A 221,366-nucleotide genomic window follows, 5' to 3' on the forward strand; every position below is an offset into this window, starting at 1 on the left:
AAACGCGGTCAAGAAGGCGGTGGTCGGCGTCGGCCACGCGCAGAAGCAGCAGATCCTGCACATGGTGAAGCTCCAGCTTCCGGGGGCCGAGATCGCGGGCCCCGACGCGGCGGATGCGCTGGCCATCGCGATCTGCCATTCGCTGCACCTCGGCAGCGCGGCGAACCGGGCGAAGGTGAAGGTGCGGGCGTGATCGGCAAAATCTCCGGACGGGTGGATTACCGCGGCGAGGATCACGTCCTCGTCGACGTGAGGGGCGTGGGCTACCTCGTCTATTGCTCGGACCGGGTGCTCGCCGCGCTGCCCGGCCCGGGCGAGGCGGTGGCGCTCTACACCGACCTTCTGGTGCGCGAGGACATCCTCCAGCTCTTCGGCTTCCCGACGCTGGTCGAGAAGGAATGGCACCGCCTTCTCATGTCGGTCCAGGGCGTCGGCGCCAAGGCCTCCCTCGCCATCCTCGGCGCCCTCGGGCCGGAGGGCGTCAGCCGGGCGATCGCGCTCGGCGACTGGAACGCGGTGAAGGCCGCCAGGGGCATCGGCCCCAAGACCGCGCAGCGGGTGGTGAACGAGCTGAAGGACAAGGCGCCCACCGTCATGGCGATGGCCGGCCGCGCCCCCGCCGCCTCCGACCCCGACGCGGTGCTCGAGGACCTCCCCGCCACCGCCCCCCGGCCGACCCCCGCCGCGCCGCCCCCCTCCCGCGGCGCCGCGCAGGCCGAGGCCTTGTCGGCCCTCACCAACCTCGGCTATGCCCCGGGCGAAGCCGCGGGCGCGGTGGCCGAGGCGGCGGGCGCCGACGCGCAGGCCGAAACGCCCGCCCTGATCCGCGCCGCCCTGCGGCTGCTCGCGCCGAAGGGCTGACCCGATGCACGCCACTCCCATCTTCATCTTTTCGGAAATACTCCGGGGGAGTCGCGGCTTTGCCGCGGCGGGGGCAGCGCCCCCTGACAACGGGATCCGCCCATGAGCTCCGATCCCACCCTCCGCCCCGACCGCCTGCCCGAGGACGAGGCCGCCGACACCCGCGCGCTGCGGCCGCAGCAGCTCGGCGATTTCATCGGCCAGGCCGAGGCGCGGGCGAACCTGCGCATCTTCCTCGAGGCCGCGCGGCGGCGGGGCGAGGCGATGGACCACACGCTCTTCCACGGCCCGCCGGGGCTGGGCAAGACCACGCTGGCGCAGATCATGGCGCGCGAGCTCGGGGTGAACTTCCGGATGACCTCCGGGCCGGTGCTGGCCAAGGCGGGCGACCTCGCCGCGATCCTGACCAATCTCGAGGCGCGCGACGTCCTCTTCATCGACGAGATCCACCGTCTGAACCCGGTGGTGGAGGAGGTCCTCTATCCCGCGCTCGAGGATTTCGAGCTCGACCTCGTGATCGGAGAGGGCCCGGCCGCCCGCACCGTGCGGATCGAGCTGCAGCCCTTCACGCTGGTCGGCGCCACGACGCGGCTCGGCCTTCTGACCACGCCGCTCCGCGACCGCTTCGGCATCCCCGTCCGGCTGCAGTTCTACACCGTGGACGAGCTGCACGACATCGTCACCCGCAACGCCCGCCTGATGGGCGCCCCGGCGGAGCCCGACGGCGCGCTCGAGATCGCGCGTCGCGCGCGGGGCACGCCACGGATCGCCGGCCGGCTGCTGCGCCGGGTCGCGGATTTCGCCATGGTCGAGGGGGACGGACGGATCACCCGGGAGCTCGCCGACGGCGCGCTGACGCGGCTCGGGGTCGATCACCTCGGGCTCGATGCGGGCGACCGGCGGTATCTCAAGATGATCGGCGAGGAATACGGCGGCGGCCCCGTCGGGATCGAGACGCTCTCGGCCGCGCTGTCGGAAAGCCGCGACGGGCTCGAGGACGTGATCGAGCCCTACCTGCTGCAACAGGCGCTGATCCAGCGCACGCCGCGAGGCCGGATGCTGGCGCAGAAGGGCTGGCGCCACCTCGGGCTGACGCCGCCGCGCAGCCAGACGGACCTGTTCGAATAAGGGGAAATGCCATGAATCCGGAGGATGTCGAGGCCTGTTTCACCACGCCCCGGGGCTACCGCTTCGCCCGCTGGGCCCGGCCGGTCGTGCCGGTGGTCTTCGGGGTCGAGGGGCCGAGCCTCGACGTGCTCAAGCAGGCGATCGAGGCGACGGTCTTCGCGGCCGGTCACCGCATGGCCGAGACCGACCCCGAGCTCGGCGCGAACCTGATGATCTTCTTCCTGCGCGACTGGCAGGAGCTCGCCGCGCTCGACAACCTCGGGCAGATGATCCCCGATCTCGATCGTCTCCTGCCGCGGCTCGAGGCGGAGCGGGCCCTGCAATACCGCGCCTTCCGGTTCGAGGCCTCGGGGGCGATCCAGGCCTCCTTCGTCTTCCTTCGCATGGCCGGCGCGCTGGCCGCGCAGCCGGCGGCCGAGCTGGGGCTCGAACAGGCCGTGAAGTCGATGCTCCTCTGGGGGCCGGGCGCCTTCGCCGACCGCTCGCCGCTGGCCCGCGCCGAGGGCGGGGAGGCGGTGCTGAGGGCCGATGTCGCGGCGCTGCTCAGGGCGGCCTACGACCCGGTCATGCCCGAGGCGGCGGAGGATCCGAGCCACGCCCTGCGGCTGGCGGCGCGGATGCGGTGACCCGCGCGCCCGTGGCGGCCCCCGGGGCTATGCCCGTCGCCATCGGTGCCCGGACCGATGGCGCACCACTGTCGAGCCCCGGGATATTTCCGGCAAGAGGAAGCAGGCGGGTTGAGCCTTCGCGACTTCGGTGCTCTTGTGCGGCCGGAAGAAGGGGAAGGCCGATGGTCCACAGGTTCGAGCTGCGCGTCTATTACGAGGACACCGACCTTGCCGGGATCGTCTATTACGCCAATTACCTGAAGTTCATCGAGCGGGCGCGGAGCGAATGGGTCCGCGGCCTCGGCATCGACCAGGTGCGGATGAAGGCCGAGGGCCTCGTCTTCGCGGTCCGCCGGGTGGAGGCGGATTACCTGAGCCCGGCGCGCTTCGACGACGTGCTCGAGGTCGAGACCGCGCCCGAGGCCGTGACCGCCGCCCGGATCGTGCTGAGCCAGGTGGTGAAGCGCGCCGGCGAGGTGCTCTTCGAGGCGCGGGTGACGCTGGTGGCGCTGTCCGACACCGGGCATCCGGTGCGGCTTCCGGCGAACATCCGCCGTCTCAGCCACTGAAACATCGCGTGATGCGCCCTCGCGGCAATGTGTTGGCGTTTCACCTTGCTTTGCGGTATTTTGCTGCGCAATCAGGCCCGGATAAAGCCGCCAAGGCGGGCCGACGCAGTAACGAGCAGGCATAATGGAAACAGAGACTCTCGCCCTCGCGCAGGAGATGGACTTCTCCATGTGGGCGCTTTTCGCCCGCGCCACCTTCACCGTGAAGCTGGTGATGATCATGCTGATCATCGCGAGCTTCTGGTCGTGGTCGATCATCATCCAGAAATTCATCGCCTACCGGGCCGCCCGCCGCGAGGCGCGCCATTTCGACCGGGAATTCTGGTCGGGGGAGCCGCTCGACGAGCTCTACGAACAGATCGGGCCCGATCCGCGCGGCCGCTCCCAGCGGATCTTCGCCTCCGGGATGACGGAATGGCGGCGCTCGCACCGCGATGACGGCAACCTGATCGCCGGCGCGCAGGCGCGGATCGACCGCTCGATGGACGTGGCGATCGCGAAGGAGGCCGAGAACCTCCAGGCTGGCCTTCCGGTGCTGGCGACGGTCGGCTCGACCGCGCCCTTCGTGGGGCTCTTCGGCACGGTCTGGGGCATCATGCACGCCTTCATCGGCATTGCCGAGCAGCAGAACACCAACCTCGCCGTCGTGGCGCCGGGGATCGCCGAGGCGCTGCTGGCCACCGGGCTCGGGCTGCTCGCGGCCATCCCGGCGGTGATCTTCTACAACAAGCTCTCGACCGACGCGGACCGCATCGTGGGCAATTACGAAGCCTTCGCCGACGAGTTCTCGACCATCCTCAGCCGCCAGCTGGACGCGGCCTGACATGGGGGCAGGGGTCGTACAGAAGGGCGGCGGGGGCGGACACCGCCGCGGGCGCCGCCACGGCGGACGCGCCCGTCCGATGGCCGAGATCAACGTGACGCCCTTCGTGGACGTCATGCTCGTGCTGCTCATCATCTTCATGGTCGCCGCGCCTCTGATGGTCGTGGGCGTTCCGGTCAAGCTGCCCAAGACGGCGGCCACCTCGCTGCCCTCCGAGCAGGAGGAGCCGCTGACGGTCACGCTGACCGAGGATGGGCGGATCATGCTGCAGACGACCGAGGTCGTCGGCGACGAGCTGATCGGCAAGCTCCGCGCCATCGCGGCGGAGCGCAGCTCGGACCGGATTTTCCTGCGGGCCGACGGGGCGGTGCCCTACGCGCAGGTGGCGGTGGTGATGGGGGCGCTCAACCGGGGCGGCTTCAGCAACATCGGTCTGGTGACCGACAACGGCGGTCCGGCGATGGACGGCACCGACACCGCCCCGGCGGGGAACTGAGGCGCGCATCTTGCACGCGGGACATGTCATATCCGGGTCCGGCCATGCGCTGCTGATCGGCTGGCTGCTGTTCGGCTCGTTCTCGATTCCGCCCGAGCCGGCGGTCGAGGTGACCAACGTCGCGCTCGTCTCGAACGAGGAATACGCCGCGATGCTCGCCGCGCAGGAGCCGCCGGGCGCCGCCACGGAGGTCGAGGCGCCCGAAGCGCCCGAGGCCGACCAGGCCGGCACCCCCGAGGTCAGCGACATGCAGGACGCCCAGCCGGAACAGGCCGAGCCGGAGGTCACCGAGACCACCGAGCAGGACGCCGCGCCCGAGGCGCCGGTGGCGGTGCCCGAGCCGCAGGAGGTGACCGACACCGCGCCCGAGATCGCGCCGCCCTCCGAGGATATCGCGGCCCTGCCGCCGGAGCCCCGGCCCGAGCCCGACGCCGCGCCGCAGGACGTGCCGCGCGTTGCGCCGCAGCCCGTGGCCCGGCCCGAGCCCGACGTGAAGGTGGACGAGCAGGTCCAGCAGCCCGCGGAGCAATCCGAGGACGCCGAGGTCGAGCAGGAAGAGCAGGAAGCCACCGCGCCCGAGGAGGCGACGACCGAGATCGTCACCGAGGCGGAGGAGGAGAAATCCCTCGCGCCCTCGGTCTCGAAGCGGCCGCAGGCGCGCCCGGAGGTCCGGCAGGCGGCGGTCGAGCCGGAGCCCGAGCCCGAACCGGAGCCGAAGCCTGAACCCGAGGCCCAGCCGGACCCGAAACCCGAGGCGCCGAAGCAGGACGAACCCGACGCGGTCGCCGCGGCGCTCGAGAAGGCGCTCGGGGGTGGCGAGAGCGAGAGCGAGACCCCCGCGCCCTCCGGCCCGCCGCTGACCTCGGGCGAGAAGGACGCGCTGCGCGTCGCCGTTTCAAGCTGCTGGAACACCGGTTCCCTTTCCTCGGACGCGCTTCGCGTTACCGTGGTGGTATCGGTGTCGATGCAGGAGGACGGCCGGCCCAATGGCAATTCCATCCGGATGGTCTCGTCCTCGGGCGGCAGCGACGCCGCCGCGCGGCAGGCCTTCGAGGCCGCGCGCCGGGCGATCATCCGCTGCGGCGCCAGCGGCTACGACCTGCCACGGGAGAAATACGGCCAGTGGCGTGACATCGAAATGACATTCAACCCGGAGAACATGCGGATCAAATGAGACACGTGACACAGCTTGCCACGGCCGCGCTGACCGCGCTGGCCATGCTTCTTCCGCTCGGCGCCACGGCGCAGGACGGTCCGCTCCGCATCGAGATCACCGAGGGCGTCATCGAACCCCTGCCGGTCGCGGTGCCGAACTTCGTGCCCGAGACGCCGGCGGCGACCGAGATGGCCTCCCAGATCGCCCGCGTGGTGACCGAGGATCTCGTCGGCACCGGGCTCTTCCGCGAAGTCCCCGCGAGCGCCTACATCTCTCCGGTGACGAGCTTCTCGGCGCCGGTGCAATATGCCGACTGGAAGGCGATCAACGCGCAGGCGCTGGTCACCGGGGCGGTCTCGAAGGACGCGAACGGCCGGATCAACGTGAAGTTCCGCCTCTACGACGTCTTCGCCGGGCAGGAGATGGGCGACGGGCTCCAGTTCTCGGGCACCGAGGCCGGCTGGCGGCGCATGGCGCACAAGGTGGCCGACGCGGTCTATTCCCGGATCACCGGCGAGGGCGGCTATTTCGACAGCCGCGTGGTCTACGTGGCCGAGACCGGGCCGAAGGACGACCGCCGCAAGCGGCTCGCCATCATGGATTACGACGGGGCGAACACCCAGTACCTGACCGACAGCGCCTCGATCGTGCTGGCGCCGCGCTTCTCGCCCACGGGCGACCGGGTGCTCTACACCAGCTACGAGACCGGCAGCCCGCGGATCTTCGTGCTCGACGTGGCCAGCGTGGGCCGGCGCGAGCTGCCGACCGCGGGGGGCAACATGGCCTTCTCGCCGCGGTTCGGGCCGAACGGGCAGCAGGTGGTCTATTCGATGGAGCAGGGCGGCAACACCGACCTCTACTCGATGGACGTGAACTCGGGCCAGTCCACGCGGCTGACGCAGGCGCCTTCGATCGAGACCGCGCCCAGCTTCTCGCCCGACGGGTCCCAGATCGTGTTCGAGAGCGACCGCTCGGGCTCTCCGCAGCTCTACATCATGCCCGCCAGCGGCGGCGAGGCGCGGCGGATCTCGTTCGGGCAGGGCCGGTACGGCACGCCCGTCTGGTCGCCGCGCGGCGACCTGATCGCCTTCACCAAGCAGAACAAGGGCCGGTTCCACATCGGCGTGATGCGCACCGACGGGTCCGAGGAACGCCTGCTGACGGCGAGCTTCCTCGACGAGGGCCCGACCTGGAGCCCGAACGGCCGGGTGATCATGTTCACCCGCGAGACGCAGGGCGCGCAGGGTCAGTCCTCGCTCTATTCGGTGGACATCTCGGGGCGGAACCTGAAGCCGGTGCGCACCGACGGAGGGGCGTCCGACCCGGCGTGGTCGCCGCTTCAGCGATAAGCAAATTCCCCTGCATTCCTTTGGCGTAAGCCATGTGCTAGCATACCCTCAACGAACGAGAACGAGGCACGAGACAATGAGCATTCTTCCCCGCGCGGCCCTTCTGATCGCAGCCCTGGCCCTTTCGGCCTGCTCCACCAACGACCGTTTCAAGAACGGGTCCGGGACCGGGGCGGGCGCAGGCGCCGGCGCGGGTGCCGGCGCGGTGGTGCCGGGCAGCGCGAACGATCCCCGCTCCCCCGCCTACTTCCAGCAGAGCGTGGGCGACCGGGTGCTGTTCCTGGTCGACCAGTCGTCGCTGACCGACGAGGGGCGCCGCACGCTGGACGGCCAGGCCCAGTGGCTGATGACCAACACCGATTACATGGCCACGATCGAAGGCCATGCGGACGAACAGGGCACCCGGGAATACAACCTCGCCCTGGGCGCACGCCGCGCCAACACGGTGCGCGAATATCTCGTGTCCAAGGGCATCTCCTCGGCCCGGCTGAAGACGATCAGCTACGGCAAGGAGCGTCCGATCGAGATCTGCTCCGAGGAAGCCTGCTACGCCAAGAACCGCCGCGCCGTGACGGTGATCGCCGCCGGCGGCCTGACAAGCTGACCCCGGTCCGGAGGGAAAGGTCCCGATGCGCCCGATTGTCCTGATCCTGAGCCTCGCCATGGCCCTCGCCTTCACCGGCGGGGCCCGCGCGCAGTCCAACGACGAGACCCTCGCCGATATCCGGCAGGAGCTGTCGATCCTCTATGTCGAGATCCAGAAGCTCAAGCGCGAGCTGTCGACGACCGGCAATGCCGGCGCGCTCGAGGCCGGCGGCTCGGCGCTGCAGCGGCTCGACGCGATCGAGGCCGAGGTGCAGCGCCTGACCTCGAAATCCGAGGAGATGGAATACCGCATCGACCAGGTGGTCCGGGACGGGACGAACCGGATCGGCGACCTCGAATTCCGCCTCGTGGAGCTCGAGGGCGGCGACGTGTCGAAACTGGGCGAGACCTCCACCCTCGGGGGGGGCGAGATGCCCCAGACCCCCGTGGCCGCCCCGCCGTCCGAGCCGACCGAGGAGGCCCCGGCGACAGAGCTCGCGATCAGCGAGGAAGCCGATTTCAAACGCGCCGAAGAGGCGTTGTCCGCCGGCAATTACGCAGATGCGTCCGAGCAATACACCCAGTTCCTGCAAAGCTATCCGGGCTCTCCGCTCGAGATCCGGGCCCAGCTTGGCCGGGGCAAGGCGCTCGAGAAGATGGGCGAGACGAGCCAGGCCGCCCGCGCCTTCCTGAACGCCTTCTCGGCCGCGCCGGACGGGCCGGAAGCGCCCGAGGCACTCTATAACCTCGGCCGTATGCTCGGGGCGCTGAACCAGCAGCAGGAGGCCTGCGTGACGCTGTCCGAGGTGCCCGTGCGGTTCCCCGGGTCCCCCTTCGTGGCCCAGGCGCAAAGCGAGATGCAGTCCCGGAACTGCCAGTGAAGCATGACGACCTCACCGGGGCCGAACGGCTCTTGCGCGAGGTCGTCGGCGGTCACTTCCTTCCCACCCCGCCCGACAGGATCGGCGTCGCCGTCTCGGGCGGGAGCGATTCCACAGCGCTCCTGACCCTGTTGTCCGATTTCGTCGCCGAGACGGGCGGACCCTCCCTCCATGTGGTCACGGTCGATCACGGGCTGCGGCCCGAGGCCGCCGGAGAGGCGCGTGCCGTCGCCGCGCTGGCGGCGGAGCTCGGGCATGGCCACGACACCCTGCGCTGGACCGGCTGGGACGGAGAGGGCAACCTCCAGGACGCCGCCCGCCGCGCCCGGTATGCGCTGATCGCCGAGTGGGCCCGGGCCGAGGGGATCGGCGCCGTCGCGCTTGGCCATACCGCCGACGATCAGGCCGAGACGGTGCTGATGCGGCTGGCGCGCGCGGCGGGGGCCGACGGGCTCTCGGGCATGCGGGCCCGGCGGTATCACCACGGCGTCCTCTTCGTGCGGCCGATGCTCACGCTCAGGCGCGGCGACCTGCGCGCCCTTCTGAGGTGCAAGGGCCGCACCTGGATCGACGACCCCAGCAACGAGGACGAGAGCTTCGACCGGGTGCGGATGCGCCGCGCGATGGACCTCCTGGCGCCGCTCGGGCTGACGGTGCCGGCACTTGCCTCGGTCGCGGCGAATTCCGCGGCGATCCGCGACACGCTCGACTGGTACGCCTTCACCGAGGCGCGCGCCTGCGTCCGGATCGAGGGCGGCGACGTCGTCATCCCGCTGCGCGACCTGCGGCGGCTCAGGCCCGAGATCCTCCGCCGCGTGCTGATCGCCGCGCTGCACTGGCTGACCGGCACCGAATACCCGCCCCGCCGCCGCGCCATGGCGCTGCTGGCCGAGGCGGTGCGGCACGGCACGGACATGACGCTGCACGGCTGTCACGCAAAGGTGTCCCGCGGTGAACTGCGCCTCATGCGCGAGGCGCGCGCCGTCGCGGCGGTGATCGCCGCCCCGGGAAGGCCATGGGACGGACGCTGGCGGCTGACCCCGCCCGAAGGCACCGACGCGCCGGAAGGCGCCGAGATTCGCGCCCTCGGCGCGGCGGGCCTTGCCGAATGCCCGCTCTGGCGCGACACTGGGATCCCCCGGCTGTCGCTGCTCGCCTCCCCGGCCGTGTGGCAGGGCGACCTGCTGGTCGCCGCGCCCGCCGCGGGCCGTCCGGAGGGCTGGACGGCAGAGCTGATCCGCGACGAAGAGGCCTTCTTCGGGTTCTTCCTGTCGCATTGAACCCGGGCCGGTGAAACTTATTTAATGTTCACCGCCCCTGTGCTACGGCGCAGGCTGACCGAATGTGAGGAGAAGCTCCCTTGGGCACCGCAAGAAACATCGCCTTCTGGGTTGTGCTGCTGCTGCTGATCGTCGCGCTGTTCAATCTGTTCAGCGGCACCGGCAACACGCTGCAGAGCCGAGAGGTCCCCTATTCCCAGTTCATGCAGTCGGTCGAGGACGGAAACGTCTCGTCGGTGACCGTCGACGGGGAACAGGTGCGCTTCCGCGGCAATGACGGCAACGACTACGTCACCATCAAGCCGGAAGACGCGGAACTGACCAACAAGCTCATCGAAGAGGGCATCCCGGTCAGCGCCAAGAGCCAGGAGGAATCGGGCTTCCAGGCCTTCCTCGTGTCGCTGCTGCCGATCCTGCTGCTGATCGGCGTGTGGATCTATTTCATGAACCGCATGCAGGGCGGCGGGAAGGGCGGGGCCATGGGCTTCGGCAAGTCCCGCGCCAAGCTGCTGACCGAAAAGCACGGCCGGGTGACCTTCGACGACGTCGCGGGCATCGACGAGGCCAAGGAAGAGCTGGAAGAGATCGTCGAATTCCTGCGCAACCCGCAGAAATTCTCGCGCCTCGGCGGCAAGATCCCCAAGGGCGCGCTGCTCGTTGGCCCTCCGGGCACCGGTAAGACGCTGCTGGCCCGCGCGATTGCCGGCGAGGCGGGCGTGCCGTTCTTCACCATCTCGGGCTCCGACTTCGTCGAGATGTTCGTCGGTGTCGGCGCCTCCCGCGTCCGCGACATGTTCGAGCAGGCCAAGAAGAACGCGCCCTGCATCGTCTTCATCGACGAGATCGACGCCGTCGGCCGCCACCGTGGCGCAGGCTACGGCGGGGGCAACGACGAACGCGAACAGACGCTCAACCAGCTGCTGGTCGAGATGGACGGCTTCGAATCGAACGAGGGTGTCATCATCCTCGCCGCGACCAACCGTCGCGACGTGCTCGACCCCGCGCTGCTGCGTCCCGGCCGTTTCGACCGCCAGGTCACCGTGCCGAACCCCGACATCAAGGGCCGCGAGAAGATCCTCTCGGTCCACGCGCGGAAGACCCCGCTGGGCCCCGATGTCGATCTGCGCATCATCGCCCGCGGCACGCCCGGCTTCTCGGGTGCGGACCTTGCCAACCTCGTGAACGAGGCGGCGCTCATGGCCGCCCGTGTCGGCCGGCGTTTCGTGACGATGGTCGATTTCGAGAACGCCAAGGACAAGGTGATGATGGGGGCCGAGCGCCGCTCGATGGTGCTGACGCCCGACCAGAAGGAGAAGACCGCCTATCACGAGGCCGGACACGCCGTCGTCGGGCTCGAACTGCCGAAATGCGACCCGGTCTACAAGGCGACGATCATCCCCCGTGGCGGTGCGCTCGGGATGGTGGTTTCGCTGCCCGAGATCGACCGCCTGAACTGGCACAAGTCGGAATGCGAGCAGAAGCTCGCCATGACGATGGCCGGCAAGGCCGCCGAGATCCTGAAATACGGTGAAGGCGACGTCTCGAACGGGCCGGCGGGCGACATCCAGCAGGCGTCGGCGCTGGCGCGCGCCATGGTGCTTCGCTGGGGCATGTCCGACAAGGTCGGCAACGTGGACTACGAACAGGCCCACGAAGGCTACATGGGCAACGGCGCGGGCGGCTTCTCGGTCTCGGCCCACACCAAGGAGATGATCGAGGAAGAGGTGAAGCGGATGATCGACGAGGCCTACCAATGGGCCTTCCGCATCCTCACCGAGAAGAAGGAGGCGTGGGAGCGTCTCGCGGAGGGTCTGCTCGAATACGAGACGCTGACCGGCGAAGAGATCAAGCGCGTCATCAAGGGCGAGCCGCCGCACTCGAATGACGACGAGGAGGACAAGTCCGACACCGGATCCGCCCCCTCGGTCACGGCGATCCCCAAGACCAAGCCGCGTCCGAAATCGGACGGCGGGCTGGAGCCCGAACCGACGGCCTGACGCCAGCCGTTATTCCATGGCAGAAGGGCCGGACGAACGTCCGGCCCTTCGCATATCCGGATGGACATTTTCCACCACCTTTGAGACCTCTGGCAGGTGGACAGATGGAGAGGCACGCATCGTGACATCGACGGACTGGGACCCCGATCACTACGGACGTTTCGGCGACGTGCGCCTGCGGCCCGCGCTGGACCTGCTGGCCCGGATCGGCGGCCTGCCCGAGGGCGACGTGGTCGACCTCGGCTGCGGCTCGGGCTCGGTCGGCGCGGCGCTGGCGCGGCGCTTCCCGGACCGGCGGCGGATCGGCGTGGACAGCTCCCGCGCCATGCTCGCCAAGGCCGAGGCGACCGGCGCCTATGACGTCGTGGTCGAGGCCGACATCGCGACGTGGGAGCCCGAGCGCCCGGTCGCGCTGCTCTATTCCAACGCGGCGCTGCAATGGCTGGGCGGGCACGAGAGCCTGATGCCCGCGCTGGCACGGCGGCTTGCGCCCGGCGGTATCCTCGCCGTGCAGATGCCCCGCCAGAACCGCGCGCCCTCGCACCGGATCTGGAACGACCTTGTCCAGGACCACTTCCCCGGCCGCGCCGCGCAGGTGGCCCGCCCCGAGACCGTCGATCCCATCGAGTATCACCGGATCCTCGCCCCGCTCGGCCGGCTCGACCTGTGGGAGACGGAGTATTTCCAGATCCTGCCGGCCGCCGAGACCGGCCACCCGGTGCGCCATTTCACCTCGTCCACCTTCGCGCGCCCGATCCTCGACCGGCTGGACGAGGGCGAGCGCGTGATGATCGAGAAGCTCTACGACGAGGCGATGACCGCGGCCTATCCGCCCGCGGCGGACGGGACGGTGCTGTTCCCGTTCCGGCGGATGTTCTTCACGCTGGACATCGGCTGAGCCCTGCGCTCGACTGCGGCGCAACCGACAGGAGGGCGATGATGGCCGCACTGAAGAAGACCCGTTACGAGGCCGAGATCACCTGGCTCGGCATCGTCGGCGACCGCGAGGCGGCGCTTGCCTCGGATGCGGCCGAGGCGCTGGAGCTGAGCTTCGCCGGCCCAAAGGGCGAGGACCACGGCGGCGAGACGCGGCCCTCCTGCTCGCGGGTGCTGGGGCTCTATCCGCGCAACACGCCGATCCGCAACACGCGGCAGCTGGCGGTGGTGTCCGAGGAGGAGCTTCAGGCCATTGCGGAGGAGATGGGGCTCGACGCGCTTGATCCCGCCTGGCTGGGCTCGACGATCGTTCTGAGGGGGCTGCCGGATTTCAGCCACGTTCCCCCGGGCGCGCGGCTTCAGGGGCCGGATGGCTGCACCATCACGGTGGACATGAACAACCGCCCCTGCAACCTGCCCGCCCGCGTGATCGAGGATCAGCGTCCGGGGTTCGGCAAGGCGTTCAAGCGCGCGGCCGAGGGGCGGCGCGGGGTGACGGCCTGGGTCGAGAGGGAAGGGCGGCTGCGGGTCGGGGAGAGGCTGAAGCTCTTCATCCCCGACCAGCGGCCGTGGTCGGAACTCGAGGCCGCGCGGGCGGCCTCCTGATCCGGATCAGGCGAGCACGGCGGCGAACAGCAGCAGGCTCGTGAAGAAGGATGCGTGGATGGTGATTGCGGCAGCTTTCATCGTCTAACTCCTTGGTGTCCCCGGCATATGGGATTGCCGGAACAACATCGGGAACGGCCATTCGGTTCCGTCAGACTGCCTTTCGGGCACGCGGCGCCGGTTTCCGAAGGGAAACCCTTTCTGCCGATATCGAGGTCGGATAGGTCGGAATTGCCGCGCTTTCCGTCGCGTCGCGCGGCTATCTGGAACCAAGGAAGCGACGCAGCCAGGGGGGCGCAAGCCATGACCGTCAAATCCGATATCGAGATCGCCCGCGCGGCGCAGAAGCTGCCGATCCAGGAGATCGGGGCGCGGCTTGGAATCGGTGCGGCGGACCTCGTGCCCTACGGTCACGACAAGGCCAAGGTCGGGCAGCATTTCATCGACGGCGTGCAGGACCGCCCGGACGGAAAGCTGATCCTCGTCACCGCGATCAACCCCACCCCCGCGGGCGAGGGCAAGACCACGACGACCGTGGGTCTGGGCGACGGGCTGAACCGGATCGGCCGGAAGGCGGCGATCTGCATCCGCGAGGCGAGCCTCGGGCCCTGCTTCGGGATGAAGGGCGGCGCGGCCGGGGGCGGCCATGCGCAGGTGGTGCCGATGGAGGACATGAACCTCCACTTCACCGGCGATTTCCACGCGATCACGAGCGCGCACAACCTGCTCGCGGCGATGATCGACAACCACATCTACTGGGGCAACGCGCTCGAGATCGACGCCCGCCGCGTGGTCTGGCGCCGGGTGATGGACATGAACGACCGGGCGCTCCGGGACGTGGTCAGCTCGCTCGGCGGGGTGGCGAACGGGTTTCCGCGGCAGACGGGCTTCGACATCACGGTGGCCTCCGAGGTGATGGCGATCCTCTGTCTCGCCACCTCGCTGTCGGATCTGCAGAACCGTCTGGGCCGGATCATCGTGGCCTACCGGCGCGACAGGACGCCCGTCTATGCCAGCGACCTCAAGGCGGACGGGGCGATGACGGTGCTCCTGAAGGACGCGATGCAGCCGAACCTCGTCCAGACGCTCGAGAACAACCCGGCCTTCGTGCACGGCGGGCCCTTCGCCAATATCGCACATGGCTGCAATTCGGTGATCGCCACGACGACGGCGCTGAAATGCGCGGATTACGTGGTGACCGAGGCCGGGTTCGGCGCCGACCTCGGGGCCGAGAAGTTCATGAACATCAAGTGCCGCAAGGCGGGGCTGGCGCCCGATTGCGTGGTGCTGGTGGCGACCGTCCGGGCGATGAAGATGAACGGCGGCGTGGCCAAGGGCGACCTTGCCGCCGAGGATGTGGAGGCGGTGCGCCGCGGCTGCCCCAACCTCGGGCGCCACATCGCCAACGTGAAGCAGTTCGGCGTGCCCGTCGTGGTGGCGGTGAACCACTTCACCGGCGACACCGAAGCCGAGATCGCGGCGGTGCAGGACTACGTGGCCGAACAGGGCTCCGAGGCGATCCTCTGCAGGCACTGGGCCGAAGGTTCGGCCGGGATCGAGGACCTCGCCCGTCGCGTGGCCGAGATCGCTGATGCGGGCCAGTCGCAGTTCGCCCCGCTCTATCCCGACGACATGCCGCTCTTCGAGAAGATCGAGCGCATCGCGAAGCGCATCTACCGCGCCGACCAGGTGATCGCCGACCAGAAGATCCGCAGCCAGCTGCACGAATGGGAAGAGGCGGGCTATGGCCGGCTGCCGATCTGCATGGCGAAGACGCAGTATTCCTTCTCGACCGATCCGACCCTGCGCGGTGCGCCGACGGGCCATGACGTGCCGATCCGCGAGGTGCGGCTCTCGGCGGGGGCGGGCTTCGTGGTGGTGATCTGCGGTGAGATCATGACCATGCCGGGCCTGCCCCGTGTTCCGTCGGCCGAGGCGATCATGCTAAACGACGCCGGACAGATCGAGGGGCTGTTCTGAGATGACGCGCAAGGCCCCGCGGGACGTCGAGACCATGGCAGAGCTGCGCGCGCAGATCGACGCGATCGACCGCGCGCTGCTGGCCCTGCTGGCAGAACGCCAGGGCCATGTCGACCGCGCGGCCGAGCTGAAGCGGGCCGAGGGGATCAGCGCGGCGGCCCCGGGACGGGTGGCCGAGGTGCTGGCGCGGGTCCGTGAGAGGGCCGCGGCGGCAGGGATGGACGCGGACATCGCCCAGGCGATGTGGCGCGTGATGATCGAGGGCTTCATCGCCCGCGAGGAACGAGTTTTGGGCAAGGACGGGACGGACGCATGAGCGCGACGATACTGAACGGCAAGGCATTTGCAGGACGGCTGCAGGAACGGGTGGCGGAGCATGTCGCCGGGCTGAAGACGCAGGGCGTGGTCCCTGGCCTCGCGGTGGTGCTCGTGGGCGAGGACCCGGCGAGCGAGATCTACGTCCGCAACAAGGGCATCGCGACGAAGGCGGCGGGGATGAACTCCTACGAGCACAAGATGCCCGCCGAAACCTCGGAGGCCGATCTGCTGGCCAAGGTCGAAGAGCTGAACGCGGATCCGGCGGTGCACGGCATCCTGGTGCAGCTGCCTTTGCCGAAGCACATCGACGACACCAAGGTCATCAACGCGATCCGGCCCGAGAAGGACGTGGACGGGTTCCATATCCTCAACGTCGGGCGGCTGGCGACGGGGCAGGCGGCGATGGTCTCCTGCACGCCGCTCGGATGCCTGCTGCTGCTGCGGGATCACCTCGGGTCGCTCTCTGGTCTGGAAGCGGTGGTGATCGGGCGGTCGAACATCGTCGGCAAGCCGATGGCGCAGCTTCTGCTGGGCGAAAGCTGCACGGTGACGATCGCGCATTCCCGGACGAAGGACCTGGCCGGGGTGGTGCGCCGGGCGGACATCGTGGTGGCCGCCGTGGGGCGCCCCGAGATGGTGCCGGGCGACTGGATCAAGCCGGGGGCGACGGTGATCGACGTGGGCATCAACCGTATCCCCGCGCCCGAGAAGGGCGAGGGCAAGACCCGGATCGTCGGCGACGTGGCCTTCGATTCGGCGTCGCAGGTGGCCGGCGCGATCACCCCGGTTCCGGGCGGGGTCGGGCCGCTGACCATCGCCTGCCTGCTGGCCAATACCGTGACGGCGGCCTGCCGGGCGCATGGCCTGCCGGAGCCCGAGGGCCTTTCCGTCTGAGGCGCGTGGCTAGAGCGGCACCGGCATCATGGTGCCCTGCAGAAGGGCCACGGTCTTCGCCCTGTCGCCGGTCATCGCCACGACCTCGGCGGTGACAACCGAAAGCGACCGGCCCGCGCGGATCAGGTGGCCGGTCGCGACCAGCTCGTCGCCCATGGCCGGGGCGAGCAGGTTGATCTTGATCTCGACGGTGACGACCTCGTGCCCCGCGGGCGCGCGGGTGAGGGCCGCGTAGCCCGCCGCCGTGTCGCCGATGGTGAAGGACAGGCCCGCGTGGCCGAAGCCCTGCTGCTGGCGGCTGCCGGGCAGGATCGGGGCCCGGATCTCGACCCGGCCCTCCGCAACCTCGGTCAGGCGGGCGCCGAGCGTGGCCAGCATGGGCGAGGCGTCGAAGCTGGTGCGGATGCGGGTGAAGAGGGGGTCGGTCATCCGGCGATCTTACGGGGTGCGGGGCGCGCGGCAAGGGGATGTGTGCCCCGCCGTCCCGTCGCTGACGCGCAGGGCGGTGATGGCGGAGGGGCGTGCAGGAGGCGCAGCCTGCGGGGGGGGGCGCGCCGGCGCGGCGTCGTCCCGGGCGCCGAGCGCCTCCGAGGGGCACGCCAGGCTTGAGCCCGGCCCACGGGCGCCGGCGGGCGCTGCAAGGACCGGAGAGGCCACGCTACCGCGGCATGGGGATCGCGCGCGGGATCGGGCCGGTGAGGATCGCCAGCGCGCCCGGCTCCATCAGGCTGCAGAGCGCCGGGTCGCGGGAGCGGAGCCCGCCCGTGTAGGCGCCGTAGGCCGGCAGGATCAGGCGCGTCGCGTCCAGCAGGAAGCAGGGCCGCGTGATGCTGCGCCCCCGGGCCGAGAGGCTGGCCTTCGGATGGTAATGGCCCGAGACCTCGCCCGACGCGCCCTCCGCCGCGATGTGGCGGAAGGTCAAGGGGCCCAGCGTCAGCTCGGCCCGGTGTTCGCCGCCGAGCGCCAGCGGCCCCGGGTCGTGGTTGCCCTCGACCCAGATCCAGCGCCGGCCGGCCTGCAGCCGCGTGATCCAGAGCACCTCTTCCTCGGACAGCGACATCGCGGCGGCGGGATCGTCGAAACTGTCCCCGAGGCAGAGCACCTGCGCCGCGCCCGTCGCCTCGATATCCGCCTCGAGCCGCGACAGCGTCTCGCGCGTCTCGTAGGGCGGCAGCTGGAGGCCGGAGCGCCGGGCGATCCGCTCGGACTTGCCGAGGTGCAGGTCCGAGACCACGAGCAGGCCGGCCTCGGGCCAGTGGAGCGCGCCGGACCCGAGCGCCTGCAGCCGGGCGCCCGCGAAGGTGAAGGAATGGGTGTTCATGCTTCGTTCAATGCCGCGCCGGGCGCCCGGTGGCAAGGGGGCGCCGCCCCGCGCGTGGCGTCACTTCTTGCCGACGTTCTCCGCGAAGGCCTGATCGAACTGCGCCGTCTTCGCCGCATCCGCCTCGGTCTGGTGGGCGTCGCGCCAGGCGTCGTAGGGCATGCCGTAGAACGCCTCGCGCCCCTCGTCCTTGGTCATCTCGATGCCGCGCGCGTTGGCGGCCTCCTGATACCAGCGCGACAGGCAGTTGCGGCAGAAGCCGGCCAGGTTCATCAGGTCGATGTTCTGCACGTCCGGGCGCTTTTCCATGAGATGCGCGCGCAGGGTGCGGAAGGCGGCGGCTTCAAGCTCGATCCGGGTCTGGTCGTCGATCTGGGGCATGGCGGGTCTCCTCGGGATACCTCCGCAATCTAGGCGTTGCGGCGGCAGGACGAAAGGGGCGGGCGGCGACACATCCCTGATCCTTGCCGCAGCGGGATTGCCGGGCGGACCGGCCCGGTCCCAGATCGGCGCAGACGCCCGAGGAGCCCGCAGATGACCGACCTCTCCACCCCCGCGCCCGTCACGCCCTACGCGGGCCTTGCCTACACGCCGCGCCGGTTCCGTTTCGACCCTGCGGCGGAGGACCGGATGATGCGGGTCTGCGGGTCTGACGCGGCGCTGTTCGGCGGCATGGTCGATCCCGCCGCCTTCATCCCGCACGCGATCCGCGAAAGCGCGCTGAACGGGGTGCGCGAGAACGGCGGGGTCAACATGCTGCAGGTGGTGCGGATGGAGAGCCCGCTGGCGCTGGACGAGGAGATCACGGTCTCGGGCGGCATCACCTCGGTCACCGAGGCCCCGCGCGGCATGATCACCACGGCCGAGACCTTCTACCACGGCGCGGACGGGCGGCTCGGGATGGCGCTGCGCAGGGTCGCGCTGAAGACCGACCCCGCGCGCGCCGCCGACCCGGCCCTGCGCGGCGCGGGAGCGCGTCCGGCGCCGCTGATCGACGATCCGGAGGCGCTGGACCCTCTGGGCGCGGTGGCGCTGACCCCGGAGGACGTGAAGACCTATTCGGCCGGCACCGCCAACCTGTTGCATGTCGATCCGGAGGCGGCCGCCCGTGCGGGCTACCGCGCGCCCATCGTCGGCGGATCACAGGGCGTGCGCTACATGACCGCCGCCCTCTGGCGGGAAGGGGCGCCCGGGCGGGTCGAGCTCGACATCCGGTTCCGGCGCCCGATCTTCTGGGATGACGCGTTCGAGGTCCGGGCGGAGGGCGAAAAGGGCGCCCGGAGCGCCCTTTGCCTGTCACGCGGACCGAAGGTCCTGATGGAGATGCGCGTGCGCCGTCAGGAGGCGAGCTGAGTCAACGCCGCACGCATCAGGCCCGCGGTCTCGTTCAGACGCTCCGACATCCGGGCCGTCGGCCCCTCGACCGACAGGACGAGCATGTCGCCGGCCGCCTGGTGACGCACCTGCTGCGCCACCGAGGCCGTGCCCGGCCCGATCCCCGGCCCGGTGAACCGGCCCTGGCGCCGGCCCTCGGCCAGCCGCGCGGCATAGTCGGAAGGGTCGATCGCGGTGGTGTTGCGCGGCCGCTCGGCGTTGATCCGGCCGATCAGGCGCTTCAGCTCCTTCTCGTCCGACATCGCCAGCAGCGCCATGCCCGGCGCCGAGCGCGAGACGCAATGCTGTTCGCCCGGCATCGGCACCGCGGGGTTCCGGCCGCCGTCGGCGACATAGATGACCTGCACGCTCAGCTCGTTCCGGCGGGCCAGCAGCACCGTCTCTCCCACGACGTTCGCCAGCGATTCGGCAAGGCTCACCAGCGTGCCGCGGCGGATCAGCGAGGGATCCACCCAGGAGCCCAGCAGGCCCGTGCGGCGGGTCAGGCGGTAGGCGCGGGTCTCGCGGTCGTGCTGGAGGTAGCCCATGGCCACCATCGACCGCAGCAGCGCCGAGGTGCTGGAAGCGGGATAGTTCAGGGCCGCGGCCACTTCCGAGCCGCTGACGTCGCGGCGGACATGGTCGATGAATTCGAGGATCTGGATGGTCCGGGCCGCGGATTTGACCACGGAGTCAGGAATCTCTGTTCTGTAGGACGGTGGCTCTACGGGTGTGCCACCGGCGCCGGGGTGTGCGCTGGTATAGGTCACGATGCTCCTCCTTCATCGCTGGGACTGCGCGTGTCGCTCCCGGGCGTCCGCGCCTCGATTTGCGGAATTCGATACCGCATGTAGGAATTAAGAACCTCGCTTACCGGTGAGTCAAGTTTCTATTTGCCGCCCGGCAAGTAAGTGCCGTATCCCCATCTGTTGCCGGCGAGGTTGGGTTTGACCTTCGGGCAGGCGCGGATAACCTTCGCCGCGGACACCCGGCGGAGACGAGGACACACCCATGACGACAGCGACACGGAAAGGCCGGATCGAGGATCGGCGACTGATCACCGGGCAGGGCCGCTATGCCGACGACATGGCCGAGCCGGGCGCGCTGGTGGCGGTGTTCCTGCGTGCGACCCTGGCCTCCGCGCGGCTCATCTCGCTCGACACCTCGGCCGCGAAGGAGATGCCGGGCGTCGCCGCGGTCCTCACCGCCGCCGAGCTCGAGGCCGACGGAATCGGCCCGGTGCAGGCGCCGATCAAGCTCAAGGGCCCGGACGGCACCGACTGGAGCGCGACGCCCCGCCATCTGCTGGTCACCGACCGTGTGCGCCATATCGGTGAACCGCTCGCCATGGTGATCGCCGGGACCCGGGCCCAGGCGATGGACGCCGCCGAGGCGATCGAGGCCGAGCTCGAGGAGCTGGGCGCCGTGACCAGCGTCGACGAGGCCAGCGACGAGGGCGCGCCGCTGGTGCATGACGACCGGCCGGGCAACCTCGGCGCGGAATGGGAACGCGGCGACTGGGCCGCTGTCCGCGCCGCATTGGAGGCCGCGCCGCACCGGGTGCACGCCTCGGTCCCCGTGACCCGCGTCACCGCCGTCGCGATGGAGCCGCGCACCGCGCTGGCGCGCCCCGAGGGCGAGCGCCTCGCGCTCTACGCAAGCCACCAGAACCCGGTCGCCATGCGCGCGGCGCTCGCCCATTTCCTGACGATGGAGCCCGAGTCCGTGCGCTGCGTCGCGGGCGATGTCGGCGGCGCCTTCGGCATGAAATCGGGACCGCTCCGCGAGGAGATGCTGGTCTTCTGGGCCGCCCGCCGCCTCGGCCAGGCTGTCCGCTGGCGCGCCGACCGGGGCGAGGATTTCCTCTCCGACGAGGCCGGCCGAGGGATGGAGATCGAGGTCGAGCTGGGGCTCGACACCGATGGCACGATCCTCGCCCAGGGCGTCACGATGAAGCTGAACATCGGGGCCTATGCCACCGGACGCTCGCTCTCGCCGATCATCAATTTCGGCGGCGTTGCGGGGGTCTACCGCACGCCGCTCATCGCCGGCCGGGTCGAGGCCTGGCTGACGCATCTCGTGCCGGTCGCCGCCTATCGCGGCGCGGGCCGGCCCGAGGCGACCTATGCGATCGAGATGGCGCTCGACCAGGCCGCGCGCGAGATCGGCATGGACCGCGTCGAGCTGCGCCGGAAGAACCTGATCCCCGCGGCGGCGATGCCGTGGAAATCGCCCTTCATGTTCGACTACGATTCGGGCGATTTCGCGCAGGTGCTCGACACCGGCCTCGCGCGCGCCGATCACGCGGGCTACGCCGCGCGCAAGGCCGCCTCCGAGGCGCGGGGCCGGATCCGCGGCTTCGGGCTCGCGCTCTGCATCGAGACGGCGGGCGGGCTCTGGGGCCAGCCCGGGCGCGACTTCGCCGATGTCTCGATCAATGCGGACGGCACGGTGACCCTGGGCGGCGGCGGCTTCTCGGCCGGGCAGGGGCTGGAGACGCTGCTCTCCGATCTCGCGGCCGAGGGGCTCGAGCTGCCGGTGGACCGCGTCAGCTATCACCAGGGCGACACCGCGCGGATGGAACGCGGCGGCGGCATGGGCGGCTCGGGCGCGACGATCAAGGTCGGCTCGGCGGTGCGCGACGCGGTGGCCAAGGTGCTGGCGCAGGCGAAGGAGCTGGCCTCCGACCGGCTCGAGGCGGACGCGGCTGACATCGAATACGCGGCGGGCCGGTTCCGCGTGGCGGGCACCGACGTGGAGGTCGAGCTGACCGAGATCGCCCGCACCGCCGCCGAGCGCGGCACGCCGCTGCTCGGACGCGGCGAGTTCCACACCGACGGCCCCACCTTCCCGAACGGCTGCCACGTCTGCGAGGTCGAGATCGACCCCGAGACCGGCCATGTGAAGATCGACCGCTACACCGGGGTCGAGGATATCGGCCGGGTGATGCAGCCCCAGATGGCCGAGGGCCAGGTCCAGGGCGGGGTGGCCCAGGCCCTGGGCCAGATCTTCCTCGAAGAGATGCGCTACACCCCCCGCGACGGCCAGCTCCTCACCGGGAGCTTCATGGACTACGCCATGCCGCGCGCGGCCGACCTGCCGTGGCTGATGACGGATTTCGCCAACGTGCCGACCGAAAAGAACCCGCTCGGCGTGAAGGGCGTGGGCGAGGCCGGATCCGTCGGCGGGCTGGCCGCGGGCATGTCGGCCGTGCTCGACGCGCTGGCGCAGGCCGGGGTCGAGACGTTCGACATGCCCGCGACGCCGGGCCGGGTCTGGGAAGCGCTGCAGGCGGCGCAGGGCTGACGGAGAGGGGGACGGGGGGCCAGCCCCCCGTCGGCCTGCGGCCGACTCCCCCCGGGATATTTCCGGCAAGAGGAAGCAGGCGACCGGTCCTGTCTTCCTCTTGCCGGAAATATCCCCGCCGGAGGCAGACGCGATTTGGCCGCGCCAAATCGCAAGATATCGCGTGCGGCCCGTTTGCGGGCCGCTCCGCTGGAACGGGGCCGGGTCAGCGGAGGATCGCCATGAACTTCGGCCAGGCGCCGGGATCCTGCACGGTCTTGTCGCGGCAGAACGGGTTGCAGAAGCCGAAGACACGGCCCTGCATCTCCATGAAATCCGTCACCGGCTTGCCGGAATAGGGGCAGGCGTCGTTTTCGGAGGGACCCGTCTCCACCGCCCGGGCGGGGATCGGTGCGGGGCCGGGCCAGTCTCCGCGCGGCAGGTCGAGGCGGTAGGGCTCGGGCGCGTAGGAGACGGTGAGCCCCATGGCCCGCCAGCGGCGGAAGGCCGGATCCGACAGAGCCCGCGCGACATACTCCTGCGCGACGCTGCCGACCGGCAGGCCGTAGCCCGCGATCCGCGCCGCGACCGGGGCGTAGAAGACATCCGCCAGCGAGTATGCCCCGAAGAGCCAGTCGCCGCCGTGGCGCTCCAGCGCGAGGGTCCAGAGCGTCTCGATCCGGGCGAGGTCGGCCTTCACGTCCGCGGAGGGCTCGAAGCCCTCGTAGCGGCCGAAGAGCTGCATCGGGCAATCGCCGCGCAGGGCGCCGAAGCCCGCATGCATCTCGGCCGCGATCCAGCGCGCCAGCGCCCGCGCCTCGGGCACCTCGGGCCAGAGCCCCGCTTCCGGATGGCGCTCCGCGAGCGTCTCGGCCATCGCCATCGTGTCGCCCACCACGATCCCGTCGGGCGTGCGCATCACGGGCACCAGCCGCGCGGGGGCGAGCGGCGCGAGGTCCTCGGCCAGGCGGCCGCTGTAGAGCCCCGTGAGGTGAACCCGGTGCGTCAGGCCGAACTTCTCGAACATCAGCCAGCCGCGGAGCGACCAGCTCGAGAAGGTCCGGTCGCCGATGTAGAGGTCATAGGTCATCGCGTCGTCTCCGCTGTCTCGGCGCAGATTACGCGTCGGCGCGGCGTCGGGCGAAACGAATAATGCTGCCGGAGCCCATCACGGCAGGTGATTGATCCGGCCCAGCGTCCAGCCCGTGCCGTCCCAGCTGAGCTCGGTCACCGAGAGGTTGTCGATCTTCTGCCCGATCACTTCCCGCGCGGGCTGGCCGGTGGCGACCGCGACCTGCGCCAGGATCACGCCGATATGCGCCACCGCCACGATGTCCCGCCCCGGATGCGCCCGCATCAGGCGCGCGACCGCGGCCGAGGTGCGTGCGGTCAGCTCCGTCCAGCTTTCGCCGGCCGGCGGGCGGGTCTCCCCGGGGTCGGTCCAGAAGGCGCGGGAGAGCTCCGGGTGGGTCTCGGTGATCTCGGCCGAGGTCTTCAGCTCCCAGTCGCCGAAGGACATCTCGCGCAGGTCGCGGTCGTGCGGCAGGCGCTGCCTGTCCCCGCAGATCGCATCGGCGGTGGCGACCGAACGGACGAGGTCCGACGAGATCACCAGCGCCCCGGCCGGAAGATGCGCCGAGAGCCGGGCCACCTGCGCCGTGTCGCCGAGGTCGGCGGGCAGATCGGACCAGCCGACCATGCCCCTGGCATGGGTCGGGCCGTGTCGCACCCAGTGAAACCGCATCAGATCTCTCCCTTCAGCACGTTCGGCAGCCCGGCGACCACGTGAACCACCCGGTCCGCCTGCGCCGCGAGGCGGATGTTGAGCCGGCCCTGCGCGTCGCGGAAGCGCCGGGCCAGCGCGTTGTCGGGCACGATGCCCTGCCCGACCTCGTTGCTGACCACGGTGACCTGCGCCGGGCTGGCCGCGAGCGCCGCGAGGAAGCCGTCGACGGCCGGCTCGGTCTCCATCTCGTTCAGCATCAGGTTGCTGAGCCACATGGTCGCGCAATCGACGAGCACTGCCCGATCCGCAGGCAGTCCGCGAAGCGCGGCGGCCGGATCGAGCGGGGTTTCGACGGTTTCCCACCCGGCCCCGCGACCTTTTCGGTGGGCCGCGATCTTGGTGCTCATCTCGTCGTCGAGCGCCTGCGCCGTCGCCACGTAAATCATTGGCAGGCCGAGGGTTTTCACGTGCCCTTCAGCCCAGGCAGACTTGCCAGAAGCTGCGCCGCCCAGCACCAAAGTCAAGGATCCATTCATTTTTCTTTTACCCAGACGTGAACCCAATCGGGATCTCAAACGTATAGACCTTGTAAGAAAGTCATAGCGAGGCGCAAGCAATGCGCCGTTCATACCTCAAGGCACCGGAGCTGCGAGGCGGACAACGACCGGGGAGGCCTCATGCCGCTGGATCGAACCATTGAATCCTCACTGTCGCGCAAGGCGATGAAGGCGGAACTTCTGGACGCCGAGACCGAGCTGACGCTCGCCTTCGCCTGGCGGGATCAACGGGACGAGGCCGCGCTGCATCGCCTGGTCACAGCCTACATGCGGCTGGCGATCTCGATGGCCTCGAAATACCGGCGCTACGGCGCCTCGATGAACGACCTGATCCAGGAAGCGGGGCTGGGCCTGATGAAGGCTGCCGACAAGTTCGACCCGGATCGGGGGGTCCGCTTCTCGACCTACGCGGTGTGGTGGATCAAGGCCTCGATCCAGGATTACGTCATGCGGAACTGGTCGATGGTCCGGACCGGCTCCACCTCTTCCCAGAAATCGCTGTTCTTCAACATGCGCCGGGTGCAGGCGCGGCTCGAGCGCGAGGCGATCTCGCGCGGGGAGGCGCTGGACGGGCACCAGCTGCGCCAGATGATCGCGACCGAGGTCGGCGTGCCCCTGCGCGACGTCGAGATGATGGAAGGCCGGCTTTCGGGCACCGATTTCTCGCTCAACGCGACGCAATCGGTCGACGAGGAAGGCCGCGAATGGATCGAGGCGCTGGAGGACGACAGCGCCCAGGCCGAGGAGCTGGTCGGCGAGGATCACGACCGCCGCGCCCTGCGCGAATGGCTGGTCGAGGCGATGGCCGGGCTCAACGATCGCGAGCGCCTGATCGTGCGGGAGCGCAAGCTGCGCGACGATCCGCGGACGCTCGAGTCGCTCGGCCAGCAGCTGGGGCTTTCCAAGGAACGGGTGCGCCAGCTCGAGGCGGCGGCGTTCAAGAAGATGCGCCGGCGGCTCGAGGCCACGGGCGGCGAGGCCGAGGCGCTGTTGCACTGACCCCCCTGCGCTTGCTCCCGGCCCCGCGCTTGCTCCCGGAAGGTGGCTCGCCTAGTGTCCCCGCTTGAAAGAGCGGGGATTTCTCTATGCTGGCGAACAAGCGGATCTTGCTGATCATCGGCGGCGGCATCGCCGCCTACAAGACCCCCGACCTGATCCGGCGCCTGCGGGAACGCGGCGCCCGGGTAACCCCGGTGCTGACCCGCGCGGGCTCGGAATTCGTGACGCCCCTGACCGTGGCCGCGGTGGCGGGAGAGCGGGTGCATGACCAGCTTTTCGACCTGACGACGGAAGCCGAGATGGGGCATATCCAGCTCTCCCGCTCGGCCGACCTGATCGTGGTGGCCCCGGCGACGGCGGACCTGATGTCGAAGATGGCGGGGGGCGCGGCGGACGACCTGGCCTCCACGCTGCTCCTGGCGACCGACACGCCGGTGCTCCTGGCCCCCGCGATGAACGTCCGGATGTGGGACCACCCTGCCACGCAGCGCAACCTTGCGACGCTGAAGGCGGACGGGATCCTCTTCACCGGGCCGAACGAGGGCGACATGGCCTGCGGCGAATACGGGCCGGGGCGCATGTCGGAACCGCTCGAGATCGTCGCGGCGGCGGAGCGGTTCTTCGCGGAGGGTCCGCTGAGCGGCAAGCGCGTGGTGGTGACCTCCGGCCCGACCCATGAGCCGATCGACCCGGTGCGCTACATCGCCAACCGCTCCTCCGGCGCGCAGGGGACCGCGATCGCGCGGGCGCTCGCCGCTCTCGGGGCCGAGGTCGTCTTCGTTACCGGCCCCGCGAGCGTGCCGCCGCCCGAGGGTGTGCAGGTGGTGAAGGTCGAGACCGCGCGCGAGATGAAGGAGGCGGTCGAGGCCGCACTGCCCGCGGATGCGGCGATCTTCGCGGCGGCGGTGGCGGACTGGCGCGTGCGCTCGGCTTCCGGCTCGAAGATCAAGAAGGTGAAGGGCACCCTGCCCACGCTCGAATTCGACGAGAACCCGGACATCCTGGCCACGGTCAGCCAGATGGAGACCGGGCGCCCGGCGCTTGTCGTGGGCTTTGCCGCCGAAACGGACGACGTGGTGGCCCATGCGACGGCCAAGCGCGCGCGGAAGGGCTGCGACTGGATCCTCGCCAACGACGTGCGCCCCGAGACGGGGATCATGGGCGGGGCCGAGAATGCCGTGGTGCTGATCTCGGAACAGGGGGCCGAGGACTGGCCCCGGATGGGCAAGGAGGCCGTCGCCGAGAAGCTGGCGGCGCGCGTTGCCGAGGCGCTCCGGCAGGGACGATGAGACGTGAACAAGGTGAAGGGGCGGGCGTGGTCGAGATTGCCATTCTGAGGCTCGAAGGGCACGACGACAGGATCGCGCTGCCGTTTCATGCGACGGCCGGCGCGGCGGGTGCCGACATCCGCGCGAATTTCCCTGACGGCGCGCGCGAGGGCCTCGTGCTGGAACCGGGCGCGCGGGCGCTGGTGCCGACCGGGCTGGCGATGGCCATTCCCGACGGATTCGAGGTGCAGGTCCGGCCCCGCTCCGGCCTGGCGCTGAAACACGGGATCACGCTGGTGAACACGCCCGGCACCATCGACAGCGATTACCGCGGCCCCATCGGCATCCTGCTCGTGAACCTCGGGGCCGAGCCGTTCCGCGTGACCCATGGCGAGCGGATCGCGCAGCTGGTCGTGGCGCCGGTGACGAAGGGCAGCTACGTGCTGGCCGAGACACTGGACGAGACGGTGCGCGGCCACGGCGGCTTCGGCTCCACCGGGCGCGGCTGATGCTGACGGTCCTCTTCCTCGCGGCGGTCTTCTGGTTCGGCGGCGCGTGGCTCGGTGTGGCGCGCGGACCGCGGTATGCGGTGCTCGCGGTGCTCTTCGGCTTCGCGGTGCTGGCGCAGGTGGTCCTGCCGGACGGCCATGCGATCCGCCAGATGACCGGCGGCACGCTGGCCCGCTGGCTGATGTTCTTCGGCTTCGTTGCCATCGTGCTGCTCTACCGGGCCGGCCTCGGGAAGCTCCGCCGCCGGGCGCAGGGAGGGGGGGCGGCAGAGGATCCCGGCACCGCGCCGCGGGCGGGCGGGTTCCGTGACGTGGAGCTTGAGCGCTACGCCCGCCACATCGTGCTGCGCGAACTCGGCGGGCCCGGACAGAAGCGGCTCAGGGACGCGCGGGTGCTGGTGATCGGGGCCGGCGGCCTCGGCTCCCCGGCGCTGCTCTACCTCGGCGCCGCCGGGGTGGGCACGGTCGGGGTGATCGACGATGACGTGGTCGAGAACACCAACCTGCAGCGGCAGGTGATCCACATGGACGCGGCGCTCGGCCGGCCCAAGGTCTTCTCGGCCGAGGCGACGGTGAAGGCCCAGAACCCGCATGTCACCGTGAAGCCCTACAACCGGCGTCTGACCGAGGACATCGCCGCCGGGCTCTTCGCGGAATACGACGTCATCCTCGACGGCACGGACGATTTCGCGACCCGCTACCTTGCGAACCGGGTGGCGGTCGCGCAGGGCAAGCCGCTGGTCTCGGGCGCGCTGTCGCAATGGGAGGGGCAGGTGAGCGTCTTCGACCCGGCCCGCGGCGCGCCCTGCTACCAGTGCATCTTCCCCGAGGCGCCCGCGCCGGGGCTGGCCCCGACCTGCGCCGAGGCGGGGGTGCTGGGGCCGCTGCCGGGGGTCGTGGGCGCGATGATGGCGGTGGAGGCGGTGAAGGTCATCACCGGCGCCGGTGCGCCGCTCAGGGGCGAGATGCTGATCTATGATGCGCTCTGGGGCGAGACACGCAAAATTGCACTGAAGCGGCGGGCGGATTGCCCCGTCTGCGGGGTGGCGCAGGCCGAGGCGCGGCCCTAGTCTCCGGGTCCAAAGGAGACATTCCATGACCAATCCCCTGCTGGACGACTGGACGGGCCCGCACGGCCTCGCCCCCTTCGACGCGATCTCGGACGAGGATTTCGCGCCCGCCCTCGAAACCGCGCTGACCCTGCACAAGGCCGAGGTGGCGGCGATCGCCGCGAACCCCGACGCGCCCACCTTCGAGAACACCGTCGAGGCGCTGGAAACCTCGGGCAAGGCGCTCGACAAGGTGGTCTCGGCCTTCTTCGCGGTGGCGGGCGCCGACAGCACCCCGCGGCGGGAGGAACTTCAGCGTGAGTTCTCGCCCAAGCTCGCGGCGCATGCGGCCGAGATCTCGTCCAACGTGGATCTCTTCGCGCGGATCTCGGAGCTCTGGAACCGCCGCGAGGATCTCGAGCTGAACGCCGATCAGGATCGCCTGCTCTATCTCTCGCACCGGGGGTTCGTGCGGTCCGGCGCGGCGCTCGTCGGCGAACAGGCCGAGCGGATGAAGGAGATCAAGGGCCGCCTTGCCACGCTCGGCACGGCCTTCACGCAGAACCTGCTGGCCGACGAACGCGCGTGGTTCATGGAGCTGAGCGAGGCCGACCTCGAAGGGCTGCCGGGCTTCGTCGTGGACGCCGCCCGCGCGGCGGGCGAGGAGAAGGGCGTGGACGGCCCGGCGGTGACCCTGTCGCGGTCGCTGATCACGCCGTTCCTGCAGTTCTCGCCGCGTCGCGACCTGCGCGAGAAGGCCTTTGCCGCATGGGCCGCGCGGGGCGCCAACGGCGGGAAGACCGACAACCGCGACATCGCGCGCGAGATCCTAGAGTTGCGGCAGGAGCGGGCCCAGCTGCTGGGCTACGGGAATTTCGCCGAATACAAGCTCGAGACCGAGATGGCGGGATCGCCGGAGCGGGTGCGCGAGCTGCTGATGGCGGTCTGGGAGCCGGCGAAGGCGCAGGCGCTCAAGGACCAGGCCCTGCTCGAGGAGATGATGCACGAGGACGGCGTGAACGGCGATCTCGAGGCCTGGGACTGGCGCTATTACGCGGAGAAGCGGCGCAAGGCCGAGCATGACCTCGACGAGGCGGCGCTGAAGCCCTACCTCCAGCTCGACCGGATGATCGAGGCCGCGTTCGACTGCGCGAACCGGCTGTTCGGGCTGGAGTTCACGCCGCTGGACGTGCCCCTCTACCACCCGGACTGCCGGGCCTGGGAGGTCTCCCGCCGGGGCGAGGTCATCGCGGTCTTCATCGGCGATTACTTCGCGCGCGGCTCGAAGCGGTCGGGCGCCTGGTGCTCGGCCATGCGGCAGCAGGCGAAACTGCCCGAGACGCAGATCCCCATCGTCTTCAACGTCTGCAACTTCGCGAAACCGCCCAAGGGCCAGCCCGCTCTGCTGTCCTACGACGACGCGCGGACGCTGTTCCACGAGTTCGGCCATGCGCTGCACCAGATGCTCTCGGACGTGACCTATGAACGCGTCTCGGGCACCTCGGTGGCGCGGGACTTCGTGGAACTTCCGAGCCAGCTCTACGAGCACTGGCTGGAGGTGCCGGAGGTGCTTCAGAAATACGCGACCCACGTGGAAACCGGCGAGCCGATGCCGCAGGCGATGCTGGAGAAGGTGCTTGAGGCCGCGAATTTCGACCAGGGCTTCCAGACGGTGGAATACGTGGCCTCGGCGCTGGTGGACCTCGAGTTCCACGACGGCGCGCCGCCCGCGGATCCGATGGCGAAGCAGCGCGAGGTGCTTGAGACGCTCGGGATGCCGAAGGCCATCATCATGCGCCACGCGACGCCGCATTTCGCCCATGTCTTCAGCGGGGACGGCTATTCCTCGGGGTATTACAGCTACATGTGGTCCGAGGTGATGGACGCCGACGCCTTCGAGGCCTTCGAGGAAGCCGGCAGCGCCTTTGATCCGGAGGTCGCGGCGCGGCTCGAGGAATTCATCCTCTCGAAGGGCGGGTCCGAGGAAGCCGACGTGCTCTACGAGAAGTTCCGCGGCCGGCTGCCGGGGGTGGAGGCGCTGCTGAAGGGGCGCGGGCTCGACAAGGTGGCCTGAGGGGACGGGGCGCGCGGGCGCCCTCCCCGCCGCCTGCGGTCAGTGGTGCGCGGCGGGGTCCGCCCCCGCGCGTCCCTGCACCCGGGCGATCGCGCGGATCTCCATCAGCCCGCCCGGCACCAGAAGCTCGGCCACGCCTATGGCGGTCCATGCCGGGTAGGGCGGCCTGATGTAGCGGTCCTTGGACCGGGTGAAGGCCGCCATGTGGGTGGCCATGTCCACGTGGTAGGTGGTGATCTCGACAAGGTCGGCGAGCGTCGCGCCCGCGTGGTGGAGGATGGCGCTCAGCGCCTCGAAGGCGGTGTCGAACTGCGCCTCCGGATCGCGCACGGCCTGAAGGGCGATGGTTTCGTAGGTCGCGGCAGAGGCCTCCGCCCCGGCCAGGGCGCCGGAGGGCAGTTCCCCGTCCGGGCTGGTGCCGATGATGCCGGAGACGAAGACATGGCCGTTCGAGATCACGGCCGGCGCGAAGTGCCAATTGTCGTAGGTGGCCTGCAGTGCGGGCGGGATGATGCGGACGGGGTCAGTCACGGGCCGGGCCTCCGGGTCGGGGATGTTTCGGCCCTCACCCTAGGGGATGCGGCGGCGCGGGCAATATCGGTGGGGGTGGGGCGTGCTCTGCACGCCCCTTCCGTTCAGGACAGCAGGCGCCTTGCAATCACCTGCGCCTGGATCTCCGCCGCACCTTCAAAGATGTTGAGGATCCGCGCGTCGCAGAGGATCCGGCTGATCGCGTATTCCAGCGCGAAGCCGTTGCCGCCGTGGATCTGCAGCGCGTTGTCGGCCGCCGCCCAGGCCACCCGGGCGCCCAGCAGTTTCGCCATCCCGGCCTCGAGGTCGCAGCGGCGGTCGTGGTCCTTCTCGTAGGCCGCGAAATAGGTGAGCTGGCGCGCCACCATGATCTCGACCGCCATCATCGCAAGCTTGCCCGACACCCGCGGGAAGTTCACGATCGCCTGCCCGAAGGCCTTCCGGTCGAGCGCGTATTGCATGCCGGTGTCGAGCGCCGCCTGCGCGACCCCGATGGCGCGGGCCGCGGTCTGGATCCGGGCGCTTTCGAAGGTCTGCATGAGCTGGCGGAAGCCCTGGCCCTCGACGCCGCCCAGAAGGTTCTCGCCCTTCACGTGGAAATTGTCGAAGCCGAGCTCGTATTCCTTCATGCCGCGGTAGCCCAGCACCTCGATCTCGCCGCCGGTCATGCCTTCGGAGGGGAAGGGATCGGCGTCGGTGCCCGGCGTCTTTTCGGCCAGGAACATCGACAGGCCGGTGTGATCGGTCGTCTCGGGATTGGTCCGGGCCAGCACGGTCATCACGTGGGTCCGCGCGGCATGGGTGATCCAGGTCTTGTTGCCGGTGATCCGGTAATCCCCGTCCTCGCCCTTGACCGCGCGGGTGCGCAGCGCCGCGAGGTCGGAGCCGGTGTTGGGTTCGGTGAAGACGGCCGTGGGCAGGATCTCTCCGCTCGCGATCTTGGGCAGCCAGTGCGATTTCTGCTCGTCCGTGCCGCCGCAGAGGATCAGCTCGGCCGCGATCTCGGACCGGGTGGCCAGGGAGCCGACACCGATGTAGCCGCGCGACAGCTCTTCGGAGACCACGACCATCGACGCTTTCGACAGCCCGAACCCGCCGAGGTTCTCGGGGATCGTCAGGCCGAAGACGCCCATCTCGGACAGGTCCTCGATGACCTCCATCGGGATCAGCTCGTCCTTCAGGTGCCATTCGTGGGCGCGGGGTTCGACCTTGTCGACCGCGTAGCGGCGGAACTGGTCGCGGATCATCTCGAGCTCTTCGTCGAGACCCGAGGCGCCGAACATCGTCGCGCCCTGCTGTTCGACCATCAGCTCGGCCAGGCGCGCGCGCGCGGCCTGCGTGTTGGCCTTCCGGATCAGCGTCGTCACGGCATCGGAGGCAAGCGGCTCCGCATCGGCGGGCGCGAGGCCGAGGTCGGGCAGGCGGACGATCTCGTTCTGGGACATCTGGATGCCGCCGGCGATCTGGGCGAGGTATTCGCCGAAGGCGATCTGGTGCAGCAGCTGCTCGAGCTCGCCGAACCGGCCCTCGCCGGACATACGCTCGGCCCATTTCTGCATCTGGCGCAGGGATTCGACGTAGGTGGCCAGCCAGGCCAGCCCGTGGGTGGCGGCCTGGTTCGCCTCGACCGCCTTGGCCGAGACCCGGGTGCCGTCGCCGAGCGTCTCCTTCTGGAGCGCGATGGCGCGCTCGAGGATCGCCTCGGCCGGGCTCAGCGCGGCCGCGGTGAGTGCCAGAAGATCGGGGAGGAGGACCTCTCCCGCGCCCGTCAGATCCTGTCCGTCATGCGCCATTGAATCACACCTTTCTCTGTTCGCCCCCGGATAGCCATTTCGCAGGTGCAGCGCAACAAAAAGACCCTGCCGCAGGGTGTCGCATGCCAGATATTGCGCAGCGATTTTTGCTGTGGCGGAGGCGGGGCGCTTTGGCTAGAGCCGATGCCATGGACACGATCACCAGCCTCATGTCGCCGGAGGTGTTTCTCCTCTGCCTCGCCGTCGCCGCCTTCGCGGGCGTCATCAAGGGGATGGTCGGTTTCGCCATGCCGATGATCCTCGTCTCGGGCCTGGGCTCCATCGTCGGGCCCGAACTGGCGCTGGCCGGGCTGATCCTGCCAACGGTGATGACCAACGGATGGCAGGCGCTCCGGCAGGGGCCGGCGGCCGCCTGGGAGAGCGTGAAGCGCTTCCGGGTGTTCCTGCTGATCGGCTTCGTCATGCTGATGACCTCGGCCCAGCTGGTGCGGGTGATGCCGGAAGAGCTGATGCTGCTGCTGATCGGCGTGCCGATCACGATCTTCGCGCTGACCCAGTTGATGGGCAAGGCGCTGGTGCTGCCCTCGGCCTCGCTGAAGGTCGAGGCGGGGATCGGCGCCTTCGCCGGGTTCGTCGGCGGGTTTTCCGGGGTCTGGGGGCCGCCGACGGTGGCCTATCTGACCGCGCTCAACACGCCCAAGGCCGAACAGATGCGGGTTCAGGGCGTGATCTATGGCCTCGGCGCGGTGGCGCTGGTTGCGGCGCATGTCGCCTCGGGGGTCTTCAACCGCGAGACGGCGCAATTCTCGGCCGCGCTGCTGATCCCGGCCGGGATCGGGATGTTCATCGGGCTGAAGGTGCAGGATCGGGTGGATCAGGCGACCTTCCGCAAGGCGACGCTGGCGGTCCTGTTCATCGCCGGGCTCAACCTGGTGCGGCGCGCGGTGATGTAGCCAGATCGGATCCCGGTCGCAAGAAAACCGGGCGGCAGGGCCGCCCGGTCTCAGGTCTCAAGTCTCGGGACGCGAGTCGCGCTTATTTCACGCGGAGCTCACGGTCCATCGCCACTTCTTCCGAAGAGTCGTAACGGAAGTCGCTCGCGGCTTCGATTTCCTCTTCGGTGAGGTTCTGCAGCTGCAGTTTCTCTTCGTCGAGGTTCATCGCGATCCGATCGAAGGGAACGGCGACGGCGTTCTGACCGAGCCCGAGGAAGCCACCTTCCTCGATCACCAGCAGGAGCTGGCCGTCACGTTCGATCAGCGCTTCCGGCTCGCCGAGGTCTTCACCATCGGCACCGATGACTTCCATGTCGAGCAGGTCACCGACGAGGATCATCTGACCCTCGGTTTCCGGCATCTGCTGCTCGCCTTCGGCCTGCGCCTGCTGCTGCTCGGCATCGCCACCGGCCTGCGCCTGCTGGTTCTGGCGTGCTTCGCGCTCTTCCGCGGTCTCGAAGGTCACGGTCGCTTCGCCGATCTGGGCGATCTCGACGGTGGGCTCCTGCGTGAAGCTGACCGAGACGTTCGGCTCGCTGCCACGGAACTCGACCTGCGGCTCTGCCGATGCGATCGACACCCGCGGTTCGCCTTCCGGCTCCACGAACTCGATCTGCGGTTCGTTCGAGGCCACGTCGACATCGCCGCCGCGGTTCATCTCGTCCTGGTCGCCGGCTTCCATGTCCTCGGCCATCTGCGGCTCACCCGGCTGCGCCTCTTCGCCTTCGCTGGTCACGCCGAGATCGACCCGAAGCTCGGGGTCCGCCTGGCGTACGGTGACGCGGGGCTCGCCCTGCGTGACCTCGATCTGCGGGTTGGCGCTGGCGACCTCGACCATCGGCTCGTCGGTCTGCACGAAGATGCGCGGTGCCGGCACTTCGACCCGGACGACGATCTCGGGGATCTGGACGTCCACGGTGGGCTGCGGCTGTTCGACCTGGATGCGGGCAGCCTGTTCCTGGACCGACACCTCGGGCTGCGCCTTGCGGACCGTCACCTGCGGTGCGTCGACTTGCACGTCGACTTCCGGCTCGGGCACCATGACGGCGGCCTGGCCTTCGATCGTCGCCTGTTCCTCGAGCTCGACGCGTTCGGTCACTTCGTCGGAGGTCTCGGTCTGGGCCGTGTCGCGGTCCTCCACCTGGTCCGCCGAGGCGAGCGTCTCTTCGGCCTGCATGCAGGCGTCCGGATCGTCGTTGTTGAGCGCCTCGAGGATCATCTCGCTGTGATCGTCGGGCACGGAGTTGTTGCGATCACGAATTTCCTGGGCGAGCGACTGGCAGGCCTCGTTCAGGTTCGGGATCACGTTGCGGTCCAGGTTGATGTTGGTGGCTGCGGATGCGCCACCGGCCACGGCGAGGCTCATCGCGGTGCCGAGAAGAATGGTGCTGCGCTTGCTGTTCATGGAGAAATCCCCTTGTTGGTTGCGGGGACTCAAGGGGTTCCCCTCCCGTGATGTTCCCGGGAGGTTTTCACGATTAACTTATGACAAGATAGGGTTGACGCCGGCGGTACACGCCCCATTTGCGCGGGGGCCGGGGCGTCAGCTCAGCAGGTCGGGGCCGTCGCACATCTTCTTCGATATCGGCGACATCTCCTTGGGAACGACCGTGAAATCCTGCCGCAGTACGATCTCTCCGTCGATCTCGACCGCCATGCTCCAGGTGCCCGGCTGAACCTCGTAGGGATCGTCGAAATCGAACTGGGTCATGCTGGTGGCGCTGCCGTCCAGCGTGATCGCGTAGCTTTCGCGTGCGATCGGGGGGCTGCCGAAGGGCGGATGGGTGATGATCACCCGGCCCATGCGGAGGCCTTCGTCCCCGGCGAGGCGGAAGCGCATCCCGAAGCCGAGCCCCAGTTCGCCCGGCACGACATCGGTGCGGAAGTCGACCGGCGGGTCGCCGTCGATGAGGTCGATGAAGCCGCGCTCGGTGTCGGGCGCCTCGACCTGGCCTGAGGGTTCGTCGGGGCAGAAGATACCGAATTCCAGCAGTTCGACCCGGGGCGAAACGAAATTGCCGGTCTGCCCGAGGGCAGGACCGGCAATCAAGAGAGCGATGATCGCGAGCGGGCGCATCACCCGATGGCGGCCGCTTTCACGTCGTCGTCGATATAGGGCACGTATTGCTCGAAGTTGTTCGCGAACATGGCGACCAGCTTCTGTGCCTGCGCGTCGTAGGCCGCCGGGTCGTCCCAGGTGCGGCGCGGATCCAGCAGGACCTCGGCGACGCCCGGCACGGCGACGGGCACGTCGAAACCGAAGTTCGGGTCCTTGCGGAACTCGACCTCGTTCAGCGAGCCGTCGAGCGCCGCGGTCAGCAGCGCGCGGGTGGCCTTGATCGGCATCCGGGAGCCGGTGCCGTAGGCGCCGCCGGTCCAGCCGGTGTTCACCAGCCAGCAGGTGGCGCCGTGCTTGGCGATCTTGGCGCGCAGCAGGTTGCCGTAGACCTCGGGGCGCATCGGCATGAAGGGGGCGCCGAAGCAGGTCGAGAAGGTGGGCTCGGGCTCGGTCACGCCGCGCTCGGTCCCGGCGACCTTCGAGGTGAAGCCCGACAGGAAGTGGTACATCGCCTGCGCAGGCGTCAGCCGGGCGATCGGGGGCAGGACCCCGAAGGCGTCGCAGGTCAGCATGATGACGTTCTTCGGATGCCCGCCGAGCGCGGTTTCCGAGGCGTTCGAGATGTAGTCGAGCGGATAGGCCGCCCGCATGTTGGCGGTGAGCGAGTCGTCGTCGAAATCGAGCTCGAAGGTCTCGGGATCGAAGACCATGTTCTCGATCACGGTGCCGAACTTCTCGGTGGTCGCGTAGATCTCGGGCTCGGCCTCGGCGCTCAGGTTGATCGTCTTGGCGTAGCAGCCGCCCTCGAAGTTGAAGGTGCCGCGGTCGGACCAGCCGTGCTCGTCGTCACCGATGAGCGTGCGGTTCGGATCGGCCGAGAGGGTCGTCTTGCCGGTGCCCGACAGGCCGAAGAAGACGGCGGTGTCGACCGGGTTGCCCTGCGCGTGGTTGGCCGAGCAGTGCATCGGCATGATGCCCTTCTCGGGCAGCAGGTAGTTCAGCAGGGTGAAGACCGACTTCTTGTTCTCGCCCGCGTATTCCGTGCCGCCGATCAGGATCAGCTTCTTGTCGAAGTTGAGCGCGATGACGGTGTCGGTGCGGCAGTCGTGCTTCGCGGGGTCGGCCTTGAAGCTCGGGCAGTTGATGATGGTGAAATCCGCCTCGTAGCCTTCGAGCTCGGCCAGTTCGGGCCGGCGCAGCAGGTGGCGGATGAACAGGTTGTGCCAGGCCAGTTCCGACACGACGCGGACGTTGATCGCATGCGCCGGGTCGGCACCGCCGATCAGGTCCTGCACGTAGTATTTCTTGCCCTTCATGTGGGCGACCATGTCGGCGTAGAGGGCATCGAAGCCCTCGGGCGACATCTCGGCGTTGTTCTCCCACCAGATCTTGTCGGCGACGGCGGGCGTCTTGACCACGTGCTTGTCCTTGGGGGACCGGCCCGTGTACTTGCCGGTGGTCACCAGCAGCGCACCGCCCTTGCCCAGGGTGCCCTCACCGTTGCCGAGGGCGGCTTCGACCAGCGCAGGCTCCCTGAGGTTGTAATAGACATCTCCGAGCCCGTCGATCCCCTGGTCCTCGAGGCGGAATTTCGGGTTCACCCGTCCAAATGCCATATTGCAATGCTCCTCTGGCCGCGTCGCTGCGGCAGTCTTCGTGACGTGCCGGAAGGCAGTGCTATGTCTGTGCATGCAGCCCCGACAGGGCGGCTCTTAACACGAGGTCAGCGGGATGGAACAGGACGCTTTGGCGCAGTTAGCGCAACCACGTCGGGTTTATCGCAAACACCCGCCGAGCGGGGTCGATCGTGCTGCAGTGCGGCGTGGAAATTAAGGCCGTCCTAAGACATTTTCGCCACATTTCCGGCGACTTCCATTTGGCGATTCGCGTTTGGGGATTGATCGGGCGATCTAAATATGCGGATAGTCTGGAGAAAATCCAAAAAAACATAAAAAACCTGAGCAGAACGAAGGACAACGGACATGTCGAAGATCGCCCTTGTGGACGATGACAGGAACATCCTGACATCGGTCGCGATGACGCTCGAGGCCGAAGGCTTCGACGTCGAGACCTACAATGACGGGCAGGCCGCACTGGACGCCTTCAACAAGAAGCTGCCCGACATGGCCGTCCTTGACATAAAGATGCCACGAATGGACGGGATGGACCTGCTGCAGCGGCTCCGTCAGAAGACCTCGATGCCGGTTATCTTCCTGACCTCCAAGGATGACGAGATCGACGAGGTTCTGGGTCTGCGCATGGGGGCGGACGACTACGTCAAGAAACCCTTCAGCCAGCGGCTGCTGGTCGAACGGATCCGCGCGCTTCTGCGCCGGCAGGATGCGGTCGCCGGCGAGATCGTGGGCGACACGGAAGAGACCAAGGTGATGGAACGCGGCGAGCTGCGGATGGACCCGCTGCGCCATTCGGTGGCGTGGAAGGGGCAGGATGTCTCGCTCACGGTGACCGAGTTCCTGCTGCTCCAGGCCCTCGCGCAGCGTCCCGGCTTCGTGAAGAGCCGCGACCAGCTGATGGACGTGGCCTATGACGATCAGGTCTACGTGGACGACCGCACCATCGACAGCCACATCAAGCGCCTGCGCAAGAAGATGCGCACGGTCGATCCGGATTTCTCCGCGATTGAGACGCTTTACGGCATCGGCTACAGATACAACGAAGAGTAAATGGCTCTCGTCGAAGGGATCAGCTTGCGCGACACGGCGCCTGACAAGAGCGGCGACGTCGTTCTTGGCGACGACTTCGTCGCGCCGAACTCCGTCGTCGACGAGGAACTCCGCGAACATCGTGAGCGGCGCGGCTTCTTCTCACTCAAGCGCTCGCCGCTCACCCGCAAGATCATCGTCTTCAACCTGATCGCGCTGAACGTCCTCGTGGCGGGCATTCTCTATCTCAACGCCTCCCGCGACAGCCTCGCCCTGCAGCGCGGCAACGCGCTGGCGAACGAGGTCGAGCTGGTCGCCGATGTCTTCGAGGTCAGCGTCGCGGCGACCTCCGGGGTCGAGGCGGGCGCGCTCGCCGACGTGGCGCAGACCCTCGCCGGGCTGGACCTGCGCGACGGGGTGGAGCTGTACGTCTTCGACACCGGCGGCGCGATGGTGGGCAAGGCGACCGGCTCCGGCTTCGAGGGTGCGCAGGGCGTCCCGGCGGCCGATGACCGGCGCACGATCCTGACCGACCTGCTGACCTCCGTCTGGGACGGGGCGACGGCCGTCTTCTCGTCCGGCCGGCGCGAGGTCACGCCGGCGCCGCTCGCCGATCAGGTCCGGGACATGGTCGCGCAGAACCCCGACCGTCCGAGCGAGGTGAAGATGGGCCGCGCCGAGGATGGCGCCTTCTTCGCCGTGACCGCGCCGATCCTGCGCGACGGCACGCCGATCGGCACCGTGGCCCTCGTGTCGGGCGCGGGCGAGATCGACGCCATGGTCCGCAGCGAGCGGGAGCGCGTGCTGCAGATGTTCGTGATCGCCACGCTGGTGTCGATCGGGCTGAGCCTCGTGCTCGCCTCGACCATCGCCAACCCGCTGGCCGACCTGGCCGCCGCCGCCGAGGTGGGGCGCGACCGGGACCACAAGCGGATGTCGCCCTCGCGCGTGCGGATCCCCGACCTCACCGCGCGGCCCGACGAGATCGGGCGGCTCTCCGGCGCGCTGCGCGGCATGGTCTCGGCGCTTTACGACCGGATCGACGCGAACGAACAATTCGCCGCGGACGTGGCGCACGAGATCAAGAACCCGCTGGCCTCGCTCCGCTCGGCCGTCGGGTCCCTGCGGATGGTGAAGAAGGAAGAGCACCGGGCGAAGCTCCTCGACGTGATCGAACACGACGTGCGGCGGCTCGACCGGCTGGTCTCGGACATCTCCAACGCCTCGCGGCTCGACAGCGAGCTGGTGAAGGAGGAAGAAGAGGAATTCGACCTGCTCGTCATGCTGGGCAACCTGAACGAATACCTCGGCCAGCAGGCGGGCGAGAAGGGCATCGACTTCATCTCGGACCTGCCGAAGAACCAGATCATCATGCGCGGGCTCGAGGCGCGGCTGGCGCAGGTCTTCGTCAACCTCATCACCAACGCGATCTCGTTCTGCGAAGAGGGCGACGCGATCCGCGTCTGGGCCCGGCGCCGCGAGAACCGCGTGCTGATCGTCGTGGAGGACACCGGACCGGGCATCCCCGACCAGGCGCTGACCAAGGTGTTCAAGCGCTTCTACTCGCACCGGCCCGACACCGATTTCGGCAACAACTCGGGCCTGGGCCTCGCGATCTCGAAGCAGATCGTCGAAGCCCATGGCGGCGTGATCTGGGCCGAGAACATCCGTCCGACCGACGCCGACATCACCTCGGACCCGCTGGGCGCGCGGTTCGTCGTCGGCCTCCCGGTCTGAGCCTTGCCCGCCGCCGCGGAGGGCGACGGGCCTGACCCCATCTCCGAGGGCGGAGCGGCGACCATCCATGCCTCGGCCGTGGCGCTCGACGGGAGCGGCCTTCTGATCCTCGGCGCGGCGGGCAGCGGCAAGTCGGCGCTGGCGCTTGAGCTGATGGCCCGGGGCGCCCGGCTCGTGTCCGACGACCAGGTTGCGCTCTCGGTCGAGGGGGGGCGGCTGATCGCACGCGCGCCCGCCGCGATCCGCGGCCGGATCGAGGCGCGCTTCGTCGGCATCCTGAACGCGGAAACGATCCCCGGGGCAGAGGTCGCGCTGGCCGTCGATCTTGACCGCGCGGAAACGGACCGTCTCCCGCCGCGGCGCAGCAAGAAACTGCTGGGCGTTACCTTCCCGTTACTTCACAATGCCGCCATCCCGTCTTTCCCCGCGGCGATTCTTCAGTATCTCAAGGCCGGTCGAAGCGACTGAGTCACCGAGACCAAGCCAACCCGCGGCGCGCGCCGCTCCCTCGCGGCACGGCCGCAGCACGCCCCCGCGGCCATGCCGCAGCAAGCAGATGCCTGATACGCCAGAGCTCGCCATCATCCCCCGCCTCGTCCTCGTCACCGGCCCGTCCGGCGCCGGCCGCTCGACCGCGATCCGGGTGCTGGAGGACCTCGGCTACGAGGCGATCGACAACATGCCGATCAGCCTGCTGCCGCGGCTCATCGACGGCGGACAGCCGGGGCGGCCGCTCGCGCTCGGGATCGACGTGCGCAACCGCGACTTTTCGACCGGCGCGCTGATCGAGACGATCGACGGATTCGGGGCCGGCCGCGAGGACAGGATCGAGGTGCTCTACCTCGACTGCCGCCCCGACGTTCTGGTGCGGCGCTATTCCGAGACGCGCCGCCGCCATCCGCTCGCGCCCGCCGAAAGCCCCGAGGTGGGCGTCGAGCGCGAGATCGACCTGCTCATCCCGATCCGGGCGCGGGCAGACTTCCTGATCGACACCTCCGACCTGAGCCCCCACGACCTGCGCGCCGAGATGGAACGCTGGTTCACCGTGACCCGGGGGCAGTCCATGGCGGTGTCGGTGCATTCGTTTTCCTACAAGCGCGGGGCGCCCCGGGGGCTGGACATGATGTTCGACACCCGGTTTCTGCAAAATCCCTACTGGCAGAAAACCCTGCGCGACCTGGACGGGACCGGGACCGCGGTCCAGGAGTATGTTGCGGGCGATCCGCGCTTCCCGGCCTTCTTCGACAAGGTGGTCGATCTGTGCGACATGCTCCTTCCGGCCTACGTGGCCGAGGGCAAGGCGCACCTCGCCATCGGGTTCGGGTGTACCGGCGGGCAACACCGTTCGGTCACCCTTGCGGAGCGGCTGGCGAAGTCCCTTGCGCAGCGTGGCTGGCAGGTGTCAATTAGGCACCGGGAGCTCGAGCGACGCCAGGCGGCAGCCCATGTCTGACCAGTTCCCGGGAAGAGAGGTTATCCGGTCTTGATCGGTATCGTGATCGTCGCTCATGGAGGGCTCGCCCGGGAATATCAGGCGGCGATGGAACATGTCGTGGGCACCCAGAACGGGGTCCGCGCGATCTCCATCGAAGCCAACCACGACAGGGCGGGCAAGCAGCGCGAGATCTGCGCCGCGGCCGACAGCGTGGACAGCGGGGACGGGGTCGTGCTCGTCACGGACATGTTCGGGGGCTCGCCCTCGAACCTGAGCCTGATGGCCTGCCAGCCCGAAAACCGCCGGATCCTCTACGGCGCCAACCTGCCCGCGCTGATCAAGCTGGCGAAATCGCGCCACATGGCCTTGCCGGATGCGGTCCGGGCTGCGACCGAGGCGGGACGGAAATACATCGACAGCCAGAACGTCGGCCGGGTCGACTGAACGACGAAGCAGAGGTTCCATGAGCAACAAGATCATCCGCAAGCTCGAGATCGTGAACGAGAAGGGGCTTCACGCCCGCGCCTCGGCGAAGCTTGTGGAGGTCGTCGAGGGATTTGACGCCCGTGCGGAAGTATCCTGCGACGGGCAATCCGCGCCGGGGGACAGCATCATGGGGCTTTTGATGTTGGCAGCCTCCCGGGGAACAACTATTGAGGTCGAAACCTCCGGCCCGGACGCCGAAGCGCTTGCCGATGCACTCGAGGCACTCGTCGCGGACCGGTTCGGGGAAGAGATGTAGCCCTGCGGGGCAGTGGGTGGCGTTTGGTGGACGGGGCGCAAAATCCGGGGATGCGCGCGGCGGGTGCCGAGACCGGCCCGCCCGTCCGCTATGACCGCCGCAGCCTGACCTATTCGACCAGTTTCGAGAATCCGTGGAAGCGGAATGTCATCCGCACCATGGAATGGATGACCGGCAAGCTGGCCATCCTGCGCATGATACGTGAGTTCGAGCGGCGCGGCCCGCCGGAGGATTCGACCTTCTGGGCGGCCTGTCTCGACGTGATGCGGATCGACGTGACGACCCCCGAGGCGCAGCTGCGCAACATCCCCGCGACCGGGCCGGTGGTGGTGGTCGCGAACCACCCGCACGGCATGGTCGACGGCATGGTGCTGGGCCACGTGATCGCGCGGGTGCGCGACGATTACCGCATCCTGACGCGCAACCTGCTGACCGGCATCGACGAGGTCGCCTCGCGTTTCCTGATCCCGGTGCCCTTTCCGCATGATCCCGAGGCGCAGCGCAAGTCGGTCGCGATGCGGGCGACGGCGATGGATCACCTGAAGGCGGGCGGGCTGGTCACGCTGTTCCCCTCGGGCGTCGTCGCCGCCTCGCAGACGGTCTTCGGACCGGCGGTCGAGGCCGAATGGAACGTCTTCACCGCCCAGCTGATCCGCCGGAGCGGCGCGACGGTGGTGCCGGTCTACTTCCCGGGCGCCAATTCACGCTGGTATCAGGCGGCCAACCGCGTCTCGGCCACGCTCCGGCAGGGTCTGCTGCTGCACGAGATCGTGCATTCTTCCGGCAAGCCGCAGGCGCCGGTGATCGGGGCGCCCATCGGTCCGGACGACATGGCGCGGCTCAAGGATGATCCGCGCGGCTTCATGGAATGGCTCAGGGCGCACACGCTGGCGCTTGGCGCTCAGCAGGGCGCGGCGAAGACCGCGACCCAGTAGGGCCGCCCGTCGGCGACCGCAAAGGCTGCGCCGGAATGGGTCGCATCCGGATTCAGGATGTTCTCGCGATGCGCTCGGCTCCGCAGCCATGCGGCGACGGTCTCGGTCACGTCTTCCTGCCCGAAGGCGATGTTCTCGGCCGCCATGCACCACGCGTAGCCCGCGGCCCGCATCCGCTCGCCCGAGGTCCGGCCATCGCGGGAGCGGTGGTCGAGGTAGCCGTGCCGCGCCATGTCCTGCGCGTGGTAGCCGGCCGCGTTGTCGAGCGCGGTGTCGCGGGCCAGTGGCGGCAATCCGTGCCCGGCGCGGGCGGCGTTGATCGCCTGCACCAGCGTCGGGATGATCCGCGCCACGGCGTCCGGCGCGACGGTGAGCTGCTGGGCCGGGGCAGCGGTGGCCATCAGCAGGGCGAGGGCGAGAGCGAGCCTCATGTCATCAATCTCCTTGCCAGCCGGCGCTGATCCTCGAGGACGCGCGGCAGGTCGATGGTCGTCACATGGAAATCCCGCACCACCTGTCGTCCCTCGACGAAGAGGTGGCGCACCTGCGTCGGCCCCGCGAGCAGGAGCGCGGCCGGGTCCCAGCTGCCGGCGCTTTCCACGCCGCTGACGTCCCAGATCGCGATGTCCGCCCGCTTGCCCGGGGCCAGGCGGCCTGTATCGGGCCGGCCCAGCACATCCGCGCCGCCGCGGGTCGCGATCTCGAGCGCCTCGCGCGCGGACATGGCGTCGGCGCCGCGCGCGACGCGCTGGAGGAGCATCGCCTGCCGTGCCTCGGCCACGAGGTTGCCGCTGTCGTTGGAGGCCGAGCCGTCAACCCCGAGCGCCACCTTCACCCCCGCGTCCCGCATCGCACGCACCGGCGCGATGCCCGAGCCGAGGCGGCAGTTCGAGCAGGGGCAATGGGCGATGCCGGTGCGCGAGCGCGCGAAGAGGTCGATCTCGGCCCCGTCGAGCTTCACGCAATGGGCGTGCCAGACGTCCTGCCCGGTCCAGCCGAGGTCTTCCGCGTACTGGCCGGGACGGCAGCCGAACCTGGCCTGCGAATAGGCGATGTCCTCGTCGTTCTCGGCCAGGTGCGTGTGCAGCATCACGCCCTTGTCGCGGGCCAGCAAGGCCGCCTCGCGCATCAGGTCGCGCGACACCGAGAAGGGCGAGCAGGGGGCGATGCCGACGCGGACCATCGCGCCTTCGGAGGCGTCGTGATGGGCGTCGATCACCCGGACGCAATCCTCGAGGATCGCCGCCTCGGCCTCGACCAGCACGTCGGGGGGCAGGCCGCCGTCGCTTTCGCCGATGCTCATCGCGCCGCGGGTCGGGTGGAAGCGCAGGCCGATCTCGCGCGCCGCGTCGATCGTGTCGTCGAGCCGGGCGCCGTTCGGATAGAGATAGAGATGGTCGCTGCTCATCGTGCAGCCCGAGAGCGCCAGTTCGGCGAGCCCGGTCAGGGCCGACACGCGCATCTCCTCGGGGCCGAAGCGCGCCCAGATCGGATAGAGCGTCCTGAGCCAGCCGAAGAGCAGCGCGTCCTGACCGCCCGGCACCGCACGGGTCAACGTCTGGTAGAGGTGGTGATGCGTGTTCACGAGCCCGGGCGTCACGACGCAGCCACGGGCATCCACGGTCTCTCCGGTCGTCGTCAGGCCTTCGCCGATCTCCGCGATCACGCCGTCGCGGATCAGGATGTCGGCGCGGGACAGCTCCTGTCGGGCGTCGTCCATCGTCAGGATGGTGCCCGCGCGGCGGATCAGCGTCTCGGCCATCGGTCAGCCCGCCGCGAAGGGCGCGACGATCTCCAGCGCGGCGCGGTGGATCTCGGGGTTGGCGGCGGCGATCGCGCGGCCGCCCATGTGGGTCTTTCCGCCCTGCCAGTCGGTGACGATGCCGCCTGCGGCCTCGATCACCGCGATCGGCGCCTGGATGTCGTAGGCGTGCAGGCCCGCTTCGATCACCAGGTCGATCTGACCGGCGGCGAGCAGAGCGTAGGCGTAGCAATCCATCCCGTAGCGCACCAGCCGGACGCGGTCGGCCACGGCGCGGAAGCCGTCGCGGTCCTGCGGCGTGCCGACTTCGGGGAAGGTGGTGAAGAGGATCGCCTCGTCCAGCGTCGCGGTGCGCCGGGTGGCAAGGCGCCGCGCGCCGAGCGGCCCGGTCCATTGCGCCGCTCCGAAGCCGCCCCAGAAGCGTTCGCCGGTATAGGGCTGGTCGATCATGCCGAAGCTGGGGCCCTCGGGTCCGCCCACGGCGATCAGCACGCCCCAGGTCGGGGTGCCGGACATGAAGCCGCGGGTGCCGTCGATCGGGTCGAGCACCCAGGTCAGGCCGCTGGTGCCTTCGGAATGGCCGAATTCCTCGCCGAGGATGCCGTCGTCAGGCCGCCGTTCGGCCAGGATCACGCGCATCGCCTCTTCGGCGGCGCGGTCCGCGACGGTGACGGGGTCGAAATGGTCCGCGGCCTTGTTGTCGGCCGCAAGTCCGCCCTCCGCCCGAAAATGGGGGAGGATGGCCCGCCGCGCGGCATCCGCCATCGCGTGGGCCGTCTCTGTGATGTGTGCCGCCTCGCTCATGTGCCTGCCCGCCTGTGCCCGCGCCGTGTGATCCGACGGCTAACGCAGGCGGGCTGCGTGCTCAAGCGACGTCGGACAGGACCCGCGCCAGTTCGAAGAGCCGGCGGCGCTGGTTCTCGGGAATCGCGTAGTACGAACGAATGAGGTCCAGCGCTTCCTTGTCGCCCATCAGGTCTGCGGGGATATCGTTTGTCGATTCCTTTCCCGCCGACTCGGAGTCGAGGCCTTCGAAGAAGAAGCTCACCGCGACGTCCAGCGCGTCCGCAATGTCCCACAGCCGAGAGGCGCTGACGCGGTTCGCGCCAGTCTCGTACTTCTGGATTTGCTGGAACTTGATCCCGACGCGTTCCGCCAGCTGCTGCTGGGTCATGCCGACAAGCCACCTACGGTGGCGAATTCTCTTGCCGACATGCACGTCTACTGGGTGGGTCATTAGCGCGGCTCCCTCAGATTTCAGTCATTCACACCCGCACTGGCGCCGGTCATCGGGCCAGTCGGTTGAGTTACCTATTGTTTCCTTGCGCCACGCATCCCAATAGCGCCAAAAAAGAATACCAGTATTTGCAAACCGATCAAGGAAGATGCGGTTTACGTTTGGTAACTGTTCCTTACGTCAACGTCATTTCACGTCAATTCCTTACGCTGCGTAAACCTGACGCGGCCCGCGCGCGCCCGGGGGCGTCCGCGCGCACCGGCCGGCGGTTTGACAGCCGGGGCCCTGTCGCCCTAACTCGCGCACAGGTCGATGCGGAGGAGGTGCAGATGCGCGCGTACAGGGTGGTTGAAGCGGGGCAGGGGGCCTCACTCGTGGAGGTTGATAAGCCCTTGCCGCAAAAGGGGTGTACGGTGGTGCGCGTGCACGCCTGCGGGTTGAATTTCGCGGACCTTCTGATGACCGAGGGAAAGTACCAGGAAACCCCCGAGCCGCCCTTCACCTTGGGCATGGAAGTGGCGGGCGACGTGGTGGCCGAGGATCCCTCGGGCGATGGTCCGAAAGCGGGCACGCGGGTCGCCGTCTTCGGCGGAAATGGTGGCCTATCCGACTACGGATTGTTTCCAACCGAACGACTCGTGACGCTGCCCGACTCGGTCGGATATGCCGAGGCGGCGGCGGTGCCGGTCGCCTATGGCACCAGTCACGTGGCGCTGGAGCACAAGGCGCGGCTGCAACCGGGCGAGACATTGCTGGTGCTGGGCGCCGCCGGGGGCGTCGGGCTGACGGCGGTCGAGATCGGCAAGCTCATGGGGGCGCGGGTCATCGCCTGCGCCCGCGGTGCCGAGAAGCTCGACGTCGCCCGGGCGGCAGGCGCCGACCACCTGATCGACGCGAAGTCCAAGGACATCCGCGAGGCCGTGCGTGCGCTCGGCGGGGCCGACGTGGTCTACGATCCCGTGGGCGGCGAACAGTTCGAGGCCGCCTTCCGCGCGACCCGGCCCGAGGGGCGCATCCTGGTGATCGGCTTCGCCAGCGGCAAGGTGCCCGAGGTGAAGCCGAACCACATGCTGGTGAAGAACATCGACCTGCTCGGCTTCTACTGGGGCGGCTACATGAAGTTCCGCCCCGCCGTGGTGACCGACAGCCTCGCGCAGATCTTCCGCTGGCTGGAGGAGGGCCGCATCCGGCCGCACATCAGCCACCGCCTGCCGCTCGACCGCGCGGGCGAAGGGCTCGAGCTTCTCCGGCAGAGGAAGTCCACCGGCAAGGTGATCATCGAGCCCTGAGCGCGCTCAGGCGCGCTTCTTGATCTCGTGCAGGGGGCGGACATGGGTGTCCGTCCCGGTGAAACCGGAGCAGAGCATGTCCGCAAGCCGCGAGGCGACGTCGTTCTCTCCGCGCGGTTTGCGGTAGAGGCAGATCTTCTGGGTGCCGAGCGCCGGCAGGTCGCCGCCATGCTCCACCCGCACCAGCATCGGCGGCTCGGTGCCTTCCAGCATCGCGCCGATGGCGAGGTCCGCGCTGATCGTCGCCTCGACGGTGCGGTCCGAGGCGGTCTCGACCGCGTTCTCCCAGTCTATGCCGGCGCTCTCCATCGCCCGGATGGCCGAGCCGCGGAAGATGCAGGTCCGGGCCGAGGCATAGCGGATCGGGCGCTGCCGCCACGCGCTGCCGCCCGGCGCGCCGATCCAGCAGAGCGGGCGTTCGTCCAGCACCTCGGCATTCGGATCGGGCGCGGATTCGGTCGTCATGATCACGTCGATCTCGCCCTTCGCGAAGGCGGGCTTCAGCATCGAGGTATAGGCCGAGATGAGCTGCACCTTCATCCGCGGAAACTCCGCGTTGAACCGCTGCAGCACCCGGGGCAGCACCGGGTAGACGATGTCATGGGGCACGCCCAGCACCACCTCGCCCTCGAAGGTGGGGCAGGTGAGGCGCGTCATCGCCTCGTCGTTCAGCTCCACGATGCGCCGGGCGTAACCGAGCAGCTGCTCGCCCGACGCCGTGAGCTCGATCCGCCGGTTGGACCGGTCGAAGAGCGACACGCCCAGCGTCTCCTCGAGCCGCTTGAGCTGCATCGAGACGGCAGATTGCGTGAAGTTCAGCATACCGGCAGCGCGCGTGACACCGCCATGCTCGGTCACCGCCACGAAGGAGCGGAGCGCGGTCATGTCGAGGTTTCTCATATCATCACCATCCTTGATGAAGATGTCCAAAAGTATTCATTTTCAACATTGATCACAGCGCGCCATATACATCAACAGAAATCATTGAAGCACCATTTGACATCAAGTTCAGGAAAGGATGAAGGCCATGGCTTCGATCACCTCCCGCCGCCCCGCCTATGTTCCCGGTGGCCGCCCCTCCTCGCTCATCGGCCGGGCGTTCGCCTACTTCGGCCTCTGCGCCAGCCGCCAGTCCCTCTCCCGGCTGGACGACGCGATGCTGAAGGATATCGGCGTCACCCGTGAGCAGGCGCTGAAGGAATCCAGACGCTGGGACGTGCCGCAGAACTGGCGTCGCTGACCGGGATCCCGACATGCTGACAGGAAAGTGATGGCCGCGTCCCGCCGGGGCGCGGTTTCGCTTTTGAATATCTTGAAATTGCTGGCACCATTCCCGATATTCGACAGGAACCCTGGTGAGGGGCAATTGCTAACTTTCGGAGGAATGGATGGCTGAACCGAGAACGATCCGACAGACCACAGGCGTGCGTGGTGCCGCGGTCGTCGACGAGGGCCTGCGCGCCCACATGAACAAGGTCTACGGGACGATGTCCGTCGGCATGCTGCTGACGTTCCTCGTCGCATGGGCTGTCGGCACCAGCCCCGACCTCCTCGCGGTCTTCCGCGATCCCCAGACGCTTCAGCCGAATATCCTCGGCTGGATTGTCATGTTCGCTCCGCTGATCATGGTCTTCGCCTTCGGCGCGGCGATCAACCGCCTGTCCGCCGCCGGCGCGCAGCTGTTCTTCTACGCCTTCGCGGCGGTGATGGGCCTGTCGCTGTCGTGGATCTTCGTGGCCTTCACCGGCATGTCGATCGCACAGGTGTTCCTGGTGACCTCGATCGCCTTCGCGGGCCTGTCGCTCTGGGGCTACACCACGAAGAAGGACATCTCGGGCTGGGGCGCGTTCCTGATCATGGGTGTCATCGGCATTCTGGTCGCCTCGATCGTCAACATCTTCCTCGGCTCGCCCGCGCTCTACTTCGCGATCTCGATCCTGGGTGTGCTGATCTTCGCCGGCCTGACCGCCTACGACACGCAGAACATCAAGAACACCTACCTGCAACACGCGCATTCCGGTGACAGCGAGTGGCTGGGCAAGGCCGCCATCATGGGCGCGCTGAGCCTCTACCTCGACTTCATCAACATGTTCATGTTCCTGCTGTCGATCTTCGGCAACCGCGAGTAACGAACGGCGCGCCGCTCCCCGCGGCGCCTCCGGTCGAACACGAAGCCCCCGGCATCGCCCGGGGGCTTTTTCGTTGCCGCGCATCGAACCATCGCGGCGAGCCACCCGGCGCCCCGGCCGCCCCCGAGGTCACTTGCCGCGCGATTTCAACAAGTTGGCACCGCCCGGTCACAGCTTCGGAAGCAACGCAATTTCGCCTTGTAACCCGCAGCTTCGCACGGCTATACCCGTCGGCGGAGACGTGGCCGAGTGGTCGAAGGCACACCCCTGCTAAGGGTGCATACCGGAAACGGTATCGAGGGTTCGAATCCCTTCGTCTCCGCCACTACCCTCCTTCTTCCGAGAAACGATCTCCCGCCACGGGCCCTCCGCTTCCGCGCCGGGGCCCGTCCGCGTGCTGCGTTGTCCGCGCGGCACCACGTTGACATCCGCTCTGAAACGCGATTATTTTACGTTCTGAAATAAATGCGATGCGACCCGGGAGGAGGGTCGCAGGGAGGCGCAATCTTGTATCTCGGGTTGGACGTGGGGACCTCGGGCCTTCGGGCGCTGCTGGTCGATGATGCGGGCACCGTGGTCGGCGCCGCGGAGGCGGGCTATCCGGTCGCGCATCCCGCGCCGGGCTGGAGCGAGCAGGACCCGGCGGACTGGGTCTCGGCCTGCGAGAGGGCGGTCGCCGCGCTGCGCGAGACCCATCCGGCGGAGTTCTCGGCGCTGAAGGGCATCGGGCTGAGCGGGCAGATGCACGGGGCGACCCTGCTCGACGCCTCCGGCGCGGTGCTCAGGCCCTGCATCCTCTGGAACGACACGCGCTCGCATGTCGAGGCGCGGGCGCTCGACGCGGCCCCCGGGGTGCGCGACCTGTCGGGCAATATCGTCTTCCCGGGCTTCACCGCCCCCAAGCTCGCATGGGTCGCGAAGCACGAGCCTGAGGTCTTCGCGGCAGTCGCGAAGGTCCTGCTGCCCAAGGATTACCTGCGCTACTGGCTGACCGGCGAACATATCGGCGACATGTCGGACAGCGCCGGGACCTCGTGGCTCGACACCGGGGCGCGGGACTGGTCGGACGCGCTGCTCTCTGCGGGTGGCATGCGGCGGGACCAGATGCCCGCGCTGGTCGAGGGCTCGGCGCCGGGCGGGACGCTCCGGACCGAGCTTCTCAAGGCCTGGGGGCTGCCCGGGCCGGTGACCGTGGCGGGCGGCGGCGGCGACAATGCCGCGGCGGCCTGCGGCGCCGGCTGCTTCCGGGACGGGCAGGGCTTCGTGTCGCTCGGCACCTCGGGCGTGCTTTTGGCGGCCAAGGACAGCTATGCGCCCGATCCGGCCTCGGCCGTGCACACCTTCTGCCACGCGGTGCCGGGCACCTGGTACCAGATGGGCGTGATCCTGGCCGCGACCGACTGCCTGAACTGGCTGTCGCGCACTCTGGGACAGGAGCCCGCCCGGCTGGCCGAGCATGTGCCCGACCGCATCGCGGGGCCGTCACACATCCTGTTCCTGCCCTATCTCTCGGGCGAACGGACGCCGCACAACGACAGCGCGATCCGCGCGACCTTCGCCAATGTCGACATCGGCGACGGCCCGGAGCAGCTGACGCAGGCGGTGATGGAGGGCGTCTCCTTCGCGCTCCGCGACTGCCACGAGGCGCTGAAGGGCACCGGCACGCAACTGACGCGCCTCCTGGCGGTCGGCGGCGGCACCCGGTCCCGCGGCTGGGTCGAGACGCTGGCGACCGTGCTGGGCGTGCCGCTCGACCTGCCGGCGAAGGGCGAATTCGGCGCGGCGCTCGGCGCTGCCCGGCTTGCCATCGCGGCGGTCACCGGCGGGCCGCTCGACGTGATCATGGCGCCGCCCGAAATATCCGAAACCATCGAGCCGCGCGCGGATCTCACCGCAGCCTATGACGAGGCCCATGCGAAGTACCGCGCGCTCTATCCCCAGATGAAGGCAATCCTGACATGAGCACCGGCTTCTTCCGCGACATCACCGAGATCCCCTTCGAGGGGCCCGACAGCGCCAACCCGCTGGCCTTCCGCCACTACGACCCGGACGAGGTCGTGATGGGCAAGGCGATGAAGGACCACCTGCGCTTCGCCGTGGCCTATTGGCACAGCTTCTGCTGGCCCGGGCTCGACCCGTTCGGCGGGCAGACCTTCGAGCGGCCGTGGTTCGGCGACGACATGGCGAGCGCCAAGGCCAAGGCGGACGTGGCCTTCGAGATGTTCCAGCTTCTGAAGGCGCCCTATTACTGCTTCCACGACGCCGACGTGCGGCCGGAAGGCGCGGATTTCGCCGAGAACACCCGCAACCTGCAGGAGATCGTCGAGGTCTTCGCGCGGAAGCAGGAAGAGACCGGCATGAAGCTCCTCTGGGGCACCGCGAACCTTTTCGGCCATGCGCGCTACATGGCGGGCGCGGCAACCAACCCGGACCCGGAGGTCTTTGCCTTCGGTGCCGCGACCATCAAGACCTGCATGGACGCGACCCACGAACTGGGTGGCGAGAACTACGTCCTCTGGGGCGGCCGCGAAGGCTATGAGACGCTCTTGAACACCGACCTCGCGCGGGAGGACCAGCAGCTTGGCCGGATGCTGAACCTCGTCGTGGAATACAAGCACAAGATCGGCTTCAAGGGCACGATCCTCGTGGAGCCGAAGCCGCAGGAGCCGACCAAGCACCAGTACGATTACGACGTCGCGACGGTCTACGGCTTCCTCAAGCGGCATGGCCTCGAGAACGAGGTGAAGATGAACATCGAGCAGGGCCACGCGATCCTCGCCGGCCACAGCTTCGAACACGAGATCGCGCTGGCCGGCGCGCTCGGCATCTTCGGCTCGATCGACATGAACCGGAACGACTACCAGTCCGGCTGGGACACCGACCAGTTCCCGAACAACGTGCCCGAGGTGGCGCTGGCCTATTACCACATCCTGAAGAACGGCGGCTTCACCACCGGCGGCACCAACTTCGACGCCAAGCTCCGGCGCCAGTCGCTCGACGCGGAGGACCTGCTGATGGCCCATGTCGGCGGCATGGACATCTGCGCGCGCGGCCTGAAGGCGGCGGCCCGGATGCTTGAGGAAGGCAGCCTCGCCGGGTTCGTCGAGGATCGCTACAAGGGCTGGGACGCGCCCGAGGCACAGGCGATGCTGAAGGGCGAGGTCTCGCTCGACGACATCGCGGCGCGGGTCGAGGCACAGGGGATCAATCCGAAGCCCCGCTCGGGCCGGCAGGAATACCTCGAGAACCTCGTGAACCGCTTCGTCTGAGGCGCAGGGCCCGGGCGTCGCTCCGGGCCTGCCGCTCGCGGTCCGGGGGTGGTCGTCAGGGGAGGGACGCCATGAGATGGACTTTGCTCTTTCTGCTGGGGGCCGGGGCGGCTGCGGCCGGTGACCTCGGACCCCGGCCCGTCTTCCCCGAGGTGGGCATGGCCGAGGTCGAACTCGGCCGGCTCCTGTTTTACGACCCGGTGATCTCGGGCAACCGCAACATCTCCTGCGGGACCTGCCATCATCCGACGCTCGGAACCTCCGACGGGATGTCGCTTTCCGTCGGCGAGGGCGGTGTGGGGCTCGGGCCGGACCGGGTGCTCGACCCCCGCGATCTGCCGGAGGAGCGCCTGCCGCGCAATGCGCCGGGCCTCTGGAACCTCGGGGCGACGGAATTCACCGTGATGTTCCACGACGGCCGGCTGGAAGAGGCGGCGGATCAGCCTGACGGGATCCGGACGCCGCTCGGCGCCGACATGATCCGCGGCTTCGATACGGTCCTTTCGGCCCAGGCGATGTTCCCGGTCCTCTCGGGCGACGAGATGGCCGGGCATTATTCCGAAAACGACGTCTCCCAATCCGTGCGGCTGTCGAACCTCACCGGAGACACCGGCGCCTGGGTGCGGATCGCCGACCGGGTGGCGGAGATCCCCGAATACCGCGAGATGTTCGACGCGGTGCTGGGCGCGGGCGCGCCGATCCGCTTCACCGACATCGCCAACGTGATCGCGGATTTCATCACCTTCGAATGGCGCGCGGACGAGAGCCCGTTCGACACCGCGATGGCCGGCGGGCCGCCGCTGTCCGAGGGCGCCGAACGGGGCCGTATGCTCTTTTACGGAGAGGCCGGATGCTCGGCCTGCCATGCGGGATGGTTCCAGACCGACCACGGTTTCCACGCCATCGCGATGCCGCAGCTCGGTCCCGGAAAGGCCGCCCGGTTCGAGGCGCATTCCCGAGACGAGGGCCGCATCCGGGTCACCGGCGACCCGGCGGATGCCTACCGCTTCCGCACCCCGTCGCTTCGGAACGTGACACTGACGGCGCCGTATGGTCACGACGGCGCCTACGCGACGCTGGAGGGGGTGGTGCGTCATCACCTCGACCCGGTGGCCTCCCTGCGCGCCTATGACCGGAGCCAGGTCGTGCTGCACGAGCTGCCCGGAGCGGAGGACTGGACGATCATGGACGCGCCCGACGAGGTCGCGCGCATTGCGGACGCCAATGAACTGGAGCCGCTGGCGCTGAGCGACGGTCAGGTGGACGACATCCTCGCGTTCCTCGCGGCGCTGACGGATCGGGAGGCCGCGGAGGGAAGGCTCGGCGTGCCGGATACGGTGCCGAGCGGGTTGCCGGTCGACCGCTGAGACCTCGGTGGCCGGGCGCGCGGCGCGTGGCATGGACGCGGCAGAGATGCGGTCGGGGGCACCCGGCGGCCGCCGCGCTGGCCGCACCTACGGAAACGTCACGCGCTTGTCGGTCGCAACCTCCCGCCACGCGCCCGGCGCCTGTCCGGGCCAGATGACGCGGACGCGCGCGGTCTCTGCATCCCCCAGCCCGAAGTGCAGCGGTCCGGCGCTGCCGCCGGCGTGTCCGCCGCCCACGGTGACCTCCTGCACGTGGCGCCGTCCGCCCGCCTCGACCTCGACGAAGGCGCCGATGCCCCGGGAGTTGGCGGCGGGGCCGCGCAGCTCGACCGCCAGCCAGTGGCCTGTCGTCCCTGCGTTCTGGTAAAGCTCCATCTCCGCCCGTCGGTTGACCACGGCAAGATCAAGGAACCCGTCCCCGTCCAGATCCGCCAGCACCGCGCCGCGCGCGCGCTCGAGCGTCGCGATCCCGGCCGCGTCGGCGGCCTCCGAAAACCGCCCGTCCGCACCCTGCAGCAGCAGGTTGTTCGGGTCGAGCATCGCCGCGTCGGGCATCTGCTCCACGTTGCCCTTGGCGACGAAGATGTCGTCGCGCCCGTCGTTGTTCACGTCTCCGAAGGCCGCGTGCCAGCCCGTCGACGGCCGCCCGTCCCCGCCTGTGAAGGGCCGGTGCGCGGTGGTCCCGAAGTCGTAGGAGGCGTCGCGATAGGCGGGGCCGCCATCCTCGGGGTCGAACATCTGGAATTTCTGATCGCCCATCGAGGTCAGGTAGACATCCGCGTAGCCGTCCCCGTTGATGTCGCGCGAGGCGATGCCCATCCCCCAGAGGTGGTAGCTCCGCCAACCATCCGCCTTCGTATAGAGCCGCGGGACGGCCTCCATCGCCCAGAGCTGCTCCTCGCCGCCGCGGACGTAGTAGTGTCGGTCGTTGGACAGCCGCAGGTCCGCCCGTCCGGTGCGGTGCCAGTCGGTGAAGAGGGCGGAGAGGGCGCAGAAGCCGGGGCTCAGGCGCTGCGGGGGCGGGTAGCGGCCCCCGTCGGGGCGATAGAGCAGCGTGTCGTCGCAGGCTTCGAAGGGACCATCCGGGTCCGTCCGGTCGACATAGGTTCCGAAGGCGAGCGTCGGCAGGGTCTGGCCGCTCTCCCACGTCGCGGAGAAGGCGGTGGTCCAGTGGTCGCCGCTTTCGAACCCGAGCCCCTCGAACGGAACGAAACCGCAATCGCCGGTGCCGCGCATCAGCCTGTCCGGTCCGGCACGCAGGATGGCGAGGTCGATCAGCCCGTCGCCGTCGATGTCGAGAGGGTAGGCGCCGGTGACGCCGGTCAGAGCGAGCGCGTCGGGCGTGTCCTCGGCATACGCAAGCGTACCGTCCCGCGTGACGTTCCGCATCAGCGCGGCCGGCTCCGTGCCGCCTGCGGCGTAGAGCTCCGGACGTCCATCGCCGTTGCAGTCGAAGCTCGCGAGCCCGCCGCCGACGAAATGTTCCCATCCGCCGGCGTAGACATGCGGCGGTATCGGCCGCGGCTCGAACACGGGCACGACCGGCTCCGCCGCCACCGAACCGGCCGCCAGCGTGGCCAGGACAAGCGAGGCCCTAACCCGCATTGGCGGCCAGTTCCCTGACGGTCAGGTTCGACACCTCCTCGATTGCGTAGGCCGTCGCACCCTTGGCCCACATCAGGTCGCCCCAGCCGTGCACCTTGACCTCGGGGATCGGGGCGTCGACCTGCACGATCCAGCGCTTCATCTGGTCGATCACCTTGTCGGAGTAGAGGAAGTCGTAGTTCAACTGCGCGCCCGAAAGGATGATGAGCGACGGATCGAAGATGTTGACCACATTCGCCAGTCCCATGGCGAACATCCGGCCCGCACGGTCGAGTATGGAGCCTGCGATCTCCTCTCCCGCGCCGGCGGCCGCGAAGAGGCTGTCGATGTCCTTGTGGTCCGTTTCGCTGTTCAGGTTGGCTTCGCGCAGAAGGGCGTAATCGCCGACATAGGCCTCCAGGCACCCGCGCTGGCCGCATTGGCAGAGCGCGCCCTCGAGCTGGACCTTGGTGTGGCCGAACTCCGCCCCGCAGCCGCGGACGCCGCGATAGATCCGGCCGTCGAGGACGATTCCCATGCCGACGCCGTGCTCGACGGTGATGACGATGAAATTGTCGACGTTGCGGCCCTCGCCGAAGATGTGTTCGGCCTTGGCGACGAGGTTCGCGTCGTTGTCGAGAAAGACGGGGCAATGTACCCGCGCCTCGAGCATCCGGCCCAGATCGACATTGCGTTCCCTGAGCGAGGAGGACCAGTAGACGAAATTGCGCCGCGCATCGACGAGCCCGGCGATGCCGATCCCGATGCCGGAGAGGTCACCGAGGGCCAGCCCGCCCGCGGCACAGGCCTCGTCCAGGCTGCGCAGGATCTCGTCGCAGAGCTTCGCCGGGGTCATCCGGTTCTCGGCCAGCCGCATCTCGCGCGCGGTAATCTCGGTGCCTTCGAAATCCGTGATGACGACCGAAGCCGCATGGTGAGAGACCTTGACCCCCGCCACCAGATGCGCCCCGCCGCGTATCTTGAGCGCCACCCTCGGACGCCCACGCTTTGCGTCCTGAAGGGGCGGGTCGGCGCATTCCTCGATCAGCCCGGCGGCGATCAGTTCCGAGGTGATGGCGGTGACGGTCGCGGGGCTTGCCCCGGCGGCCTTGGCGATGTCGATCCGCGCGATCCGGCCGGCGGCGCGGATCGTTTCGAGCACCTGCCTCCGGCCCCCCTCCCGCTGGTCTGCGGAACTGGACACCCTGCGCGATTTCGCCAAGACTCGTCCTCCCTTCGCCCCCGTATCCGGTCCGGTGGAGCCGGGCCGGGCGCGTCCTCGCGTCACAATACGCGATTTAATTTGAAACTCAAAAAAAATCTTGTTAGAGAAAGGGTGACCGGGGCCGGGAGGAAACACGCGCCCTGAATCCAAGGGAGGAGTGTCATGAAAATTCTAGGTGGAATCTCTGTCATTGCCGCCATGGCCATCACGGCGGGCGCGGCGCTGGCACAGGACCTGACCGTCGGCGTGAGCTGGTCGAACTTCCAGGAAGAGCGCTGGAAGACGGACGAGGCCGCCATCAAGAGCGCCCTGGACGCAGGCGGCGCGGCCTATGTCTCGGCCGATGCGCAATCGTCCTCGGCCAAGCAGCTGTCGGACATCGAGAGCCTGATCGCCCAGGGCGTCGACGCGCTGATCATCCTCGCGCAGGACGCGCAGGCGATCGGCCCGGCCGTGCAGGCCGCCGCCGACGAGGGCATCCCGGTCGTCGCCTATGACCGCCTGATCGAGGACGAGCGCGCCTTCTACCTCACCTTCGACAACGTCGAGGTCGGCCGGATGCAGGCCCGCGCCGTGCTTGAGGCTGCGCCCGAGGGCAATTACGTGATGATCAAGGGCTCGCCGACCGATCCGAACGCGGACTTCCTGCGCGGTGGCCAGCAGGAGGTCCTGCAGGAGGCGATCGACAGCGGCAAGATCACCATCGTGGGCGAGGCCTACACCGACGGCTGGCTGCCTGCCAACGCGCAACGGAACATGGAGCAGATCCTGACCGCGGAGGACAACCAGGTCGACGCGGTCGTCGCCTCGAACGACGGCACCGCCGGCGGCGCCGTGGCGGCGCTGACCGCGCAGGGCATGGACGGGATCCCGGTCTCGGGCCAGGACGGCGACCACGCCGCGCTGAACCGGGTGGCCAAGGGCACGCAGACGGTTTCGGTCTGGAAGGACGCGCGGGACCTCGGCAAGGCCGCGGGCGAGATCGCCGTCGAGCTGGCCGGCGGGACCGAGATGTCGGCCATCGAGGGCGCGCAGGAATGGACCTCTCCGGGTGGCACCACGATGTGGTCGAAGTTCCTCGAGCCGGTGCCCGTGACCAAGGACAACCTCGCCATCGTCGTCGACGCCGGCTGGATCTCGAAAGAGGATCTCTGCCAGGGCGTCACCGACGGCCCGGCCCCCTGCAACTGAGCGTATTTTGAAATTCCGGTGTCCCCTGCTAGACTGGGGGCACCGGACGAGCAAAGACCCGCTGAACCTGGAGTTCGGACATGACCGAAACCGCGTCTCAGCCGATCCCCGAACAGCCGAAGCGTAACCTGTTCCAGCAGCTCGAGCTGGACATGCGGCTGTTGGGCATGATCGGCGCCTTCGCCATCCTCTGCATCGGCTTCAACATCGTCACCGATGGCCGATTCCTGACTTCGCGCAACATCTTCAACCTGACGATCCAGACCGTGTCGGTCGCGATCATGGCGACGGGGATGGTCTTCGTGATCGTCACGCGGCACATCGACCTGAGCGTCGGCGCGCTGCTCGCGACCTGTTCGGCGGTGATGGCGATGACCCAGACCGAGATCCTGCCGAACATGCTGGGGCTGGGGCTGAACCACCCGGCGACCTGGGCGATCACCCTCGTCGTGGGGCTCGCGACCGGCACGCTGATCGGCGCCTTCCAGGGCTGGATGGTGGGCTATCTGACGATCCCCGCCTTCATCGTGACGCTCGGCGGCTTCCTCGTCTGGCGGAACGTGGCGTGGTATCTGACCAGCGGCCAGACGATCGGCCCGCTCGACAGCACCTTCATGATGTTCGGTGGCACCAACGGCACGCTCGGCACCTTCTGGAGCTGGGTCTTCGGCATCGTCGCCGCGGTGCTCGGCGTGATGGCGCTGCTCTCGGCGCGCCGGTCGAAGGTGCAGCACGGCTTCCCGGTGAAACCGGCCTGGGCCGAGGCGGTGATGGCGGTGCTGATCTGCGTCGCGATCCTGGGCTTCATCGCGGTGCTGAACGCCTACGAGATTCCCTCCCGCCGCCTCGAGCGCATGTTCGAGCTGCGCGGCGAGACGATGCCCGAGGGTTACACTTCGGGCTACGGGCTGCCGATCTCGGTCCTGATCCTGATCGCGGTCGCGGTGGTCATGACGATCATCGCCCGCCGCACCCGGCTGGGGCGCTACATCTTCGCCACCGGCGGCAATCCGGACGCCGCCGAATTGTCGGGCATCAACACCCGCTGGCTGACCGTGAAGGTCTTCGCGATCATGGGCTTCCTCTGCGCCCTCTCGGCGGTCGTCGCCTCGGCCCGGCTGGCGAACCATTCGAACGACATCGGCACGCTGGACGAGTTGCGGGTCATCGCGGCGGCGGTCATCGGGGGTACCGCGCTTTCGGGCGGGTTCGGGACGATCTACGGGGCGATCCTCGGCGCGCTCATCATGCAGTCGCTGCAATCGGGGATGGCGATGGTGGGCGTCGATGCGCCGCTGCAGAACATCGTCGTGGGCTCGGTGCTCGTGCTCGCGGTCTGGATCGACATCGTCTACCGCAAACGGCTGGGAGCGAAGTGATGAAGAGCGCGAAGGAACTGCGCGCCGAGGGCGCGACCCCGCTGGTCGAGATGAAGGACATCTCCATCGCCTTCGGCGGCGTGAAGGCGGTCGACCACGTCTCGGTCGATCTCTACCCCGGCGAGGTCGTGGGCCTGCTGGGCCACAACGGCGCCGGGAAATCGACGCTGATCAAGGTGCTCTCGGGCGCCTACAAGATGGACAGCGGCGAGATCCGGGTGGACGGCGAAAAGGTCGAGATCACCAGCCCCCGCGACGCGCGCGCGCTGAACATCGAGACGATCTACCAGACGCTCGCGCTGGCCGACAACCTCGACGCCACCGCGAACCTCTTCCTCGGGCGCGAGATGGTGACGCCCTTCGGACTGGTGAACGACGCCGCGATGGAGGCCGAGTGCCGCAAGATCATGGGCAAGCTGAACCCGAACTTCCGGAAGTTCAACGAGCCGGTCTCGGCCCTGTCCGGCGGTCAGCGGCAATCCGTCGCCATCGCCCGCGCGGTCTATTTCAACGCCCGCATCCTGATCATGGACGAGCCGACCGCCGCGCTCGGCCCGCACGAGACGCAGATGGTGGCCGAGCTGATCCAGCAGCTCAAGGCGCAGGGGATCGGCATCTTCCTGATCGACCACGATGTCCACGCGGTGATGGAGCTCTGCGACCGGGCCTCGGTCATGAAGAACGGCGAGCTGGTCGGAACGGTGAATATCGAGGATGTGAGCGATGACGATCTGCTCTCGATGATCATCCTCGGCAAGAAGCCGGAACACGCGGCGGCCTGAGGCTGGACAAGCCGCGCGCGGGCCGGAAAGGTGCCTCCGACGACAGGAGGTACCATGACCCGCGACGCCGCCATTTCCCGCGTGAGTGACTATTTCGACGGGGGCCGCTTCCAGGCGGACCTCGGCGATCTCGTGACCTACCGCACCGAGAGCCAGAACCCCGCCCCGGAAGCCGCCGCCGAGATGCGGCGGTATCTCGAAGAGGCCATGCGCCCGCGTCTGGAACGGCTGGGCTTCACCTGCGAGATCATCGAGAACACCGACCCCCGCGGCGGTCCGTTCCTGCTGGGCGAACGGATCGAGGCGGAGGGGCTGCCCACCATCCTCACCTACGGCCACGGCGACACAGTGCGCGGGCAGGAAGGCATGTGGCGCGAGGGGCTGGAGCCCTGGCGGCTGATCGAGGAGGGCGAGCGGCTCTACGGCCGTGGCGCGGCCGACAACAAGGGCCAGCACCTCATCAACCTTGCCGCGCTCGAGGCGGTGCTGGACGCGCGCGGCACCCTCGGGTTCAACGTGAAGATCGTGCTGGAGATGAGCGAGGAGGTCGGCTCCTCCGGCCTCAACGCGCTCTTCCATGCGCAGAAGGACCGGCTCGGGGCCGACGTTCTGATCGCCTCGGACGGGCCGCGGCTGCAGCCCGAGGTGCCGACGATCTTCATGGGGACACGGGGCGGGACCACGTTCGACCTTGTCGTCGAGACCCACGAGGGCGCGCATCATTCCGGCAACTGGGGCGGGCTGCTGGCCGACCCGGCGATAATCCTGGCCCATGCGCTGGCCGAGATCACCGACCGCCGCGGCCAGATCAAGGTGCCGGAATGGCGCCCGACGAGCCTCACGAACTCGATCCGCGAGGCGCTGAAGGACCTGCCCGTCGCGGGCGGCGAAGGGCCCGAGGTGGACCCCGACTGGGGCGAGGAAAGCCTGACGCCCGCCGAGCGCGTCTTCGGCTGGAACAGCTTCGCCGTGCTCGCCATGGTCTCGGGCGTGCCGGATGCGCCGGTCAACGCGATCTCGGGCTGGGCGCGGGCGACCTGCCAGCTGCGCTACGTGGTGGGCACCGATCCGCAGGAGATCGTGCCGGCGCTGCGCCGCCACCTCGATGCCGCGGGGTTCGAGAGGGTCCAGATCAGGCCGCATGACCGGGGCTTCTTCCCGGCGACCCGGCTCGATCCGGACCATCCCTGGGTCACGTTCGTCGGAAATTCGATCCGGCGGACGAGCGGCGGGCCGCTCCACGTCGTGCCGAACCTCGCGGGCTCGCTGCCCAACGACAGTTTCACCGACATCCTGGGCCTGCCGACGATCTGGGTGCCCCATTCCTATCGCGGCTGTTCGCAGCATGCCCCGAACGAGCACGTGCTGAAGCCGGTCTGCCGCGACGCGCTGCGGATCATGGCGGGGCTCTTCTGGGACCTCGGCGAGACCGGCGGACCGGCCTGACGCCATGGCAGGGGTGCATCGGACCATGCCACGGAACCGCTACTATTCCGGTCCGGTCAGCGACCATTTCGACGGCACGCGCTTCCATTCCCCGGGCCAGCCGGGGACGGACAGGTCGTTCTCGGACCTCCTGCGCTGGCAGCGGTCGGGACAGCGTGCCGCCTGGCCGAAGACGGTCCCGATCACCCCCGCCGTCCCCCCTGCGCAGAGCGCAAACCCGCGCCTGACCATGGTCGGCCATGCCAGCGTCCTGATCCAGGTCGACGGGCTGAACCTGCTGACCGATCCCGTCTGGTCCGACCGGGCAAGCCCGCTGTCCTTCGCCGGGCCGAAACGGGTGACCGCGCCCGGCATCGCCTTCGACGACCTGCCGCGGATCGACGCGGTGCTGCTGAGCCACAACCACTACGACCACCTCGACATCGCGACGCTGCGCCGTCTGCAGGCGGCTCACCGGCCCCGTATGGTGATGCCGCTCGGAACGGACGCCACTGTCCGCCGGCACCTGCGCGATGCAGCGATCGAGACCGGGGACTGGCATCAGCGCATCGCCCTGTCCGAACGGGTCTCGGTCACGCTGACGCCCGCCAACCACTGGTCCTCGCGCGGGGTTCGGGACCGGCGCATGGCGCTCTGGTGCGGGCACTGGATCGAGGCGCCGCAGGGGGCCATCTGGTTCGCGGGCGACACGGGCTATGGCGACGGCGCGGTCTTCCGGGACATCCGCGCGCGGCACGGCGCACCCGACATCGCGCTGATCCCGATCGGCGCCTACGAGCCGCGCTGGTTCATGTCGGCCCAGCACGCGGCCCCGGAGGAGGCGGTGCAGATCTTCCACGACATCGGCGCGCGGCAGGCGCTCGGCTTCCACTGGGGGACCTTCCAACTGACCGACGAGCCGCGGGAGGAACCGCGCGAGCTGCTGGCGGCCGCGCGGGAGGCGGCCGGGATCCCTGCGCATCGCTTCGTGGCCTTCGCACCGGGCGAGGTTCACGACGGCGCGGAGTGACGGGGCGGCGGCCGGCCGGGATCAGCGCTCCGGCAAGGTCTCCAGACGGTCGCGCACGGAGCGGGCCACGTCCTCGAACTCGGGCACGCTCGCCACATGGGGCGTGACGAGGATGCGGGGGTGCGACCAGAACGGATGGTCGCGCGGCAGCGGTTCGGTCCGGAAGACGTCGAGCGAGGCACCCGACAGATGCCCGCTCTCGAGCGCCGACAGGAGCGCGTCCTCGTCCAGATGGCCCCCGCGCCCGAGGTGGATCAGCGCGGCGCCGGCGGGCAGTTTCGCCAGGAAAGCCGCGTCGATCAGCCCCTCCGTCTCGGGCGTCAACGGCAGGACGTTGATCAGGATATCCGTCCGGGCGAGGAAGTCGTCGCGCGCGGCTTCCGCGAAATAGGCCACCCCCTCGATCGGCGCCGCGGGCGGGCGCCGGGCGTAGCCCGCCACCGGATAGCCGAGCGCCAGCAGCCCGCGGGCGATGCCCTGTCCCATGTGCCCCATCCCGAGGATGCCGATGCGCCGGGCGCGGGGCGTGAAACCGCCCAAGTTGCGCTGCCAATGCGCCTTGCGCTGGCAGGCGACGTAATGCGCCATGCCGCGATGATGCCAGAGCACGTGGAAGGCCGCGAAGCCTGCCATCTGCTGTGCCTGGTCCGGCTCCTCGACCCGGAAGACCGGCACGCCGTCGGGCCGGGAGGGGCAGGCGAGGATCGCGTCGGTTCCGGCGCCGACCGAGAAGATCGCCCGCAGCGCGGGATAGGGCCGGAACGCCTCGGCGTCGGGCAGGAAGGTCAGGACGAAATCCACCTCCTCCGGCCGGGTCACCCCGCCCGGCGGCCGCAGCTCGATGCCGGGCGCGATCCGGGCGAAGACCGGACCGAACAGCTCCATGATGTCGAGCCGCGAACAGGTCGCCACGCCGATCATGCGGTGAGCGACCCCTCGCGGTTCCATTCGGCGCCGGGCACCGCGGCCAGAAGCTGGCGGGTGTACTCCTTCTGCGGCGACTGGAAGATCTCGTGGACCGTGCCGATCTCGACCAGCTTGCCCTTCTGCATGACGGCGATCCGGTCGCAGAGCTGGGCCGCGACGCGCAGGTCGTGGGTGATGAAGAGGATCGAGAGCTCCATCCGTTGCCGCAGGTCGCGCAGCAGGTCCAGCACCTGCGCCTGGATCGAGACGTCGAGCGCCGAGACCGCCTCGTCCGCGACGATCAGCTCGGGGTCCATCGCCAATGCGCGGGCGATGCCGATCCGCTGGCGCTGCCCGCCCGAGAATTCGTGCGGGAACCGGGTCGCGGCATCGGCGCCGAGGCCGACGATCTCGAGCAGCTCGCGGGCGCGGGCTTCGGCCTCTTTCCGCGGGACGCCGCGGGTGATCGGCCCGTCGGTGATCGCGCCGATGATCCGCTGGCGCGGGTTGAGCGAGGCATAGGGGTCCTGGAAGACCATCTGGACCTTGTGGCGCTCCTTGCGGAGTTCCTCTTCGGACAGCGCGGCGATGTCGGTGCCGCCGACGAGGACCTGCCCGGCGTCGGGCGTGATCAGCCGCACCGCGGCCCGCCCGAGGGTGGACTTGCCGGAGCCGGATTCGCCGACGAGCCCCAGCACCTCGCCGCGTGCGACGGTCAGCGAGACGTCATCGACCGCGCGCACCTCGCGCACCGGTTTGAAGAAGCCGCCGCCGGTCCGGTAGACCTTGCGCAGGTCCTTGATCTCGAGCGCGGGGACCGTGCCGAGCTGGCGCGCCTCGGGCAGCCTGCCGGTCGGGATCGCGTCGAGCAGGCGTCGGGTATACGGATGTTCCGGCGCGCCCAGCACGGTGGCGGCCGCCCCGCGTTCGACGATCTGGCCCTCGCGCATCACGATGACCTGGTCGGCGATCTCGGCCACGACGCCGAAATCATGGGTGATGAACATCACCGCCATCCCGTGCCGGTCGCGCAGGTCGAGGATCAGCCGCAGGATCTGGGCCTGCGTGGTCACGTCGAGCGCCGTCGTCGGCTCGTCCGCGATCAGGATCGTCGGCTCCAGCGCCAGCGCCATCGCGATCATCGCGCGCTGCCGCTGGCCGCCGGACAGCTGGAACGGATAGGCGCGGACGATCTTTTCGGGGTCGGGCAGGCCGACCTCGCGGATCAGGTCGAGCGCGCGCTTCTTCCGTTCCGACGTCGAATAGCGGTCGTGGGCGGCATAGACCTCGGCGATCTGCTCGCCGATCCGCATCAGGGGGTTCAGGGCCGTCATCGGCTCCTGGAAGATCATCGCGATCCGCTCGCCGCGCATCGCCTGTTTCTGCGGCTCCGGCAGCGAGAGGATGTCCCGCCCCTCGAACATGGCGCGGCCTGTCCGGACGGTGACGCCCGGCGGCAGCAGCCCCATGAGCGCGTTGGCGGTCATCGACTTGCCCGACCCGGATTCGCCCACGACGCAGAGGATCTCTCCCTTCGCGAGGGCGAGGCTGACATCCTCGACCGCATGGGCGCGGTCGGCGCCCTCGGGCAGGCCGATGGTGAGGTCTTCGACGGAGAGGACGGGATCGCTCATGCCCGGGCCTTCCTGGCCAGATGCGGGTTCAGCGCATCGTTCAGCCCTTCGCCGATGAGGTTGAGTGCCAGCACCGTCACGACGATGGCCACCCCCGGAATGAAGCTCAGCCACCAGGCCGAGCGGATGACGGTCCGCGCCGCGCCGATCATGTAGCCCCAGGACATCGCGTTCGGGTCGCCCAGGCCAAGGAACGAGAGCGAGCTTTCCAGCAGGATCGCGGTCGCCACCATCAGCGAGGCCATGACGATGATCGGCGAGACGGTGTTGGGCAGCACCTGCGCGATGAGGATGCGGCGCGGGGTGAGGCCTGCGACCCGGGCCGCGTCGACGAATTCGCGCTTGCGGACCGACATGACCTCGGCCCGGACAAGGCGCGCGACCGGGGGCCAGGAGACGATGGCGATGGCCAGCGTGATCGAGGCAAGTGACGGCTGGAAGATCGCCACCAGCACGATGGCCAGGGCGAAGTTCGGGATGGTCTGGAAGAACTCGGTGAAGCGCATCGCCCCCTCGTCGACCATGTTGCCGTAGAACCCGGCCGCCGCGCCGAGCGGCACGCCGATCAAGAGCGCCACGATGGTCGAGACGAGCCCGACGAGGAGCGAGACCCGCGCGCCGTAGGCCAGCTGCGCGGCCACGTCGCGGCCCAGCGTGTCGGTGCCGAGCGGCAGGCCGTCGACGGTGAAGGGCGGCAGGAACGGGCGCTGCACCATCTGCCACGGCCCCTGCGGATAGATCACGGGCGCAAGCAGCGCGACGGCGATCACGGTGACGAGGATCGCGACGCCGATCAGGGCCCCGATGTTCGAGAAGAAGCGTTTCCACATGGTCAGGCTGTCGCTCCGATACGGGGATCGACGATCCGGTAGACGAGGTCTGTCACGATGTTGAAGAAGATCACCATGGCCGCAGAGACGATGAAGACGCCGAGGATGGTGTTGTAATCCCGCGCCGCAAGGCTTTCGAACATCAGCCGCCCGATGCCGGGCCAGGCAAAGACGGTCTCGGTCAGCACCGCGCCGCCGACGAGCTGCCCCGCCTGGAGCCCCGCCAGCGTCACCACCGGCAGGATCGCGTTGCGCAGGATGTGGCGGCGGCGGATCGCGGGACCCGAAAGGCCCTTGGCCTTGGCGGTCTTCACGAAGTCGAGCTGGCTGACCTCGAGCATCGAGGCGCGGGTCATCCGCATGTAGACCGACATGAAGAAGAGCCCGAGGGTCAGGGCAGGCAGGATCAGGTGCTTCAGGATGTCGAGCATCCGTTCGAGCCCGGTGTAATTGGCGCCCACCGTCTCGTAGCCGAAGCCGGGCAGCCAGCCGAGCCAGACCGAGAACACCAGCACCGCCATCAGCGCCAGCCAGTAGAGCGGCGTGGCATAGAAGAGCAGCGCCAGCGTCGTCAGGATCGTGTCCGAGGGCTTGCCGACCCGCGCCGCCGCGGCGACGCCGACCGCGATGCCGCAGACCAGCGAGATGCCGAAGGCGGTCATCGTCAGCAGAAGCGTCGCGGGCAGACGGTCGGCGATCAGTTCCGAGACCGGCGCGCCCTGCCGGAAGGAATAGCCGAGGTCGAACTGGAGAATGCCCCAGACATACTTGCCGAGCTGGACATAGAGCGGCTGGTCGAGCCCGAAGCGTTCGCGCAGCTGCTCGATCATCTGCTCGTCGGCGGCGCCCGCCTCGCCTGCCAGCACCACGGCCGGGTCACCCGGCGCGGCGTGCAGGAGGAAGAAGTTCAGGATTGCGATGGCCAGAAGCGTCAGGAACGCCTTCACCAGACGGCCGACAATGGCGGTGAGAACCTGCATGCGCCTCCGGGGAGCTGTGGGTGCGGAAAGGGGAAAGCGCCGGGCCGGCGGCGCGAGGCACGGCCGGCCCGGGCGGGCTTACTCTTCGATCCAGGCGTCGCGCGGACCGTCGTTCACCCCGATCGCCGTGGTGACGAGGTTCTTGACCTCGCAGCGGTAGATCGTCGGGAATTCCAGCTCCAGCAGCCAGGCCACCGGCACGTCGTCCACGATCTCCTTCTGGATCTCGGCATAGGCCGCTTCACGATCCTCGGGTTTCACCATGGTGGCCGCGGCTTCCCATTTCTCGTCGAGCTCCGGGTTCTCGTAGCCCTCGACGTTGTTCCAGGGGCTGCCCTTGCTGATCTGGCTCGCCACGTAGTTACGCGACACGCCAAGCGCCGGGTCGCCGTATTGGTAGAGATACGTGAAGGCCATGTCGTAATCCCACTGGGACGTCTTCTCGTTCCAGCCGGCGACGTCGGTGGAGTCGATCTCGACGTTGATGCCGACCTCGGAGAGGTTCTGGCGCACGGCCTCGGCCCAGCGTTGCCACGTCTCGCCGTAGGGCAGGGGAAGGACGCGGACGGGTTCTCCGTCATAGCCCATCTCCTCGAGCAGCGCCTTGGCCTTCTCCGGGTTGTGGTCGTAGATCGTCACGTCGTCCGAGTAGAAGTTCGTCTTGGACGAGATCGGGCCGGTCGCGACCGTGCCGAAGCCGTTCCAGACCACGTCCTTCACGAACTCCCGGTCGAGCGCGTACATGATCGCCTGCCGGAACTTCTGATCCGCGGTCGGACCTTCGCGGTTGTTCAGCCACATCCAGGCGTGCGGGGCGAAGAACTCCCAGCCCTTGCCGGTCGAGCAGACGCCGTCCATCTCGGTCAGCCGCGGCACGTCCCAGTTCTCGACCGAGCCGCCGGGCAGGACGTCGACCTCGCCCGTCTCGAAGGCCACCGCGCGGGCGGCGGCGTCGGGGATGACGCGATAGAAGATCTCGTCGAGATGGGGCAGGCCGTCGATGTAGTAATCCTCGTTCTTCACGAGGTGGATGTGGCTGCCCTTGACCCATTCGTCGAACTTGAAGGGCCCGGTGCCGATCGGCGTCGCGTTCATCTCGTTGGTGGCGTAATCGGTGCCTTCATAGATGTGCTTGGGCACGATCGGCATGGTGCCGACCTCGAAGGCGTTGATGAAGGGGCCGAAGGGCTCTTTCAGGTTGAAGACCACCGTCCTGTCGTCCGGCGCCTCGATGCTGTCCACATAGGCAAGCGAGGAGCGCAGGCGCGCATGGGTCTCGCGCAGGAAGACATCGGCCGAGAAGACCACGTCGGCCGAGGTGAACGGCTCTCCGTCATGCCAGGTCACGCCGTCGTGCAGCTTGAAGGTGTAGGTCAGGCCGTCTTCGCTGATCTCCCAGCTTTCGGCGAGGCCGGGCTGCGGTTCAAGGTCGGTGTTGTAGCGCAGCAGCCCCTCGTAGATGTCGCCCGAGACGAGCTGCGTCGGCCCGTTCTGGACCAGACCCAGCATCAGCCCCGGCGGTTCGGGCTGCACCACGATGTCGAGCCGGCCGCCCTCCTGCTGCGCCAGTGCGGGCGCGGCCAGAGCGGCGGCGATCAGGAACGTTGTCGCTTTGAGATGTCTCATGTTTTCCCTGTTGGTTCTTGTTTGGCTGGTTGCCCCGGTTTGTCCGGGGACGTTCGAGCGGTTCTTCGGTCTTAATCCTTGTAGTCGGGCGCGGCCCGGTCCAGCCGGCGCAGCATCGCCGCCCATTCCGGATCGGGCTTGTTGCCATTCTCCACGCCGTCATAGGCGGACTGGTACTGGCGCGCCGTGTGCTCGGCGACCTCGTCCGACAGCACGACGGGCGTCAGCCCCATGCCGAGCGCCGCGATCTGTGCCTTGCACGAGCGTTCGAGGTTGAGCGCGAGCTTCATCGCCTCGGCCACCGAGCGGCCCAGCAGAAGCGTGCCGTGATTGCGCAGCATCATCACGAAGCGATCGCCGAGGTCCGCCACGATCCGCGCGCGTTCGTCGAGGTCGAGCGCGATCCCCTCGTAATCGTGGAACGCCACCCGGCCGAAGAATTGTGCGGACCACTGGTTGAGCGGCAGCACACCCTCCTGCACCGACGAGACCGCCACCCCGGCGACCGTGTGCGTGTGCAGCACGCAGACCGCGTCGTGCCGCGCCATGTGGACGGCCGAATGGATGGTGAACCCGGCCGCGTTCACGCCCGCGCCGTAGGGGTCGTCGAGCACGGCGCCGGTCTCGTCCACGGTGACGAGGTTACTGGCCGTGACCTCGTCGAACCGCAGGCCGTAGGGGTTGAGCAGGAACTGCTTCTGACCGCCCGGCCCGTCCGGCAGACGCGCGGAGATATGGGTGTAGATGCTGTCGTCCATCCCTTCCAGGGCGATCAGGCGATAGGCGGCCGCAAGGTCGCGCCGCAGCTCTGAGATCCCGGGAGCCGTCGTGCCGTCGTGCATGGGAAGGTCCTTTTTCCGGTCTGCATTCAGCTAAGAACATCGGTGCTGGTCGGGTCAAGGATATTGTCGACAATAAATCAATCGACGATTATCCTGCCTCCTGAACACTCACTCATGGCAGGCCGCATGAACCAGGACACCCGGAAATCGGGCTTTTCTCCGCTCGCCCGCGAGGGGCTGGTCGACCGCGTGGCGGATCTGATCAGCCGGGCGATCATCACCGGGCAGCTCGCCCCGGGCGAAAGGGTGTCCGAATCGGTGGTCGCCCGGCAGCTCGGCACCAGCCGCGCCCCGGTGCGCGAGGCCGCCCGCCTGCTCGAAAGCTCGGGCCTGCTCACCTATGCGCCGAACCGGGGCTTCTTCGTCCGCCAGCTCTCGGCGGATACGCTGGACGATCTCTACGAATTGCGGCTGGTGATCGAATCCGCCGCCATGCGCCGGCTGATCCGCAACGGCCCCGGCACCGCCGTCGACCAGCTGGCCGCCCAGATCGACGAGCTCTACCGCATCGCCGAGGCGGGGCCGAGCTCGGACACGCTGACCCAGGTCCAGGCCGACATGCAGTTCCACCGGCTGCTCGTCGCCGCCTCGGGCAACCCGAAGCTGCTTGCCGTCTTCGACCAGATCGCCACCGAGACCGAGTTCTCCATCATGATCATCGGCCAGCTCTACGACGACCCGCACCGCATCGCCGAGACGCACATCCCCATCCTCGACGCCCTGCGCGCCGGGGACGAGGCCGCCGCGGTCGAGGCGCTCCGCTTCCACATCGTCGTCGCCCAGACCATGGTGACCCGCAAGCTGCGCGACCTGGAGGAACAGGGCGCCCGCGGCACGTGATGCATGGGGCGGGCTGACGGGAACGCGTGTCGGCCGGGGCGCGGCAGGGAGACGACCAGGAGCGTCACGAAACCGGTCAATGACGTTTCTTGCAGCACTCACCACGCACGTGGTTCGATAATGTGGACGAAACCGCAGCCGGAATGCAGCCTATGGTGATGCGGGCCGTGGCGACCGGCCGGTCGCGGAGTTTGCCGCGCCCGATGCGGCGAAGGTTGCAAGACACGGACAAACAGACAAAGAGAGCGTCACGATGTCCCTTTCCGTTCCCCAGGACCCTCTCTCTGATCCCGCGGCGACCGCGAAAGCATGTCCCGGGCTTGGGCACGCACCTTCGACCGCGCGCAACCGGGAACCGATCCGCCGGGCGCTCGAGGACCTCCTCCCTGTCCGGTCTTGCACCGTGCTGGAAATCGCCTCGGGGTCGGGCGAGCACGCCCTGTGGATGGCGCGATCCCTGCCGCAGCTGACGTGGATGCCGAGCGAGGCGACGGCCGAGGGTCTCTCCGCCATCGAACGGTGGCGGGAACTCTGCCCGGATCTCTGCGACCGTGTCCCGTCGCCGGTGCTCATCGACGCAGCCCGGCCGCCATGGCCCGGGGTGCAGGTGGATGCCGTCTTCGTCGCCAACCTCACCCATATTTCGCCATGGACGGCGTCGCTCGGACTTGTCGAAGGCGCTGCCGCGCGCCTCAAGGCTGGCGGGGTCCTGGTGATCTACGGCCCCTTCAACGAGGCAGGCGGTTTCACCGGACCCGGGAATGCCGCTTTCGATGCCGATCTGCGCATGCGCAATCCGGACTGGGGCCTGCGCGATCGCGAGGCGGTGGATGCGACGGCCTCGGCGCGCGGATTGATCGTCGAGCCCGGTCGGGAAATGCCGGCCGACAACCGTCTGCTTGTCTATCGTCAGCCCTGAAGCAGCGGGGACCCGGCTGCGGGCTTCGGGCCGTGGCGCGGTCATGTCGGCAGGGCCGTGATCCTCGCGGCTCAGGAAGAATCGAGCCGGACGGTTCACGTTTTTTCCGGCAACCTCGCAAGCCTCATGGCGGCCGCCGGAAGGCGGTGATCGTGCCTCCGGCCAACCACCAACGAATTATGCCAACGAATGCCGATGAAGTTTTGGGCATCTTCATCAGCCATGACTGCAATCATTCTCACACATGAAGATGTTAGGAATAAAGTTTGAAGATTTTTTAAGACTGCGGTTAAGCTCTTCAAGTGAACGGAGGAGAGTTGCTTGTTCGATCCGAAATCGCCTTTCATGGGCCAGTCAGACCCGCTTCAGCCCGCGCAGAAGACCAGTTTCGCCGAGGATCGGCTGAAGGTGGCCGTCCAGTCCTGCGAACTCGCGCCCGGGTCCATCGCCACGGAAGCACAGATTTCGGAGCGGTTCGGACTTGGTCGCGCGGCCGTGCGGGTCGCGCTGGCCAGACTTTCCGCCATCGGGCTCGTGCATCCGATCCGGCGGGCGGGCTGGAAGGTGCTGCCGGTCACCGGCGCGCTGATCGGCGACGTCATCTCCGCCCGCCGGCAGGTCGAATCCTGCCTTGCCGATGTGCGCCCCGACGCGGCCGCGCTGGCCCGGATGGAAGAGCTGGCCGAGATAATCGAGGTGCTGGAGGGGCAGGGGGATGCCGCCAGCCTCACGACACGGCGAAGCTACGAGCGTGAGCTGCTCGACACCCTTTCCGATGCGGTCGACAACCGCCTGATGGCCCATTTCCTCGTCGGCCTCTGGGACCATTCCGAACGCATCCTGCGGTTCCTCGAGATGCCCGCGTCGCAGCCGTTCGCGGCTTGCCAGGCTCGGGAGCTGGCGCAGGCCGCCGCAGCCGGCGACGGGGAGCGGATCGTCGCGCTTCGAATGGCCGATATCACCGCCTTCCAGAACTACGCCGTTGCGGGCCTGATGCGGGACCGCACCGAGCTTGGCGTCACACCCGACGCCCAGGACGCCTCGTCCAACAACGGTCAGTCAAGGCCGGATACAGGCGCATCACCCGGGAGGAAGATCACAGACGAGTCCGGGACAAAGTCCAACAAAGGAGTCTCCTCATGAAAGGCACCAAGAGGGCGGCACGCTTCGCGCTGCCGATTGCCCTGTCCCTGGGGGTCGCGATGACCGCGCTCACCCCGGCGATCGCGAAGGACCTGCTGACCGTCGACCTGGTGAACGAGCCGTCTTCGCTCGACCCGCACCAGCAGTGGAACCCGGACAGCTACTACGTCTACCGCAACATCTTCGACAACATGGTCACCCGCGACGACGCCGGCGAGATCGTGCCGCAGATCGCGACGGCATGGCAACGGACCAGCGACACCGAGACCGTCTTCACCATCCGTGACGACGTGACCTTCCACGACGGCACCCCGCTCACGCCCGAAGACGTCGTCTACACCGTCGAACGGATCACCGATCCGGACTTCGGCTCTCCGCAGCTGGGTCAGTTCAACAAGATCATCAAGGCCGAGGTGACCGGCGAGAACCAGGTCACGCTGACCACCGACGGCGCCTACCCGGCGTTGCTGGCGCAGCTCGTGAAGCTGTCGATCGTGCCCAGGCACATCGCCTCGACCATGACCTCGGCCGAGTTCAACGAGGCTCCGGTGGGCTCCGGCCCATACATCTTCGACAGCTGGGATCGCGGCGTCTCGGTCACGGTCACGAAGAACGAGGACTACTGGGGCGACATTGGGCCGTTCGAGACCGTGGTCTTCCGCGGCGTGCCGGATGCGGCAACGCGCGTGGCGGATCTTCAGGCCGGTGCCGCCGACCTCGTCGTCACCCTGAACACCGATCTCGCGCAGCAGGTGGAGAACGGCGGGCAGGGCAAGGTCCTGACCGTGAACACCGAGCGGGTGGCCTATTTCGCGATGAACAGCGCGCTGGCGCCGCTCGACCAGCCGGACCTTCGCAAGGCAATCAGTCACGCCATCGATCGCGAAGCCATCGTGGATGGTCTGCTCGGGGGCTACCCGCAGATCGTCGACCAGATGCTTTCGCCCGCGCATTTCGGTTGGGCCGACGGGATCGAGGGGTACGACTACGATCCGGAGAAGGCGCAGGAGCTGATTGCCGGGCTCGAGACGGCGCCAGACATGGAGCTGGGCCTCGCCACTTCGCCGGTCTTCGACCAGCGCGTCGTTCAGGCGATCCAGCAGATGCTGACCGATGTGGGCCTGAATGTCGCGATCGACACGACAGACATGGCCACCTGGCTGAAGGACCAGCAGACCACGCCCGAACAGGCGCCGATGCTGACCTTTTCGCGCTGGTCCTGCGCCTGCCAGGACCCGGACGGGATCATGTATCCGCTGCTGCATTCCTCGTCGAACTGGAGCCGGGTGAGCGACCCCGAGATCGACGCCCTGCTCGACGAAGCCCGCAGCGAACTGGACGAGACCAGGCGCGCCGATCTCTACGCGCAGATCAACCGCATGGCGCTGGAAGACGCGGACATCCTGCCGCTCTACCAGGCCGCGATCATCTACGGTGCTGCGGAAAACCTCGATTGGCAGCCTACATCCAACGAGAGCCTGTTCCTCAACCGCATGAGCTGGACCGAGTGACCATCCGCGGGGCCGCGCGTGGCGCGGCCCCGCATTCCATACATTTCAAGGAAGGACCGGACCATGATCCGTACAAGCATCCGTGGCATCGTCATTGCGACAAGCCTGCTGTCGGCACCTGCCCTGATGGCGCAGGACTTCACCGTCAACCTGGTGAACGAACCCTCTACGCTGGACCCGCACCAGCAGTGGAACCCCGACAGCTACTACGTCTATCGGAACATCTTCGACAACGTCGTCACCCGTGACGACGCGGGCGAGATCGTTCCGCAGATCGCGACCGAGTGGAACCAGGTCTCGGACACCGAGATGGTCCTGACCATTCGCGACGATGTGACCTTTCACGACGGTGAGCCCCTGACCGCCGAGGACGTGGCGTTCTCCGTCCAGCGCATCACGAACCCCGACTTCGGCTCGCCGCAGCTGGGGCAGTTCAACCAGATCACCGGCGCCGAAGTGACCGGCGATTACGAGGTCACGCTGACCACCGACGGCGCCTATCCGGTGCTGCTGGCCCAGCTCGTGAAGCTGTCGGTCGTGCCCAAGCACGTGGTGGAAGACGTCGGCGACGAGGCGTTCAACAACGCGCCGGTCGGCTCGGGCCCCTATGCCTTCGAGGCCTGGAACCGTGGCGTCGACGTGACGCTGACCCGGAACGACGATTACTGGGGCGACGCCGGCCCGTTCGAGACCGCTTCGTTCGTCGCAGTGCCCGACGCCTCCACCCGTGTCGCCAACCTGCGGGCGGGCACGGCGGATCTGATCGTATCGATCGACAGCGACATCGCACGGCAGCTCGAAGGGCAGCCCGGCGTGCAGGTCCTCACGGCCCCGACCGAGCGGGTGGCCTTCATGGGCATGAACACCACGCGCCCGCCGCTCGACGATCCGCAGGTGCGCAAGGCCGCCATGATGGCGATCGACCGTGAAGGGATCGTGCAGGGCATCCTGGCCGGCGGCGAGACCGTGGTCGACCAGATGGCGACGCCGTCCCACTTCGGCTACGTCGAGGGCGTCGAGGCGATTGCCTACGATCCCGAGGAGGCCGCGCGCATCGTCGAGGAGACCGGCGCGGGCGAGACGCCCATGCAGTTCGCCACCTCGCCGGTCTTCGACCAGCGCATCGTGCAGGCGATCCAGCAGATGCTCACCGAAGCCGGCTTCAACGTCGAGATCTCGATGACCGACATGAGCACCTACCTTCAGGCCGCCCGCGCGCCCGAGCAGACGGAACGTCCGTACCTCAGCTTCGGCCGCTGGTCCTGCGCCTGCCAGGATGTCGACGGGGTCCAGTTCCCGCTGCTGCATTCCTCCTCGAGCTGGAGCCGGGTGAACGATGCCGAGCTGGACGGCCTGCTGGAGCAGGGACGGACCTCGCTGGACGAAGATGCACGCATGGCGGCCTATACCGAGGTCCAGAAGACCGTTCAGGACAACGCCTACATCCTGCCGCTCTACCAGGCGGTGGCGCTCTACGGTGCGTCCGACAAGCTCGAATGGACGCCGACGGCGAACGAGAGCCTGTTCCTCAACCGCATGAGCTGGAGCGAATAAGCGGCCCATGTCGGTCTTCCTGCTGCAAAGACTGGGTCAGGCGCTGGTGGCGATCTTCGGCGTGATGACGCTGGTGTTCTTCATCCAGCGCCTGACCGGGGATCCCACCTACCTGCTGGTCCCCGAAACGGCCACGCAGGCGGATATCGAGGCCATGCGCCGGTCGCTCGGCCTCGATCAGCCGCTCGTGGTGCAATACCTGAATTACCTGTGGGACATGCTCCGGTTCGACTTCGGAACCTCCTACGTCCAGAACGTCCCCGTGACCCAGATCATCGCCTCGCGGCTGCCCTACACGCTGCAACTGGCCGCCGGCGCGCTCTTCGTCGCCTTCGTCATCGGCCTGCCCGTGGGCCTCGCCATGGCGATCTGGCGCAAGCATCGCTTCACCAACGTTCTGATGGGGATCGTGCTGGGGGCGCAGAGCATGCCGACCTTCTGGAGCGGCATCCTCATGATCATGGTCTTCGGCGTCTGGCTCGGCTGGCTGCCGCCCTCGGGTTCGGGCAGTTTCGCCCACCTCGTCATGCCGTCGATCGCGCTCGGCCTCCTGTCGATGGCCACCTACGCACGGATCGCCCGAAGCTCGATCCTGGACGAGATGTCGAAGGATTACGTCCGTTCCGCCCGCGCCCGCGGCGTTGGCACGGGGCGCCTGGTCGGCAAGCACCTGATCCGCAACTCGCTGATCCCGGTGATCTCGATCAGCGCGCTCGAGATCTCGCAGCTCCTCGCCGGTGCGGTGATCGTCGAGACGGTCTTCGCCTGGCCCGGGCTTGGCCAGCTCACCGTGCAATCCGTGCAGTCGCGTGACTTCGTCGTGGTGCAGGGGATCGTCCTGCTGGGCGCCTTCGTCACGATCAGCGTCAACCTGCTGGCCGACATCCTCTACGGCGTGGTCGATCCGCGCATCCGCAAGGGAGGCAAGGCATGATCGCGCTCACCGCCACATGGCGCCGCATGTTCCGGCCGCAGGCGGGCGGCGGGGTGCCCGTGGGCGTCTTCGTCACCATCCTCGCGATGATGGTTATCGTCGCGATCCTCGCACCGCTGATCGCGCCCTACGATCCCAACACGCAGAACCTGCTGGGCCGGCTCAAGCCGCCGGGAACCGAGGCAAGGGGCACCTATTACCTGCTGGGCTCGGACGAACTGGGCCGCGACCTGCTGAGCCGGGTGATCTACGGCGCGCGCGTCTCGCTCTCGGTCGCCGTCCTGTCGGTGATCCTCTCGGGCGCCGTCGGCATCACGCTCGGCATGCTCGCGGGCTATCGCGGCGGCTGGGTCGAGGTGGTGGTGATGCGCCTCGTCGACATCTTCCTTTCGATCCCGGCGATCCTGCTGGCGATCATCATGGTGGCGGTGCTCGGCCCCGGCTTCGTGAATGTCGTCCTCGTCCTCGCCCTGACGCGCTGGCCGCGCTATGCGCGCGTCGCCTATGGTCAGACCCTGGCGGTGTCGAACCAGCCCTACGTGCGGCTGGCCAAGGCCATGGGCGCGGGGCCGTTCCGGGTGCTCTTCCTGCACATCCTGCCCAACATACTCGCGCCCCTCGCGGTGGTGGCGACGCTGGAGTTCGGCCTGATGGTCCTCTTCGAGGCGGGCCTGTCGTTCCTCGGCCTCGGCGTGCAGCCCCCCACGGCCAGTTGGGGCGCGATGCTCAGCGTCGGGCGGAACTACGTGTCGACCGCCTGGTGGATCGCGACCTTCCCGGGGCTCTGCCTCTTCCTTCTCGTGCTGTCGGTGAACCTGATCGGTGACCGGCTCAGCGCATACCTCAACCCAAAGTCACGGTAAGTCATGGATTTCGGAACAGAATTTGAAGGCAAGCATGTCATCATCACCGGCGCGCTCGGCGTGGTCGGACGTTGGCTGGCGGAAGGTTTCGGCAAAGCTGGCGCCCAGCTGTGCCTGACCGACATGGACCAGGGCGCGCTGGATGCCCTGGCGGCCGAGGTCGGGGCCGAGGGCAGCTTCGGCTTCGCCTGCGATCTGCAGGAGGCCAAGGCCATCGACGCCCTCGTGGCCGAGGTCGGCGAACGCTGGGGCGCGGCCGACGTTCTGATCAACAACGCGGGCGTCTACCCCTCGGGCTTCCTGCTCGACACAGACGCGGACGAATGGGACCGCATTCTCGACATCAACCTCCGGGCCGTCCACCTCATGACCCGCGGCATCGCCACCCAGATGATCCGGGCCGAGCGCAAGGGCAGCGTGATCAACGTCTCCTCGGGCGCCGCGCGCAAGATGCGCCTGACAGCCGCGCCCTACAGCCTGTCGAAGACCGCGCTGGACCGGCTGACCAAGGGCTACGGGCTGGAATTGTCGCGCTACGGCATCCGGGTCAACGCGCTCGAACCGGGCTTTGCCGCGGGCTCCACCGCAAGCCCGCTGCCCGAGGAACACGTGAAACGCGTCAGCTCCTCCGTGCCGCTCGGCCGCGCGTCGTCTCCGTCCGACGTGGTTCCCGCCGCGATGTACCTCGCGAGCGAAGCGGCATGTTACGTCACCGGCGCGACGCTGACCGTCGACGGCGGCAACTCGATCGGTTCGACCGACGTCTACCAGGACAAGAAGGCCCCGCTATGAGCACTCTCGACCTCCCCGCGCCCTATCCCTGGCCCGAGGGCAAGACCTCGGCCTTCTGCTTCACGATGGACGTGGACGCGCATTCGCCGTGGATGTGGAACAACCGCCACGAGGTGCCGCAGCTTCTGAGCCACCTCGAACAGCGCAACTTCGGCCCGCGGGTGGGCATCCGGCGGATCGCGGCGATCCTCAAGGACCTTGGCGTGAAGGGCAGTTTCTACGTCCCCGGCGCCGTGGCCGAGGCGCATCCGTGGATGCTCCCCGCGCTGATCGAGGCCGGGCACGAAGTCGGGCTGCATGGGTATTTCCACGAGCTGGTGGCGCAGGTCTCGGACGAGGAATTCTCGCGCGTGCTGGACTCCTCGCTGGAGATCTTCCGGAGGCAGACCGGCGAGACGCCCAAGGGCTTCCGCTCTCCCGCGTGGGAGATGACGCCGCACATGCTGGCCGAGGTGAAGCGCCACGGCTTCTACGACAGCTCCCTGATGGGCCTGGATACGCCGCATACCGTCGACGGCGTGGTCGAGGTGCCGGTGAACTGGGGCACGGATGACGCGATCTTCTTCAAGTTCCTCGGCGGCGGCGACCCGGCCCCCCGCAGCCCCGCCGAGATCCTCGGCATGTGGTCCGAGGAATTCGAGGCGAGCCATCGTTTCGGTTCGCTCTTCATGCTGACCGTGCATGACTGGATCTCGGGCCGCGGCGCCCGCCCGGTGATGCTGGAAAGCCTGCTGGAGAAGGTCCTCGCCAAGGGGGACGTCTGGGTCGCCACCGTGGCCGAGGTCGCCGCGCATCACGCGGCCCACGCCATGGAACGGGACCAGATCACCTCTCACATCCCCGAAACCCTGTTGGAGCATCCGGCATGGACCAGGACGTGACCGACCGCGTCGAGGAGACCTGGACGGTCAGCAAGAAGCAGCTCGACAGCCGGCGTGGCGTGATCGCGGCGCAGCATTTCGAGGCCGCCGAGGCGGGCGCGAAGGTGCTCGAAAACGGCGGCAACGCGATGGATGCCGCCGTCGTCGCGGCACTCGTGCTGTCTGTCGTGGAACCCTGGCTCAGCGGGATCGGCGGCGGCGGGCTGCTTCTCTGGGCGCCGGGCGATGGCGGCGGCATCGACACGCTCGACTTCAACGTGCGGGCCAGCCGCAACATGGACCGGTCGCAATACCCCTTGGCGGGAGGGCGAGACGGAGACTGGTTCGACTGGCCCTCGGTCGAGGGCGACCGCAACCTGATCGGCTATCCCTCGATCTGCGTGCCCGGCGCCATCGCTGGCTTCGCCGCGGCGCTCGAGAAACACGGCACCATCTCGTGGGAGGAGGCGCTGGCCCCCGCCATCGAGATCGCCGAACGGGGCATGCGGATCGACTGGTTCACGTCGCTCTGCCTCGCCGTGGATGCGCAGGGGCTGGCGCGGTTCCCGGAATCGGCGAAGCTCTTCCTCGACAACGGCCGCCCGCGCCGGGTGCCGAATGGCAAGCAGGTCGACTACCTTCCGATGGCGGCCAAGGCCGCGACGCTGCGGCGGCTGGCGTCCGCGGGCGCGCGGGATTTCTACGAGGGCGAGGTGGCGCGTCGCCTGGTCGAGGACCTGCAGGATGGCGGCTCGGTCATCGACGCCCAGGATCTTGCCGGCTTCCAGCCCCGCTGGGCCGAGGCCCGCACCGGGCAATACCGCGACACCGAGGTGTCCGTGGTTCCGGGCCTATGCGGCGGGCCCAGCCTGCTCGAGACCCTGTCGCGGATCGAGGCGGAGCTGACCCCCGATGCGTCCGAAGCCGAGGCTGCGGCGGTTTATGCCAATGCCATCCGAAACACCTACGAGGGCCGGCTGAAGACCATGGGGCACGCCGGCGCGCATGGAGACTGCACCAGCCATATCTCGGTCGTGGATGCGCAGGGTAACATGGTGGCGCTGACCAACACGCTGCTGTCGCGCTTCGGGTCGAAGGTCACGCTGCCCGGCAGCGGTATCCTCATGAACAACGGTATGATGTGGTTTGATCCGCGGGAGGGCGTGCCCAACGGGATCGCGCCGGCCGCCCGGCCGCTGGCCAACATGAGCCCGGCGATCCTCAGCCGCGAAGGCCGCCCTGCCATGGCCATCGGTGCGGCGGGCGGACGGCAGATCTTTCCGTGCATTGCCCAGCTCATCAGCTACGTGCTGGACCGCGGCATGTCGCTGGAGGAGGCGTTCCATGCCCCGCGCATCGACGGTTCGGGCCCCACGATCGTGGTCGACCAGGCCGCCGCGCCGGACGTGGCGGCGGCGGTCAGCCGGAGCTACCCGGTCGAGATCCGCGCGAATTCCCTGCACCCGGTCCTCTTCGCCATCCCGTCCGCCGTCGCGCGTCGGGACGGGCTGAATTCCGGCATGGCGCACCCGGTGAACCCTTGGACCGCCTGCGCCGCGGAAGGGGGACGCCATGGCTGAGGCAAAGACGCTCGACATCCGGAACCTCAGCATCGGGGTCGGCGAACATTCCGTGGTGGACGGCGTCGACTTCTCTATCGGGCAGCGCGAGATCGTGGCCCTCGTCGGTGAAAGCGGATCGGGCAAGAGCCTGACCGCGCTGTCGATCATGGGCCTGCTCTCGGGCTCGGTCCGCCAGACCGACGGGACCGCGACGCTCGAGGGGGAGCAGCTGGACCTCGGGAACGACACCGCGATGCAGAAGCTGCGCGGCACGTCGTTGTCGATGATCTTTCAGGAGCCCGTCGCCTCGCTCAACCCGCTGCTGAGCGTGGGGGCACAGGTGGCCGAGAGCCTGATCGTGCATGGCCGGGCGACGAAGGCCGATGCCTGGGACCGCGCGGTCGGGATGCTGCGCGACGTCGGCATTCCCGCGCCCGAACAGCGGGCCCGGCAATTGCCCTCGGAGTTGTCGGGCGGCATGTGCCAGCGCGTGATGATCGCCTCGGCCCTGATCGCGGAACCGCGGCTGCTGATCGCGGACGAACCCACCACCGCGCTCGACGTGACGATCCAGGCGCAGATCCTGCACCTGATGCGGCGACTGCGGGACGAGACGGACACCTCCGTCCTCATCATCACCCACGACATGGGTGTCGTCGCCTCGGTCGCGGACCGGGTCTGCGTGATGTACGGCGGCCGGATCGTCGAACAGGCCGAGGTGCACGAGCTTTTCGCGGCGCCCCGGCATCCCTACACGAAGCTCCTGCTGGCGACGATCCCGCGCATGGACGGGGCGCGGAAGACCGAGCTCTTCTCGATCAGCGGCATGGTCCCGGACGTTTCGGCCTGGCCCGAAGGGTGCCGCTTCCGCACCCGCTGCCCGCTGGCCACGGATCACTGCGCCAGCCGACCCCCTCTGGAACCGGTCGGCGAGGGCAACGATCACGTCACCGCCTGCTGGCATTCCGACAAGGTGGAGGGTCTGGCATGAGTGAACCGCTTCTTTCGGTGAAGGGCCTCAAGGTCCATTTCCCGGTCGCCACCGGAAAGCTCTTCGGCGAGAAGCCGGTCGTCCGCGCGGTCGACGGGGTCGATTTCACCCTCAACAAGGGCGAGACGCTGGGCATCGTCGGCGAATCCGGCTGCGGCAAGTCCACCACCGGCAATGCGATCCTCGGGCTCGCGCCAGTGACCGAGGGCGCGATCCATTTCGACGGCCGCAACGTCGCCGCGCTGACGGGGCGGGAACGCCAGGCGCTCTGGCGCGACCTGCAGGTCGTGTTCCAGGACCCGGTCTCGGCCCTCGACCCCAAGCGCACCATCGGCCAGTCCATCGCCGAGCCGCTGGCGATCCACGGCGTCGGCAAGGCGGATCGGCGCGCGCGGGTCGACGAGTTGATGGAGCTCGTCGGGCTACGCGCCGGCCAGCGCGACCGTTACCCGAACGAGTTGTCGGGAGGCCAGCGTCAGCGCGTGGTGATCGCCCGCGCGCTGGCGCTGGAACCGCGTGTGGTGATCTGCGACGAGGCGGTCTCGGCGCTCGACGTGTCCATCCAGAGCCAGGTGCTCAACCTGCTGCTGCGGCTGCAACGGGACCTCGGACTGTCGTACCTCTTCATCAGCCACGACCTGAGCGTGGTCCGCCACATCGCCGACCGGATCGCGGTGATGTACCTCGGCACGGTGGTTGAAGAGGCGCCGACCGACGCGCTTTTCGCCCGCCCGCTGCACCCCTATACCGAGGCGCTGCTGAGCGCGGTGCCGATCCCCGATCCGCGCGCCGAACGGGCCAAGACCGCGCGGCCGCTGCAGGGCGATGTGCCGAACCCGATGGAGATGCCGCCCGGATGCCCCTTCGTCGCCCGCTGCCCGCTGCGCGAGGCAGGCTGTGACGTGATCCGCCCCGCGCCGGTCGAGGTGGCGCCCGGTCACCGGCTGGCCTGTCACGTCAGGGAACGCGAAATCACGGGCGCCTCGGCGCTCGACACGACAGGATAGGCGGCAGTCCCGCCGCCCGGAACAGAAGGACCCGACCAAATGAGTGTCATTCCCCGGATCGAGACTTTCGCCGACGAGCTCACCGAGATCCGTCACGACCTGCACGCGCACCCGGAGCTGGGCTTCGAGGAAACCCGCACCGCAGGCATCGTGGCGGAGAAGCTGCGCGCCTACGGCCTGGACGAGGTGCACGAGGGCATCGGCGGCACCGGCGTCGTCGGGGTGCTGAGGGGCAATGGCGGCGGCAACCGCTGCATCGGACTGCGCGCCGACATGGACGCGCTGCCGATCACCGAGGCGTCGGGCGTGGCCTACGCCTCGACCAACGAGGGCAAGATGCACGCCTGCGGCCATGACGGGCACACCACCATGTTGCTCGGCGCGGCCCGCTATCTGGCCGAGACGCGCAATTTCGACGGCACCGTGATCTTCATCTTCCAGCCGGCCGAGGAAGGTCTGGGTGGTGCGCGCCGGATGATCTCCGAGGGGCTGTTCGAGCGGTTCCCCTGTGACGAGCTTTACGGCATGCACAACGATCCGAACGCGGATCCCGGCGTCGTCAGCATCGCCCCCGGTCCGGCGATGGCCGGGGCGAGCTTCTTCGACATCACCATCAAGGGCACCGGCAGCCACGCGGCGATGCCGCACCAGTCGCGCGATCCGATCGTGATCGGCGCCCAGCTGGTCCAGCAGCTCCAGACAGTTGTCAGCCGCAACACGCCGCCGCTGAAGCCGGTGGTGCTCTCGATCACGACGTTCAACGCGGGCTCGGCCTACAACGTGGTGCCGGACCGAACGGTGATCACCGGCACCATCCGCTATTTCCACGACGACGTCATAACGATGGCCGAGGCCCGCATGCGCGCGCTCTGCGCAGGCGTCGCGGCGGGCTTCGGAGTCGAGATCGACGTCGACCTGCGCAACGTTTTCGACGTGCTGCAGAACGACCAGGACCTGTCGGAAGCCTATATCGAAGCGGCAGGCGATATCGTCGGTGCCGAAAACACCACGCTCGACGCCGATCCTGCCACCGGATCCGAGGATTTCGCCGACATGCTCAAGGTCGTGCCAGGCGCCTATTGCCGCGTGGGCCACGCCGGAAACGTGCCGCTTCACAACCCGGGCTTCGTCCTCGATGACGCCATCCTGCCGGTGGGGGCGTCCATCTACGCCCGCATCGTGGAAAAGCGCCTGGAGGACTGACGGTCCTGCTATGGCAAGCAGCGCAGCCATCGGCGGCAATCACCGCCGATGGCTGTATTGTCCGACCTGCGGATGAGTGGACCGGAAAGGGTGATGCAGTCCGGATGTCCGACCGGTTCGGAAGCGGACCAGTGAAACGCGCGATCCGGCCAGCTGCCTGCGCTCAGCCGGCCGTCCCGGCCGGGGTGGCGGCAAGCTCTGCCGCAATACCTTCGAGGAACGCGACGCAGGCGTCGAGCTGATCGAGCGCCACGAATTCGTTCGGCTTGTGCGCCTGCTCGATCGAGCCCGGCCCGACGATGACCGAGGGAATGCCGCCCGTCAGCTCGAAGATGCCCCCCTCGGAGCCGTAGGAGACCTTGCCGCCCCAGGCATCGGGCAGCTGCCGGGCGTAGCGGGTGAAGCCGGCGGTGTTGCGCGCCTCTCCCATGGGCGGGTACGAGAAGATCCGTTCGAAGGCGATGCCTGTCCCGGCGGTCCTGGCGGCCATCTCGGCGCCGACTTCGGTCTCGATCCGCGCCAGCAGCTCGGCCATGTCGGCTTCCGCGTCCATGCCGGCGATCGAGCGCAGCTCGAAGGTGAAGCTGCAGCTGTCGGGCGTGACGTTGGTCGCGACCCCGCCCTCGATCATCGTGGCCAGCATCGTCGCGTGCGGCACGGTGAAATCGTGGTCGAATGGGCCCTCGCTCTCGTAGCGCTTGCCACGCTCCGAGATCATGGTGATGGCGCGGGAGGCGTATTCGACGGCGTTGACATGGTCCGGCGCGAAGGAGGAATGCCCCGAGGTGCCGGTGACATGCGCGCGCATGGCGATCTTGCCCTTCTGCCCCGTCACCAGCTGCATCATCGACGGCTCGCCGATGATGGCGAATTCGGGCGGCACCGGCAGCGCGGCCAGGTGCCGGGCGATCGCCGGCGCGCCGAGGCAGCCGACCTCTTCGTCGTAGGAGAAGCACAGGTAGACGGGCCGGGCGAGGGTGGTCCGCGCCAGTTGCGGGGCGACCGCCATGACGCAGGCGGCAAAGCCCTTCATGTCGCAGGCGCCGCGCCCGAAAAGCTTGCCGTCGCGGATCTCGGCGGTGAAGGGATCGCTCAGCCATTCCGGCTCGTCCGCCGGGACCACGTCGGTATGGCCCGACCAGACGATGCCCGCGACCCCCTCCGGTCCGAAGGCGGCGACGAGGTTGGCCTTTGCGCCGGCCCTGTCGGGCAGGATCGTGATCCGCGCGCCGAGACCCTGGAAATAGGCGGCCATGTGGTCGATCAGGGCGCGGTTGCCGTTGCGCGACACCGTGTCGAAGCCGATCAGGTCCGAGAGATGCTGCACGGCGCTGACCCGCCGGTCGGAGGCGGCGGGCTGGATCTCGCTCTGCAGGGTCATTGGTTCACTCGTCTTTCTGCTATGAATTTCTGGATTTCGCGGCGCATCGTGATGAACAGGACGAACGCGATGAGCGCGGCAAACACCCATGTGATCGGCGAGGACAGAAGGACCGCCGGCTCCCCGCGCGAGATGGCCAGCGCGCGGCGCAGGTTCTCTTCGAGCATCGGGCCGAGGATGAAGGCGATGAGGAAGGGCGCGGCCGGGATGTTCAGCAGGAACATGGCGAAGCCCACGACGCCCATGACCAGCAGGACCGCCACGTCGAAGGGGCTCGAGGCGATCGAATAGATCCCGAAGATGCACAGCAGCAGCACCAGCGGCGTCAGCAGGGTTTGCGGGATGAGCGAGACCTTGGCGAACATGCGCATGGTGATCTTGCCGGCGAAGAACAGCAGCACCGACGAGACCAGCATGCCGATCAGCAGCATGTAGACCTCGTGGATGTTGGTCTGGAACAGCAGCGGTCCGGGCGTGAGGCCCTGGATCATGAAAGCACCGAGCATCACCCCGGTGATCACGTCGCCGGGCACGCCAAGCGCCAGAAGCGGGATCATCGTCGCGCCGCAGGCCCCGTTGTTGGCCGATTCCGACGCGGCGATGCCCTCGAGCTCGCCCTTGCCGAAATTGGCGCCGTTCTTCGAACTGCGCTGCGCCTCGCCGTAGGAGAAGAACGCCGCCGAGGACGGGCCGATGCCGGGAATGGCGCCCAGCACCGACCCGATCACCGACCCCTTGAGGATGGTCTTCAGCGATCCCATGAATTCCGCGCGCGTCACGTGCTGCGCGCCCAGCTTGGCAGCTTCTTCCTTCTTGGCGGCGCGCATCACCACCAGCTTGATCAGCTCGGGCAGGGCGAAAAGGCCGATCAGCACCGGCGCGATCGACAGGCCGGCCTGCATGTCGGGGGTGAAGGCGAAGCGGAACGAGCCGTACATGTCCTCGCCCACGGTCGCCAGCAGCAGGCCGAGGGCCGCCGAGACCAGCCCCATCAGCAGCGAGCTGCCGGAGACGCCGGCCACGGTGGTCAGCGCGAAGAGCATCAGCATGAAGAATTCGGGCGGGCCGATGTGCAGCGCCAGCACCGCGAGCGGGGCGGCGAAGAAGATCAGCGACAGGTTCGAGATGAAATCGCCCGTGACCGAGGAATAGAGCGCCATGTTCAGCGCCTTGCCGGCCTTGCCCTGCTGCGCCAGCGGGTAGCCGTCGAGCGCGGTGCAGGCGGCCGAGGCGGTGCCCGGCGTCTTGATCAGGATCGCGGAGACCGAGCCGCCATAGGTCGAGCCCTTGTAGAGCGCGACAAGCAGTAGGATCGAGGGCACCGGATCCATGTAGAAGGTGAAGGGCAGCGCGAGGGTGACGGCCATGGTGCCGGTCATGCCGGGGATGGCCCCGACGATGACACCGCCCCAGATGCCCGCGATCATGATCAGCAGGTTCTGCAGGGTCGCCACGGCGACCAGCGCGGAGAGGATTTCATTGAGCATGGGACTCTCCGATCAGAAGCCGAAGGGCTTCGTCAGCACGCCCTTGGGAAACTGCGTGCCGAGCGCGGAACTGAAAAAGAGCTGCAGCAGGATCGGCGCGCCGAAGGCGAGCAGGGCGATCCAGATGCGGTGGCCGCGCTCGCCGGTCATCAGAACGATGCAGAGCGTGAGCAGCATCGTGGAGACGAGGAAGCCAAGCACCGGGATGGCCGCCAGAAACAGCACGAAGGCCAGCATCAGCCCGGCGAAGCGGCCGGCCATGCGGGCGCGGCTGCTGCCATCGGTCTCGAGCGGCGCCTCATCGGCCCGGGGCCGGAAGACCGCGAAGAGCAGCGCCAGCACACCAAGGGCGATGCCCGCCAGCGAGACTGTGCGCGGCCACATGTCCGGCGGCGGGGCGAAGCCGGGGATGAAGGCCGGGCGCGGCACGAAGGCCGGGACAAGGATGAAGGCGGTCAGTGCGAAGAAGCCGACAATGATCAGCCCCCGCAGGACGGGTTTGGGCATTCGACACTCCGGGACAGGGGGCACGGTGGGCGCGGGGCGGGTCGGTGGCGCGGCCCTCTGGGGCCGCGCCGATCCGCTGTCAGGTCGTCCGGGCCGCGGCGCGGCCCGGGGCAATCAGTTGGGCAGGTAGCCGAAATCTTTCGCCAGACCGTGGAACAGCGTGTATTGGCTCTGGGCGTAGTCGCTCATGTCGACGTCACCGATGGTCGAGATGGAGCCACGCTTCGCTGCAAGCTCCAGCCATTTCTCGTCGGTGGCGACCTTGGCCAGCACGTCCTGCCACTTGGCTGTCACCTCTTCGGAAAGGCCCTTGGGGCCGTAGAGCGCGCTCCAGCCGGCGATCTGGCCGGCCTTCTCATAGCCGAGCTCGGCGGCCGTCGCGACATCGGGCAGGGTGTCCATGCGCTTGGGCGCGAAGACCATCAGCGCCTTCAGGTCACCGCTTTCGATATGCGGCATCAGCGAGCCCGCCGCCATCGCGACGAAATCGACGTGCCCGCCGAGCAGCGCAGTGGCCAGGGCGCCGCCGCCCTTGTAGGGCACCAGCGTCGCGGCGGTGAGCGGGTCGAGGTCGTTGTCGGCCAGCAGCGCCTGCGTGGTGAAGCCGTCGATCGCAGTGGCGCCCGAGGCGGCGTAGGTCATCCGACCTTCGCTCTCCCCGATGGCCGTCACCAGCTCTTCGACGCTGTCATAGGGCGCATCGGCGCGCACCGCGAGGATCATCGGCGTGGCTTCCAGCGCGCCGAGGAAGGTGTAGGCGTCCCATGCGACGGCGTTGCCCGGGGTCACGGCGGGCGACAGCGCCATGCCGACGCGGGCCAGAAGCAGGGTGTAGCCGTCGGGCTCGGCATCCGAGACCGAGCGCGCACCGTTCATGCCACCGGCGCCGGGCTTGTTCATCACGGTGACCGGCTGGCCGAGGAAGGGCTGTGCGGTTTCCGCCAGCGCGCGGCCGGCCAAATCGGAGGCGCCGCCCGGGCCGTAGGGGACGACGAGGGTCACTGCCTGGTCGGGATAGGTCTGGGCCACGGCGGGGCCGGTGGCCGCGACCACAGACAGGGCGATCGTTCCGAGAAGTTTCTTCATGTTTGCCTCACATTTGCTCCGGCAGCGCCGGTCTGTTGGATGCGGCGAGCATTCACAGTATGCGAAGATTGACAATAGGAGGCCATATCTTGCATTAAGTGCATACTGGGGAGCGGCAATGTTCAAGACACGGGAATTGGAAGCTTTTGACGCCTACATGCGGCTCGGCGGCGTCAAGATGGCTGCCGAAGACCTCGACACGAGCCAGCCGATGGTGAGCCGACTGCTCTCGGCCCTGGAGGAAAAGACCGGCTTCGAGCTGTTTCTGCGCAAGCGCAATCGCCTCACCCCGACGCCCGAGGCGTTCCGGTTTCACCAGTCGGTGGTGCGCCATCTCGGGGGCTTGCGCAGCCTCGAGCAGGAGGCGGTGGCGATCTCCAACGGGCAGCTCGGACATCTGGTGATCGCCGCCCAGCCCATCTTCTGCGACACGTTCCTGCTGGATGCGCTACAGCGCTTCCGCGAGAGCCATCCCCGCGCGACGGTGCAGATCGTCGATGTCGGCATGGCCGAGCTGCTACGCATGATCAGCGAACAGCGCTGCGATCTGGCCTTCGGGATCACCCTCAACGCCGAGGCTTTCGGCGGCAACGTCCGTGCGCTCGCGCATTGTGCCGCGCGCTGCATCCTGCCGAGAGGGCATCCATTCGGCGATGTGGAGGAAATCCCGCTGCCGAGGCTGCGCAAGGAATGGTTCATCGACCTTGCCGAGGGCAGCCCGCTGCGCCAGCGGGTCGACCACATGATGAAGGCGATCAATGTCGACCGCACCATCGCTGCCGAACTCCGGACGCTGCACGGCGTGGTGCGCCTGGTCGAACGTGGCGTCGGTGTCGCGATCGTCGATCCCGTGGCGAGCCAGCTGCTCGATCCTGAAAGCGTCACCTCGCACAGGCTGTTGCCCGAGATCGCCTGGGACATTGCGCAGTTCGTGCCGCGCGATCGGCCCCTCAGCGCCATGGGGCTGGCCTTCGCCGATGCGGTCTCCTCCGAGATCGACCGGCTGAAACGGGCGGGCGTGGTGAGTTGAGGCCAAGGCTATGCAAGTCTGAGGGCGGGCCCCGAAGAAGCGGACACGAAACCGGCAGCAGCTCAGATCGCCGAGATACGGCTTCGGGCTGTCACCCCCTCGTCATCGAGGCGGAGAAGGCCGGGTCCCCCATGACCCGCATGCGTGACGTCCTCGAAACCTGTTCGAGCGGATACTTTCTCGGGCTCGACCGTCCAGCAGGATCAAAACGTTTGCTCCTTTCGGCCACAACAACCTGTTTCGCTCTGATGTTCCAACGGGCGCCATGCGTGACGGGAGTCGGGCAGGCGTGCGCGCACCCGAATACACGAGAGGCTACGGTCACCGGGCTCGAGATTGTCCTTGGAGCGCCTCGACCCGCGCCAGCTATCTGACGAGCGCGCGCGTCGAGTCGCTCACCCATAGGGCAGCGTCTTGAAGATGAAGTCATTGAAGGTATTGGAGGCGAGTACCGGAATCGAACCGGTGTGCACGGATTTGCAATCCGCTGCGTAACCACTCCGCCAACTCGCCGAAGCCGTGGTTTCCTTAGACGTCCCGCGGGCGCTTCGCAAGGGGGTATCACCGGGGCGTCGGGTCAGGGCGCGCGGGCGGGCGGGTCAGTGGAGCCTGGCGTGACTCCTGACGAGGCGGCGGACGCGCTCGGGCGTGAAGTCTCCCTTCGACCAGACCGCGAGGACGTTGGCCGCGCGGGCCTTGTCGAACATGAAGGGCGACGGCCAGTCGCTGACCATCACCACCGGCACCCGCCGCCAGTCGGAGCGGGCGGCGAGTTCGGAGAGGAAGTCCGCGCCCACGCCGTCGGGCAGCATGTTGTCGAGAAACAGCAGCGAGATCCCGGATCGCGCCAGATGCTGCCGCGCCTCGGCCAGGCTGCTGGCGGTCAGCACATGCGGCACCGGATGCTGGCGCGCAAGCGTGCGCATCATCATCTCGCGGTCCACCGCCGCGTCGTCCACGATCAGGCACACGGGTTTATGCGCCTCCATGAAGGTCCCCCGAATTCGGCTCCCACGCGGGCAGAATCCGGCGATTCGATTGAGATTTCGTTCACCTGCGCCCGACCGGTGCCCGCGGGCTGCGGCATGCCGGCAGCACCCCGAACATTTGAACCCGGCCACCGTTGCCGCCCCGGGCCTTCTATGGCACAAGCGTGGCGAAACTGAACAGATGAGTTTGGCGATGGCAGATTACGCAGCACGCCGGTCGACGATGGTCGACACGCAGGTCCGTCCGTCGGACGTCACCAAGTTCCCGATCATCGACGCCATGATGAGCGTCCCGCGCGAGATTTTCGTGCCGGCGGACCGGCGCGAGGCCGCCTATCTCGGCGAGAACATCGATCTCGGCGGCGGGCGCGTCCTCCTGGAGCCGCGGACGCTGGCCAAGATGCTCGACGGGCTCGACATCCGCGGCGACGAGCTGGTGATGGATGTCGCCTGCGCACAGGGCTATTCCTCGGCGGTGATCGCCGAGATGGCCGAGGCCGTGGTCGCCGTGGACGAGGCCGACAGGCTGAACGGCGCGCAGGAGAGCCTAGGCCAGATCAACGCGGACAACGTCATCCTGCACGAGGGCAACCCGGCGGAGGGTGCGGCCGAACACGGCCCCTACGACGCGATCGTCGTCGAGGGCGGGGTGGAAGAGCTTCCCGCCGCGATCCTCGACCAGCTCAAGGACGGCGGGCGGATCGCCTGTCTCTTCATGGAAGGCCAGCTCGGCACCGTACGCATCGGCTACAAGATCGACGGCAGGATGAGCTGGCGCTTCGCCTTCAACGCCTCGGCCCCGGTGATGCCGGGGTTCGAAAAGAAACGGGCCTTCACCTTCTAGAACAACAGAGCAGAGCAGCTAGGGCAGGGACGAATGAACAGGATCAAATCGGGACTGGCCAGCGCGGCGCTCACATTGGGGCTCGCTCTCTCGGCCACCGCATCCGGCGCGGAGACGCTGGGCGCGGCGCTCACCTCGGCCTACAACACATCGGGCCTGCTTGAGCAGAACCGGGCGCTTCTCAGGGCGGCCGACGAAAGTGTCGCGCAGGCGCTCTCGGCGCTCAGGCCGGTGGTGCAGTGGAGCGCCAGCGCCAACCAGCGCTTCACGGAATCCGCCAGCGCGGCGACCGGCTTCGCCTCGGTCTCGGCCGAGCCCGCGAGCGTCTCGCTCGAACTGTCGGCCAGCCTTCTGCTCTATGATTTCGGCGCCAGCCAGGTCGGTATCGACATCGCCAAGGAAAGCGTGCTCAGCACCCGGTATTCGCTGATCGGCGTCGAACAGCAGGTGCTGCTGCGCGCGGCGGCGGCCTTCTTCCAGGTGCAGCGCGCCTCGGAATTCGTGTCCGTGCGCGAAAGCAACCTCCGGCTGATCCGGCAGGAGCTGCGCGCCGCGCAGGACCGCTTCGAGGTCGGCGAGGTGACCCGTACCGACGTCTCGCTGGCCGAGGCCCGTCTCGCGGCGGCCCAGAGCGCGCTGTCCGCCGCACAGGGCGGCCTGAACCAGGCGCGGATCGAATACGTCGCGGCGGTCGGGCGTGAGCCCTCGAACCTGCAGACGCCGGCCAGCCTGCCCGCGCTGCCCCCCACGGTGCAGGCCGCGATGGCGGCGGCCGCGGTGAACCATCCCAGCGTGCTGGCCGCGCAGAAGGACGTGAAGGTCTCGGAGCTGAACGTCGTCGCCGCGGATCTCGCGCTGCGGCCCTCGATCAATCTCAGCACCTCCTACGGGGTGACCGAGGACCTGAACGATTCCGGCAATTCCCGCGGCCTGACCATCGGTGTCGGCGCCTCCCAGACGATCTACGCCGGGGGGCGGCTGTCCTCCCTGCAGCGGCAGGCGATGCAGCGGCGCGATGCGACGCGGTCGAACCTGCATGTGGTGGTCGACAACGTGCGCTCGGACGCGGGCAACGCCTATTCCAACGTGCTGGTCGCGCGCGCCAGCCGCGATGCGGGCACCCAGCAGGTGCGGGCGGCCCAGGTCGCCTTCGACGGCGTGCGGGAAGAGACCTCGCTCGGGGCGCGGACCACGCTCGACGTGCTGAACGCGCAGCAGGACCTGCTGCAGGCGCGGGTCGACCTGATCTCGGCCCGGATCGATGAATATGTCGGCGCCTACCAGCTTCTGGCCGCGACCGGCCAGCTCACGGCCGAGAAACTGGGCCTTCCGGTGCAGATCTACGACCCCGCGGCCTATTACAACCTGGTCAAGGATGCCCCCGCCGGTCTGAGCAAGCGCGGCCAGCAGCTCGACAAGGTACTTCGGCGGATCGGGAAACAGTAAAACTCGCGCTATCAGTTGAGAAAAATGCGCCCGCGGGGTATCCTGCGGGCGAGGCGAGAGTGGTAATCCGAACATGTCCGATCCCGTGACCAACATGCAGATCGAGGACGTATTGTCCTCTATCCGCAAGCTCGTGTCCGAAGAGGTGCGCGCGCAGACCCGTCCCACCAAGGTGGCCGACCCGCAGCGGAAGGCCGAGAAGCTGATTCTCACCCCCGCGCATCGCGTGCCGGAGGCAGAGGATAACGATGCCGAATCGGATTACGCCGGTCCCGAGGCCGCGTCCGAGTTCGACATGGACGCCTTCAGCCGCGAGCTTCAGGCGGATGCGCCAGACCCCGCGCCGGAAACGGTCGAGGATCTGGCAGAGGCGCCTGAAGAGCCGCTCTTCCGCCATGGCCGGTCGCGCCGGACGATCCCGGGGCAGAGCCTGAGCGCCATTGCCGCGGATGCCGGGTTCGAGGACGAGGGCGCCAATGCCGGCACGCCGCTCGACATGTCCGTTTTTGCCGAGGACCCGGTGGAAGAGGGCGAGCTCGGAGAGGCGGACGACCACGACGACCTGATCGCCGATGCGGACGGGTCCGACGACGCGCCCGAGGCGCGGATGGCGACGATCCCCTCCTTCCTGCGCTCGCGCGGGGTGCGCTCGATGAACACCCGCCTCGCCGCGGTCCCGCCCGAGCCTGAGCCCGATGCGCTGAGCTGGGAGGATCATCTGGCTGCCGGGCCGGCCACCGCGGGCGATCTGCCCGCAGCGTCGGAGATCGAGGGCGACGTCTGGGCCGAGGCCGGCAGCGACGAGGACGATGCGGGGCAGGGCCTCGTGCTGGACGAGGAGGCGCTGCGCGACATGGTCTCGGAGATCGTGCGGCAGGAGCTTCAGGGCGCGCTCGGCGAGCGGATCACCCGCAACGTCCGCAAGCTGGTCCGACGCGAGATCCAGCGCGCGCTGACGGCCCACGACCTGCTCTGACAGCCAGGCGCATGCGTTACCGGGGGGCGGTCCATACGGGCCGCCCTTCGCTGTTCAGGCGCGGACGGGCGCGACCTCTCCGGCCAGCGACAGCAGGAGGTCGAGGTCGAGATGCGCCGCCAGATGCGCCGCCAGCGCGTCGAGCGTCGCCTCGACCGTCGCGTCGTGAGACAGGTCGGAGCGTGTCCCCGCCTCGCGCAACCAGGCCGCACGGAACCCGTCGGCCGCGAAGAGCCCGTGCAGGTAGCAGCCCTGCACCCGGCCGTCGGCCGAAGCCGCGCCCTCGGGCCGGCCTTCGACCTCGAGCCAGGCCCGCGCGCAATCCGGTCCCTCGGTGTGGCCAAGGTGGATCTCGTAGCCGCTGAGAGGCTCTCCGCTGGCGCTGTGATGTGCCTCGGTCAGGGCCAGCCGCTTGGCCGGCCGCATCACCGTGGTCACGTCCAGCAGGCCCAGCCCCTCCACCCGGCCGGGCGGACCTTCGATCCCCTCGGGGTCCGCGATCTCGCGTCCGAGCATCTGGTAGCCGCCGCAGAGCCCCAGCACCCTGCCGCCGCGCCGGACATGGGCCCTGAGGTCGATGTCCCAGCCCTGCGCGCGGAAGTCGGCGAGGTCGGCGATGGTCGATTTCGAGCCGGGGATCAGCACGAGGTCGGCATCGCCGGGCAGGGGGCGGCCGGGTTCGATGATCTCCACGCTCACTTCCGGTTCGGCGGCGAGCGGGTCGAGATCGTCGAAATTCGCGATCCGGGCGAGGCGCGGCACCGCGACCCTGAACCGGCCGCCGGGGGAGGAGGCGACATCCATCACGTCCTCCGCCGGCAGGCGCCAGGCATCCCGGAACCACGGCACCACGCCGAGCGAGGGCCAGCCGGTGTGGTCGCGGATCGCGGCGATGCCGCCGTCGAAGAGCCGCACGTCGCCGCGGAACTTGTTCACCGCGAAGCCCCTGATGCGGTCGGCATCGGCCGGTGAGAGGACCGCCCTGGTGCCGACGAGCTGCGCGATGACCCCGCCACGGTCGATGTCGCCCACGAGGATGACGGGCACCCCCGCGGCCTCGGCAAAGCCCATGTTGGCGATGTCGTTGGCGCGCAGGTTCACCTCGGCCGGGCTGCCGGCGCCCTCCACGATGACAAGGTCGCAGTCACGGGCGAGGCGATGGAAGCTCTCCAGCACCGCGGGCATCAGGCGGGGGCGCACCCCGCCGTAATCGCGCGCGCTGACCGAGGTCAGGCGCTTGCCCTGCACCACGACCTGCGCCCCGGTCTCGGTTTCGGGCTTCAGAAGCACCGGGTTCATGTCCGTCACCGGGGCCACCCGCGCGGCGCGGGCCTGAAGCGCCTGTGCGCGCCCGATCTCGCCCCCGTCGGCGGTGACGGCGGCGTTGTTCGACATGTTCTGCGGCTTGAAGGGGCGGACCCGCAGCCCGCGGTCCGCGAAGGCGCGCGCCAGCCCGGCCACCAGCATCGACTTCCCGACGTTGGAGCCCGCGCCCTGCACCATGATCGCCCGTGCCGTCATCCGCGGACACTCCCCCTCTCAAACGAAGACGCGCCCCGGAAGGGGCGCGTCTTGAATGGCAGCAATCGTGCGGATTGTCAGGCGGCTTCCGCCTGCTCCGCTGCATGCCGGCGTTCGCTTTCCTCGCGCGAGAGCGCGACGGAGGTGCGGACACCCTTGGAGACGAATTCCATCAGACCGGAGACAACCCGTTCGTTCGGGTCGATGCCGGCGCAGCTGAGCACTTCACGGCCGTCACGCGAGCGTGCCCAGCGGGCGATCTGCTCAGGACCGTTGCCGTATTTCTTGTCATCTGCAATGGCGTCGTCGAGCGCGGCAAGTACAACAGCTGCGAACAGCTTGCGGGCCCGGTTGCCCTGTTCATTGTTGAATGCCGTGCCGTCCACGAAGTCTTTCATCGTCAGTCCTTTTTATTGCTCTTGCGTTTCGGGCTCGGGGCGACTTATGGCGAATATGTGACGATTCGGATAGGTCGCAAAAACATGCCTGTCATGCACTTTGCGCATAGCTTGGCGATGCCGGGCCCAAGAGCAGCACTTATTGCTTCGGCCCTGAAGCGGATATATAGGTCCGCCGAGAATCCGATCAAGCCGCACCGGAGTGCAAGGTATGCCCAAGATTAACGGAAACGAGATCAGGCCCGGGAACGTGCTTGAGCACGACGGCGGACTCTGGGCTGCCGTGAAGGTCGACCACGTGAAGCCCGGCAAGGGCGGCGCCTTCGCGCAGGTCGAGATGCGCAACCTGCGGACCGGCTCCAAGCTCAACGAACGCTTCCGGTCCGCCGACAAGGTGGAGCGCGTGCGGCTCGAGCAGAAGGACCAGCAATTCCTTTACGAAAACGATGGTATGCTGGTTTTCATGGACGCCGAGACCTACGAACAGATCGAGCTTCCGGCCGAGATCCTCGGCGAGCGGCGCCCCTTCCTGCAGGACGGCATGACCATCCTGGTCGAGTTCCACAACGAGGAAGCGCTGAACGCCACGCTGCCCCAGAAGGTGACCTGCAAGATCGTCGAGACGGAGCCGGTCGTGAAGGGCCAGACCGCGGCGAACTCGTTCAAGCCGGCGGTTCTGGACAACGGTGTCCGGGTGATGGTGCCCCCCTTCGTGGGCGAGGGCGAAGACATCGTCGTGAACACCGAGACCATGGAATATTCCGAACGCGCCTGACGCAAGGTTATGCATCGAATGCAAGGCCGGACCTCCAGGTCCGGCCTTTTTCATGCCGCGGGAACAGCGGGTATCCGCTGCCCGTTTTGCGCGATTTCGCAACTTCCCGCCGGTCCGCTGTGGCGCGGAGGCCGCAATATCCGCATGCGGCGAGGTTTCCGCCTGACGTCCACCGCCGGACTGCCCTGAAAAGTCGCAATTGCACGGCACCCGGCCAGAGCCATGAGGAAGGTCGGGCCAGGGCAGGGATCGGCGACGCGCCTGAGGCGTCGCACCGCCCCGCGCGTCAGCCGTCCCGGCGGACGGTCGCGCCTTCCGCCTGCATGTCACCCTCGGCCCGGTCGAAGCGGAGATAGGCGATCGCCGCGTCGCCTGCGCGGGTGTGGAGCACCCCGGCGGCCTTCCCGTCGGCCGTGATCGCGGTCCCCGGCGCGGCGTCGCCCTCGACCGTCACCCGCACCAGCCCCTTCCGCAGCTCGGTCTTGTGCCGCATCCGGGCCGTGACCTCCTGCCCGACATAGCAGCCCTTGCGGAAGTCCACGCCGTTGATCCGGTCGAACCCGGTTTCGAGGATGAAGGTGTCGGGGGTCAGTTCCTCCCCGGTCTCGGGGATCAGGTGTTCGACCCTCAGCGCATCCCAGTCGGTGCCGTCGTCCGCCTCGGCCTCGCCATAGAGCCGCCAGCCGAGCGCCGGGTGACGCGGATCGGGCAGGGCGCCCTCGGGGGCCGGGCCGGTGCCGCGCGACACCTTCAACGCGGTCTCCTCGATGCGGACGTCTGCGCGCAGCTTGTACATCGTCAGGCGCTGCATCAGGGCCGGCGCAAGCGCGCTCGCCACATCCAGCAGAATGCCGTCCTCTTCCGTGACGAGGAAGAAATCCGCGATATATTTCCCCTGCGGGGTCAGAAGTGCCGCGTAGACGATTCCGTCGCGGTCGATCCTGGCGACATCGTTCGTCACCAGGCCTTGCAGAAAATCACGGGCATCCGTGCCGGTGATGCGAAGAATTGTGCGGGGCATGGGCTGCTCTTGTGTCCTGTGTCTGGACCCTCAATATAGCCACCCGATGTCCCGGCGACAGGGGGGAGCCATGCGGGCACCATTATCCGTGATCATTCCGACCCTCGACGCGGCAGAGGCCCTGCCCGGCTGCGCCGGCGCGCTGTTCGAGGGGCTCGAGGCCGGCCTCGTCCGCGAAGTCGTGATCTCGGATGGCGGCTCGACCGACGCGACGCGCGCGGTGGCGGGTGAACTCGGCGCGGTCTGGGTCGAGGGTCCCGCATCGCGCGGAGGCCAGATCCGGCGCGGGATCGCGGCCTCCGAGGGGGAGTGGCTGCTCCTGCTGCACGCCGACACGCAGCTTGCGCCGGGCTGGGCCGATGTCGCGCTGCGCCATCTCGCCTCCGGGGAGGCGGGGTATTTCCGTCTGAGCTTCGCGCGGGGCGGCTGGCGCGCCCGGACGGTGGCGGGCTGGGCCAATGCGCGCTCGCGCTATGCCGGGCTGCCCTACGGCGATCAGGGGCTGATCCTGCCGCGACGGTTGCTCGAGGAAGTGGGCGGCGTGCCCGACCAGCCGCTGATGGAGGATGTGGCGCTTGCGCTTGCGCTCAGGGGCCGGCTGCGGGCGCTGGACGCGGTCGCCGTGACCTCGCCCGAGCGCTACGAGACCGGCGGCTGGCTGCGCCGCGGCGCGCGCAACCTGACGACCCTCACGCGCTACCTGCTTGGCGCGGATCCGGAAGCTCTGGCGCGCGCGTATCGCCGTCGCTGAACTGGAGCGCGTGCAGCGTCGCATAGTGACCGCCGCGCGCCAGAAGCTCCTCATGCGTGCCCGCGTCGATCGCCCGGCCCTTGTCCATCACCACGATCCGGTCGGCGGTCCTGACGGTCGAAAGCCGGTGCGCGATCACCAGCGTCGTGCGGCCCTTGGCCAGCCGCTCGAGCGCCTCCTGCACCAGCTTCTCGGATTGCGCGTCCAGCGCCGATGTCGCCTCGTCCAGCAGCAGGATCGGGGTGTCGCGCAGCAACGCGCGGGCGATGGCCACCCGCTGCCGCTGCCCGCCCGACAGGGCCGAGCCGCGCGGCCCGACGTGGCTGTCGAGACCGTCCGAGAGCTGGGGCAGGAACTCGGTCACATGGGCGGCGTCCAGCACCTCGCGAAGCCGCGCCTCGGAGACATCGGTGCGGCCCAGGAGGATGTTCTCGCGCAGCGTTTCGTCGAAGAGCGCGGCGTCCTGCGTGACGGTCGAGAAATGCGACCGCAGATCGGCAAGGTCCACGTCCGAGACCGGGACACCATCCAGAAGCACCTCGCCCGAGGCCGGGTCGATCAGCCGTGTCAGCAGGTTGAACACCGTTGACTTGCCCGCCCCCGACGCGCCGACCAGCGCCGTGGTCTCCCCGGCCTCGGCGGTGAGCGTCAGCCCGTTCAGCACCGAGGTCTCGCCGTAGCTGAGGTGGACATCCTTCAGTTCGACCTTCGGGGTGCCTCGCGGCGCGGGCACCGGGCGGGCGGGGGAAAAGACGGTCGCGCGGGTCTCGAGCAGGTCCCGGATCCGCTCGATCGCGGCGGCCGCGATCTGCCAGGCCCCGGTCATCGCGCCAAGCCGGCGGAGCGGGTCGAAGGCCAGCCCGATCGCGGTGAAGAACGACATGAACTGCCCGACCGTCTTGTCGCCGGCGATGATCTCGCCCCCGCCGTAGATCAGCACGCCGAGGAAGCCGACGCCCGCCATGATGTCGACCATGCCCGACATCAGCTCGGACCCCAGCGTCGCCCGGACCTCGGCCTTCACGAGCTCGTCCGAAAGGGCATCGTAATTCCGGGCCTGGTAGCGTTCGAGCCGGTTCAGCTTCACCGGCACGATGCCGTGGAAGACCTCGTCGAGCCGGGTCGCGAGCCGCGCGCCGAGATCGCGCGCCTCGCGCGCCCGGGCGCGGGTGAAGCGCTGCACGAGGAACGAAGGCAGCACCAGCGCGGGCGCGCCGACGCAGGCGATCAGCGTCCAGAGCGGATCGACCGAGATCGCGACCCCCAGAAGCACGATCAGGGCGATCAGGTCGCGGCCCACGGTCGTCATGATCTTGGTCAGGATCTCGGTGATCGCATTGACGTCCGACTGCACCCGCTGGATCAGGAAGCCCGGCGGGTGCGACTGGTGGAACGCGCCGTCGAGCCCCATCAGGTGGCGCAGCAGGTCGCCCCTCAGCCGCGCCGCAGCCCGGTGCCCAGCCTGCGCCAGAAGCACCTTCTGCAACGTCCCCGCCACGCCGCGCACCACGAAGATGCCGAAGATCACCGCGCCGACCCAGGCGAGCGCGCCGGTGTTCCCGGCGATGAACACCTGATCGAACATCGGCTTCATCATGTAGGAGAGCGCGCCCATGGCCGCCCCCTCCATCGCCATCAGCACGAAGGCGATCGCCAGCACGCCGATATGCCGGCGCAGGTAGCCGCGCCAGAGCCATCCCATCAGGTCTCGGCTGGAGGCATCGGCGCTCATGGGCTGCGTCCTTCGGCTGCGGCGTCGAGTGGCTGCTTAGAAGGCAGCCGGGGCTGATGCAAGGAATAGCGGTGCGCCTGTGCCGTGATGCACGGCTCGCCCGGGCCGAGCGCGATTGACCCTCCCGCGCCTTGCGCTAAAGCTGCGCGGGTTACGATCACACCCCGGAGTCCCCCCTCATGCCGCTCGCAGCAGGCCGTCCCTATCTCGCCATTCCCGGTCCCTCGGTCATGCCCGACCCGGTGCTGCAGGCGATGCATATTCCCTCGCCGAACATCTATGAGGGCGAGATCGACGAGGTGATGCATTCGATCCTTCCCGACCTGAAGAAGGTCGCACGGACCGAGGGCAACGCGGCCATGTACATCGCCAACGGCCACGGGGCCTGGGAGGCGGCGCTCGCCAACATCACCCGGCCCGGCGACAAGCTCCTGGTGGCGGTCACGGGCCGGTTCGGGCACGGCTGGGCCGACATGGCCGAGGGGCTCGGCCTCGAGGTCGAGAAGATCGATTTCGGCCTGAAGAGCATCATCGACCCGGCGCAGGTCGAGGACGCGCTGCGGGCCGACCGCGACCAGAAGATCCGCGCGGTCCTGTTCTCGCATGTCGACACCTCGACCTCGGTCCGCAACGAACCCGCCCCGCTGCGCGCGGCGATCGACGCGGCAGGCCACCCGGCGCTGCTGATGGCCGATTGCATCGCCTCGATGGGCTGCGACCGCTTCGAGATGGACGCCATGGGCGTCGACATCGCGATCACCGGCAGCCAGAAGGGCCTGATGGTCCCGCCGGGCCTGTCCTTCGTGTTCTTCAACGACAAGGCCAAGGCCGTGTCGTCGCAGAACCAGGTCTCGCGCTACTGGGACTGGACCGAGCGCTGCGCCCCGGAATGGCCCTACCAGTTCTTCGGCGGCACCTCGGCGACGCACCATGTCTACGGTCTGCGCAAGGCGCTCGACATGATCCACGCCGAGGGGATGGAGAACATCTGGGCCCGCCACGCCCGGCTCGCCGAGGCGATCTGGACCGCCTGCGAGACCTGGGGGCAGGGCGGTCCGATGACGCTCAACGTCGCCGACCGGGCAAACCGCAGCCACGCGGTCACCGCGCTCGGGCTGGGCGGCGGCAACGGCCAGAGGCTGCGCAGCTGGACCGAAAAGAACGCGGGCGTGGTGCTGGGCATCGGCCTCGGCATGGCCGAGCGCGGCGATCCCAGGGGCGACGGCTTCTTCCGGCTGGGCCATATGGGGCATGTCAATGCGCACATGATCCTGGGCCTGCTCGGCGTGATCGAGGCGGGCATGCGCGCGCTCGAGATCCCCTTCGGCGAGGGCGCGCTCGGCGCGGCGGCCGAGGTGATCGCGAAGGGCTAGGCCCTCCGGCAGAACCGCTGGATCACCCGGTCGAGCAGCCAGCCCGCCGCCATCACGGCGGGCAGGCCGAAGACCGCCCAGATCAGGCCGAGAATCCACAGCAGGTTCACCAGCGCCATCCAGAGGAAGGCGCTGGTGTAGTTCGGAGCGGCGGGGCGGGTCTCGTCGTCCATCTGGCCCTCCTCCATTGCGGCTGGACGATGATAGCACGCGGCGGCGGCGCGTCCTACAATCCGGTCATTTCGCCTGTGGCGACCCCGGGGGGCTGTCTGCCCCCCGGACCCCCCGAGGATACGAGACCAGAGGAAGGGCGGGGCGCGGGCCCTGCTTTCCTCTGGTCAATGTATCCCGGGGGAGTCGCCGTCAGGCGACGGGGGCAGAGCCCCCTCCACCGCCGCTGTTTGAACTGACGTCTGGTTCTCAGCAGTTATCGAGACCCCAGTCGAGCCGTCGTGCGAGGCGGGGGCACTGCAACTACCAGTGAGTCTGGGCCCCCTCCACCGCGATCTGCTTTCACGATGGGTTGTCAGGGCTGATCGCCTCCCGGGCCGAGATGTGGCGCGGCGGGGGCACTGCGGCTGACATCGGGCCTGCGCCCTCTTGTCTGTCTGATGCCGCTCTCCGGGCGAGGGGGGAAGAGAGCGCTATGTCACCTCCGCCAGCGCGGCGGGCAGGGCTTTCGCGAGCACGGCGAGATCCGCCTCTGTCCCGCAGGAGATACGGATGCAACGGTCCTCGGGGGCCACGAAGGGCATCCGGACGAAGACGCCGCGGGTCGCGAGCGCGGCGACCAGCGCACGGGCGCGGGCCCCGTCGCCGCCGCAGTCGACGGTGACGAAATTGGTGGCGGAGGGCAGGGGGGTGAGGCCGTTGTCGCGGGCGATGCGGGCGATCTCCTCGCGCGCCGCGGCGACCTGCGCCTGGACATGGGCCAGCCAGTCGCGGTCCTCGAAGGCCGCCAGCGCGCCGATCTGGGCCGTTCGGTTCATGCCGAAATGGTTGCGGATGCGCTCGAAGACCGCGATCAGCGCCGGCGCGCCGATGGCATAGCCGACCCGGGCCCCGGCCATGCCGTAGGCCTTGGAGAAGGTGCGCATCCGGATCACCCTGGGATCGTCGAAGGGCAGCGGCACATGGGCCGCGTCGGGGCCGAATTCGAGATAGGCCTCGTCGAGCACCAGAAGCGCGTCCGCGGGCAGGGCCTCGAGACTCTCGGCCACCTCGTCGCCGGGGATGCAGGAGCCCATGGGATTGTCGGGGTTCGCGAAATAGACCAGCCGCGCGCCGGTCTCGGCGGCCTTCGCCAGAAGCGCGGGCAGGTCCTCGCGATCGTCGCGGTAGGGCACGGTCTCGAGCCGGCCGCCGAAGCCCGCGACGTGGTAGTTGAAGGTCGGATAGGCGCCGGCCGAGGTCACCACAACGTCACCCGGGGCCACCAGGATGCGGACGAGATAGCCGAGCAGCCCGTCGATCCCTTCGCCGATGACGATGTGGTCGGGCGTGATCCCCAGCCGATCGGCGATCGCGGCGCGCAGGTCGTGGCTGGCGGAATCGCCGTATTTCCAGATCTCGGCGGCGGCCTCCTGCATCGCGGCGACCGCGCGGGGCGAGGGGCCGAAGACGTTCTCGTTCGCGCCGAGCCGGGCGTCGAAGGGCGCGCCGCGGCGGCGTTCGAGCTCTTCCGGGCCGACGAAGGGCACGGTTGCGGGCAGGGAGGCGACGAGGTCTGTGATGCGTGGTCCGGTCATGGCGGCGGGATAGTGTGGCGCGGGGCCGCTCCGCAAGTGAAATTCGCAGCGTCACATCTGGACGCTGGCCGCGCGATCGGGTGCACTCGCCGCCGGAACCAGGACGAGGAGGAAGAGATGGCGCGCGTTTCCGTGGAGATCGAGAACCATGTCGCGAAGGTCACCCTGACCCGCGGTGACAAGATGAATGCCGTGGACCCGGAGATGAAGGAAGCCATCGTCGCGGCGGGCGAGGACCTGCTGGGCCGCGAGGATATCCGGGCCGTGGTGCTCTCGGGCGAGGGCCGGGCGTTCTGCGCCGGGCTCGACATGGCGAGCTTCGGGGCCATGGGCCGGGAAGACCCGATGCGGCGCATGATGGAGCGGACCCACGGGCTGTCGAACATCTCGCAGCGCGTCGCGACCGTCTGGCGCGAGATGCCGGTGCCGGTGATCGCGGCGGTGCATGGCGTGGCCTATGGCGCGGGGCTGCAGCTTGCCATCGGGGCGGACATCCGGGTGGCGGCGCCGGACGCGAAGCTCTCGATCATGGAGATGAAGTGGGGTCTCGTACCCGACATGGGCGGGATGCCCGTCTTCCGGCACAACCTGCGGTCGGACGTGCTGCGCCTGCTGACCTATACCGCGGAGCCCGTCACGGCCGAGCAGGGGCTCGCCTGGGGGCTGGTGACGGAACTGGCCGCCGACCCGCTGGCCCGGGCGATGGAGATCGCGACGCTGATCGCGGGCAAGTCGCCCTCGGCGATCCGGGCGGCCAAGCGGCTGATCGATTTCGCCGAAAGCGGCGCGGACGAGAAGGCGGTGCTGCTGGAGGAAAGCCGCGAGCAGGCCAACCTGATCGGGGGCGCGCATCAGAAGGAGGTGATCGCCGCCAACATGGAGAAACGCGCCGCGCGGTTCGACTGAGCGGCGCGCGCGGGGCTGGGCAAGAGGGTCGGGCTGGCGCTTCGTCGTGCGGGGCGTAGTGCCGGGCTGACGCCCGCGGTTTCCGGCCCGGATCAGGGCGGTGAGATGCTGAAGATCATGGGGCCGGTCAGCCCCGGCCTGACCGGCGGGGGGCGTCCGCACGGCAAGGCGCCCGGCGTTGCGGCAGGCCGCGCAGGGCGGGTTCGGCCGCGCGTCCCGCGACAGACAGGCCGGAAACGGCGGAGGCCCGGATCGCGGGGATCCGGGCCTTCGTGCAGGTCCGTGGCCGGTGTCAGCCGACGGCGCGCTGGTCGGGGCGGAACCCGATGCGGTCGGACGCGGCGAAGCGGCCACCCTTGACCTTGCGGATCTTGCCCTCGCGCAGGAGCGAGCCGAAGGCGCGCAGCGCGTCCTCGCGGCTGTAGCCGTCGGGGTCGACCTCGCGCACCCGGTTCATCAGCTGCGGGCGGGAGAATTGTTCCCGGCCCTCGACGAAGGCGAGGTAGGAGGCCGCGGCCTCGAGCACCTCGGAGAGCTCCTCGGCACCGCTGTCCTCGAGGAAGGCGGGGAAGCCTTCGCCCTTGGCGGTGTCGGGCTGGACCGCGTCCTCCTCATCGTCGGCTTCCTGCCGGATCAGGTCGGCGATCGAGACGCGGCGGGGGCGGACCGGGGCGCGGTGTTCGGCTTCGATGTCCACGCGCTGTTCGGCGACGAGGCGCAGCGGCGCGGGCTTGTCCTCGGTCCGGCGGCCGGTGGTGCCGCCCGACCGCGGGCGCCGGGGCCGGACGACCTGCGCGAGGTCCTCGCGATAGGCGTTGGTGTGGTCCTCGTCCTTCCCGGCGCCGAGGTCGGAGCCGGCCTGCTGTTCCGCCTTGGTGGCGGCGACGGCGGCGCGCAGGTGCTGGATCGCGCTGCGGCGACGGGTGCCCTCGGTCTCGTGGAGCTGGTTGTTCGTCTCGGCGAGGATGCGGTCCATGTCGCCGGGATTGGCGGAGGCGTCGAGTTTCGCACGGCCGGCCGGGGCGGTGGGGGCCTGCGGCATCTCGGCCGGGGCCTCGGCCGCGTTCTCGTCATCCTCGAAGTACGTCTCCTGACCGGCGAGCTCTGCCGCTTCGGCGGGGATGTCGTCGTCCTCCGCAAGAGCCTCTTCCCAGGCGGCTTCGTCGTCGTCCTCGTCCCAGGCTTCGTCCGCGGCATGGGCGGGCTCTGCCTCGGTCCCGGCGTAATCCGCATCGGCGTCGTTCTCGTCGAGCTCGACATGGCGCGCCTCGGCGGGTTCGATATCCTCTTCGTAGGCGTCCTCGGCGGGAATGGCGCGGGCCTCTGCCGCCATTTCGGCCTCGAGCTCGGCAAGTTCGTTCTGCAGCTCGGCTTCCTGTTCGGCACTCAGGCCGGATGCGGCGGCGACGGCGGGATTGCGGGCGGCGACCGCTTCCATGTCGCGGCGCTTGACCTTCACGACGCGCGGCCAGCCGGTGGCGGCTGCCGCGGCGGTGGCGGCCGCGACGGGGAAGGTGCGGTGATGGTGCTCCTCGTCGTCGTCGTGGTCCATGTCGGACTGGTGCCGGGTGTTCTCGGCGACGGGCGCGTCCTCGGCGGAAGCGTCGGCTTCGTCGTCGTCGAACGCGGCCTCCTCGAAGGTGGCCTCCTCGAAGGCGTCTGCCTCGTCGGTATCCTCGAAGGCGGCTTCCTCCTCCTCGAAGGCGTCTGCCTCGTCGGTATCCTCGAAGGCGGCCTCCTCCCCCTCGTCGAAGGCGTCCTCTTCGAAGGCGGCGTCCTCCTCTTCTTCGAAGGCGGCGTCCTCCGCCACGGTGTCCTCGTCTTCGTATCCGTCCTCGAAGGCCTCGACCTCCTCGAAGGCTTCGTCTCCGGCGGTCTCTTCCTCGGCAGCGGCGGTCTCTTCTTCAGCCTCATCCTGGAAGCTGACCGCGGCCCCTTCGTCCTCGGCGGTTTCGGAAAGGTCCTCGTCGCCGGCCATGTCCCCCGGCTGCGCGTCGCGCGCCTCGGCGGCCGAGATCTCGTCCTCCAGCTCGGCCAGGGCGGCCTCCTCGGTCGCCTCGGGGGTGACCGTCGCCTCGTAGAGCGCGCTGGCGTCGAGCCCGGCGGCGCGGGGCGCCTCGTAGATGTCCTGATCCTCGGCGTAATCGCCCGCGGTCGTGGCACCGTTGCGCGAGACGACCGAGCGGATGCGGCGCAGCTTTGCGACGATGCTGTCCTCATCCGCCATCGGCAGGGCGGCGGGGCCTCGGGCAGCGGCCGGCGGCATGTCCTCTTCGGCGAAGTCGTCCTCCGGCGCCTCGTCCTCGGCCGCGTCCTGCACGGGTGCGGCCGGCGTCTCCTTCCGCGGGGCGGGGGCGGCTGCGGCCGGCAGCGCCGGCGCGGCGGCGCCCGAGCGCAGGACGATCCCGTCGTCCGAGGCGCGCGCCTCGACCCGGCGGGCAGAGCCGCGTTCGGCGATGCGGGCCATCATCTCGGCATCGGGCGTCGGCGGTTCGGCCCCGAAGAACCGATCATCGGCGGCAAGGTCACGGAAGTATTCCGCGATGGCCTTCATCGTCTCGAACGCGTCGTCAAAGCCTTCGAGCGTGCAGGAGAACGTCCCGTAGGAGACGGTCAGTATCTTGTTTGAATCTACCACAGTCTTGCTCGCTTCTTGTTCGTAACCTTGGTGGGCCCGACACTGCTCGTGGACCTCGACAGACTGGACGATGCGACAGAACCTGCCCGAATCTATGGTGTATTGGGTGTCATTTTGTGTCGATTGTATGGTTCATGTCCACGTGCCGCCAAGGGAGTCCGCCGCATTGTTACCGCTGGTTAGCTTAGAAACCGTTGCCCTTCTCGGCGGCGCGCCGGTTTCCGCGGCGCTGCTGGACGAGGTCTTCGCCCTGAGCGGGCCGGTGGTGGGCGTCGACGGCGGCGCGGCCCATGCGCTGGACCGCGGCCGGCTGCCCGAGGCGGTGATCGGCGACCTGGATTCGCTGGATGCGGTCCGCATGGACGATCTGCCCGCCGACCGGCTGCACGTCATCGCCGAGCAGGAGACGACGGATTTCGACAAGGCGCTGCGCCACGTCGAGGCGCCGCTGGTGCTGGGCGCAGGCTTTGCAGGCGGGCGCGCCGATCATGCGCTCGCAGCCTACACGGTCCTGCTGCGTCACCCCGACCGGCGCTGCCTGCTGGCGGGCGAGGCCGAGGTGGTCTTCCTCTGCCCGCCCGAACTGACGCTGACGCCCCCGCCGGGCAGCTGGCTGTCGCTCTATCCGCTGGGCGCGGTGACGGGCCGGTCCGAGGGGCTGGAATGGCCGATCGACGGGCTGGACTTCGCGCCGGACCGCCGGGTCGGCACGTCGAACCGGGTCAGCGGCCCGGTGCACCTGAGCTTCGACGCGCCGCTGATGCTCGTGATCATGCCTCGGGCGGAACTGGCGGCAACGGCGCATGCGCTCGCGGCTGCGCCCGCGCGATGGCCCGCTCGCGCATGACGATGTAGAGCCCGGCGGCGACCGTGATCACGATCCCGATGGCCGCCAGCCCGTCGGGCCAGTCGTCGAAGATCAGGAAGCCGATGACCGCGGCGACGGGGATCTCGAGGTACTGGATTGGCGCCAGCGTCGCCGAGGGCGCGTAGCGCAGCGACCATGTCATCAGCAGATGTGCCGTTGTCCCGAGCGCGCCGATGGCGAAGAGCAGGACCGCATCGTCACCCCGGATCGGCGCGAAATCGGTGATCTGAAGACCGAGAGGCTGCATCAGCAGCACCGCGGGGACCAGAATCAGGGTCGCGATCGCCCCCGAGGCCATCTGCAGCCCGATCGGATCCGTGTGCGGCGCGAGCTGGCGGGTCACCATGATGAAGACGGCGAAGTTCACCGCGACACCCAGCGGCAGCAGGGCGGGGAGGCCGACCTCGGCAAAGCTCGGCTGGATGACCATCAGCGTGCCGATGAAGCCGATCACGCAGGCGGCGAGCCGGCGCATGCCGACCTCTTCGCCCAGGATGTAGCGGCCGAGGATCAGCAGGATGAAGGGCATCACGAAGGCGATGGCCACCGCGTCCGCCAGGGGCAGATACCGCAGGGCGGTGAACATCATCCCGATGCCGAGGATGTGCAGCCCGGTCCGCAGCGTCGCAAGCCGGAGCAGCCGCCCCGACAGGCGCCAGGCCCGCCCCGTCACCGCGACCAGCGGCAGGAGCAGCACGCATTGCACCGCGAAGCGGATGATCAGCATCTGTCCGAGCGGCTGGCTCTCTCCGAGCAGCTTCGCCACCGCGTCGCCCATGGGGGCGACCACGCAGAAGCCGATCATCAGCAATATGCCAAGCAGCGGGTTGTCCTGTGCCATCGGCCAGACGCTAGTTGGCGTCATGTGGCTTGTCCATCCAAACATGCGTTTCGGCAACGCTTTTTTCGCATCGCGGAACCGCCCGGCGGTCAGGCCTGCGGCGCAAGCCCCGCGTCCTGCATCAGCCGCTCGGTCTCCTCGGCGAGCAGACGCTCCTGCGCCATGCCGGCGATCGGCACGCGCCCCTGTTCAAGGAAGAGCGGCGCGGAGAGCGGCGTGATCCGCTCCAGCGCGACATGGTCGATCCGCCCCGCCGTGCGGGCCAGCATCTCTTCCACCCGCCCGAAATCCACCAGCCCGCGCATCGCCTCGGTCCGGGTGATCCGCAGGAGCAGGTGATCGGGGTCGTATTTCTGGAGCGTGTCGTAGAGGATGTCGGACGAGAACGCCGCCTGCCGCCCCGAGGATTTCCCGCCGCGCGGCTGGTTGCGCATGATGAGCCCGGCGATCTGGGCCGACATCCGGAAGGTCCGCTTCATCAGCGCATTGTCGGTGAACCAGCGCTCCAGCCCCTCCCGGATCGCGTGCGGCGCAAACAGCGGCACCGGGTCGCTCAGCCGCTTCAGCCCCCAGATCAGCGTGGCGTAATCGGTCGCGACGAAGCCGAGCGGGTCGAGCCCCAGCTCCTCCATCCGCTTGGTCAGGATCAGGCCCAGCGTCTGCTGGGCGTTCCGCCCGGCGAGCCCGTAGATCACGAGGTTCTGGCGCCCGTCGTGGGGGAAGCTCTCCAGCAGCAGCCGTCCCGGCTCGGGCAGGCGCGAGACCTCGCGCTGCAGGTCCAGCCATTCGGCGGTGTGGCGGGGCAGGTTGGGCCAGGTCTCCTGCTGGAAGATGCGCAGGATCCGGTGGCTGAGCTGGGTGGAGGTGGCGAATTTCGTGCCCCCGAAGACCGCGATCTTGGGCTTGCGGGCGGCGTTGCGGGTGACCTCGACCGTCAGCTCGTTGAGCCCCTCGTAGCGGACGATCCGCCCGCCGATCAGGAAGGTGTCCCCCGGCGAGAGCGAGGCCGCGAACCCTTCCTCGATCTCGCCGAGGGGACGCCCGCCGCCATGTTTCAGCCGGACCTTGAGCTTGTCGTAATCGAAGATCGTCCCGATGTTCATCCGGATCAGCGTGGTCGCGCGCGGATCGCGCAGCCGCCAGAGCCCGTCCGGCCCCTGCAGCAGCCGCTTCCAGCGGTCATAGGCCCTGAGCGCGTAGCCCCCGGTGGCGGTGAAATCGAGGCAATCGTCGAACTCGGCCCGGGTGAGGTCGGCATAGGCGCCGGTCGTTCTCACCTCGTCGAAGAGGGCCCGGGCGTCGAACGGGCCGGCGCAGGCGGTGATCAGGATATGCTGGCAGAGCACGTCGCGGGGCCCGGGTCCGCGCGGGTCGCCGTCGAGGTCGCGCGCCTTGACCGCCTCCAGCGCGGCCACGCATTCGACCACCTCGAAGCGGTTCGCGGGCACCAGCAGCGCCTTCGAGGGCGCGTTGTAGCGGTGGTTGGCCCGTCCGATCCGCTGCACCAGCCGCTTCACGTTCTTCGGTGCGCCGACCTGGATCACGAGGTCGACGTCGCCCCAGTCGATCCCGAGGTCGAGCGAACCCGTGCAGACCACTGCCCGCAGCCGCCCCTGCGTCATCGCCTTCTCGACCCGCTCCCGCTGCGTGCGGTCGAGCGAGCCGTGGTGGATCCCGATCGGCAGCCCCTCGGCATTCGCCATCCAGAGGTTGTGAAAGAAGATCTCGGCCTGCGCGCGGGTGTTGTGGAAGACAAGCGTGGTCCTGTGGCGCCGGATCTGCTCCAGCACCGCGGGGACGGCGTAGGCGCCGCCGCCGCCCGACCAGGGCGGGCGCTCCTCGGTTTCCAGCATGGCGATGTCGGGATCGGGGCCGGGATCGGCGTTCAGGATCTCGCAGGGATCGGGGTGCCGGGCCAGCAGCTGCGCGATCGCCGCCGGATCCTCCACCGTGGCCGAGAGCCCGACCCGCCGCAGCCCCGGGCAGAGCGTCTGGAGCCGCGAGAGCGCGAGGAACAGCTGGTCGCCCCGCTTGCTCTCGGCCAGCGCGTGGATCTCGTCGACCACCACGCGCTGCAGCCCGGCGAAGATATGCGGCGCATCGGGGTAGGAGATCAGCAGCGCCAGGCTTTCGGGCGTGGTCAGCAGGATATGCGGCGGGTCCGCCCGCTGCCGCCGCTTCTGGGTATAAGAGGTGTCCCCGGTCCGGTCCTCGATCCGGATCGGCAGGCCCATCTCCTCCACCGGCGTGGTGAGGTTGCGCCGGATGTCCGCCGCCAGCGCCTTCAGGGGCGAGACATAGAGCGTGTGCAGCCCCTTGTGCCCGCCCCGGGACAGCTCCACGAGCGTCGGCAGGAAGCCCGCCAGCGTCTTGCCGCCGCCGGTCGGCGCGATCAGCAGCAGCGCCGGATCCGAGGCCCGGTCGAGCATCGCCTGTTGATGCGGGTGGATCCGCCAGCCGCGTGTGGCGAACCAGTCAGTGAAGGGGGCCGGAAGCGCGTTCATGCTCCGTTCTTAGCCCGTCGCGCCCGTCGGACAAGGGCAAACCCGCCCCACTTTCCTCTGGTCACGTATCCTGGGGGGTGAATTTCGTTCGGCCCCCGAACGAAAGAGGGGGGCAACGCCCCCCTTGGCCCGCCCGAGCCACCGCGCGGATCGTCCGGGGGGGAGGGGGGCGGATGCAGGCCGCGCCTAGGCCCGGCCCTGGTCCGTGCCGCCCGCTTCGCCGAGCTTGGCCCGCAGCTGCGCCGCCACCTTCTGGATCTCGGGCTGCGCGACGCCCGCATTCATCGTTTCGGCCTGCTCGGCCCAGTGCGAATAGCGTTCGAGCATCGGGATGAAGGTCTCGATCTCATCGTCGCTCCAGCCCGAGAGGAATTCGCCGAGGATCAGGAACTTGATCGTGCGCACCGCATCGACGATGGCCTGCCCCGCCTCGGTCAGCTCCACCACCGTGCGCCGCGCATCCTGCTGCGAGACGGCGCGCTTGACGTAGCCCTGGCCGATCAGGTCGGACACCAGCCGTGAGGCGCGGGAGGGGTCGATGCCGAGCCGGGTGGAGATCGTCGAGACCATGGTCTCGGCGTCATCCCGTCCGAATTCGTTCGAGGGCGCCCAGATCGCGATCAGCACGTCGAGCTTCGGCAGGTCGAGCGGCAGGTCCAGCTCGCGCAGCGCCATGCGGCCAAGTTCGCGTTTCTGCACGCGCCGTCGCCATTGCTGCACGATCGCGTCGAGCGTGAGCGCCCGGTCCGTCACCTCGGGCGGGATGCCGTCACGTTCGAGCTGCGCCTTCATCACATCGTCGCGGGAGCCGATTGTCCTGTCCTCCGTGTTCCGGTGCCACGCGGGCAGCGCCGGAATGTGCCGATCTCGGATATGCATGCCATTGACATGCAATTGCGAGCGACACATATATATTCCAAACCGGAGATTACCAGCGGTCTTGCGGATTCCAAGCAACGCATGGCCGCCAGAGACGGGATATTTCGTACATGTCCTCCGATGTCGCCGCACAGGGCGACCCGCAGCTTCCCGATTCCCGCAGGCTCCGCGTCATCCTCGTCGCGGTGGCCTCGACGCTGTTCCTGGCCTCGCTCGGCAACACGGTGGTCGCCGCGGCCCTGCCGCGGATCGTGAGCGATCTCGGCGGACTCGATTACATCACATGGGTGGTGACCGCCTTTCTGCTGGCCTCGACCATCGGCGCGCCGATCTCGGGCCGGCTGGGCGACATGTACGGGCGCAAGATCGTCCTGCAGGCGGCGATCGGCATCTTCCTTCTGGGGTCCGCGATCTGCGGGATGGCGGAAAGCATGGGCGTGCTGGTGGCCGGACGGCTGGTGCAGGGCTACGGCGGCGGCTCGCTGATCGTCGTCTCGATGGCCGCGGTGGCGGACGTTCTGCCGCCGCGCCAGCGGGGAAAGGCGCAGGGCTGGCTGTCGTCGGTCTTCGGGCTCTCGACGATCATCGGCCCGCTGGTCGGCGGCTACATCGTGGCAAGCTGGAGCTGGAGCTGGATCTTCTGGCTGAACTTCCCGATCGGGCTGCTGGCCTTCGCCGTCATCACCCTGACGATGGAAAAGGCGCCGCCCTCGGGCAAGCACCGGATCGACTTCTTCGGGGCCTTCCTGCTGGCGACGCTGCTGAGCTGCGCCGTGCTGGTGGCCAACCTCGGCGGCGCGGTTCTGCCCTGGACCAGCCTGCCGGTCGTCTGCCTGATGCTGCTCGCCCCGGCCGTGCTGGCCGCCTTCGTGGTCGTGGAACGCTCGGCGGCCGAGCCGATCATGCCGCCGAGCCTGTTCTCGATCCGCAACTTCCAGGTCGCGAACTCGATGAACTTCCTCGTCGGCATGACGATGTTCGGCACCATCGCCTTCGTGCCGACCTTCCTGCAGGTGGTGAAGGGACTCGACCCCGCGACCTCGGGCCTCTTCCTCGTGGCGATGATGGTCGGGCTGATCGGCACCTCGATGCTGGCCGGGCGCTTCATGTCCCAGACCGGGCGTTACAAGTGGATGCCGACCGCCTCCACCGCCTTCCTCGCGGTCGCCATGCTGGTGCTCTGGACCATCGGGCCCGAGACGCCCTATTGGCGGCTCCTGCTGTCGCTCTTCATGGTGGGGGTGGGGATCGGGCCGACGATGAGCGTGTCCATCGCCGCGATCCAGTCGGCGATCCCGGTCGAGAACCTCGGGATCGGCACCGCCTCGGTCAACATGTTCCGCCTCACGGGTGGCGCCATCGGCACGTCGCTCTTCGGCGGCATCTTCGCCATGGGCCTGACGCGGCACGTCCGCCCGCTGCTGCCCGGAGAGGGCGATCAGGCGATCACCTACGAATTGGTCATGCAGCTCGACCCGGTGCTGCGGCAGGAGGTCGTGCAGGCCTTCGCGGACGCGATCACGCCGATCTACCTTGTCGCCTCGGCGCTGGCGGTCATCGCCTGCCTGATCTCGATCCGGCTGGAGGAGCTGCCGCTCGGCACCACCCTGCCGGACCGGCGGAGCGCAACGCCGGCGGAGTGAACGCGGCTGTCAGGCGGTGCAGCGCCGCGGCCGAGTGAACCACGCGCGAGGCGGACAGGATCACTTCACGATGTGCTCGTCGCGGACGAACATGTTGGCCCAGGCGCGGTCGATCAGCTCGGGCGTCATCTGGTAGGGGATGCCCTCGAATTCGCAGATCGAGATCATCTGGTCGATCAGGAACACCGGCTGGTAATTCGCGAAGACATTGTCGATCGTCGGATACTTCCGCTTCAGCAGGTGGACCAGAGCCGGTTCGTTCAGCGGCATCTTCTTCTTGCGGGCCACCATGGCGAAGATCTTCAGGAAATTCTCTTGGTTCGGGCCGTCGATCTTGATCTTGAAGAAGATCCGCCGCAGGGCCGCCTGGTCGAAGATCTCGTTCGGGTGGAAGTTGGTCGAGAAGATCACCAGCGTGTCGAAGGGCACCTCGAACTTCTCGCCCGATTGCAGGGCGAGGATGTCGCGGCCTTCCTCGAGCGGCACGATCCAGCGGTTGACCAGCGCCTGCGGCGGCTCGGCCTGCCGCCCGAGGTCGTCGACGATGAACACGCCGCCGGTGGCCTTCATCTGGAGCGGCGCCTGGTAGGTGCGCGCGACCGGGTTGTAGACGAGATCCAGCATGTCGAGCGTGAGCTCGCCCCCGGTCATCACCGTCGGGCGTTCGCAGAGCACGTAGCGATGGTCGAAGCGGTTGCCGGCGCGGCGCAGCGCGGTCGGGTCGTCGACCTGTTCTTCTGCGGCGGAATGCACGATCGGGTCGTAGACCGTGATCACCTGGCCCGCGTATTCGATCGCCTTGGGCACGTAGATCTTGTCGCCGAGCGCATCGCGGATGCCGTTCGAGAGCGAGGATTTCCCGTTGCCCGGCGGGCCGTACAACAGGATGGACCGCCCGGAGGAGACCGCAGGCCCGAGGGTCGAGATCAGGTCGTCCGGCAGCACGAGGTGGCCCATGCTGGCGGTCAGGTGGTCGCGGGTGATCTGGAGGTTGCGGATCGACTGGCGCCTGATCTGCTCGTGATAGACCTCGAGCGGGACGGGCATCGCGCCGTAATATTCGGATTGCTGCAGCGCATCCATCGCGCGGGAGCGCCCGTTGTCGGTCAGCTGATAGGCCATCTCGTTCGAGGCGGTGGCCTTCAGCGTGCCGGTCGCCTCCATCAGAAGCTGTTCGCGGGCGAGGTCGATCAGCTCCTGCGTCACCGGCGCGGGCAGCGAGATCGCCTGCGCGATGGTGCTGACGCGGTCAACGCTCTTGCGGAAGATCGTCTTCAGCAGGATGTCACGCATCATCACCATGGGCAGCTGCATCTCGTCGAGCGAGCGCGGCAGCGGAGGGGGCGTGACGCCGGTCTGGACCTGCATGTTCATCGGTATCTGCTCGTTCCGTTTCCAACCCCTCATGCCGGCGGGCCGGCGCGGGACATCTCGGCGCGGGGACGTCGGCTTGCCCCGCTTTCGCCCAGAAACCACGGAAACTGCGGCGCAGCGGGGCGCAGAAACGGCTTTTTTGTGGAATTCGCTCCTGCCGCCGCAACGTCAACCGGACGGGCCGCGGCTCAGCCTCCGAGGAAGATGCCGAGCAGGAGGTAGAGCGACAGGGTGCCTCCGAGCGCGAGGCCCATGGGGAAGTCCCGCCCGCGGCTCCAGCTTTCCCAGTCCGGCGCAAGGCGGCGCAGGCCGCTGTGCTTGGCCAGCCGGTGCGTCGCGAAGGCGGCCAGAAGGTTGGCGGTGAACAGCGCCAGCACGAATCGCAGGTCGCCGGCGGCGATGTAGGGTGCGGCGGCGGCCACGAATTTCGCATCGCCCGCCCCGACCAGCCCGCCGGCATTGGCGAGGATCCCCAGAACCAGCATCACGCCGAGCTGTGCGAGGCGCCAGAGGTAGGTCTCGAAGGGCATCAGGAAGGGCCCGAGGACCACGAACGCGCCCGCCAGCAGCAGCACGGTGCCGTTGGGAATGCGCATGCCGCGAAGGTCGCTCCAGCAGGTGTAGAGCGACAGCGGGATCGCCGGGATGGCGAGGACCAGCGCGGTGAGGCTGTCGATCTCCATCGGCGCGACGGTCAGGCCTCGAGGGCGCTGAGCGCCCGCACGGCCTCTTCGAAGTGCTGCGGATGGGTGGCGATGGCGTCGCGCATCAGGGTCTTGCCGGTCTCGATGTCGCCCTGCTTGACGGCGGTCAGCCCGAGCGTCTGGAGAAGCTGGGCGCGTTCCACCTGGCTCATCGGGACGACGGGCAGGGAGTAGTTGCGCTGCGCGCCCCGGGCGAGCACGAGGTTGTTCTTTGCGGTGAACATCGCGCTGTCCTGCCTCAGTGCCTCGCCGAAGAGCTTCTCGGCCCCGGCGAAATCGCCGCGGGTCAGCTTGGAATAGCCCCAGTTGTTCAGCACGCCGGCGGGCGTCGTGGTCAGCCCCGCGGCGACCTCGTAGAAGCTGTCGGCCTTCTGCCATTCCTTGTTGCTGTCGGCGACCATCGCCTCGAGCCGGTAGCGCTTGTAGGTCTCGAAGGTCGGCGGGATCTTGTCGAGTTCGCGGTCCGCCTCTTCCCACTTGCCGTCGCGGATCAGCGCATCGGCATATTCGACGCGGTCCTCGTTGGTGGCCTGCGGATGCGCCGCCACCTGCGCCCAGACCGTCGCCGCCTCGGCCGGGCGCCTGGCGCGGACAAGGCTCTGGGCCAGCCCGCGCTGCACGTCGATCCGGTCGGGGTTGTCGGCGGCGGTGCGCTTGAAATAGGCCACGGCCTCGTTCGGGTCCGCGACGGTCATCATGATGTCGTTCATGTTCGACTCGTCCACGACGTTCACGTCGCGGAAGGCGCGATTGACCTCAGACGCGGGTTTCTTGTCGCAGGCGGCGAGGGTCACGGCACCCGCGAGGCACAGGGTCACGAAAAGGGAATGGCGCATTTACTGCGTCCTTATGCTGCTCAGCCTCTGTCTTCAGGGTATCTGACGGATGAGGTATTCGCTGCTGCCCCGCCGTACCACCTTGTATTCTTGGTCTTCGTTATCCTCAGCATAGGCCGATTGTTCAAGTTTTTCGATGGCGAGCCTGAGATTGTCGCGGATTGCGTCACTTTCGCCATTGTCGAGCGCGTAGGCCCGCTTGAACACCTGCACCGCCTCGGCGGTCTTGCCCTGTTCCAGCAGCACGATGCCGAGGTTGTTCCATGTCTCGGGGATGGCCTCGTCGCTCTCGATCGCCTCGCGAAGCTGCTTCTCCGCCTGGTTCAGGCGGCCGAGGCCGAGGTTGGCGGTGCCGATCGCCGACAGCACGTCGACGGTCATGCCCTGTTCGCCGGCGGCGCGGGAGAATGCGTCGAGCGCCAGCTCGTATTCGCCGGCGGCCATCAACCGATGGCCGACCACGAGCCCGTCGACCGCCTTGGCCTGCGGCTTGATGCCGGGCGCGTAGACCTGGTCTTCCGACGGGGAAAAGCCGCCCGATGAACAGGCGGCCAGTCCGAAACTCGTGATGATGGCGAGGATCGTCTTCGCCATGTATGCCCTGCCTCTTAGCTCACGGGCCGAGAGAGCCCATCTGCGTGATCCCGTGCACCGACGGGCCGACCAGGATGATCAGCAGCGGCGGCACGGTCAGCATCATTGTGGCAAGGGTCATCTTGGTCGGCAACTTGTTTGCCTTCTCCTCGGCGCGCATCACGCGCTTGTCCCGCATCTCGGCGGCGTAGACGCGCAGCGCCTCGGCGATCGAGGTGCCGAAGGTGGCCGACTGGATCAGCACGGTCACGAAGGAGGAGATGTCCATCACGCCGCAGCGTTCGGCCATGTCGTTGAGGACGGTCGCCTTCTCCTTGCCGGCCTTGATCTCGTTCGAGACGGTCTCGAACTCGTCGGCGAGGGCGGGGTAGGAGGCGCGGATTTCCCTGGCGACCCGCAGGATCGCCTGGTCCATGGACTGGCCCGCCTCGACGCAGACGAGCAGCATGTCGAGCGCGTCGGGGAAGCCGTCCTGGATTTCTTCCTGCCGCTGCTGCTGGCGCTTGGTGACCCAGTATTTCGGGAACATGTAGCCCACGCCGCCCGGACCGAGGATCCACAGAAGGGTCTGCTGCGTGGTCGGTTCGTTGCCGGCCATGAAAAGCATGAAGTAGACCACCCCGAGGATGATCCCGAGGATCCCGAGCGCGAATTGCGCGAAGTGGTAGAAGCGCACGGCATCGCGCGAACGGTAGCCCGCCTGCAGCAGCTTCATCTTCACCGCCGAATATTCCTCAGCGTTCTGCGGTTCGAGGAAGTTGGAGTATTTCTCCAGCTTGTGGCTCTTCGTCCCGACGCGGAGCCGGTCCTTCTTGCCCTCTTTCTTCTTGTCCGCGAGGTTCTGCTGCTTGAGCTTCTCGATCGGGTCGGCCTGCTTCCTCAGCACCACCGGAAGGGTGATCAGGATGAGCAGGAGGCCGAGACCGCCGACCGCGTAGAGCGGGCCGAGCTGGCCGAACTGCTCGGTGAGCATCTGGTTGATCGCTTGCATGTCGCTGCCCTCAGACCTTGATGTTCACCAGCATGCGCATGACGTAGAGGTTCGCTGCGAGGAACCCGGCCACGAACAGGCAGGCGTGGATGAAATAGGGGTGGTCCATCACGTCGTCGTAGTAATGCGGATCGAGGACGTTGATCACGATCAGCGCGACGATGGGGAAGGCCGAGAGGAACTTGCCGGACCATTGCGCCTCGGCGGTGATCGCCTTCACCCGGCGGAACAGGCGGAAGCGGGACCGGATCACCTTGGCCAGCCCGTCGAGCACCTCGGCGAGGTTGCCGCCCGATTGCTGCTGGATGGTGACGGCCACCGCGAGGAAGCGGAGATCCTGCATGTCGAGCCGTTCGGCCATCTCCTTGAGCGCCTCGCCCATGTCGCGGCCATAGGCGGCCTCGTCCGAGATGATCCCGAACTCGGAGGCGAGCGGATCCTGCACCTCCTTCGCGACGATGGCGATGGCCGAGGAGAAGGGGTGGCCGACCCGGAGCGAGCGGACCATCAGCTCGACCGCGTCGGGCAGCTGCTCCTCGATCATCGCGGCGCGCTTCTTGGCCTTCATGTTGACCCAGGTGTAGACCGAGCCGATGCCGATGCCGACCGAGATGACGCCCCGGATCACCGGCGCGGTCTCGGTCATGATCGTCAGCGCCATGAAGGCCACCGCCGACAGCAGGGCCATGATCATGATCAACTGGCGGGGCGTGAAGGCGATCGCCGCCTTCTGCGCCTTGGTCGCGAGGATGGCGTAGAGCGGGATCTGCCGCGACGCCATGTGCTGCTGCATTTCCTTGCGCAGCTTCTCGAGGACCTCTTCGCGACCCGCGCCCTTCTCGAGCATCTCGAGACGGCGGTTCACGCGGCTGTTCATGCTGATCGACTTGCCGAAGAACACGAGATAGAGCCCTTCGACGAGGACGAGAACGCCCACGAAGATCAGCCCGTAGATGATGGGTGCGGCGGAAATGGCCATGAGGGGTTACTCCGCCGCGACCGGTTCGAAGATCGAGGGCGGCAGGTCGTAGCCCCATTGCTTGAACCGGTCGGAGAAATGGGACCGCACGCCGGTCGCCGTGAAATGGCCGATGATCTTGCCGTCCGAGGCGAGGCCCACGCGCTGGAAGCGGAACACCTCCTGCATCGAGATGACTTCGCCTTCCATCCCGGTCACTTCGGTGATCGAGACCATGCGGCGCGAGCCGTCCTGCAGGCGCGAGGCCTGCACGATGAGATGCACGGCGCTCGCGATCTGCGAACGCACAGCCTTCAGCGGCATCTCGATCCCGGCCATGGCGACCATGTTCTCGAGACGGCTGATGCCGTCGCGCGCGGAGTTGGCGTGGATCGTGGTCATCGAGCCGTCGTGGCCGGTGTTCATCGCCTGCAGCATGTCGATGACCTCTTCGCCGCGGGTCTCCCCCACGATGATCCGGTCCGGACGCATCCGCAGGGCGTTCCGCAGGCAGTCGCGCTGGCTGACCGCGCCCTTGCCCTCGACGTTGGCGGGGCGGCTTTCCATCCGGCCCACATGGGTCTGCTGGAGCTGGAGTTCCGCCGTGTCCTCGATCGTCAGGATCCGTTCGTCATTGGCGATGAAGGAGGACAGGGCGTTCAGCGTGGTCGTCTTGCCCGACCCCGTCCCGCCCGAGACGATGACGTTCAGCCGGCAGGCGACGGCGGCCTGAAGGTAGGCGGCCATCTCCTCGGAGAAGGCGCCGAACTTCACCAACTCGTCGATGCCGAGCTTCTCCTTCTTGAATTTCCGGATCGAGACGAGCGAGCCGTCCACCGCGATCGGCGGCACCATGGCGTTGAAGCGCGAGCCGTCCGCGAGGCGGGCGTCGACATAGGGGTTCGATTCATCGACCCGCCGGCCGACGGCCGAGACGATCTTGTCGATGATCCGCAGAAGGTGCTTTTCATCCTTGAAGGTGACGTCGCTGAGCTCGAGCTTGCCGTTCCGTTCGACGAAGATCTGCTGCGGGCCGTTCACCAGGATATCGGCGACGGTATCGTCCTTGAGCAGGCTCTCGAGCGGGCCGAGGCCCTTCACCTCGTCATAGAGCTCCTGGTTCAGGATGCCGCGTTCCTCGCGGTTGAGGACGATGCTCTTTTCCTGCAGCACCTCGGTGGCGATCGCGTTGATCTCCATCCGCAGGTCCTGCTCGGAGGCGGTGTCCAGCGCGGCGAGGTTGAGGTTGTCGAGCAGCGCGCGGTGCAGTTCGAGCTTGATCTCGCCCAGCCGTTCCTTGCGCTTGCGGTTCTTGTCCGCGGCGGTCGGCACGGCGGCGGCCTTGCCCATGGGCATCGGCTTGCGCATCGCCTTGGGCGCGGCCTGTTCGGCCGGCGTCACGGTGGCGCGCGGGGCGGTTTCACGGCCCGCAGAGGTGGCGGGAACCAGCTTCGGCTTATCCGGCTGGTTCGGCTTCTTGTACTTGGAAAACATGTCTGTCTACCCTTCCGGGCCGCGTGTTAATCCGCGGTTTCCAATTCGGCTTCGGCCCCGACCTCGAAGATGGAACGGGCCAGTTTCGCTATTTCCTTGCGCAGGGCGTTCTTGCCCGCGGTCTTGGCCAGCGGCACGCCATGGTCGCCCGACTGGGCGATCTGCTTTCCGCCGTCCGGCAGCTGCAGCTCGATCGAGATGCCAAGGCTCTCTCCAAGGCGCTTGACCCGCTGCTTGCCGTTCAGGTCGAACCCGGTCGGCGCCCGGTTGAGCGCGTAGCGGAGTTTCTCGACCGGCAGTTCCTCTGCCTGGAGCGCCCGTTTCAGGCGCTGGCAGTTCTGGGCCGATCTCATGTCGAGCTCCATCACCGCGAAATAGACCTGCGCCGCGTTCAGGACCGTCTCGGTCCAGTTCACCAGCGTCTTGGGCATGTCGATCACGACGTAGTCGAAATGCGACCGGGCCATGTCGATCAGCCGGGTGATGTCCTCGGCGTTCACGAAATCCAGCGGCAGCATCTCGCCCGGCGACGTCAGGACGTGCAGCCGGTCGTCGAAGCTCAGCAGCGCCTGCATGAAGACGTCGCCATCGAGCGCCTCGGTGTCCGACAGAAGCTCGTAGACCGCCTCGCGCCGGGGCAGGTCGAGATAGGTCGCGACGGTGCCGAACTGGAGGTCGAAATCCAGGATGCAGACGCGCGGGTTCTCCTCGCCCTTCTTGGCGACGTTCGCCAGCTCCCAGGCGAGGTTGACGGCCATGGTCGTGGCGCCGACACCGCCGGCAAGTCCGTGCGTCACCAGGACGGCGCCGTTTCGGTCGCCCTTCGCGCGCTTCTTGGACGGCGCGCCGGCCGCGATCTCGGGTTCCGGCTGGGGCGCCTGGATGCGTTCGATCGCGGCGGCCAGCTCGCCCTCGGGCAGCGGGTAGGGGACGAATTCGTCCGCGCCCTGCCGCAGAAGCTGGTGCAGGGCCGAGGGGCTCACGTCTTCGGCGATCAGGATCACCTTGATGCCGTGGGCCCGGGCCTGTGCGATGACTTCACCGAGCAGCGCGAGGTTCTTCTCGTCTTCCGCGTCGATGGCCATCGAGATGAATTCAAGGGAATCCGCTTCGGACTGATTGAAGAACATCAGGGCTTCCGAGAAGCCGAGGTCGCCCCATTGTTCGCCCAGGGCCTCTTCCATGTCCTCGATCAGCAGGTCGAACCCGTCCGGTTCGCGCCGAATCGTGCAGGCGATCAGCGGGCTCGCGTCCGGCTGCTGCATTTCCGCATTCGATGTCATGCCTCAATACCTTCCTACGCACGCCAAACGGACCGGGGACACGGGCTGCATGACTGCTCTCTGCGGCACCGTTCTGATCCGATCCGCATGCCCGGACGGCGGGCACGGCGTCTCTGATTGGAATATGTCAGTTAAGTTTGGCGGAAATGGGGCCGAAATCCTGAATTTGTTGGGTAATCGGCGACATTGGCTGGTTCTGCGCCTGGTTGTTTCCAACTCGCCTAGTCGGTCCCGCCGATGCCGGCAGCCGATTGCTGCACCCCGGTCAGGCCTGACGTCGGCACGGCCGACTGGACATATTCGCGATAGATGATCTGGGCATACTTGCCGTCCAGCACCAGAGGCGCGCTGCCCACGAAGCCCGAGACCTCGGTCACGGTGCGCCGGTTGCGGCGTTCGCGGCCCTGGGTCACGATCAGGGGCTGCGTTTCCCCGAAGGAGACGAGCGCCTCGAGCCGCGACCGCGAGACGCCGTTCGCCACGAGGTAGTTGACCACCGCATTGGCGCGGCGCAGGCCGAGCTGCTTGTTGTATTCGGCGCTGCCGACAAGATCGGTGTGACCGAAGACGCGGAACCGGACCTCGGGGAACTGGCGGATCCAATGCGCCTGCTGACGCACCGCGGCCTGCGCCGCGGGGCCGAGCACCGCGCTGTCGAAGGCGAAGGTCACGACGTCCTGCACCTCTTCCGAGAAGCGGTCGTTCAGCCCGACGATGTAATGCTTGTCGCCGTTCTGGATCTGCGTGTTGTTCATCGTGGCGTTGCCGAAGCCGGCGCTTTCGATGACCGAGCCGGCCTCCTGCGTCCAGGGCGAGGTGCCGGGGGCGCAGGCCGCGAGGGCGAGGAGCGAGGTGGCGGTCAGAAGACCCTTGTATCCCGGGAAGGTCATCGGCCTCACTCCATCACGTAGCCGTAGGAACCGCTGAAGTCCTGCCGGGCGACCTCGCCCGCGGCGCCCCGGACCTGCCGGCCGCCGCTGTCGCGCGCGACATTGCCGAACAGGAAGAGATCCTTCTCGGACGGGGGCTTGATGCGGTCCGTCGGCAGGGCGAGCGCCTCGCCCCGGGTCGGCTGCACGAGATGCGCGGTGATGATGATCACCAACTCGGTCTGCGACCGCTGGTATTCGGCGCTGCGGAACAGCGCGCCGAGAACGGGGATGTCGCCAAGCCACGGCACCTGCGAGTTCCGGTCGCGGAAATCGTCCTTCAGAAGGCCCGCGATGGCGAAGCTCTGGCCGTCGCGCAGCTCGACCGTGGTCTCGGTGCTGCGCTTGGTGAAGGCGTCGATCGTCAGGTTGTCGAGCGTGAAGCCGTTGTTCGGGTCGATGGCCGAGACCGCGGCGGAGAGCTCGAGGTTGATGATGTCGCCGTCCACGACGCGCGGGATGAAGTTCATCTCGACGCCGAAGGGCTTGTATTCGACCGACACCGTGCCGCCGTCCTGCGAGACGGGGACGGGGTATTCGCCACCGGCGAGGAACTTGGCCTCCTGACCCGAGAGGGCGGTGAGGTTCGGTTCGGCCAGCGTACGGACGACACCCTTGGACTCGAGCGCCTCGAGCAGCGCGCTGACCTGCACCGCGCCGACGTCGAAGCCGAAGAGGATGGCGCCGGTGTTCGTGTTGGAGGCCGGCAGCGACCCGCCAAGCTGGCTGCCCTGTCCGCCGGCGTTCGAGGCGCGGCCGTTGCCGCCCTGCACGCCGACGTCGCCGCCGAAGACGCTGCCGCCGATGCCCAGCGAGGAGGAGAGCGATTTCGACACCGAGCGTTCCATCTCGGCGAAGCGGACCTTCAGCATGACCTGCTGGACGCCGCCCACCGACATCAGGTTCGACACCCGCTCGGGCGCGTAGCGTTCGGCCAGGTCGAGCGCGCGCTGCAGTTTCTGGGTCGACGAGACGGTGCCGGAGAGGACGATGCCGTCGTTGGCCGTGCGGACCTCGATATGCTCGCCGGGCAGGATCTGCCCGAGGCGCTCCTTGAATTCGGTGATGTCGGCCGCGACGACCACGTCCACGTTGGTGATCAGCTGGCCGTTCTGGTCCAGCAGGGTCAGCGTGGTGATCCCGGGCGCCTTGCCCAGCACGTAGATCGTGCGATCGCTCAGCGACGAGATGTCGGCGATCTGGGGATTGGCGATGGAAAGCTCGGCGAAGGGCGTGTCGCTCTCGACAACGATCGCGCGGTTCATCGCCACGCTGACCTTGGACGAGGTGCCGCGCTGCACGACGCGCAGATCCTCGGCGACCGAAGGTGCCGGCGCGCTTGCCGCAGCAAGAGACAGCCCCAGCAGGGCCGCCTGCAGAATTCCGTGTCTTTTCATGTGACCTGCCTCTCCGATCACGCCCCAGGTGCGGGTCTTGAGGTGCCCGCGATTGCCGTCATCCTGCGGCAAGACCGGTTTTATTGCAATGAACAATGGTTTCCGGGGTTTTCTTTATGTGGACAAGCGGCAACAGATCGCATGTCTCGCTCGCCCCCGGAACGACGAAAGGCGGCCCCGGGGGGACCGCCTTCCCGAGGGGGATGTGGCGCCGGTCAGTCGGTGCAGGGGATCGGGATCATCACGACTTCCGAGCCGCGGCGGGTGCGGATCGCGCAGGGCTGCTTCTCTTCCTTGCGGATGATCTCCTTCGGCTCGGGCGTCTCAATGCCCAGAAGCGCGTTCTGATCGACCTCGATCGCCTCGGCGACGGTGTCGTCCTCGACCCCCACGAGCGACAGCGAGAGGCGGCCGGTCGACTGGGCCTGGGCGAGGTTGGCGACCTGCTGCGGGTTTACCGCGACGGTGACGGTCCGCGCGATGGTCGTGCCCGCGTCGTCCATCGACGAGGTCTGGTCGACCGCGATCAGCTTCACGCCGGATTCGATCAGCTTCGTGACGTCGCCACCGCCGTTGCTGGCGATGCGGCCGGTCCAGTAGACGTCCACCCGGTCGGACGGGCGCAGGAAGCCCGAGACGCCCGAGGCCACGTCGACGCGGATCGCGAAGGCGCGCATCCCGCGTTCGAGGCGGTTGGTGAGGCCGGCGTCCTCGCCGGGCTCGGTCACCTTCACGGCCATGATCGCCTCGTCCTTCTCCATCGAGCGGAGCACGAAGCGGTGCGGCCGGTTCTCGGGGAAGAGGACGGCGGCGTCCATGAACGAGCCTTCCGGCACCGCGTTCTCGGGCCAGGCGACCTTGCGCACGTCCTCGGGATCGAGGGTCTCGCCATAGCGGAGCGGCGCCGTGGCGACATAGACCTCGACGGTCGGGATCACCTCGGGACGCTGCGCGCGCTCCATCGCGAGCTGCTGTTCATAGCTCTGCATGTAGCCGTTGACCATGTAGACGGCGAAACCGGCAAGGCCGATGCCGACGACGAGGACCAGTCCGAAAAGCGAGCGCATGTCTCTACCTCATGTTCTCTTGTTGTACGGTGACGGCTTTCTGCCGCCTCCTGTTGTTACCCGCGACGGACACTGGCGGAGAATTGTGTCCAAAGATGGGACAATTCTCGTTTGTTGAATGTCAAAACCGCCCGTGTCGAAACAGGCGGTCCGGTGTCATCGGGCTGTTCCTGAAGGCCGCGGGCGCCCGCGTCACTCGATCATGGCGCCCATGTGGGCGGCGGTGCCGTCCGTCAGCGACGTGGTGGCGGTCGTCATCAGGTTGGCGACGAGGACGGTCAGCGCGACGACGAGGGCCGTCAGGACGACCCAGTCGACCGTCACGGCACCATCTTCGCCGCGCAGGAATGCTGCCAGTTTCCGCATGGGCTATCCTTCTCTCTCTGTGACGCGCCGCCCGGGAGCGGGCAGGCCGGCTACGGGTTCTCCGCCCGGCGGGGTGGTGCCCCCTGAACCGAAGACGCCGCGCCCAAGGGAATGGGCGCGGCGTTATGACATCGGTCGCTCTTGGCGATCACTGGGTGCTGTCGGTGCCGCTGTCGGCGGCGGGGGCGCCGTTCGGGTTCTGACCTTCCATGTAGGTCTCGACGTTGCCGGTCAGCGTGGTCGCACCGCTCTTGATCGAGGTGTAGGCCGCTGCGCTCAGGCCGACGACAGCTGCGGTCAGAACGACCCAGTCAACGGTCACGGCGCCGGCTTCGTCTTTGCGGAAATTCTTGATGAACTTGAGCATGGTAGTCCCTCCAAAGGATCTCGTGGTTTCACTGTTCCGCTCAGGTTCGCGGTGCCCGTCTCTCTCAACACCCGGACACCACCTTCGCGGCACGGAGCGACTATAGCCGGGAGATTGGGGCAGCATTTTGGCGCCTTTCGTTCAAAACCTTAGTGCTTCCTTGTTCCCCCGCGCCACAAAATCCAAACCTCTGCCGGGCAAGGAAAAAACCCGTGAAGCGGTTGTAGTGAACGGTGAAACGTCCCTGCGCCTGTGGCGAAAATGCCCACCACAGGCGGGGATTGTTCGCGTTTGTGGCGCGAGGGCGCGTCATCTGGGATAGTCTGGCGAGGACATGCAGGTGCCGGTCAACGGCCCGCGGACAGTGCAGTGACCAATCTCAGGCGTTCGGACATGAGAAGATTCGCTCGATTCGGATGGGCCGGCGTGATCGCCTGGGCCCTGGCCGCGCCCGTTCCGCTGATGGCGAACGGCGACGATTTCACGTTCAAGCGGGTCAAGCCGCCCTCTTCGGGGACCGCGAAGCGCATCACGGTTCAGATCAAGCCCGGCGACGGACCGAAGCCGGTCAAGAAGAAGGAGCCGAAGCCCGCCGTCGCGGATGGCGCCGCTCCGGCGGTGCCTGCGGCGCCCGGCGCGCCTGCGGGGCGCTATGCCTGGTTCTGGGACACCGTCTCTCCGGCGCTGGCCGACAGCGGGCCCGGGCGGCTGGAGCCCGCGCTCAGCACGATCAGGAACGCGCCTGCGGGCGGGGCGGTGCGGGCGCCGCGGCTCGACACGATGATGGGGATCGCGCAGGCCCATGCCAAGGAGATCCTGCTGACCACCGCGGGCACGCGCGTGTCGCCGGCGCTGGTGCTGGCGGTGATCTCGGTCGAGAGCGCGGGCCGCGTGGACGCGGTCTCCCACGCCGGGGCGGAGGGGCTGATGCAGCTGATGCCCGCCACCGCGGCGCGGTTCGGGGTGAGCGACCGAAGGAACGCCGGGCAGAACATCCGCGGCGGGGTGGCCTTCCTCGACTTCCTGATGGAGAAATTCGCGGGCGACCCGATCCTCGTGCTTGCGGGCTACAATGCGGGCGAGAATTCCATCGCCCCGAACGGCGGCGTGCCGCCCTATGCCGAGACGCGGGATTACGTGCCCAAGGTGCTGGCGGCCTTCGAGGTGGCGCGGAGCCTGTGCATGACCCGGCCCGAGCTCGTCTCGGACGGCTGCGTGTTTTCCTTCCCGAGCTGAGGTTGCGCCGGGCGATGCCCGTCGCGCGGGGAACGGGCCACGCGGGCATCGAGCCCGCGCGGCCCGTGGCCTCCGGCGGGGATATTTCCGGCAAGGGGAAGCAGGGGAGCCGCCTGACGCGCAGACGCCGCCCGGCTGGGGCGGCGTCGTCTTGCGTGGTCTTGCGTCGGCGGAGGGCTCAGGCGACGATCGTCGCCTCGGTCGCGTCGCGGATCTCCTGTTCGGTGACGCCGTCGGCGCATTCGACGATGCGCAGCCCGCCGTCCACCACGTCGAGCACGCCGAGGTTGGTGATGATGCGGTTCACCACGGCCTTGCCGGTCAGCGGCAGGGTGCAGGCCTTGAGCAGCTTCGATTCGCCCGCCTTGTTCTGGTGATCCATCACCACGACGACCTTCTGCACGCCCGCCACGAGGTCCATCGCGCCGCCCATGCCCTTCACGAGCTTGCCGGGGATCATCCAGTTGGCGAGGTCGCCGGTTTCCGAGACCTCCATCGCGCCGAGGATCGCGGCCGCGATCTTGCCGCCGCGGATCATGCCGAAGGACATCGCGCTGTCGAAATAGGCGGTGCGCTTCAGCTCGGTGATGGTCTGCTTGCCGGCGTTGATGAGATCGGGATCCTCGTCACCCTCGAAGGGGAAGGGGCCCATGCCGAGCATGCCGTTCTCGGATTGCAGCGTGATGTCCTTGTCGCCGACGTAATTGGCGACAAGCGTCGGGATGCCGATCCCGAGGTTCACGTACATCCCGTCTTCGAGTTCTTGGGCCGCGCGGGCGGCCATCCGGTTGCGGTCCCACCCCTTGATGTCACTGGGCATTACGCGTCCTCCCTCGTGCGCACGGTGCGCTGTTCGATGCGTTTCTCGTGCTCGCCCTGGATCAGGCGGTGGACGTAGACGCCGGGCAGGTGGATGTGGTCCGGGTCGAGCGAACCGGTCGGCACGATCTCCTCGACCTCGACCACGCAGGTCTTGCCGCACATCGCGGCGGGCGGGTTGAAGTTGCGCGCGGTCTTGCGGAAGACGAGGTTGCCCGTCTCGTCCGCCTTCCAGGCCTTCACGATCGACAGGTCCGCGAAGATGCCGCGTTCGAGGATGTATTCCTCGCCGTCGAAGACCTTCACTTCCTTGCCCTCGGCGATCTGGGTGCCGACGCCGGTCTTGGTGTAGAAGCCCGGGATCCCCGAGCCGCCGGCGCGCATGCGTTCGGCCAGCGTGCCCTGCGGGTTGAATTCGAGCTCGAGCTCGCCGCCGAGATACTGGCGCATGAACTCCTTGTTCTCGCCCACGTAGGAGGACATCATCTTCTTCACCTGCTTGGTCTGGAGCAGGACGCCCAGGCCGAAATCGTCGACGCCCGCGTTGTTGGACGCGACCGTGAGGTCCTTCGTGCCCGCGTCGCGGATCGCCGCGATCAGCAGTTCCGGGATGCCGCAGAGGCCGAAACCACCGGCGGCGATCAGCATGCCGTCGAACAGCAGACCGTCCAGCGCCTCGGCGGCCGAGCCGTAGACTTTCTTCATCTTGGAAACCTCCTTGGGTGAGATTGTCCCGTTTCTGACCGCCCCCCGGAACGAAGTCAACGCAACGCCGCGGCGCGGCGCGTCGCCCCGTGATGGATCTGAAGCCCGCGCCGATGCGTAATCCCTTCGGCCTGTCCCTTCCGGACCGGCATCGGAAGGAGACGACGGATGACCGAATTCACGCTGCCCGACATGGTGCGCCGCATCTTCGAGGCCGAGGCGATCCCGGCCGACGCGCAGGAAATGCTCTCGGGACCGCAGCGCAGCCTCGGGGTGGCGGTGCCGCTGCGCCGCGACGACGGCGCGCTCGAGGTCTATCCCGGCTGGCGGGTCGTCTTCGACACGACGCTGGGCCCGGGCAAGGGCGGGATCCGGTTTCACCCGGGGACCGACGCCGGGGAATGCGCGCAGCTGGCCTTCTGGATGACGATCAAATGCGCGCTGATGGAGCTGCCCTTCGGCGGGGCCAAGGGCGGGATCCGGGTCGATCCGAAGGCGCTCTCGCCGCTCGAGGTCGAACGGCTGGCGCGCAGCTACGTCCGCGCGGTGGCGGACGTGATCGGACCGGACACCGACATTCCGGCGCCCGACGTGAACACCGATGCCCGGGTGATGGGCTGGATGGCCGACGAATTCTCGCAGATCACCCGGCGCCACCAGCCGGCGGCGATCACCGGCAAGCCCGTGTGCCTCGGCGGGTCCGAGGGCCGGACCGCGGCGACGGGGCAGGGGGCGCTGATCGCGCTCGATGCCTGGCTGAAGCGGCAGGATCGCAGGCCGGAGGACACCACCATCGCGGTGCAGGGCTTCGGCAATGCGGGCGCGCATTTCGCGGGGCTGGCGCATGACGCGGGCTACCGGGTGGTGGCGGTGTCGGACAGCAAGGCCGCGATCCATGCCGCGGGCGGGCTCGACCCCTGGCGGCTCAAGACGTTCAAGGACGAGGAGAAGGCGCTCTCGGGCGCCGTCTACGCGGGGCAATCCGTGAAGGACCGGAACGGCGACGAGGAGATCGGGCAGGATGCGCTTCTGGCGCTCGACGTCGACGTCCTTGCGCTGGCGGCGATGCAGGACGCGGTGACGGAGGACAACGCGGGCGAGATCCGTGCGGGCCTCGTGCTCGAGATCGCGAACGGGCCGGTGACGCCCGAGGCCGACCGGCGGCTCGCCGAGGACGGCAAGGTGATCCTGCCGGACGTGCTGGCCAACGCGGGCGGGGTGACGGTCAGCCACCTCGAATGGGTCCAGTCCCGGACGGGCGATTACTGGGATGCCGACACGGTCCGCGAGCGGATGACGCGGCGGATGGAGGACGCGGCGCGGCGGTGTTACGAGCAGGCGGAAGCGGCGGACAGCACCGTGCGCGAGGCCGCCTACACGCTGGCGATCCGCCGCATCGCGGAGGCGATCAGCAGCCGGGGCGACCGCAGCTATTTCTGCAGCTGAGGCGCGCCCCGTGCGGGCGCCGGGGGCCGGACCCTGCGGGGCCCGGCTCGGCGCGTGGGGTCAGATGATGCGGACCTGCGTGCCGATCGGCGTGATCGCGAAGAGCTCTTCGATGGCGAAATTGTAGAGCCCGATGCAGCCGTCCGAGGAGCGCCGCCCGATCTTGCGCGTGTCATGGGTGCCATGGATCAGGTAGGCGGGCCACGAGAGGTACATCGCATGGGTGCCCAGCGGGTTGTCCGGGCCCGGCGGCATGTACTTCAGCTCGGGATTGCGCTCGACCATCGAGGGGGTCGGGGTCCAGTCGGGGCCGACCTTCTTGCGCACGACCTCGGTGTAGCCGCGCTTGGTCAGCTCGTCGGTCATCGGGACGGAGGTCGGGAAGATGCGGTAATCGGTGCCGTCGCCGGACCAGAAATGCAGCGCGCGCGAGGTGGTGTCCGCGACGATGGCCGCCTTGCCCAGCTGGTCGAAATGCTCGCGCCAGTCCTGTCGGCGGAAGGAGGACACGTTGCGCCGCACCCCGGATTCCAGATCGCGGAAGCCATCCTCCGACTCGTTGGCCCGCAGAAGCGCGGGCGTGAAGAGGCTCGCCCCGGTTGCGGCCAGGAAGAGACGACGGGGGAAACGGGTCATGGCTCGGATCTCCGGTTGTTTTGACTGATTGGTCGGCCAGGATTGCCTGCGCGCAGACCTTGTCCGAGCCGGCCGGGAGAAGCCAATCACGACTGCGTAAGCTGTGACCGCTTCCGCGCAAGGGCGGGTTTGCACCCGCCCCGCTGGTTCAGCCGGCCTTGCGGTCGGATGTCTTCTTCGGCGCGGCCTTCTTGGCGGGGGCTTTCTTGGCGGCCGCCTTCTTCGCCGGCGCCTTCTTGGCCGCGGTCTTCTTGGCGGGGGCCTTCTTGCCCGCCTTGGCGGCACGTTCGGCCAGCAGCTCGACCGCCTGCTCCATGGTCACGTCCTCGGGCTTCACCGTGTCGGGGATCGTCGCGTTCAGCTTCTCCCACTTCACGTAGGGCCCGTACTTGCCGTCGTAGATCGCGACCATGCCGCCCGCATCGGGGTGCTCCCCCAGCTCGTGGATGGGAGTAGCGGCCTTGCCGCGGCCGCCCCGGCTCGCCACCTTCTCGGCCAGGAGCTGCACGGCGCGGTTCATGCCCACGGTCCAGACATCCTCGATCGTTTCGAGGTTGGCATTGGTGCCACCCCGGTCCGAGGTGCTCTCGGCATGCTTCAGGTAGGGGCCGTAGCGCCCGATGTTGGCCCAGACGTTCACCCCGTCCTCCGGGTGCGGGCCGATCAGCCGCGGGAGCACCAGCAGGCGCACGGCCTGTTCCAGCGTGATCTCCTCGGCGGGCCATTCCTTCGGCACCGACTGGCGCGGCGGTTTCTTGTTCTCTTCCGTCACCGCGCCGCGCTGGACATAGGGCCCGAACCGGCCCTTGAAGATGCGGATCTCGTCGCCCTCGTCCTCGCCCAGAAGCTTGCCCTCGGGCGGGATGGCGCTCGCCTCCGCTTCCGCGTCGGGCGGGCCGAAGGGGCGGGTGTAGCGGCATTCGGGGTAGTTCGAGCAGCCGATGAAGGCGCCGCCCGATCGGGCCGTGCGCATCGAGAGCCGGCCGTTGCCGCAGTTCGGGCAGGCGCGCGGGTCCGATCCGTCCTCGGTCGGCGGGAAGAGATGCGGCTCGAGCACCTCGTTGATCTTCTGGAGCACCTCGGTGATCCGCAGCTCCGACGTCTCGGCGATGGCCGCCGAGAAATCGCGCCAGAAGCGGGCCAGCACGTCCTTGTAATCGCGGTCGCCGGCGGAGACGTCGTCGAGCTCTTCCTCCAGCCCGGCGGTGAAGTCGTATTCGACGTAGCGGCGGAAGTAGTTCTCGAGGAACGCCGTCACCAGCCGCCCCTTGTCCTCGGCGATCAGGCGGTTCTTGTCCTTGCGGACATAGCCCCGGTCCTGGATCGTCGTGACGATCGACGCATAGGTCGACGGGCGCCCGATCCCGAGCTCTTCCATCTTCTTGACCAGCGTCGCCTCGGTGTAGCGCGGCGGGGGCTGGGTGAAGTGCTGCTCGGGCGTGATCGTGCCCTTCTTCGCGGCCTCGCCTTCGGAGATCTGCGGCAGGCGCTTGTCGTCGTCATCGACGACCACGTCGTCGCGGCCTTCCTCGTAGACCTTCATGAACCCGTCGAAGAGCACGACCTGCCCGGTCGCGCGCAGCTCGACCTGCCCGTCGGCCGAGCCCACGTCGACCGTCGTCCGCTCCAGCCGGGCGCCCGCCATCTGGCAGGCCAGCGTCCGTTTCCAGATCAGGTCGTAGAGCTTGCGCTGGTCCGCGTCCTGGATCTTCAGCGCGGCGACGTCCTTGTCCATCTCGGTGGGCCGGATGCACTCGTGCGCTTCCTGCGCGTTCTTGGCCTTGTTCTTGTAGGTCCGGGGGGAGTCCGGCACGTATTTCTCGCCGTAGCGGTCCTTGATCGCGGCGCGGGCGGCCTGCACCGCCTCGGGCGCCATGTCGATGCCGTCGGTCCGCATGTAGGTGATGTGCCCGGCCTCGTAGAGCCGCTGCGCCGCGCTCATGGTCTGGCGGGCGCCCATGCCGAACTTGCGGCTTGCCTCCTGCTGGAGGGTCGAGGTCATGAAGGGCGGGGAGGGGTTGCGCGAGGTCGGTTTCGCCTCGACCGACTTCACCGTCAGCTCGCGCGAGGTGACGGCCTGCACGGCGAGGTCGGCCTGCGTCTCGTTCGAGATGTCGTACCGGTCGAGCTTCTTGCCCGCGAGCACCGTCAGCCGGGCCTCGTATTCCTGGCCCCTCGGGGTCGAGAGGATGGCCTTCACCGACCAGTATTCACGCGGCCGGAACGCCTCGATCTCCATTTCGCGCTCGACGATGAGGCGCAGGCAGACCGACTGCACGCGTCCGGCCGATTTCGCGCCGGGGAGCTTGCGCCAGAGCACCGGGCTCAGGTTGAAGCCCACGAGGTAGTCGAGCGCGCGGCGGGCGAGGTAGGCCTCCACCAGCGGCGCATCGACCTGGCGCGGGTTCTTCATCGCCTCGGTGACGGCGGTCTTGGTGATCGCGTTGAAGACGACGCGGGAAACCGGCGTGTCCTTGCGGATCGCCTTGCGGTTTCTCAGCGCCTCTTCGAGGTGCCACGAGATCGCCTCCCCCTCGCGGTCGGGGTCGGTGGCGAGGATCAGGGCGTTGTCGTCCTTGAGCGCGTCGGCGATCGCCTTCACGTGCTTGCGACTGTCCGCCGCGATCTCCCATTTCATGTCGAATTCATGCTCGGTATCGACGGAGCCGTCCTTCGGAGGCAGGTCGCGGACATGACCATAGGAGGCCAGAACGGTGTAATCGGGGCCGAGATATTTGTTGATAGTCTTGGCTTTGGCCGGGGATTCCACCACGACGACGGGCATTCGGCGTCCTTTCCTCAGGGAATTGCGCGTTGGCGGCGGACCATGTGGGGTTTGACGGGCCGTTGTCAATGCGGCCCCCGGCCCGGACCGGGCGATGGAGGGCCGGCGGTCAACCGTTGGGCGTTCGCGGGGGACCTCTGCGCCGGGGCCGGGATCGGGGGGCCGAGGAGGGGTGCGGCGGCGGGCCGGGCGGCGTCAGGAATGCCCGGCGCCCGAGGCCTGGGGCGCCCTCGTCCGCAGCGACAGCAGCCCGCCCGCCTGGCGTTCGACCTCGCCCGACAGCTCGAGGTCGACCAGCACCGGCGTCACTTCGCGCGCGGGGGCGCCGAGATCGCGGATCAGCTGGTCCTCGGCGAGCGGCGAGGGAGAGAGCCGCGACAGGATGGCGCCGTGCAGCGCCGCGGTTTCCTGCAGGCTGCGCCTTTCGGGCGGCGGGGCGGGGATCGCTTCGAGCGGGAGGCGCGGCTGGGGCACGGGCGCGTCCCGTGGCGGCAGCGCCTCGATCACGTCGGCGGCGTTGCGCACCAGCCGCGCGCCGTCGCGGATCAGCATGTTGCACCCGGCGCTGCGCCCGTCCATCGGGTGGCCGGGCACTGCCATCACCTCGCGCCCCTGGTCGAGTGCGGCGCGGGCGGTGATCAGGGATCCGGACCGGCCCGCCGCCTCGATCACCACGACGGCGCGGGCGAGGCCCGAGACGAGCCGGTTGCGGTGCGGGAAGTGCCGGGCCTGCGGCTGGAGTCCCATCGGCTGTTCGGACAGCCGCAGCCCCTTGTCGAGCAGGGCCTCCGCAAGCGCGGCGTTCTCGGCCGGGTAGAGCATGTCGACGCCGCCGGCCATGACGGCGATGGTCCCGTGGTCCAGCACCGCCGAATGGGCCGCGGCATCGACCCCCCGCGCGAGGCCCGAGACGATCACGTAGCCCTCGGCGGCGAGCTCGGCGGCCAGCGCCCGCGCCATGCGGGTGCCGAGCGAGGAGGCGTTGCGGGCCCCGACCACGGCGATCCGGGGGGCATCGAGCGCGGCGGGATTGCCCTTGATCCAGAGAAGCGGCGGCGGATCGTCGAGGTCGAGAAGATCCTGCGGGTAGCCGGGCCCGCCGACGCAGACGAGCCGCGCCCCGGCGTCCCTGCCGGCCCGCAGTTCGGCCCGGGCGACGCCTTCGGGGCAGGGGGCATAGCCCGCCACGCCCGCTGCGGCGGCGATGCCGGGCAGCGCCTCGAGTGCGGCCTCGGCCGAGCCGTGTTCGGCGATCAGCCGGTAGAAGGTTGCGATGCCGACCCGTCGTGAGCGCAAGAGACGAAGCCACGACAGCCGACCATCTTCCTCGGTGGGTGGGAGTGGGGGGTGAGTGGAAGGATGATAATCCTCGACCATCGTGGCTCCGCCTGCTTGCAGAATCACTTCTATCCCGTGCCGGTTAACCAAGGATGAATGGCTTGGTTAACGGTCACTTGACGACCCCGTGCATCGGGCTTGAAGCGGAGCGCCCGGTTGCGCATTGTTGCGCAGGGGGCGGACATATCACGGGGGAGGCATGGCGCCAGCATCGGGACAGGACCGGCGGCAGCAGATCGTCAGGGGCGCTTTCGAGGCGCTGCAGGAGCGTGGCTTGCCGCACATGTCCTACGACGTGATCGCCGAACATGCGGGGCTGACGCGCCAGCTGATCCGGTATCACTACCCCGAGCCGGACGAGCTGATGCTCGATCTCTGCGACATGATCGCGTCGATCTACCGGGACGTTCTGATCTCGACGGCGGGCAGCCTGCAGGGCGCCGCGCGGGTGGACGCCTTCCTGGATTTCTATTTCGACCTGCTGGACGGCACGCCGAAGCCGCGCGACGACAAGGTCTACGATGCGATGATGTCGCTCACCGCCAGCTCGCCCGAGCTCAAGCTGCGCCTCGGCGAGCAGTACCGGATGATCGGGCAGGTCCTCGCCCACGAATTCGCGGTGCAGTACCCCGACCTGGACCAGCAGGGCGCGGAGGAGCTGTCGTGGCTCTTCGTCTGCCTGATGTACGGTCACTGGAAGATGGTGGCCGCGCTCGGCTACGACGAATCGCACAGGGTGATTTCCCGGCGGGCGATGGACCGGCTGATTCGGTCCTATTGCGCGGAAAGCAGCGACGGCGCCGCGCGGGTCAAGGTCTTTGGCAGACCGACCGCGTGAGGCGCACTTTCATTTCGACAGGATTTGCCGCAACCTATGCGGGAAACCCCGGATCCGTGGCTGCAAGTTTCCGTAGGGGAAAGGTTTTCCGATCGGCCCACGAGGGGGTGGGGGAGGGCAAGACTGTCATTCCGAAAATCAGGCGCTTTGCCGTTTGACAGGACGCGCCCTGTCGTGTGCCCTTGCGTCATTCATTGACCTAAGGACTGACGACAAAAGCATTTTTCAGAATTGGTAACGGTATGCTAGGGGAGTGTCGCGTTGGTTTTTGAGCCAGACGATAGCGCGCGCTCCGCCTCCGTTGCCGGAGGATCGCTGCTTCGCATCCTCCGGAGGGGAGCCCCCCATTCCCTCGTCAAACAGGTCCGGCGACACCCATCCGCTGCTTCGCGGCGGTGACGGGGGCGGTGCCGCCGGCCGGGGGGATCGGCGATGTCATCCCGTCGCCGATCCTCCAACCCGCAGCCCGCCGATCAGCACGGTGGGCTGGCCGACGCCGACCGGCACCCACTGGCCCGCCTTGCCGCAATTGCCCATGCCCGGATCGAGCGCCATGTCGTTGCCGAGCGCGCGGATCTTCTGCAGCGCCGTCGCCCCGTCCCCGATCAGCGTGGCGCCCTTCACCGGGGCGCCGACCTTGCCGTTCTTCACGCGATAAGCCTCGGTGCAGGAGAAGACGAACTTGCCGTTGGTGATGTCGACCTGCCCGCCGCCGAAGCCCACGGCGTAGATGCCGTCCTTCAGCTCGGCCACGACCTCCTCGCGGGTGGCCTCGCCGCCCAGCATGTAGGTGTTCGTCATGCGCGGCATCGGGGCGTGGGCATAGCTCTCGCGCCGCCCGTTGCCCGTCGGCTCGACCCCCATGAGCCGGGCGTTCTGCCGGTCCTGCATGTAGCCGACGAGGATGCCGTCCTCGATCAGGACGTTCCTGCCCGAGGGCGTGCCTTCGTCGTCCACGGTGATCGAGCCGCGCCGGTCCGGGATCGTGCCGTCGTCCAGCACCGTCACGCCGGGGGCGGCGACCCGCTGCCCGAGAAGCCCCGCGAAGGCCGAGGTCTTCTTGCGGTTGAAGTCGCCCTCCAGCCCGTGACCGACGGCCTCGTGCAGCAGGATGCCGGGCCAGCCGGGGCCGAGCACCACGTCCATCACGCCGGCGGGTGCCGGTTCCGCGTCGAGGTTCACCAGCGCGATCCGGAGCGCCTCGCGCGCCTTCGCCTGCCAGTCCGCGGGCTCGAGCAGCCCGTCGAGACCGAGACGCCCGCCGCCGCCCGCGGTGCCCGATTCCCGGCGGCCGTCCTGTTCGACGATGACCGAGACGTTCACCCGCGTCATCGGGCGCAGGTCGCGGACAAGCCCGCCCTCGGGGCGCAGGATCTCCACCTCCTGGCAGGAGGCCATGATCGTGGCCGAGACCTGCACGACGCGCGGGTCGAGGTCGCGGGCGAAGGCGTCGATCTCGCGCAGGGTCTCGACCTTCACCGGGAAGGCGGCCCCGGCGATCGGGTCGATCTCCTGGTAGAGCTTGCGGTTGGTGGCCCGGGGCGGGGACGCCATCGTGCCGCCGCCGTCACCGACGGCGAGCCGCGCCGTCTCGACCGCGCGGGTCAGGGCGGATTCGCTGATCTCGGTCGCATGGGCGTATCCGGCGACCTCTCCGCGCACCGCGCGCAGGCCGAATCCCTCGGAGGCGTCGTAGCTCGCCGTTTTTACCCGACCGTCGTCGAACACCAGCACTTCCGAGCGCCGCCGCTCGAGAAACAGCTCCCCGTCGTCGGCGCCAGCCACCGCTTCGCGCAGCAGGGCAAGGGCCCGGGCCTCGTCGAGCTGGGTTTCGAACGGGCGGAATGGGCTGTCTGACATGGGCTCTGACCTCGGGTTTCCCGGCGTCTGCGGTTGATCTGGATCAAAAAAGCGTCCGTTTGCCGCAAGCGCGATTATTGTGGTGTTGGGAAGAATATGGTTTTAAGCGGCGACAAACAACGCGGGGAGGGTCGGTCGGGCCCGGTCCGTGGCCGAACACTCAACCATCAGGGTGCATCATGCGACGCATACTCAGCCTCTTCGCCCTTCTGGCCGCTACCGCGGCACCCGTTGCCGCGCAGGACGGCGCCGTCGGCAAGCCCCAAGAGGGCGGGATCGGCTTCCAGGAAGCCGCGACGAAGCTGGCGCGGGATATCCACTGGCTGGATCACATGATCCTCATCATCATCACCGCGATCGTGATCCTGGTCTGCGTGCTGCTGGCGATCGTGATCCTGCGCTACAACAGCCGGGCGAACCCGAAGCCGGCGAGCTTCACGCACAACACCCCGGTCGAGGTCGCATGGACGATCATCCCGATCGTGATCCTGGTCTTCATCGGCGCCTTCTCCCTTCCGGTCCTCTTCGACCAGCAGGAGATCCCCGAGGGCGAGGTCAACATCAAGGTGACCGGCAATCAGTGGTACTGGTCCTATGAATACACCGATGTCGAGGACGTGGCCTTCGACAGCTACATGATCGGCCAGCCCGCGACGATGACCTCGGAAGACGAGGACGCCGGCGCGACCGCCTACATCAAGTCGGACGCCATGGTGCAGAAGCTGGTGGACGCTGGCTACAACGAGGACGAGTTCCTCCTGGCCGTCGACAACGCCGTGGTCATCCCGGTGGGCCGGGTCGTCGTGATGGACGTGACCGGCTCCGACGTGATCCACTCCTGGACCATTCCGGCCTTCGGGGTGAAGCAGGACGCCGTGCCCGGCCGGATCGCGCAGCTGTGGTTCGAGGCGGAAGAGGAAGGCATCTTCTTCGGCCAGTGCTCCGAGCTCTGCGGCAAGGACCACGCCTACATGCCGATCGCGGTGAAGGTGGTCAGCCAAGCCCAGTACGACGCCTGGCTCGCCGCGATTCAGGATGCCGGTGAATACGTTCAGGTCGAAGACGTCGCCCTGACCAACTGAGTCCCGCGCCGCGCCGGCCCCGTCCGGCGCGCGCCATCAAGGCCCCGGAAATGACCGACGCAAGCATCAATACGCAGGTTCAGGACGGCGAGGCGCAGTTCGGCGATTTCGTCGCGCTGCTGAAGCCGCGCGTCATGTCGCTGGTTGTCTTCACCGCCGCCGTCGGCCTGATCGCCGCGCCCGTGCCGGTGCACCCCTTCGTCGCCTTCTGCGCCATCCTGTTCATCGCCCTCGGCGGCGGCGCCTCGGGCGCGCTGAACATGTGGTACGATGCCGACATCGACGCGGTGATGAAGCGCACCTCGAAGCGCCCCATCCCGACCGGCCGCGTCACCCCCGGTGACGCGCTCGCGCTCGGGCTCGGGCTGTCCGGCGCCTCGGTGCTGATGCTGGGGCTCGCCGCGAACTGGCTGGCGGCCGGGCTGCTGGCCTTCACGATCTTCTTCTACGCCGTGATCTACACGATGTGGCTCAAGCGCTGGACGCCGCAGAACATCGTCATCGGCGGCGCCGCGGGCGCCTTCCCTCCGATGATCGGCTGGGCGGTGGCGACCGGCGGCATCTCGGTCGAATCCGTCCTGATGTTCGCGCTGACCTTCATGTGGACGCCGCCGCACTTCTGGGCGCTCGCGCTGTTCATGAATTCGGATTACGAGAAGGCCGGCGTGCCGATGCTGACCGTCACCCACGGCCGCACCTCGACCCGCCGCCATGTCTTCGTCTACACGCTGCTGCTCGCGCCCGTGGCGCTCGGCATCGGCTTCACCTCGATCGGCGGGCCGCTCTACCTGGCGGTGGCGACGGTGCTGAACCTGCTCTTCATCAAGGGCGCATGGGACATCCTGCGCCGTGACGAGGCAACCGCCGAGGCCGACAAGTACCGCGTCGAGAAGCGGTTCTTCGCGCTGTCGCTGCTCTATCTCTTCCTGCACTTCGGCGCGATCCTCGCCGAAGCCGTTCTGCGGCCCTGGGGCCTGGGGGGATGGTGATGCAATTCCGCGAAGAGCACGAGATCCACAGCCGCAAGCGCAGCATGAACCGCGGCGTCGGCCTGGTGCTGGCGGCCTTCGTGGCGCTGGTCTTCGGGCTGACCGTCGTGAAGGTCTCGAACCTCGATTTCTCCGAGATGCCGGGCGCCGAAGCGCCCGCTTCGGGCGCCGAGGTGACGCAATGAAGAGCACGACCAAGACCCTTCTGCTGACCGTCGGCACCGTCGTGACCATGGGCGCGCTGGCCTGGGCCTCGGTGCCCTTCTACAACTGGTTCTGCCGGGTGACCGGCTTCGGCGGCGTGACCAACGTGGCCGAGGCGGGCAGCGACACGGTGCTCGACCGCACGATCAAGGTCCGCTTCGACGCGAACACCGCCCCCGGCATGCCCTGGGAGTTCAAGCCGGTGCAGCGCGAGGTCGAGCTGCGGATCGGCGAGACGGGGATCGCCTTCTACGAGGCCTACAACCCGACCGACCGGGCCGTGGCGGGCACGGCCAGCTACAACGTGGCCCCCTACGACGCGGGCTACTACTTCACCAAGATCGACTGCTTCTGCTTCACCATGCAGGTGCTGCAGCCGGGTGAGCGGGTCGAGATGCCCGTGACCTTCTACGTCGATCCCGAGATGGTCGACGATCGCGATGCGAAGTATATCAAGAGCATCACCCTGTCCTATACATTCTACGAAACCGAGATGCCCGAAGAGCAGGATGTCGCGGCCGGTACGGCCGGGGCGGATGCCGAGGGCAAGACCGGACTGAACTGAGAGGCTCCAACGAGGGACCGAGATGGCGCACGAAAAGAACCACGACTACCATATTCTGACCCCGTCGATCCAACCGTTCCTCGGTGCGATCGCGGCCTTCATCATGCTGTTCGGTGCCGTCCTGTGGTTCCATGACAGCGGCCCCTGGATGTTCCTGATCGGCTTCGCGCTGACCGCCTACGTCATGTTCGCCTGGTGGGCCGAGACCATCGCAGAGAACAACGCCGGCGATCACACGCCGGTCGTCCGGCTGGGCCTGAAATACGGCTTCATCCTCTTCATCATGTCCGAGGTGATGTTCTTCTCGGCCTGGTTCTGGACCTTCTTCAAGCACGCGCTCTACCCGATGGGGCCGGACAGCCCGATGGTCGACGGCGTCTGGCCGCCCGCGGGGATCGAGACCTTCGACCCCTGGCACCTGCCGCTGATCAACACGCTGATCCTGCTCTGCTCGGGCGCGGCATGCACCTGGGCGCACCACGCGCTGGTGCACGAGAACAACCGCCAGGACGTGAAATGGGGCCTGATCCTCGCGATCGTTCTGGGCGTGATCTTCACCTTCTTCCAGGCCTACGAATATTCCCACGCGGCCTTCGGCTTCTCGGGCAACATCTACGGCGCGACCTTCTTCATGGCGACCGGCTTCCACGGGGCCCACGTCATCATCGGGACGATCTTCCTCTTCGTCTGCCTGATGCGGGTCTATGCCGGGCATTTCACGCCGACCGACCACACCGGGTTCGAGATGGCGGCCTGGTACTGGCACTTCGTCGACGTGGTGTGGCTCTTCCTGTTCTGCGTGATCTACATCTGGGGCAGCTGAGCCCGCGCCGGGCTGACGCCCGGCCTACGGCCTGAACGACCGGGGCGCGGGGGAGGATCCCGCGCCCCTTCCCTTTTGACGGAGACGACATGGCCCGCAAACTCTTCATGATCGCCGTGATCGGCCTTGGCGGGGTCGCGGTCCTGCTGTGGCTCGGCTTCTGGCAGATCGACCGGCTGGCCGAGAAGGAGGCGATCCTGCGCGCGATCGAGAGCCGCATCGCCGATGCGACCGTGGCCTTGCCCGAGCTTCCCGATGCCGAGCGCGACCAGTACCTGCCGGTCGCCGTCGAGGGGCGGATCGACGGCAGGCCGCTGCAGGTCCTGACCAGCCGCAAGAATGTCGGCGCGGGCCACCGGCTGGTGGTGCCCTTCGCGACCGGGGAGCGGCGCCTGCTGCTCGATCTGGGCTTCGTGCCGCAGGGCGCCGCGATGCCCGACCTGCCGCCGGGCCGGATCGCGGTGATCGGCAACCTGCACTGGCCGGACGAGCGCGACAGCTTCACCCCGGATCCGGACATGTCCAGCCGGCTCTGGTTCGCCCGCGACGTGCCCGCCATGGCCGCCACGCTCGACACCGAGCCGGTGCTGATCGTCCGGCGCGCGGGCGACGACATTCCGGGCATCACGCCCTGGCCGGTCGACACCACGGGCATTCCGAACGATCACCTCGGCTATGCGATCACGTGGTTCTCGCTGGCCGCGATCTGGCTGGCGATGACGGGGATTCTGGTCTATCGCATGCGCAAACCTGAAGGGGGCACGGCGTGAAATACATCTCCACCCGCGGGCAGGCGCCCGTTCTGAGCTTCGAGGAAGCGATGCTGACCGGGCTGGCCCGGGACGGCGGCCTCTACGTGCCCGAGGAGATCCCGACCTTCTCCGAGGACGACATCGCGGCGCTCGCGGGTCTCAGCTACGAGGACGCGGCCTTCCGGGTGATGAAGCCCTTCATCGGCGACGCCTTCGACGACCGCGAATTCCGCTCGATCATCGGCCGCGCCTACGAGGGGTTCGAGCACATCGCCCGCGCGCCCCTGAAGCAGCTCGACAGCAACCACTTCCTGCTCGAGCTCTTCCACGGTCCGACGCTGGCGTTCAAGGACTTCGCCATGCAGCTGATCGGCCAGCTCTTCCAGGCGTCTCTGGCGCGCTCGGGCAACCGGGTGACCATCGTCGGCGCGACCTCCGGCGACACCGGCTCGGCCGCGATCGAGGCCTTCGCGGGGCTCGACAATGTCGATGTCTTCGTCCTCTACCCGCACGGCCGGGTGTCCGAGGTGCAGCGCCGCCAGATGACGACGCCCGATGCCGAGAACGTCCATGCCATCGCGCTCGACGGGCATTTCGACGATTGCCAGGCGCGGCTGAAGGACATGTTCAACGACCACGCCTTCCGCGACGAGGTGGGGCTCGCGGGCGTGAACTCGATCAACTGGGCGCGGGTGCTGGCGCAGGTGGTCTATTACTTCACCTCCGCCGTCTCGCTCGGTGCGCCGCACCGGAACGTGTCCTTCACCGTGCCCACGGGCAATTTCGGCGACATCTTCGCGGGCTCCATCGCCAAGCGGATGGGCCTGCCCATCGACCGGCTGGTGATCGCGACGAACCAGAACGACATCCTGCACCGCTGCATGACGACCGGTGAATACCGCACCGACAAGGTGATCCCCTCGATCAGCCCGTCGATGGACATCCAGGTCAGCTCCAACTTCGAACGCGCGCTCTTCGACGCCTACGGGCGCGACGGGGCGGCGGTGGCGCAGCTGATGGAGGAGCTGAAGTCGGGCGGCTTCAAGGTCTCCCAGGGCGCGCTGGAGGCGCTGCGCGAGGATTACGACAGCGGCATGGCCACCGAGGACGAGACGCTGGCCACGATCAGCCACATCGCCGAGGTGACGGGAGAGGTGCTCTGCCCCCATTCCGCGGTCGGCGTGAAGGTGGCCGAGGAGATGCGCAATCCCGAGGTCCCGATGATCACCTTGGCGACGGCGCACCCGGCCAAGTTCCCTGACGCGGTGGAAGAGGCGACCGGCGACCGCCCGGGGCTTCCCCCTTTCATGGCTTCCCTGTATGACCGACCGGAACGGGTGACGGAGGCAAAGAACGACCTCGCCGCCCTGCAATCCCTGATCCGAGAACGGCGCACGACTTGACGACGCAGTATCACACGCTTTCCAACGGCTTCCGCATCGTGACCGAAGAGATGCCGGGCCTGCAATCCGCCGCCATCGGCATCTGGGTCTCGGCCGGTGGCCGCAACGAGACCGAGGTGCAGAACGGCATCGCCCATTTCCTCGAGCACATGGCCTTCAAGGGGACCAAGACCCGGTCCGCCCTGAAGATCGCCGAAGAGATCGAGGACGTCGGCGGCTACATCAACGCCTATACCTCGCGCGAGGTGACGGCCTATTACGCGCGGGTGCTGAAGGACGATGTCGGCCTCGCACTGGACGTGATCGCGGACATCCTGCGGAACCCGACCTTCGAGGATTCGGAGATCGAGGTGGAGCGCGGCGTGATCCTCTCCGAGATCGGGCAGGCGCTCGACACCCCCGACGACGTGATCTTCGACTGGCTCCAGGAACAGGCCTATCCCGACCAGCCGCTTGGCCGCACCATCCTCGGCCCGGCCGAACGGGTGAAGGCCTTCTCGCGCGCGGACCTGTCGGAATTCGTCGGCCAGCACTACGGGCCCGAGCAGATGATCCTCTCGGCCACCGGCGCGGTCGATCACGACGCCATCGTCCTGCTGGCCGAGGCGCTCTTCGGTGACATGGCCCCGCAGGGGCAGGACGTGGTGTCGCCCGCCCGCTTCCGCGGCGGCGAGGTGCGGCAGGTGAAGAAGCTCGAACAGGCCCATTTCGCGCTGGCCTTCGAGAGCCCGGATTACTGCTCGCCCGACGCCTACACCGCGCAGATCTACGCCACCGCGCTCGGCGGCGGCATGTCCTCGCGCCTGTTCCAGGAGATCCGCGAGAAGCGCGGGCTCTGCTACACGATCTTCTCGCAGGCGGGCGCCTATTCCGACACCGGGATGATGACGATCTACGCCGGCACCCATGGCGAACAGCTCAAGGGCCTGGCCGAGATCACGATCGACGAGATGAAACGTGCCGCAGAGGACATGACCGAGGAAGAGGTCGCCCGCGCCCGCGCCCAGATGAAGGCCGGGATGCTGATGGGGCTCGAAGGCCCGTCCTCGCGCGCCGAGCGGCAGGCCCGGATGCTCCAGATCTGGGGCCGGGTGCCCGAGCTCGACGAGGTGGTGCAGAAGATCGACGCGGTCACCGTCGCCGACATCAAGTCCTTCGCGGAACGGATGGCCGTCGAGGCGCCGATGGCGCTGGCGCTCTACGGTCCGGCGGGCGATGCGCCCGGGCTGGAGGCATTGCAGGAAAGGCGCGCCGCCTGATGCTCGGCGCGCGTCGGCGGGTCAGGATCGAGACCGAGCGCATGACGCTGCGCCCGCCCGTCCACGGAGACTGGCGGAGCTGGTCCGACCTGCGGCGCGAGAGCCAGGAGTTCCTCGTCCCGTGGGAGCCGACCTGGGCCACCGACCACCTCAGCCGCAAGGCCTTCACCAACCGCGTCTACTGGGCGCAGCGCTCGGTCTCCTCGGGGACGGCGGTGCCGCTCTTCCTCGTCCGGCGCGACGACGATGCGCTGCTCGGGGCGATCACCCTCGACAACATCCGCCGCGGTCCGGCGCAATCCGGCACGCTCGGCTACTGGATCGGCGAACGCTTCTCGCGCCGCGGCTACATGCGCGAGGCCATCATCGCGGTCGTGCACCACGCTTTCCACCGGCTCGACCTGAGCCGGATCGAGGCCGCCTGCCTGCCCGAAAACGCCCCCTCCCGCGCGCTGCTGGAGAGCTGCGGCTTCAAGTATGAAGGGGTGGCGCAGAGCTATCTGCAGATCGGCGGACGCTGGCGGACCCATGTCCTCTATGCCGCGCTGCGGATGGACCGGCGCGGGAAGACGGATGTCGGGTAGGGCGGGCGGCGCCGGGCTCAAGCCCGGCCTACACCTGACCTTCGAGGTCGCCGCATCAAGGACGCTGCCGTAGGGTGCGTGCTTGCACGCACCATCCGCCGTCGCCGCCAAGCGAAAGACGGACAAGCGCCGGCCCGTGGGATGGCGCTTCGCAACCTTCGAGCCTCGCGCTTTATGCCAGCCGTGGTCACGCCTCCCGCGGGGCAGGGGGCTCAGTGCCCCCCGAGGATCCCCGTCCGCACGCCGTAATCCACCGCGAGAGCGTATTCCGGGTCGTCGTCGCTGTCGACCATCAGGTGCCCGGCGCGGGTCAGCAGCTTGTGGCAGTCGCGCGAAAGGTGGCGGAGCTGCACCCGCTTGCCGGCCGCCTCGTATTTCGCGGCGACCGCCTCGATCGCCTGCAGCGCGGACTGGTCCACGACGCGGCTGTCGGCGAAGTCGATGATGACGGCGGTCGGGTCGGACTTCACGTCGAAGAGCTCCACGAAGCCGTCGGAGGAGCCGAAGAAGAGCGGTCCGCGCAGCTGGTAGACCTTGGCGCCCTCGGGGGTGACGTAGCTCTTGGCGCCGATCCGGCTCGCCGCGTTCCAGGCATAGGCCAGCGCCGAGACGATCACGCCCACGACGACCGCCACGGCGAGGTCGGAAAGCACGGTGACCACGGTCACCAGCAGGATCACGAAGGCATCCGTGGTGGGCACCTTGGCGAGGATCTTGATCGAGTTCCACGCGAAGGTCCCGATCACCACCATGAACATCACGCCGACGAGCGCGGCCAGCGGGATCAGCTCGATCACAGACGACCCGACGAGGATGAAGAGCAGCAGGCAGACCGCCGCCGCGACGCCCGCGATCCGGGTCCGGCCCCCCGAGTTCACGTTGATCATCGATTGCCCGATCATCGCGCAGCCGCCCATGCCGCCGAAGAAGCCGGTGACCACGTTGGCGGTGCCCTGGGCGATGCACTCCTGCGAGGCGCCGCCGCGCTGGCCGGTGATCTCGCCGACGAGGTTCAGCGTCAGCAGGCTTTCGATCAGGCCGATGGCGGCGAGGATCATCGCGTAGGGCAGGATGATCTCGAGCGTCTCCAGGTTCAGCGGCACCATCGGGATGTGGAAGGACGGCAGCCCGCCCTCGATCGAGGCGAGATCGCCCACCACCGGCACGTTCAGCCCGAAGCCGATGACGAGCGCGGCGGTGATGCCGATGCCCATGAGCGGCGCGGGGATGATCCGGGTGATGCGCGGTGTGACCCAGATGATGAACATCGTCAGGAAGGTCAGCCCCAGCATCAGCCAGAGCTGCGGGCCGGACAGCCATTCGCCGCCGCCCATGCCATGGCCCTCGGCCTCGGCCGTGCCGGGCACCTTGAACTGGGTGAGCTGCGCCATGAAGATCACGATGGCGAGCCCGTTGACGAAGCCCAGCATGACCGGGTGCGGCACCAGACGGATGAACTTGCCCCATCTCAGCACGCCCGCCAGCACCTGCAGGATGCCCATGAGCACCACGGTCGCGAAGAGGTATTCGACCCCGTGCTCCGCCACCAGCGCCACCATCACCACCGCCAGCGCGCCCGTCGCGCCCGAGATCATGCCGGGCCGGCCGCCGATCAGCGCGGTGATGAGCCCGACGAGGAAGGCGGCGTAGAGCCCGACCAGCGGTTCGACCCCCGCGACGAAGGCGAAGGCCACCGCCTCGGGCACCAGCGCGAGGGCCACGGTCAGCCCCGAGAGCAGCTCGGTGCGGATACCGCCCGGCGTCAGGCGTCCGGTCGGCGCGATCCTGAGATCGGGCATGTCGATACGTTTGGCGAAGGCGGCAAAGGCTGCGCGGGTCACAAGGCGTCCGGTGTCTGGGAAAATTGAACCCTCCCCTTAACGAAAAACTGCCCGGAAAGCCACGCTGCGTCGCAGAAACCCGACATGTGTGTCGCGCATGCCTCCCATGCCGAACTCGCAGGATCGTGACCGCGCGGTTTCCCGGGCCTGCTAAGCTGGCCCGAGGAGGTCCGCCATGATCCGTCGCCCGCGCCTGACCCTGAAGACCGTCGCCCTTGCTCTCGCCGTGCCTGTCCTGCCCGCGCTCGCGCAGGACGAGGGCCGCCGCCTGAGCCATTGCATCGCCATCGCGGATGCGACGCCGGGCGTGGAGTTCATCCACAAGGCCTCGTTCCGCGATCCGGTGCCGGAGTTCTCGGCCCGGATCAGCTATATCGATCATTCGATGTTCCTGATCCAGACGCCCGGCGGGGTCTCGGCGATCACCGATTACAACGGCTGGCACGGCAACGTGGACTTCATCCCCGACGTGGTCACGATGAACCACGCCCATTCCAGCCACTGGACCGGCGCGCCCGATCCCGCGATCCCGCACGCGCTCAACGGCTGGTCCGAGACCTACGGAGAGGCGGCCGACCATTACCTCGACCTCGACGAGATGCTGATCCGCAATGTCTCGACCGACATCCGCTCCATGGGCGGGGTGGAGGAGAACGGCAACTCGATCTTCATCTTCGAGGTGGAGGGCCTGTGCATCGGCCATCTCGGCCACCTGCACCACGAGCCGAACGAGGAGCAATATGCCGCGCTCGGCCGCATCGACGTGCTGATGGCGCCGGTGGACGGGGGGATGACGCTCGACCTGCCGACGATGACGCGGGTGGTGGAGCGGCTGAAAAGCTCGGTGGTGCTGCCGATGCACTGGTTCTCGGACGCGTCGCTGCGCTGGTTCCTCGAAGGCGTGTCCGACCAGTTCGAGATCGTCGACGACGGGCGGAGCGCGCTGACCGTCTCGCTGCGCGACCTGCCGTCCCGTCCGACGGTGATCGTCCTCCGGCCGCGGCCCCTGACGGAGCCCGAGTGACACCGCATCCGTGACGGCGCGCGGCACGGTCTTTACCGCGCCGGCGCCGGTGATACTGTCGGCGCCATGACCCATGCCCCTGCCGATGCGGCCTTTGCCGACACCCTCCGCGACCGCCTGTCGCCCAAGGCCTTCCGCGAGGCCGAGCCCCGCTATTTCGAGGAACCGCGCGGCCGCTGGAGTTCTCCGAACGGGCTGGTGCTCGCCCCCGGCGACGTGGAGGAGGTCCGCACCATCCTGATGGCCGCGAACGAGGCCCGGGTCCGGGTGGTCCCCTATGGCGGCGGCACCGGGCTGGTCGGCGGACAGGTGATCGGCGCCGGTGCCGCGCCGCTGGTCCTCTCGATGGAGCGGATGAACCGGATCCGGGAGGTTTTCCCGGAGGAGAACGTCATCGTCGCGGAAGCGGGCGTGATCCTGCAGGATCTGCATGACGCGGCCGAGAAGGTCGATCGGCTGTTCCCGATGTCGCTGGCCGCCAAGGGCACGGCACGGATCGGCGGCAACCTCGCCACCAACGCGGGCGGCGTGAACGTGCTGCGCTACGGGAACACGCGGGAGCTCTGCCTCGGGCTCGAGGCGGTGCTGCCGGACGGGCGGGTGCTGAGCGGCCTGACGCGGCTCAGGAAGGACAACACGGGCTATGACCTGCGGAACCTTCTGATCGGGTCCGAGGGCACGCTGGCCGTGATCACGGCCGCGGCGCTGAAGCTTGCGCCGGTGCCGCCGGAACAGGGCACGGCGATCCTCGTGGTGGAGAGCCCCGAGGCGGCTCTGAGCCTCCTGTCGCTGGCGCGCGGACAGCTGGGCGACGGCGTCTCGGCCTTCGAGCTGATCGACGGCACCGGGCTCGACTTCCTCGAGGAGACGATGCCGCAGGTGAAGCGGCCCTTCGCACCGGCGCCGCCGTGGATGGTGCTGATCGACGTCGGGCTCGCCCGCGGCAACGACCCGCAGGAGGCGCTGATGGCGCTTTTCGAGGCGGCGGCCGGGGAGGGCCTCGTCTCGGACGGGGTGATCGCCCAGTCCGAGGGCCAGCGCGCCGAGCTCTGGGACCTTCGCGAGACGATCCCGCTCGCCAATCGCGAGATCGGCGGCGTCTGTTCGCACGACGTCTCGCTGCCGCTGTCGGTGATACCGGACTTCATCCGCCGCGGCGCGGAGCTGGTGGCCGGTCTGGGACCGTTCCGGATCAACTGCTTCGGCCACCTCGGCGACGGGAACCTGCATTACAACCTGTTCCCGCCGAAGGGCGAGACGCGCGACGCCTACATGCCCCGGACGGCCGAGATCTACGAGGCGGTGCATGACCTCGTCGTCTCGCTCGGCGGCTCGTTCAGCGCGGAGCATGGCGTCGGGCGGCTGAAGGTCGGGGAACTCGAGCGCTACGGGGATCCGGTCCGGCTGGAGCTGATGCGCGGGATCAAGCGCCTGTTCGATCCGAACGGCATCATGAACCCCGGCGCGGTGCTGGCCGCGGGCTGAGCTAGTCCAGGGCCACGCGCAGCCGGTAGCCGACCGTGCGGCCGCCCTCGCGCGCGTCGCCCCAGAGGTAGAGCCGGAGGGTGTAATCGCCGCTCTCGGCCAGGCTCATCCGGCCGGCACGGCCCTGGGTCCGTCCGACGAACATCGCCTCGTAATCCGAGCCCGGCGGCAGGACGTCGAAGAAGACCGGACCCTCGCCCGCGATCACGGCGACATCGGCGCTCATGGTCTGCCCGCTGCGGCCGCCAAAGTGGTAATCGGCGGTGGCGTGGCCGGTCAGGCTGCTTTCGATCGTCGCGGTGCCCGCCACCGGATCGAGTTCGATCCGGAGGTCTCCGGGCTGGTGGGCGGCCGCCGGCGTCGCAATCGCGGCGGCGAGGCAGAGGGGGGCGAGGATGTGACGCAGCGGCTTGGGCATGGGGATGGCTCCTGCACCGACGGGGATCCTGCGAGGATCGCGCGAAACGGTGAGTCTGCCAAGCCCGTTGCGCCGCCCCCGGGGCGGCGCCCGGGGAATGTCCGGGGCGCGGGCATCGAGCCCGCGCCCCGGACATGGCGCGCCGCGCGGGGATATTTCCGGCAAGAGGAAGCGGGCGGTCAGCCCGTGGGCATCACGAAGACCTCGCGCACGTCCGCATGGGCCGGGCGGGTGAGCGCGAAGAGGACCGCTTCGGCGATGTCCTCGGGCTTCAGCTTGTCGGGCTTGGCCTCGTCGAAGAAGGGCGTGTCGACCATGCCGGGCGCGATCACCGTGCAGCGGCCGCCCCATTCGCGCATCTCCTCGGACATGTTGCCGCCGTAGCCGTGCACGAACCATTTGGTGGCCCCGTAGACCGAGCCCGCGATATGGCGGCGACCCGCGGCGGAGCCGGTCAGGACGAGGTGCCCCTTCGTCTTGCGCAGCTCGGGCAGGGCGGCGCGGGCGGTGTGCAGCAGGCCGAGGATGTTGAGCTCGATGAGCCCGCGGAGATCGTCGGGGTCGGCCTTCTCGGTCCCGGCCGTCTTCAAGCCGCGGCCCGCATTGGCGAAGGCCGCGTCGAGCCCGCCGAACTGCGCCGTGGTGCGGGCGACGGCGTCCTCGACCGCGGCAAGGTCGGTGACGTCGCCCTCGATCGCGAGCGCCCGGTCGCCGAGTTCCTCCGCCAGTGTCTCGAGCTTGTCGGCCGACCGCGCGACGAGCGCGACGTTCCAGCCCTGCGCCACCGCCTCGCGCGCGGTGGCCGCGCCGATGCCGGACGAGGCGCCGGTGATGAGAAGGGTGCGTGCCATGGGGGGCCTCCTGTGCTGTGCGTTTCGGGCAGGAGGGTGGCCCCGGGACGGGCGAAGGCAAGGGACGGCGCGCGCTGTCCCGGCGTCAGAGCCCGTCGAAGGCGCAGAGCGTGTGGAGCGTCATGCCCAGACCCTCGAGCCGCTTGCGGCCGCCGAGCTCGGGCAGGTCGATGATGAAGGCGCAGCCCGCGATCACCCCGCCCAGCTGTTCGATCAGCGCGATCCCGGCCTCGGCGGTGCCGCCGGTGGCGAGCAGGTCGTCGACCAGCAGGATCGTCTCGCCGGCCGCGATGGCATCGTCGTGGATCTCGACCTCGGCCTCGCCGTATTCCAGCTGGTACTTGCGCGAGAGCGTCGCGGCGGGCAGCTTGCCCGCCTTGCGCACCGGCACGAAGCCGCAGGAGAGCTGGTGCGCCACCGCGCCGCCAAGGATGAAGCCGCGCGCCTCGAGGCCCACCACCTTGTCGATCCGCCGCCCGGCCCAGGGCGCGACCAGCCGGTCGACCGCCATGCGGAAGCCGCGCGGGTCGGCGAAGAGCGTGGTCACGTCCCGGAAGAGGATGCCCTCGTGCGGGAAGTCGGGGATGGTGCGGATGTAGTCGCGCAGGTCGTCGGACATGGGGATCCGTTGCTTTTCCGTGGGTCGGGGCATTCCTTCCCACGAGGCGCGGTCAAAGTCCACGCGGAATTCCGGCAGCCTGCGCGGGGCGACCGGTTGTCGAAATTTGATCGACTCAACCAAAGGTGGTATGGTGCCCCATTCCAGACGATCCCGCGGGCCATTAGCCCCGCGCAAGACCCCCAGATCATTCCATTCAAGGTCCATTCGCCATGAGATATCTGCTTCCGCTCCTTCTGCTTCTTGCCGCACCCGCCCTGCGCGCGGACGACGGCTGTTCCGACAAGCATTACCGCTGCGCCCCCGGCGTCTGCTGCCCCAGGTGAGGGCGCGACCATGCTGCGGACATTTATGATAACGCTGGCGAGTTTCGTCGCCGCCCTGGTCGCGTTCTCGTTCCTGATGGGCGTCAGCAAGATGGACGTCTCGATCAAGCACGAGATGCAGCGCCATGTCGTCGCCGAGCCCTTCGAGGCGGGCGACGTGATCGAGGTCTCGCCGGACGGGCAGCGCATCCTCTCGGTGCTCTGCCCGTCGCGGCTGCCCGCCGCCAAGCGGCTCTCGACCGAGGTGCAATCGGGTTATTACAACATCGTCGACCGCTCGCAGGAGAAGTTCATCGCCTTCGTGCGGAACATGCAGGGCGTGCTGGGCGTGCCGGTGACCGAAGCGACGCCGCTGCCCTTCTCGGACATGCTGCCCTTCGTGGGCGAGGTGAACCGCGTCTCGGGCGATTTCGAGGAGATGCTGGACACGGCGTGCTTCTGCCGGATCGCCCGCGCGGTGGTCGAAGCCCGGAGCATCGCCTGCGTGGTCGAGAAATCGCTGGTCGAGACCGAGCTTGTGACCAGCCCCACCGGGCCGCTGCTGAAGCGCCGGACGATGGGGCTGTCCTTCCGCGAGGCGCCTTACGAGTTCGACGATCTCTCGGCGCTCGAACCGCTCTGCCCCGGGCTCAACACGGCTGCCATCGCGCCGAAATCGCAGCAATGCGTCGGGCAGAGCGGGTTCACCTTCGACGTGCGGGCGAAATCCAGGATCGGGCTGATCCGGGAGATCGCGCTCGACTGACGGAGGCTCAGCCCAGGACGCGGCCCGCGACGGCGTCGAGCCTTGCCACCAGCGCAGGGTCGCGTTTGTCGGGCGCGGTCAGCAGCGCGAAGTCGAGCGCGTGGTCGCAGCCATGCGGGCAGGGCGCGCGCGTCGCGCCGGCGAGGGCGGGCAGCCGGGCAAGCATGTCGCGCGCCTTGACCGCGTTGCCCTGAAGGATGTTGACGATCTGGGTGATGTCCACCGCCCCGTGGTCCGGGTGCCAGCTGTCGTAATCGGTGACCATGGCCACGGTGACGTAGCAGAGTTCGGCCTCGCGGGCGAGCTTGGCCTCGGGCATGTTGGTCATGCCGATCACGTCGGCGCCCCAGCTCTCGCGGTACATCCGGCTTTCGGCGAGCGACGAGAACTGCGGACCTTCCATCGCCAGATAGGTGCCGCCCCTGTGGACCGTCACGCCGGCGGCCTCCGCGGCCTCGAAGCAATATTCGGCGAGGCGCGGGCAGGTCGGGTGCGCCATCGACACATGGGCCACGCAGCCCGCCGAGAAGAAGCTCTTCTCGCGGTTCACGGTCCGGTCGATGAACTGGTCGACCACGACGAAATGGCCGGGCGCCATCTCTTCCCGGAAGGACCCGCAGGCCGAGACCGAGATCACGTCCGTCACCCCGATCCGCTTCAGCGCGTCGATGTTGGCGCGATAGGGGACATCCGTCGGGCTGTGCACGTGCCCCCGCCCGTGACGCGGCAGGAAGGACAGGGTCACGCCCTCCAGCGTGCCGGTGAGGATCGCGTCCGAAGGGGCGCCCCAGGGGGTCTCGACCTCCTGCCAGGTGGCGCCCTCCAGCCCCTCGATCTCGTAAAGCCCCGATCCGCCGATGATCCCGATATGCGTCATGCTCTGCCCCTGTCGTTTCGGGGCGATCCTATCGCAGCGCGCGCGGGGGGCAATCGCCCCCGGCCCGCAGGGGGCCGATTTCGCGGCGCTCAGGCCGTCGACGCCGGATCGGGCAGCGGATTCCAGTCGAAGACCGCCCGGACGATGCCGTGATCCGTGGCCCCGATCGCCTGATGGCTCTCGCGGTTGAGGTGGTCGTTGACCACCTCCATGTCCCGGAAGCTCCAGCGCCGCTTGCGGGAGTGGTCGTAGAACTCCTCGGACACCAGGATGTGGTCGAGGCTCTCGCGCTTGTTCTCGAAGATATGCGTGTAATAGACGTGCCGGAGCGAGCGGTATTGCTGCAGCCGCTCGACCGTGTAGAGCCCCTTGTCCGACGTGCCCCCGGCGCGGGATTTCGACGACAGCCGGTAGGGCGGCGCGCCGGTGACGAGCTCGGTCGTCACGCTCAGCGAATCGTCGTTGAGATCGCCCATCACCACCGTGGGGGAAAGGTCGTCCTCCTCGACCGAGGTCATCGTCTCGTCCAGCAGCGCGCGCAGCGCGGCGGCTTCCATCACCCGCCGGATGTGCGATGTCGCCGCCCTAGTGAGCTCGGCGTAGCGCGCCAGAGCCACGGGCAGGGGCCGCGCGAAGGACAGGCGGTTCGGACCCTTCGATTTCAGATGCGCCACGTAGATCGTCACCGGCGGCGGCGTCGGCGACGTCCCTTCGGACTGGATGCGGGCCCGCAGCACCGGGCGCGAGAACTGGCCGATCGTGACGGTGATCTCCTCCTGCGCGCCCTGGGTCTCGCGCAGGCCGTCGAAGGTGAAATCCGCGGGGAAGTCCGCGATCCACTCCGCGCCGGGCAGAAGCTGGCTTTCGCCGTGGCGGTCCCTGCGCACGGCCAGCGCCACCTGCGGGCGTCCCCGGCCGGGGGCGTCGCGGGCGACGAGGTCGTACCGGTCGAGCAGGCGCGCCTCCTCGAACAGGTCGCGCAGGGCGCGGGCGGACCAGAGCTCCTGGAAGGCGATGACCTCGGCCTCGATCTCGCGCAGGCGCGCGGCGAGCCAGACAAGGCGCATCCGGTATTCCGCCTGCCCCTCGGGCGTGTCGGGGAGGGGCGGGTCGGTGTCGTAGGTGATCCCGCCCGGCACCTGCAGGTTCAGCAGGTTGATCGTGGCGAAGGACAGGTCGCGCATGTTGGGCATCGCGCCCTCCTCTGACAGCTGGTCCGTGCCGCCAGTCTAGACGCGATGCCCCCGGGGGCGAATAGGGGTATTCCGGACCCCGCGCCGGTCAGTCGTCCGGGCGCTTGAGGCTGAAGAGCTCGGAGATCTTCGCGTAGTCGCGATAGCCCAGGCGGGTCAGCGGCTGGTAGGTGGTCACGTCGAAGATCCCGTCGCGCAGGCAGTCGTCGCGCATGTGGACGCCCGTGACCTCGCCGAAGACGGTGAAGTTGGCCTCGCCCGGCAGCTTCACGATCTCGGTCAGGCGGCATTCGAGCGCGGCGGGGGCGGCGGCCACGTAGGGGCAGTTCACCGTCTTCGCCTCGGCCTTCTCGATGCCGGCCTCGACGAATTCGTCGGTGCCCGCCGGGAAGCCGGCCGAAGAGACGTTCATGACGTCGCGCATCGCGTATTCCACGATGTTCACGCAGAAGACCCCGGTCTCGCGGATCACGGCGACGCTGTCCTTGGTCCCGTCCCGGTCCTCCTTGGCCGAGGTCGAGGCGAACATCACCTGCGGCGGCACGTAGGCCACGGCGTTGAAGAAGGAATAGGGGGCCAGGTTGTCGCGGCCGTCGCTGTCGCGGGTCGAGATCCAGCCGATCGGACGCGGCGTGACGATGGCGTTGAACGGATTGTGCGGCAGGCCGTGGCCGTCTTTCGGTTCGTAGAACAAAAGTGTCTCCCCGGGTGTGTGTTTGCCCCGCTGATAGCGTCATGCTAGGCCCCTTGGCCAGAACAAGATGAGGCAGGCCGGTGTACACCTTCGCACAGGAAGCGCCCGAGGATTGGTGGGAGGTCGAGGCGCTCTTCGACCTGTGTTTCGCGCCCGGACGGACGGCCCTGTCGTCCTACCGCCTGCGCGAGAACGTGCCGCAGGTGGCAGAGCTGTCCCGCGTGGCGCGCGACGGGGACGGAACCCTCGCGGGGGCGATCCGCTACTGGCCGGTCCGGGTGGGGCGCCGGATGACGCTGCTGCTGGGCCCCGTGGCGGTTCACCCGACCCGTCAGGGCGAGGGGCTGGCGGCCGAACTCATCCGGCACTCGCTGGCGCTCGGCACCGCGCGGGGCTGGGAAAGGGTGATGCTCGTGGGCGACGAGCCCTATTACCGCCGCTTCGGATTCACCCGGCTCGAGGGCGTGCTGATGCCGCCGCCGACCAACCCGGACCGTGTCCTGGGGCTGGAGCTGACGCCCGGCGCATGGGCCGGCGTGACGGGCACGGTGGAACGTCCCTATTGAAATCCCGCGCCCGGGGACGATGTTCTAAGGGCGTTTGCCCGAGGATATCCCATGGACGACACCCCCGAACTGCCGCAGCCGGTCAAGGCCGAACTCGACATGCTCGCCCGCCGCTACAAGCGCGCCGGCGGGCTTGGCATGCAGGTTCTGAACGTGATCGGCGTGACCGCCGAGAGCCTGATCGACCGCCTTCCGAAGGAGCTGCGCGGCCGGCTGGACCGCGCGACCGAGGTCGCCCTCGCGGCCGGGATGCGGACCGCGCACGGCTCGCGCGGGATGCTGAAGGACCAGCCCGACTGGCTGAACAGCGCCTTCACCACGGCCATGGGCGCGGCGGGGGGCTTCGGCGGCCTGCCGACGGCGATGGCCGAGATCCCGGTGACCACGATGGTGCTCCTGCGGATCATCGAGGGCGTCGCGGCCGAGCACGGTTTCGACACCGAATCCGAGAACGTGCAGTTCGACGTGATCCAGGTCTTCGCCGCCGCGGGTCCGCTGGGCCGGGGCGAGGGGGCGGACCTCGGGTTCCTGACATCCCGCATGGCGCTTTCGGGGGGGACCGTGCGCGCGATGATCACCCGCGTCGCGCCGCGCTTCGCGACCGTGCTCGGCCAGAAGCTGGCCGCCCAGACCGTCCCGGTGCTGGGCGCCATGGCGGGGGCGGCGACGAACTATGCCTTCACCAGCTATTACAACGAGATGGCGCATGTGCATTTCGGGCTGAGACGGCTCGCGATCGAGGCCGACTTGCCGCATGACGACCTGGTGGAGCACCTTCGGGTGCGGATCGAACGGCCACGGGTGAAGGCGGCCTGACCGTCCGGGCCGACGGTTCGGCCTGTGCGCCGGTCCGGCTTTGCCGGGGCGCGCGGACGTGACCCGGTGGTGATTGCGGAAATCACGCGCGCTGGTCATGGGGCGGAACAGGGCCGAGGCCCCGCCCGCGGACATCGGTCGCGGCCTGCGCCAGCGCCTGTCAGGCGAAGGTCTTCCCCGGGGCGCCGCCCGCGCGGCGGCTCGCCCCGGGGCTCCGCCCGTTCGCCGCTCGGAACGTCCACTGGACGTTCCGCCGGCCGCAGGGCGGCCGGATCGCGGCTCACCCCTGGGTCTTGAGCCATTCCATGACGGCGGGGCGGACCGATTGGTGGCCCTCCTCGCGCGCCTTGTGGATCACCTCGCGCAGCTCGGCGAGGTTCGTGCGGATCAGCAGCGACTTCACCGGTCCGATCGAGGCCGGGCGCATCGACAGTGCGTCGAGGCCGATCGCGGCGAGACAGATCGCCTCCACCGGCCGACCGGCATCCTCGCCGCAGAACGACAGCGGCGTGCCGGTCTCGCGGCAGCGCTCCACGATGTTCTCCAGGAAGGTCAGGAACGACACGTTGAGCGTGTCGTAGCGCCGGCGGACCCGCTCGTTCTCGCGGTCGGCGGCGAAGAAGAACTGCTTCAGGTCGTTGCCCCCGATCGACAGGAAGTCCACGTCGCGGAAGAACTGGGTCGGCGCAAAGGCGAGTGACGGCGTCTCGAGCATCGCGCCGACCTCGAGCGACTCGGGCAGGGGGTGGCCGAGGATGCGCTCGCGGTCCATCGCCTTGTCGACCTCGGCCAGCGCGGCGCGGTATTCGTCATATTGCGCCACGAAGGGGAACATCACCGTCAGCGGTCGCCCCTTGGCCGCCCGGATCAGCGCCTGCAGCTGCATCCGCATCACCCCGGGCTTGTCCAGCCCGACGCGGATCGCGCGCCAGCCGAGCGCCGGGTTGGGCTCGTCGGTGGGCTTCATGTAGCTCAGCACCTTGTCCGAGCCGATGTCGAGGGTGCGGAAGACCACCCGCCGCCCGCCCGCGGAATCGAGCACGCGCGAATAGAGCGCGGCCAGCTCGGTCCGGGTCGGCATCTTGTTGCGGATCAGGAACTGCAGCTCGGTCCGGAAGAGGCCCACGCCCTCGGCCCCCGAGCCTTCGAGCGAGGGCAGGTCGGCCATCAGCCCGGCATTCATCGTCAGCGCGATCCGGCGCCCGCAGGGCGTCACCGCCGGCGTGTCGCGGATCGAGGCATAGCGTTCCTGCGCCTCTTCCCGCATGGCGATCTTGTCGCGGAAGGCGGTGACGATGGTGTCCTCGGGCCGCAGGTGCACCACCCCCGCGTCGCCGTCCACGATGATCGGGTCGCCGTTCAGCGCCTCGGTCGTGATCCGCTCGGCGTGGATCACCAGCGGGATCGCCAGGGAGCGCGCGACGATGGCCGCGTGCGAGCCGACCGAGCCCTCTTCCAGCACCACGCCGCGCAGCAGGCGGCCGTAATCGAGCAGCTCCGCGGGGCCGATGTTGCGGGCGACGAGGATCGGGTCCACCGGCATCTCGGCGCCCGTCTCCTTGCCCTGCCCGGTGAGGATGCGCAGCAGCCGGTTCGACAGGTCGTCGAGGTCGTGCAGCCGCTCGCGCAGGTAGGAATCGCTCGCCGTCTCCATCCGGGCGCGGGCGATGGACTGCTCCTTCTCGACCGCGGCCTCGGCAGAGAGGCCGACGGCGATGTCCTCCTCCATCCGCTTCAGCCAGCCGCGGGAATTGGCGAACATCCGGTAGGCCTCGAGCACCTCGCGATGCTCGGCATCCGCGCCGGCCACGCCTTCGAGCATCTGATCGACCGAGACACGCAGGGAATCGACCGCCTCGCGCAGTCGCTCGGTCTCGCGGACCGGGTCGTCGGCGATCGGGTTCGTCACCACCACCCGCGGCTCGTGCAGCCAGACATGCCCCTCGGCCGTGCCCTCCTGCCCGGTCGCGCCGCGGAAGGCGACGGGGTTCTTGTGCCGGGCCGACAGCGCCGCGCCCTCGCCGACGAAGACGCCGAGTTCGGTCATCTCGGCCAGCACCATCGCGACGACCTCGAGCGCGTAGACCTCTTCCTCGGAATATTGCCGGGCGGTCTTCGACTGCACGACCAGCACGCCCAGCTTCTCGCCCAGACGCTGGATCGGGAAACCGGCGAAGGAGGAATATATCTCCTCGCCCGTCTCGGGCATGTAGCGGAACCCGTGCTCCTTCGGCGCGTCGGCGGTGTTCACCGCCTTGCCGGTCCGGGCCACCCGCCCGACGAGCCCCTCGCCGAGCCGCATGCGGGTCTGGTGCACGGCCTCGGCCTTCAGGCCCTCGGTGGCGCAGAGCTCCAGCGTCTCCGAATCGCGGAACAGGTAGATCGAGCAGACCTCGGTGTTCATTTCGCAGGCGATGAGCTGGGTGATCTGGTCGAGCCGCGTCTGGCCGGTGGCTTCCTCGGCCATCACCTCGCGCAGGCGGCCGAGCAACTGGCGGCTGTCGGTCTGATGTCGGTCCGTCATGGCGCGGGGTGAAGTCCTGTCGAAAGTGCCGGTCCGACTAGAGCACATGTGACGCTGAAGCGAAACGGCTAAGGCCGGGGAGAGTGCGGAAACTCAACCGGAGGGTGAAGGGGGTTCCAGATTGGCCGAGATTTGCCGCAGAACCGAGAGCGCCGTCGCGGCAGCTTCGGGAGGGATGCCCGCCATTGCCTGCGCGATGAGCGGTTCGATGACCGCCAGGACCCTCGGGCGGAGGGCATCGGCGGCCTCCGTGGCCGCGATGGCGACGACCCGCCGGTCCTCGTCCGGCGCGCGGCGGAGGACGAGGCCCTTCTTCACCATCCGGTCGACGATCCGCGTCACCGTGGTCCGGTCCCGGAGCGTCACCGCGGCGAGGTCGGTCATCCGCTGCGGCCCGCGCCCCCAGAGGACCATGAGCACCGCCCATTCCTCGGGGGCAAGGTCAAGCCCGGCCTCGGAGAATCCCGCCTGCGCCGTGGCGCGGATCTGGAAGGACAGCCGGTTGATCCAGTGCGGCAGGGTGGCGGCGAAATCGAACATGGCGCGTTCCTTGACTCTTAATGTGCATATGCACATATTGCAGATGCACTTACAGACGGAGACCTAGCATGGACGGCGGCGAAGAGACAGCCCTCGTGACGACCGGGCAGGAGGGGTGTTTCCGGAAGGTCTCCCTCGTGGCGCCGGACCGGCGGATCTACCTCTGGATCGGGGCCGAGGTGGATCACCGCCCGCCGTTCTTCTTCTGGTTGAAAAGTGCTGCCAAACGCCGCGCCCTGGCCCGGCTGAAGGCCGCGGCCGCGGCGTTGCGCCAGGCGGCGGCGGAGGAGGCGGTGGTCTTCGAGGCCCTCGCCGTCCCGCCCGGTCGCGGCGACTACCTCTCGCAGCGCCCGGACATCGTCGTGCGCCCCTACGACGCGGTGCTGCTCGCGGCCTTCGCCACGGAGGCGGAGGCGCGGGCGTGGCGCGACGGGCCGGCGGCGGAGGGGCTGATGGCGGAGCTCCGCGCCGAGGCGCGGGCCGCGGATGTCGCGCTTGCGGTGAACGGGCGCCGGATCGGGGCGGTGGATCACGAGCGGCCGGGGGTGTTCCTGTTCAACTACTTCATCGCCGAGAGCCGCGCGCGGAACCTCGCGGTCTGGGAGCATACGGCGGGCTGGTTCCAGGAGAAGACCGGCCTCGACAATTCGACCCTGCTGGTGCCTCAGGCGGGGGAGGCGATCCCGCAGAGCGTGATCAACCATTGCCGCTGGGACCGGCTGCGGGACATCCTTCCGGCGCTGATCATCCGCCCGAGCTTCCGGAGCTTCGTGCTGCGCGCGTTCGCGTTGAACCGGACGGCAGCGGTCCCGGTCCTGTACCGGTTGGCGTGAGGTCCCCGGGGCGCCGGAGAATGCTGCCCGACGAGACAGGGGCGCGCGACGCGGCCGCCCCCCGCAGGCCGGGCGTCGGCCCGGCCGCCAGGCGCGAGGTTACGCCTTCTCCAGCTCGAAGGCGTCGTGCAGGGCCTGCACCGCAAGCTCCATGTACTTCCGGTCGATCAGCACCGAGATCTTGATCTCGGAGGTCGCGATGACCTTGATGTTGATCCCCTCGTCCGAGAGCGTCTTGAACATCTTCGCCGCGACGCCCGACTGCGACCGCATCCCGATGCCCACGGCCGAGACCTTGGCCACGTTCTTGTCCGCCACGAGGTCGTGGAAGTTGATCGCGCCGCTCTCCTTTGCCGCGTTCAGCGCCTTCTCGGCGCGCAGCACCTGGTCGACGGGGCAGGAGAAGGTCATGTCGGTGCGACCTTCCTCGGCGATGTTCTGGATGATCATGTCGACGTTCACGCCCGCCTCGGCCAGTGGTCCGAAGATCGCGGCGGCGATGCCCGGACGGTCGGCGACCGAGATCAGCGTCATCTTGGCCTCGTCGCGGGAATAGGCGATGCCGTTGACCACTTTGGATTCCATGATGTCCTCCTCGGCACAGACCAGCGTGCCGGCGTTGTCGTCCATTTCCTCGAAGCTCGACAGAACCCGAAGTTTCACGTTGTAGCGCATCGCAAGCTCGACCGAGCGCGTCTGCAGAACCTTGGCGCCCAGCGAGGCGAGCTCGAGCATCTCCTCGAAGGCGATGCGGTCCAGCTTGCGGGCGTTCGAGCTGATCCGGGGATCGGTGGTATAGACCCCGTCCACGTCCGTGTAGATGTCGCAGCGCTCGGCCCCGAAGGCGGCGGCGAAGGCCACCGCGGTGGTGTCCGATCCGCCCCGGCCCAGCGTCGTCAGCCGCCCCTCGGGCGAGATGCCCTGGAAGCCCGCGACGACGGCGACCTTCATGCCCTCGCCGAACTTCTGCATGATGTTGTCGGTGGGGATCTCCTCGATCCGCGCCGAGGAATGTGCCGAGGTCGTCTTGACCGGAACCTGCCAGCCCTGCCAGGACCGCGCAGGCACGTCCATCTCCTGCAGCACCAGCGCCATGAGGCCCGCGGTCACGTTCTCGCCCGAGGAGACGACGGCGTCGTATTCCCGCGCATCGTAGAGCGGAGAGATCTCGCCGACCCAGCCGACCATCTCGTTGGTCTTGCCGGCCATGGCCGAGACGATGACGATGACGTCGTAGCCCTTGGCCACCTCGACGCCGACGCGTTTGGCCGCACGGCGGATGCGGTCGATATTGGCGACCGAGGTGCCGCCGAACTTCATGACGAGAACGGGCATTGAGAACTTTCCCGGAAACCGAATTGCCGGGCGGTTTACGCGGGACGCAGGGGGCGTGCAAGATGCTCCGCAGGGCTGCGGGCCTTATGTCGCGCGGTGCGGCCTGCCGGTCGCGGCGTCACGCGGGAGGGCGTGCAGATCCCGCGTGGCACCGGGGCGCGAAGCGGGTAGCATGGCGGCGAGGGCACCCCGCGCCGCCCCCCGGGCCCGGCGCCAGGCAGAGGAGACGCGCCATGCGGCTGATCGTGAACGGGCAGGAAGCCGAGGTGGATGTCGAGGGCGACATGCCGCTGCTCTGGGTGCTCCGCGACGAACTGGGCCTGACCGGGACGAAATACGGCTGCGGCATCGCGCAATGCGGCGCCTGCACCGTGCACATGGACGGGCTGGCGGTCCGGTCCTGCCAGGTTCCGGCCAGCGCCGCCGAGGGCGCGGAGGTCACCACCATCGAGGGGCTCGGCACGCCCGAGGCGCTGCACGCGGTCCAGAAGGCGTGGATCGACGAACAGGTCGCGCAATGCGGCTATTGCCAGGCGGGGCAGATCATGCAGGCGGCCTGGCTGCTCGACATGAGCCCCGACCCGACGGAGGCCGAGATCGACCGCGTGATGAGCGGCAACCTCTGCCGCTGCGGCACCTATCCCCGCATCCGCGCCGCGATCCGTGCCGCCAGCGCCGCCATGAAGGAGGCCTGAGATGGGACGCGCGCGCACCATCACCCGCCGCAGCCTGCTTGTCGGCGCCACCGCCATCGCCGGGGGCGTGGCCTTCGGCGCCTATGTCGTCCGCCGTCCGCCGGCCAATCCGCTCGCCGCCGGTCTGGGGCCGGGCGCGGCGACCTTCAACCCGTGGGTCCGGATCGACGGCGAGACGATCACCCTCATCACCCCGCATGCCGACATCGGGCAGGGCGCGACGCATATGCAGGCGCTGCTGATCGCCGAGGAGATGGACCTCGAGCCCGGTCAGTTCGTGACCGGTTTCGGCCCGCCCGCCGCGGCCTATTACAACACCGCCATGGCCGACGAGGTCGGCGCCGGGATCTCGGCCACGACGCCGGTGCCCCCGGCCTATGCCTCGGCCGCGGCCGGGACGATCATGAAGGTGCTGGGTTTCCAGGGCACCGGCGGCTCGAGCTCGACGCCCGACAGCTTCGTGAAGCTGCGCGAGGCCGGCGCCATGGCACGCGAGACGCTGAAGGCCGCCGCCGCGGTCGAGACGGGCGTGCCGGTGGCCGATCTGCGCACCGAGGCGGGGCAGGTGATCCTGCCGGACGGCACGGCGATCCCCTACACCGGCCTTGCCGCCCGCGCGGGACAGATCGCGCCCGTCGAGGGCACGCCGCTGCGCGACCCGGCGCTCTGGCGCTACATCGGCAAGCCGACGCAGCGGCTGGACATCGTGGCGAAATCGACCGGCACGCAGCTCTACGGCATCGACTTCACCGCAGAGGGCATGCTGCACGCCGCCGTCCGCACAAGCCCCCGGCGCGGCAGGCTCATCTCCTACGACGCCAGTGCCGCCGAGGGGATGCGCGGCGTCGTGGCGATCGTCGAGGTCACGGACGGCGTGGCGGTGATCGCCGACAACACGTGGCGGGCCTTCCGCGCGCTCGATGCCATCCGGTTCGACTGGGGGCCCGCAGACTACCCCGCCGAGCAGTCGGAGCATTGGGACATCGTCGCCCGCGCGTTCTCCGACGGTCCGCTGAACGCCGTCTGGCGCAACGACGGCGCCTCCGAGGAGAGGCTGGCCTCGGGCGAGGTGGTCGAGGCCGAGTTCCGCGCGCCCTATGTCGCGCACCAGCCGCTCGAGCCGCTGACCGCCGTCGTGCGGGTGAACGAGGACAGCACCGACGTCTGGACCGCCACCCAGATCCCGCGCTTCCTGCAATCGGTCGTGGGCGGCGTCACCGGCCATGCGTCCGACGACGTGCGGGTCCACAACCTTTATGCCGGCGGCTCCTTCGGGCACCGGCTCGAGGCCGCGCAGGTCCGCATCGCGGCCGAGATCGCGAACCGGCGCCGCGGCGTGCCGGTGCAGCTGACCTATTCGCGCGAGGAGGATTTCGCGCAGGATTTCCCCCGCCATATCGCGATGGCCCGGGCGCGCGGCAAGGTGGCCGACGGCAGGGTGACGGCGCTCGACATCTCGGTCGCGGCCGCGCCGATCATGTCGTCGCAGGCGGGACGGCTGGGATACGCGGTGAACGGGCCGGATGCGCAGATGGCGGCCGGCATCTGGAACGCGCCCTACGCCCTGCCCGACTTCCGCGTCCGCGCCTTCGAGGCGCGCGGCCTCGCCCCCGTCTCCTCCTGGCGCTCGGTCGGGGCCTCCTGCGGGGGGTTCTTCCTGGAGACCTTCCTCGACGAGCTGATCCATGCCGCCGGCGCCGATCCGGTGGCCGAGCGGCTGCGCCTGATCGACGATCCGGTCGCCCGCCGCGTGCTGGAGACCGCCGCCGACATGGCCGGCTGGGGCCGGGCGCCCGCACCGGGGCGGGGTTTCGGCGTCGCGCTGGTCGAGAGCTTCGGCGTTCCCGTGGCCGAGATCGTGGAGGTCGCCGCAACCGGCTCCGGGATCCGGATCGAGAACGTCTGGGTCGTCGCGGATCCCGGCACCGTCATCGACCCGGTGAACATCGAAAACCATGTGCAGGGCGCCGTGGTCTGGGGCCTCGGGCACGCGATGAACTCCGAGATCACCTATTCCGACGGCATGGCGCAGCAGACCAATTACCACGACGCCGAGGGGATGCGGCTGCACCAGTGCCCCGAGATCCACGTGCGCGTGCTCGAGGACAACCCCGTGCTGCGCGGTATCGGCGAACCCCCGGTGCCGCCCGCGGCCCCGGCGCTCGCCAACGCCATCTTCGCGCTGACCGGCACGCGTCTGCGCGAGATGCCGTTCAGCCGCCATGTGCAATTCGTCTGAGGGCCACGCCATGAAACCCTTCGCCATCGTCGCCGCCCTCGCGCTCGCCGGACCGGCCCTCGCCGAACAGGCGGTCGTCGCGCCGCCCGAGGCGGGTTCGGTCAGCCGCGCCGACGGGCTCGCCGCATGGGACCGCGTCTACGAGGTCGTCTCGCATCCGCGCTGCGCCAATTGCCACGTGGGGCCCGACAACATCCCGATGTGGTCGGGGCCGAGCTATGGCACCGCCCGCAAACACGGCATGAACATCAACGCGGGCGAAAGCCGGATGGGCGCGGAATACGTGCCCTGCGCGGCCTGCCACGTGCAGCGCGCGCAGGAGGACCTCGCCGACAACGGCCCGAACGAGCCGCCGCAGGTCGCGCTGGCGTGGCAGCTCGCGCCGGTGGAGTTCCAGTGGTTCGGCAAGACCTCGGCCGAGATCTGCGCCCAGATGGCCGACCCCGAACGGACCGGCGGGCGGGACTGGGTGGCGCTGGCCGAACATCTGGCCGAGGACGCGCATCACGGCGGCTTCGTCGCCTGGGGCTGGAACCCCGGCGGCGGGCGGGAGCCCGCGCCCTACGACCTCCAGCGCCATATCGACGACGTCCTGGCCTGGGGCGCTGCCGGCACCCCCTGCGCGGATTGAGGAGGCAGCGCCCATGTCCAACTTCGCCACACTCGGCTTCGCCGGACGCCTGCTGATCGTGCTGGCGGCGGTGCATGTGATCGCCGTCGCCTTCACCGGCTTCGACGCCGCCGCGATGGAGACCCTGCCGTGGGGTCTGCTGGCCGCCATCGCCGGGATCGCGCTGACACGCGGCTGGCGCTGGTTCGGCTGGTGCGCGCTGGTCGGCTGCATCGTGGCGGTCGGCGCGGTGCTGGGCGGGGTGGGCGTCTCGGCCCTGCCGGCCTCGGCGCTTTATGCGCTCGCGGCGCTGCTCGCGCTGACCGCGGCCTCGCTCTTTGCGACGCTCTGGAAGCCGCGGCCAGACGCGCTCAGTTGAAGGCCATCGGCAGCGAGAAGCTGTAGCTCCCCCTGGTCAGCCCGGCCGGCGCGCGCGGCATCCGGCCTGCGCTCCGCACCGCCTGCAGCGCGGCCCGGTCGAGCCGCGGGTTCCCCGACGAGCGCGCGATGCCCGCCGCCGCGACCTGGCCCGCGGGGGTGACCGTCAGCGCGATCACCACCTGGCCGCCGCGGCCGCCCGGGTGGCGCTTGCGGCTCTCGATCCGGGCGCGCACCTGGGCGCCCCAGGAGGCGACGAGGCTCTGCTCCTGCCCGCGCGACAGCGTCTTGGCGGCCGACCGCGTGGCGGTGCCCGCCTGCGACGCGCCGCCGGAGCCCGCGGATCTCTGCGCCTGCCGCGGCGCGCTGTCCTGTTCGGCATTCGACGGCGTCCGCTCGGCACGCCTCACCTCGGGTTTCGGCGGCTGCGGCCGTTCGGGCGGCGGGCGAAGGCTGGCCTTCGGCGCCAGCTCGGACTCGGGCGGCGGCGGCGCCTCGGTGTCGATCTCGGGCAGGGCGGCGAGGTCGGTGGGCGCGGGGCGCGGGGCCTCTCTCTGCGGCCGCTCGGGCGCCGCGTCGGGGGTGGAGCGGGGCGCGTCCTGCGCCACGTCGGGCGGCGGCGGCATGTCCGGCACCGCGACCTCGAAGCTCGTGTCGGGCGCGGGCGGCAGCGGGGTGTCGGGATCGACCGTCGGCAGCGCGGCCATGTCGGGACGGGCCTCGGGCAGCGCGGCGAGGGCCGCGCGCGGCGGAGGCGCGTCGGCCTCGGCCTGCGGGCGTTCGGGCGTGTCGCCCTGGGGCGGCGGTGCGTCCGGGCTCTCGACCTCGGCCGCGGTGTCGGGCGGGCGGTCCCATTGCTCGACCAGCGCCGCGACCTGTTCGGAGGCGGGCGCGACCGAGGCCGCGTTCTCGCCGCCCTGGCCGCCGGTGTCCGCACCGCCCTCGTGCGAGGGCAGCCGGACCGCCAGCGCGAGGTGCAGCCCCGCGGCCAGCGCGACGAAGGCGGTGATCTCGAGCGCGCGCCTCATTCCGGCGCGACCACCAGCGCGACATCCGTCAGCCCGCGCCCCGCGAGGTCACGGAGGGCGCGCGCGACGGCCTTCGCCTCGGCCTCGGCATCGGCGCGGAACAGCGGCGGGGCGTCCGCCGCCGCGGCCTCTTCGGCGAAGGCGGTCATGGCGGGCGCGCCGGTCAGGTCGCGGAACGCCAGCGTGCCGTCGGCGCCCATGAACAGGATGACCTGCGCGGATGTCCCCTCTTCGCCGGTCGCCCGGGGCGGGGTCACCTCGATCGGTTCCGGCGGCGCCAGCTGCGAGGTCATCAGGAAGAACACCAGCAGCAGGAAGACGACGTTGATCATCGGCACGATCGATTCGCCGCGCGGGCGTTTCCGGGGGGGCGCGAAATCCATCATTCGACCAGCACCACGCTGGTGAACCCGGCCTGCCGCAGCGCGGTCGCGACGCTCACCACGGCCTGCAGCTTCGTCCCTTCGGCGCCGCGCAGCACGATGGTGTCGTCGGGCGTCTCGGTCAGGTCCGCCAGCGCCGCGGGCAGGGCGGCGGGATCGGTGGCCATGCCGTTCAGCGTCAGCCCCCCGGGCCGCAGCTCGACCAGCCGTGGCGGGCCGGAATAGCCCGCGCCGCTGCCCGCCAGCGGCACCGGCAGGACGTCGTCGAGGCCGAAGCGCGAGGCCAGCATGAAGAACACCAGCAGCAGGAAGACCACGTCGATCATCGGCGTGAGGCTCGGCCTGCGGCGCGGCCGGGGGGGTGGCGCGAGGTCCATCCGCTCACTCCGCGGCGAGGTCGATCTCGCGCAGGCTGCCCTTGGGCCGCTCCGCCACGAAGATCCGGGCGGCGAGGTCCTCCATGTCGGCGCGGACCGCGTCGATCACCGATTCGAACCAGGTCAGCGCGGCCGAGGCGGGGATCGCGACGGCCATGCCGGCGGCGGTGGTCAGCAGCGCCTCCCAGATGCCGCCCGCGAGCAGGGCGGGATCGGCGCGGTTGCCGGCCTCCTGCAGCGCCTGGAAAGCCGCGATCATGCCCAGAACGGTGCCCAGCAGACCCAGCAGCGGCGCGATGGTCGCGATCAGTTCCAGCGCGCGCAGGCCCGAGGACTGGTCGGCCAGCAGCCGTTTCGCCACGCGCGAGGTCTCTTCCCGCGCCGAGGCGTCGTCGAGCTGCATCCGGGCCTCGAGCGCCGTGCGCGCCAGCCGGCTGCGCAGCCCGCGCCGCTTCTCGAGCCGCCGGAGCGCCTCGGTGGCACGGCCCTGTTCCCAGAGCGCGACCGCCTCGGCCGAGGGCTTGCGGGACCATGCTCCGGCAAGCGACAGGCGCCACGTCTTCCACAGGATCAACGCCAGCGTGATGACCGAGAGCGCGGTGATCGCCCAGATCGCCGGGCCGCCGTTTTCGAGGAAGGCGAGCGCCCGGGACAGCGCGTCCTGCGGCACCTCGGCGGCCGGCGCCTCGGCCGGGATGTCGGCAGTGGCGGGGGTGTCGGACCGGAGGTCGGCGGCGGCCGGGGCGGTGTCCGCCGGGTCGGCGGTCGCTCCGGCACCGTCCTGCGCAATGTCGGGGCTTTGGGTGGCGGCGGGGCCGGTGTCGGCCTCGGGCACGGTCGGAGCGGCGGGGGCTTCGAAACTCGGCGCGGCGGGCGCCTCGGTCTGTTGCGCGGCGAGCGGGGCGGCGATGGCGCCGGCGAGCAGGCCCGCCGCGAGTGCCCTGGTGAATCCTGCCGAAACGCTCATGTCGTCTCCAATCCTGATACTGCCCGACGGCCCGCGCCGTGCTCCGGCCGGGACACGGCTTTGCGCCCCGGGTAGTGAAACCTAGAAAAAGAGTCAAGTTATAGCGGCCGGAGGCGTATCGGCTCCCCCCGGCCCTGGCGGGGCAGCGGGATGGTCCATTGGGGTCTGGAGGCGCGCGCCGCCTTCTGGTAGCGAAGATGTCAGGAAAAAACCTATTAAAAGAATCGGATATGTGGGCGGGCGCGGTCCCGGCCCACGCGCGCCCCGGAGGGCCCGCCATGGACGGCATGAATGACGACGACCGGCCAGACATCACCCCGGCTCGGGACGCGACGGAGGGCATGCCGACCTACGACGCCCGCGCGCTGACCGGGGGCGGGGCGCTTGCCGGGATCGTGCTGGACGGTCAGCTCTACATGCTGCGGATCACCAAGGCCGGGAAACTGATCCTGACCAAGTGAGGCTCAGGCGATCCGGACGAGGTGGTTGTCCCACGCCCGGTCGCCCTGCGCGGTCAGCACCAGGGCGCCGCCGGTTTCGGCCAGGACGTGGCCCAGCCCGTCGGTCGCGACGAACCCCGCCCGGCCCGCGGCGAGGCCGCAGATGTCGGGCTGGCGGTGGCTCGCCTCGAACCCGCCGTCGGGGCGGAAGACATGCAGCCGGGCGCCGCGCGGAGAGGTGATCCCGACCATGCCCTCCGGCGAGATCGCGACGGACCCGGCATACCCCTCCATCGCCATCTGCTCGGCAAGGTCCGCGGTGCAGAGGATCGGCGCCGCGCCGCGCCGGTGCAGGCCGAGAAGCGGGGCGGGATCGGGCAGCTCGCCCTGCCACTGCATCGCGAAGGCGACCGTCCCGTCCCGCGCGGCGAGATGCCGGATGGAGTTCATGCGAAGTTCGGGCTCAAGTTCGACCACCTCCAGCAGGCCGAGGTCGGCGTCGACATAGGCGAGATTGGGCCGCATCGTGTCGATGTTCAGCTTTTCGCGGCCGCGGTCGGGGCGGGTGCGGATGCCGCCGTTGGCCACCGCCAGCACGTCGCCATCCAGCCGCAGGATGTCATGCGGACCGGTCCCGCCCGAGGCGATCTCTCCGATCCGCCGGTACTTCTCGCGCCGCGACCAGAGGCCGAGCCGGCCCGCGCCGGTCTCCCAGTCGTTCTCGGGGGTGACCAGCACGTCGCCATTGGCGATGAAGGCGCCGTGACCGTAGAAATGCCGCCCCTCGGGCGCGTGGAGCCGGTGCTTCAGGCTGCCAGAGACGCAGTCGATGACCAGCGCGAAGGTGCCGGGGCGGCGGGCGAAGGCCACCGCCTCGGGCGCGGTCGGGTGGGCGGCGGCGGCATGGCCCCGATCGGGCAGCGCGATGCGGAAGACGTCCTGCCCCGAGGCGGCCAGCCCGAAGAGCGCATGGGCGCCCGAGGGTTCCTTCGCGGCGGCGAGGTAGGCGGGGCTGCCCGCATCCGCCCAGGAGAGCGATGGCGCGGAGGCGGCGGCGAGGAGGCCCGCGAGAAAGCTGCGCCGCGTGGTCATCTCAATCCCCGTCCGCCGAGTTGAAGCCCTCGGTCACGCCGAGCTGGTCGCCGATCTCGCCCGCCACGGCGGCGGCGACGGCGTCGATGCGCTGCTGCAGGATCTCGACCTTCAGCCGCCCGGCCGGGTCCTCGACCCCGGCGAAGACCGGGTCGTCCAGATCGGCCGCCGTCTCCAGCGCGGTGGCGAAGGCCGCTTCCGTCACCGGGATCGGCTGGTCCGAAAGCGCGCGGGCCAGGTCGCGCAGCGCCTCCAGCGACAGCGTCACGTTGCGCAGCGACCGGCCCGAACGGCGCGCCTCGGCCCGGGTGGGGCGGGGGCGGTCGAAGGTGCCGAGCGGACGGGCGATCCTTGTATCCGCGTCGAATTCCAGCGCGGCCTGCAGCGCGGTGTAGAATTGCTGCTGCACCTCCTTTTCCGAAAGGTAGCGGCGGTCGGCCGACCCTGCCGGATCGAGAAGCAGCGGCGCCTCGGTCTCGCGCCATTCGGTTTCGACCTCGGCCGCCATCCGGGCGAGGTCGGTCGCGGTCGCGGCGACGAGGCGGCAGGTGTAGCTGCCCTCGGCGTAGCCCTTGTAGGCCGGGTCGTAGAGCAGGTGTTCCAGCGCGAAGAGCCCGCGGGCGGCGACCGAGACCTCGGCAAAGGCGGCGGGATCGTCGATCGCCGCGTCCGCGTCGGCGATCAGCCGGGCGAGGGCGGCCGGAACCATGCCGCGGGTGTCGGGCCAGAAGGCGATGGCGAGGTTGCGGCCCTGCTGCTCCACCGGGCCGAAGCTCAGGTGCGAGGCCCCCAGCCAGGCGTCGAAGGCAGCGTGGAAGGCGGGGCGCACGGCCTCGGCGGTGCAATCCTGCGCCGCCGTGTCGGCCAGTGCCTGCGCGCCCGCCGTGAAGCCCGCGAAGGCCGGAAGGGCGTGATCCTCGACCGCCTCCCGGACACCGGCCTGCAGGGGGGAGGCGAGGCAGAGGAGGAGGACGAGGGGACGTATCATAGGCTCTCCAGGAATTTCACGAGCGCCGCGCGGTCCTCTGGCGGCATCTCCACGACCCGGTCGCGGGCGGGCTGCGCCTCGCCGCCGTGCCACAGCACCGCCTCGAGCAGGGAGCGTGCCCGGCCGTCGTGCAGGTAGTAGCTGTGCCCGTTGACCTGCGGGGTCAGCCCGATCCCCCAGAGCGGCGCGGTGCGCCATTCGCGCCCCGATGCCGCGCCCTCGGGCCGGTTGTCGGCAAGCCCCTCGCCCATGTCGTGCAGCAGAAGGTCGGTGTAGGGCCAGATCAGCTGGAAGCTCTGCTCGGGGCGGTCCTCGAGCCGGGCGGTGACGAACTTGGGCGTGTGGCAGGCGGTGCAGCCGGTGTCGTGGAAGACCTGCTTTCCGCGCAGCACCTCCGGGTCGTCCATGTCGCGCCGGGCGGGAACGGCAAGGTTGCGGCTGTAGAAGGTCACGAGGTCCAGCCCCTCGGCATCCACCTCGGTGCCGCGTTCGTCGCCGTCGCCGTGCGGACCCGCGCGGCAGGCGGCCTCGGCCTCGGTGCAATCGCCCCAGGGGGCCTCGAAAACGGGGGTGGAGATGCCGATGTCGCCCGCGAAGGCGGCGGCGCTCTGTTCGCGGATCGTGGGGGCGCCGGCCTTCCAGCCGAAGCGGCCCAACATGGGGCGATGGTGATCGAAGGACCAGACGGCCTGCGGGCGGCCCGAGATGCCGTCGCCGTCGCGGTCCGCGGGGTCGGCATGGGCAAGGATGTCGGCGGCCGGGATCGCCTCGAGCAGGCCGAGGCCGATCATCTGCGGCGCCACCCGGGGAGAGAGCATCGCGCCCTCGGCCAGCGGGCCATACCCCAGGTCGTCGGCGCGCCATGTGGGGCTGCGGAGCGACGCGGTCTCGCCGCCGGACAGGGTGACGGGCACCTCCTCCCACGCCACGCCCAGCCTGTATTCCGCCGTCTGGCCCGGGGTGGCGAAGTCCTGCAGCTGACCGCCGTAGACCGGATCGGGGCGGGTGCGGGGGGTCTCGTCGCCGATCGACAGCAGGAACGCCTCGATCTCGGACATCTCGCCGCCCTCGGGGGCGGGGACGGAGATGCGCAGGAACATCGAGGTCGCGTCGTCCTCGGGCCCCTCGGGCGGATGGCCGCGGCCGTCCTTCAGGTGGCAGCGCTGGCAGGACCGGGCGTTGTAGAGCGGGCCCAGCCCGTCCGAGGCAAGCGTCGAGGAGGGGGCCGAGACCCAGAGCTTCCTGAACAGTCCGTTGCCGACCTTGAACTCCAGCTCCTGCTCGAACGACAGGTTCGCCGAGAACTGGGAGAAGGCGTTGCTGTCCGGCAGCACCCGCACGGTGGCGGCGCCGGCGGGATTTCCCTCGAAAGGCTCGGGTTCGGAGAAATCGGTGGCGGGCGCGGTGACGCCCGCGATCCGCTTCGCCTCGTCCTCGGTGCGCGGCACCACCGAGAGGTGCGGGTCGCCGGCAAGCTCGGCCGGATCGGCCGCCCAGAGACCGGAGGCGGAGAGGCCGGTCAGAAGACCGGCCACCAGCGTCGTGCGAAAGGGACGGGTCAGGCCTGTCCGGTCACTCGGCGTCATCGGCCGATTTGGCCTGAAGCAGTGCGAAGCCCTGGAGCCCGAGCGACTCGTGGAGCTCGAGCTGGGTTTCGAGGAAGTCGATATGACCTTCTTCATCGGCAATCAGTTCTTCGAAGAGGTTCTTGGAGACGTAATCCCGCACCTTCTCGCAATGATCGCGGGCCTCGATGTAGAGGTTGCGCGCGTCATGCTCGCCGGCGAGGTCGGCCTCCATCGTCTCTTTCAGGTTTTCCCCGATCCGGAGCGGATCGAGCTTCTGCAGGTTCGGGTGGCCTTCGAGGAAGATGATCCGCTGGATCAGCTTGTCCGCATGGTGCATCTCCTCGATGCTTTCGGCGCGCGACTTGTCCGCGATCTTGCCGAAGCCCCAGTCTTCCTGGAGCCGGTAGTGCAGCCAGTACTGGCTCACCGCCGTCAGTTCACTCCTGAGAGCTGCGTTGAGATACTCGATGACCTTCTCGTCGCCCTTCATCGCGCCACGTCCTTCTTCCTGTTGCGGAGGTTACGCAGCACCCGCGGCACGGCGAGACTGTCGTTCAGCTCCATTGTGTCCAGGAAGTTCGGCAGGCAACCGCCGCAATCGGGCCGTTTGCCCAGGGCCCGATAGACCTTCCCGGGGGTCACGATCGTATCCGGGTCCGCGGCCCGCATCCAGTCGATGGCGGCGTGAATCTCGCGGTCGGTGATCGAGGCACAGTGGCAGACAATCATGTCGGTGATCCCGGGACAAGCGGAAGGCGCCGCGGGGCGCCCGCCGCGCTGTGGTTACTGGAAAACGGCGTTCGGGTTGTCGAGGCTGTCGGACCCTTCGAATCCGATCCGGTCAAGCTCGAGCGCCGTGACGGCGCGTTCGATCGAACGGGTCTGCTGCACGAGCGCGTCGACGGCGGCCATGATGATCGCCTCGCCGCCCTCGTCGCCGCGGGCGAGCATCTGGTCGTAGGAGAAGCCGCCCTCGGCCGCGGCCTTCAGCTGGCCCAGCTTGACCATCGTCGCGTTCAGGTCGGCCTGCAGGGCGGCGTCGACCTCGGGGTCGGCGGCCGCCACCAGTTCGGACAGGGACGGCCCGTTGATGACGGTGCCGTCGACGCCGACGTATTGCCCGAAATAGACGTTGTGGATGCCGAGCCCGTCGTAGAAGTGGCTGTTGTGGGTGTTGTCGGAGAAGCAGTCATGCTCCTCCTCCGGGTCGTTCAGCATGACGCCGAGCTTCATCCGCTCGCCCGCCTGCTCCCCATAGGACAGCGAGCCCATGCCGGTCAGCATCGCCGTCAGGCCCGCCGCCTCGTCCGAGGTGACGGCCATGCGGGCATCGCCGCCCTCGGCCCATTGCCGCGTCATCCATTCGAGATCCGAGATCAGCAGGTCGGTCGCCGCCGTCAGGTAGGCCGCGCGCCGGTCGCAATTGCCGTTCGTGCAATCGTCGCCCTGGGCATAATCTGTGTAGGGCCGGTCGCCCGCGCCGTGTTCGACGCCGTTCAGGTCCTGCCCCCAGAGCAGGAACTCGATCGCGTGGTAGCCGCTGGCGACATTGGCCTCGACCTCGTCGGCCTCGTGCAGCCTGTCCGAGATCAACTCGGGCGTGATCTCGGCCGCGTCGATCTCTTCGCCCGAGAGGGTGAACGTCGGGTTCGCGACCACGTTGAGCGCGGCATAGGCGTTCTCGTCCGTCGCGCCGCCATAGGTGGCGTCGACATAGTCGATCAGCCCCTCGTCCAGCGGCCAGGCGTTCACCTTGCCCTCCCAGTCGTCCACGATCGGGTTGCCGAAGCGGAACGCCTCGGTCTGCTGATAGGGGACCCGGGCGCGGATCCAGGCCGCGCGCGCCTCGGCCAGCGTCCGGTCGGAGGGATCGGCCAGCAGCGCCTCGATCGCGGTCGCCAGATCCTGCGCGGTGGAGAGGCTGTCGCCATAGGCCGCCTCGGCGATGTCTGCGTAGGTCTCGAGCACGGCGGCCCGGTCCTGCGCGGCGGCCGGAAGGGTGAGGGCGGTGGTCATGGCGAGGCTGGCGGTCAGCGTCCGGATCATGCGGGGTCCTTTCGAGTGTCCGTGATCGGAATCGGCCGGCGGCCGGGTCCGGGTGTCACCCCATTTCCTGACTGATTAAGTCAGCCAAGTCAAATCCGATTGTTTTGCTTGGTCACCCCCGCGTGAGCGCCAAAAGAAAAGGCCGGCCCCGTGAGGGGCCGGCCAGGGTATCGCGACGTTCGGAAGGCTTACTGCGAGATCGCGGCGTTGTTGCCCGAGCCGACCTGCGAGAAGCCCGCGGTGTTGGCGTCGCCGACCTGCACCACGGCAACCTGGTTGCCCGCGCCGAAGCCGGTGCTGTCCTGCTTGCCGGTGATGACGTTGTCGCTGCCGAGCTGGGCGGCTGCGAAGACGTTGTTGTTGCCGAAGACGTCCATCGTGAAGCTGTTGTCGCTGCCGAACTGCCCGATGACACCAGCGGGCAGCAGCATGCTGGCTGCGTCGCTGCCTGCGGTGAAGCCGAGCGCGCCGCCGTTGAAGTCGCCGTCCACGTTCAGGTCGATCCCGTTCGCGCTGCCGACCTGCAACATCCCGACTTCGTTCGAGTCGCCGGAAATGACGGTGCCGTTCAGGTTGGTGTTGCCGACCTGCGTGAACCCGATGTTGTTCGAGTCCCCGGTGATGGCCGCCACCGAGATCGTGTTGCCGCTGCCGTTCTGGTACGCGCCGATCTGGTTGAGGTCGCCGGAGATCGTGATCGTGCCGACGGTATTGCTGCCGCCGAGCTGGGTGGTCCCGAACTGGTTCTGCTCACCGCTGATGTCGAGCGTCGCGGTGGTGTTGCCGCCACCGATGCTCGTGTTCTGGATGAGCGAGGAGGTCGTTGCACCCGACAGGTCGGCAAAGCCGGACAGCGCGCCGTTGCCGTTGTCCGACCCGGTCATGGTGACGGTCAGCAGGTTGCGCCTGTTGCCGCCGATGCCCGAGGTCTGGCGGATCAGCGCGATGGTGTCGCCGGCGCCGTCCTGCGTGACGGTGGCGTAGTTCGCCGTGCTGGAGCCCTTGGACTGGAGGAGCGCCTCGATGGTGTTGTCGTCGCCGCTCTGGGTCAGGGTGGCGCGGTTGTTGGTGAAATCGCCCGTGGAACCCGAGTTCTGGACCGCGGTGCCGATCTCGTTGCGGTCGCCGCTCTGGAGCACGGTCATCGCGTTGCCGGCGCGGGTGCCGGTGGCCGAGCCGTTGTGGTTCTGGCGGACGCCCGAGACGCCGTTGAACGCGGTCGTGCCTTCGCCGAGGCTGTTGTTCGCACCCGACTGGGTCACGTCCACATCGTTGCGCGCGCCGTTCTGGCGCAGGTTCTGCGACGCGGAGCCGGCCACGTTGTTGCTGCCGCCGCTCTGGTCGATCAGGGCGGCGTTGCCGGTGCCGGCCTGGTCGAGATAGGCGTCGTTGCCGTCTGCATAGGCCGCGGACATGGACAGGCCGAGCGCGGTGCTTGCTGCCAGTGCGTATTTGATGGTCGTCATGATCGTTCCCTTCATGAAATCCGGCGCGCCCCGGAATGCCCCCCCGGGCCTTGCGGAGGAGGGCGGCGCCGTTTTTTTATCCTGCCCGGAAAAAGCCGGGGCCAAGCCCCGGCAGCGTTGAAATTATTTTGGAATTGGCAATCGCTGGTTGAAACCTCGTCTTCGTCCCGATTCCGGCAATTCAGTTTCGGGCGTTAATAGAGGTTAACAACCAAATGGGATGACGTAACGCAAGCTTCTTGCACGTTCTTGCCCCAAAAAAGACAATATTAACGGTCTCGACGTGTCTGAAACCGGGAATGGCGCTTTATTGTTTCCGGAAGCGAACCGAATCCGCAAACTTCGCGCGGCAAATCGGGCCACAAGATGGCGAAACGGGTGAGTCGCGCCCCATTTCCGCCCGGGCGCTCAGGCTGCTCAGTGCTCGACCGCGCCTTCCGGCTCGATCTTGCCGCGCTGCGCCAGGAAGCGCGCGACCAGCGACACGCCGAGCGCCCAGGCCGCCCCGAGGGTCCAGCCGGCCAGCACGTCCGACGGCCAGTGGACGCCCAGGTAGACCCGGCTGAGCCCGACCAGGACCGTCACCAGCGCGGCCACGATGATGTGGAAGGCCTTGAGCCGCGCCCTGGTCTCGAGCCGGGCCAGCATCACGGCCAGCGTCAGGTAGGTCACCGCCGACATCATCGAATGGCCGGAGGGGAAGGAGGCAGTCACCACCTCGACCCCGTGCGGAACGAGGTCGGGGCGGGGGCGGCCGAAGAAGCCTTTCGCCACGGTCGAGACCAGCGCGCCGCCGATGATCGCGAGCGTCAGGAAGAGGGCGGAATGCGCCTGCCGGATCAGCAGCAGGTAGATCACCACGGCCGAGGTGATGAGCGTGATGATCGTCACCCCGCCGAGCGCGGTCAGGTCCCGCATCATGACCTCGATGGTGTGGCCCCCGATCGGGTCGGTCGGGTCGCCCGGGGTCCGCAGCGCCATCAGGATCGCCTCGTCGAAGGCGTGGAACTCGCCTTCTGCCATCTCCGATGCGATCTCGACAAAGGCCCAGAGCGCGCCGGTGCAGATGAGCAGCACGATCAGCGTGGCAATCTCGAGCCGGGCAATCGGGGCGGACAGGAAGGTTGGCAGGCGCATGGTGGCTCCGGATCTGGGGGTGGGCGTTGAGACTGGGGCGGCAACGGCCCGAGGCAAGATGCCCCGGGCCGCGGCGCTCAGATCGCTTCCAGCCCGCACCATTCCGCAATGAAGAGCGCGATGGTCCCGGTGACGCGTTTCACCGAGGCGAGGCTGACCCGTTCGTCGAACCCGTGGATGCCCTCGGAATAGGGGCCGTAGACGAGGCACGGCGTCTCGCCGTAGATCACGAACACACGGCCGTCGAGGTAGCCGGGCGTGACGAAGCTTTCGAGCGGTTTGCGGTAGCTCGCCATATGGGCGCGGGTGAGGGTTTCCTCGGCGGCGCTGCCCTCCTCCAGCACGTAGCCTTCGGCGAAGAAGCCGTTGAAGATCACTTGCGGAGGGTTGTTGGCGAGGAAGGGGATGCCGTCCGAGACGCGGCGCAGATGCGTTTCGATCTCGCGCGCGGCGTCCTCGGCCCGGGTGCCGGGGTAGATCGCGATGCGGCAGTCGAATTCGCACCAGGCGGGCACCGAGGAGGCCCAGTCGCCGCCCACGATCTTGCCCACGTTGAAGTTGATCGGGTGATCGAGGTCCTCGAAATGCCGGTGGTCGCCCTTGCGGGCGTTCCATTCCTCTTCCAGAGCCCGCAGGACGCGGATCAGCTCGTAGGCGGCCTCGATGGCATTGGCGCCTGCGCCCGCCTCGCGGACATGGACAGGAACGCCCTCGACGCGCACGCGGAACCAGATCACGCCGGTATTGGCGCGGACCAGCTTGTCATCCTCTGGCTCGGGAATGATCGCCGCATCCGCGCGGTAGCCGCGCTGCAGGCAGGCCAGCGCGCCGTTGCCGGTGCATTCCTCTTCGACCACCGATTGCTGGTAGAGCGTCGCGGCCGGCCGGTAGCCCAGCGTTTTCAGCGCCTCGACCGCGAAGATGTTGGCGGCGAGGCCCGCCTTCATGTCCGCGACGCCGCGGCCATAGAGCCAGTCGCCATCCCGGCGCGGCGCGAAGGGCGGCGAGGTCCACATCCCCTCGGGCCCCGTGGGCACGACGTCCACATGGCCATTCAGGATCAGCGAGCGGCCCTTTTCCTCGGCCGGGCGCAGGGTGCCCACCACGTTGATCGCGTTGGAATAGTCCACGTCGACCGGGGAGAACCCGGGGTGATGACGGATCGCCTCCACGTCGATGGCCCAGCGGTCCATCGTGTAGCCGCGGGCCTGCATCTCGCGGAACAGGAAGTCCTGCGCGGTGTGCTCCTGCCCGCGCAGCGAGGGAAAGCGCGACAGCTCTTCGGTGAAGGCCACCTGATCCTCGAACCCGGCATCCACCGCGGCGAGGATGCGGTCGGTCAGCTCCTGCGACAGCGGGCTCATGCGTCGCCTCCCAGGAAGCCGCCGAGGAAGCTCTCGAGCGAGGTGGTGAGATCCGTCGAGAGATAGCCGCCCTCCTGCACCAGCACCGTCGGATACCCCGCGGCAGCGATCATCTCGCCGGCCTGCCGGAAGCCGTCGAACGTCACCGCCATGCCCTTGAGCGGGTCGTTCTCGTGCGCGTCGAGCCCGAGGCTCACCATCAGCGCGCCCGGCCCGAAGCCGTTGATGTGGCGCAGCGCGTCCCGCAGCGTGTCGAGCCAGGGGCCGTCGCCGGTGCCGCGGGGCAGGGGGAAGTTGCGGTTGAACCCCTCGCCGTCGCCGGTCCCGGTCTCGGCGGCATGGCCCACGAAGAACGGGTAGTATTCCCGCGGATCGGCATGGATCGAAACGGTCATCACGTCGGCCCGGTCGTAGAAGATCGCCTGCGTGCCGTTGCCGTGGTGCACGTCGATGTCCAGCGTCGCGACCTTCTGGTGCCCGCGCCTGAGTCGGGCGGCGGCGATGGCCGAGACGTTCATCAGGCAATGCCCGGCCGCGATCTCGGCCGAGGTGTGATGCCCCGGCGGCCGGCAGAGCGCATAGGCCGCGCGCTCGCCCGCCAGAACGGCGTCGGCGGCGGCCACGGCGCAATCGGCGGCGCGGCGGGTGGCCAGCCAGCTGCCCTTGCCGACCGGCGCGGCGGTGTCGCCCATGTGCCAGCCCGCGCGGGCCACGAGATGCTCGGGATAGCTTGCGGCGGCATCCCGGGGGAAGACGTTGGGGATCACCTCGGGCCCGGCATCGGGCAGCGCCTGCCATTCGTCCCAGCAGGTCTCGAGGAAGTCGATGAAGCGCGGGCTGTGCACCGCCTCCAGCGCGGAGCGCGGCGCCTCGGGCGGGTCCGAGACGGGCAGCCCGAGGGCCTCGAGCCCGGCGAGCAGGAGCCTCGCCCGCTCGGCCTGTTCCGCGTTCCGGGCGATCTGCCCGTGGGTCAGCCGGAATTTCGGGTCATGGGCCTCGGTCTCCGGCGCGTAGAAACATTTCATCTGGTCTGCCCTTCCTACTGCGGCCTTTGCAGGCACCCTGTTCCGCATGGCGCCGGAGGGCAAGGCCACATCGCAGCTTGCCGCGCTTCCGGGAGAATCCGCTTGACCTTGCGGGATGCGATGGCCCTCCCTGCGCGAAGACCGCAACAGAAAGAGACGCCCATGACCGACGATCCCGACACGCTCTCCGCCCGCGAACTGGCACACCGCATCCGCGAGGGGCGGCTTTCCGCGGCCGCGGTCACGCGCGGGGTGCTCGACAGGATGGCGCGGGTGAACCCCGGGATCAACGCGATCGTGCAGGAATGCGGCGACGCGGCGATGGCCGAGGCCGAGGCGGTCGACCGCAAGGCCGCGGCGGGCGAGAGGCTGGGCATCCTCGCGGGCGTGCCGGTGACGATCAAGGTGATCGCCGACCAGGCGGGCTATGCCACGACCAATGGCACGACCCTTGCCAGGGACCTTGTCGCGAAGGCGGACAACCCCTTCCTGCGCAACATGCGCGCCGAGGGGGCGATCGTCGTCGGGCGGACCAACACGCCCGCCTTTTCCTACCGCTGGTTCACCTCGAACCTGATCCACGGCACCACCGTGAACCCGCGCAACCACGGGCTGACGCCCGGCGGCTCCTCGGGCGGGGCGGGCGCGGCGGTGGCGGCGGGGCTCGGGCATATCGCCCATGGCACCGACATCGCGGGGTCGATCCGCTACCCGGCCTATGCCTGCGGCATCCAGGGGCTGCGCCCGACCCCGGGGCGGGTGCCCTATTTCAACGCGACCTCGGGCGACCGGGCGATCGGGCCGCAGATGATGGCGGTCTCGGGGCCGCTGGCGCGCCGGGTCGATGATCTCCGCCTCGGGCTCGAGGCGATGGCGGGCGAGGATCCGGACGATCCCTGGAGCGTGCCGGTGCCGCTGCGCGGTGCCCCCTACCGCCGCCGCGTGGCGCTGGTGACCCATCCCGGCGGGATCGACACCGACCCCCGCATCGTCGACGACCTGCACCGCGCGGCCGGGATCCTGCGCCGCGCCGGCTGGGAGGTCGAGACCCCGACCCACGTGCCCGAGATCCGCGAGGCGGTGGAGCTGCAGACCGATCTCTGGCTCTCGGACGCCTATGCCGACAAGCTCGCCGCGGCGGAGGCCGAGGGCGATCCCGGCGCGCTCGCCTGTCTTGGCAAGTTCCGCGAGCGGGCCTCGACCATCGACACGGCACGGATCACCCGGCTCTTCATCCGGCGCTCGGCGCTGGCCCGGGCGTGGCGCGCCTTCCTTGCCGATTACCCGGTGGTGCTGACACCCGTCTCGGCGGAGCTGCCGTTCAAGCAGGACGAGGATCTCGAAGGCCCCGAAGTGCTCGACCGGCTGTGGGAGGCGCAGCTGCCGCAGGTCGCCATCCCGCTGCTCGGCCTGCCGGGCGCGTCGGTCTGCTCGGGGATCGAGGGCAACGTGCCCTCGGGCGTGCACATCGTCACCGCACCCTGGCGCGAGGACATCTGCCTCGACGCGGCGGAGGTGCTGGAGGCGGGCTTCGGCGTGCCGGAGGTGGCCGGCTGAGCGCTCAGAACAGCGGCTTCTCCATGTAGACCCGGTCGAAGCCCTTCTCGGACACCCGGTGCGTCTCGCGGTAGCCGATCCGGGTGTAGAGCGCGACGTTCTCGACCATCTTCTCGTGGGTGTAGAGCCGCATCCGCTCGAACCCGGCGGTGCGCGCGACCGCCTCGGCCTCGGTCAGAAGCTGTCGCCCGACGCCCAGCCCCTGCGCGCCCGGGGCGACGGCGATGTTGTCCAGGAGCATCGCGTCTTCCTGCGGGACGAGGACCAGCACCCCGCAGAGGCCCCGCGCCGCGTCCTCGCTCACCCGGACCCGGCCCGCGGCCACGAGGCCCGCGTAATCGTCACCCATCGGCCCGGGCTCCCGCCCGATCCGCGCGACGTAGGGGGCGTAGGCCTCGCGCACGAGGCGTGCGACGGCGGGGACGTCCTCGGGCGTGGCAAGCCGGATGGACTGGGACATGGCACCTCCTCACCCGCGCGGACAGCCCGTGCGGCCCGGCCATCCTTTCAGGCGGGGGGCTTCGACACAACGCGCCCGCCTTCGCCATCGGCCGTTGCCCGCGCACGCGGCATCCCTGCCACGGGCCGAACGGACGCAAACGCCCCGGCGGCCGGAGGCCCCGGGGCGCGTTCAGGTGGCGGAAAGGATTGCGCGTTACTTCAGCGCGCCGACCTCGCGGTAATACCGCTCCGCGCCCGGGTGCAGCGGCATGTCGGCGAGCGACTGGACCGCGTAGTCGATGTCCAGCGCCCTGGCCCAGGGGGCGTCGGTCGAGATCGACCCGATGTTCTCCCAGAACGCCCTGGTGACCTGGTAGATCGTCTCCTCGTCCAGATCCGCCCGGACGCCGATCCCGACGGCCGTGTCGTTCGACATCACCGGCCCCTCGTTGACCTGCCCCTTGTACTGGCCCGCCGGGACCTCGGCGAGGTAGCGGAAGTTGCCGAGGAACTTGGTCACCGCCTCGCCCTCCCACGCCTCGGGGCCGATGAAGCGGACGTCCTCGGTCTCGGTGAACTGGATGAACTGCTGGCAGGGGTCGAGGCAGCCGTTGACATACATGTCGATCTTGCCGTCCAGGAACGACTGGAAGCCGGTCGCCCAGTTGGCGGTGATCGCCTCGTAATCCTCGCCCGCGACGAGGCCGGTCGTCGCCTCGATCCAGCCCTTGGCCGCGTTGAACGCCCCGCCGCCGGCGGGGCCGAGGAAGACCGTCGTGCCTTCCAGATCGTCGAGCGTCCGGATGTCGCTGCCGGCGCGCACGGCGTAGTGGTACTGGCCGTAGGGGAACCACATCAGCAGCGCGACGTTCCTGGCGGCCTCCGCGGCGTCGGGCTCGTTGCCATACATCGCCGTGCCCTTCGCCATGAAGTTGTAGATCGTCGGCGAGGCCATGAACATGTCGAGGTTGCCGCGCGCGGCCTCGAGCTGGTGCACGGTGGCGGCGCCGCCGCCCGCGACCTCGATCTCGATGTCCTCGAGGTGGTCGTTCACCACGTTGGCGAAGGTCGCCATGGTGATCGCCTGCCCGAGGGAGGGCTCGATCGTTGCCATCTTGAGGGTGGTCTCGGCCAGCACCGGGCCGGTCGCGAGCGCGAAAGCGGCCGTCGCCGCGAAGGTCAGTGATCTCATCTTGGTCTCCTCCTCAGAATTCGTTCAGTTCGGCACCGCCTGCGCGCGCCGCGAGAGCACCAGCCCCGCGACGATCACCGCAAGCCCCGCCAGCGCCGCCGGCATCGCGATGGCGAGCTGCGGCAGCAGGGCGAGAAATCCCAGGACCCCGCGCAGGATCCGCTCCGGCGCCGAGAGGCGCGCCCGGTCGTAGCCCGCGAAGGCCGAGGCGATGAGCCACATGGCGAGCGTGAAGGCCGTGATGATCCAGGCGAGGTCGATCCAGCCCACGGTGCCGATGTCGATCATCGCGCGCGAGACGACGCGCTCCTCCCCGAACCACTCGAAGATCACCTGCAGCTTGTAGAGCACCGCCGGGTGATAGGCGAAGACGAAGGGGATCAGGAACCCGGCGAAGGCGATCCTGGCGGCCTGGAACCCGGTGCGGATCGGGTCCGCGCCCGCGATCGGCGCGGCGGCGAAGGCCGCGAGCGCCACGGGCGGCGTGACCGTCGACATCATCGCGAAGACCACGACGAAGAGGTGCAGCGTCAGCGGCGGGATCCCGACCGCGTCGATCCCCGAGGACAGGGCGATGACGATGATGAAGTAGGTGGCCCCCGGCGGCAGCCCCATCCCCAGCACGATGGCGCCCAATGCCACCACCATCAGCACCACCGGCAGCGGCCCGTCCGCCACCTGCGCGAGCAGCAGCGACAGTCGGCCCGCGAAGCCCGAGGTCTGGATCAGCCCGACGATCAGCCCGATGGCCGTCACGATCACGACGATGGAGGCGGACATCCGTCCCGCATCCACGAAGGCCGCCCAGATCCGGGCGCGGGAGCGGAAGTCGCTGAAGAGGATGGCCGAGGCCGCGAGCGCCACGACGAAGCCGTAGAACCCGGCCTTGGGCACCGAGGGCTGCGCGAAGAGGAAATAGGACAGCGTTCCGAGCGGGGCGACGAAGACGAGGCATTGCACCCATTCCCTGCGGGTGAGCTTCGGCCGGGCGGTGTCGGGCAGGGCGCCGATGCCGAGGCGACGCGCCTCGAAATAGACGGCGAGGAAGGTGCCGAGGTAGTAGAACACCGCCGGCACGATGGCCGCCACGACGATGTAGCGGTATTCGAGCCCGATCTGCCCCGCGACGAAGAAGGCCACCACCCCCATCACCGGCGGCATGATCTGCCCGCCGGTCGAGGCCGCGGCCTCCACCGCGCCCGCGAAGGCCGGCCTGAAGCCCGAGCGCTTGATGACCGGGATCGTCATCACCCCCGTGGAGACCACGTTGGAGATCGCCGCCCCCGAGAGCGTCCCGAAGAGCGCCGAGGAGGCCACCGCCGCATGCGCCGCGCCTCCCGTCAGCCCTCCGGTCAGCCGGTTCGCGATCTTCATCAGCAGATCGCCCGCCCCCGAGGCCATCAGGACCGCGCCGAAGACGATGAAGATCAGGACGTTGCCGGTCACCACCTGGATCGGCTGGCCGAACATGCCCCCGGTCTGGGCCCAGAACTGCAGGACCATCTGGCGGAGGTTCTGGGCGATCGTGGCCTCGGACCCTGCGAGGATCCCGGTCCAGCCGGGCAGGAGGCCCTTCACGAAGAAATAGAGCACCCAGAAGAGGCAGAAGGCGACGATGAAGCCGCCGAAGAGCCTGTAGGTCAGGTAGAGCGTGATGAGCGTCGCCACCGTGAACATCAGGTAATCGAGCGGCCGGACCGTCGGGAGCATCCCTGCGTCGCTGGCGAAGATGTTGGCGATCCAGCTCGAGAACGCGACGACAGCCAGCACCGCGAGCACCCGGTTGGTCCAGCGCAGGCTGTCGCGCACCGGCAGGACCAGCAGCGAGATCACGAAGCTCAGCACGATGGGCAGGCCGATGATCAGCCCCGTGGGCAGCAGCACCGATTGCTCGAAGCTCCGGTAGGACGCGCCCAGCCAGTGTTCGCGCAGGAAGACCCGCTGGTCGCGGCGGCTGAGCGCGTCGAAGCCGGGAGAGGTCGCCTCGATCACCCAGCGGACGAATTCGCTGATCGGGCCGGAGGCGGCGTAGAGCAGGATCACAAGCGTGAAGACCACCGCCACCACGTCGGCGATGCGGCGGTCGGAACGTCCGGCGAGGGGCGCCTCAGTGCTCATCGTCGCGCGCCGGTGCGTGGACCTGCCGTGCCGGGCCGCGGTAGGCCTCGGTCAGCTCGGGCGGCACTTCGGAACCGTCCACGAGGAATGGCATGATCCCCTTGCGGAGCGACGCGCCCCGCGCGCGTTCGATGTCGGCATCCGACATGGTGACGCGCTGCGCGAGGCGGCGGCCCCAGGTGGCGAGGTGGTCGTAGAGGCGGTCGATCCGCTCGGCGTGGGCGGGATCGTCGCCGAGGTCCGCGAACTCGTCCGGATCGGTCTCGAGGTCGAAGAGCATCGGCCGGAAGCCGCCCTCGAAATGGATGAGCTTCCAGCGCCCGTCGAAGACCATGAAGATCCGCGCATCCCGGGGGCTGACCCCGAGCGCCTTGCAGCGCGGGGTGACGGAGTAATCGTATTCGCTGATGACGAAGTCGCGCCACGCGGGCCTCTCGCCCCGGAGCCACGGCATCAGGGACCGGCCTTCGAGGATGTGGTCCGGCACCGCGCCGCCCGCGGCCTCCACGAAGGTGGCGGCAAGGTCGATCGCCTCGACCAGCGCGTCGCAGGTGGTGCCCCGGGTGCTGTCGGCCTCGGCCCGGGGATCGCAGATGATGAGCGGGATCTTCACCGCCGCCTCGTGGAAGAAGTCCTTCTCGCCCAGCCAGTGATCGCCCAGATAATCGCCGTGGTCCGAGGTCAGGACGATCATCGTGTCGTCCATCTGCCCCGTCGCCTCGAGATGATCGAGCAGCCGCCCGAGCTGGTCGTCGCATTGCCTGATGAGCCCCATGTAGGCCGGGATCACCTTCTCGCGCACCTCGTCGCGCTGGAAGGCGTCGGCGACCTTGGTCTCGTGATAGGCGGCTAGGACGGGGTGCGGGTCCTCCAGCTCGGCCGTGTCGCGGACCACGGGCAGGATGTCGCCCGTCCCGTACATGTCGTGGTAGGGCGCGGGGACGATATAGGGCCAGTGCGGCTTGATGAAGGAGACATGCGCACACCAGGGCCCCTTCGCCTGGTCCAGGAAGCGGATGGTCTCCGAGGTCAGCCAGGGCGTCTCGCTGTCCTCCTCGCGGATGTTGGCGGGCTTGTCGGCGTTCATGAATATCCAGCCCGTGGCCATCTCGCCGTTCTCGACGCCTGCGTTGGCGTAATCCGCCCAGGGGTTCTCGCCGTCGTAGCCCTTGCCCTTGAGGTATTCGTTGTAGGGCGAGCGTTTCGCGTCGTAGAACCCGTCCGGCCCCTGTCCCCAGAGTCCGTCGTCGCGTGCCCAGGCGTCGAAGCCGCAATCGGCCTGCCTTGCGCCGATCTCGGTGTCCGGCGCAAGGCCGAGGCGGGCCATGCCCTTCGCGTCGGCCTTCATGTGGGTCTTGCCGAGCAGCCAGCATTCCATGCCGAGCTCGCGCAGGTGGTCGCCGAGCGTGATCTCTCCGACCCGGAGCGGGAAGCCGTTCCACTGCGCCCCGTGCGACGAGACGTAGCGCCCGGTGTAGAAGCTCATCCGCGAGGCGCCGCAGATCGGCGACTGGACATAGGTGTTGGTGAAGCGCACGCCCCGCGCCGCGACGCGGTCGAAATTCGGCGTGTGCAGATGCGGGTGCCCGGCGCAGCTCAGATAGTCGAACCTGAGCTGGTCGTACATGACGAACAGGATATTCATGCGCCTCCTCCCTTGACGTCCCGGTCGGCGGGGCCGGGATTGGCCCTTGCTAGCCGCTTCCCGGGGCGGGAGCGAGAGCCGAAATGTTGATGGATATAACCCTAGGGAATAGCCCCCTGGAAGACATTGGCCGCCTCCTGGCTCACGCAATCGCAGAAACAGCGCAGGGCCGGGGTGGGGGGCCGGTCCGAGGCGGTGGTGATCGCGATCCGGGCGGGCCGGATCGGAGGCCGGATGTCGAGCGCCCGGATCCGCCACTGGGCCAGCGTCTGTTCCAGAAGCAGGCCGGGGTAGGTGCAGAGGAAATCGCTGTCCTGCACCATGGCGAGCACGGAGGAGATGGATTCCGACGTCACCCGCGCCACGGGCGGGTTCAGCCCGCGCGAGGTGAAATGGCGCTGGAGATAGGGCAGCCTCGCCTGCGTGCCGATCATCAGCCAGTCGCCCTCGACCAGCTGGGCGAGGTCGGTGCAGCTGCGCCAGCGCGAGCTCTCGCCGGTGATGACCGAGACGGGGGTCTCGACGAGGAAGGCGACCGAGAGGCCCGCGACGTCCTTGCCCTGCGGCTCGGGCCCGATGACGAGGTCGACGACCCCGTCGCGGACGGGCCCGAAGGCCATGGGCTCATGCCCGCCGGTGATCTGCACATGCACCTTGGGAAAGCGCTTGCGGAACCGCTTGATGGCGCCCGCGATCAGGCGGTTGGCGGCCAGCGGCGAGACGGTGACCGTGATCCGGCCGGTGCCCTCGCCGCGGCGCTGGTCGATCTCTTCCTGCATGCGCCGCATCTCGGCCTGGATGACGCCGGCGCGGTGCAGGATCGCGCGGCCGTCCTCGGTGGCCACCACGCCCGAGGGGGCGCGCTGGAAGATGGCGACGCCCAGCTCGGCCTCGGCCTGGCGCAGCGCCTTGGTCACGGCGGGCTGGGTCCGGCCCAGCTGTTTCGACGCGGCCCGGATCGACCCGGCGCGGTCGATCGCGAGGATCATCTCGATGTGCTGGAGTTTCAGCATGGGCGCGCTCCGGAGGGGTGATGCCTGCAGGTTATCGCATCAAACCTTCCGGCGCATCCCCGCGCCGTCGACATGACGCGCATTGAAGTTCCCGCGATCTGCGGCCCTGCGGCGGTCTCCCGCGCAGGCGTGGGCGCGGTTCCGGCAGAGGATCGCCGGGCGGGCCGGGGGGCGGTTGCGGCGACGGGACGGGTGGTTAGCTCTTTGCACGAGCGGCGGCGCTGCCTGCGCCGCTTCCTCTCAAACAGGCATCCGGAGGATGACATGACGACACTGACTTCCAAGCTGCTTCGCGGCTCGATCATCGCGGGCCTCGCGCTCGCCCCCGTCTCGGCGCTCGCGCAGGAGACCACCGCGCCCGAGGCCGACGCCACCCCGCAGGCCGCGCCCGAGATGACGTCGCCGGACACCGGGGCGGAAGAGTTCAGCGAAGCGCAGCTCGAGAGCTTCATCGACGCGACGGTGAAGATCCAGGAGCTGCGCACCGAATTCATGCCGCAGATCGAGGCGGCCGAGACCGAGGAGGACGCGCAGGCCCTGGCCGAGCAGGCGCAGACCGAGATGCAGAATGCGGTCGAGGACACCGAGGGCCTCGATGTGGCGACCTACAACCAGATCGGCCAGGCGGCCCAGTCCGATCAGGAGCTGAACGCGCGCCTCGTCGCGATGCTGCAGGACCGCGCGCCCCAGCCCGGCACCGCGCCCGCGCCCAGCGACGAGGGCTGAGGACATCCTCCCCCCCGCCGGGGTGAATGCCCGGCACCGGAACGCCGTCCCCTCGGGGGCGGCGTTTCTCTTGTGCGGAGGCGGGTCAGCCCGAGCCGATCAGAACCCCCGCCGCGAAGACCAGCGCCCCGCCCAGCACGACCTGGAAGGCGGCGCGGAAGAACGGCGTCTCCATGTAGCGGTTCTGGATCCAGGCAATCGCCCAGAGTTCGAGGAAGACGACGATGAAGGCAGTGATCGTCGCGGTCCAGAAATCGGGGATCAGGTAGGGCAGGGCATGGCCCAGCCCGCCGACCGTCGTCATCACGCCCGAGGCCAGACCCCGTTTCACCGGAGAGCCCCGCCCGGACAATTCGCCGTCGTCCGAGGCGGCCTCGGTGAAGCCCATCGAGATGCCCGCGCCGACGGAGGCGGCGAGCCCGACGAGGAAGGTCGTCCATGTGTCCTGCGTCGCGAAGGCCGTGGCGAAGATCGGCGCGAGGGTCGAGACCGAGCCGTCCATCAGCCCCGCAAGCCCCGGCTGCACCCATGTCAGGACGAACTGGCGGTGGGCGGAGCGGTTCTCGGCCGCACGGGCGTCGTCGTCCAGATGCGCTTCGGCCAGCGCATTCGCGTGCCGCTGGTGCCCCGCCTCGGCGGCGGCGAGATCGCCCAGCAGGGCCCGGGTCGCGGGATCGCTGCTGCGCTGCGCGGCGATGTGGTAGAAGTGCTCCGCGTCATGTTCCATCGCCTCGGCCTCGGCGCGGATGCGCTCGATCCCGAGGTTCTCGACCAGCCAGACCGGGCGCCTCGCGTAATAGCCCGCCACATGCTCGCGCCGGATCAGCGGGATGGTGCCCCCGAAGCGCGATTCGAACAGGGCGATCAGGCGCCTGCGGTGTTCGTCCTCCTCGGTCGCCATGCCGTCGAAGACGGCGGCGGTATCGGGGAAGTCGGACCTCAGCCGTTCGGCATAGCTGCGGTAGATGCGGGCGTCGTCCTCTTCGGACGAGATGGCGAGCGCGAGCACCTCCTTCTCGGAGAGGTCGCGGAAATGCCGGCGTTGCGTGAAGAAGCGCATCTGGGCCTCTTGTTTAGAATGGTTCTAAGCCATACCTAGCGAGGCAGGCACCCCACGGCAAGACTTCCTGACATTCTGCCGGCGCGATGCTTGCCGGAACTGAACAGTTCTGTTTAACGTTGTGTCAGGAGGAGTTATCGGAGACTTCCATGAACGCCCATGACACGGCCATCCGCCGGGGCCGCAAGTTCGAGCAGGTGCTGGAGGGCGCACGCGAAGTCTTCCTCGCCGAGGGCTTCGAGGGCGCGGGCGTGGACGAGATCGCCCGCAAGGCGGGCGTGTCGAAGGCGACGCTGTACTCCTACTTCCCCGACAAGCGCCTGCTGTTCTTCGAGGTCGCCAAGCGCGAATGCATGAAGCTCTCGGAAGACGCGATGGAGCTGATGAACACGCCGAAGCCGGTGCGCGACGTGCTCGAGATCGCGGCCCACCGACTGCTCGAGTTCTTCAATTCCGACCTGTCGATCAACGTCTTCCGGGTCTGTATCGCGGAATGCGAACGCTTCCCCGAGCTGGCGCAGGAATTCTACCGCAACGGGCCCGCGCTCGGACGGGCGCGGCTGGTGGAGTTCCTCGATCGCGCCCGCGCGCGCGGGCAGCTTGAGATCGACGACGTGGAGATGGCGGCCGACCAGTTCGCCGAGCTCTGCAAGTCGCGTGTCTTCACCGACCGGATCCTCGGGATCCGGGGAGAGTTCGCCGACAACGAGCTGGCGATGATCGCGGGCGAGGCGGTCGAGACCTTCATGAGCCGCTACGGCCGGTCCGACTGACCGCGCCGGTCAGTCGAGGCGACGCACCATCATCTGGTTGCCCGAGCCCTTGCGGGTCTCGAAGGCCTTGAGCTCCTGCACGAGGTCGGAAAGCTTCCGCTTGCCGTAGGACCGGGTGTCGAAATCCGGGTTCTCGGCGGTGATGTACTGGCCGACCTGGCCCAGCGGATACCATTCGTCGTCGCTTTCGATCCGGTCCATCGCCCGGCGGATCAGCGGCACCGCCTCGATCGGCTTCATCTTGCCCTGCGGCTTCTCGGCGCCGGTCTCCTTCTCGGGTTCCTCGGCGATGTTCTCGATCAGGACGAAGCGGTTGCAGACGTTGCGCAGGCTTTCCGGCGCCTTCGCCTCGCCGATGCCGATCACGTCGAGCCCCTGTTCCCGGATGCGGTTGGCAAGCGCCGTGAAGTCGCTGTCGGAGGAGACCAGCACGAAGCCGTCGAAGCGGCCGGTGTGCAGGATGTCCATCGCGTCGATCACCAGCCCGATGTCGCTGGCGTTCTTGCCCTTGGTGTTCGCCGTCTCCTGATGCGCCACGAGGCCCAGCGACCGGGTCTGTTCCGCCCAGGGGCGCAGCCGTTCGGCCGACCAGTCGCCGTAGACCCGGCGCAGGGCGGGCTCCCCGAAGCGCGTCACCTCCTTGAGCACCGCCGCGGCATGGCGGGCGGGGATGTTGTCGGCGTCGATCAGGACGGCATAGAGCGGGCGGCTGTCGGGCATGGGGTCTCCTTCGGTTTGGCCCCTCCTATCCCGCGGGGCGGCGATTGCATAGGGTGCGCGCACCGGGCGCGCCCCGGAGGAAGGATAGGCGGGAGAATGGCACAGACAATCGCGCATATGGCGCTGGTGGTTCGCGACTACGACGAGGCGATCGCCTTCTACACCGGGGTGCTGGGCTTCGAGCTGGTCGAGGACACCTACCAGCCCGAGCAGGACAAGAGATGGGTCGTGGTGCGTCCCTCGGGCGGCGGCGCTTCGCTGCTGCTGGCCCGCGCGTCCTCGGACCGGCAGGCGGCCTTCATCGGCGACCAGGCGGGCGGGCGCGTGTTCCTGTTCCTGCAGACGGACGATTTCTGGCGGGATTACCGCAGCTACCTGGCCCGCGGCGTGCAGTTCGAGCGCGCGCCGAAAGAGGCGCCCTACGGCACCGTCGCGGTCTTCCGCGATCTCTACGGCACTCTCTGGGACCTCGTGGAGTTCTCGGACGGCCCTCAGCGCCCCGAAAGCGCGGCGGCCAGCGTGTCGTAGACCAGCCGGATGCGGCGCGAGGAATGCAGCTCCCGGTGGGTGACCAGCCAGACCGGGACCTGCACCACCGCGAGGTCGGGCAGGATCGCCTCGATCCCCGGCGTACGGGCCGCGATGTCGTCGGCCATGATGCCGATGCCCAGCCCCTCGCGCACCAGCGCCCAGTAGGCGAGGCCGCTGTCGGTGGAATGGGTGATCTGGGCCGGCGCGACGGGGATGCCGCGCAGGCCCAGCTGGCGGGCGTAATCCTCGGCCGGACCCATGGCGATGAAGCTGGCGCGGGCGAGATCGGCGAGAGAGGCGGGCCGGCCGATGCGGTCGAGGTAGCCGGGGGTCGCGTACATCCGCGCCGTGCCCTCGGCGACCAGCCGCGCGGTCAGGTCCCCCTGGGTCGGCCGGACGTGGCGCAGCGCGATGTCGGCCTCGCGCCGGGTCAGGTCCTGCAGGTCGTTCGAGGCGATCAGCCGGATGCGGATCTCGGGCGCGGTCCGGGCGAGCGCGGCGAGGATCGGCGGCAGGGTGTAGGTCGCCATCATGTCCGAGGCGGTGACCGAGACCTCGCCCGCGATCTCCTCGGACCGGCCGGTGGCGGCCAGCGAGAACCGGGTGGCGGCCTCCTCCATCGTGCGGACATGGACCATCAGCTCGCGCCCCGCCTGCGTCAGGACGAGCCCGCGCCCCACCCGGTCGAAGAGCTGCACGCCGAGGCGGTCCTCCAGCGCCGCGATCTGGCGCCCGAGGGTCGGCTGGGTCTGGCCGAGCTGACGTGCGGCGGCCGAGAGCGATCCGGTCTCGGCGGTGGCGAGGAAGGCGCGGGCCTGGTTCCAGTCGAAGGCGGCGGCGGGCGAATTCATGCGTCCTTGTATAACGCAGATGCAAATGCAGGCAATTCGTATGCGTTCCCGTTTGGCGTAAGGTGGCGCCAACGCGGATACGGAGAGATGGAATGATCGGAGCGGAAAAATTCTGGGACGGGATGGCCACGCGCTACGCGGCGCGCCCGATTCCCGACATGGCGGCCTACGACGCGACGCTGGAGCGGGTGGCGGCCTATCTCGGGCCGAACGACCGGGTGCTCGAACTGGGCTGCGGGCCGGGGACCACGCCGATCCGGCTGGCGCCCCTGGTCCGGCACTACGAGGCGACGGACATCTCGCGCGAGCTGCTGGCGATTGCCGGAGAGCGCGCGCGGGAGGCGGGGGTGGGCAACCTCGCCTTCCGGCAGGCGCGGCTGGAGGACGATTTCGGAGACGGGGCGTATGACGCGGCCATGGCGTTCAACGTGCTGCACCTGGCCGCCGATCCGGAGGCCGCGTTGCGGACCATGGCCCGCAGCGTGCGGGCGGGCGGGTATGTCATCACCAAGTCGGCCTGCCTGAAGGACGGGCAGGGCTGGCTGCGCCCGGTGCTCTGGGTGATGCAACGCCTCGGCAAGGCGCCGGATGTGCGTTTCATGTCGAGCGCGGAGCTCGACGCGATCCACGAGGCGGCGGGGCTGAAGATCGTCGAGACCGGCTGGTATTCCCGCAAGGCCGGCGCGCGGTTCGTGGTGGCGCAGAAGCACGACCAGCTGCCGGGCTGAAACCCGGCCTGCCGCCGCGCGGGGATCGCGGTCTTTCTTCCGAAAGCGCAAGAACGATGCAGGCCGGGCTTGAGCCCGGCCTCTGTCCTGCGGTCTTCGCGATGTGTGGACCTCAGCGTCTCGAGGCGAGCTCGTCGAGCAGCCGGGTCACCAGGAGGGCGCCGCCCGCGAAGACGAGCGACCGGCCCACGCTGTCCGACAGGTTGTCGGGGGCGATTTTCGACACGCCCTCGCGCGACTTGCGCGCGGCGCGGCGCCAGCCGTGGGTCGCGCTGTCGTCGTGCAGCGGCGCGGGTTCGGGAATCCGCAGCGCGCCCGGCTTCATCCGCCACAGGACGGCACCGGCCGCAAGCAGGCCGACGCCGAGCGCGACGGGCAGCAGCCGCTCGGCGGTGTCGGGGCGGTCGAGCTTGTTCAGCAGCGGAATGCTGTCACGGTTCGGCACGGGCAGCTTGGTCTTCATCGGGTCTCTCCGTCGCGTCAGGGTCGGGTATGAAACCTCCGGCGGGCGCGCCCGGTTCCAACCCGGCCCGTGCGCCTGCGCGCGGCAGGCCGGCACGGGACAGACCGCGCCGGCGACGGACGCCGGCGCGGTCCGGGTTCAGTACAGGACGACCGAGCGGATGCTCTCGCCCGCATGCATCAGGTCGAAGCCCTTGTTGATGTCCTCGAGCGGCATGGTGTGGGTGATCATCGGGTCGATCTCGATCTTGCCGTCCATGTACCAGTCGACGATCTTCGGCACGTCGGTCCGGCCCCTGGCGCCGCCGAAGGCGGTGCCTTTCCAGACCCGGCCCGTCACCAGCTGGAAGGGGCGTGTCGCGATCTCGGCGCCCGCGGGCGCCACGCCGATGATGATCGACTCGCCCCAGCCCCGGTGCGCGCATTCCAGCGCCTGCCGCATCACCTTCACGTTGCCGGTGCAGTCGAAGGTATAGTCGGCTCCGCCGATCAGGTCGCCCCGGCGCTTCGTGAGGTTCACGAGGTAGGGGACAATGTCCTCACCGATCTCGGAGGGGTTCACGAAGTGGGTCATCCCGAACTTCTCGCCCCATTCCTTCTTGGAATTGTTCAGATCCACCCCGATGATCATGTCCGCACCCGCGAGGCGGAGGCCCTGGATCACGTTCAGCCCGATCCCGCCGAGGCCGAAGACAACGGCCGTCGCGCCCTCTTCCACTTTCGCGGTGTTGATCACCGCGCCGATGCCGGTGGTGACGCCGCAGCCGATGTAGCAGATCTTGTCGAAGGGCGCGTCCTCGCGGACCTTGGCCAGCGCGATCTCGGGCAGGACGGTGTGGTTCGCGAAGGTCGAGCAGCCCATGTAATGCAGGATCGGGTCGCCATCGAGCGTCGAGAAGCGCGAGGTGCCGTCGGGCATCAGCCCCTGGCCCTGGGTCGAGCGGATCGAGGTGCAGAGGTTGGTCTTCCCGGAGGTGCAGGAATAGCACTCGCGGCATTCCGGGGTGTAGAGCGGGATCACGTGATCGCCGGGCTTGAGGCTCTTCACGCCCTCGCCGACCTCGACCACGACGCCCGCGCCCTCGTGGCCGAGGATCGCGGGGAACAGACCCTCGGGATCGGCGCCCGAGAGGGTGAATTCGTCGGTGTGGCAGATGCCGGTGGCCTTCACTTCGACCAGCACCTCGCCGGCGCGCGGGCCTTCGAGGTTCACGTCCATGATTTCAAGCGGTTTTCCGGCTTGCGTGGCGACGGCTGCACGGGTGCGCATGGGGATGTCCCTCCTGATGAGTTTGGCGGGGACCGTGGGCGAAAGGCGCCGGTTTTGCAATCCCGAAGGCGCCGCTCTGGACAGGGTTTCGGCAAAGGCGGAAGCTGCCCGCAACGCGTGTTACAGAACAGGAGATTTCGCCATGAAGATGACCCTCGGGGGCGCGCTCGCCCTCATGGCCCTCGCGGGATGCGAGACGACCACGACCACGGTGTCGCAGCCGGCCGATTGCGGCGCGGCGGCGATGCAGGTCTACCTCGGCCAGACGTTCACGCAGAGCATGATCCCTCCGGGGGCGGAGCCGGTGCGGGTCGGCGGTCCGACGACCGCGATGACGGCCGATTTCAACCCGAACCGGCTGACCGTCCTTCTGGATGGCGAAGGCAAGCTCGAAGAGGCGAAGTGCCAGTAGGCTTGCCTTCGGCATGAGCATGTCCCATATTCGGGATGATTTTCCGGATATGGGATTCGCCTCTTGGACGACCTCACCACGCGCCTGGCCGACAGGCTCCGCACCCTGCGGCGTGATCGGGGGCTGACCCTCGACGCGCTTGCCGGGCGGAGCGGGGTGAGCCGCGGCACCCTCTCGCGCATCGAGACCGGAGAGACCTCGCCCACGGCCGAGGTCCTCGGCCGGCTCGGTGCCGCCTACGGCCTGCCGATCTCGCGCCTGATGCGGATGGTGGAGGACGCCGCGCCGCCGCTCGTCCGCGCCGCCGAGCAGGAGATCTGGGAGGATGCCGCGAGCGGATTCCTCCGCCGCGATGTCTCGCCCCCCGCCGAGGCGCTTTCCGGCCATGTCATCGAGGGGCGGCTGCGCCCCGGCGCCGTGCTGCGCTACGAGACGCCGCCGGTCCGGGCGCTCGAGCATCACCTCGTCCTGCGCGAGGGCGGGCTGGTGATGGAGGTCTCGGGCACCCTCTACCGCCTGGAACCGGGGGATTGCCTGCGCTACCGGCTCGACGGGCCGACGGCGTTCCGCGCGGGGCCCGAGGGCGCGGCCTACCTGTTGTTCATGTTGTGAAGGAGGTGGTCGTGGAGATCATCGAGATTGCACCGGCCGGTTATGCCGATCGGATCGAGGGGCTGACGGAGGTTCTGCACGCCTGCGTCCACGCGGGCGCCAGCGTCAACTTCATCCTGCCCTTCCCGCCGGAGGAGGCGCGCGCCTTCTGGACCGGCAAGGTCGCCCGCGCGATGGAGGGCGGCAAGCGGCGGCTCTGGATCGCCGAGGAGGACGGGCGCGTCGCGGGCTGCGTGATGCTCGACTGGGATACCGCGCCCAACCAGGAACACCGGGCCGAGGTGACGAAGCTGCTGGTGCATCCCGATTTCCGGGGGCGGGGCCTGGCGCACCGGCTGATGGCGGCGCTGGTCGGGGCGGCGCGCGGGATGGGCAAGCGGCTGGTGACGCTCGACACCACCACGGGCAGCATCGCCGAGGGGGTCTATGCCCGGGCGGGTTTCGTCCCGGCGGGCAGCATCCCGAACTTCGCGCGCCATCCGGTCGAGGACCGGCTGGAGGGGACCACCTACATGTACCTGGCGCTCTGATGGGGCCGCTCTGATGGGACCGCTCTGATGGGACCGGGGCCGTTCTTCGCGCTGGCCGTCCTGGCGGGGGCGCTGGTGGCCGCGCAGGGGCCGATCTATGCGCGGATGGCGCAGGCGCTCGGCGGGCCGGTGCAGGCGGCGCTGACGGCCTTCGTCTCGGCGGCCTGCGTGCTGGTGGTGCTGGCGTCCCTCGGCGGCGTGCTGCCGCGCGCGGCGGAGCTCCGGGCGCTGCCGCTCTGGGTCTGGGCCGGGGGCGTGCTGGGGATCATGGTGGTCGCGATCTCGACCCTCGCCGTGCCGAGGCTGGGCGCCGCGGGCTATCTCGTGGCGCTGGTCGCGGGGCAGATGCTGGCCGGCGCGCTCTATGACCGGGCGGGGGCGTTCGGCCTGCCGCAGAGGACGCCCTCGGCGCTGAACCTCGCGGGGCTCGCGCTGGTCGTCGCGGGGGCGCTGCTGGCGACGTGGCGGCGCGGGTGATTGACCTGTGGCGCGGCTTTCGCTAGGTCGCGGCCTTCCTAGACGGCGGAGGCATTCATGGCGCGCAGGAAGAAGGGTCGCGACATTTCCGGCTGGCTGGTGGTGGACAAGCCCGCGGGCTTGACCTCGACCGCGGTCGTGAACAAGGTCAAATGGGCCTTCGAGGCCAACAAGGCGGGCCATGCGGGCACGCTCGACCCGGATGCGACCGGCGTGCTGGCCGTGGCGCTCGGCGAGGCGACGAAGACCGTTCCCTACATCACCGACGCGCTGAAATGCTACGAGTTCACCGTCCGGCTGGGGCAGGCGACCAACACCGACGACGCCGAGGGCGAGGTGACGGGCGAAAGCGACCTGCGCCCCTCGGAGGACGAGATCAAGGAAGCGCTGCAGGGCTTCGTTGGCGAGATCATGCAAGTCCCGCCGAAGTTCTCGGCCGTGAAGATCGACGGGGAACGCGCCTACAAGCGCGCCCGGGACGACGAGGAGTTCGAGATCGCCGCCCGTCCGCTCTGGGTCGAGAGCCTGATCCTGATGGACCGCCCCGACGCCGACCAAATCGTGCTCGAGATGGTCTGCGGCAAGGGCGGCTATGTCCGCTCCATCGCGCGCGATCTCGGGGAAAAGCTGGGCTGCCTCGGGCATGTGCTGAAGCTGCGCCGCGTCTGGTCGGGGCCCTTCGAGGCCGCCGAGGGGATGACCTTCGAGCAGATCGAGGCGCTGGCCCGCACGCCCGAGCTGGACGAACGGCTCCTGCCGGTCGAGGCTGGGCTTCAGGACCTGACCGAGGTGAAGGCCACCGACGCGGGCGCGACCCGTCTGAGGAACGGCAATCCGGGGCAGGTCATCGCCCATGACGTCGAGTTCGGCGAAGAGGTCTGGGCGAGCCATGACGGCAAGCCGGTCGCGGTCGGCCAGTATCGGGGCGGAGAGCTGCACCCCTCCCGCGTCTTCAACCTGTGACCGCGGCCCTCGTCGAGAGGACCCACGCGGCCCATGGCCTCCGCTCCCGCGCCGTCTATTCCGACTGCGGCGCCTACCGCTACCTGCTGGAACGGGAATGGGACGCCGGGACGGGCCGGATGGCCTTCGTCATGCTGAACCCCTCGACCGCGTCCGAGCTTGCCAATGATCCGACGGTCGAGCGCTGCGAGCGCCGGGCGCGGGCCATGGGCTTCGCGGCCTTCCGGGTGGTGAACCTCTTTGCCTACCGTGCCACCGTGCCCGCCGACCTGCGCCAGGCCGCGGCGCCCGAGGGGCCGGGCAATGACGCCGCGCTCGAGGCGGCCTGCGACTGGGCCGACCTCGTGCTCGCGGCATGGGGCGTGCATGGCGCGCATCGCGGCGCCGGTCCGGCGCTGGCGCAGCGGCTGCGCGGGCGGGGACGGGCGCTGCATCACCTCGGGCTAACCCGGGACGGCCACCCGCGCCATCCGCTCTACGTGCCCTACCGCGTGGTCCCGCAGCCCTGGGTCTGAGCCCTTAACCAGTTCGGCCGGATGGTTTTGACCGCCTGAGCCGCCGCGTGGGATCATCGGACCTCTCGCGCAGGGGGCTCACATGTTCATGCTGGCCGGATTGATGGGCATGATGCTCTTCGGGGCGTCGGTCTTCGTCGGTATCAAGCCGTCGGAGGACAGCGAGGACGAGCCGCCCCCCGAGCTGGAGGAGGACGGCGCCATCGCCGCCGGCAGCGGGCTGGAGGATCTGCTGTTCGGCACGCCGGGCGGCGACCAGATCGGCGGCTACGGCGGCGCCGACACCATCGCGGCCGGGCCGGGCGACGATCAGGCGCTCGGGCAGGACGGGGCCGATGCGCTGGCGGGCGAGGCGGGACGCGACACGCTCTGGGGCGGCGACGGCAACGACACGCTCGACGGCGGTTCGGGCGACGACACGCTCTTCGGGATGCTGGGCGACGACCTTCTGCAGGGCGGCGCGGGCGATGACAGCGCGCATGGCGGCGACGGCGCCGACAGCCTCTCGGGCGGGACGGGCGACGATGCGCTGCACGGCAACCTCGGGAACGACACGCTCGACGGCGGGGCAGGGGCGGACACGCTCTTCGGTGGCTGGGGCGACGACGTGGTCTCGGGGCTGGACGGGTCCGCCGATTACCTGAACGGCGGCGGCGGGGACGACACGATCCGCGCCGGGGCAGCGGACGTGGTGACCGGCGGAGAGGGGCGCGACGTCATCCTGCTGGACGGGGAGGGGATCGCGGGCGAGGCGGCCGAGATCATGGATTTCCAGCCGGGGGAAGACAGCCTGCTGATCCTCTACGACGACACCCTCGGCGCGGTGCCGGGGGTCGAGATCGTCTCGGTCGCCGGACAGGTGCACCACGTGCTGGTCGACGGCGCCCTCTGCGCGAGCCTCACCGGACCGGGGGCGCCGGGGCTGGAGAACATCGCGCTCGTGGCACAGAGCCGGGTCGCGCCCTGACCCCGCGCGTGACAGGGCTGGGGGTGCCAGCGGGGCCGGAGGGCGGAGATTCCCCCTTTCCTTCGCGACCCGGATCCCTTATGTGCCCGCAATCCGTCGCGCCCGATGCGTGGCGGCCCCTCCATGGACCCTGCTGGACGACATCCCGGCTTGCGCCCGAAACCCTTTGAACAGGAGACCCCGATGTCGATCACTGCCGAAGAAAAAACCCGCCTGATGAAGGAATACGCGACCAAGGAAGGCGACACCGGGTCGCCGGAAGTCCAGGTTGCGATCCTTACCAGCCGCATCACCACCCTCACCGAGCACTTCAAGGTGCACAAGAAGGACAACCACGGCCGCCGTGGCCTTCTGATGATGGTGGCACAGCGCCGCAAGCTGCTGGACTACCTCAAGGGCAAGGACGAGGGCCGCTACCAGGACCTCATCAAGCGCCTCGGCATCCGCCGCTGAGCCTGTCCGGTCTGCAAGACCCCGAAGCGCGCCCCCGGGCGCGCTTTTTCGTTTTCGGGCCTCCTCGACCGCGTTTCATGCCGATTCCCTTATGTTAACGCGCATCGAGATCTCTTTTCTCGCGTCATGATTGCACTATCTGTTGACTGACTGACGGGTCGGCCAGCGCGAGGAGGAGGTGTCATGCCCTATGCCCGTTCTGTTGCGGGATACGATCTGGAAGCCCATTCGGGCGGGCTTATACTGCGGGCACGGAGCGGATCGACCGAGCATCGCCTCGACCGCGTGTCCGGCCTCGTCTACACGTTCTGCGACGGGCGGACCTCGAACTGCGAGATCGCGGGATATCTGGCCATGATCCTCGGCGACGCTGCGCCCGGCCCCAGGGAGATGGACCGGATCATCACCCGCCTGAGCCTGTTGGGACTGGTCGAGGTGCAGCCCTCCGCCTCTGCCGCCTGACCGTCCGGAACCTTGAAAACAGGCGCGCTGACGCCCAGGTAAACCATCAGGCCGCCCGTGACGGGCGCGGACCACGGACCGCGCCGCGCGGCGCGTGACAAACGGTTTCCAAAACCCATGGATTCATGTATGGCGGCGCAATCTGAGACGTGACGCTTCAGCCCCCGGCGTTGTGCGAGAGGATTGGGGGCGGCGGCAATGGGGCCGCCATGCAAATGGGAGACCCGGGAGGGCCCGGGAGTGCTCCCCTACAGGATACGCTAGATGTTCAACGTTACGAAGAAATCGATGGAGTGGGGCGACGAAACCCTCACTCTTGAGACGGGCAAGATTGCCCGTCAGGCAGATGGCACCGTCATCGCCACGCTGGGCGAAACCAGCGTCATGGCGAACGTGACCTTCGCCAAGGAACCGAAGCCGGGTCAGGACTTCTTCCCGCTGACGGTCCACTACCAGGAAAAATACTACGCCGCCGGTAAAGTGCCGGGCGGCTTCTTCAAGCGCGAGGCACGGCCGACCGAGAAGGAAACGCTGACCGCGCGCCTGATCGACCGTCCGATCCGCCCGCTGTTCGTCCCCGGCTTCAAGAACGAAGTGCTCGTGATGTGCACCGTGCTGAGCCACGACCTCGTCAACGACCCCGACATCGTCGCGATGATCGCGGCCTCCGCGGCGCTGACCATCTCGGGCGCGCCCTTCCGGGGCCCGATCGCGGGCTGCCGCGTCGGCTATGTCGACGGCGAATACGTGCTGAACCCCGATGTCGAGGACATGCACAAGCTGCGCGAGAACCCCGAGCAGCGGCTCGACCTCGTGGTCGCGGGCACCCGTGACGCGGTGATGATGGTCGAATCCGAAGCCTACGAGCTGACCGAGGCCGAGATGCTGGGCGCCGTGACCTTCGCGCATGACCAGATCAAGCCGGTCGTCGACCTGATCATCAGCCTTGCCGAAGACGCCGCGAAAGAGCCCTTCGACTTCTCGCCCCCGGATTACTCGGCGCTCTACGACGCCGTGAAAGCCGCCGGCGAGGACAAGATGCGCGCCGCCTACGCGATCACCGACAAGCAGGAGCGCACCGCCGCGGTCGCCGCCGCCAAGGCCGACATCAAGGCTGCGCTGAGCGAAGAGCAGCTGGAAGACGCGAACCTCGGGTCCGCGCTGAAGAAGCTGGAATCGAGCGTGCTGCGCGGCGACGTCGTCAAGAACGGCAAGCGGATCGACGGCCGCCGGACCGACGAGGTCCGTCCGATCGTCTGCGAAACCGGCCTGCTGCCGCGGACCCACGGCTCGGCGCTGTTCACCCGGGGCGAGACGCAGGGCCTCGTGGTCACGACGCTCGGCACCGGCGACGACGAGCAGATGATCGACGCGCTGAACGGCACCTACAAGTCGAACTTCCTGCTGCACTACAACTTCCCGCCGTACTCGGTCGGTGAAGTGGGCCGCGTCGGCTCTCCCGGCCGCCGCGAGATCGGCCACGGCAAGCTCGCATGGCGCGCGCTGCAGGCCGTGCTGCCGGCGGCGACCGACTTCCCCTACACGATCCGCGTCGTGTCGGAGATCACCGAGTCGAACGGCTCCTCCTCGATGGCCTCCGTCTGCGGCGGCTCGCTGTCGATGATGGACGCGGGCGTGCCGCTGAAATCGGCGGTCGCCGGTGTGGCCATGGGCCTCGTGCTGGAAGACGACGGCGATTACGCCATCCTGACCGACATCCTCGGCGACGAGGATCACCTCGGCGACATGGACTTCAAGGTCGCGGGCACCGAGAACGGCATCACCTCGCTCCAGATGGACATCAAGGTGGCCGGGATCACCCCCGAGATCATGGAGAAGGCCCTCGCGCAGGCGAAGGACGGCCGGATGCACATCCTGGGCGAGATGAACAAGGCGCTTTCGGGTGCCGGTGCGTTCTCGGCCCACGCGCCGCGCATCGAGACGATGCAGGTCCCGACCGACAAGATCCGCGAAGTGATCGGCTCGGGCGGCAAGGTGATCCGCGAGATCGTCGAGGTTTCGGGCGCCAAGGTCGACATCAACGACGACGGCGTCATCAAGATCGCCTCGCCGAATGGCGACGCCATCCAGAAGGCCTATGACATGATCTATTCGATCGTGGCAGAGCCCGAGGAAGGCCACATCTACAAGGGCAAGGTCGTGAAGATCGTCGATTTCGGCGCCTTCGTGAACTTCTTCGGCAAGCGCGACGGCCTCGTGCATGTGTCGCAGATCGAGAACCGCCGCCTGAACCATCCGTCGGACGTGCTGAAGGAAGGCCAGGAGGTCTGGGTCAAGCTCCTGGGCTTCGACGACCGCGGCAAGGTCCGCCTGTCGATGAAGGTCGTCGACCAGGAGACCGGCCAGGAAGCCGAGAAGGAAGAGACCGCGGAGTGATCCGCTCTCTTCCCCGAGACAGGAGGCCCCGCGGCAACGCGGGGCCTTTTCCTTTGCGCCGTCCACGGGACGTCGCCCGGGGGGCGCCCGCAAGGGGCATCGAGCCCCTCGCGGGCGCGGCCTGCGGCCCCTGCGCCCGGAAGGTCGAGGCCGGGGCCGGCGGTCAGGCCGGGATGCCTCCGGCGGGAGTATTTCCGGAAAGATGAAGCGGGACGCTCGTCCGGCAGCGGCGGCCGGGCTCCCGCCCGGCATGCGCTGCGGTTCAGGCCTCGGGGTCGGGGCCGACGGCGATGCCCTCGCCGGGTTTCGCCTTGTGCTCGGGCTCGACGTGGATCGTGACCCTGGCATCCTCGATCTCGTCCTGCAGCGCGCCCTCGATCCGGTCGCAGATCTCGTGCGCCTCGAAGACCGAGGTCTCGCCGGGGACCACCAGGTGGAAGTCGATGAAGGTGGCCTTGCCGGCGTGGCGGGTGCGCAGGTCATGCGCCTCGACCGCGCCCCGGGCCTCGGCCGCGATCACGTCGCGCACGACGGCGAGGGTGGAGTCGGAGACCGCCTCGTCCATCAGGCCGCTGAGCGAACTGCGGATCAGCAGGCCGCCGGACCACAGGATGTTGAGCGCCACGAGCGCCGCCATCAACGGGTCGAGGATCCACCAGCCGGTGGCCCAGGCCAGCGATATGCCCGCCGCGACCCCGGCCGAGGTCAGAACGTCCGCGTAGAGGTGCCGCCCGTCCGCCACCAGCGCGGGCGAGCGCTCGCGCCGCCCGGCGCGCAGCAGGACCTGGCACCAGACCGCATTGACCGCCGTGGCCCCGAGGGTGACGAGAAGCCCCCAGAGCGGGGCGTCGATCACCCGGGGGGTGCGGAGGGCCGACCAGGCCTCGTGCAGGATCAGCAGGGCGGCGGCGACGATCAGCAGGCCCTCGAGCACGGCGCTGAAGAACTCGGCCTTGTGGTGCCCGTAGGGGTGGTTGGCGTCGGCGGGCAGCGCGGCCACCCGGATCGCGATCAGCGCGGCGACGGCGGTCGCCACGTTGACGATGCTCTCGAGCGCATCGGAGAGCAGCGCGACCGAGCCCGTCAGCCACCAGGCCAGCGTCTTCAGCCCGAGGACGAGGAGGCCCACGAGGATCGAGGCGACGGCGGTTCTGAGCGTGGACGACATGGGCCGTGCCTTTCGGGGGGAAGGGCAGCCCTGAATAGGCGGCGGGGCGGCGGAGCGCAACCCACTGTGTTTGCTAGTGAAAATCACTCGCAAATGGGGGCGGCCCGCAACCGCGGGCGGGCAGCGGAGGCGCCTGGGATTGCAGGGCTTTCCGCCCGCGCTGCCCGTCCCGCGGTGCGGCGGAAGGTGTGCCGTCAGTCCCCGGCGGGCTGGGGCTCGGCTGCCTTTTCCGCCTCGGCCACGTCGGTGCAGCCGAGGAACATGCAGCCCTGGGCGCCGAGCGCCTCGCCCGCGGTGCAGGCCAGGCGCGCCTCGCGCGCGGCGGTGCGGATGGTCTCGCCCTCGGCGGCGTATCCGGCGCCGTTGGACTGGAACGGACCGACGTTGCCCTCGCTGTCCGACTGGCCCGGGATGCCGCCGGTGAAGGTGCAGGTGAAGGGGGTGGCCCCGGCGGTGGTGGCGCCGAGCAGGAGGATCGCCGTGGCGGCGACGCGGGACATGTGACGCATGGAGCTGTCCTGAGAAAACCGCGGCGCGTCCCGTCGCGCGGGGCCGCCGCGCGCCGAGTCGGTAGGCATCTCCTGACTCTGCGTCAAGATGGCCATGCCATTCGACATGTATGAGACAGGCGGGGCCGGTCCTCGGCCGCGCAACCGCCGGGTTGACGCGGGCGGCGGGGTGGCGATGCTGCGGAGAGGCGGAGGAGAGGCGCATGTATCACGAGGGACAGATCAGCTATGAACCGGTGCCCCTGCCGGACCGTCGCGAGATGGACGACGCGGAGATGGCGGCGGCGGCGGAGGCCTTCCTGTCGCTGATGAAGGGCCGCCACAGCGTGCGGGACTTCGACACCCGCCCGGTGGCGCAGGAGGTGATCGCGCGCTGCGTCGAGACCGCGGGCCGGGCCCCCTCGGGCGCCAACCACCAGCCGTGGCATTTCGTGGCCATCGCCGATCCGGCGATGAAGGCCGAGATCCGCGGGGCGGCCGAGTCCGAGGAGGAGAAGTTCTACGCGGGCGGGGCCGGGGACGCATGGCTCAAGGCGCTCGAACCGATCGGGACGGGTGTCTCGAAGCCGCATCTCGAGGCTGCGCCGTGGCTGATCGTCGTCTTCGCGCAGCGCTACGGGGTGACGAAGGAGGGCACGCGGTACAAGAACTACTACGTGCCGGAGAGCGTCGGGATCGCGACCGGGTTCCTGATCGCCGCGCTGCACAACGCGGGGCTGTCGGCGCTGACCCATACGCCGAACCCGATGCGGTTCCTGAACGGCCTCTGCGACCGGCCCGAGAGCGAGAAGCCGGTGATGATCCTCGCCGTCGGGCATCCGGCGGAGGGCGCGACGGTGCCGGCGGTGGCGAAGATCAAGAAGCCGCTGGAGGAGATCCTGACGGTGCGGGCATGAATGATGGCCGGTCGCCTGTGCGACCGGCGGGGGGAAGGGGGGCGCTGCCCCCCTCTTGCGCGGCAGGCCGCGCAATTCACCCCCCGGGATATGAAACCAGAGGAAGATGGGGCGTGGTGCGGGCGGGACCGTCGCGCGCGCGCCCCCGGAAAGGAACGAGCGATGAAGGTGATTTCGGAAAACCGGTGTTTCGGGGGCGTGCAGGGGGTCTATGCGCATGAGAGCGACGCGACCGCCTGCGAGATGACCTTCGGGCTCTTCCTGCCCGAGGAGGCGCGCGAGGGGCCGGTGCCTCTGCTGTGGTATCTCTCGGGGCTGACCTGCACCCACGAGAATGCCATGGTGAAGGCGGGCGCGCAGGGCTGGGCCGCGGAACAGGGGATCGCGCTGGTCTTTCCCGACACGTCGCCGCGCGGCGAGGGGGTGGCGGATCACGATGATTTCGACATGGGGCAGGGGGCCGGGTTCTACGTGAACGCGACCGAGGCCCCCTGGGCGCCGCATTTCCGGATGTGGGATTACGTGGCCGAGGATCTGCCCGACCTGCTCGCCCGCGATTTCGCGCTCGACATGGAGCGGCAGGCGATCACCGGGCATTCGATGGGCGGACACGGGGCGCTGACGCTGGCGATGACCTATCCGGAGCGCTACCGCTCGGTCTCGGCCTTCGCGCCGATCTGCAACCCCACGCGCGGGGATTGGGGGCGAAAGCAGCTCTCGGCCTATCTCGGTGAGGATGAGGCGGCGTGGCGGGCGCATGACGCGAGCCTGCTGATGGCCGAGAAGGGCTTTGCCGGGCCGGTGCTGGTGGACCAGGGCGGGGACGACCAGTTCCTTGACCTGCTGAAGCCGGAGACGCTGTTCGAGGCGGCGGCCAGGCGGCGGCAGGAGGGGAGCTTCCGGATCCAGAAGGGGTATGACCACAGCTATTTCTTCGTCTCCACCTTCATGGAGGAGCACCTGGGCTTCCATGCGGAGGCGCTCTACGCGTGACGGTGCTCTACATCGACGCCGATGCCTGCCCGGTGAAGGAGGAGGCCGAGCGGGTCGCCACCCGCCACCGGGTGCGGATGCTGCTGGTCTCGAACGGCGGCATCCGGCCTTCGCGCAATCCGCTGGTGGAGATCGTCGTGGTGCCCGAGGGGCCCGATGCGGCGGACATGTGGATCGCGGAGCGGGCGGGCCCGGGAGACGTGGTGGTGACGCAGGACATCCCGCTCGCCGCGCGCTGCGTCGAGGGGGGCGCACGGGTGCTGAAGCCCAATGGCGAGGCGCTGGACGCGCGCAACGTCGGCCAGGCGCTGGCGGTCAGGGACCTGATGACCGACCTGCGGGCGGCGGACCCGTTCCGGCAGGGGGGCGGGAAGGCGTTCTCGAAGGCGGATCGGTCGCGGTTTCTCGATGCGCTGGAGCGCGAGGTCCGGGCGGGCCTGCGTCAGGGCTGATCCGGGTCGAGGGGCCAGGAGAGGCGCTCCTCGGTGTGGAAATTGCCTTCGATCTCGATCCGCGCCGGGTCGTCGAGGAGGGCCGCATGGAAATGCGTCTCTCCGGGCCAGCGGGTCGACCGGAAGGCGAGCTGCGATCCGCAGGTCGGGCAGAAGTGGCGGGTGACGCCGGGGCTCGAATGGTAGGTGGCGGGCGTCGCCCCGGTCCAGCGCCACGCCCCGTCCGCGACGCCTGCGAAGGTGGTCATCATCGAGGCCGTCGCCCGGCGGCAGCTCTCGTAATGGCAATGGCCGGTCCATTTCGGCGGAGCCGCGAAGGCGAAGCGGCAGGCGCCGCAGAGGCAATGCCCGGTGAGCGTCATGGCGCGGGCTCCGGCTGCGCCACGGTGCGGGTGAAGGTGACCGAGGTCGGCCGGTCGTAGCCCGCGTGTGCGGTCCGGCCGGTCTCGGCAAAGCCGAGCCGGGTGAAGGCGGCGTGGTTCTCGGTCAGCTCGACCCGGGTCTGCAGCACCAGCGCGGGCAGACCGAGCGCACGGGCGCGGGCGTCGGCATGGGCGAGCATCAGCCGGGCGATGCCACGGCCGCGCTGGTCCTCGGCCACGGCGAGCTTGCCGAGGTAGAGATGCCCGGGCCTCGGCGTCAGCACCATGCAGGCCACGGGTGCGGGATCGAGGAGCGCCCAGAGCTCCTTCCTGCGGGCCTCCTCGGCGAAGGTCGAGGGCGTCATCCTGCGCAGCGAGGACGGCGGGTCGATCCGGTCCTCCATATAGGCGAAGGCCGTGCTCAGCAGGCGGTGGATGGCCTGCATGTCGTCGTCTGGGGTGAGGCGGACCGGCTGCATCCCCAAAGGTATAGCGGGAACCGCGGGCCGGGAAAGGGCTACAGGGAACGCGGCCCGCCTGCGAAGTGCCTTCCGCTTCCTCTTGCCGAAAATATCCCCGCCGGAGGCATCGCCCGGGGCGGGCTCGATGCCCGCCCCGGGCGACCCCCGGGCGACGGGCAGCGCCCGGCGCACAGCGGGCGAGGCGGGCGCAGGACGTCGATGATCCGCCGGCCGGGGACCGGCTCAGATCAGCGCCGCGATCCGCGCCCTCGCGGAATTCGATCGCGGGATCCAGAGGGAGCGGTCGATGGCCTCCTGCAGCCGCTCGGCGATCTCGCGGAGGGCGGCGGGGTTATGCTCCGCGATGAAGCTGCGCGTGTCGACGTCCTCCAGGAAGGCCGCCTCGACGAGGTCGAAATGGTGGGTCTGCACCGCGCCCGTGGTGGCGGCGAAGGCGAAGAGGTAGTCGACCGTGGCGGCGATCTCGAAGGCGCCCTTGTAGCCGTGGCGCTTCACCCCGGCGATCCATTTCGGGTTCACCACGCGGGAGCGGACGACGCGGGAGATCTCCTCGTCGAGCGTCCGGATGACCGGGCGTTCGGGGCGGGAATGGTCGTTGTGGTAGATCGGCACGTCGCGGTCCTGGAGCGTGTGGATCGCCGCCGCGGCGCCGCCTTCGAACTGGTAGTAATCGTCGGAATCGAGCAGGTCGTTCTCCCGGTTGTCCTGGTTCTGGACGATGGCCTCGGCCTGTTTCAGCCGCGTCTCGAAACCCGCGCGGTCCGGGATGCCCTCTTCCTCGGCGGCATAGGCGTAGGACCCCCAGGTCAGGTAGGCTTCGCCAAGATCGGCCTTCTCCGCCCAGAGCCGTTCGTCGATCAGCGCCTGCAGCCCCGCGCCGTAGGCGCCGGGCTTTGCGCCGTAGACGCGGGCCGCGGGTTCGCCCGCCCGGGCGCGGGCGGCGGCGGGGTTCATGTCCTGCGGTTCGTCGAGGGCCTGCACGGCGCGGGCCGCGCGGTCGACGAGGGCGATGAGCTGGGGGAAGGCGTCGCGGAAGAAGCCCGAGATGCGGAGCGTGACGTCGACGCGGGGCCGGTCGAGGACCCCGAGGGGCAGGATCTCGAAACCGGTGACGCGGCGGTTGGCGCTGTCCCATTGCGGCTTCACGCCCATGAGCGCGAGGGCCTGCGCGATGTCGTCGCCCCCGGTGCGCATGTTGGCGGTGCCCCATGCGGTCAGCAGGAGCGCGCGCGGCCAGTCGCCATGGGTCTGGAGGTGTTTCTCGATCAGCAGGTTCGCGGATTTCCAGCCCAGCGTCCAGGCGGTCGGCGTCGGCACCGCGCGGCTGTCGACCGAGTAGAAGTTGCGCCCCGTCGGGAGGGTGTCCAGACGTCCCCGCGTGGGCGCGCCGGAGGGCGCCGGGGCGACGAAGTGCCCTGCAAGGGCGGTGAGGAGGCCCGCCCCCTCCGAGGGGCCGCAGGCGGCGAGGGTGGGGCGGATCCGCGTCTCGATGGTCTCGAGCACGGCGGTGCTCGCCGGTCCTTGCGCAGGCATGTCGCCCGCGATCAGCGCGGAGGCCAGGAGCTCCAGGCGCTCGACCGTATCGCCGTGGCTGCGCCAGGGCGAGGGGTCGATCCCGGCGAGGACCTCCGGGCGCGGCCCGGTCCAGCGGGCGGCCATGTCGCAGTCGAGCGGGTCGAAGGCAAGCGAAAGGTCGGCGGCGAGCGCGCGCGGGAGCGAGGCATCGGGGCCGGAGCCGTCCGCGCGCGGGATGCGGGTCAGGGCCTGCAGGAGGTCGCGTTCGAGGCGCTCCGTGGGAGACCGTCCGAAGACATGCAGGCCGTCGCGGATCTGGGCCTCCTTCAGCTCGCAGAGGAAGGCGTCGAGCTTCGCGAGGTCGGTCTCGGTGTCCTCGCCCGTCAGGCCTGCGTCCCGGTCCAGGCCGGTGGCGGCGGTGAGGCTCAGGATCTCCTTCCGGAGGTGCGTGATGCGGCGCGGATCGACGCCGGCGGCCTCGTAATATTCGTCGACGAGGGCTTCGAGGTCGCGCATCGGCCCGTAGCTTTCCGCGCGGGTGAGCGGCGGGGTGAGGTGGTCGACGATCACCGCCTGCGCCCGGCGCTTTGCCTGCGTGCCCTCGCCGGGGTCGTTGACGATGAACGGATAGACATGGGGCATCGGCCCGAGCACGGCCTCGGGCAGGCAGGTCCCGGACAGCGCCAGCGCCTTGCCGGGGAGCCATTCGAGGTTGCCGTGCTTGCCCATGTGCACGATCGCCTGCGCGCCGAAGACCTCGCGCAGCCAGATGTAGAAGGCGAGGTAGTTGTGCGGCGGGACGAGGTCCGGGGAATGGTAGGTCTCGGTCGGGTCGATGTTGTAGCCGCGCGCGGGCTGGAGGCCGACGACGACGTTGCCGTGGGTCAGGACGGAGAGCTTGAAGGCCGCTTCGGGCGCGTCCGGAGAGCGGCCCTCCGGGGGGAGTATTTCGGGAAAGATGAAGGGGTCGGCTTCGGGCTGGCCCCAGCGGTCGGTGATGCGTTGCTTCACCTCCCAGGGCAGGGCGTTGAAATGTGCGAGATAGGTCGAGAGGGGAAGGGCGACGCCGCCCTGCCTTTCCGCGCGGTCGGTGAGCCAGTTGGTGGGGCCTGCAAGGATCGCCTGCATCAGGGCGTCGCTGGTCTCGGGGGGGTTCTCGACGCTGTAGCCCTCGGCGGCGAGGAGGCGGAGGGCCTCCACCGTCGAGGCGGGGGTGTCGAGCCCGACGCCGTTGGCAAGGCGTCCGTCCTTGTTCGGGTAATTGGCGAGGACGAGGGCGATCCTGCGCTCCGCTGCGGGGGTGTGGCGCAGGCTGCACCAGCGGCGGGTCAGTTCGGCCACGAAGGTGATCCGGTCGCCGCGTGCGCGGTAGGTCGCGATCGGGCACTGGGTGGCGTCGTCGAAATAGGCCTCGTCCTTGAAGCTGATCGCGCGGGTGAGGACGCGGCCATCGACCTCCGGCAGGGCCACGTTCATCGCGATGTCGCGGGCGGAGAGGCCGGTGAGGCCCTGCTCCCAAGCCTCTTCCGCGCCGCCGGAGAGGACGATCTGGAAGACCGGCGCCCCGTTGGCGAAGGGGGCGGCGAGCGGGTTCTCGGCGCCGTCGCCATGGGGGGAGCCGGTGGCGAAGGCGGTGGCGTTGAGGATCGCGGAGGGCGGAGCTTCGGTGAAGAGGTGCTCGAGCGTGGCGGTGGAGACCGGGTCCTTCAGGGAGGCGACGAAGACCGGCAGGGGCGCGAGGCCGGCGCGGAGGAGGGCCTTGGTGAGACGGTTGATCGGGTTGAGCCCGGCGCCCTGAACGAGGGCGCGGTAGAAGATCACCGGCACGACCGGCGCGCCTTCGGGCCATTGCGCGCGGAGGTCGGCGAGGCTCGGGGCGGCGGCGCCCGGCCAGTAGAGCCCCGCGCGGAGGAGCGGCCTGGGGGCGGCGGGGGCCTCGGTGCCCTCCAGCATGTGCGCGGTGTGGCGCAGGAAGTTGGCGGCGTTCTCGGGCCCGCCCTCGACGAGATAGGACCACAGACGGTCGTAATCCGCATCGGTGACGGTCGAGAGCGCGCGCAGCTCGGCGTCGGGCTTGTCGTCGCCCGGCAGCAGCGCCAGCGGGATGCCCGCGGCGTGCAGGCGCGCGGCGTATTGCTCGACCCCGTAGCGCCAGTAGCCGGAGCCGCCGAGGATGCGGGCGACGACGAGGCGGGCACGCCCGGCGCATTGGTCGAGGTGCAGGTCGACCGACATCGGGTGCCGCAGATGCGCGAGGTTGGCCAGGCGCAGGGTCGGGGCGGTGTCCAGCGACGCGCGCGCCTCGGAGAGCGCGGCGAGCTCGGTGTCGGCGGCGGAGATCACCACCACGTCGGCCGGGGTCTGGTTCAGATCGACGGGTTCCTGTCCGTCGTCATGGGAACCGGGGGTGGCGGCGAGGAGGTGCATCGGGTCGGGCCTTGGCGCTTGCGGAGGGTTCGGGAGCCTCCGGCGGGAGTATTTCGGGAAAGATGAAGACGGGCCGGGAGGAGCCGGAGAGCCTTGCGCCGGCCTGGAGGGCGGGCGCCACCGGCGGGGCCTTGTCTGGCCAGGTGCGGGGGCGCGCGGGCGGCGGGGCGGGGCGGAAAGAGGGCGGGGCGGGTTGGACCTGGAACGGGCCGGGGTCAGGCTTCGGTGGCGGGGTCGCGGGTCTCGGCCGGGGCGAGGCGTTTCTCCATGTAGACGCTGAGCGGGTCGAGGACGTATTCGCCGTAGGGGCCGCGCTCCTCAAAGCCCATGTTGGCGTAGAGCTTGCGGGCGGCGTGCAGGCGATCCCCGGTCTCGAGGCGGAGGAGGGGGAGCTTGAGCTTCCGCGCGTGGTCCTCGAGCATCCGCATGATCGCCTGCGCGGCGCCGGAGCCGCGGGCCTCGGGGTCGACGAAGACCGACTTGATCTCGCCGTAGCCGTCCTTCTCCGCCACCGCGCCGCAGCCGATGGTCCGGCCGTCCCGCCGGGCGGCGAAGAAGTGAACATTGGGCGCGGCGAGTTCCTCGGGCATCATGTGATGGTTGCTTTCGGCCGGAAAGAGCTCGTCCATCAGCGCATGGCTGGCGAAGATCAGGCGGGTGACATCCGGGTCGAGCGGGGAGGCGGGGTCGATGCGGATCATGCGGTGAGCGCCTTTTCGATGGCGGCGCGGTCGAGGCCGGCCTGGCCGATGACCACCAGCCGCGTCTCGCGCGGGGCGGCGCCGAAGGGGCGGTCGAAATAGGTGTCCACGCGGGGGCCGACGGCCTGCAGCGTCAGGCGCATGGGCTTGCCCGCGATCGCCGCGAAGCCCTTGAGGCGGAGGATGTCATGGGCGCGGATCACCTCCGCCACCTGCTCGGCGAAGGCCGATGCATCTGCCACCTCCCCGCGCGATACCACGAAGGTCTCGAACTCGTCGTGCCCATGGTCGTGGTCGTGGTCGTGATCCTCCTCGTCGTCCTCGTGGTGGTGATGGTGGATCTCGTGCCGCGCCTCCGTGTCGGCCTCGGCCGCCGATTGCATCCCCAGCAGGACCTCGACCGGCAGCGCCCCCATGGAGGAGGGCACGATCCGGACGCCGTCGCGGATGCCGGCCTTGAGGTCTCCGAGGATCGCCTCGGCCTCGGCGGGTGACAGGAGGTCGGACTTGTTCATCACCACCATGTCGGCGCAGGTGAGCTGGTCCTCGAAGAGCTCCGAGAGCGGCGTTTCGTGGTCGATCGATTCGTCGGCGGCCCGGATCCTGTCCACCGCCGCCTCGTCATGCGCGAAGCGGCCGTCGCGCAGCGCCGGGCCGTCGACGACCGTCACCACCCCGTCCACGGTGACGCGGGTCGAGATTCCGGGCCAGTTGAAGGCGCGGATCAGAGGCTGGGGCAGGGCGAGGCCCGAGGTCTCGATCACGATGTGGTCCGGGCGGTCGGGTCGGTCGAGGAGCTTCTCCATCGTGGGGACGAAATCCTCGGCCACGGTGCAGCAGATGCAGCCGTTCGAGAGCTCCATGATGTCGTCCTCGCCGCAGGCCTCGTCGTTGCAGCCCTTCAGGAGGTCTCCGTCCACGCCGAGATCGCCGAACTCGTTGATGATCAGCGCGATGCGCTTGCCCCTGGCATTGCTCAGCATGTGGCGGATCAGGGTCGTCTTCCCGGCACCGAGGAAGCCGGTGATGATCGTGGCGGGGGTCTTGGTCTGCATCTGGGTCAGGCTCCGGTGTTGTGCGGAAGGGGCGCGCGGCCTATGGCTCCGGGGAGGGAGTGCGGCATGACACGGCACGTGATTTCGATCTGCGGGGAGTGCGAGGGGGCGGGGGCGGCCCTGGCCGGGGCCGTCGGCGCGCTGCCCGAGGGGGTCGCGCTCCGGCTGGCCCCCTGCATGAACGTCTGTTCCCGTCCCGTCACCGTGGCGGCGCGGGCCGAGGGGAAGGCCGCGTATCTCTTCGGCGGCGTCGGGCCGGCGGATGCGGCGGCGCTCGCCACCTTCGCGCGCCTGTATGCCGGGGCGCCCGACGGCATGATCGCGGACGCGCGCCCGCTGGGGCGGCTGCGGTTCTGCCTGATCGGTCGGATCCCGGCGTAGCTCATTCCACGGTCACCCTCTGCACCGCCTCGACCGGCGTGCCGTCGATCGCCAGCTGTTCGTGGCTGTTGGCGTTCAGGGTCACGCGGATCTCGGTCTCGCCGGGGGTGATGCCCGAGACATGGGCATAGGGGCCGTAGCTCCGCAGCACCTTCACCCCGTCGACATAGACATGGGCGTGGCCCTCGCCCGGGACGGGGGCGCCGTTGACGTGCTCCGGGGCGAAGCGGAAGTTCTCGGTGACGATATGAAGGTTCACGCCGCCGTTCCCCTCGGGCGTGGCCTGCAGCATCACCCGGAGGCCGGCCCCCGCCTCGAGCAGCGCGGAATGGTCGTGCCCCGCCATGTCGGCGTCGCCATGGGGCACGCCATGGGCGGCATGATCGTGCCCCTCGGACATCGTGGCGCCGGGCGCCTGCGCCAGCAGGAAGCCCAGCCCGGTGCCGAAGAACAGGCCGATGAGCAGCATGAAAAGGGTGTTCTTCATCCCGTCGCTTTCCTTGCCCGAGGGGCGCCGCCGCGCGGGCGGCGCCGGTCTCTCAGGCGGTCCGGGGCAGGGCGGCGCCGGCCGCCTCGCGCTGCCAGAAATACCCGGCGAAGGCCCCGAGCGCCACCCAGGCCGCCAGCCCGACGCCAAGCGCGCGGGCGGCGAAGAGGGCGCCGATCTCGGGCGGCACTGGGCCGGTGAAGCTGTCCGGATGCGGCGCGCCGACGAGCTGCGGTGCCAGCAGCAGCCCGATGGCCGCGCCCCACGCCATCCAGCCCGAGCCGAAGGCGATCAGCCAGAGCGCGGCGGCGGTCGCGACGACCGTGGCGCCCCACCACAGCTGGCGGGCGACGAGGTCCGCCGCGGCGACGCCGGGCACCTCGGGCGGCAGGCCGAAGGCCGGGGCGAAATGCACCGAGGCAAAGCCCGCGAGGCCCCAGAGGATGCCGTGCCGCGCGTCGATCACCGCGCCACGCTGCGTGGCCAGCGCCATCAGCGCGACGAGGATCAGCGCGTAGCCGGTATAGACCAGCGCGGTGAAAAGCACCGAGAGCCCGTCGCGTACCGGATCGAAGCCGGGCAGGTCGGGATGGGCGCTGACCGCCTCGGCCCCGAAATGGACAATGTCCCCGCCCTCGTAAAGCTCGGCATGCAGAAGCACGGGCTGGACGAAGACGAGCTGCAGCGCGGCGGCGATCAGCCCCGCGCAGAAACCAGCGAACAGCGCGCTGGTCGCGATCTGTCTGAACATCCGACTGTCCCGGGGCTCAGTGGCAGGGGAAGCCGGTCGCGTGGCGCACGTCATGCGCGGCATCGTGCAGGGTCTGCGCCTGCAGGTGGCCCGCGAAGACGATGATGCCCAGGCCGATCAGGGCGGCGGCGACGATCGAGAGGGCGCCGGAGGTCGTGCCGGCGGCTGCGGGGGCGTGTGCGGTCATGTTCTCACTCCTTGCCGTCATCCCCGACGGCGTTTGGGTTTCCATCATACGGCCGGTCTCCTGGCTTGTGGGTCCCTGCGTGCCTTCGCCTTCCCGGTTTCCCAGTGGCCATCGAAGGCCCGCTCGCCACGTCACAGTCGCGGGGGCGGCTGCGGCTGCGGGCCCCTGGATGGGTCACCCGTTCCGCATTCCCGATTATCCCCGGGCGCTCCTGCGCCCTTCACGGGGAACCGTATGTACCGTTCATGCGAAATTCCCCGGGGTCACGTCAAGGTGAAACGGCGGGCGCGCGTCCGCCCTGCGCCCTGTCTTCCTCTGGTCCATGTATCCCGGGGGGTGAATTGCCCGCCTGCGGGCAAGAGGGGGGCAGCGCCCCCCCTTTCGGGGCGACGGGCCGCGCCCGGCGCCATATCTTGTGGATAACCGCCGATCGCCCGCCACATGCAGTCAGGCTTCGATTGACTCGGCCCCGCCCCAGCCTCCACCCTGAGGCGATAACGGGAATCACCCCGAGGCAGAGCATTTGCGTTTCTCGAAACTCAGACTGACCGGCTTCAAGAGCTTCGTCGACCCGACCGACCTGCTGATCCAGGACGGGCTCACGGGCGTCGTGGGGCCGAACGGCTGCGGCAAGTCCAACCTGCTCGAGGCGCTCCGCTGGGTGATGGGCGAGAACCGCCCGACCGCGATGCGCGGCGGCGGGATGGAGGACGTGATCTTCGCGGGCGCCGCCTCGCGCCCGGCGCGGAACTTCGCCGAGGTGACGCTCCAGATCGACAATGCGGAGCGCCTCGCGCCCGCCGGGTTCAACGACCAGGACCATCTGGAGATCGTCCGCCGGATCACCCGCGACGTGGGCTCTGCCTACAAGGCCAATGGCAAGGACACCCGGGCGCGCGACGTGCAGATGCTCTTCGCCGACGCCTCCACCGGCGCGCATTCCCCGGCGCTGGTGCGGCAGGGGCAGATCTCCGAGCTGATCAACGCGAAGCCGAAGAACCGGCGCCGTATCCTCGAGGAGGCGGCGGGGATCTCCGGCCTCTATGCCCGGCGCCACGAGGCCGAGCTGAAGCTGAACGGGGCGGAGCAGAACCTGACCCGCGTCGACGACGTGGTCGAGAACCTCGCCTCGCAGCTCGCCACCCTGGAGCGGCAGGCGAAGCAGGCCGCCCGCTACCGCGCCATCGGGACCGAGCTCCGGCAGGCCGAGGGGATGCTCCTCTACCGTCGCTGGCGCGAGGCCGACGAGGCGCGGACCAAGGCGCTCGCGGCGCTGCGCGAGAAGACCTCGGCCGCCGCGCAGGCCGAAACGGCCGCCCGCGCCGCCGCCAGGGCGCGCGAGGAGGCGGACGAGGCGCTGCCGCCGAAGCGCGAGGAGGAGGCGATCGCCTCGGCCATCCTGCAGCGGCTGACGGTGGAGCGGGATGCTCTGGCCGACCGCGAGAAGCGGGCGCTGGACCTGATCGGGACGCTGAAGGCGCGGATCGCGCAGCTGATGCGCGACATGGACCGGGAATCGGGCCTCAACCGCGACGCGGGCGAGACCATCGCGACGCTCGAGGCCGAGGCCGAGGCACTGGCCGAAGCAGGTGAGGGCCATGACGCCGCGCTGGAGGAGGCGGCGGAGGCCGCGCGCGAGGCGGCCGCGGTCTTGCGCGAGCGCGAGGAGGAACTGGCGGAGCTGACCGAGGATGTCGCCCGGCTGGCGGCGCGTCACCAGTCGGCGCACCGCTTCCTCGAGGACAGCCGCAAGACGCTGAACCGCTCCGAGGAGGAGGCCGGCAAGGCACGTGCGGCGGTGGCCGAGGCGCGCAAGCTGCTGTCGGGCGCCGACGCGGCGCAGGCGAAGGCGCAGGAAGAGGAAGAGATCGCCGCGGCCACCGCCGAGCGGGCGGAGGAGACCCTGCTGGCGGCCGAAACCGCGCGGGCCGAGACCCAGTCGCGCGAGGCCGATGCCCGGGCGGAACGCTCGGCGGCCGAGGGCGAGGTGAACGCGCTCCGGGCCGAGGTGACGGCGCTGGCGAAGCTGGTGCAGCGGGACACCGCCGAGGGCGGGCAGGTGATGGACCTCGTGAAGGTCCGCGCGGGCTACGAGAAGGCGCTCGGGGCGGCCCTGGCGGACGACCTGCGGGCGCCGGTGGTGGATGCGGACGGGCCCTCGGGCTGGACGGTGCTGCCCGGCTACGGCGCGGGGCAGGAGCTGCCCGCCGGGGTGCAGGGGCTCGCGAATTACGTGACGGTGCCCGAGGTGCTGCACCGCCGGATCTCGCAGATCGGCGTGGTCGAGGCCGAGGACGGCGCGCGGCTGCAGGCGCAGCTGAAACCGGGACAGCGGCTGGTGACGGTCGAGGGCGATCTCTGGAGATGGGACGGCTACCGGGCCTGGGCGGAGGACATGCCGTCCGCGGCGGCGCTGCGGCTGCAGCAGCTGAACCGGCTGGAGGAGCTGAAGCAGGAGCTGGAACACGCGACCAACCGGGCCGAGGGCGCACGGTCGGCGCATGACCATCTCGCGCAGCGGCTCGCGGACCTCGCGGAGGCCGACAAGCAGGCGCGGCAGGCACGGCGCGACGCGGACCGGCTGATGGCCGAGGCCGCGCGGGCCCTGTCGCGGGCGGAGGCGGACCGCAACCTCGCGGAGAGCCGGCTGGAGAGCCTGGGGCTGTCCGTGACGCGCCACGAGGAAGACGCGATGGCGGCCCGGAAGCAGCTGGCGGAGGCCGAGAAGGCCGTGGCCGATCTGGGCGATCTGGAGGCGGCGCGGTCGGCGGTCGACCAGATCAAGATGGCGGTCGAAGGGTCGCGGATGGCGATGATGTCGCGCCGCGCCTCCCACGACGAGCTGCGCCGCGAGGGCGAGGCCCGGGTGAAGCGCGCGGGCGACGTGGCGCGGGAGCTGACGAGCTGGCGGACGCGGCTGGAAAGCGCCGACCGCCGCGTCGGGGAGCTCGACGAGCGCCGCGCCGATACCGCGGCCGAACTGGCCGAGGCCGAAGAGCTCCCCGCCGGGCTGGCCGAGGAGCGCGAGAAGCTCTCGGCCGGGATCGAGGAGGCCGAAGCGCGGCGCCGGAAGGCCGCCGATGCGCTGGCCGAGGCCGAGACCGCCGCGCGGGAGACCGTGGCCAACGAACGCGACGCGGAGCGCCGGGCGTCGGAGGCGCGCGAGGCGCGCGCCGCGGCGGAAGCGCGGGCCGAAGCCGGGGCCGAGGCGGTGACGACGGCGGCCGAACGGATCGCCGAGGAGATGGAGCTCTCGCCGAAGCAGCTGCTGGAAAGCCTCGACATGGATCCGGATGCGATGCCGCCCTCGGACGATATCGAGAACGACGTGAACCGCCTGAAGCGCCAGCGGGATGCGCTCGGCGCCGTGAACCTGCGCGCCGAGGAGGACATGAAGGCGGTCGCGGGCGAGCACGGGGAGCTGATCCGCGAGAAGGCCGACCTCGAGGCCGCCATCGCGACGCTGCGCTCCGGCATCGCCTCGCTCAACAAGGAGGGCCGCGAGCGGCTGCTGACCGCTTTCGAGCAGGTGAATTCGAACTTCGGCCTGCTCTTCACCCACCTCTTCGGCGGCGGTGAGGCAAACCTCGTGCTGGTCGAGAGCGACGATCCGCTGGAAGCCGGGCTAGAGATCATGTGCCAGCCGCCGGGCAAGAAGCTGGCGGCCCTGTCGCTCCTTTCGGGCGGCGAGCAGACCCTGACCGCGCTGGCGCTGATCTTCGCGGTCTTCCTCGCCAACCCCGCGCCGATCTGCGTGCTCGACGAGGTCGACGCGCCGCTCGACGACGCCAACGTGACCCGCTTCTGCGACATGCTCGACGAGATGTGCCGCCGGACGGACACGCGGTTCCTGGTCATCACGCACCACGCGGTGACGATGGCCCGGATGGACCGGCTCTTCGGCGTGACGATGCAGGAGCAGGGGGTCAGCCAGCTGGTTTCGGTCGACCTGAAGAAGGCCGAGGCGCTGGTCGCCTAGAACGGGCCGCCGACCGCTTCGTGTCCGCCCGGCACCGCCGCCGTATCGACGCGCGCGATGTCGCCGCGGTGGAAATGCGCTCTGGAGAGGGCCGCCAATCGCCGCGCCTGCGCCCAGTGCCCCACCATGAAAGAAGACCCGGCAGAGCATTTCTCTGCCGGGTCGCAGTAAGGGAACGGCGCACTTGCTACGGCACGACCCCGAGCCTAGGCCGCAAGTCCTACCGAAAGGTTACCGGGCCCCTCAGAGCCGGTTCAGCAGGTCGGGCGTCGGCCAGGCGTCTGCGGGCAGGCCAAGCTCGATCTGGACCTTCTGCACCGCCTCGCGGGTCTTCTCGCCGAGGATCCCATCGACATCGCCCACGTCGTGGCCGCGGGCCACGAGCTTCTGCTGGAGCACCTCCATCTGGTCGCCCGACAGGCCCGGATCGGGATTGCCCGGATCGAAGACCGGCGCGCCCTCCAGCCGGGTGGCGAAATAGGCGGCGGTCAGGACGTAGACGAAGCTCTGGTTCCACTCGAAATACACCCGGTAGTTCGGGTAGGCGAGGAAGGCCGGCCCATGCCGGCCCTGCGGCAGCAGGACCGAGGCGGGCAGGTCCGGGCGCATCATCTGGCCCGAGCGGGGCTGCACCCCGAGCGCCTGCCATTCGGCGGCCGTCATCTCGTGGTCGAGGCCGGTCTTCGTCCAGTCGAGCCCCTCGGGGACCGAGACCTCCTGCAGCCACGGCTCGCCCGCGCGCCAGCCGAGCGAGCGCAGCATGTTGCCGCCCGACATCAGCGCGTCGGGGGCGGAGGTCTTGAGGCTCACGTGGCCGTCGCCGTCGCCGTCCACGCCGTTGGTGAGGATGTCCTCGGGCAGCATCTGGACCATGCCGATCTCGCCGGCCCAGGCGCCGGTCGTCGTGGCCGGCTCGAAATCGCCCTTCTCGTAGAGCTCGAGCGCGGCGAAGACCTGCGGGCGGAAAAGCTCGGGCCGACGGCAGTCGTGGGAGAGCGTGACAAGCGCGTTCAGCGTGTTGAAGTCGCCCTGGAAGGCACCGTAATCGGTCTCGAAGGCCCAGAAGGCCAGCAGCACGCCGGGGGCGATGCCGTAATCGCGTTCGATCCGGGCGAAGGTGTCGGCGAATTGCCGGGCCTTCTGCTGGCCGGTCTGCATCCGGTTGGCCGAGATCAGCCGCCGCGCGAAGGTGGTGAAGTCGAGCTGGAAGACCCCCTGCGCCCGGTCGGCCTGGATCACCTTTGGATCGTGGCGGACACCCGAGAAGAAACGCTGCGCGGCGGCGGCATCATGGCCGCGCGAGACGGCCTCCTGCTGCAGGCCCGCGACGAAGCTTCCGAAATCGCCGCCGCACTGGGCGGTGGCGGCTCCGGCGGAGAGGGTGAGCGCGAGGGCAAGGGCAACGGGCTTGGCGGTCATGAGGGCCTCTGGCTGTGGTCAAATCCCGGCGAAGGTAGCAGCTTGCGCCCCCCAGGCAACGCCTAGCCGATCAGCGCCAGCGCCGCGGAGGCGGCCAGCAGCACCGCCCAGACCCGCCAGAGAAAGCCGCAGGCCCCGTCTATGGCGGCCGGGCCGGGGTCGCGGCGGCCCTGCGGGTGGACCCAGGGAAAGTCCTTCATTTCCCCGTGATAGGCGCGCGGGCCCGACAGGGCGACGTCCAGTCCCCGGGCCAGTGCGGCCTCGGGCCAGCCGGCGTTCGGCGAACGGTGGCGGCGCGCCTCGGCCGTGATCGCGGGCCAGTCGCCCAGCCCCCGGCCGAGCGCGGCGAGGATCAGCGCGGTCAGGCGCGCGGGGATCCAGTTCATCAGGTCGTCGAGCCGCGCGGCCGGTTTGCCGAAGCGTTCGTGGCGCGGCGTGCGGTAGCCGATCATGCTGTCCGCGGTGTTGACCATCTTGTAGAGCGCCATCCCCGGCAGCCCGCCGACGAGAAACCAGAAGGCGGGCGCGACGACCCCGTCCGACAGGTTCTCGGCCGCGCTTTCGATCGCGGCGCGGGCGACGCCGGGGCCGTCGAGCGCGGCGGTGTCCCGGCCGACGATGCGGGCCACGGCCCGGCGGCCGTCGTTCAGCGACAGGCGCAACGCGTCACCCACGGCCGCGACATGCTGCACGAGGGATCTCTGTGCCAGCAGGATCGCCGCGGCCAGCGCCTCGACCACCGGGCCGAGCGCCGAGAGCGCGCCGCCGATCAGCAGGGCCAGCGTGCAGAGCCCGGCGAGGGCGAGCGCGCCGCGCAGCAGACGCGCGCGGCCGCGGTTGACGCGCAGGTCGCACCAGTGGATCGCGCGGCCCATCAGCACCGCCGGGTGCGGCAGGCGAGACCAGAGCCAGCGCGGCTCGCCCATGGCGGCGTCGATCAGCAGCGCGGCGCAGAGAAGGGCGGCCGTGTCCATGGTTCAGGCGAGCGCGGCCTCGACCCGGTCCCATTCCTCGGGCGCGGGCAGGCCGAGGCGGATCAGGTCCGAGGACCAGGGGAAGACGC

The 221,366-nt window shown here is 69.0% G+C and carries 215 protein-coding genes, 2 tRNA genes, 1 pseudogene and 1 riboswitch (2 of these 219 only partly in view); of the genes and pseudogenes, 111 read left to right on the top strand and 107 right to left on the bottom strand.

The genetic code is table 11. The features are described from left to right. The 18 genes from ruvC to folD form a co-directional block, all read left to right on the top strand. Positions 1 to 193, top strand: the end of a protein-coding gene (ruvC, locus tag Q344_RS0115230; RefSeq protein WP_028287502.1) for a crossover junction endodeoxyribonuclease RuvC. It extends 308 nt beyond the left edge of the window; only the last 193 of its 501 coding nucleotides appear in the window; its start codon lies off the left edge, out of view; the stop codon is at positions 191 to 193. Beyond that, complete coding sequence (gene ruvA, locus Q344_RS0115235) at positions 190 to 861, top strand: Holliday junction branch migration protein RuvA (RefSeq protein WP_028287503.1); 672 nt, start codon at positions 190 to 192, stop codon at positions 859 to 861. The genes ruvC and ruvA overlap by 4 nt, the downstream gene beginning before the upstream one ends. 102 nt (positions 862 to 963) lie before the next feature. Beyond that, a complete protein-coding gene (gene ruvB, locus Q344_RS0115240; RefSeq protein WP_028287504.1) occupies positions 964 to 1,989 on the top strand; it encodes a Holliday junction branch migration DNA helicase RuvB in 1,026 nt (341 codons plus the stop codon). Between the two features lie 11 nt (positions 1,990 to 2,000). Continuing rightward, positions 2,001 to 2,615, top strand: coding sequence for a hypothetical protein (locus tag Q344_RS0115245; RefSeq protein WP_028287505.1), 615 nt, complete (start codon positions 2,001 to 2,003; stop codon positions 2,613 to 2,615). A gap of 164 nt (positions 2,616 to 2,779) precedes the next feature. Next, positions 2,780 to 3,166, top strand: coding sequence for a tol-pal system-associated acyl-CoA thioesterase (gene ybgC, locus Q344_RS0115250; protein WP_028287506.1), 387 nt, complete (start codon positions 2,780 to 2,782; stop codon positions 3,164 to 3,166). A gap of 124 nt (positions 3,167 to 3,290) precedes the next feature. Next, positions 3,291 to 3,989 (top strand): protein TolQ, encoded by a 699-nt coding sequence (gene tolQ, locus Q344_RS0115255; RefSeq protein WP_028287507.1) that lies wholly within the window; start codon positions 3,291 to 3,293, stop codon positions 3,987 to 3,989. A 1-nt stretch (position 3,990) separates the two neighbouring features. Then, complete coding sequence (gene tolR / locus Q344_RS0115260) at positions 3,991 to 4,485, top strand: protein TolR (RefSeq protein ID WP_028287508.1); 495 nt, start codon at positions 3,991 to 3,993, stop codon at positions 4,483 to 4,485. A gap of 10 nt (positions 4,486 to 4,495) precedes the next feature. Next, on the top strand, positions 4,496 to 5,659 hold the full coding sequence (locus tag Q344_RS0115265; RefSeq protein ID WP_028287509.1) for a hypothetical protein: 1,164 nt from the start codon (positions 4,496 to 4,498) through the stop codon (positions 5,657 to 5,659). After that, positions 5,656 to 6,990: a Tol-Pal system beta propeller repeat protein TolB gene (gene tolB, locus Q344_RS0115270; protein WP_028287510.1), complete on the top strand. Its 1,335-nt coding sequence runs from the start codon at positions 5,656 to 5,658 to the stop codon at positions 6,988 to 6,990. The genes Q344_RS0115265 and tolB overlap by 4 nt, the downstream gene beginning before the upstream one ends. A 76-nt stretch (positions 6,991 to 7,066) precedes the next feature. Further along, positions 7,067 to 7,594, top strand: coding sequence for a peptidoglycan-associated lipoprotein Pal (pal, locus tag Q344_RS0115275; protein WP_028287511.1), 528 nt, complete (start codon positions 7,067 to 7,069; stop codon positions 7,592 to 7,594). 25 nt (positions 7,595 to 7,619) lie between these two features. Beyond that, on the top strand, positions 7,620 to 8,456 hold the full coding sequence (gene ybgF, locus Q344_RS0115280) for a tol-pal system protein YbgF (RefSeq protein ID WP_028287512.1): 837 nt from the start codon (positions 7,620 to 7,622) through the stop codon (positions 8,454 to 8,456). Positions 8,457 to 8,488: 32 nt separating this feature from the next. Then, positions 8,489 to 9,736 carry a tRNA lysidine(34) synthetase TilS gene (gene tilS, locus Q344_RS0115285; RefSeq protein WP_028287513.1) on the top strand — a complete coding sequence of 416 codons (1,248 nt, stop codon included), beginning with the start codon at positions 8,489 to 8,491 and terminating at the stop codon, positions 9,734 to 9,736. An 80-nt stretch (positions 9,737 to 9,816) separates the two neighbouring features. Beyond that, complete coding sequence (gene ftsH, locus Q344_RS0115290) at positions 9,817 to 11,733, top strand: ATP-dependent zinc metalloprotease FtsH (RefSeq protein ID WP_028287514.1); 1,917 nt, start codon at positions 9,817 to 9,819, stop codon at positions 11,731 to 11,733. Positions 11,734 to 11,854: 121 nt separating this feature from the next. Continuing rightward, a complete protein-coding gene (locus Q344_RS0115295; RefSeq protein WP_308423358.1) occupies positions 11,855 to 12,631 on the top strand; it encodes a methyltransferase domain-containing protein in 777 nt (258 codons plus the stop codon). A 41-nt stretch (positions 12,632 to 12,672) separates the two neighbouring features. Further along, the gene (locus tag Q344_RS0115300; RefSeq protein WP_028287516.1) at positions 12,673 to 13,275 is read left to right on the top strand and encodes an MOSC domain-containing protein; all 603 of its coding nucleotides are present in this window, start codon (positions 12,673 to 12,675) and stop codon (positions 13,273 to 13,275) included. 303 nt (positions 13,276 to 13,578) lie between these two features. Next, the gene (locus tag Q344_RS0115305; RefSeq protein ID WP_028287517.1) at positions 13,579 to 15,255 is read left to right on the top strand and encodes a formate--tetrahydrofolate ligase; all 1,677 of its coding nucleotides are present in this window, start codon (positions 13,579 to 13,581) and stop codon (positions 15,253 to 15,255) included. 1 nt (position 15,256) lies between these two features. Beyond that, on the top strand, positions 15,257 to 15,571 hold the full coding sequence (locus Q344_RS0115310; RefSeq protein ID WP_028287518.1) for a chorismate mutase: 315 nt from the start codon (positions 15,257 to 15,259) through the stop codon (positions 15,569 to 15,571). Further along, on the top strand, positions 15,568 to 16,467 hold the full coding sequence (folD, locus tag Q344_RS0115315; RefSeq protein ID WP_028287519.1) for a bifunctional methylenetetrahydrofolate dehydrogenase/methenyltetrahydrofolate cyclohydrolase FolD: 900 nt from the start codon (positions 15,568 to 15,570) through the stop codon (positions 16,465 to 16,467). The genes Q344_RS0115310 and folD overlap by 4 nt, the downstream gene beginning before the upstream one ends. Positions 16,468 to 16,476: 9 nt before the next feature. On the opposite strand, the gene Q344_RS24120 is transcribed toward folD, so the two are convergent. The 3 genes from Q344_RS24120 to Q344_RS0115335 form a co-directional block, all read right to left on the bottom strand. After that, positions 16,477 to 16,896, bottom strand: a complete 420-nt coding sequence (locus Q344_RS24120) for a PaaI family thioesterase (RefSeq protein ID WP_036539305.1) — start codon at positions 16,894 to 16,896, stop codon at positions 16,477 to 16,479. 229 nt (positions 16,897 to 17,125) lie between these two features. Next, positions 17,126 to 17,788, bottom strand: a complete 663-nt coding sequence (gene pdeM, locus Q344_RS0115330) for a ligase-associated DNA damage response endonuclease PdeM (RefSeq protein ID WP_028287520.1) — start codon at positions 17,786 to 17,788, stop codon at positions 17,126 to 17,128. Between the two features lie 60 nt (positions 17,789 to 17,848). Next, entirely contained in the window at positions 17,849 to 18,169 is a 321-nt protein-coding gene (locus tag Q344_RS0115335; RefSeq protein WP_036539307.1) for a DUF1244 domain-containing protein, read from the bottom strand. Between the two features lie 153 nt (positions 18,170 to 18,322). On the opposite strand from Q344_RS0115335, the gene Q344_RS0115340 reads away from it, so the two are divergent. Then, positions 18,323 to 19,141: a MaoC/PaaZ C-terminal domain-containing protein gene (locus tag Q344_RS0115340; protein ID WP_028287522.1), complete on the top strand. Its 819-nt coding sequence runs from the start codon at positions 18,323 to 18,325 to the stop codon at positions 19,139 to 19,141. On the opposite strand, the gene Q344_RS24125 is transcribed toward Q344_RS0115340, so the two are convergent. Next, positions 19,126 to 19,851 (bottom strand): IclR family transcriptional regulator, encoded by a 726-nt coding sequence (locus Q344_RS24125; protein WP_051630668.1) that lies wholly within the window; start codon positions 19,849 to 19,851, stop codon positions 19,126 to 19,128. The genes Q344_RS0115340 and Q344_RS24125 overlap by 16 nt on opposite strands. 322 nt (positions 19,852 to 20,173) lie before the next feature. Between Q344_RS24125 and Q344_RS0115350 the strand changes: the two genes are divergently transcribed. Next, positions 20,174 to 22,468, top strand: a complete 2,295-nt coding sequence (locus tag Q344_RS0115350) for a xanthine dehydrogenase family protein molybdopterin-binding subunit (protein ID WP_028287523.1) — start codon at positions 20,174 to 20,176, stop codon at positions 22,466 to 22,468. Between the two features lie 205 nt (positions 22,469 to 22,673). On the opposite strand, the gene Q344_RS0115355 is transcribed toward Q344_RS0115350, so the two are convergent. The 3 genes from Q344_RS0115355 to cobU all read right to left on the bottom strand — a co-directional run bounded on the left by Q344_RS0115355 (position 22,674) and on the right by cobU (position 24,709). Then, positions 22,674 to 23,537, bottom strand: a complete 864-nt coding sequence (locus tag Q344_RS0115355) for a glutathione S-transferase (protein ID WP_028287524.1) — start codon at positions 23,535 to 23,537, stop codon at positions 22,674 to 22,676. Between the two features lie 78 nt (positions 23,538 to 23,615). Next, positions 23,616 to 24,191 (bottom strand): histidine phosphatase family protein, encoded by a 576-nt coding sequence (locus tag Q344_RS0115360; protein WP_084178437.1) that lies wholly within the window; start codon positions 24,189 to 24,191, stop codon positions 23,616 to 23,618. After that, a complete protein-coding gene (gene cobU / locus Q344_RS0115365) occupies positions 24,191 to 24,709 on the bottom strand; it encodes a bifunctional adenosylcobinamide kinase/adenosylcobinamide-phosphate guanylyltransferase (RefSeq protein ID WP_028287526.1) in 519 nt (172 codons plus the stop codon). Before cobU ends, Q344_RS0115360 begins: the two co-directional genes overlap by 1 nt. A 141-nt stretch (positions 24,710 to 24,850) precedes the next feature. Here cobU and Q344_RS0115370 point away from each other — a divergent pair, with 141 nt between their 5' ends. The 5 genes from Q344_RS0115370 to Q344_RS0115390 all read left to right on the top strand — a co-directional run bounded on the left by Q344_RS0115370 (position 24,851) and on the right by Q344_RS0115390 (position 30,629). Beyond that, positions 24,851 to 25,729, top strand: coding sequence for an RNA polymerase factor sigma-32 (locus Q344_RS0115370; protein WP_028287527.1), 879 nt, complete (start codon positions 24,851 to 24,853; stop codon positions 25,727 to 25,729). An 86-nt stretch (positions 25,730 to 25,815) separates the two neighbouring features. Further along, positions 25,816 to 27,018, top strand: a complete 1,203-nt coding sequence (gene coaBC / locus Q344_RS0115375; RefSeq protein WP_028287528.1) for a bifunctional phosphopantothenoylcysteine decarboxylase/phosphopantothenate--cysteine ligase CoaBC — start codon at positions 25,816 to 25,818, stop codon at positions 27,016 to 27,018. After that, on the top strand, positions 27,015 to 27,506 hold the full coding sequence (gene dut / locus Q344_RS0115380) for a dUTP diphosphatase (RefSeq protein WP_370284164.1): 492 nt from the start codon (positions 27,015 to 27,017) through the stop codon (positions 27,504 to 27,506). Before coaBC ends, dut begins: the two co-directional genes overlap by 4 nt. Beyond that, positions 27,506 to 28,576 (top strand): HesA/MoeB/ThiF family protein, encoded by a 1,071-nt coding sequence (locus Q344_RS0115385; RefSeq protein ID WP_028287530.1) that lies wholly within the window; start codon positions 27,506 to 27,508, stop codon positions 28,574 to 28,576. The genes dut and Q344_RS0115385 overlap by 1 nt, the downstream gene beginning before the upstream one ends. Positions 28,577 to 28,601: 25 nt before the next feature. Next, the gene (locus Q344_RS0115390) at positions 28,602 to 30,629 is read left to right on the top strand and encodes a M3 family metallopeptidase (RefSeq protein ID WP_028287531.1); all 2,028 of its coding nucleotides are present in this window, start codon (positions 28,602 to 28,604) and stop codon (positions 30,627 to 30,629) included. A gap of 39 nt (positions 30,630 to 30,668) precedes the next feature. On the opposite strand, the gene Q344_RS0115395 is transcribed toward Q344_RS0115390, so the two are convergent. Both Q344_RS0115395 and Q344_RS0115400 read right to left on the bottom strand, forming a co-directional pair. Next, positions 30,669 to 31,160, bottom strand: coding sequence for a RidA family protein (locus Q344_RS0115395; protein WP_028287532.1), 492 nt, complete (start codon positions 31,158 to 31,160; stop codon positions 30,669 to 30,671). Between the two features lie 104 nt (positions 31,161 to 31,264). Beyond that, a complete protein-coding gene (locus Q344_RS0115400; RefSeq protein WP_028287533.1) occupies positions 31,265 to 32,953 on the bottom strand; it encodes an acyl-CoA dehydrogenase family protein in 1,689 nt (562 codons plus the stop codon). A gap of 149 nt (positions 32,954 to 33,102) precedes the next feature. On the opposite strand from Q344_RS0115400, the gene Q344_RS0115405 reads away from it, so the two are divergent. Next, entirely contained in the window at positions 33,103 to 33,867 is a 765-nt protein-coding gene (locus Q344_RS0115405; RefSeq protein ID WP_028287534.1) for a sulfite exporter TauE/SafE family protein, read from the top strand. Positions 33,868 to 33,949: 82 nt separating this feature from the next. On the opposite strand, the gene Q344_RS25185 is transcribed toward Q344_RS0115405, so the two are convergent. The 3 genes from Q344_RS25185 to Q344_RS0115420 form a co-directional block, all read right to left on the bottom strand. Next, positions 33,950 to 35,314 carry a PRC-barrel domain-containing protein gene (locus tag Q344_RS25185; RefSeq protein ID WP_028287535.1) on the bottom strand — a complete coding sequence of 455 codons (1,365 nt, stop codon included), beginning with the start codon at positions 35,312 to 35,314 and terminating at the stop codon, positions 33,950 to 33,952. Positions 35,315 to 35,452: 138 nt separating this feature from the next. After that, positions 35,453 to 35,986, bottom strand: a complete 534-nt coding sequence (locus Q344_RS0115415; protein ID WP_028287536.1) for a DUF3859 domain-containing protein — start codon at positions 35,984 to 35,986, stop codon at positions 35,453 to 35,455. Further along, positions 35,986 to 37,584, bottom strand: coding sequence for a phosphoenolpyruvate carboxykinase (locus Q344_RS0115420; protein WP_028287537.1), 1,599 nt, complete (start codon positions 37,582 to 37,584; stop codon positions 35,986 to 35,988). Before Q344_RS0115420 ends, Q344_RS0115415 begins: the two co-directional genes overlap by 1 nt. A 366-nt stretch (positions 37,585 to 37,950) precedes the next feature. Between Q344_RS0115420 and Q344_RS0115425 the strand changes: the two genes are divergently transcribed. From Q344_RS0115425 to Q344_RS24135, 7 genes are all read left to right on the top strand, one after another. Then, entirely contained in the window at positions 37,951 to 38,652 is a 702-nt protein-coding gene (locus Q344_RS0115425) for a response regulator transcription factor (RefSeq protein WP_028287538.1), read from the top strand. Next, positions 38,653 to 40,368 carry a sensor histidine kinase gene (locus tag Q344_RS0115430; protein ID WP_028287539.1) on the top strand — a complete coding sequence of 572 codons (1,716 nt, stop codon included), beginning with the start codon at positions 38,653 to 38,655 and terminating at the stop codon, positions 40,366 to 40,368. A gap of 78 nt (positions 40,369 to 40,446) precedes the next feature. Further along, entirely contained in the window at positions 40,447 to 40,836 is a 390-nt protein-coding gene (locus Q344_RS0115435) for an HPr kinase/phosphorylase (RefSeq protein ID WP_229669196.1), read from the top strand. A gap of 88 nt (positions 40,837 to 40,924) precedes the next feature. Further along, positions 40,925 to 41,821, top strand: a complete 897-nt coding sequence (rapZ, locus tag Q344_RS0115440; protein ID WP_028287541.1) for an RNase adapter RapZ — start codon at positions 40,925 to 40,927, stop codon at positions 41,819 to 41,821. Between the two features lie 30 nt (positions 41,822 to 41,851). Next, positions 41,852 to 42,247, top strand: coding sequence for a PTS sugar transporter subunit IIA (locus tag Q344_RS0115445; protein WP_028287542.1), 396 nt, complete (start codon positions 41,852 to 41,854; stop codon positions 42,245 to 42,247). Positions 42,248 to 42,266: 19 nt separating this feature from the next. Beyond that, positions 42,267 to 42,545 carry an HPr family phosphocarrier protein gene (locus Q344_RS0115450; RefSeq protein ID WP_028287543.1) on the top strand — a complete coding sequence of 93 codons (279 nt, stop codon included), beginning with the start codon at positions 42,267 to 42,269 and terminating at the stop codon, positions 42,543 to 42,545. A gap of 50 nt (positions 42,546 to 42,595) precedes the next feature. Beyond that, positions 42,596 to 43,480: a lysophospholipid acyltransferase family protein gene (locus Q344_RS24135; protein WP_051630670.1), complete on the top strand. Its 885-nt coding sequence runs from the start codon at positions 42,596 to 42,598 to the stop codon at positions 43,478 to 43,480. Here the strand turns inward: Q344_RS24135 and Q344_RS24140 are convergent. From Q344_RS24140 to Q344_RS24145, 4 genes are all read right to left on the bottom strand, one after another. Next, positions 43,447 to 43,911, bottom strand: coding sequence for a CAP domain-containing protein (locus Q344_RS24140; protein ID WP_051630672.1), 465 nt, complete (start codon positions 43,909 to 43,911; stop codon positions 43,447 to 43,449). The two genes, Q344_RS24135 and Q344_RS24140, sit on opposite strands and share 34 nt — an antisense overlap. After that, entirely contained in the window at positions 43,908 to 45,242 is a 1,335-nt protein-coding gene (locus Q344_RS0115465; RefSeq protein ID WP_028287544.1) for an 8-oxoguanine deaminase, read from the bottom strand. Before Q344_RS0115465 ends, Q344_RS24140 begins: the two co-directional genes overlap by 4 nt. A 3-nt stretch (positions 45,243 to 45,245) precedes the next feature. Further along, complete coding sequence (hisN, locus tag Q344_RS0115470; protein ID WP_028287545.1) at positions 45,246 to 46,046, bottom strand: histidinol-phosphatase; 801 nt, start codon at positions 46,044 to 46,046, stop codon at positions 45,246 to 45,248. Between the two features lie 61 nt (positions 46,047 to 46,107). After that, a complete protein-coding gene (locus tag Q344_RS24145; protein WP_036539312.1) occupies positions 46,108 to 46,479 on the bottom strand; it encodes a helix-turn-helix domain-containing protein in 372 nt (123 codons plus the stop codon). Between the two features lie 329 nt (positions 46,480 to 46,808). Between Q344_RS24145 and Q344_RS0115485 the strand changes: the two genes are divergently transcribed. Continuing rightward, on the top strand, positions 46,809 to 47,768 hold the full coding sequence (locus tag Q344_RS0115485) for an NADPH:quinone oxidoreductase family protein (RefSeq protein ID WP_028287546.1): 960 nt from the start codon (positions 46,809 to 46,811) through the stop codon (positions 47,766 to 47,768). Positions 47,769 to 47,774: 6 nt separating this feature from the next. Here the strand turns inward: Q344_RS0115485 and Q344_RS0115490 are convergent, their stop codons facing one another. Continuing rightward, complete coding sequence (locus tag Q344_RS0115490; RefSeq protein WP_028287547.1) at positions 47,775 to 48,668, bottom strand: LysR family transcriptional regulator; 894 nt, start codon at positions 48,666 to 48,668, stop codon at positions 47,775 to 47,777. A 127-nt stretch (positions 48,669 to 48,795) separates the two neighbouring features. On the opposite strand from Q344_RS0115490, the gene Q344_RS0115495 reads away from it, so the two are divergent. The 6 genes from Q344_RS0115495 (at position 48,796) to Q344_RS0115520 (ending at position 54,533) form a co-directional block, all read left to right on the top strand. Then, positions 48,796 to 49,008 carry a DUF1127 domain-containing protein gene (locus tag Q344_RS0115495; protein ID WP_028287548.1) on the top strand — a complete coding sequence of 71 codons (213 nt, stop codon included), beginning with the start codon at positions 48,796 to 48,798 and terminating at the stop codon, positions 49,006 to 49,008. A gap of 148 nt (positions 49,009 to 49,156) precedes the next feature. After that, on the top strand, positions 49,157 to 49,897 hold the full coding sequence (locus Q344_RS0115500) for a Bax inhibitor-1/YccA family protein (RefSeq protein WP_028287549.1): 741 nt from the start codon (positions 49,157 to 49,159) through the stop codon (positions 49,895 to 49,897). A 235-nt stretch (positions 49,898 to 50,132) separates the two neighbouring features. Next, positions 50,133 to 50,222 (top strand) — tRNA-Ser (locus Q344_RS0115505). Between the two features lie 182 nt (positions 50,223 to 50,404). After that, a complete protein-coding gene (gene xylB, locus Q344_RS0115510; RefSeq protein ID WP_028287550.1) occupies positions 50,405 to 51,859 on the top strand; it encodes a xylulokinase in 1,455 nt (484 codons plus the stop codon). Continuing rightward, positions 51,856 to 53,166: a xylose isomerase gene (xylA, locus tag Q344_RS0115515; protein ID WP_028287551.1), complete on the top strand. Its 1,311-nt coding sequence runs from the start codon at positions 51,856 to 51,858 to the stop codon at positions 53,164 to 53,166. The genes xylB and xylA overlap by 4 nt, the downstream gene beginning before the upstream one ends. Before the next feature lie 71 nt (positions 53,167 to 53,237). Beyond that, positions 53,238 to 54,533, top strand: a complete 1,296-nt coding sequence (locus tag Q344_RS0115520) for a cytochrome-c peroxidase (RefSeq protein WP_028287552.1) — start codon at positions 53,238 to 53,240, stop codon at positions 54,531 to 54,533. 87 nt (positions 54,534 to 54,620) lie between these two features. Here the strand turns inward: Q344_RS0115520 and Q344_RS0115525 are convergent, their stop codons facing one another. Both Q344_RS0115525 and Q344_RS0115530 read right to left on the bottom strand, forming a co-directional pair. Further along, on the bottom strand, positions 54,621 to 56,138 hold the full coding sequence (locus tag Q344_RS0115525) for a CRTAC1 family protein (RefSeq protein ID WP_028287553.1): 1,518 nt from the start codon (positions 56,136 to 56,138) through the stop codon (positions 54,621 to 54,623). Continuing rightward, positions 56,128 to 57,279, bottom strand: a complete 1,152-nt coding sequence (locus Q344_RS0115530; RefSeq protein WP_229669195.1) for an ROK family transcriptional regulator — start codon at positions 57,277 to 57,279, stop codon at positions 56,128 to 56,130. The genes Q344_RS0115525 and Q344_RS0115530 overlap by 11 nt, the downstream gene beginning before the upstream one ends. 225 nt (positions 57,280 to 57,504) lie before the next feature. Here Q344_RS0115530 and xylF point away from each other — a divergent pair, with 225 nt between their 5' ends. From xylF to Q344_RS0115555, 5 genes are all read left to right on the top strand, one after another. After that, positions 57,505 to 58,533 (top strand): D-xylose ABC transporter substrate-binding protein, encoded by a 1,029-nt coding sequence (xylF, locus tag Q344_RS0115535; RefSeq protein ID WP_028287555.1) that lies wholly within the window; start codon positions 57,505 to 57,507, stop codon positions 58,531 to 58,533. Between the two features lie 80 nt (positions 58,534 to 58,613). Continuing rightward, entirely contained in the window at positions 58,614 to 59,912 is a 1,299-nt protein-coding gene (locus Q344_RS0115540) for a sugar ABC transporter permease (protein WP_028287556.1), read from the top strand. Further along, positions 59,912 to 60,694, top strand: a complete 783-nt coding sequence (locus Q344_RS0115545) for an ATP-binding cassette domain-containing protein (protein ID WP_028287557.1) — start codon at positions 59,912 to 59,914, stop codon at positions 60,692 to 60,694. Before Q344_RS0115540 ends, Q344_RS0115545 begins: the two co-directional genes overlap by 1 nt. A gap of 54 nt (positions 60,695 to 60,748) precedes the next feature. Then, positions 60,749 to 62,140, top strand: a complete 1,392-nt coding sequence (locus Q344_RS0115550) for a M20 family metallopeptidase (protein WP_028287558.1) — start codon at positions 60,749 to 60,751, stop codon at positions 62,138 to 62,140. Between the two features lie 25 nt (positions 62,141 to 62,165). After that, positions 62,166 to 63,149 carry an MBL fold metallo-hydrolase gene (locus tag Q344_RS0115555; protein WP_028287559.1) on the top strand — a complete coding sequence of 328 codons (984 nt, stop codon included), beginning with the start codon at positions 62,166 to 62,168 and terminating at the stop codon, positions 63,147 to 63,149. Between the two features lie 21 nt (positions 63,150 to 63,170). Here the strand turns inward: Q344_RS0115555 and Q344_RS0115560 are convergent, their stop codons facing one another. The 6 genes from Q344_RS0115560 to Q344_RS0115585 all read right to left on the bottom strand — a co-directional run bounded on the left by Q344_RS0115560 (position 63,171) and on the right by Q344_RS0115585 (position 69,967). Beyond that, complete coding sequence (locus Q344_RS0115560) at positions 63,171 to 64,070, bottom strand: 2-hydroxyacid dehydrogenase (RefSeq protein ID WP_028287560.1); 900 nt, start codon at positions 64,068 to 64,070, stop codon at positions 63,171 to 63,173. Next, entirely contained in the window at positions 64,067 to 65,689 is a 1,623-nt protein-coding gene (locus Q344_RS0115565; RefSeq protein ID WP_028287561.1) for an ABC transporter ATP-binding protein, read from the bottom strand. Before Q344_RS0115565 ends, Q344_RS0115560 begins: the two co-directional genes overlap by 4 nt. Next, positions 65,686 to 66,519 carry an ABC transporter permease gene (locus Q344_RS0115570; protein WP_188781516.1) on the bottom strand — a complete coding sequence of 278 codons (834 nt, stop codon included), beginning with the start codon at positions 66,517 to 66,519 and terminating at the stop codon, positions 65,686 to 65,688. Before Q344_RS0115570 ends, Q344_RS0115565 begins: the two co-directional genes overlap by 4 nt. A gap of 2 nt (positions 66,520 to 66,521) precedes the next feature. Next, the gene (locus tag Q344_RS0115575) at positions 66,522 to 67,499 is read right to left on the bottom strand and encodes an ABC transporter permease (RefSeq protein WP_028287563.1); all 978 of its coding nucleotides are present in this window, start codon (positions 67,497 to 67,499) and stop codon (positions 66,522 to 66,524) included. Between the two features lie 78 nt (positions 67,500 to 67,577). Further along, entirely contained in the window at positions 67,578 to 69,125 is a 1,548-nt protein-coding gene (locus Q344_RS0115580) for an ABC transporter substrate-binding protein (RefSeq protein ID WP_028287564.1), read from the bottom strand. A 71-nt stretch (positions 69,126 to 69,196) separates the two neighbouring features. Further along, complete coding sequence (locus Q344_RS0115585; RefSeq protein WP_028287565.1) at positions 69,197 to 69,967, bottom strand: class II aldolase/adducin family protein; 771 nt, start codon at positions 69,965 to 69,967, stop codon at positions 69,197 to 69,199. A 126-nt stretch (positions 69,968 to 70,093) separates the two neighbouring features. Between Q344_RS0115585 and Q344_RS0115590 the strand changes: the two genes are divergently transcribed. From Q344_RS0115590 to Q344_RS0115650, 13 genes are all read left to right on the top strand, one after another. Beyond that, positions 70,094 to 70,807 (top strand): GntR family transcriptional regulator, encoded by a 714-nt coding sequence (locus tag Q344_RS0115590; protein ID WP_028287566.1) that lies wholly within the window; start codon positions 70,094 to 70,096, stop codon positions 70,805 to 70,807. Positions 70,808 to 71,060: 253 nt separating this feature from the next. Then, positions 71,061 to 71,726, top strand: coding sequence for a DUF938 domain-containing protein (locus tag Q344_RS24150; protein WP_036539318.1), 666 nt, complete (start codon positions 71,061 to 71,063; stop codon positions 71,724 to 71,726). A gap of 321 nt (positions 71,727 to 72,047) precedes the next feature. After that, positions 72,048 to 72,869: a GntR family transcriptional regulator gene (locus Q344_RS25190; RefSeq protein WP_028287567.1), complete on the top strand. Its 822-nt coding sequence runs from the start codon at positions 72,048 to 72,050 to the stop codon at positions 72,867 to 72,869. Then, entirely contained in the window at positions 72,866 to 74,380 is a 1,515-nt protein-coding gene (locus Q344_RS0115605) for an ABC transporter substrate-binding protein (RefSeq protein ID WP_051630674.1), read from the top strand. Before Q344_RS25190 ends, Q344_RS0115605 begins: the two co-directional genes overlap by 4 nt. A 63-nt stretch (positions 74,381 to 74,443) precedes the next feature. Continuing rightward, a complete protein-coding gene (locus Q344_RS0115610) occupies positions 74,444 to 75,934 on the top strand; it encodes an ABC transporter substrate-binding protein (RefSeq protein WP_028287569.1) in 1,491 nt (496 codons plus the stop codon). Between the two features lie 7 nt (positions 75,935 to 75,941). Continuing rightward, positions 75,942 to 76,868: an ABC transporter permease gene (locus Q344_RS0115615; RefSeq protein ID WP_028287570.1), complete on the top strand. Its 927-nt coding sequence runs from the start codon at positions 75,942 to 75,944 to the stop codon at positions 76,866 to 76,868. Then, a complete protein-coding gene (locus Q344_RS0115620; protein ID WP_084178439.1) occupies positions 76,865 to 77,731 on the top strand; it encodes an ABC transporter permease in 867 nt (288 codons plus the stop codon). Before Q344_RS0115615 ends, Q344_RS0115620 begins: the two co-directional genes overlap by 4 nt. Positions 77,732 to 77,734: 3 nt before the next feature. Further along, positions 77,735 to 78,523, top strand: coding sequence for an SDR family NAD(P)-dependent oxidoreductase (locus Q344_RS0115625; protein ID WP_028287572.1), 789 nt, complete (start codon positions 77,735 to 77,737; stop codon positions 78,521 to 78,523). Beyond that, a complete protein-coding gene (locus tag Q344_RS24160; protein WP_036539323.1) occupies positions 78,520 to 79,404 on the top strand; it encodes a polysaccharide deacetylase family protein in 885 nt (294 codons plus the stop codon). Before Q344_RS0115625 ends, Q344_RS24160 begins: the two co-directional genes overlap by 4 nt. Further along, positions 79,389 to 80,963, top strand: a complete 1,575-nt coding sequence (locus Q344_RS0115635; protein WP_036539327.1) for a gamma-glutamyltransferase — start codon at positions 79,389 to 79,391, stop codon at positions 80,961 to 80,963. Before Q344_RS24160 ends, Q344_RS0115635 begins: the two co-directional genes overlap by 16 nt. Continuing rightward, positions 80,956 to 81,936, top strand: coding sequence for an ABC transporter ATP-binding protein (locus tag Q344_RS0115640; protein WP_028287574.1), 981 nt, complete (start codon positions 80,956 to 80,958; stop codon positions 81,934 to 81,936). The genes Q344_RS0115635 and Q344_RS0115640 overlap by 8 nt, the downstream gene beginning before the upstream one ends. Continuing rightward, the gene (locus Q344_RS24165; RefSeq protein WP_051630676.1) at positions 81,933 to 82,943 is read left to right on the top strand and encodes an ABC transporter ATP-binding protein; all 1,011 of its coding nucleotides are present in this window, start codon (positions 81,933 to 81,935) and stop codon (positions 82,941 to 82,943) included. Before Q344_RS0115640 ends, Q344_RS24165 begins: the two co-directional genes overlap by 4 nt. Positions 82,944 to 82,982: 39 nt before the next feature. Continuing rightward, positions 82,983 to 84,146 carry a M20 aminoacylase family protein gene (locus Q344_RS0115650; RefSeq protein WP_028287575.1) on the top strand — a complete coding sequence of 388 codons (1,164 nt, stop codon included), beginning with the start codon at positions 82,983 to 82,985 and terminating at the stop codon, positions 84,144 to 84,146. Between the two features lie 163 nt (positions 84,147 to 84,309). On the opposite strand, the gene argE is transcribed toward Q344_RS0115650, so the two are convergent. From argE to Q344_RS0115670, 4 genes are all read right to left on the bottom strand, one after another. Next, complete coding sequence (gene argE / locus Q344_RS0115655; RefSeq protein ID WP_028287576.1) at positions 84,310 to 85,527, bottom strand: acetylornithine deacetylase; 1,218 nt, start codon at positions 85,525 to 85,527, stop codon at positions 84,310 to 84,312. Continuing rightward, a complete protein-coding gene (locus Q344_RS0115660) occupies positions 85,524 to 87,014 on the bottom strand; it encodes a tripartite tricarboxylate transporter permease (RefSeq protein ID WP_028287577.1) in 1,491 nt (496 codons plus the stop codon). The genes argE and Q344_RS0115660 overlap by 4 nt, the downstream gene beginning before the upstream one ends. Positions 87,015 to 87,026: 12 nt before the next feature. After that, entirely contained in the window at positions 87,027 to 87,521 is a 495-nt protein-coding gene (locus tag Q344_RS0115665) for a tripartite tricarboxylate transporter TctB family protein (protein WP_028287578.1), read from the bottom strand. A 114-nt stretch (positions 87,522 to 87,635) separates the two neighbouring features. Next, a complete protein-coding gene (locus Q344_RS0115670; protein ID WP_028287579.1) occupies positions 87,636 to 88,607 on the bottom strand; it encodes a Bug family tripartite tricarboxylate transporter substrate binding protein in 972 nt (323 codons plus the stop codon). A 118-nt stretch (positions 88,608 to 88,725) separates the two neighbouring features. Between Q344_RS0115670 and Q344_RS0115675 the strand changes: the two genes are divergently transcribed. Then, on the top strand, positions 88,726 to 89,637 hold the full coding sequence (locus tag Q344_RS0115675; protein ID WP_028287580.1) for a LysR substrate-binding domain-containing protein: 912 nt from the start codon (positions 88,726 to 88,728) through the stop codon (positions 89,635 to 89,637). Between the two features lie 439 nt (positions 89,638 to 90,076). On the opposite strand, the gene Q344_RS0115680 is transcribed toward Q344_RS0115675, so the two are convergent. Beyond that, a tRNA-Cys gene (locus Q344_RS0115680) sits at positions 90,077 to 90,150 on the bottom strand. Positions 90,151 to 90,236: 86 nt separating this feature from the next. Further along, the gene (locus Q344_RS0115685) at positions 90,237 to 90,626 is read right to left on the bottom strand and encodes a response regulator (protein ID WP_028287581.1); all 390 of its coding nucleotides are present in this window, start codon (positions 90,624 to 90,626) and stop codon (positions 90,237 to 90,239) included. A 193-nt stretch (positions 90,627 to 90,819) separates the two neighbouring features. Between Q344_RS0115685 and Q344_RS0115690 the strand changes: the two genes are divergently transcribed. The 3 genes from Q344_RS0115690 to Q344_RS0115700 all read left to right on the top strand — a co-directional run bounded on the left by Q344_RS0115690 (position 90,820) and on the right by Q344_RS0115700 (position 93,892). Further along, positions 90,820 to 91,470 (top strand): protein-L-isoaspartate O-methyltransferase family protein, encoded by a 651-nt coding sequence (locus Q344_RS0115690; protein ID WP_028287582.1) that lies wholly within the window; start codon positions 90,820 to 90,822, stop codon positions 91,468 to 91,470. A 33-nt stretch (positions 91,471 to 91,503) separates the two neighbouring features. After that, positions 91,504 to 92,916 (top strand): TolC family outer membrane protein, encoded by a 1,413-nt coding sequence (locus tag Q344_RS0115695; RefSeq protein ID WP_028287583.1) that lies wholly within the window; start codon positions 91,504 to 91,506, stop codon positions 92,914 to 92,916. Between the two features lie 73 nt (positions 92,917 to 92,989). Further along, positions 92,990 to 93,892: a hypothetical protein gene (locus tag Q344_RS0115700; protein ID WP_028287584.1), complete on the top strand. Its 903-nt coding sequence runs from the start codon at positions 92,990 to 92,992 to the stop codon at positions 93,890 to 93,892. A 54-nt stretch (positions 93,893 to 93,946) separates the two neighbouring features. On the opposite strand, the gene Q344_RS0115705 is transcribed toward Q344_RS0115700, so the two are convergent. Together Q344_RS0115705 and Q344_RS0115710 are read right to left on the bottom strand one after the other, a co-directional pair. Then, the gene (locus Q344_RS0115705; protein ID WP_036539333.1) at positions 93,947 to 95,413 is read right to left on the bottom strand and encodes a cobyric acid synthase; all 1,467 of its coding nucleotides are present in this window, start codon (positions 95,411 to 95,413) and stop codon (positions 93,947 to 93,949) included. Between the two features lie 77 nt (positions 95,414 to 95,490). Beyond that, positions 95,491 to 95,811, bottom strand: coding sequence for a DUF6280 family protein (locus tag Q344_RS0115710; protein WP_028093509.1), 321 nt, complete (start codon positions 95,809 to 95,811; stop codon positions 95,491 to 95,493). Positions 95,812 to 96,022: 211 nt separating this feature from the next. Between Q344_RS0115710 and efp the strand changes: the two genes are divergently transcribed. After that, positions 96,023 to 96,586 carry an elongation factor P gene (efp, locus tag Q344_RS0115715; protein ID WP_028287586.1) on the top strand — a complete coding sequence of 188 codons (564 nt, stop codon included), beginning with the start codon at positions 96,023 to 96,025 and terminating at the stop codon, positions 96,584 to 96,586. 286 nt (positions 96,587 to 96,872) lie between these two features. On the opposite strand, the gene ygfZ is transcribed toward efp, so the two are convergent. Beyond that, the gene (gene ygfZ / locus Q344_RS0115720; protein ID WP_028287587.1) at positions 96,873 to 97,607 is read right to left on the bottom strand and encodes a CAF17-like 4Fe-4S cluster assembly/insertion protein YgfZ; all 735 of its coding nucleotides are present in this window, start codon (positions 97,605 to 97,607) and stop codon (positions 96,873 to 96,875) included. A 70-nt stretch (positions 97,608 to 97,677) separates the two neighbouring features. Here ygfZ and Q344_RS0115725 point away from each other — a divergent pair, with 70 nt between their 5' ends. Next, positions 97,678 to 98,358, top strand: a complete 681-nt coding sequence (locus tag Q344_RS0115725) for a glycosyltransferase (protein ID WP_028287588.1) — start codon at positions 97,678 to 97,680, stop codon at positions 98,356 to 98,358. Here the strand turns inward: Q344_RS0115725 and Q344_RS24170 are convergent. Next, positions 98,297 to 100,090 carry an ABC transporter ATP-binding protein gene (locus Q344_RS24170; protein ID WP_051630679.1) on the bottom strand — a complete coding sequence of 598 codons (1,794 nt, stop codon included), beginning with the start codon at positions 100,088 to 100,090 and terminating at the stop codon, positions 98,297 to 98,299. The two genes, Q344_RS0115725 and Q344_RS24170, sit on opposite strands and share 62 nt — an antisense overlap. A gap of 179 nt (positions 100,091 to 100,269) precedes the next feature. On the opposite strand from Q344_RS24170, the gene Q344_RS0115735 reads away from it, so the two are divergent. Then, positions 100,270 to 101,463: a pyridoxal-phosphate-dependent aminotransferase family protein gene (locus Q344_RS0115735; protein WP_028287589.1), complete on the top strand. Its 1,194-nt coding sequence runs from the start codon at positions 100,270 to 100,272 to the stop codon at positions 101,461 to 101,463. Here Q344_RS0115735 and Q344_RS26380 read toward each other — a convergent pair. Together Q344_RS26380 and Q344_RS0115745 are read right to left on the bottom strand one after the other, a co-directional pair. Next, positions 101,460 to 101,636, bottom strand: coding sequence for a hypothetical protein (locus Q344_RS26380; RefSeq protein WP_169739199.1), 177 nt, complete (start codon positions 101,634 to 101,636; stop codon positions 101,460 to 101,462). The genes Q344_RS0115735 and Q344_RS26380 overlap by 4 nt on opposite strands. Before the next feature lie 471 nt (positions 101,637 to 102,107). Then, positions 102,108 to 103,211, bottom strand: a complete 1,104-nt coding sequence (locus Q344_RS0115745) for a pyridoxal phosphate-dependent aminotransferase (protein ID WP_028287590.1) — start codon at positions 103,209 to 103,211, stop codon at positions 102,108 to 102,110. Positions 103,212 to 103,328: 117 nt separating this feature from the next. Here Q344_RS0115745 and Q344_RS0115750 point away from each other — a divergent pair, with 117 nt between their 5' ends. Further along, a complete protein-coding gene (locus Q344_RS0115750) occupies positions 103,329 to 104,117 on the top strand; it encodes a crotonase/enoyl-CoA hydratase family protein (RefSeq protein ID WP_028287591.1) in 789 nt (262 codons plus the stop codon). Positions 104,118 to 104,409: 292 nt separating this feature from the next. On the opposite strand, the gene Q344_RS0115755 is transcribed toward Q344_RS0115750, so the two are convergent. Beyond that, positions 104,410 to 106,755 (bottom strand): hypothetical protein, encoded by a 2,346-nt coding sequence (locus Q344_RS0115755; protein ID WP_028287592.1) that lies wholly within the window; start codon positions 106,753 to 106,755, stop codon positions 104,410 to 104,412. Between the two features lie 166 nt (positions 106,756 to 106,921). Between Q344_RS0115755 and Q344_RS0115760 the strand changes: the two genes are divergently transcribed. Continuing rightward, positions 106,922 to 107,602, top strand: coding sequence for a thiamine diphosphokinase (locus Q344_RS0115760; protein ID WP_028287593.1), 681 nt, complete (start codon positions 106,922 to 106,924; stop codon positions 107,600 to 107,602). On the opposite strand, the gene Q344_RS0115765 is transcribed toward Q344_RS0115760, so the two are convergent. The 3 genes from Q344_RS0115765 to Q344_RS0115775 form a co-directional block, all read right to left on the bottom strand. Continuing rightward, positions 107,526 to 108,464: a DMT family transporter gene (locus Q344_RS0115765; RefSeq protein WP_028287594.1), complete on the bottom strand. Its 939-nt coding sequence runs from the start codon at positions 108,462 to 108,464 to the stop codon at positions 107,526 to 107,528. The genes Q344_RS0115760 and Q344_RS0115765 overlap by 77 nt on opposite strands. 89 nt (positions 108,465 to 108,553) lie before the next feature. Next, positions 108,554 to 110,968: a ligase-associated DNA damage response DEXH box helicase gene (locus tag Q344_RS0115770; RefSeq protein WP_028287595.1), complete on the bottom strand. Its 2,415-nt coding sequence runs from the start codon at positions 110,966 to 110,968 to the stop codon at positions 108,554 to 108,556. Positions 110,969 to 111,154: 186 nt separating this feature from the next. After that, a complete protein-coding gene (locus Q344_RS0115775) occupies positions 111,155 to 111,847 on the bottom strand; it encodes a MarR family winged helix-turn-helix transcriptional regulator (RefSeq protein ID WP_229669194.1) in 693 nt (230 codons plus the stop codon). 110 nt (positions 111,848 to 111,957) lie between these two features. Here Q344_RS0115775 and Q344_RS24175 point away from each other — a divergent pair, with 110 nt between their 5' ends. Then, positions 111,958 to 113,490, top strand: a complete 1,533-nt coding sequence (locus Q344_RS24175; protein WP_051630682.1) for an MDR family MFS transporter — start codon at positions 111,958 to 111,960, stop codon at positions 113,488 to 113,490. Between the two features lie 60 nt (positions 113,491 to 113,550). Here the strand turns inward: Q344_RS24175 and Q344_RS0115785 are convergent, their stop codons facing one another. From Q344_RS0115785 to Q344_RS0115845, 13 genes are all read right to left on the bottom strand, one after another. Next, positions 113,551 to 114,864 (bottom strand): ATPase, encoded by a 1,314-nt coding sequence (locus tag Q344_RS0115785; protein WP_028287597.1) that lies wholly within the window; start codon positions 114,862 to 114,864, stop codon positions 113,551 to 113,553. A gap of 188 nt (positions 114,865 to 115,052) precedes the next feature. Further along, entirely contained in the window at positions 115,053 to 115,547 is a 495-nt protein-coding gene (locus Q344_RS0115790; protein ID WP_028287598.1) for a prepilin peptidase, read from the bottom strand. Between the two features lie 11 nt (positions 115,548 to 115,558). Next, on the bottom strand, positions 115,559 to 116,404 hold the full coding sequence (locus tag Q344_RS0115795) for a tetratricopeptide repeat protein (protein WP_028287599.1): 846 nt from the start codon (positions 116,402 to 116,404) through the stop codon (positions 115,559 to 115,561). A 33-nt stretch (positions 116,405 to 116,437) separates the two neighbouring features. Continuing rightward, on the bottom strand, positions 116,438 to 116,998 hold the full coding sequence (locus tag Q344_RS0115800; RefSeq protein ID WP_028287600.1) for a tetratricopeptide repeat protein: 561 nt from the start codon (positions 116,996 to 116,998) through the stop codon (positions 116,438 to 116,440). 19 nt (positions 116,999 to 117,017) lie between these two features. Further along, the gene (locus Q344_RS0115805; RefSeq protein WP_028287601.1) at positions 117,018 to 117,989 is read right to left on the bottom strand and encodes a type II secretion system F family protein; all 972 of its coding nucleotides are present in this window, start codon (positions 117,987 to 117,989) and stop codon (positions 117,018 to 117,020) included. Positions 117,990 to 117,999: 10 nt separating this feature from the next. Continuing rightward, positions 118,000 to 118,968 carry a type II secretion system F family protein gene (locus tag Q344_RS0115810; RefSeq protein WP_188781515.1) on the bottom strand — a complete coding sequence of 323 codons (969 nt, stop codon included), beginning with the start codon at positions 118,966 to 118,968 and terminating at the stop codon, positions 118,000 to 118,002. Between the two features lie 6 nt (positions 118,969 to 118,974). Then, a complete protein-coding gene (locus Q344_RS0115815) occupies positions 118,975 to 120,441 on the bottom strand; it encodes a TadA family conjugal transfer-associated ATPase (protein ID WP_028287603.1) in 1,467 nt (488 codons plus the stop codon). Between the two features lie 26 nt (positions 120,442 to 120,467). Next, the gene (locus Q344_RS0115820; protein ID WP_036539346.1) at positions 120,468 to 121,724 is read right to left on the bottom strand and encodes a CpaE/TadZ family protein; all 1,257 of its coding nucleotides are present in this window, start codon (positions 121,722 to 121,724) and stop codon (positions 120,468 to 120,470) included. Between the two features lie 221 nt (positions 121,725 to 121,945). Next, complete coding sequence (locus tag Q344_RS24180) at positions 121,946 to 122,614, bottom strand: OmpA family protein (RefSeq protein ID WP_051630684.1); 669 nt, start codon at positions 122,612 to 122,614, stop codon at positions 121,946 to 121,948. Between the two features lie 5 nt (positions 122,615 to 122,619). Beyond that, complete coding sequence (locus tag Q344_RS0115830) at positions 122,620 to 124,050, bottom strand: type II and III secretion system protein family protein (RefSeq protein ID WP_028287605.1); 1,431 nt, start codon at positions 124,048 to 124,050, stop codon at positions 122,620 to 122,622. A gap of 215 nt (positions 124,051 to 124,265) precedes the next feature. Continuing rightward, a complete protein-coding gene (gene cpaB, locus Q344_RS0115835) occupies positions 124,266 to 125,117 on the bottom strand; it encodes a Flp pilus assembly protein CpaB (protein ID WP_028287606.1) in 852 nt (283 codons plus the stop codon). A gap of 192 nt (positions 125,118 to 125,309) precedes the next feature. Further along, complete coding sequence (locus Q344_RS26385) at positions 125,310 to 125,483, bottom strand: hypothetical protein (protein WP_169739200.1); 174 nt, start codon at positions 125,481 to 125,483, stop codon at positions 125,310 to 125,312. Between the two features lie 148 nt (positions 125,484 to 125,631). Then, on the bottom strand, positions 125,632 to 125,850 hold the full coding sequence (locus Q344_RS0115845; RefSeq protein ID WP_028287607.1) for a hypothetical protein: 219 nt from the start codon (positions 125,848 to 125,850) through the stop codon (positions 125,632 to 125,634). A 393-nt stretch (positions 125,851 to 126,243) separates the two neighbouring features. Between Q344_RS0115845 and Q344_RS0115850 the strand changes: the two genes are divergently transcribed. Further along, a complete protein-coding gene (locus tag Q344_RS0115850) occupies positions 126,244 to 127,086 on the top strand; it encodes a lytic transglycosylase domain-containing protein (protein ID WP_036539349.1) in 843 nt (280 codons plus the stop codon). Between the two features lie 178 nt (positions 127,087 to 127,264). Here Q344_RS0115850 and Q344_RS0115855 read toward each other — a convergent pair whose 3' ends face one another. Next, a complete protein-coding gene (locus Q344_RS0115855; RefSeq protein ID WP_028287609.1) occupies positions 127,265 to 127,906 on the bottom strand; it encodes a 3-oxoacid CoA-transferase subunit B in 642 nt (213 codons plus the stop codon). Next, a complete protein-coding gene (locus tag Q344_RS0115860) occupies positions 127,906 to 128,610 on the bottom strand; it encodes a CoA transferase subunit A (protein WP_028287610.1) in 705 nt (234 codons plus the stop codon). The genes Q344_RS0115855 and Q344_RS0115860 overlap by 1 nt, the downstream gene beginning before the upstream one ends. Positions 128,611 to 128,778: 168 nt before the next feature. Here Q344_RS0115860 and Q344_RS0115865 point away from each other — a divergent pair, with 168 nt between their 5' ends. After that, the gene (locus Q344_RS0115865) at positions 128,779 to 130,056 is read left to right on the top strand and encodes a Glu/Leu/Phe/Val family dehydrogenase (RefSeq protein WP_028287611.1); all 1,278 of its coding nucleotides are present in this window, start codon (positions 128,779 to 128,781) and stop codon (positions 130,054 to 130,056) included. A gap of 60 nt (positions 130,057 to 130,116) precedes the next feature. Here Q344_RS0115865 and Q344_RS0115870 read toward each other — a convergent pair whose 3' ends face one another. The 3 genes from Q344_RS0115870 to dprA all read right to left on the bottom strand — a co-directional run bounded on the left by Q344_RS0115870 (position 130,117) and on the right by dprA (position 134,854). Further along, entirely contained in the window at positions 130,117 to 130,692 is a 576-nt protein-coding gene (locus tag Q344_RS0115870; RefSeq protein ID WP_028287612.1) for a L,D-transpeptidase, read from the bottom strand. Positions 130,693 to 130,840: 148 nt separating this feature from the next. Beyond that, positions 130,841 to 133,477: a type I DNA topoisomerase gene (topA, locus tag Q344_RS0115875; protein WP_028287613.1), complete on the bottom strand. Its 2,637-nt coding sequence runs from the start codon at positions 133,475 to 133,477 to the stop codon at positions 130,841 to 130,843. 195 nt (positions 133,478 to 133,672) lie between these two features. Then, positions 133,673 to 134,854 carry a DNA-processing protein DprA gene (gene dprA, locus Q344_RS24185; RefSeq protein ID WP_084178441.1) on the bottom strand — a complete coding sequence of 394 codons (1,182 nt, stop codon included), beginning with the start codon at positions 134,852 to 134,854 and terminating at the stop codon, positions 133,673 to 133,675. 160 nt (positions 134,855 to 135,014) lie between these two features. On the opposite strand from dprA, the gene Q344_RS24190 reads away from it, so the two are divergent. After that, positions 135,015 to 135,653, top strand: coding sequence for a TetR/AcrR family transcriptional regulator (locus tag Q344_RS24190; protein ID WP_156954717.1), 639 nt, complete (start codon positions 135,015 to 135,017; stop codon positions 135,651 to 135,653). 435 nt (positions 135,654 to 136,088) lie between these two features. On the opposite strand, the gene tldD is transcribed toward Q344_RS24190, so the two are convergent. Next, a complete protein-coding gene (gene tldD / locus Q344_RS0115890; RefSeq protein WP_028287614.1) occupies positions 136,089 to 137,513 on the bottom strand; it encodes a metalloprotease TldD in 1,425 nt (474 codons plus the stop codon). A 179-nt stretch (positions 137,514 to 137,692) separates the two neighbouring features. Here tldD and coxB point away from each other — a divergent pair, with 179 nt between their 5' ends. From coxB to Q344_RS0115935, 9 genes are all read left to right on the top strand, one after another. Beyond that, positions 137,693 to 138,595, top strand: a complete 903-nt coding sequence (gene coxB, locus Q344_RS0115895; RefSeq protein ID WP_028287615.1) for a cytochrome c oxidase subunit II — start codon at positions 137,693 to 137,695, stop codon at positions 138,593 to 138,595. A 50-nt stretch (positions 138,596 to 138,645) separates the two neighbouring features. Further along, positions 138,646 to 139,584 (top strand): heme o synthase, encoded by a 939-nt coding sequence (gene cyoE, locus Q344_RS0115900; protein ID WP_028287616.1) that lies wholly within the window; start codon positions 138,646 to 138,648, stop codon positions 139,582 to 139,584. After that, positions 139,584 to 139,769, top strand: a complete 186-nt coding sequence (locus tag Q344_RS0115905) for a hypothetical protein (RefSeq protein WP_028287617.1) — start codon at positions 139,584 to 139,586, stop codon at positions 139,767 to 139,769. The genes cyoE and Q344_RS0115905 overlap by 1 nt, the downstream gene beginning before the upstream one ends. Then, positions 139,766 to 140,353, top strand: coding sequence for a cytochrome c oxidase assembly protein (locus Q344_RS0115910; protein ID WP_028287618.1), 588 nt, complete (start codon positions 139,766 to 139,768; stop codon positions 140,351 to 140,353). Before Q344_RS0115905 ends, Q344_RS0115910 begins: the two co-directional genes overlap by 4 nt. 22 nt (positions 140,354 to 140,375) lie before the next feature. Continuing rightward, entirely contained in the window at positions 140,376 to 141,176 is an 801-nt protein-coding gene (locus tag Q344_RS0115915; protein WP_028287619.1) for a cytochrome c oxidase subunit 3, read from the top strand. A gap of 89 nt (positions 141,177 to 141,265) precedes the next feature. Continuing rightward, the gene (locus Q344_RS0115920) at positions 141,266 to 141,946 is read left to right on the top strand and encodes an SURF1 family protein (protein ID WP_028287620.1); all 681 of its coding nucleotides are present in this window, start codon (positions 141,266 to 141,268) and stop codon (positions 141,944 to 141,946) included. Next, on the top strand, positions 141,943 to 143,331 hold the full coding sequence (gene thrC, locus Q344_RS0115925) for a threonine synthase (protein WP_028287621.1): 1,389 nt from the start codon (positions 141,943 to 141,945) through the stop codon (positions 143,329 to 143,331). Before Q344_RS0115920 ends, thrC begins: the two co-directional genes overlap by 4 nt. Next, on the top strand, positions 143,328 to 144,590 hold the full coding sequence (locus tag Q344_RS0115930) for a M16 family metallopeptidase (protein WP_028287622.1): 1,263 nt from the start codon (positions 143,328 to 143,330) through the stop codon (positions 144,588 to 144,590). Before thrC ends, Q344_RS0115930 begins: the two co-directional genes overlap by 4 nt. Next, positions 144,590 to 145,174: a GNAT family N-acetyltransferase gene (locus tag Q344_RS0115935; RefSeq protein WP_028287623.1), complete on the top strand. Its 585-nt coding sequence runs from the start codon at positions 144,590 to 144,592 to the stop codon at positions 145,172 to 145,174. The genes Q344_RS0115930 and Q344_RS0115935 overlap by 1 nt, the downstream gene beginning before the upstream one ends. Before the next feature lie 212 nt (positions 145,175 to 145,386). Here Q344_RS0115935 and Q344_RS0115940 read toward each other — a convergent pair whose 3' ends face one another. Further along, complete coding sequence (locus tag Q344_RS0115940; protein ID WP_370283855.1) at positions 145,387 to 146,973, bottom strand: SulP family inorganic anion transporter; 1,587 nt, start codon at positions 146,971 to 146,973, stop codon at positions 145,387 to 145,389. A 217-nt stretch (positions 146,974 to 147,190) separates the two neighbouring features. On the opposite strand from Q344_RS0115940, the gene Q344_RS0115945 reads away from it, so the two are divergent. Then, positions 147,191 to 148,039: an MBL fold metallo-hydrolase gene (locus Q344_RS0115945; protein ID WP_036539353.1), complete on the top strand. Its 849-nt coding sequence runs from the start codon at positions 147,191 to 147,193 to the stop codon at positions 148,037 to 148,039. Positions 148,040 to 148,105: 66 nt separating this feature from the next. After that, the gene (locus Q344_RS0115950; RefSeq protein ID WP_028287626.1) at positions 148,106 to 149,524 is read left to right on the top strand and encodes an FAD-binding oxidoreductase; all 1,419 of its coding nucleotides are present in this window, start codon (positions 148,106 to 148,108) and stop codon (positions 149,522 to 149,524) included. Position 149,525: 1 nt separating this feature from the next. On the opposite strand, the gene Q344_RS0115955 is transcribed toward Q344_RS0115950, so the two are convergent. The 3 genes from Q344_RS0115955 to Q344_RS0115965 form a co-directional block, all read right to left on the bottom strand. Further along, on the bottom strand, positions 149,526 to 149,942 hold the full coding sequence (locus Q344_RS0115955; protein WP_051630688.1) for a hypothetical protein: 417 nt from the start codon (positions 149,940 to 149,942) through the stop codon (positions 149,526 to 149,528). Between the two features lie 179 nt (positions 149,943 to 150,121). Continuing rightward, positions 150,122 to 150,793, bottom strand: coding sequence for an SDR family oxidoreductase (locus Q344_RS0115960; RefSeq protein ID WP_028287628.1), 672 nt, complete (start codon positions 150,791 to 150,793; stop codon positions 150,122 to 150,124). Positions 150,794 to 150,878: 85 nt separating this feature from the next. Then, positions 150,879 to 151,412 carry an adenine phosphoribosyltransferase gene (locus Q344_RS0115965; RefSeq protein ID WP_036539354.1) on the bottom strand — a complete coding sequence of 178 codons (534 nt, stop codon included), beginning with the start codon at positions 151,410 to 151,412 and terminating at the stop codon, positions 150,879 to 150,881. Positions 151,413 to 151,748: 336 nt separating this feature from the next. On the opposite strand from Q344_RS0115965, the gene Q344_RS0115970 reads away from it, so the two are divergent. Next, complete coding sequence (locus tag Q344_RS0115970) at positions 151,749 to 152,483, top strand: hypothetical protein (RefSeq protein ID WP_156954718.1); 735 nt, start codon at positions 151,749 to 151,751, stop codon at positions 152,481 to 152,483. 7 nt (positions 152,484 to 152,490) lie between these two features. On the opposite strand, the gene Q344_RS0115975 is transcribed toward Q344_RS0115970, so the two are convergent. From Q344_RS0115975 to Q344_RS0115985, 3 genes are all read right to left on the bottom strand, one after another. Beyond that, positions 152,491 to 153,360, bottom strand: a complete 870-nt coding sequence (locus tag Q344_RS0115975; protein ID WP_028287631.1) for an S-methyl-5'-thioadenosine phosphorylase — start codon at positions 153,358 to 153,360, stop codon at positions 152,491 to 152,493. An 89-nt stretch (positions 153,361 to 153,449) separates the two neighbouring features. Further along, entirely contained in the window at positions 153,450 to 154,553 is a 1,104-nt protein-coding gene (locus Q344_RS0115980) for an endonuclease/exonuclease/phosphatase family protein (RefSeq protein ID WP_028287632.1), read from the bottom strand. 88 nt (positions 154,554 to 154,641) lie between these two features. Continuing rightward, positions 154,642 to 155,247, bottom strand: coding sequence for a flavin reductase family protein (locus tag Q344_RS0115985; RefSeq protein ID WP_028287633.1), 606 nt, complete (start codon positions 155,245 to 155,247; stop codon positions 154,642 to 154,644). Between the two features lie 80 nt (positions 155,248 to 155,327). On the opposite strand from Q344_RS0115985, the gene Q344_RS0115990 reads away from it, so the two are divergent. Continuing rightward, positions 155,328 to 155,813, top strand: coding sequence for a GNAT family N-acetyltransferase (locus Q344_RS0115990; protein ID WP_028287634.1), 486 nt, complete (start codon positions 155,328 to 155,330; stop codon positions 155,811 to 155,813). Between the two features lie 51 nt (positions 155,814 to 155,864). After that, entirely contained in the window at positions 155,865 to 156,629 is a 765-nt protein-coding gene (locus tag Q344_RS0115995; protein ID WP_028287635.1) for an EcsC family protein, read from the top strand. Between the two features lie 280 nt (positions 156,630 to 156,909). Here Q344_RS0115995 and ptsP read toward each other — a convergent pair whose 3' ends face one another. Continuing rightward, positions 156,910 to 159,153: a phosphoenolpyruvate--protein phosphotransferase gene (gene ptsP / locus Q344_RS0116000; protein ID WP_028287636.1), complete on the bottom strand. Its 2,244-nt coding sequence runs from the start codon at positions 159,151 to 159,153 to the stop codon at positions 156,910 to 156,912. Between the two features lie 93 nt (positions 159,154 to 159,246). Then, complete coding sequence (locus Q344_RS25195; protein ID WP_051630690.1) at positions 159,247 to 159,693, bottom strand: MarR family winged helix-turn-helix transcriptional regulator; 447 nt, start codon at positions 159,691 to 159,693, stop codon at positions 159,247 to 159,249. A 68-nt stretch (positions 159,694 to 159,761) separates the two neighbouring features. On the opposite strand from Q344_RS25195, the gene Q344_RS24200 reads away from it, so the two are divergent. Then, a complete protein-coding gene (locus tag Q344_RS24200; RefSeq protein ID WP_051630692.1) occupies positions 159,762 to 160,526 on the top strand; it encodes a hypothetical protein in 765 nt (254 codons plus the stop codon). A 99-nt stretch (positions 160,527 to 160,625) separates the two neighbouring features. Here Q344_RS24200 and Q344_RS0116015 read toward each other — a convergent pair whose 3' ends face one another. Beyond that, positions 160,626 to 161,861, bottom strand: a complete 1,236-nt coding sequence (locus Q344_RS0116015; protein ID WP_028287637.1) for an aspartate kinase — start codon at positions 161,859 to 161,861, stop codon at positions 160,626 to 160,628. Positions 161,862 to 162,094: 233 nt separating this feature from the next. On the opposite strand from Q344_RS0116015, the gene Q344_RS0116020 reads away from it, so the two are divergent. Genes Q344_RS0116020 through Q344_RS0116035 form a run of 4 tightly spaced genes read left to right on the top strand, consistent with a single transcriptional unit; the run spans position 162,095 to position 165,784 of the window. Continuing rightward, positions 162,095 to 162,556, top strand: coding sequence for a (2Fe-2S)-binding protein (locus tag Q344_RS0116020; protein WP_028287638.1), 462 nt, complete (start codon positions 162,095 to 162,097; stop codon positions 162,554 to 162,556). A 1-nt stretch (position 162,557) separates the two neighbouring features. Beyond that, positions 162,558 to 164,795: a xanthine dehydrogenase family protein molybdopterin-binding subunit gene (locus tag Q344_RS0116025; RefSeq protein ID WP_028287639.1), complete on the top strand. Its 2,238-nt coding sequence runs from the start codon at positions 162,558 to 162,560 to the stop codon at positions 164,793 to 164,795. Positions 164,796 to 164,805: 10 nt separating this feature from the next. Further along, entirely contained in the window at positions 164,806 to 165,426 is a 621-nt protein-coding gene (locus Q344_RS0116030; RefSeq protein ID WP_028287640.1) for a hypothetical protein, read from the top strand. 13 nt (positions 165,427 to 165,439) lie between these two features. Beyond that, positions 165,440 to 165,784 carry a hypothetical protein gene (locus Q344_RS0116035; protein WP_028287641.1) on the top strand — a complete coding sequence of 115 codons (345 nt, stop codon included), beginning with the start codon at positions 165,440 to 165,442 and terminating at the stop codon, positions 165,782 to 165,784. Here the strand turns inward: Q344_RS0116035 and tolA are convergent. From tolA to Q344_RS0116055, 4 genes are read right to left on the bottom strand one after another with little or no spacing between them, the layout of a single operon-like run. After that, complete coding sequence (tolA, locus tag Q344_RS25200) at positions 165,777 to 166,811, bottom strand: TonB family protein (RefSeq protein WP_028287642.1); 1,035 nt, start codon at positions 166,809 to 166,811, stop codon at positions 165,777 to 165,779. The genes Q344_RS0116035 and tolA overlap by 8 nt on opposite strands. After that, a complete protein-coding gene (locus Q344_RS0116045; RefSeq protein ID WP_342342020.1) occupies positions 166,808 to 167,197 on the bottom strand; it encodes a biopolymer transporter ExbD in 390 nt (129 codons plus the stop codon). The genes tolA and Q344_RS0116045 overlap by 4 nt, the downstream gene beginning before the upstream one ends. Continuing rightward, positions 167,194 to 167,571 carry an ExbD/TolR family protein gene (locus Q344_RS0116050; protein ID WP_028287644.1) on the bottom strand — a complete coding sequence of 126 codons (378 nt, stop codon included), beginning with the start codon at positions 167,569 to 167,571 and terminating at the stop codon, positions 167,194 to 167,196. Before Q344_RS0116050 ends, Q344_RS0116045 begins: the two co-directional genes overlap by 4 nt. Positions 167,572 to 167,575: 4 nt before the next feature. Continuing rightward, entirely contained in the window at positions 167,576 to 168,538 is a 963-nt protein-coding gene (locus Q344_RS0116055) for a MotA/TolQ/ExbB proton channel family protein (RefSeq protein ID WP_028287645.1), read from the bottom strand. 278 nt (positions 168,539 to 168,816) lie between these two features. On the opposite strand from Q344_RS0116055, the gene hemP reads away from it, so the two are divergent. Further along, positions 168,817 to 168,999: a hemin uptake protein HemP gene (gene hemP / locus Q344_RS24210; protein WP_063131888.1), complete on the top strand. Its 183-nt coding sequence runs from the start codon at positions 168,817 to 168,819 to the stop codon at positions 168,997 to 168,999. Between the two features lie 3 nt (positions 169,000 to 169,002). Here hemP and Q344_RS0116065 read toward each other — a convergent pair whose 3' ends face one another. From Q344_RS0116065 to Q344_RS0116110, 10 genes and pseudogenes are all read right to left on the bottom strand, one after another. Beyond that, entirely contained in the window at positions 169,003 to 170,070 is a 1,068-nt protein-coding gene (locus tag Q344_RS0116065) for a DUF1513 domain-containing protein (RefSeq protein ID WP_028287646.1), read from the bottom strand. Position 170,071: 1 nt separating this feature from the next. Continuing rightward, complete coding sequence (locus tag Q344_RS0116070) at positions 170,072 to 171,058, bottom strand: imelysin family protein (protein WP_036539358.1); 987 nt, start codon at positions 171,056 to 171,058, stop codon at positions 170,072 to 170,074. Then, positions 171,055 to 172,644 (bottom strand): di-heme oxidoreductase family protein, encoded by a 1,590-nt coding sequence (locus Q344_RS0116075; protein WP_084178443.1) that lies wholly within the window; start codon positions 172,642 to 172,644, stop codon positions 171,055 to 171,057. The genes Q344_RS0116070 and Q344_RS0116075 overlap by 4 nt, the downstream gene beginning before the upstream one ends. Beyond that, on the bottom strand, positions 172,631 to 173,116 hold the full coding sequence (bfr, locus tag Q344_RS0116080) for a bacterioferritin (protein WP_028287649.1): 486 nt from the start codon (positions 173,114 to 173,116) through the stop codon (positions 172,631 to 172,633). Before bfr ends, Q344_RS0116075 begins: the two co-directional genes overlap by 14 nt. Continuing rightward, positions 173,064 to 173,355, bottom strand: a pseudogene (locus Q344_RS0116085) ((2Fe-2S)-binding protein). Before Q344_RS0116085 ends, bfr begins: the two are co-directional and overlap by 53 nt. A 54-nt stretch (positions 173,356 to 173,409) precedes the next feature. Next, on the bottom strand, positions 173,410 to 174,672 hold the full coding sequence (locus Q344_RS0116090) for an imelysin family protein (RefSeq protein WP_028287651.1): 1,263 nt from the start codon (positions 174,670 to 174,672) through the stop codon (positions 173,410 to 173,412). A gap of 188 nt (positions 174,673 to 174,860) precedes the next feature. Beyond that, positions 174,861 to 176,138, bottom strand: coding sequence for a beta strand repeat-containing protein (locus tag Q344_RS0116095; RefSeq protein ID WP_169739201.1), 1,278 nt, complete (start codon positions 176,136 to 176,138; stop codon positions 174,861 to 174,863). 417 nt (positions 176,139 to 176,555) lie between these two features. Further along, complete coding sequence (locus Q344_RS0116100; protein WP_028287653.1) at positions 176,556 to 177,275, bottom strand: phosphatase PAP2 family protein; 720 nt, start codon at positions 177,273 to 177,275, stop codon at positions 176,556 to 176,558. Positions 177,276 to 177,352: 77 nt separating this feature from the next. Then, positions 177,353 to 178,639, bottom strand: a complete 1,287-nt coding sequence (locus Q344_RS0116105) for an ArgE/DapE family deacylase (RefSeq protein ID WP_036539361.1) — start codon at positions 178,637 to 178,639, stop codon at positions 177,353 to 177,355. Continuing rightward, complete coding sequence (locus tag Q344_RS0116110; RefSeq protein WP_028287655.1) at positions 178,636 to 179,664, bottom strand: histone deacetylase family protein; 1,029 nt, start codon at positions 179,662 to 179,664, stop codon at positions 178,636 to 178,638. Before Q344_RS0116110 ends, Q344_RS0116105 begins: the two co-directional genes overlap by 4 nt. 162 nt (positions 179,665 to 179,826) lie before the next feature. Between Q344_RS0116110 and Q344_RS0116115 the strand changes: the two genes are divergently transcribed. Continuing rightward, complete coding sequence (locus tag Q344_RS0116115) at positions 179,827 to 181,221, top strand: amidase family protein (RefSeq protein ID WP_028287656.1); 1,395 nt, start codon at positions 179,827 to 179,829, stop codon at positions 181,219 to 181,221. A 4-nt stretch (positions 181,222 to 181,225) separates the two neighbouring features. Here Q344_RS0116115 and Q344_RS0116120 read toward each other — a convergent pair whose 3' ends face one another. From Q344_RS0116120 to Q344_RS0116140, 5 genes are all read right to left on the bottom strand, one after another. Then, complete coding sequence (locus tag Q344_RS0116120; protein WP_028287657.1) at positions 181,226 to 181,681, bottom strand: GNAT family N-acetyltransferase; 456 nt, start codon at positions 181,679 to 181,681, stop codon at positions 181,226 to 181,228. A 195-nt stretch (positions 181,682 to 181,876) separates the two neighbouring features. Next, entirely contained in the window at positions 181,877 to 182,854 is a 978-nt protein-coding gene (locus Q344_RS0116125; RefSeq protein WP_028287658.1) for a TAXI family TRAP transporter solute-binding subunit, read from the bottom strand. 24 nt (positions 182,855 to 182,878) lie between these two features. Continuing rightward, a complete protein-coding gene (locus Q344_RS25205; protein ID WP_051630694.1) occupies positions 182,879 to 184,972 on the bottom strand; it encodes a TRAP transporter permease in 2,094 nt (697 codons plus the stop codon). Next, positions 184,962 to 186,617: a sulfatase-like hydrolase/transferase gene (locus tag Q344_RS0116135; RefSeq protein WP_028287659.1), complete on the bottom strand. Its 1,656-nt coding sequence runs from the start codon at positions 186,615 to 186,617 to the stop codon at positions 184,962 to 184,964. The genes Q344_RS25205 and Q344_RS0116135 overlap by 11 nt, the downstream gene beginning before the upstream one ends. Positions 186,618 to 186,718: 101 nt before the next feature. After that, positions 186,719 to 187,630, bottom strand: a complete 912-nt coding sequence (locus Q344_RS0116140; RefSeq protein WP_028287660.1) for a LysR family transcriptional regulator — start codon at positions 187,628 to 187,630, stop codon at positions 186,719 to 186,721. Positions 187,631 to 187,894: 264 nt separating this feature from the next. Here Q344_RS0116140 and Q344_RS0116145 point away from each other — a divergent pair, with 264 nt between their 5' ends. Further along, a complete protein-coding gene (locus Q344_RS0116145; RefSeq protein ID WP_028287661.1) occupies positions 187,895 to 188,356 on the top strand; it encodes a DUF4168 domain-containing protein in 462 nt (153 codons plus the stop codon). Positions 188,357 to 188,441: 85 nt separating this feature from the next. Here the strand turns inward: Q344_RS0116145 and mbfA are convergent, their stop codons facing one another. Then, positions 188,442 to 189,416, bottom strand: coding sequence for an iron exporter MbfA (gene mbfA, locus Q344_RS0116150; RefSeq protein ID WP_028287662.1), 975 nt, complete (start codon positions 189,414 to 189,416; stop codon positions 188,442 to 188,444). Between the two features lie 149 nt (positions 189,417 to 189,565). Between mbfA and Q344_RS0116155 the strand changes: the two genes are divergently transcribed. Then, on the top strand, positions 189,566 to 190,189 hold the full coding sequence (locus tag Q344_RS0116155; protein WP_028287663.1) for a TetR/AcrR family transcriptional regulator: 624 nt from the start codon (positions 189,566 to 189,568) through the stop codon (positions 190,187 to 190,189). 9 nt (positions 190,190 to 190,198) lie between these two features. Here Q344_RS0116155 and Q344_RS0116160 read toward each other — a convergent pair whose 3' ends face one another. Next, positions 190,199 to 190,909, bottom strand: coding sequence for an NYN domain-containing protein (locus Q344_RS0116160; RefSeq protein WP_028287664.1), 711 nt, complete (start codon positions 190,907 to 190,909; stop codon positions 190,199 to 190,201). A 96-nt stretch (positions 190,910 to 191,005) separates the two neighbouring features. Between Q344_RS0116160 and Q344_RS0116165 the strand changes: the two genes are divergently transcribed. Continuing rightward, positions 191,006 to 191,437 (top strand): VOC family protein, encoded by a 432-nt coding sequence (locus Q344_RS0116165; protein WP_028287665.1) that lies wholly within the window; start codon positions 191,006 to 191,008, stop codon positions 191,435 to 191,437. Here the strand turns inward: Q344_RS0116165 and Q344_RS0116170 are convergent. Further along, on the bottom strand, positions 191,401 to 192,291 hold the full coding sequence (locus Q344_RS0116170; protein ID WP_028287666.1) for a LysR family transcriptional regulator: 891 nt from the start codon (positions 192,289 to 192,291) through the stop codon (positions 191,401 to 191,403). The genes Q344_RS0116165 and Q344_RS0116170 overlap by 37 nt on opposite strands. 92 nt (positions 192,292 to 192,383) lie before the next feature. On the opposite strand from Q344_RS0116170, the gene Q344_RS0116175 reads away from it, so the two are divergent. Then, entirely contained in the window at positions 192,384 to 193,019 is a 636-nt protein-coding gene (locus tag Q344_RS0116175) for a class I SAM-dependent methyltransferase (protein WP_028287667.1), read from the top strand. Between the two features lie 112 nt (positions 193,020 to 193,131). Here the strand turns inward: Q344_RS0116175 and Q344_RS0116180 are convergent, their stop codons facing one another. Together Q344_RS0116180 and Q344_RS0116185 are read right to left on the bottom strand one after the other, a co-directional pair. Next, positions 193,132 to 193,482 (bottom strand): hypothetical protein, encoded by a 351-nt coding sequence (locus Q344_RS0116180; protein WP_036539367.1) that lies wholly within the window; start codon positions 193,480 to 193,482, stop codon positions 193,132 to 193,134. Positions 193,483 to 193,620: 138 nt separating this feature from the next. Beyond that, the gene (locus Q344_RS0116185; protein WP_028287669.1) at positions 193,621 to 194,751 is read right to left on the bottom strand and encodes an S-(hydroxymethyl)glutathione dehydrogenase/class III alcohol dehydrogenase; all 1,131 of its coding nucleotides are present in this window, start codon (positions 194,749 to 194,751) and stop codon (positions 193,621 to 193,623) included. Positions 194,752 to 194,893: 142 nt separating this feature from the next. On the opposite strand from Q344_RS0116185, the gene Q344_RS26390 reads away from it, so the two are divergent. From Q344_RS26390 to pnp, 10 genes are all read left to right on the top strand, one after another. Further along, positions 194,894 to 195,163: an I78 family peptidase inhibitor gene (locus tag Q344_RS26390; protein ID WP_028287670.1), complete on the top strand. Its 270-nt coding sequence runs from the start codon at positions 194,894 to 194,896 to the stop codon at positions 195,161 to 195,163. A 63-nt stretch (positions 195,164 to 195,226) separates the two neighbouring features. Next, the gene (locus Q344_RS0116195) at positions 195,227 to 195,775 is read left to right on the top strand and encodes an XRE family transcriptional regulator (RefSeq protein ID WP_028287671.1); all 549 of its coding nucleotides are present in this window, start codon (positions 195,227 to 195,229) and stop codon (positions 195,773 to 195,775) included. A gap of 11 nt (positions 195,776 to 195,786) precedes the next feature. Beyond that, positions 195,787 to 196,305, top strand: a complete 519-nt coding sequence (locus Q344_RS0116200) for a GNAT family N-acetyltransferase (RefSeq protein ID WP_028287672.1) — start codon at positions 195,787 to 195,789, stop codon at positions 196,303 to 196,305. Between the two features lie 27 nt (positions 196,306 to 196,332). Continuing rightward, positions 196,333 to 196,782 (top strand): DMT family transporter, encoded by a 450-nt coding sequence (locus Q344_RS0116205; RefSeq protein WP_028287673.1) that lies wholly within the window; start codon positions 196,333 to 196,335, stop codon positions 196,780 to 196,782. A 57-nt stretch (positions 196,783 to 196,839) separates the two neighbouring features. Next, positions 196,840 to 197,745 carry a tRNA pseudouridine(55) synthase TruB gene (truB, locus tag Q344_RS0116210; RefSeq protein ID WP_028287674.1) on the top strand — a complete coding sequence of 302 codons (906 nt, stop codon included), beginning with the start codon at positions 196,840 to 196,842 and terminating at the stop codon, positions 197,743 to 197,745. Next, entirely contained in the window at positions 197,742 to 198,260 is a 519-nt protein-coding gene (locus Q344_RS0116215) for a DUF1643 domain-containing protein (RefSeq protein WP_028287675.1), read from the top strand. Before truB ends, Q344_RS0116215 begins: the two co-directional genes overlap by 4 nt. Positions 198,261 to 198,342: 82 nt before the next feature. Further along, the gene (locus Q344_RS0116220; RefSeq protein WP_028287676.1) at positions 198,343 to 199,227 is read left to right on the top strand and encodes a calcium-binding protein; all 885 of its coding nucleotides are present in this window, start codon (positions 198,343 to 198,345) and stop codon (positions 199,225 to 199,227) included. A 183-nt stretch (positions 199,228 to 199,410) separates the two neighbouring features. Continuing rightward, positions 199,411 to 199,680: a 30S ribosomal protein S15 gene (gene rpsO / locus Q344_RS0116225; RefSeq protein ID WP_028287677.1), complete on the top strand. Its 270-nt coding sequence runs from the start codon at positions 199,411 to 199,413 to the stop codon at positions 199,678 to 199,680. Positions 199,681 to 199,863: 183 nt separating this feature from the next. Continuing rightward, on the top strand, positions 199,864 to 200,142 hold the full coding sequence (locus tag Q344_RS0116230) for a hypothetical protein (protein WP_028287678.1): 279 nt from the start codon (positions 199,864 to 199,866) through the stop codon (positions 200,140 to 200,142). Between the two features lie 264 nt (positions 200,143 to 200,406). Continuing rightward, the gene (gene pnp / locus Q344_RS0116235; protein ID WP_028287679.1) at positions 200,407 to 202,539 is read left to right on the top strand and encodes a polyribonucleotide nucleotidyltransferase; all 2,133 of its coding nucleotides are present in this window, start codon (positions 200,407 to 200,409) and stop codon (positions 202,537 to 202,539) included. A gap of 262 nt (positions 202,540 to 202,801) precedes the next feature. Here the strand turns inward: pnp and Q344_RS0116240 are convergent, their stop codons facing one another. Together Q344_RS0116240 and Q344_RS0116245 are read right to left on the bottom strand one after the other, a co-directional pair. Beyond that, positions 202,802 to 203,707 (bottom strand): cation diffusion facilitator family transporter, encoded by a 906-nt coding sequence (locus Q344_RS0116240; RefSeq protein ID WP_028287680.1) that lies wholly within the window; start codon positions 203,705 to 203,707, stop codon positions 202,802 to 202,804. 194 nt (positions 203,708 to 203,901) lie between these two features. Beyond that, entirely contained in the window at positions 203,902 to 204,216 is a 315-nt protein-coding gene (locus tag Q344_RS0116245) for a hypothetical protein (RefSeq protein ID WP_028287681.1), read from the bottom strand. 203 nt (positions 204,217 to 204,419) lie between these two features. Here Q344_RS0116245 and Q344_RS0116250 point away from each other — a divergent pair, with 203 nt between their 5' ends. The 3 genes from Q344_RS0116250 (at position 204,420) to Q344_RS0116260 (ending at position 206,557) form a co-directional block, all read left to right on the top strand. Next, on the top strand, positions 204,420 to 205,112 hold the full coding sequence (locus Q344_RS0116250) for a nitroreductase family protein (protein WP_028287682.1): 693 nt from the start codon (positions 204,420 to 204,422) through the stop codon (positions 205,110 to 205,112). Positions 205,113 to 205,274: 162 nt separating this feature from the next. Then, on the top strand, positions 205,275 to 206,105 hold the full coding sequence (gene fghA / locus Q344_RS0116255; RefSeq protein ID WP_028287683.1) for an S-formylglutathione hydrolase: 831 nt from the start codon (positions 205,275 to 205,277) through the stop codon (positions 206,103 to 206,105). Continuing rightward, positions 206,102 to 206,557: a YaiI/YqxD family protein gene (locus tag Q344_RS0116260; RefSeq protein WP_028287684.1), complete on the top strand. Its 456-nt coding sequence runs from the start codon at positions 206,102 to 206,104 to the stop codon at positions 206,555 to 206,557. Before fghA ends, Q344_RS0116260 begins: the two co-directional genes overlap by 4 nt. Here Q344_RS0116260 and Q344_RS24220 read toward each other — a convergent pair. The 5 genes from Q344_RS24220 to cobW all read right to left on the bottom strand — a co-directional run bounded on the left by Q344_RS24220 (position 206,548) and on the right by cobW (position 213,099). After that, positions 206,548 to 206,919, bottom strand: coding sequence for a GFA family protein (locus Q344_RS24220; protein ID WP_036539378.1), 372 nt, complete (start codon positions 206,917 to 206,919; stop codon positions 206,548 to 206,550). The genes Q344_RS0116260 and Q344_RS24220 overlap by 10 nt on opposite strands. After that, the gene (locus Q344_RS0116270; RefSeq protein ID WP_028287685.1) at positions 206,916 to 207,398 is read right to left on the bottom strand and encodes a GNAT family N-acetyltransferase; all 483 of its coding nucleotides are present in this window, start codon (positions 207,396 to 207,398) and stop codon (positions 206,916 to 206,918) included. The genes Q344_RS24220 and Q344_RS0116270 overlap by 4 nt, the downstream gene beginning before the upstream one ends. Positions 207,399 to 207,623: 225 nt before the next feature. Then, positions 207,624 to 211,343 (bottom strand): cobaltochelatase subunit CobN, encoded by a 3,720-nt coding sequence (gene cobN / locus Q344_RS0116275; RefSeq protein WP_028287686.1) that lies wholly within the window; start codon positions 211,341 to 211,343, stop codon positions 207,624 to 207,626. 215 nt (positions 211,344 to 211,558) lie between these two features. Continuing rightward, entirely contained in the window at positions 211,559 to 212,044 is a 486-nt protein-coding gene (locus tag Q344_RS24225; RefSeq protein WP_051630696.1) for a GNAT family N-acetyltransferase, read from the bottom strand. Beyond that, positions 212,041 to 213,099, bottom strand: coding sequence for a cobalamin biosynthesis protein CobW (gene cobW, locus Q344_RS0116285; protein ID WP_028287687.1), 1,059 nt, complete (start codon positions 213,097 to 213,099; stop codon positions 212,041 to 212,043). Before cobW ends, Q344_RS24225 begins: the two co-directional genes overlap by 4 nt. A 66-nt stretch (positions 213,100 to 213,165) precedes the next feature. Between cobW and Q344_RS0116290 the strand changes: the two genes are divergently transcribed. Next, positions 213,166 to 213,480, top strand: coding sequence for a DUF1636 family protein (locus tag Q344_RS0116290; RefSeq protein ID WP_028287688.1), 315 nt, complete (start codon positions 213,166 to 213,168; stop codon positions 213,478 to 213,480). A gap of 1 nt (position 213,481) precedes the next feature. Here Q344_RS0116290 and Q344_RS0116295 read toward each other — a convergent pair whose 3' ends face one another. Genes Q344_RS0116295 through Q344_RS25600 form a run of 3 tightly spaced genes read right to left on the bottom strand, consistent with a single transcriptional unit; the run spans position 213,482 to position 214,905 of the window. Beyond that, the gene (locus Q344_RS0116295) at positions 213,482 to 213,967 is read right to left on the bottom strand and encodes a hypothetical protein (protein WP_028287689.1); all 486 of its coding nucleotides are present in this window, start codon (positions 213,965 to 213,967) and stop codon (positions 213,482 to 213,484) included. Between the two features lie 52 nt (positions 213,968 to 214,019). Then, the gene (locus Q344_RS0116300) at positions 214,020 to 214,718 is read right to left on the bottom strand and encodes a CbtA family protein (protein ID WP_028287690.1); all 699 of its coding nucleotides are present in this window, start codon (positions 214,716 to 214,718) and stop codon (positions 214,020 to 214,022) included. Between the two features lie 16 nt (positions 214,719 to 214,734). Next, entirely contained in the window at positions 214,735 to 214,905 is a 171-nt protein-coding gene (locus Q344_RS25600) for a CbtB domain-containing protein (protein ID WP_084178446.1), read from the bottom strand. A 33-nt stretch (positions 214,906 to 214,938) separates the two neighbouring features. Next, a riboswitch (cobalamin riboswitch) is annotated at positions 214,939 to 215,155 on the bottom strand. A 273-nt stretch (positions 215,156 to 215,428) separates the two neighbouring features. On the opposite strand from Q344_RS25600, the gene smc reads away from it, so the two are divergent. Then, on the top strand, positions 215,429 to 218,884 hold the full coding sequence (gene smc, locus Q344_RS0116310) for a chromosome segregation protein SMC (protein WP_028287691.1): 3,456 nt from the start codon (positions 215,429 to 215,431) through the stop codon (positions 218,882 to 218,884). A 243-nt stretch (positions 218,885 to 219,127) separates the two neighbouring features. On the opposite strand, the gene Q344_RS0116320 is transcribed toward smc, so the two are convergent. The 3 genes from Q344_RS0116320 to Q344_RS0116330 all read right to left on the bottom strand — a co-directional run. After that, complete coding sequence (locus Q344_RS0116320; RefSeq protein ID WP_028287692.1) at positions 219,128 to 220,303, bottom strand: lytic murein transglycosylase; 1,176 nt, start codon at positions 220,301 to 220,303, stop codon at positions 219,128 to 219,130. 62 nt (positions 220,304 to 220,365) lie between these two features. Then, entirely contained in the window at positions 220,366 to 221,277 is a 912-nt protein-coding gene (gene cbiB, locus Q344_RS0116325) for an adenosylcobinamide-phosphate synthase CbiB (protein ID WP_028287693.1), read from the bottom strand. Between the two features lie 3 nt (positions 221,278 to 221,280). Beyond that, positions 221,281 to 221,366, bottom strand: the end of a protein-coding gene (locus tag Q344_RS0116330; RefSeq protein ID WP_188781514.1) for an aminotransferase class I/II-fold pyridoxal phosphate-dependent enzyme. It continues 859 nt past the right edge of the window; 86 of the gene's 945 nt are visible here — the last part of the coding sequence; its start codon lies off the right edge, out of view; the stop codon is at positions 221,281 to 221,283.

The organism is Pseudooceanicola nanhaiensis DSM 18065 (genome assembly GCF_000688295.1).
Lineage (GTDB): Bacteria > Pseudomonadota > Alphaproteobacteria > Rhodobacterales > Rhodobacteraceae > Pseudooceanicola > Pseudooceanicola nanhaiensis.

What these genes read in the sequence shown, in the direction of transcription:
- Q344_RS0115950 (WP_028287626.1), top strand. Translation starts at nt 148,106, where the DNA reads ATGACCCATGCCCCTGCCGATGCGGCCTTTGCCGACACCCTCCGCGAC.
- Q344_RS24140 (WP_051630672.1), bottom strand. Translation starts at nt 43,911, where the DNA reads ATGAGGCTCGCTCTCGCCCTCGCCCTGCTGATGGCCACCGCTGCCCCG.
- tolQ (WP_028287507.1), top strand. Translation starts at nt 3,291, where the DNA reads ATGGAAACAGAGACTCTCGCCCTCGCGCAGGAGATGGACTTCTCCATG.
- Q344_RS0115520 (WP_028287552.1), top strand. Translation starts at nt 53,238, where the DNA reads ATGAGATGGACTTTGCTCTTTCTGCTGGGGGCCGGGGCGGCTGCGGCC.
- Q344_RS0116170 (WP_028287666.1), bottom strand. Translation starts at nt 192,291, where the DNA reads ATGAATTCGCCCGCCGCCGCCTTCGACTGGAACCAGGCCCGCGCCTTC.
- Q344_RS0116135 (WP_028287659.1), bottom strand. Translation starts at nt 186,617, where the DNA reads ATGAATATCCTGTTCGTCATGTACGACCAGCTCAGGTTCGACTATCTG.
- ybgF (WP_028287512.1), top strand. Translation starts at nt 7,620, where the DNA reads ATGCGCCCGATTGTCCTGATCCTGAGCCTCGCCATGGCCCTCGCCTTC.
- Q344_RS0115555 (WP_028287559.1), top strand. Translation starts at nt 62,166, where the DNA reads ATGCCACGGAACCGCTACTATTCCGGTCCGGTCAGCGACCATTTCGAC.
- Q344_RS0116290 (WP_028287688.1), top strand. Translation starts at nt 213,166, where the DNA reads ATGACACGGCACGTGATTTCGATCTGCGGGGAGTGCGAGGGGGCGGGG.
- Q344_RS0115810 (WP_188781515.1), bottom strand. Translation starts at nt 118,968, where the DNA reads ATGGCCATTTCCGCCGCACCCATCATCTACGGGCTGATCTTCGTGGGC.
- Q344_RS25185 (WP_028287535.1), bottom strand. Translation starts at nt 35,314, where the DNA reads ATGAACAGCAAGCGCAGCACCATTCTTCTCGGCACCGCGATGAGCCTC.
- Q344_RS24145 (WP_036539312.1), bottom strand. Translation starts at nt 46,479, where the DNA reads ATGACCCACCCAGTAGACGTGCATGTCGGCAAGAGAATTCGCCACCGT.
- tldD (WP_028287614.1), bottom strand. Translation starts at nt 137,513, where the DNA reads ATGTCAGACAGCCCATTCCGCCCGTTCGAAACCCAGCTCGACGAGGCC.
- Q344_RS24135 (WP_051630670.1), top strand. Translation starts at nt 42,596, where the DNA reads ATGCGCGCGGCGGGTGCCGAGACCGGCCCGCCCGTCCGCTATGACCGC.
- Q344_RS0115915 (WP_028287619.1), top strand. Translation starts at nt 140,376, where the DNA reads ATGGCGCACGAAAAGAACCACGACTACCATATTCTGACCCCGTCGATC.
- Q344_RS0115310 (WP_028287518.1), top strand. Translation starts at nt 15,257, where the DNA reads ATGACGCGCAAGGCCCCGCGGGACGTCGAGACCATGGCAGAGCTGCGC.
- Q344_RS0116050 (WP_028287644.1), bottom strand. Translation starts at nt 167,571, where the DNA reads ATGGACCTCGCGCCACCCCCCCGGCCGCGCCGCAGGCCGAGCCTCACG.
- Q344_RS0116100 (WP_028287653.1), bottom strand. Translation starts at nt 177,275, where the DNA reads ATGCGCCTGCCAACCTTCCTGTCCGCCCCGATTGCCCGGCTCGAGATT.
- Q344_RS0115805 (WP_028287601.1), bottom strand. Translation starts at nt 117,989, where the DNA reads ATGCAAGCGATCAACCAGATGCTCACCGAGCAGTTCGGCCAGCTCGGC.
- hisN (WP_028287545.1), bottom strand. Translation starts at nt 46,046, where the DNA reads ATGAGCGAGGCGGCACACATCACAGAGACGGCCCACGCGATGGCGGAT.
- Q344_RS0116220 (WP_028287676.1), top strand. Translation starts at nt 198,343, where the DNA reads ATGTTCATGCTGGCCGGATTGATGGGCATGATGCTCTTCGGGGCGTCG.
- cyoE (WP_028287616.1), top strand. Translation starts at nt 138,646, where the DNA reads ATGACCGACGCAAGCATCAATACGCAGGTTCAGGACGGCGAGGCGCAG.
- Q344_RS0116320 (WP_028287692.1), bottom strand. Translation starts at nt 220,303, where the DNA reads ATGACCGCCAAGCCCGTTGCCCTTGCCCTCGCGCTCACCCTCTCCGCC.
- truB (WP_028287674.1), top strand. Translation starts at nt 196,840, where the DNA reads ATGGCGCGCAGGAAGAAGGGTCGCGACATTTCCGGCTGGCTGGTGGTG.
- Q344_RS0115845 (WP_028287607.1), bottom strand. Translation starts at nt 125,850, where the DNA reads ATGCTCAAGTTCATCAAGAATTTCCGCAAAGACGAAGCCGGCGCCGTG.
- Q344_RS0115540 (WP_028287556.1), top strand. Translation starts at nt 58,614, where the DNA reads ATGACCGAAACCGCGTCTCAGCCGATCCCCGAACAGCCGAAGCGTAAC.
- coxB (WP_028287615.1), top strand. Translation starts at nt 137,693, where the DNA reads ATGCGACGCATACTCAGCCTCTTCGCCCTTCTGGCCGCTACCGCGGCA.
- Q344_RS0115815 (WP_028287603.1), bottom strand. Translation starts at nt 120,441, where the DNA reads ATGTTTTCCAAGTACAAGAAGCCGAACCAGCCGGATAAGCCGAAGCTG.
- Q344_RS0116045 (WP_342342020.1), bottom strand. Translation starts at nt 167,197, where the DNA reads ATGATGGATTTCGCGCCCCCCCGGAAACGCCCGCGCGGCGAATCGATC.
- ybgC (WP_028287506.1), top strand. Translation starts at nt 2,780, where the DNA reads ATGGTCCACAGGTTCGAGCTGCGCGTCTATTACGAGGACACCGACCTT.
- cbiB (WP_028287693.1), bottom strand. Translation starts at nt 221,277, where the DNA reads ATGGACACGGCCGCCCTTCTCTGCGCCGCGCTGCTGATCGACGCCGCC.
- Q344_RS0115865 (WP_028287611.1), top strand. Translation starts at nt 128,779, where the DNA reads ATGACCGAATTCACGCTGCCCGACATGGTGCGCCGCATCTTCGAGGCC.
- Q344_RS26380 (WP_169739199.1), bottom strand. Translation starts at nt 101,636, where the DNA reads ATGGACGACGAGACCCGCCCCGCCGCTCCGAACTACACCAGCGCCTTC.
- Q344_RS0115675 (WP_028287580.1), top strand. Translation starts at nt 88,726, where the DNA reads ATGTTCAAGACACGGGAATTGGAAGCTTTTGACGCCTACATGCGGCTC.
- Q344_RS0116180 (WP_036539367.1), bottom strand. Translation starts at nt 193,482, where the DNA reads ATGAAGACCAAGCTGCCCGTGCCGAACCGTGACAGCATTCCGCTGCTG.
- Q344_RS0115350 (WP_028287523.1), top strand. Translation starts at nt 20,174, where the DNA reads ATGACGACAGCGACACGGAAAGGCCGGATCGAGGATCGGCGACTGATC.
- Q344_RS0115945 (WP_036539353.1), top strand. Translation starts at nt 147,191, where the DNA reads ATGATCCGTCGCCCGCGCCTGACCCTGAAGACCGTCGCCCTTGCTCTC.
- Q344_RS0115790 (WP_028287598.1), bottom strand. Translation starts at nt 115,547, where the DNA reads ATGGAGATCGACAGCCTCACCGCGCTGGTCCTCGCCATCCCGGCGATC.
- Q344_RS0116205 (WP_028287673.1), top strand. Translation starts at nt 196,333, where the DNA reads ATGGGACCGGGGCCGTTCTTCGCGCTGGCCGTCCTGGCGGGGGCGCTG.
- Q344_RS0115400 (WP_028287533.1), bottom strand. Translation starts at nt 32,953, where the DNA reads ATGGCGCATGACGGACAGGATCTGACGGGCGCGGGAGAGGTCCTCCTC.
- Q344_RS0115340 (WP_028287522.1), top strand. Translation starts at nt 18,323, where the DNA reads ATGACCGACCTCTCCACCCCCGCGCCCGTCACGCCCTACGCGGGCCTT.
- tolA (WP_028287642.1), bottom strand. Translation starts at nt 166,811, where the DNA reads ATGAGGCGCGCGCTCGAGATCACCGCCTTCGTCGCGCTGGCCGCGGGG.
- cobW (WP_028287687.1), bottom strand. Translation starts at nt 213,099, where the DNA reads ATGCAGACCAAGACCCCCGCCACGATCATCACCGGCTTCCTCGGTGCC.
- Q344_RS25205 (WP_051630694.1), bottom strand. Translation starts at nt 184,972, where the DNA reads ATGAGCACTGAGGCGCCCCTCGCCGGACGTTCCGACCGCCGCATCGCC.
- Q344_RS0115860 (WP_028287610.1), bottom strand. Translation starts at nt 128,610, where the DNA reads ATGAAGAAAGTCTACGGCTCGGCCGCCGAGGCGCTGGACGGTCTGCTG.
- Q344_RS26390 (WP_028287670.1), top strand. Translation starts at nt 194,894, where the DNA reads ATGAAGATGACCCTCGGGGGCGCGCTCGCCCTCATGGCCCTCGCGGGA.
- Q344_RS0115660 (WP_028287577.1), bottom strand. Translation starts at nt 87,014, where the DNA reads ATGCTCAATGAAATCCTCTCCGCGCTGGTCGCCGTGGCGACCCTGCAG.
- Q344_RS0115735 (WP_028287589.1), top strand. Translation starts at nt 100,270, where the DNA reads ATGCCGCTCGCAGCAGGCCGTCCCTATCTCGCCATTCCCGGTCCCTCG.
- Q344_RS0115450 (WP_028287543.1), top strand. Translation starts at nt 42,267, where the DNA reads ATGAGCAACAAGATCATCCGCAAGCTCGAGATCGTGAACGAGAAGGGG.
- Q344_RS0116095 (WP_169739201.1), bottom strand. Translation starts at nt 176,138, where the DNA reads ATGACGACCATCAAATACGCACTGGCAGCAAGCACCGCGCTCGGCCTG.
- argE (WP_028287576.1), bottom strand. Translation starts at nt 85,527, where the DNA reads ATGACCCTGCAGAGCGAGATCCAGCCCGCCGCCTCCGACCGGCGGGTC.
- topA (WP_028287613.1), bottom strand. Translation starts at nt 133,477, where the DNA reads ATGCCCGTCGTCGTGGTGGAATCCCCGGCCAAAGCCAAGACTATCAAC.
- cobN (WP_028287686.1), bottom strand. Translation starts at nt 211,343, where the DNA reads ATGCACCTCCTCGCCGCCACCCCCGGTTCCCATGACGACGGACAGGAA.
- Q344_RS0115765 (WP_028287594.1), bottom strand. Translation starts at nt 108,464, where the DNA reads ATGGCACAGGACAACCCGCTGCTTGGCATATTGCTGATGATCGGCTTC.
- coaBC (WP_028287528.1), top strand. Translation starts at nt 25,816, where the DNA reads ATGCTGGCGAACAAGCGGATCTTGCTGATCATCGGCGGCGGCATCGCC.
- hemP (WP_063131888.1), top strand. Translation starts at nt 168,817, where the DNA reads ATGGACGGCATGAATGACGACGACCGGCCAGACATCACCCCGGCTCGG.
- tolR (WP_028287508.1), top strand. Translation starts at nt 3,991, where the DNA reads ATGGGGGCAGGGGTCGTACAGAAGGGCGGCGGGGGCGGACACCGCCGC.
- bfr (WP_028287649.1), bottom strand. Translation starts at nt 173,116, where the DNA reads ATGAAGGGCGACGAGAAGGTCATCGAGTATCTCAACGCAGCTCTCAGG.
- Q344_RS0115465 (WP_028287544.1), bottom strand. Translation starts at nt 45,242, where the DNA reads ATGGCCGAGACGCTGATCCGCCGCGCGGGCACCATCCTGACGATGGAC.
- Q344_RS0116250 (WP_028287682.1), top strand. Translation starts at nt 204,420, where the DNA reads ATGTATCACGAGGGACAGATCAGCTATGAACCGGTGCCCCTGCCGGAC.
- cpaB (WP_028287606.1), bottom strand. Translation starts at nt 125,117, where the DNA reads ATGCGCTCGCTTTTCGGACTGGTCCTCGTCGTCGGCATCGGCCTTGCC.
- Q344_RS0115820 (WP_036539346.1), bottom strand. Translation starts at nt 121,724, where the DNA reads ATGACATCGAATGCGGAAATGCAGCAGCCGGACGCGAGCCCGCTGATC.
- cobU (WP_028287526.1), bottom strand. Translation starts at nt 24,709, where the DNA reads ATGAATGGATCCTTGACTTTGGTGCTGGGCGGCGCAGCTTCTGGCAAG.
- Q344_RS0115525 (WP_028287553.1), bottom strand. Translation starts at nt 56,138, where the DNA reads ATGCGGGTTAGGGCCTCGCTTGTCCTGGCCACGCTGGCGGCCGGTTCG.
- Q344_RS0116300 (WP_028287690.1), bottom strand. Translation starts at nt 214,718, where the DNA reads ATGTTCAGACAGATCGCGACCAGCGCGCTGTTCGCTGGTTTCTGCGCG.
- Q344_RS0115570 (WP_188781516.1), bottom strand. Translation starts at nt 66,519, where the DNA reads ATGTGGAAACGCTTCTTCTCGAACATCGGGGCCCTGATCGGCGTCGCG.
- Q344_RS0115495 (WP_028287548.1), top strand. Translation starts at nt 48,796, where the DNA reads ATGGCTTCGATCACCTCCCGCCGCCCCGCCTATGTTCCCGGTGGCCGC.
- Q344_RS0116155 (WP_028287663.1), top strand. Translation starts at nt 189,566, where the DNA reads ATGAACGCCCATGACACGGCCATCCGCCGGGGCCGCAAGTTCGAGCAG.
- Q344_RS0115685 (WP_028287581.1), bottom strand. Translation starts at nt 90,626, where the DNA reads ATGGAGGCGCATAAACCCGTGTGCCTGATCGTGGACGACGCGGCGGTG.
- Q344_RS0116065 (WP_028287646.1), bottom strand. Translation starts at nt 170,070, where the DNA reads ATGACCACGCGGCGCAGCTTTCTCGCGGGCCTCCTCGCCGCCGCCTCC.
- Q344_RS0115775 (WP_229669194.1), bottom strand. Translation starts at nt 111,847, where the DNA reads ATGCATATCCGAGATCGGCACATTCCGGCGCTGCCCGCGTGGCACCGG.
- Q344_RS24160 (WP_036539323.1), top strand. Translation starts at nt 78,520, where the DNA reads ATGAGCACTCTCGACCTCCCCGCGCCCTATCCCTGGCCCGAGGGCAAG.
- Q344_RS24220 (WP_036539378.1), bottom strand. Translation starts at nt 206,919, where the DNA reads ATGACGCTCACCGGGCATTGCCTCTGCGGCGCCTGCCGCTTCGCCTTC.
- Q344_RS0115390 (WP_028287531.1), top strand. Translation starts at nt 28,602, where the DNA reads ATGACCAATCCCCTGCTGGACGACTGGACGGGCCCGCACGGCCTCGCC.
- mbfA (WP_028287662.1), bottom strand. Translation starts at nt 189,416, where the DNA reads ATGCGCTTCTTCACGCAACGCCGGCATTTCCGCGACCTCTCCGAGAAG.
- Q344_RS0115245 (WP_028287505.1), top strand. Translation starts at nt 2,001, where the DNA reads ATGAATCCGGAGGATGTCGAGGCCTGTTTCACCACGCCCCGGGGCTAC.
- Q344_RS0115650 (WP_028287575.1), top strand. Translation starts at nt 82,983, where the DNA reads ATGAGTGTCATTCCCCGGATCGAGACTTTCGCCGACGAGCTCACCGAG.
- Q344_RS0115700 (WP_028287584.1), top strand. Translation starts at nt 92,990, where the DNA reads ATGTCCGATCCCGTGACCAACATGCAGATCGAGGACGTATTGTCCTCT.
- Q344_RS0115830 (WP_028287605.1), bottom strand. Translation starts at nt 124,050, where the DNA reads ATGAAAAGACACGGAATTCTGCAGGCGGCCCTGCTGGGGCTGTCTCTT.
- Q344_RS0115625 (WP_028287572.1), top strand. Translation starts at nt 77,735, where the DNA reads ATGGATTTCGGAACAGAATTTGAAGGCAAGCATGTCATCATCACCGGC.
- Q344_RS24165 (WP_051630676.1), top strand. Translation starts at nt 81,933, where the DNA reads ATGAGTGAACCGCTTCTTTCGGTGAAGGGCCTCAAGGTCCATTTCCCG.
- Q344_RS0116055 (WP_028287645.1), bottom strand. Translation starts at nt 168,538, where the DNA reads ATGAGCGTTTCGGCAGGATTCACCAGGGCACTCGCGGCGGGCCTGCTC.
- pdeM (WP_028287520.1), bottom strand. Translation starts at nt 17,788, where the DNA reads ATGAACACCCATTCCTTCACCTTCGCGGGCGCCCGGCTGCAGGCGCTC.
- Q344_RS0115420 (WP_028287537.1), bottom strand. Translation starts at nt 37,584, where the DNA reads ATGGCATTTGGACGGGTGAACCCGAAATTCCGCCTCGAGGACCAGGGG.
- Q344_RS0115305 (WP_028287517.1), top strand. Translation starts at nt 13,579, where the DNA reads ATGACCGTCAAATCCGATATCGAGATCGCCCGCGCGGCGCAGAAGCTG.
- Q344_RS0115705 (WP_036539333.1), bottom strand. Translation starts at nt 95,413, where the DNA reads ATGACGGCACGGGCGATCATGGTGCAGGGCGCGGGCTCCAACGTCGGG.
- Q344_RS0115870 (WP_028287612.1), bottom strand. Translation starts at nt 130,692, where the DNA reads ATGACCCGTTTCCCCCGTCGTCTCTTCCTGGCCGCAACCGGGGCGAGC.
- Q344_RS0116185 (WP_028287669.1), bottom strand. Translation starts at nt 194,751, where the DNA reads ATGCGCACCCGTGCAGCCGTCGCCACGCAAGCCGGAAAACCGCTTGAA.
- Q344_RS0116015 (WP_028287637.1), bottom strand. Translation starts at nt 161,861, where the DNA reads ATGCCCGTTCTCGTCATGAAGTTCGGCGGCACCTCGGTCGCCAATATC.
- Q344_RS0115800 (WP_028287600.1), bottom strand. Translation starts at nt 116,998, where the DNA reads ATGGCGAAGACGATCCTCGCCATCATCACGAGTTTCGGACTGGCCGCC.
- Q344_RS0115710 (WP_028093509.1), bottom strand. Translation starts at nt 95,811, where the DNA reads ATGAAAGACTTCGTGGACGGCACGGCATTCAACAATGAACAGGGCAAC.
- Q344_RS0115580 (WP_028287564.1), bottom strand. Translation starts at nt 69,125, where the DNA reads ATGAGACATCTCAAAGCGACAACGTTCCTGATCGCCGCCGCTCTGGCC.
- Q344_RS0115560 (WP_028287560.1), bottom strand. Translation starts at nt 64,070, where the DNA reads ATGATCGGCGTGGCGACCTGTTCGCGGCTCGACATCATGGAGCTGTTC.
- Q344_RS0115490 (WP_028287547.1), bottom strand. Translation starts at nt 48,668, where the DNA reads ATGAGAAACCTCGACATGACCGCGCTCCGCTCCTTCGTGGCGGTGACC.
- Q344_RS0116035 (WP_028287641.1), top strand. Translation starts at nt 165,440, where the DNA reads ATGTCCAACTTCGCCACACTCGGCTTCGCCGGACGCCTGCTGATCGTG.
- Q344_RS0116025 (WP_028287639.1), top strand. Translation starts at nt 162,558, where the DNA reads ATGGGACGCGCGCGCACCATCACCCGCCGCAGCCTGCTTGTCGGCGCC.
- efp (WP_028287586.1), top strand. Translation starts at nt 96,023, where the DNA reads ATGCCCAAGATTAACGGAAACGAGATCAGGCCCGGGAACGTGCTTGAG.
- xylA (WP_028287551.1), top strand. Translation starts at nt 51,856, where the DNA reads ATGAGCACCGGCTTCTTCCGCGACATCACCGAGATCCCCTTCGAGGGG.
- Q344_RS0115615 (WP_028287570.1), top strand. Translation starts at nt 75,942, where the DNA reads ATGTCGGTCTTCCTGCTGCAAAGACTGGGTCAGGCGCTGGTGGCGATC.
- Q344_RS0115355 (WP_028287524.1), bottom strand. Translation starts at nt 23,537, where the DNA reads ATGACCTATGACCTCTACATCGGCGACCGGACCTTCTCGAGCTGGTCG.
- Q344_RS24170 (WP_051630679.1), bottom strand. Translation starts at nt 100,090, where the DNA reads ATGAGCGCCGATGCCTCCAGCCGAGACCTGATGGGATGGCTCTGGCGC.
- pnp (WP_028287679.1), top strand. Translation starts at nt 200,407, where the DNA reads ATGTTCAACGTTACGAAGAAATCGATGGAGTGGGGCGACGAAACCCTC.
- Q344_RS0116175 (WP_028287667.1), top strand. Translation starts at nt 192,384, where the DNA reads ATGATCGGAGCGGAAAAATTCTGGGACGGGATGGCCACGCGCTACGCG.
- Q344_RS0116295 (WP_028287689.1), bottom strand. Translation starts at nt 213,967, where the DNA reads ATGAAGAACACCCTTTTCATGCTGCTCATCGGCCTGTTCTTCGGCACC.
- Q344_RS0115855 (WP_028287609.1), bottom strand. Translation starts at nt 127,906, where the DNA reads ATGCCCAGTGACATCAAGGGGTGGGACCGCAACCGGATGGCCGCCCGC.
- Q344_RS0116140 (WP_028287660.1), bottom strand. Translation starts at nt 187,630, where the DNA reads ATGCTGAAACTCCAGCACATCGAGATGATCCTCGCGATCGACCGCGCC.
- Q344_RS0115785 (WP_028287597.1), bottom strand. Translation starts at nt 114,864, where the DNA reads ATGAACATGCAGGTCCAGACCGGCGTCACGCCCCCTCCGCTGCCGCGC.
- pal (WP_028287511.1), top strand. Translation starts at nt 7,067, where the DNA reads ATGAGCATTCTTCCCCGCGCGGCCCTTCTGATCGCAGCCCTGGCCCTT.
- Q344_RS0115920 (WP_028287620.1), top strand. Translation starts at nt 141,266, where the DNA reads ATGGCCCGCAAACTCTTCATGATCGCCGTGATCGGCCTTGGCGGGGTC.
- dut (WP_370284164.1), top strand. Translation starts at nt 27,015, where the DNA reads ATGAGACGTGAACAAGGTGAAGGGGCGGGCGTGGTCGAGATTGCCATT.
- fghA (WP_028287683.1), top strand. Translation starts at nt 205,275, where the DNA reads ATGAAGGTGATTTCGGAAAACCGGTGTTTCGGGGGCGTGCAGGGGGTC.
- dprA (WP_084178441.1), bottom strand. Translation starts at nt 134,854, where the DNA reads ATGGTCGAGGATTATCATCCTTCCACTCACCCCCCACTCCCACCCACC.
- Q344_RS24190 (WP_156954717.1), top strand. Translation starts at nt 135,015, where the DNA reads ATGGCGCCAGCATCGGGACAGGACCGGCGGCAGCAGATCGTCAGGGGC.
- Q344_RS0116125 (WP_028287658.1), bottom strand. Translation starts at nt 182,854, where the DNA reads ATGAGATCACTGACCTTCGCGGCGACGGCCGCTTTCGCGCTCGCGACC.
- xylF (WP_028287555.1), top strand. Translation starts at nt 57,505, where the DNA reads ATGAAAATTCTAGGTGGAATCTCTGTCATTGCCGCCATGGCCATCACG.
- Q344_RS0116120 (WP_028287657.1), bottom strand. Translation starts at nt 181,681, where the DNA reads ATGTCCCAGTCCATCCGGCTTGCCACGCCCGAGGACGTCCCCGCCGTC.
- Q344_RS0115910 (WP_028287618.1), top strand. Translation starts at nt 139,766, where the DNA reads ATGAAGAGCACGACCAAGACCCTTCTGCTGACCGTCGGCACCGTCGTG.
- Q344_RS0116075 (WP_084178443.1), bottom strand. Translation starts at nt 172,644, where the DNA reads ATGACGCCGAGTGACCGGACAGGCCTGACCCGTCCCTTTCGCACGACG.
- Q344_RS0115610 (WP_028287569.1), top strand. Translation starts at nt 74,444, where the DNA reads ATGATCCGTACAAGCATCCGTGGCATCGTCATTGCGACAAGCCTGCTG.
- Q344_RS0115905 (WP_028287617.1), top strand. Translation starts at nt 139,584, where the DNA reads ATGCAATTCCGCGAAGAGCACGAGATCCACAGCCGCAAGCGCAGCATG.
- Q344_RS0115575 (WP_028287563.1), bottom strand. Translation starts at nt 67,499, where the DNA reads ATGCAGGTTCTCACCGCCATTGTCGGCCGTCTGGTGAAGGCGTTCCTG.
- Q344_RS0115665 (WP_028287578.1), bottom strand. Translation starts at nt 87,521, where the DNA reads ATGCCCAAACCCGTCCTGCGGGGGCTGATCATTGTCGGCTTCTTCGCA.
- Q344_RS0115995 (WP_028287635.1), top strand. Translation starts at nt 155,865, where the DNA reads ATGGACGACACCCCCGAACTGCCGCAGCCGGTCAAGGCCGAACTCGAC.
- Q344_RS0115360 (WP_084178437.1), bottom strand. Translation starts at nt 24,191, where the DNA reads ATGCGGTTTCACTGGGTGCGACACGGCCCGACCCATGCCAGGGGCATG.
- Q344_RS0116245 (WP_028287681.1), bottom strand. Translation starts at nt 204,216, where the DNA reads ATGCGTCACATGTCCCGCGTCGCCGCCACGGCGATCCTCCTGCTCGGC.
- Q344_RS0115695 (WP_028287583.1), top strand. Translation starts at nt 91,504, where the DNA reads ATGAACAGGATCAAATCGGGACTGGCCAGCGCGGCGCTCACATTGGGG.
- Q344_RS0115550 (WP_028287558.1), top strand. Translation starts at nt 60,749, where the DNA reads ATGACCCGCGACGCCGCCATTTCCCGCGTGAGTGACTATTTCGACGGG.
- Q344_RS0116240 (WP_028287680.1), bottom strand. Translation starts at nt 203,707, where the DNA reads ATGTCGTCCACGCTCAGAACCGCCGTCGCCTCGATCCTCGTGGGCCTC.
- Q344_RS0116270 (WP_028287685.1), bottom strand. Translation starts at nt 207,398, where the DNA reads ATGCAGCCGGTCCGCCTCACCCCAGACGACGACATGCAGGCCATCCAC.
- Q344_RS0116160 (WP_028287664.1), bottom strand. Translation starts at nt 190,909, where the DNA reads ATGCCCGACAGCCGCCCGCTCTATGCCGTCCTGATCGACGCCGACAAC.
- Q344_RS0115745 (WP_028287590.1), bottom strand. Translation starts at nt 103,211, where the DNA reads ATGACCGGACCACGCATCACAGACCTCGTCGCCTCCCTGCCCGCAACC.
- Q344_RS0115405 (WP_028287534.1), top strand. Translation starts at nt 33,103, where the DNA reads ATGGACACGATCACCAGCCTCATGTCGCCGGAGGTGTTTCTCCTCTGC.
- Q344_RS24200 (WP_051630692.1), top strand. Translation starts at nt 159,762, where the DNA reads ATGGACGGCGGCGAAGAGACAGCCCTCGTGACGACCGGGCAGGAGGGG.
- Q344_RS0116105 (WP_036539361.1), bottom strand. Translation starts at nt 178,639, where the DNA reads ATGAGCCCGCTGTCGCAGGAGCTGACCGACCGCATCCTCGCCGCGGTG.
- Q344_RS0115795 (WP_028287599.1), bottom strand. Translation starts at nt 116,404, where the DNA reads ATGCGCCATTCCCTTTTCGTGACCCTGTGCCTCGCGGGTGCCGTGACC.
- Q344_RS24225 (WP_051630696.1), bottom strand. Translation starts at nt 212,044, where the DNA reads ATGATCCGCATCGACCCCGCCTCCCCGCTCGACCCGGATGTCACCCGC.
- Q344_RS0115500 (WP_028287549.1), top strand. Translation starts at nt 49,157, where the DNA reads ATGGCTGAACCGAGAACGATCCGACAGACCACAGGCGTGCGTGGTGCC.
- Q344_RS0116115 (WP_028287656.1), top strand. Translation starts at nt 179,827, where the DNA reads ATGACCGACGATCCCGACACGCTCTCCGCCCGCGAACTGGCACACCGC.
- Q344_RS0115940 (WP_370283855.1), bottom strand. Translation starts at nt 146,973, where the DNA reads ATGCCCGATCTCAGGATCGCGCCGACCGGACGCCTGACGCCGGGCGGT.
- rpsO (WP_028287677.1), top strand. Translation starts at nt 199,411, where the DNA reads ATGTCGATCACTGCCGAAGAAAAAACCCGCCTGATGAAGGAATACGCG.
- Q344_RS0116110 (WP_028287655.1), bottom strand. Translation starts at nt 179,664, where the DNA reads ATGAAATGTTTCTACGCGCCGGAGACCGAGGCCCATGACCCGAAATTC.
- Q344_RS0116145 (WP_028287661.1), top strand. Translation starts at nt 187,895, where the DNA reads ATGACGACACTGACTTCCAAGCTGCTTCGCGGCTCGATCATCGCGGGC.
- Q344_RS0115425 (WP_028287538.1), top strand. Translation starts at nt 37,951, where the DNA reads ATGTCGAAGATCGCCCTTGTGGACGATGACAGGAACATCCTGACATCG.
- Q344_RS0115370 (WP_028287527.1), top strand. Translation starts at nt 24,851, where the DNA reads ATGCCGCTGGATCGAACCATTGAATCCTCACTGTCGCGCAAGGCGATG.
- Q344_RS0116020 (WP_028287638.1), top strand. Translation starts at nt 162,095, where the DNA reads ATGCGGCTGATCGTGAACGGGCAGGAAGCCGAGGTGGATGTCGAGGGC.
- rapZ (WP_028287541.1), top strand. Translation starts at nt 40,925, where the DNA reads ATGCCTGATACGCCAGAGCTCGCCATCATCCCCCGCCTCGTCCTCGTC.
- Q344_RS0116070 (WP_036539358.1), bottom strand. Translation starts at nt 171,058, where the DNA reads ATGATACGTCCCCTCGTCCTCCTCCTCTGCCTCGCCTCCCCCCTGCAG.
- Q344_RS0116090 (WP_028287651.1), bottom strand. Translation starts at nt 174,672, where the DNA reads ATGATCCGGACGCTGACCGCCAGCCTCGCCATGACCACCGCCCTCACC.
- folD (WP_028287519.1), top strand. Translation starts at nt 15,568, where the DNA reads ATGAGCGCGACGATACTGAACGGCAAGGCATTTGCAGGACGGCTGCAG.
- Q344_RS0115970 (WP_156954718.1), top strand. Translation starts at nt 151,749, where the DNA reads ATGCTGCGGACATTTATGATAACGCTGGCGAGTTTCGTCGCCGCCCTG.
- Q344_RS0115690 (WP_028287582.1), top strand. Translation starts at nt 90,820, where the DNA reads ATGGCAGATTACGCAGCACGCCGGTCGACGATGGTCGACACGCAGGTC.
- Q344_RS0115935 (WP_028287623.1), top strand. Translation starts at nt 144,590, where the DNA reads ATGCTCGGCGCGCGTCGGCGGGTCAGGATCGAGACCGAGCGCATGACG.
- Q344_RS0115585 (WP_028287565.1), bottom strand. Translation starts at nt 69,967, where the DNA reads ATGCACGACGGCACGACGGCTCCCGGGATCTCAGAGCTGCGGCGCGAC.
- Q344_RS0115545 (WP_028287557.1), top strand. Translation starts at nt 59,912, where the DNA reads ATGAAGAGCGCGAAGGAACTGCGCGCCGAGGGCGCGACCCCGCTGGTC.
- Q344_RS0115725 (WP_028287588.1), top strand. Translation starts at nt 97,678, where the DNA reads ATGCGGGCACCATTATCCGTGATCATTCCGACCCTCGACGCGGCAGAG.
- Q344_RS0115300 (WP_028287516.1), top strand. Translation starts at nt 12,673, where the DNA reads ATGGCCGCACTGAAGAAGACCCGTTACGAGGCCGAGATCACCTGGCTC.
- Q344_RS0115635 (WP_036539327.1), top strand. Translation starts at nt 79,389, where the DNA reads ATGGACCAGGACGTGACCGACCGCGTCGAGGAGACCTGGACGGTCAGC.
- Q344_RS0115385 (WP_028287530.1), top strand. Translation starts at nt 27,506, where the DNA reads ATGCTGACGGTCCTCTTCCTCGCGGCGGTCTTCTGGTTCGGCGGCGCG.
- Q344_RS0115415 (WP_028287536.1), bottom strand. Translation starts at nt 35,986, where the DNA reads ATGCGCCCGCTCGCGATCATCGCTCTCTTGATTGCCGGTCCTGCCCTC.
- Q344_RS24150 (WP_036539318.1), top strand. Translation starts at nt 71,061, where the DNA reads ATGTCCCTTTCCGTTCCCCAGGACCCTCTCTCTGATCCCGCGGCGACC.
- Q344_RS0115955 (WP_051630688.1), bottom strand. Translation starts at nt 149,942, where the DNA reads ATGCCCAAGCCGCTGCGTCACATCCTCGCCCCCCTCTGCCTCGCCGCC.
- Q344_RS0115335 (WP_036539307.1), bottom strand. Translation starts at nt 18,169, where the DNA reads ATGCCCCAGATCGACGACCAGACCCGGATCGAGCTTGAAGCCGCCGCC.
- Q344_RS0116230 (WP_028287678.1), top strand. Translation starts at nt 199,864, where the DNA reads ATGCCCTATGCCCGTTCTGTTGCGGGATACGATCTGGAAGCCCATTCG.
- Q344_RS25600 (WP_084178446.1), bottom strand. Translation starts at nt 214,905, where the DNA reads ATGACCGCACACGCCCCCGCAGCCGCCGGCACGACCTCCGGCGCCCTC.
- Q344_RS0116165 (WP_028287665.1), top strand. Translation starts at nt 191,006, where the DNA reads ATGGCACAGACAATCGCGCATATGGCGCTGGTGGTTCGCGACTACGAC.
- Q344_RS24180 (WP_051630684.1), bottom strand. Translation starts at nt 122,614, where the DNA reads ATGACCTTCCCGGGATACAAGGGTCTTCTGACCGCCACCTCGCTCCTC.
- Q344_RS0115850 (WP_036539349.1), top strand. Translation starts at nt 126,244, where the DNA reads ATGAGAAGATTCGCTCGATTCGGATGGGCCGGCGTGATCGCCTGGGCC.
- Q344_RS25195 (WP_051630690.1), bottom strand. Translation starts at nt 159,693, where the DNA reads ATGTTCGATTTCGCCGCCACCCTGCCGCACTGGATCAACCGGCTGTCC.
- Q344_RS0115620 (WP_084178439.1), top strand. Translation starts at nt 76,865, where the DNA reads ATGATCGCGCTCACCGCCACATGGCGCCGCATGTTCCGGCCGCAGGCG.
- Q344_RS0115430 (WP_028287539.1), top strand. Translation starts at nt 38,653, where the DNA reads ATGGCTCTCGTCGAAGGGATCAGCTTGCGCGACACGGCGCCTGACAAG.
- Q344_RS0115485 (WP_028287546.1), top strand. Translation starts at nt 46,809, where the DNA reads ATGCGCGCGTACAGGGTGGTTGAAGCGGGGCAGGGGGCCTCACTCGTG.
- Q344_RS0115640 (WP_028287574.1), top strand. Translation starts at nt 80,956, where the DNA reads ATGGCTGAGGCAAAGACGCTCGACATCCGGAACCTCAGCATCGGGGTC.
- ruvB (WP_028287504.1), top strand. Translation starts at nt 964, where the DNA reads ATGAGCTCCGATCCCACCCTCCGCCCCGACCGCCTGCCCGAGGACGAG.
- Q344_RS0116030 (WP_028287640.1), top strand. Translation starts at nt 164,806, where the DNA reads ATGAAACCCTTCGCCATCGTCGCCGCCCTCGCGCTCGCCGGACCGGCC.
- tolB (WP_028287510.1), top strand. Translation starts at nt 5,656, where the DNA reads ATGAGACACGTGACACAGCTTGCCACGGCCGCGCTGACCGCGCTGGCC.
- Q344_RS0115565 (WP_028287561.1), bottom strand. Translation starts at nt 65,689, where the DNA reads ATGAGCGATCCCGTCCTCTCCGTCGAAGACCTCACCATCGGCCTGCCC.
- Q344_RS0115965 (WP_036539354.1), bottom strand. Translation starts at nt 151,412, where the DNA reads ATGTCCGACGACCTGCGCGACTACATCCGCACCATCCCCGACTTCCCG.
- Q344_RS26385 (WP_169739200.1), bottom strand. Translation starts at nt 125,483, where the DNA reads ATGCGGAAACTGGCAGCATTCCTGCGCGGCGAAGATGGTGCCGTGACG.
- Q344_RS0115980 (WP_028287632.1), bottom strand. Translation starts at nt 154,553, where the DNA reads ATGCCCAACATGCGCGACCTGTCCTTCGCCACGATCAACCTGCTGAAC.
- ygfZ (WP_028287587.1), bottom strand. Translation starts at nt 97,607, where the DNA reads ATGCCCCGCACAATTCTTCGCATCACCGGCACGGATGCCCGTGATTTT.
- Q344_RS0115975 (WP_028287631.1), bottom strand. Translation starts at nt 153,360, where the DNA reads ATGACGCATATCGGGATCATCGGCGGATCGGGGCTTTACGAGATCGAG.
- Q344_RS0115960 (WP_028287628.1), bottom strand. Translation starts at nt 150,793, where the DNA reads ATGGCACGCACCCTTCTCATCACCGGCGCCTCGTCCGGCATCGGCGCG.
- Q344_RS24175 (WP_051630682.1), top strand. Translation starts at nt 111,958, where the DNA reads ATGTCCTCCGATGTCGCCGCACAGGGCGACCCGCAGCTTCCCGATTCC.
- Q344_RS0115750 (WP_028287591.1), top strand. Translation starts at nt 103,329, where the DNA reads ATGGCGCGCGTTTCCGTGGAGATCGAGAACCATGTCGCGAAGGTCACC.
- Q344_RS24120 (WP_036539305.1), bottom strand. Translation starts at nt 16,896, where the DNA reads ATGACCGACCCCCTCTTCACCCGCATCCGCACCAGCTTCGACGCCTCG.
- Q344_RS0115670 (WP_028287579.1), bottom strand. Translation starts at nt 88,607, where the DNA reads ATGAAGAAACTTCTCGGAACGATCGCCCTGTCTGTGGTCGCGGCCACC.
- Q344_RS0115590 (WP_028287566.1), top strand. Translation starts at nt 70,094, where the DNA reads ATGAACCAGGACACCCGGAAATCGGGCTTTTCTCCGCTCGCCCGCGAG.
- Q344_RS0115770 (WP_028287595.1), bottom strand. Translation starts at nt 110,968, where the DNA reads ATGAACGCGCTTCCGGCCCCCTTCACTGACTGGTTCGCCACACGCGGC.
- Q344_RS0115605 (WP_051630674.1), top strand. Translation starts at nt 72,866, where the DNA reads ATGAAAGGCACCAAGAGGGCGGCACGCTTCGCGCTGCCGATTGCCCTG.
- ptsP (WP_028287636.1), bottom strand. Translation starts at nt 159,153, where the DNA reads ATGACGGACCGACATCAGACCGACAGCCGCCAGTTGCTCGGCCGCCTG.